This window comes from Aeromonas sp. 61P, assembly GCF_051919545.1.
In the GTDB taxonomy this organism is placed as follows: Bacteria; Pseudomonadota; Gammaproteobacteria; order Enterobacterales; family Aeromonadaceae; genus Aeromonas; species Aeromonas veronii.
Genome location: NZ_JBQBEL010000001.1, coordinates 2,810,933 through 3,039,262, shown reverse-complemented (window position 1 = coordinate 3,039,262; position 228,330 = coordinate 2,810,933). Strand labels below are relative to the sequence as shown.

General features: G+C 58.6%; 202 protein-coding genes, 13 tRNA genes, 1 other RNA gene and 15 pseudogenes (2 of these 231 only partly in view). 95 read left to right on the top strand and 136 right to left on the bottom strand.

What is annotated here, in order from left to right; translation table 11 throughout:
• From ACTG2O_RS14470 to ygeW, 6 genes are all read right to left on the bottom strand, one after another.
• Positions 1-278: the beginning of a DMT family transporter gene (locus ACTG2O_RS14470; RefSeq protein ID WP_439976158.1), read on the bottom strand. 646 nt of this gene lie to the left of the window's left edge; 278 of the gene's 924 nt are visible here — the first part of the coding sequence; it begins with the start codon at positions 276-278; its stop codon lies off the left edge, out of view.
• 171 nt (positions 279-449) lie between these two features.
• Positions 450-1,382, bottom strand: coding sequence for a carbamate kinase (arcC, locus tag ACTG2O_RS14465; RefSeq protein WP_019445871.1), 933 nt, complete (start codon positions 1,380-1,382; stop codon positions 450-452).
• Positions 1,383-1,477: 95 nt separating this feature from the next.
• Positions 1,478-2,902, bottom strand: coding sequence for a dihydropyrimidinase (gene hydA, locus ACTG2O_RS14460; RefSeq protein ID WP_439976665.1), 1,425 nt, complete (start codon positions 2,900-2,902; stop codon positions 1,478-1,480).
• Positions 2,903-3,016: 114 nt separating this feature from the next.
• Positions 3,017-4,234, bottom strand: a complete 1,218-nt coding sequence (locus ACTG2O_RS14455; protein ID WP_005336806.1) for a YgeY family selenium metabolism-linked hydrolase — start codon at positions 4,232-4,234, stop codon at positions 3,017-3,019.
• Between the two features lie 139 nt (positions 4,235-4,373).
• The gene (gene dpaL, locus ACTG2O_RS14450; RefSeq protein WP_019445869.1) at positions 4,374-5,573 is read right to left on the bottom strand and encodes a diaminopropionate ammonia-lyase; all 1,200 of its coding nucleotides are present in this window, start codon (positions 5,571-5,573) and stop codon (positions 4,374-4,376) included.
• A 138-nt stretch (positions 5,574-5,711) separates the two neighbouring features.
• The gene (gene ygeW / locus ACTG2O_RS14445) at positions 5,712-6,899 is read right to left on the bottom strand and encodes a knotted carbamoyltransferase YgeW (protein ID WP_005336811.1); all 1,188 of its coding nucleotides are present in this window, start codon (positions 6,897-6,899) and stop codon (positions 5,712-5,714) included.
• Between the two features lie 611 nt (positions 6,900-7,510).
• Between ygeW and ACTG2O_RS14440 the strand changes: the two genes are divergently transcribed.
• Entirely contained in the window at positions 7,511-8,104 is a 594-nt protein-coding gene (locus ACTG2O_RS14440; protein WP_019445867.1) for a hypothetical protein, read from the top strand.
• Positions 8,105-8,145: 41 nt separating this feature from the next.
• Here the strand turns inward: ACTG2O_RS14440 and ACTG2O_RS14435 are convergent, their stop codons facing one another.
• Positions 8,146-9,150, bottom strand: a complete 1,005-nt coding sequence (locus ACTG2O_RS14435) for a Wadjet anti-phage system protein JetD domain-containing protein (protein WP_439976155.1) — start codon at positions 9,148-9,150, stop codon at positions 8,146-8,148.
• A gap of 212 nt (positions 9,151-9,362) precedes the next feature.
• Between ACTG2O_RS14435 and ACTG2O_RS14430 the strand changes: the two genes are divergently transcribed.
• Positions 9,363-10,604: an esterase/lipase family protein gene (locus ACTG2O_RS14430; protein WP_019445865.1), complete on the top strand. Its 1,242-nt coding sequence runs from the start codon at positions 9,363-9,365 to the stop codon at positions 10,602-10,604.
• A 480-nt stretch (positions 10,605-11,084) separates the two neighbouring features.
• On the top strand, positions 11,085-11,288 hold the full coding sequence (locus ACTG2O_RS14425) for a hypothetical protein (protein WP_005352285.1): 204 nt from the start codon (positions 11,085-11,087) through the stop codon (positions 11,286-11,288).
• 79 nt (positions 11,289-11,367) lie between these two features.
• Here the strand turns inward: ACTG2O_RS14425 and ACTG2O_RS14420 are convergent, their stop codons facing one another.
• The 9 genes from ACTG2O_RS14420 to cmoM all read right to left on the bottom strand — a co-directional run bounded on the left by ACTG2O_RS14420 (position 11,368) and on the right by cmoM (position 21,978).
• Positions 11,368-12,198: a hypothetical protein gene (locus ACTG2O_RS14420; RefSeq protein WP_019445864.1), complete on the bottom strand. Its 831-nt coding sequence runs from the start codon at positions 12,196-12,198 to the stop codon at positions 11,368-11,370.
• A 49-nt stretch (positions 12,199-12,247) separates the two neighbouring features.
• Entirely contained in the window at positions 12,248-12,751 is a 504-nt protein-coding gene (def, locus tag ACTG2O_RS14415) for a peptide deformylase (protein WP_439976152.1), read from the bottom strand.
• A 44-nt stretch (positions 12,752-12,795) separates the two neighbouring features.
• Positions 12,796-13,233, bottom strand: coding sequence for a GNAT family N-acetyltransferase (locus tag ACTG2O_RS14410; protein WP_439976150.1), 438 nt, complete (start codon positions 13,231-13,233; stop codon positions 12,796-12,798).
• 306 nt (positions 13,234-13,539) lie between these two features.
• Positions 13,540-13,851 carry a putative quinol monooxygenase gene (locus ACTG2O_RS14405; RefSeq protein WP_129503961.1) on the bottom strand — a complete coding sequence of 104 codons (312 nt, stop codon included), beginning with the start codon at positions 13,849-13,851 and terminating at the stop codon, positions 13,540-13,542.
• Positions 13,852-13,990: 139 nt separating this feature from the next.
• A complete protein-coding gene (locus ACTG2O_RS14400; RefSeq protein ID WP_162515110.1) occupies positions 13,991-14,377 on the bottom strand; it encodes a septal ring lytic transglycosylase RlpA family protein in 387 nt (128 codons plus the stop codon).
• Positions 14,378-14,635: 258 nt separating this feature from the next.
• Positions 14,636-19,063: a chromosome partition protein MukB gene (mukB, locus tag ACTG2O_RS14395; RefSeq protein WP_439976148.1), complete on the bottom strand. Its 4,428-nt coding sequence runs from the start codon at positions 19,061-19,063 to the stop codon at positions 14,636-14,638.
• A 3-nt stretch (positions 19,064-19,066) separates the two neighbouring features.
• Positions 19,067-19,786 carry a chromosome partition protein MukE gene (gene mukE / locus ACTG2O_RS14390; protein WP_005345759.1) on the bottom strand — a complete coding sequence of 240 codons (720 nt, stop codon included), beginning with the start codon at positions 19,784-19,786 and terminating at the stop codon, positions 19,067-19,069.
• Positions 19,767-21,101: a chromosome partition protein MukF gene (gene mukF, locus ACTG2O_RS14385; protein WP_005345760.1), complete on the bottom strand. Its 1,335-nt coding sequence runs from the start codon at positions 21,099-21,101 to the stop codon at positions 19,767-19,769. The genes mukE and mukF overlap by 20 nt, the downstream gene beginning before the upstream one ends.
• Before the next feature lie 100 nt (positions 21,102-21,201).
• Entirely contained in the window at positions 21,202-21,978 is a 777-nt protein-coding gene (cmoM, locus tag ACTG2O_RS14380; RefSeq protein ID WP_139408296.1) for a tRNA uridine 5-oxyacetic acid(34) methyltransferase CmoM, read from the bottom strand.
• 101 nt (positions 21,979-22,079) lie between these two features.
• Between cmoM and elyC the strand changes: the two genes are divergently transcribed.
• The 3 genes from elyC (at position 22,080) to pfkA (ending at position 24,862) form a co-directional block, all read left to right on the top strand.
• On the top strand, positions 22,080-22,850 hold the full coding sequence (gene elyC / locus ACTG2O_RS14375; protein WP_058058823.1) for an envelope biogenesis factor ElyC: 771 nt from the start codon (positions 22,080-22,082) through the stop codon (positions 22,848-22,850).
• A gap of 135 nt (positions 22,851-22,985) precedes the next feature.
• Positions 22,986-23,741 (top strand): triose-phosphate isomerase, encoded by a 756-nt coding sequence (gene tpiA, locus ACTG2O_RS14370; RefSeq protein WP_005336839.1) that lies wholly within the window; start codon positions 22,986-22,988, stop codon positions 23,739-23,741.
• 149 nt (positions 23,742-23,890) lie between these two features.
• A complete protein-coding gene (gene pfkA, locus ACTG2O_RS14365) occupies positions 23,891-24,862 on the top strand; it encodes a 6-phosphofructokinase (RefSeq protein ID WP_005336840.1) in 972 nt (323 codons plus the stop codon).
• Positions 24,863-26,468: 1,606 nt separating this feature from the next.
• Here the strand turns inward: pfkA and ACTG2O_RS14360 are convergent.
• Positions 26,469-27,710, bottom strand: a complete 1,242-nt coding sequence (locus ACTG2O_RS14360) for a dicarboxylate/amino acid:cation symporter (protein ID WP_005360943.1) — start codon at positions 27,708-27,710, stop codon at positions 26,469-26,471.
• A gap of 270 nt (positions 27,711-27,980) precedes the next feature.
• Here ACTG2O_RS14360 and ACTG2O_RS14355 point away from each other — a divergent pair, with 270 nt between their 5' ends.
• From ACTG2O_RS14355 to ACTG2O_RS14340, 4 genes are all read left to right on the top strand, one after another.
• Positions 27,981-28,265, top strand: a complete 285-nt coding sequence (locus ACTG2O_RS14355; protein ID WP_042055930.1) for a pyrimidine/purine nucleoside phosphorylase — start codon at positions 27,981-27,983, stop codon at positions 28,263-28,265.
• Between the two features lie 151 nt (positions 28,266-28,416).
• Positions 28,417-29,802, top strand: coding sequence for an L-serine ammonia-lyase (locus tag ACTG2O_RS14350; protein ID WP_274161523.1), 1,386 nt, complete (start codon positions 28,417-28,419; stop codon positions 29,800-29,802).
• The gene (locus ACTG2O_RS14345) at positions 29,768-29,992 is read left to right on the top strand and encodes a hypothetical protein (protein ID WP_082187696.1); all 225 of its coding nucleotides are present in this window, start codon (positions 29,768-29,770) and stop codon (positions 29,990-29,992) included. The genes ACTG2O_RS14350 and ACTG2O_RS14345 overlap by 35 nt, the downstream gene beginning before the upstream one ends.
• 85 nt (positions 29,993-30,077) lie before the next feature.
• Complete coding sequence (locus ACTG2O_RS14340; RefSeq protein ID WP_005336844.1) at positions 30,078-31,448, top strand: L-serine ammonia-lyase; 1,371 nt, start codon at positions 30,078-30,080, stop codon at positions 31,446-31,448.
• Between the two features lie 857 nt (positions 31,449-32,305).
• On the opposite strand, the gene ACTG2O_RS14335 is transcribed toward ACTG2O_RS14340, so the two are convergent.
• Positions 32,306-32,584, bottom strand: coding sequence for a YcgL domain-containing protein (locus tag ACTG2O_RS14335; RefSeq protein WP_005360946.1), 279 nt, complete (start codon positions 32,582-32,584; stop codon positions 32,306-32,308).
• Positions 32,585-32,691: 107 nt separating this feature from the next.
• On the opposite strand from ACTG2O_RS14335, the gene minC reads away from it, so the two are divergent.
• The 5 genes from minC to mtgA all read left to right on the top strand — a co-directional run bounded on the left by minC (position 32,692) and on the right by mtgA (position 35,810).
• Positions 32,692-33,411 carry a septum site-determining protein MinC gene (gene minC / locus ACTG2O_RS14330; RefSeq protein WP_042055924.1) on the top strand — a complete coding sequence of 240 codons (720 nt, stop codon included), beginning with the start codon at positions 32,692-32,694 and terminating at the stop codon, positions 33,409-33,411.
• An 18-nt stretch (positions 33,412-33,429) separates the two neighbouring features.
• The gene (gene minD, locus ACTG2O_RS14325) at positions 33,430-34,242 is read left to right on the top strand and encodes a septum site-determining protein MinD (RefSeq protein WP_005336847.1); all 813 of its coding nucleotides are present in this window, start codon (positions 33,430-33,432) and stop codon (positions 34,240-34,242) included.
• Between the two features lie 2 nt (positions 34,243-34,244).
• Entirely contained in the window at positions 34,245-34,511 is a 267-nt protein-coding gene (minE, locus tag ACTG2O_RS14320; RefSeq protein WP_005336848.1) for a cell division topological specificity factor MinE, read from the top strand.
• A gap of 196 nt (positions 34,512-34,707) precedes the next feature.
• On the top strand, positions 34,708-35,034 hold the full coding sequence (locus ACTG2O_RS14315; protein ID WP_005352317.1) for an HI1450 family dsDNA-mimic protein: 327 nt from the start codon (positions 34,708-34,710) through the stop codon (positions 35,032-35,034).
• Positions 35,019-35,810: a monofunctional biosynthetic peptidoglycan transglycosylase gene (mtgA, locus tag ACTG2O_RS14310; protein WP_421341655.1), complete on the top strand. Its 792-nt coding sequence runs from the start codon at positions 35,019-35,021 to the stop codon at positions 35,808-35,810. Before ACTG2O_RS14315 ends, mtgA begins: the two co-directional genes overlap by 16 nt.
• 3 nt (positions 35,811-35,813) lie before the next feature.
• On the opposite strand, the gene ACTG2O_RS14305 is transcribed toward mtgA, so the two are convergent.
• Positions 35,814-35,942 (bottom strand): hypothetical protein, encoded by a 129-nt coding sequence (locus ACTG2O_RS14305; protein WP_019445852.1) that lies wholly within the window; start codon positions 35,940-35,942, stop codon positions 35,814-35,816.
• A gap of 147 nt (positions 35,943-36,089) precedes the next feature.
• On the opposite strand from ACTG2O_RS14305, the gene ACTG2O_RS14300 reads away from it, so the two are divergent.
• On the top strand, positions 36,090-36,413 hold the full coding sequence (locus tag ACTG2O_RS14300) for an HI1450 family dsDNA-mimic protein (RefSeq protein WP_005336851.1): 324 nt from the start codon (positions 36,090-36,092) through the stop codon (positions 36,411-36,413).
• A gap of 55 nt (positions 36,414-36,468) precedes the next feature.
• Here the strand turns inward: ACTG2O_RS14300 and ACTG2O_RS14295 are convergent, their stop codons facing one another.
• Both ACTG2O_RS14295 and ACTG2O_RS14290 read right to left on the bottom strand, forming a co-directional pair.
• Positions 36,469-36,780, bottom strand: coding sequence for a DUF1289 domain-containing protein (locus ACTG2O_RS14295; RefSeq protein ID WP_429108890.1), 312 nt, complete (start codon positions 36,778-36,780; stop codon positions 36,469-36,471).
• 1 nt (position 36,781) lies between these two features.
• Positions 36,782-37,642, bottom strand: coding sequence for a CvfB family protein (locus ACTG2O_RS14290; protein WP_005336853.1), 861 nt, complete (start codon positions 37,640-37,642; stop codon positions 36,782-36,784).
• 230 nt (positions 37,643-37,872) lie between these two features.
• On the opposite strand from ACTG2O_RS14290, the pseudogene ACTG2O_RS14285 reads away from it, so the two are divergent.
• From ACTG2O_RS14285 to ACTG2O_RS14270, 4 genes and pseudogenes are all read left to right on the top strand, one after another.
• Positions 37,873-39,086, top strand: a pseudogene (locus ACTG2O_RS14285) (UPF0149 family protein).
• Between the two features lie 170 nt (positions 39,087-39,256).
• Positions 39,257-39,721: a MarR family winged helix-turn-helix transcriptional regulator gene (locus tag ACTG2O_RS14280; protein ID WP_005336856.1), complete on the top strand. Its 465-nt coding sequence runs from the start codon at positions 39,257-39,259 to the stop codon at positions 39,719-39,721.
• Positions 39,722-39,723: 2 nt separating this feature from the next.
• Positions 39,724-39,912 (top strand): DUF4250 domain-containing protein, encoded by a 189-nt coding sequence (locus ACTG2O_RS14275; RefSeq protein ID WP_019445848.1) that lies wholly within the window; start codon positions 39,724-39,726, stop codon positions 39,910-39,912.
• Positions 39,913-40,075: 163 nt separating this feature from the next.
• A complete protein-coding gene (locus tag ACTG2O_RS14270; protein WP_075115065.1) occupies positions 40,076-40,255 on the top strand; it encodes a hypothetical protein in 180 nt (59 codons plus the stop codon).
• A 198-nt stretch (positions 40,256-40,453) separates the two neighbouring features.
• Here the strand turns inward: ACTG2O_RS14270 and ACTG2O_RS14265 are convergent.
• The 3 pseudogenes from ACTG2O_RS14265 to ACTG2O_RS14255 all read right to left on the bottom strand — a co-directional run.
• Positions 40,454-40,624, bottom strand: a pseudogene (locus tag ACTG2O_RS14265) (NAD(P)H-dependent oxidoreductase); the annotation flags it as partial.
• A 1-nt stretch (position 40,625) separates the two neighbouring features.
• A pseudogene (locus ACTG2O_RS14260) lies at positions 40,626-40,868 on the bottom strand (UPF0149 family protein); the annotation flags it as partial.
• A pseudogene (locus tag ACTG2O_RS14255) lies at positions 40,868-41,284 on the bottom strand (NAD(P)H-dependent oxidoreductase); the annotation flags it as partial. The pseudogenes ACTG2O_RS14255 and ACTG2O_RS14260, both read right to left, overlap by 1 nt.
• A gap of 226 nt (positions 41,285-41,510) precedes the next feature.
• Between ACTG2O_RS14255 and ACTG2O_RS14250 the strand changes: the two are divergent.
• The 4 genes from ACTG2O_RS14250 (at position 41,511) to ACTG2O_RS14235 (ending at position 44,931) form a co-directional block, all read left to right on the top strand.
• A complete protein-coding gene (locus tag ACTG2O_RS14250; RefSeq protein WP_439976142.1) occupies positions 41,511-42,401 on the top strand; it encodes a DMT family transporter in 891 nt (296 codons plus the stop codon).
• A gap of 84 nt (positions 42,402-42,485) precedes the next feature.
• The gene (gene purT / locus ACTG2O_RS14245) at positions 42,486-43,664 is read left to right on the top strand and encodes a formate-dependent phosphoribosylglycinamide formyltransferase (protein WP_439976140.1); all 1,179 of its coding nucleotides are present in this window, start codon (positions 42,486-42,488) and stop codon (positions 43,662-43,664) included.
• A gap of 129 nt (positions 43,665-43,793) precedes the next feature.
• Positions 43,794-44,453, top strand: a complete 660-nt coding sequence (hxpB, locus tag ACTG2O_RS14240; protein ID WP_167567600.1) for a hexitol phosphatase HxpB — start codon at positions 43,794-43,796, stop codon at positions 44,451-44,453.
• Between the two features lie 274 nt (positions 44,454-44,727).
• On the top strand, positions 44,728-44,931 hold the full coding sequence (locus tag ACTG2O_RS14235; RefSeq protein ID WP_005336871.1) for a CPXCG motif-containing cysteine-rich protein: 204 nt from the start codon (positions 44,728-44,730) through the stop codon (positions 44,929-44,931).
• Between the two features lie 186 nt (positions 44,932-45,117).
• Here the strand turns inward: ACTG2O_RS14235 and ACTG2O_RS14230 are convergent, their stop codons facing one another.
• Positions 45,118-45,735, bottom strand: a complete 618-nt coding sequence (locus ACTG2O_RS14230; protein WP_019445843.1) for a riboflavin synthase — start codon at positions 45,733-45,735, stop codon at positions 45,118-45,120.
• 103 nt (positions 45,736-45,838) lie between these two features.
• A complete protein-coding gene (locus ACTG2O_RS14225; protein WP_019445842.1) occupies positions 45,839-46,741 on the bottom strand; it encodes a DMT family transporter in 903 nt (300 codons plus the stop codon).
• A 130-nt stretch (positions 46,742-46,871) separates the two neighbouring features.
• Between ACTG2O_RS14225 and ACTG2O_RS14220 the strand changes: the two genes are divergently transcribed.
• From ACTG2O_RS14220 to ACTG2O_RS14190, 7 genes are all read left to right on the top strand, one after another.
• Positions 46,872-47,078, top strand: coding sequence for a YaeP family protein (locus ACTG2O_RS14220; RefSeq protein ID WP_019445841.1), 207 nt, complete (start codon positions 46,872-46,874; stop codon positions 47,076-47,078).
• Positions 47,079-47,227: 149 nt separating this feature from the next.
• Positions 47,228-48,607, top strand: a complete 1,380-nt coding sequence (locus ACTG2O_RS14215) for an MATE family efflux transporter (protein ID WP_019445840.1) — start codon at positions 47,228-47,230, stop codon at positions 48,605-48,607.
• Between the two features lie 159 nt (positions 48,608-48,766).
• A tRNA-Val gene (locus ACTG2O_RS14210) sits at positions 48,767-48,843 on the top strand.
• A gap of 12 nt (positions 48,844-48,855) precedes the next feature.
• Positions 48,856-48,932, top strand: a tRNA-Val gene (locus ACTG2O_RS14205).
• Positions 48,933-48,950: 18 nt separating this feature from the next.
• Positions 48,951-49,027: transfer RNA gene (locus ACTG2O_RS14200), tRNA-Val, on the top strand.
• A 34-nt stretch (positions 49,028-49,061) separates the two neighbouring features.
• Positions 49,062-49,138, top strand: a tRNA-Val gene (locus ACTG2O_RS14195).
• A 38-nt stretch (positions 49,139-49,176) separates the two neighbouring features.
• Positions 49,177-49,253, top strand: a tRNA-Val gene (locus tag ACTG2O_RS14190).
• 169 nt (positions 49,254-49,422) lie between these two features.
• On the opposite strand, the gene ACTG2O_RS14185 is transcribed toward ACTG2O_RS14190, so the two are convergent.
• The 11 genes and pseudogenes from ACTG2O_RS14185 to ACTG2O_RS14135 form a co-directional block, all read right to left on the bottom strand.
• On the bottom strand, positions 49,423-51,258 hold the full coding sequence (locus ACTG2O_RS14185; protein ID WP_118853885.1) for a sigma 54-interacting transcriptional regulator: 1,836 nt from the start codon (positions 51,256-51,258) through the stop codon (positions 49,423-49,425).
• Positions 51,259-51,541: 283 nt separating this feature from the next.
• Positions 51,542-52,006 carry a hypothetical protein gene (locus tag ACTG2O_RS14180; RefSeq protein ID WP_019445838.1) on the bottom strand — a complete coding sequence of 155 codons (465 nt, stop codon included), beginning with the start codon at positions 52,004-52,006 and terminating at the stop codon, positions 51,542-51,544.
• Between the two features lie 222 nt (positions 52,007-52,228).
• Positions 52,229-52,525 (bottom strand): annotated as a pseudogene (locus ACTG2O_RS14175) (AEC family transporter); the annotation flags it as partial.
• Positions 52,526-52,642: 117 nt separating this feature from the next.
• Entirely contained in the window at positions 52,643-52,867 is a 225-nt protein-coding gene (locus tag ACTG2O_RS14170; protein ID WP_013723722.1) for a hypothetical protein, read from the bottom strand.
• Positions 52,864-54,813, bottom strand: a complete 1,950-nt coding sequence (locus ACTG2O_RS14165) for a hypothetical protein (RefSeq protein ID WP_439976135.1) — start codon at positions 54,811-54,813, stop codon at positions 52,864-52,866. The genes ACTG2O_RS14170 and ACTG2O_RS14165 overlap by 4 nt, the downstream gene beginning before the upstream one ends.
• 12 nt (positions 54,814-54,825) lie before the next feature.
• Positions 54,826-55,230, bottom strand: coding sequence for a hypothetical protein (locus tag ACTG2O_RS14160; RefSeq protein ID WP_421191641.1), 405 nt, complete (start codon positions 55,228-55,230; stop codon positions 54,826-54,828).
• A 2-nt stretch (positions 55,231-55,232) separates the two neighbouring features.
• Entirely contained in the window at positions 55,233-56,813 is a 1,581-nt protein-coding gene (locus tag ACTG2O_RS14155; RefSeq protein WP_439976132.1) for a hypothetical protein, read from the bottom strand.
• 3 nt (positions 56,814-56,816) lie between these two features.
• On the bottom strand, positions 56,817-58,022 hold the full coding sequence (locus ACTG2O_RS14150) for a hypothetical protein (RefSeq protein ID WP_439976130.1): 1,206 nt from the start codon (positions 58,020-58,022) through the stop codon (positions 56,817-56,819).
• Positions 58,023-58,060: 38 nt separating this feature from the next.
• Positions 58,061-61,654 carry a curculin (mannose-binding) lectin protein gene (locus ACTG2O_RS14145; protein ID WP_439976129.1) on the bottom strand — a complete coding sequence of 1,198 codons (3,594 nt, stop codon included), beginning with the start codon at positions 61,652-61,654 and terminating at the stop codon, positions 58,061-58,063.
• Positions 61,651-62,019: a hypothetical protein gene (locus ACTG2O_RS14140; RefSeq protein WP_439976127.1), complete on the bottom strand. Its 369-nt coding sequence runs from the start codon at positions 62,017-62,019 to the stop codon at positions 61,651-61,653. Before ACTG2O_RS14140 ends, ACTG2O_RS14145 begins: the two co-directional genes overlap by 4 nt.
• Positions 62,016-63,311 (bottom strand): hypothetical protein, encoded by a 1,296-nt coding sequence (locus ACTG2O_RS14135; RefSeq protein WP_439976125.1) that lies wholly within the window; start codon positions 63,309-63,311, stop codon positions 62,016-62,018. The genes ACTG2O_RS14140 and ACTG2O_RS14135 overlap by 4 nt, the downstream gene beginning before the upstream one ends.
• Positions 63,312-63,620: 309 nt before the next feature.
• On the opposite strand from ACTG2O_RS14135, the gene ACTG2O_RS14130 reads away from it, so the two are divergent.
• Positions 63,621-63,959, top strand: a complete 339-nt coding sequence (locus tag ACTG2O_RS14130; protein ID WP_098968960.1) for a hypothetical protein — start codon at positions 63,621-63,623, stop codon at positions 63,957-63,959.
• A gap of 68 nt (positions 63,960-64,027) precedes the next feature.
• On the top strand, positions 64,028-64,744 hold the full coding sequence (locus tag ACTG2O_RS14125; protein WP_148610715.1) for a hypothetical protein: 717 nt from the start codon (positions 64,028-64,030) through the stop codon (positions 64,742-64,744).
• Between the two features lie 120 nt (positions 64,745-64,864).
• Here ACTG2O_RS14125 and ACTG2O_RS14120 read toward each other — a convergent pair whose 3' ends face one another.
• Entirely contained in the window at positions 64,865-65,008 is a 144-nt protein-coding gene (locus ACTG2O_RS14120) for a hypothetical protein (protein WP_439976122.1), read from the bottom strand.
• Between the two features lie 442 nt (positions 65,009-65,450).
• Here ACTG2O_RS14120 and ACTG2O_RS14115 point away from each other — a divergent pair, with 442 nt between their 5' ends.
• From ACTG2O_RS14115 to ACTG2O_RS14105, 3 genes are all read left to right on the top strand, one after another.
• The gene (locus ACTG2O_RS14115; RefSeq protein ID WP_439976120.1) at positions 65,451-65,723 is read left to right on the top strand and encodes a hypothetical protein; all 273 of its coding nucleotides are present in this window, start codon (positions 65,451-65,453) and stop codon (positions 65,721-65,723) included.
• Positions 65,723-66,109, top strand: a complete 387-nt coding sequence (locus tag ACTG2O_RS14110; RefSeq protein WP_439976118.1) for a hypothetical protein — start codon at positions 65,723-65,725, stop codon at positions 66,107-66,109. Before ACTG2O_RS14115 ends, ACTG2O_RS14110 begins: the two co-directional genes overlap by 1 nt.
• A 167-nt stretch (positions 66,110-66,276) precedes the next feature.
• The gene (locus ACTG2O_RS14105) at positions 66,277-67,296 is read left to right on the top strand and encodes a hypothetical protein (RefSeq protein ID WP_439976116.1); all 1,020 of its coding nucleotides are present in this window, start codon (positions 66,277-66,279) and stop codon (positions 67,294-67,296) included.
• A 56-nt stretch (positions 67,297-67,352) separates the two neighbouring features.
• Here ACTG2O_RS14105 and ACTG2O_RS14100 read toward each other — a convergent pair whose 3' ends face one another.
• From ACTG2O_RS14100 to ACTG2O_RS14075, 6 genes are all read right to left on the bottom strand, one after another.
• Complete coding sequence (locus ACTG2O_RS14100) at positions 67,353-68,102, bottom strand: hypothetical protein (RefSeq protein WP_307772896.1); 750 nt, start codon at positions 68,100-68,102, stop codon at positions 67,353-67,355.
• A complete protein-coding gene (locus ACTG2O_RS14095) occupies positions 68,102-68,548 on the bottom strand; it encodes a phage tail terminator protein (protein ID WP_257691485.1) in 447 nt (148 codons plus the stop codon). The genes ACTG2O_RS14100 and ACTG2O_RS14095 overlap by 1 nt, the downstream gene beginning before the upstream one ends.
• Positions 68,545-68,970: a gp436 family protein gene (locus tag ACTG2O_RS14090; protein WP_439976113.1), complete on the bottom strand. Its 426-nt coding sequence runs from the start codon at positions 68,968-68,970 to the stop codon at positions 68,545-68,547. The genes ACTG2O_RS14095 and ACTG2O_RS14090 overlap by 4 nt, the downstream gene beginning before the upstream one ends.
• A gap of 1 nt (position 68,971) precedes the next feature.
• The gene (locus ACTG2O_RS14085; RefSeq protein WP_439976111.1) at positions 68,972-69,349 is read right to left on the bottom strand and encodes a Rho termination factor N-terminal domain-containing protein; all 378 of its coding nucleotides are present in this window, start codon (positions 69,347-69,349) and stop codon (positions 68,972-68,974) included.
• Between the two features lie 184 nt (positions 69,350-69,533).
• The gene (locus tag ACTG2O_RS14080) at positions 69,534-70,442 is read right to left on the bottom strand and encodes a Mu-like prophage major head subunit gpT family protein (RefSeq protein ID WP_439976109.1); all 909 of its coding nucleotides are present in this window, start codon (positions 70,440-70,442) and stop codon (positions 69,534-69,536) included.
• A gap of 80 nt (positions 70,443-70,522) precedes the next feature.
• Positions 70,523-71,743 carry a phage protease gene (locus ACTG2O_RS14075; protein ID WP_439976107.1) on the bottom strand — a complete coding sequence of 407 codons (1,221 nt, stop codon included), beginning with the start codon at positions 71,741-71,743 and terminating at the stop codon, positions 70,523-70,525.
• Between the two features lie 155 nt (positions 71,744-71,898).
• On the opposite strand from ACTG2O_RS14075, the gene ACTG2O_RS14070 reads away from it, so the two are divergent.
• Positions 71,899-73,200, top strand: coding sequence for a hypothetical protein (locus ACTG2O_RS14070; protein ID WP_439976105.1), 1,302 nt, complete (start codon positions 71,899-71,901; stop codon positions 73,198-73,200).
• Positions 73,201-73,255: 55 nt separating this feature from the next.
• Here the strand turns inward: ACTG2O_RS14070 and ACTG2O_RS14065 are convergent, their stop codons facing one another.
• Positions 73,256-73,513: a hypothetical protein gene (locus ACTG2O_RS14065; RefSeq protein WP_439976103.1), complete on the bottom strand. Its 258-nt coding sequence runs from the start codon at positions 73,511-73,513 to the stop codon at positions 73,256-73,258.
• Positions 73,514-73,534: 21 nt separating this feature from the next.
• Here ACTG2O_RS14065 and ACTG2O_RS14060 point away from each other — a divergent pair, with 21 nt between their 5' ends.
• Positions 73,535-73,828 carry an HNH endonuclease gene (locus tag ACTG2O_RS14060; RefSeq protein ID WP_439976101.1) on the top strand — a complete coding sequence of 98 codons (294 nt, stop codon included), beginning with the start codon at positions 73,535-73,537 and terminating at the stop codon, positions 73,826-73,828.
• A gap of 85 nt (positions 73,829-73,913) precedes the next feature.
• Here the strand turns inward: ACTG2O_RS14060 and ACTG2O_RS14055 are convergent, their stop codons facing one another.
• The gene (locus ACTG2O_RS14055; protein WP_439976099.1) at positions 73,914-74,231 is read right to left on the bottom strand and encodes a phage virion morphogenesis protein; all 318 of its coding nucleotides are present in this window, start codon (positions 74,229-74,231) and stop codon (positions 73,914-73,916) included.
• A 172-nt stretch (positions 74,232-74,403) separates the two neighbouring features.
• On the opposite strand from ACTG2O_RS14055, the gene ACTG2O_RS14050 reads away from it, so the two are divergent.
• Positions 74,404-74,547: a hypothetical protein gene (locus ACTG2O_RS14050; RefSeq protein WP_181281628.1), complete on the top strand. Its 144-nt coding sequence runs from the start codon at positions 74,404-74,406 to the stop codon at positions 74,545-74,547.
• Positions 74,548-74,590: 43 nt separating this feature from the next.
• Positions 74,591-75,253 carry a helix-turn-helix domain-containing protein gene (locus ACTG2O_RS14045; RefSeq protein WP_257691478.1) on the top strand — a complete coding sequence of 221 codons (663 nt, stop codon included), beginning with the start codon at positions 74,591-74,593 and terminating at the stop codon, positions 75,251-75,253.
• Between the two features lie 359 nt (positions 75,254-75,612).
• Here ACTG2O_RS14045 and ACTG2O_RS14040 read toward each other — a convergent pair whose 3' ends face one another.
• The 9 genes and pseudogenes from ACTG2O_RS14040 to ACTG2O_RS14000 all read right to left on the bottom strand — a co-directional run bounded on the left by ACTG2O_RS14040 (position 75,613) and on the right by ACTG2O_RS14000 (position 81,133).
• The gene (locus ACTG2O_RS14040) at positions 75,613-76,911 is read right to left on the bottom strand and encodes a DUF935 domain-containing protein (protein ID WP_439976097.1); all 1,299 of its coding nucleotides are present in this window, start codon (positions 76,909-76,911) and stop codon (positions 75,613-75,615) included.
• A pseudogene (locus ACTG2O_RS14035) lies at positions 76,911-78,469 on the bottom strand (terminase large subunit domain-containing protein). The gene ACTG2O_RS14040 and the pseudogene ACTG2O_RS14035 overlap by 1 nt, the downstream one beginning before the upstream one ends.
• Entirely contained in the window at positions 78,469-79,044 is a 576-nt protein-coding gene (locus ACTG2O_RS14030; RefSeq protein WP_408808616.1) for a DUF3486 family protein, read from the bottom strand. The pseudogene ACTG2O_RS14035 and the gene ACTG2O_RS14030 overlap by 1 nt, the downstream one beginning before the upstream one ends.
• A gap of 2 nt (positions 79,045-79,046) precedes the next feature.
• Positions 79,047-79,343: a VpaChn25_0724 family phage protein gene (locus ACTG2O_RS14025; protein WP_270817898.1), complete on the bottom strand. Its 297-nt coding sequence runs from the start codon at positions 79,341-79,343 to the stop codon at positions 79,047-79,049.
• Complete coding sequence (locus tag ACTG2O_RS14020) at positions 79,340-79,654, bottom strand: DUF2730 family protein (protein WP_439976094.1); 315 nt, start codon at positions 79,652-79,654, stop codon at positions 79,340-79,342. Before ACTG2O_RS14020 ends, ACTG2O_RS14025 begins: the two co-directional genes overlap by 4 nt.
• Complete coding sequence (locus ACTG2O_RS14015) at positions 79,635-79,862, bottom strand: TraR/DksA C4-type zinc finger protein (RefSeq protein WP_069555362.1); 228 nt, start codon at positions 79,860-79,862, stop codon at positions 79,635-79,637. The genes ACTG2O_RS14020 and ACTG2O_RS14015 overlap by 20 nt, the downstream gene beginning before the upstream one ends.
• Before the next feature lie 167 nt (positions 79,863-80,029).
• Positions 80,030-80,251 carry a hypothetical protein gene (locus ACTG2O_RS14010; RefSeq protein WP_005353373.1) on the bottom strand — a complete coding sequence of 74 codons (222 nt, stop codon included), beginning with the start codon at positions 80,249-80,251 and terminating at the stop codon, positions 80,030-80,032.
• The gene (locus ACTG2O_RS14005) at positions 80,244-80,561 is read right to left on the bottom strand and encodes a hypothetical protein (protein WP_040069946.1); all 318 of its coding nucleotides are present in this window, start codon (positions 80,559-80,561) and stop codon (positions 80,244-80,246) included. Before ACTG2O_RS14005 ends, ACTG2O_RS14010 begins: the two co-directional genes overlap by 8 nt.
• Positions 80,558-81,133 carry a glycoside hydrolase family 108 protein gene (locus ACTG2O_RS14000; RefSeq protein ID WP_267511938.1) on the bottom strand — a complete coding sequence of 192 codons (576 nt, stop codon included), beginning with the start codon at positions 81,131-81,133 and terminating at the stop codon, positions 80,558-80,560. The genes ACTG2O_RS14005 and ACTG2O_RS14000 overlap by 4 nt, the downstream gene beginning before the upstream one ends.
• Before the next feature lie 145 nt (positions 81,134-81,278).
• Here ACTG2O_RS14000 and ACTG2O_RS13995 point away from each other — a divergent pair, with 145 nt between their 5' ends.
• Complete coding sequence (locus ACTG2O_RS13995) at positions 81,279-81,938, top strand: DUF4145 domain-containing protein (RefSeq protein WP_378013462.1); 660 nt, start codon at positions 81,279-81,281, stop codon at positions 81,936-81,938.
• 68 nt (positions 81,939-82,006) lie between these two features.
• Here ACTG2O_RS13995 and ACTG2O_RS13990 read toward each other — a convergent pair whose 3' ends face one another.
• From ACTG2O_RS13990 to ACTG2O_RS13980, 3 genes are all read right to left on the bottom strand, one after another.
• Positions 82,007-82,132 carry a hypothetical protein gene (locus ACTG2O_RS13990; RefSeq protein ID WP_429011699.1) on the bottom strand — a complete coding sequence of 42 codons (126 nt, stop codon included), beginning with the start codon at positions 82,130-82,132 and terminating at the stop codon, positions 82,007-82,009.
• Positions 82,133-82,235: 103 nt separating this feature from the next.
• The gene (locus ACTG2O_RS13985) at positions 82,236-82,592 is read right to left on the bottom strand and encodes a Rap1a/Tai family immunity protein (protein WP_378013463.1); all 357 of its coding nucleotides are present in this window, start codon (positions 82,590-82,592) and stop codon (positions 82,236-82,238) included.
• A gap of 281 nt (positions 82,593-82,873) precedes the next feature.
• Positions 82,874-83,296, bottom strand: a complete 423-nt coding sequence (locus ACTG2O_RS13980; RefSeq protein ID WP_378013464.1) for a Mor transcription activator family protein — start codon at positions 83,294-83,296, stop codon at positions 82,874-82,876.
• A 113-nt stretch (positions 83,297-83,409) separates the two neighbouring features.
• Here ACTG2O_RS13980 and ACTG2O_RS13975 point away from each other — a divergent pair, with 113 nt between their 5' ends.
• Together ACTG2O_RS13975 and ACTG2O_RS13970 are read left to right on the top strand one after the other, a co-directional pair.
• Positions 83,410-83,715, top strand: a complete 306-nt coding sequence (locus ACTG2O_RS13975) for a hypothetical protein (protein ID WP_378013465.1) — start codon at positions 83,410-83,412, stop codon at positions 83,713-83,715.
• Positions 83,716-83,826: 111 nt separating this feature from the next.
• Complete coding sequence (locus ACTG2O_RS13970) at positions 83,827-84,621, top strand: toll/interleukin-1 receptor domain-containing protein (protein WP_378013466.1); 795 nt, start codon at positions 83,827-83,829, stop codon at positions 84,619-84,621.
• Here the strand turns inward: ACTG2O_RS13970 and ACTG2O_RS13965 are convergent.
• From ACTG2O_RS13965 to ACTG2O_RS13910, 12 genes are all read right to left on the bottom strand, one after another.
• Complete coding sequence (locus tag ACTG2O_RS13965; RefSeq protein ID WP_439976089.1) at positions 84,596-85,078, bottom strand: gp16 family protein; 483 nt, start codon at positions 85,076-85,078, stop codon at positions 84,596-84,598. The two genes, ACTG2O_RS13970 and ACTG2O_RS13965, sit on opposite strands and share 26 nt — an antisense overlap.
• Positions 85,078-85,344, bottom strand: coding sequence for a hypothetical protein (locus ACTG2O_RS13960; RefSeq protein ID WP_324648681.1), 267 nt, complete (start codon positions 85,342-85,344; stop codon positions 85,078-85,080). The genes ACTG2O_RS13965 and ACTG2O_RS13960 overlap by 1 nt, the downstream gene beginning before the upstream one ends.
• On the bottom strand, positions 85,331-85,588 hold the full coding sequence (locus ACTG2O_RS13955; RefSeq protein WP_106843594.1) for a hypothetical protein: 258 nt from the start codon (positions 85,586-85,588) through the stop codon (positions 85,331-85,333). The genes ACTG2O_RS13960 and ACTG2O_RS13955 overlap by 14 nt, the downstream gene beginning before the upstream one ends.
• Before the next feature lie 45 nt (positions 85,589-85,633).
• Positions 85,634-85,703, bottom strand: an RNA gene (locus ACTG2O_RS13950) — hammerhead ribozyme type II.
• Between the two features lie 7 nt (positions 85,704-85,710).
• Positions 85,711-85,905, bottom strand: coding sequence for a hypothetical protein (locus ACTG2O_RS13945; protein ID WP_378012815.1), 195 nt, complete (start codon positions 85,903-85,905; stop codon positions 85,711-85,713).
• A 12-nt stretch (positions 85,906-85,917) separates the two neighbouring features.
• Positions 85,918-86,538: a DUF3164 family protein gene (locus ACTG2O_RS13940; protein WP_005345949.1), complete on the bottom strand. Its 621-nt coding sequence runs from the start codon at positions 86,536-86,538 to the stop codon at positions 85,918-85,920.
• Positions 86,539-86,548: 10 nt separating this feature from the next.
• Positions 86,549-86,728 carry a hypothetical protein gene (locus ACTG2O_RS13935; protein ID WP_042084134.1) on the bottom strand — a complete coding sequence of 60 codons (180 nt, stop codon included), beginning with the start codon at positions 86,726-86,728 and terminating at the stop codon, positions 86,549-86,551.
• 19 nt (positions 86,729-86,747) lie between these two features.
• Positions 86,748-86,996 (bottom strand): hypothetical protein, encoded by a 249-nt coding sequence (locus tag ACTG2O_RS13930; protein ID WP_005353401.1) that lies wholly within the window; start codon positions 86,994-86,996, stop codon positions 86,748-86,750.
• A 56-nt stretch (positions 86,997-87,052) separates the two neighbouring features.
• Positions 87,053-87,604: a transcriptional regulator gene (locus tag ACTG2O_RS13925; protein ID WP_439976086.1), complete on the bottom strand. Its 552-nt coding sequence runs from the start codon at positions 87,602-87,604 to the stop codon at positions 87,053-87,055.
• Positions 87,588-88,205, bottom strand: a complete 618-nt coding sequence (locus tag ACTG2O_RS13920) for a hypothetical protein (RefSeq protein ID WP_139493912.1) — start codon at positions 88,203-88,205, stop codon at positions 87,588-87,590. The genes ACTG2O_RS13925 and ACTG2O_RS13920 overlap by 17 nt, the downstream gene beginning before the upstream one ends.
• A gap of 45 nt (positions 88,206-88,250) precedes the next feature.
• Positions 88,251-88,973, bottom strand: a complete 723-nt coding sequence (locus ACTG2O_RS13915) for an AAA family ATPase (RefSeq protein WP_029300291.1) — start codon at positions 88,971-88,973, stop codon at positions 88,251-88,253.
• 42 nt (positions 88,974-89,015) lie between these two features.
• Entirely contained in the window at positions 89,016-91,229 is a 2,214-nt protein-coding gene (locus ACTG2O_RS13910; protein ID WP_439976084.1) for a DNA-binding protein, read from the bottom strand.
• A gap of 408 nt (positions 91,230-91,637) precedes the next feature.
• Here ACTG2O_RS13910 and ACTG2O_RS13905 point away from each other — a divergent pair, with 408 nt between their 5' ends.
• Complete coding sequence (locus ACTG2O_RS13905) at positions 91,638-92,384, top strand: LexA family transcriptional regulator (protein ID WP_080768693.1); 747 nt, start codon at positions 91,638-91,640, stop codon at positions 92,382-92,384.
• A gap of 255 nt (positions 92,385-92,639) precedes the next feature.
• Here ACTG2O_RS13905 and ACTG2O_RS13900 read toward each other — a convergent pair.
• The 4 genes and pseudogenes from ACTG2O_RS13900 to fadR form a co-directional block, all read right to left on the bottom strand.
• Positions 92,640-92,963: pseudogene (locus ACTG2O_RS13900) on the bottom strand (AEC family transporter); the annotation flags it as partial.
• Positions 92,964-92,975: 12 nt separating this feature from the next.
• Positions 92,976-93,533, bottom strand: coding sequence for a YaeQ family protein (locus tag ACTG2O_RS13895; protein WP_005336887.1), 558 nt, complete (start codon positions 93,531-93,533; stop codon positions 92,976-92,978).
• A gap of 188 nt (positions 93,534-93,721) precedes the next feature.
• Entirely contained in the window at positions 93,722-93,862 is a 141-nt protein-coding gene (locus tag ACTG2O_RS13890; protein WP_005345965.1) for a TIGR02808 family protein, read from the bottom strand.
• A 264-nt stretch (positions 93,863-94,126) separates the two neighbouring features.
• Positions 94,127-94,840, bottom strand: a complete 714-nt coding sequence (fadR, locus tag ACTG2O_RS13885; RefSeq protein WP_026034983.1) for a fatty acid metabolism transcriptional regulator FadR — start codon at positions 94,838-94,840, stop codon at positions 94,127-94,129.
• Between the two features lie 333 nt (positions 94,841-95,173).
• Between fadR and nhaB the strand changes: the two genes are divergently transcribed.
• Positions 95,174-96,754, top strand: a complete 1,581-nt coding sequence (nhaB, locus tag ACTG2O_RS13880) for a Na(+)/H(+) antiporter NhaB (RefSeq protein WP_439976082.1) — start codon at positions 95,174-95,176, stop codon at positions 96,752-96,754.
• Positions 96,755-96,852: 98 nt separating this feature from the next.
• Positions 96,853-97,374, top strand: a complete 522-nt coding sequence (dsbB, locus tag ACTG2O_RS13875) for a disulfide bond formation protein DsbB (protein WP_139429851.1) — start codon at positions 96,853-96,855, stop codon at positions 97,372-97,374.
• Positions 97,375-97,451: 77 nt separating this feature from the next.
• Here the strand turns inward: dsbB and ACTG2O_RS13870 are convergent, their stop codons facing one another.
• The 3 genes and pseudogenes from ACTG2O_RS13870 to uvrB form a co-directional block, all read right to left on the bottom strand.
• Entirely contained in the window at positions 97,452-98,099 is a 648-nt protein-coding gene (locus ACTG2O_RS13870) for a DedA family protein (RefSeq protein ID WP_041202713.1), read from the bottom strand.
• 139 nt (positions 98,100-98,238) lie between these two features.
• On the bottom strand, positions 98,239-98,535 hold the full coding sequence (locus ACTG2O_RS13865; protein ID WP_439976080.1) for a YkvA family protein: 297 nt from the start codon (positions 98,533-98,535) through the stop codon (positions 98,239-98,241).
• Positions 98,532-100,542, bottom strand: a pseudogene (gene uvrB / locus ACTG2O_RS13860) (excinuclease ABC subunit UvrB). The gene ACTG2O_RS13865 and the pseudogene uvrB overlap by 4 nt, the downstream one beginning before the upstream one ends.
• A 133-nt stretch (positions 100,543-100,675) precedes the next feature.
• On the opposite strand from uvrB, the gene ACTG2O_RS13855 reads away from it, so the two are divergent.
• Positions 100,676-100,751, top strand: a tRNA-Asn gene (locus ACTG2O_RS13855).
• A gap of 470 nt (positions 100,752-101,221) precedes the next feature.
• Here ACTG2O_RS13855 and ACTG2O_RS13850 read toward each other — a convergent pair.
• Positions 101,222-101,386 (bottom strand): hypothetical protein, encoded by a 165-nt coding sequence (locus ACTG2O_RS13850; RefSeq protein WP_162506372.1) that lies wholly within the window; start codon positions 101,384-101,386, stop codon positions 101,222-101,224.
• A 137-nt stretch (positions 101,387-101,523) separates the two neighbouring features.
• On the opposite strand from ACTG2O_RS13850, the gene ACTG2O_RS13845 reads away from it, so the two are divergent.
• Complete coding sequence (locus ACTG2O_RS13845; RefSeq protein WP_019445829.1) at positions 101,524-103,209, top strand: aspartate:alanine antiporter; 1,686 nt, start codon at positions 101,524-101,526, stop codon at positions 103,207-103,209.
• A 288-nt stretch (positions 103,210-103,497) separates the two neighbouring features.
• On the opposite strand, the gene fabB is transcribed toward ACTG2O_RS13845, so the two are convergent.
• Entirely contained in the window at positions 103,498-104,709 is a 1,212-nt protein-coding gene (gene fabB / locus ACTG2O_RS13840; protein ID WP_005336905.1) for a beta-ketoacyl-ACP synthase I, read from the bottom strand.
• 90 nt (positions 104,710-104,799) lie between these two features.
• Here fabB and mnmC point away from each other — a divergent pair, with 90 nt between their 5' ends.
• The gene (gene mnmC / locus ACTG2O_RS13835) at positions 104,800-106,818 is read left to right on the top strand and encodes a bifunctional tRNA (5-methylaminomethyl-2-thiouridine)(34)-methyltransferase MnmD/FAD-dependent 5-carboxymethylaminomethyl-2-thiouridine(34) oxidoreductase MnmC (RefSeq protein ID WP_330124635.1); all 2,019 of its coding nucleotides are present in this window, start codon (positions 104,800-104,802) and stop codon (positions 106,816-106,818) included.
• 95 nt (positions 106,819-106,913) lie between these two features.
• Here mnmC and ACTG2O_RS13830 read toward each other — a convergent pair whose 3' ends face one another.
• Positions 106,914-107,510, bottom strand: a complete 597-nt coding sequence (locus ACTG2O_RS13830) for a DUF922 domain-containing protein (RefSeq protein WP_439976078.1) — start codon at positions 107,508-107,510, stop codon at positions 106,914-106,916.
• A 183-nt stretch (positions 107,511-107,693) separates the two neighbouring features.
• Positions 107,694-108,158, bottom strand: a complete 465-nt coding sequence (locus ACTG2O_RS13825; protein ID WP_026034981.1) for a hypothetical protein — start codon at positions 108,156-108,158, stop codon at positions 107,694-107,696.
• Positions 108,159-108,353: 195 nt separating this feature from the next.
• Between ACTG2O_RS13825 and dcuC the strand changes: the two genes are divergently transcribed.
• From dcuC to ACTG2O_RS13800, 5 genes are all read left to right on the top strand, one after another.
• Positions 108,354-109,706 carry an anaerobic C4-dicarboxylate transporter DcuC gene (gene dcuC, locus ACTG2O_RS13820; protein WP_019445823.1) on the top strand — a complete coding sequence of 451 codons (1,353 nt, stop codon included), beginning with the start codon at positions 108,354-108,356 and terminating at the stop codon, positions 109,704-109,706.
• 91 nt (positions 109,707-109,797) lie between these two features.
• Complete coding sequence (locus ACTG2O_RS13815) at positions 109,798-111,444, top strand: bifunctional metallophosphatase/5'-nucleotidase (protein ID WP_439976075.1); 1,647 nt, start codon at positions 109,798-109,800, stop codon at positions 111,442-111,444.
• A 186-nt stretch (positions 111,445-111,630) separates the two neighbouring features.
• Positions 111,631-113,274 carry a hypothetical protein gene (locus tag ACTG2O_RS13810; protein WP_019445821.1) on the top strand — a complete coding sequence of 548 codons (1,644 nt, stop codon included), beginning with the start codon at positions 111,631-111,633 and terminating at the stop codon, positions 113,272-113,274.
• A gap of 144 nt (positions 113,275-113,418) precedes the next feature.
• Positions 113,419-113,922: a M48 family metallopeptidase gene (locus tag ACTG2O_RS13805; RefSeq protein WP_005333421.1), complete on the top strand. Its 504-nt coding sequence runs from the start codon at positions 113,419-113,421 to the stop codon at positions 113,920-113,922.
• A 26-nt stretch (positions 113,923-113,948) separates the two neighbouring features.
• Positions 113,949-114,812 (top strand): DUF2927 domain-containing protein, encoded by an 864-nt coding sequence (locus tag ACTG2O_RS13800; RefSeq protein ID WP_019445820.1) that lies wholly within the window; start codon positions 113,949-113,951, stop codon positions 114,810-114,812.
• A 177-nt stretch (positions 114,813-114,989) separates the two neighbouring features.
• Here ACTG2O_RS13800 and ACTG2O_RS13795 read toward each other — a convergent pair whose 3' ends face one another.
• Positions 114,990-115,241 (bottom strand): DinI family protein, encoded by a 252-nt coding sequence (locus ACTG2O_RS13795; protein ID WP_005333426.1) that lies wholly within the window; start codon positions 115,239-115,241, stop codon positions 114,990-114,992.
• Between the two features lie 74 nt (positions 115,242-115,315).
• Positions 115,316-117,742 (bottom strand): DNA polymerase II, encoded by a 2,427-nt coding sequence (locus tag ACTG2O_RS13790; RefSeq protein WP_019445819.1) that lies wholly within the window; start codon positions 117,740-117,742, stop codon positions 115,316-115,318.
• A gap of 166 nt (positions 117,743-117,908) precedes the next feature.
• Between ACTG2O_RS13790 and ACTG2O_RS13785 the strand changes: the two are divergent.
• From ACTG2O_RS13785 to ACTG2O_RS13775, 3 genes and pseudogenes are all read left to right on the top strand, one after another.
• A pseudogene (locus tag ACTG2O_RS13785) lies at positions 117,909-118,028 on the top strand (prolyl-tRNA synthetase associated domain-containing protein); the annotation flags it as partial.
• Positions 118,029-118,251: 223 nt separating this feature from the next.
• Complete coding sequence (locus ACTG2O_RS13780; RefSeq protein WP_439976072.1) at positions 118,252-119,490, top strand: GGDEF domain-containing protein; 1,239 nt, start codon at positions 118,252-118,254, stop codon at positions 119,488-119,490.
• Positions 119,487-120,017, top strand: coding sequence for a GNAT family N-acetyltransferase (locus ACTG2O_RS13775; protein WP_439976070.1), 531 nt, complete (start codon positions 119,487-119,489; stop codon positions 120,015-120,017). The genes ACTG2O_RS13780 and ACTG2O_RS13775 overlap by 4 nt, the downstream gene beginning before the upstream one ends.
• A gap of 60 nt (positions 120,018-120,077) precedes the next feature.
• Here the strand turns inward: ACTG2O_RS13775 and ACTG2O_RS13770 are convergent, their stop codons facing one another.
• The 4 genes from ACTG2O_RS13770 to ACTG2O_RS13755 all read right to left on the bottom strand — a co-directional run bounded on the left by ACTG2O_RS13770 (position 120,078) and on the right by ACTG2O_RS13755 (position 124,520).
• Positions 120,078-120,938, bottom strand: coding sequence for a PA4780 family RIO1-like protein kinase (locus ACTG2O_RS13770; protein ID WP_439976068.1), 861 nt, complete (start codon positions 120,936-120,938; stop codon positions 120,078-120,080).
• A 195-nt stretch (positions 120,939-121,133) separates the two neighbouring features.
• Positions 121,134-122,129, bottom strand: coding sequence for an LpxL/LpxP family acyltransferase (locus tag ACTG2O_RS13765; RefSeq protein WP_439976066.1), 996 nt, complete (start codon positions 122,127-122,129; stop codon positions 121,134-121,136).
• Positions 122,130-122,279: 150 nt separating this feature from the next.
• Positions 122,280-123,269 carry a lauroyl-Kdo(2)-lipid IV(A) myristoyltransferase gene (lpxM, locus tag ACTG2O_RS13760; protein ID WP_439976064.1) on the bottom strand — a complete coding sequence of 330 codons (990 nt, stop codon included), beginning with the start codon at positions 123,267-123,269 and terminating at the stop codon, positions 122,280-122,282.
• A 258-nt stretch (positions 123,270-123,527) separates the two neighbouring features.
• Positions 123,528-124,520, bottom strand: coding sequence for a TDT family transporter (locus ACTG2O_RS13755; protein ID WP_144713413.1), 993 nt, complete (start codon positions 124,518-124,520; stop codon positions 123,528-123,530).
• A gap of 102 nt (positions 124,521-124,622) precedes the next feature.
• Here ACTG2O_RS13755 and ACTG2O_RS13750 point away from each other — a divergent pair, with 102 nt between their 5' ends.
• On the top strand, positions 124,623-125,528 hold the full coding sequence (locus ACTG2O_RS13750) for a LysR substrate-binding domain-containing protein (RefSeq protein ID WP_439976062.1): 906 nt from the start codon (positions 124,623-124,625) through the stop codon (positions 125,526-125,528).
• A 95-nt stretch (positions 125,529-125,623) separates the two neighbouring features.
• Here the strand turns inward: ACTG2O_RS13750 and nfo are convergent, their stop codons facing one another.
• The 5 genes from nfo to ACTG2O_RS13725 form a co-directional block, all read right to left on the bottom strand.
• Entirely contained in the window at positions 125,624-126,466 is an 843-nt protein-coding gene (nfo, locus tag ACTG2O_RS13745) for a deoxyribonuclease IV (RefSeq protein WP_005333444.1), read from the bottom strand.
• 317 nt (positions 126,467-126,783) lie between these two features.
• A complete protein-coding gene (locus ACTG2O_RS13740; protein WP_005333445.1) occupies positions 126,784-127,113 on the bottom strand; it encodes a YbaB/EbfC family nucleoid-associated protein in 330 nt (109 codons plus the stop codon).
• 114 nt (positions 127,114-127,227) lie between these two features.
• Complete coding sequence (dnaX, locus tag ACTG2O_RS13735; protein WP_439976059.1) at positions 127,228-129,834, bottom strand: DNA polymerase III subunit gamma/tau; 2,607 nt, start codon at positions 129,832-129,834, stop codon at positions 127,228-127,230.
• A gap of 170 nt (positions 129,835-130,004) precedes the next feature.
• Positions 130,005-130,550 carry an adenine phosphoribosyltransferase gene (apt, locus tag ACTG2O_RS13730; RefSeq protein WP_058056893.1) on the bottom strand — a complete coding sequence of 182 codons (546 nt, stop codon included), beginning with the start codon at positions 130,548-130,550 and terminating at the stop codon, positions 130,005-130,007.
• A gap of 134 nt (positions 130,551-130,684) precedes the next feature.
• Positions 130,685-131,062, bottom strand: coding sequence for a YbaN family protein (locus ACTG2O_RS13725; protein ID WP_019445809.1), 378 nt, complete (start codon positions 131,060-131,062; stop codon positions 130,685-130,687).
• Between the two features lie 123 nt (positions 131,063-131,185).
• Here ACTG2O_RS13725 and dusC point away from each other — a divergent pair, with 123 nt between their 5' ends.
• From dusC to ACTG2O_RS13710, 3 genes are all read left to right on the top strand, one after another.
• The gene (gene dusC, locus ACTG2O_RS13720) at positions 131,186-132,130 is read left to right on the top strand and encodes a tRNA dihydrouridine(16) synthase DusC (RefSeq protein WP_019445808.1); all 945 of its coding nucleotides are present in this window, start codon (positions 131,186-131,188) and stop codon (positions 132,128-132,130) included.
• A gap of 97 nt (positions 132,131-132,227) precedes the next feature.
• Complete coding sequence (locus ACTG2O_RS13715; RefSeq protein WP_019445807.1) at positions 132,228-132,596, top strand: TraR/DksA family transcriptional regulator; 369 nt, start codon at positions 132,228-132,230, stop codon at positions 132,594-132,596.
• Positions 132,597-132,756: 160 nt separating this feature from the next.
• The gene (locus tag ACTG2O_RS13710) at positions 132,757-133,476 is read left to right on the top strand and encodes a substrate-binding periplasmic protein (RefSeq protein ID WP_439976057.1); all 720 of its coding nucleotides are present in this window, start codon (positions 132,757-132,759) and stop codon (positions 133,474-133,476) included.
• 116 nt (positions 133,477-133,592) lie between these two features.
• Here the strand turns inward: ACTG2O_RS13710 and yjjG are convergent, their stop codons facing one another.
• Complete coding sequence (yjjG, locus tag ACTG2O_RS13705) at positions 133,593-134,273, bottom strand: pyrimidine 5'-nucleotidase (protein WP_005333455.1); 681 nt, start codon at positions 134,271-134,273, stop codon at positions 133,593-133,595.
• A gap of 14 nt (positions 134,274-134,287) precedes the next feature.
• Entirely contained in the window at positions 134,288-135,787 is a 1,500-nt protein-coding gene (locus ACTG2O_RS13700; protein ID WP_421298977.1) for a M17 family metallopeptidase, read from the bottom strand.
• On the opposite strand from ACTG2O_RS13700, the gene ACTG2O_RS13695 reads away from it, so the two are divergent.
• Positions 135,771-135,899 (top strand): hypothetical protein, encoded by a 129-nt coding sequence (locus tag ACTG2O_RS13695; protein ID WP_265176600.1) that lies wholly within the window; start codon positions 135,771-135,773, stop codon positions 135,897-135,899. The genes ACTG2O_RS13700 and ACTG2O_RS13695 overlap by 17 nt on opposite strands.
• A gap of 59 nt (positions 135,900-135,958) precedes the next feature.
• Here ACTG2O_RS13695 and ACTG2O_RS13690 read toward each other — a convergent pair.
• The 7 genes from ACTG2O_RS13690 to ACTG2O_RS13660 form a co-directional block, all read right to left on the bottom strand.
• Positions 135,959-136,035, bottom strand: a tRNA-Met gene (locus ACTG2O_RS13690).
• 88 nt (positions 136,036-136,123) lie between these two features.
• Positions 136,124-136,200, bottom strand: a tRNA-Met gene (locus ACTG2O_RS13685).
• An 88-nt stretch (positions 136,201-136,288) separates the two neighbouring features.
• Positions 136,289-136,365: transfer RNA gene (locus ACTG2O_RS13680), tRNA-Met, on the bottom strand.
• An 88-nt stretch (positions 136,366-136,453) separates the two neighbouring features.
• Positions 136,454-136,530 (bottom strand) — tRNA-Met (locus ACTG2O_RS13675).
• A gap of 88 nt (positions 136,531-136,618) precedes the next feature.
• A tRNA-Met gene (locus ACTG2O_RS13670) sits at positions 136,619-136,695 on the bottom strand.
• A gap of 88 nt (positions 136,696-136,783) precedes the next feature.
• Positions 136,784-136,860 (bottom strand) — tRNA-Met (locus ACTG2O_RS13665).
• Between the two features lie 94 nt (positions 136,861-136,954).
• A tRNA-Met gene (locus ACTG2O_RS13660) sits at positions 136,955-137,031 on the bottom strand.
• Between the two features lie 196 nt (positions 137,032-137,227).
• Here ACTG2O_RS13660 and glgX point away from each other — a divergent pair.
• The gene (gene glgX, locus ACTG2O_RS13655; RefSeq protein WP_439976055.1) at positions 137,228-139,291 is read left to right on the top strand and encodes a glycogen debranching protein GlgX; all 2,064 of its coding nucleotides are present in this window, start codon (positions 137,228-137,230) and stop codon (positions 139,289-139,291) included.
• A 94-nt stretch (positions 139,292-139,385) separates the two neighbouring features.
• Here the strand turns inward: glgX and ACTG2O_RS13650 are convergent, their stop codons facing one another.
• From ACTG2O_RS13650 to ACTG2O_RS13640, 3 genes are all read right to left on the bottom strand, one after another.
• Complete coding sequence (locus ACTG2O_RS13650; protein WP_439976054.1) at positions 139,386-140,105, bottom strand: hypothetical protein; 720 nt, start codon at positions 140,103-140,105, stop codon at positions 139,386-139,388.
• A gap of 198 nt (positions 140,106-140,303) precedes the next feature.
• The gene (locus ACTG2O_RS13645; RefSeq protein WP_439976052.1) at positions 140,304-141,941 is read right to left on the bottom strand and encodes an ATP-dependent endonuclease; all 1,638 of its coding nucleotides are present in this window, start codon (positions 141,939-141,941) and stop codon (positions 140,304-140,306) included.
• A 262-nt stretch (positions 141,942-142,203) separates the two neighbouring features.
• The gene (locus ACTG2O_RS13640) at positions 142,204-143,082 is read right to left on the bottom strand and encodes a helix-turn-helix domain-containing protein (RefSeq protein ID WP_439976050.1); all 879 of its coding nucleotides are present in this window, start codon (positions 143,080-143,082) and stop codon (positions 142,204-142,206) included.
• A 168-nt stretch (positions 143,083-143,250) separates the two neighbouring features.
• On the opposite strand from ACTG2O_RS13640, the gene ACTG2O_RS13635 reads away from it, so the two are divergent.
• Complete coding sequence (locus tag ACTG2O_RS13635; protein WP_439976048.1) at positions 143,251-144,168, top strand: DMT family transporter; 918 nt, start codon at positions 143,251-143,253, stop codon at positions 144,166-144,168.
• A gap of 70 nt (positions 144,169-144,238) precedes the next feature.
• The gene (locus tag ACTG2O_RS13630) at positions 144,239-145,105 is read left to right on the top strand and encodes a LysR family transcriptional regulator (protein WP_439976664.1); all 867 of its coding nucleotides are present in this window, start codon (positions 144,239-144,241) and stop codon (positions 145,103-145,105) included.
• 76 nt (positions 145,106-145,181) lie between these two features.
• Here ACTG2O_RS13630 and ACTG2O_RS13625 read toward each other — a convergent pair.
• From ACTG2O_RS13625 to ACTG2O_RS13610, 4 genes and pseudogenes are all read right to left on the bottom strand, one after another.
• Positions 145,182-145,957: pseudogene (locus ACTG2O_RS13625) on the bottom strand (TSUP family transporter).
• A gap of 199 nt (positions 145,958-146,156) precedes the next feature.
• Entirely contained in the window at positions 146,157-146,912 is a 756-nt protein-coding gene (locus ACTG2O_RS13620; RefSeq protein ID WP_374809332.1) for a tRNA-uridine aminocarboxypropyltransferase, read from the bottom strand.
• 174 nt (positions 146,913-147,086) lie between these two features.
• Positions 147,087-148,297, bottom strand: a pseudogene (locus ACTG2O_RS13615) (ROK family protein).
• Between the two features lie 132 nt (positions 148,298-148,429).
• Positions 148,430-150,097, bottom strand: coding sequence for a methyl-accepting chemotaxis protein (locus ACTG2O_RS13610; RefSeq protein WP_139406894.1), 1,668 nt, complete (start codon positions 150,095-150,097; stop codon positions 148,430-148,432).
• A 123-nt stretch (positions 150,098-150,220) separates the two neighbouring features.
• Here ACTG2O_RS13610 and ACTG2O_RS13605 point away from each other — a divergent pair, with 123 nt between their 5' ends.
• The 4 genes from ACTG2O_RS13605 (at position 150,221) to glpC (ending at position 155,101) form a co-directional block, all read left to right on the top strand.
• Positions 150,221-150,676, top strand: a complete 456-nt coding sequence (locus ACTG2O_RS13605) for a YchJ family protein (RefSeq protein ID WP_158111132.1) — start codon at positions 150,221-150,223, stop codon at positions 150,674-150,676.
• 242 nt (positions 150,677-150,918) lie between these two features.
• The gene (glpA, locus tag ACTG2O_RS13600; RefSeq protein ID WP_439976045.1) at positions 150,919-152,592 is read left to right on the top strand and encodes an anaerobic glycerol-3-phosphate dehydrogenase subunit A; all 1,674 of its coding nucleotides are present in this window, start codon (positions 150,919-150,921) and stop codon (positions 152,590-152,592) included.
• A complete protein-coding gene (gene glpB / locus ACTG2O_RS13595; RefSeq protein WP_439976043.1) occupies positions 152,582-153,847 on the top strand; it encodes a glycerol-3-phosphate dehydrogenase subunit GlpB in 1,266 nt (421 codons plus the stop codon). The genes glpA and glpB overlap by 11 nt, the downstream gene beginning before the upstream one ends.
• A 51-nt stretch (positions 153,848-153,898) precedes the next feature.
• On the top strand, positions 153,899-155,101 hold the full coding sequence (glpC, locus tag ACTG2O_RS13590; protein WP_439976041.1) for an anaerobic glycerol-3-phosphate dehydrogenase subunit GlpC: 1,203 nt from the start codon (positions 153,899-153,901) through the stop codon (positions 155,099-155,101).
• A gap of 97 nt (positions 155,102-155,198) precedes the next feature.
• On the opposite strand, the gene ACTG2O_RS13585 is transcribed toward glpC, so the two are convergent.
• Together ACTG2O_RS13585 and ACTG2O_RS13580 are read right to left on the bottom strand one after the other, a co-directional pair.
• The gene (locus ACTG2O_RS13585; RefSeq protein ID WP_439976040.1) at positions 155,199-161,990 is read right to left on the bottom strand and encodes a T1SS-143 repeat domain-containing protein; all 6,792 of its coding nucleotides are present in this window, start codon (positions 161,988-161,990) and stop codon (positions 155,199-155,201) included.
• Positions 161,902-168,048: a retention module-containing protein gene (locus ACTG2O_RS13580; RefSeq protein WP_439976038.1), complete on the bottom strand. Its 6,147-nt coding sequence runs from the start codon at positions 168,046-168,048 to the stop codon at positions 161,902-161,904. Before ACTG2O_RS13580 ends, ACTG2O_RS13585 begins: the two co-directional genes overlap by 89 nt.
• Positions 168,049-168,774: 726 nt before the next feature.
• Here ACTG2O_RS13580 and nrfA point away from each other — a divergent pair.
• The 9 genes and pseudogenes from nrfA (at position 168,775) to ACTG2O_RS13535 (ending at position 177,870) form a co-directional block, all read left to right on the top strand.
• Positions 168,775-170,211, top strand: a complete 1,437-nt coding sequence (gene nrfA, locus ACTG2O_RS13575; RefSeq protein WP_439976036.1) for an ammonia-forming nitrite reductase cytochrome c552 subunit — start codon at positions 168,775-168,777, stop codon at positions 170,209-170,211.
• 51 nt (positions 170,212-170,262) lie between these two features.
• A complete protein-coding gene (gene nrfB / locus ACTG2O_RS13570) occupies positions 170,263-170,862 on the top strand; it encodes a cytochrome c nitrite reductase pentaheme subunit (RefSeq protein ID WP_439976035.1) in 600 nt (199 codons plus the stop codon).
• Positions 170,859-171,539, top strand: a complete 681-nt coding sequence (gene nrfC, locus ACTG2O_RS13565) for a cytochrome c nitrite reductase Fe-S protein (RefSeq protein WP_439976033.1) — start codon at positions 170,859-170,861, stop codon at positions 171,537-171,539. Before nrfB ends, nrfC begins: the two co-directional genes overlap by 4 nt.
• Positions 171,540-171,626: 87 nt before the next feature.
• Positions 171,627-172,580, top strand: a complete 954-nt coding sequence (gene nrfD / locus ACTG2O_RS13560; RefSeq protein WP_439976031.1) for a cytochrome c nitrite reductase subunit NrfD — start codon at positions 171,627-171,629, stop codon at positions 172,578-172,580.
• Between the two features lie 294 nt (positions 172,581-172,874).
• Positions 172,875-174,841 (top strand): annotated as a pseudogene (gene nrfE / locus ACTG2O_RS13555) (heme lyase NrfEFG subunit NrfE).
• The gene (locus ACTG2O_RS13550; protein WP_439976029.1) at positions 174,838-175,440 is read left to right on the top strand and encodes a DsbE family thiol:disulfide interchange protein; all 603 of its coding nucleotides are present in this window, start codon (positions 174,838-174,840) and stop codon (positions 175,438-175,440) included. The pseudogene nrfE and the gene ACTG2O_RS13550 overlap by 4 nt, the downstream one beginning before the upstream one ends.
• Positions 175,437-176,642 carry a heme lyase NrfEFG subunit NrfF gene (gene nrfF / locus ACTG2O_RS13545; RefSeq protein ID WP_439976027.1) on the top strand — a complete coding sequence of 402 codons (1,206 nt, stop codon included), beginning with the start codon at positions 175,437-175,439 and terminating at the stop codon, positions 176,640-176,642. Before ACTG2O_RS13550 ends, nrfF begins: the two co-directional genes overlap by 4 nt.
• Before the next feature lie 91 nt (positions 176,643-176,733).
• Positions 176,734-177,363 carry a DUF2268 domain-containing putative Zn-dependent protease gene (locus tag ACTG2O_RS13540; protein WP_043824168.1) on the top strand — a complete coding sequence of 210 codons (630 nt, stop codon included), beginning with the start codon at positions 176,734-176,736 and terminating at the stop codon, positions 177,361-177,363.
• Positions 177,364-177,417: 54 nt separating this feature from the next.
• Positions 177,418-177,870 (top strand): NUDIX hydrolase, encoded by a 453-nt coding sequence (locus ACTG2O_RS13535; RefSeq protein ID WP_439976025.1) that lies wholly within the window; start codon positions 177,418-177,420, stop codon positions 177,868-177,870.
• A 98-nt stretch (positions 177,871-177,968) separates the two neighbouring features.
• Here the strand turns inward: ACTG2O_RS13535 and phnX are convergent, their stop codons facing one another.
• The 3 genes from phnX to phnW are packed head-to-tail and all read right to left on the bottom strand — an operon-like array spanning position 177,969 to position 181,379.
• Positions 177,969-178,808 (bottom strand): phosphonoacetaldehyde hydrolase, encoded by an 840-nt coding sequence (phnX, locus tag ACTG2O_RS13530; protein ID WP_439976023.1) that lies wholly within the window; start codon positions 178,806-178,808, stop codon positions 177,969-177,971.
• Complete coding sequence (locus ACTG2O_RS13525) at positions 178,801-180,240, bottom strand: aspartate aminotransferase family protein (protein WP_439976021.1); 1,440 nt, start codon at positions 180,238-180,240, stop codon at positions 178,801-178,803. The genes phnX and ACTG2O_RS13525 overlap by 8 nt, the downstream gene beginning before the upstream one ends.
• A complete protein-coding gene (gene phnW, locus ACTG2O_RS13520) occupies positions 180,237-181,379 on the bottom strand; it encodes a 2-aminoethylphosphonate--pyruvate transaminase (protein WP_439976019.1) in 1,143 nt (380 codons plus the stop codon). The genes ACTG2O_RS13525 and phnW overlap by 4 nt, the downstream gene beginning before the upstream one ends.
• A 253-nt stretch (positions 181,380-181,632) precedes the next feature.
• On the opposite strand from phnW, the gene phnR reads away from it, so the two are divergent.
• The 5 genes from phnR to ACTG2O_RS13495 all read left to right on the top strand — a co-directional run bounded on the left by phnR (position 181,633) and on the right by ACTG2O_RS13495 (position 188,005).
• Positions 181,633-182,340, top strand: coding sequence for a phosphonate utilization transcriptional regulator PhnR (phnR, locus tag ACTG2O_RS13515; protein ID WP_005352498.1), 708 nt, complete (start codon positions 181,633-181,635; stop codon positions 182,338-182,340).
• Positions 182,341-182,460: 120 nt separating this feature from the next.
• Entirely contained in the window at positions 182,461-183,480 is a 1,020-nt protein-coding gene (locus ACTG2O_RS13510) for a putative 2-aminoethylphosphonate ABC transporter substrate-binding protein (RefSeq protein WP_439976017.1), read from the top strand.
• A gap of 272 nt (positions 183,481-183,752) precedes the next feature.
• Complete coding sequence (locus ACTG2O_RS13505; protein ID WP_439976015.1) at positions 183,753-184,847, top strand: putative 2-aminoethylphosphonate ABC transporter ATP-binding protein; 1,095 nt, start codon at positions 183,753-183,755, stop codon at positions 184,845-184,847.
• A complete protein-coding gene (locus ACTG2O_RS13500) occupies positions 184,844-186,580 on the top strand; it encodes a putative 2-aminoethylphosphonate ABC transporter permease subunit (protein WP_439976013.1) in 1,737 nt (578 codons plus the stop codon). Before ACTG2O_RS13505 ends, ACTG2O_RS13500 begins: the two co-directional genes overlap by 4 nt.
• An 18-nt stretch (positions 186,581-186,598) precedes the next feature.
• Positions 186,599-188,005 carry an FAD-dependent oxidoreductase gene (locus tag ACTG2O_RS13495; RefSeq protein ID WP_236285014.1) on the top strand — a complete coding sequence of 469 codons (1,407 nt, stop codon included), beginning with the start codon at positions 186,599-186,601 and terminating at the stop codon, positions 188,003-188,005.
• Between the two features lie 151 nt (positions 188,006-188,156).
• Here the strand turns inward: ACTG2O_RS13495 and ACTG2O_RS13490 are convergent, their stop codons facing one another.
• From ACTG2O_RS13490 to sdhC, 9 genes and pseudogenes are all read right to left on the bottom strand, one after another.
• Positions 188,157-189,689, bottom strand: coding sequence for an autotransporter outer membrane beta-barrel domain-containing protein (locus ACTG2O_RS13490; protein ID WP_439976011.1), 1,533 nt, complete (start codon positions 189,687-189,689; stop codon positions 188,157-188,159).
• Positions 189,690-189,966: 277 nt separating this feature from the next.
• Entirely contained in the window at positions 189,967-190,839 is an 873-nt protein-coding gene (gene sucD / locus ACTG2O_RS13485; protein ID WP_005333542.1) for a succinate--CoA ligase subunit alpha, read from the bottom strand.
• Positions 190,839-192,005 (bottom strand): ADP-forming succinate--CoA ligase subunit beta, encoded by a 1,167-nt coding sequence (gene sucC, locus ACTG2O_RS13480; RefSeq protein ID WP_005361097.1) that lies wholly within the window; start codon positions 192,003-192,005, stop codon positions 190,839-190,841. The genes sucD and sucC overlap by 1 nt, the downstream gene beginning before the upstream one ends.
• A 171-nt stretch (positions 192,006-192,176) precedes the next feature.
• Complete coding sequence (gene odhB, locus ACTG2O_RS13475; RefSeq protein ID WP_439976010.1) at positions 192,177-193,367, bottom strand: 2-oxoglutarate dehydrogenase complex dihydrolipoyllysine-residue succinyltransferase; 1,191 nt, start codon at positions 193,365-193,367, stop codon at positions 192,177-192,179.
• Between the two features lie 35 nt (positions 193,368-193,402).
• A complete protein-coding gene (sucA, locus tag ACTG2O_RS13470) occupies positions 193,403-196,210 on the bottom strand; it encodes a 2-oxoglutarate dehydrogenase E1 component (protein ID WP_019446101.1) in 2,808 nt (935 codons plus the stop codon).
• Between the two features lie 115 nt (positions 196,211-196,325).
• Positions 196,326-197,042, bottom strand: coding sequence for a succinate dehydrogenase iron-sulfur subunit (locus tag ACTG2O_RS13465; protein WP_005333549.1), 717 nt, complete (start codon positions 197,040-197,042; stop codon positions 196,326-196,328).
• A gap of 16 nt (positions 197,043-197,058) precedes the next feature.
• Positions 197,059-198,824, bottom strand: a pseudogene (gene sdhA / locus ACTG2O_RS13460) (succinate dehydrogenase flavoprotein subunit).
• 1 nt (position 198,825) lies between these two features.
• Entirely contained in the window at positions 198,826-199,170 is a 345-nt protein-coding gene (sdhD, locus tag ACTG2O_RS13455) for a succinate dehydrogenase, hydrophobic membrane anchor protein (RefSeq protein ID WP_005333558.1), read from the bottom strand.
• On the bottom strand, positions 199,164-199,541 hold the full coding sequence (sdhC, locus tag ACTG2O_RS13450) for a succinate dehydrogenase cytochrome b556 subunit (protein ID WP_439976007.1): 378 nt from the start codon (positions 199,539-199,541) through the stop codon (positions 199,164-199,166). Before sdhC ends, sdhD begins: the two co-directional genes overlap by 7 nt.
• Positions 199,542-199,605: 64 nt before the next feature.
• Between sdhC and ACTG2O_RS13445 the strand changes: the two genes are divergently transcribed.
• The 3 genes from ACTG2O_RS13445 (at position 199,606) to ACTG2O_RS13435 (ending at position 201,683) form a co-directional block, all read left to right on the top strand.
• Positions 199,606-199,806, top strand: a complete 201-nt coding sequence (locus ACTG2O_RS13445; RefSeq protein ID WP_124929313.1) for a hypothetical protein — start codon at positions 199,606-199,608, stop codon at positions 199,804-199,806.
• A gap of 177 nt (positions 199,807-199,983) precedes the next feature.
• The gene (locus ACTG2O_RS13440) at positions 199,984-201,270 is read left to right on the top strand and encodes a citrate synthase (RefSeq protein ID WP_005333572.1); all 1,287 of its coding nucleotides are present in this window, start codon (positions 199,984-199,986) and stop codon (positions 201,268-201,270) included.
• A gap of 92 nt (positions 201,271-201,362) precedes the next feature.
• On the top strand, positions 201,363-201,683 hold the full coding sequence (locus tag ACTG2O_RS13435; protein ID WP_019446103.1) for a DUF4377 domain-containing protein: 321 nt from the start codon (positions 201,363-201,365) through the stop codon (positions 201,681-201,683).
• Between the two features lie 67 nt (positions 201,684-201,750).
• On the opposite strand, the gene ACTG2O_RS13430 is transcribed toward ACTG2O_RS13435, so the two are convergent.
• Together ACTG2O_RS13430 and ACTG2O_RS13425 are read right to left on the bottom strand one after the other, a co-directional pair.
• Entirely contained in the window at positions 201,751-202,191 is a 441-nt protein-coding gene (locus ACTG2O_RS13430; protein WP_019446104.1) for an acetyltransferase, read from the bottom strand.
• Between the two features lie 57 nt (positions 202,192-202,248).
• Positions 202,249-203,094 carry a DUF5718 family protein gene (locus tag ACTG2O_RS13425; RefSeq protein ID WP_439976005.1) on the bottom strand — a complete coding sequence of 282 codons (846 nt, stop codon included), beginning with the start codon at positions 203,092-203,094 and terminating at the stop codon, positions 202,249-202,251.
• Positions 203,095-203,393: 299 nt separating this feature from the next.
• Between ACTG2O_RS13425 and ACTG2O_RS13420 the strand changes: the two genes are divergently transcribed.
• From ACTG2O_RS13420 to ACTG2O_RS13405, 4 genes are all read left to right on the top strand, one after another.
• A complete protein-coding gene (locus tag ACTG2O_RS13420; protein WP_019446106.1) occupies positions 203,394-203,972 on the top strand; it encodes a class IV adenylate cyclase in 579 nt (192 codons plus the stop codon).
• Positions 203,969-204,361: an NUDIX hydrolase gene (locus ACTG2O_RS13415; protein ID WP_019446107.1), complete on the top strand. Its 393-nt coding sequence runs from the start codon at positions 203,969-203,971 to the stop codon at positions 204,359-204,361. The genes ACTG2O_RS13420 and ACTG2O_RS13415 overlap by 4 nt, the downstream gene beginning before the upstream one ends.
• Positions 204,362-204,452: 91 nt before the next feature.
• Entirely contained in the window at positions 204,453-204,959 is a 507-nt protein-coding gene (locus ACTG2O_RS13410) for an N-acetyltransferase family protein (protein WP_439976003.1), read from the top strand.
• A 297-nt stretch (positions 204,960-205,256) separates the two neighbouring features.
• Positions 205,257-206,375, top strand: coding sequence for a glycerol dehydrogenase (locus ACTG2O_RS13405; RefSeq protein WP_019446109.1), 1,119 nt, complete (start codon positions 205,257-205,259; stop codon positions 206,373-206,375).
• Positions 206,376-206,481: 106 nt separating this feature from the next.
• On the opposite strand, the gene pdxY is transcribed toward ACTG2O_RS13405, so the two are convergent.
• From pdxY to ACTG2O_RS13390, 3 genes are all read right to left on the bottom strand, one after another.
• Positions 206,482-207,345 carry a pyridoxal kinase PdxY gene (gene pdxY, locus ACTG2O_RS13400; protein WP_019446110.1) on the bottom strand — a complete coding sequence of 288 codons (864 nt, stop codon included), beginning with the start codon at positions 207,343-207,345 and terminating at the stop codon, positions 206,482-206,484.
• 173 nt (positions 207,346-207,518) lie between these two features.
• Complete coding sequence (locus ACTG2O_RS13395; protein ID WP_439976000.1) at positions 207,519-208,295, bottom strand: DUF429 domain-containing protein; 777 nt, start codon at positions 208,293-208,295, stop codon at positions 207,519-207,521.
• Between the two features lie 84 nt (positions 208,296-208,379).
• The gene (locus ACTG2O_RS13390) at positions 208,380-208,943 is read right to left on the bottom strand and encodes a VC2662 family protein (RefSeq protein WP_019446112.1); all 564 of its coding nucleotides are present in this window, start codon (positions 208,941-208,943) and stop codon (positions 208,380-208,382) included.
• Between the two features lie 260 nt (positions 208,944-209,203).
• Here ACTG2O_RS13390 and ybcJ point away from each other — a divergent pair, with 260 nt between their 5' ends.
• Positions 209,204-209,437, top strand: a complete 234-nt coding sequence (gene ybcJ, locus ACTG2O_RS13385) for a ribosome-associated protein YbcJ (RefSeq protein ID WP_005361116.1) — start codon at positions 209,204-209,206, stop codon at positions 209,435-209,437.
• Positions 209,438-209,470: 33 nt separating this feature from the next.
• On the opposite strand, the gene ACTG2O_RS13380 is transcribed toward ybcJ, so the two are convergent.
• The 4 genes from ACTG2O_RS13380 to ACTG2O_RS13365 form a co-directional block, all read right to left on the bottom strand.
• The gene (locus ACTG2O_RS13380) at positions 209,471-209,944 is read right to left on the bottom strand and encodes a DUF4442 domain-containing protein (RefSeq protein WP_019446113.1); all 474 of its coding nucleotides are present in this window, start codon (positions 209,942-209,944) and stop codon (positions 209,471-209,473) included.
• Positions 209,945-210,111: 167 nt separating this feature from the next.
• Positions 210,112-211,863, bottom strand: coding sequence for an ABC transporter transmembrane domain-containing protein (locus ACTG2O_RS13375; RefSeq protein ID WP_019446114.1), 1,752 nt, complete (start codon positions 211,861-211,863; stop codon positions 210,112-210,114).
• Positions 211,860-213,596 (bottom strand): ABC transporter transmembrane domain-containing protein, encoded by a 1,737-nt coding sequence (locus tag ACTG2O_RS13370; protein ID WP_439975997.1) that lies wholly within the window; start codon positions 213,594-213,596, stop codon positions 211,860-211,862. The genes ACTG2O_RS13375 and ACTG2O_RS13370 overlap by 4 nt, the downstream gene beginning before the upstream one ends.
• 163 nt (positions 213,597-213,759) lie before the next feature.
• Complete coding sequence (locus ACTG2O_RS13365; protein WP_026035031.1) at positions 213,760-216,564, bottom strand: hybrid sensor histidine kinase/response regulator; 2,805 nt, start codon at positions 216,562-216,564, stop codon at positions 213,760-213,762.
• A gap of 187 nt (positions 216,565-216,751) precedes the next feature.
• Here ACTG2O_RS13365 and trxC point away from each other — a divergent pair, with 187 nt between their 5' ends.
• Positions 216,752-217,186, top strand: a complete 435-nt coding sequence (gene trxC / locus ACTG2O_RS13360; protein ID WP_019446117.1) for a thioredoxin TrxC — start codon at positions 216,752-216,754, stop codon at positions 217,184-217,186.
• 161 nt (positions 217,187-217,347) lie between these two features.
• Positions 217,348-218,729 (top strand): annotated as a pseudogene (locus ACTG2O_RS13355) (SLC13 family permease).
• A 63-nt stretch (positions 218,730-218,792) separates the two neighbouring features.
• Here the strand turns inward: ACTG2O_RS13355 and ACTG2O_RS13350 are convergent.
• A pseudogene (locus ACTG2O_RS13350) lies at positions 218,793-221,265 on the bottom strand (glycogen/starch/alpha-glucan phosphorylase).
• Between the two features lie 375 nt (positions 221,266-221,640).
• A complete protein-coding gene (locus ACTG2O_RS13345) occupies positions 221,641-221,838 on the bottom strand; it encodes a DUF4250 domain-containing protein (RefSeq protein ID WP_005333612.1) in 198 nt (65 codons plus the stop codon).
• 230 nt (positions 221,839-222,068) lie between these two features.
• Here ACTG2O_RS13345 and ACTG2O_RS13340 point away from each other — a divergent pair, with 230 nt between their 5' ends.
• Positions 222,069-222,554: a cell division inhibitor gene (locus ACTG2O_RS13340; protein ID WP_019446120.1), complete on the top strand. Its 486-nt coding sequence runs from the start codon at positions 222,069-222,071 to the stop codon at positions 222,552-222,554.
• A gap of 412 nt (positions 222,555-222,966) precedes the next feature.
• Positions 222,967-223,401: a YcgN family cysteine cluster protein gene (locus tag ACTG2O_RS13335; RefSeq protein ID WP_005352569.1), complete on the top strand. Its 435-nt coding sequence runs from the start codon at positions 222,967-222,969 to the stop codon at positions 223,399-223,401.
• Between the two features lie 559 nt (positions 223,402-223,960).
• Here the strand turns inward: ACTG2O_RS13335 and pflB are convergent.
• The 3 genes from pflB to ycaO all read right to left on the bottom strand — a co-directional run.
• On the bottom strand, positions 223,961-226,243 hold the full coding sequence (gene pflB / locus ACTG2O_RS13330; protein WP_005352571.1) for a formate C-acetyltransferase: 2,283 nt from the start codon (positions 226,241-226,243) through the stop codon (positions 223,961-223,963).
• Positions 226,244-226,289: 46 nt separating this feature from the next.
• Positions 226,290-227,138 carry a formate transporter FocA gene (gene focA / locus ACTG2O_RS13325; RefSeq protein ID WP_005333620.1) on the bottom strand — a complete coding sequence of 283 codons (849 nt, stop codon included), beginning with the start codon at positions 227,136-227,138 and terminating at the stop codon, positions 226,290-226,292.
• Positions 227,139-227,519: 381 nt separating this feature from the next.
• On the bottom strand, positions 227,520-228,330 hold the final stretch of the coding sequence (gene ycaO, locus ACTG2O_RS13320; protein ID WP_064335887.1) for a 30S ribosomal protein S12 methylthiotransferase accessory factor YcaO. Its footprint extends 950 nt past the window's final position; only the last 811 of its 1,761 coding nucleotides appear in the window; its start codon lies beyond the right edge, outside the window — the gene reads right to left on this strand; it ends in the stop codon at positions 227,520-227,522.

Genomic DNA, 228,330 nt, shown 5'->3' with positions numbered 1-228,330 from the left:
CCGCTGATCAGCGCCCACTGGGCCAACCCCACCATGCCGCAGGTCTGGAACAGGGCGATGGCGAGGGTATAGCGAAACGGGGTGGGCTTGAGATAACGGCGACCGCGCATGGCCAATACCAACAACAAGACCAGAGATCCGCACATGCAGCGCAGGGCGGTGAACTCGAAGGCTCCCGCGTAGAGCATCACCTGCTTCATCACGATCCAGCTGTAACTCCAGATGGCGGTGAGCAGGATCAATCCCACCAACGCCGCCATATTGATCTTTCCGCTCATTTGCTTGTTACTCACCTCTTGTCACTCATTGCGCCGGGTCTGCTCTCGGCGTCTTGCCCGCGCTTGAAGGCGGCCATCTTACGCCGCTCATCCTCCGCTGACCATGACTGCCCCAAAATGAACAAGGGGGCCGACGGCCCCCGCAATCACACTCAACCCGAGCTGGGACGCCTAGCGGCTGATAAGGGTTCCCGTCTTGCCAGCAATGCCGTCGGCGGCCTTCTCCAGCAAGGTGATCAGGGATTTTCGCCCCGGCATGGATGTGGCGAACGAGAGCGCCGCCTCCACCTTGGGCAGCATGGATCCCTTGGCAAACTGCCCCTGTGCAATAAAGCTGTTGGCATCGGCCACGCTTAGCTGATCGAGCCACTGCACATCGGGCTTGCCGAAGTTGATGGCGACCTTCTCTACCGCGGTAAGGATGATCAGCATGTCGGCGTCAATCAGTTCCGCCAGTTTGGCACTGGCCCAATCCTTGTCGATCACCGCACTGGCACCGCGCAGGTGATTGCCCTCGCGCAGCACCGGAATGCCACCGCCACCGACGGTGATCACCACCTGACCGGCGGCCAGCATGGCTGAGACGGTCTCTTTCTCGATGATATCGACGGGTTTGGGGGATGCGACCACCCGGCGATAGCCACGGCCGGCATCCTCTTTGAGCCGCTCGCCCTTGGCCATCAATGCTTCGGCCTCCTCCTTGCTGAAGAAACCGCCAATGGGTTTGCTCGGGTCGAGGAAGGCGGGATCGTTTTTATCCACCTCCACCTGGGTCACCAAAGTGGCAACCGGCTTGTGAATACCACGCGCCAGCAAGGCCTCGCGCAGGGCGTTTTGCAGGTCATAACCGATATAACCCTGACTCAGGGCCACGCAGACCGACATGGGCAGATGGGGCGCCTTGGGGTCGTGGCGGGCCGCCACCTCGAACGCCTGCTGGATCATCCCCACCTGCGGGCCGTTGCCGTGGGTCACCACCACTTCATGCCCCTGAGCGATCAGGTCGGCAATGGTGCCCGCCGTGCTCTGCACCGCCTTCATCTGCTCGGGCAGGTTGTTGCCCAGCGCATTGCCACCAAGGGCCAGTACGATTCTCTGTTTCATCTTGTTATCTCCAGTGATGGGACAAGCCGGCGCAATACCGGCCCACCTTTCGTTGTTCACATAACCTTGCTGCTCTGCGTGTTTCGAACTGATTGTCAGCCGGCCACTGTGGGGCAAGGCGAGTGCAGCTCCGGCGCCAAGGCCGGATCAAAGGGCGCTCTGGCCAGAAAACGGCCGTGACCACGCCGCCCCAGAAACTCGCCGTCGCGAGCGACTATCTCGCCGCGGCTCAGGGTCATTCTGATCCGGCCGGGGCAATGCATCCCCTCGTAGGGGCTGTAGTCGCCGTTGTCGTGCAACTGTTGATGGGAAATCAGGGTGTCACCACGGGGATCCATCAACACCAGATCGGCATCAGACCCCGCTTGCAAGTTGCCCTTGCGCGGCCAGAGGCCAAACAGGCGCGCCGGGTTGGCGCTGGTGAGGGCCACGAAGCGGGACGGCGAGATGCGCCCGCCCAATACCCCGTGGGCAAACAGCAGCAGCATCCGGTTCTCGACACCCGGCAAGCCGTTGGGGCAGCGGCTGAAATCGCCGCCCGAGAGGGTCATGCGCTGGGCGTGGGAGAAGTTGCAGTGATCGGTCGCCACAGTGTCGATGTCACCAGCAGCAATGCCAACCCACAGCTTGTCCTGCTCGCGGCGTGAGCGCAGCGGCGGGCTGAGCAGATAGTCGACTCCGTTCTCCCGGTAGTAGCAGGAATCATCCAAAAGCAGATATTGCGGGCAGGTCTCCACCCAGACCGGCTGACCCTGACGGCGCGCCAGCTTCAGATACTCCAGCCCCAGTCCATTTGAAAGGTGGACGATATAGAGCGGCGCATTGCCCGCCAGCCCCGCCAGATTGATCATCCGGGCGATCGCCTCCGCCTCGCACTCCAGCGGACGGCTCTGCGGGTGATACCAGGGTTCATGGTGACCGGCGGCCAGCAGGGCCGCCCGCCGCGCCGCGATGGCGGCATCGTTCTCTGGATGGACGGTGGCGAGCGCCCCCACCTCTTTGAGGCGGGCCAGGGCGCGCAGCACGTCGTGATCCCCCAGCTTGTACTGGTAGGTGAGATAGAGCTTGAAGCTGCTGATCCCCTCCTCCTGCACCATGGCGGCCATCTCATTAAGGATGGCGTCATCCACATGCTGGATCACGCCATGAAAGCTGTAGTCGATCACCGCCTGATCGGCGGCGTAGTCGTGATAACGGGCCAGCTGGTGATGCAGGTTGCATCCCGCCGGGCCAAATCCCATGTGATCGACGATGGTGGTGGTGCCACCACAGGCGGCGGCACGGGTACCGCTGAAAAAGTCATCGCAACTGCGGGCAATCCCGACATCGATGTTGAAGTGGGTGTGGACATCGATGCCACCGGGCATTACATAGCAGCCGCTGGCATCGATCACCCCGGTTTCGCTATCGGGCTGGATATCGGCGGCACGGGCACGGATCACCCCGTTTTCGATCAGCAGATCCTGACGATATTCACCCTGCGCATCGACCAACACACCGTTTTTGATCAGCCGTTTCATCCCCACCACCTCGAACATCACTTCAAACAGCAAAACCCCGCCTCAACACAGACGGGGCACTTGCCACACTTGCGACAGCTGGGCGGCGATGGCAGTCACCACCCGGCAGTCCCCTTACTTGTCCAGCTCGGCCAGATAGAGCATGGGGATCACGGCGTACATGGCGGCGCACTTGACCAGATGCTCTTTCCAGGTCTTCTCGTTCGGTGCGTGGGCCTCCGGCTCTTTACCCGGGCCAAAACCGATGACCGGAATACCGTGGCGACCCATGATGGAGACCCCGTTGGTCGAGAAGGTCCACTTGTCCACCACCGGCTCCTTGTTGAACAACTCGCGATAAGCCTTGGAGAGGGTTTTGACGGTGATGTGATCCTCTTCCACCTTCCAGGTCGGGAAGTAGCACTCGGTCGGGTAGACCAGACCGGTGTAGGCCGGACGGTCGTACTGATACATGGAGACCTCGGCACCGGCGGCTTGCACCGCAGGCAGGGCACGGATCTCATCCAGCGCACCTTGCCAGGTCTCGCCCCAGGTGAGACGACGGTCGATGGAGACGGCGCAGCTGTCCGCCACGGCGCAGCGGCTCGGAGAGGTGAAGAAGATCTCGGAGACGGTCAGGGTGCCCTTACCGAGGAAGTCGTCATGACCGAGGTTGTGGCTGAGCTCCTGCAATTCGCCGAGGATCGGGCCCATCTTGAAGATGGCGTTGTCACCGCGCTCCGGCGCGGAGCCGTGGCAGCTCACCCCCTGCACTTCCACACGGATCTCCATGCGGCCGCGTTGGCCACGGTAGATCTGGCAGTCGGTCGGCTCGGTACTGACCACGAACTCGGGGCGGATCTTGCTCTGCTCGATGATGTACTGCCAGCAGAGACCGTCGCAGTCCTCCTCCTGCACGGTACCGGTCACCAGCAGGGTGTACTGATCTTCCAGCCCCAGATCCTTGATGATCTTGCCCGCATAGACCATGGAGGCCATGCCCCCTTCCTGATCGGATGCACCGCGGCCACCGATGATCTCGTGATCTTCCATCCCCTCATAGGGGTCGAAGGTCCAGTTGGCGCGGTTGCCGACCCCCACGGTATCGATGTGGGCATCCATGGCGATCAGGTGCGGGCCGTGGCCGATATAGCCCAGCACGTTACCCATGGGGTCGATCTCGACCTTGTCAAAACCAACCTTCTCCATCTCCTGTTTGATGCGCAGCACGACGCGCTCTTCATCGCAGCTCTCGCTCGGGATGGCGATCATGTCGCGCAGGAACTGACTCATCTCGGCCTTGTACTGGTAGGCCTTCTCCAACACCATTTCAAACGGAATTTGCTTGCTCATTGTGATTCTCCATAACAACTGAGAGTGCGCGGCCTGTTCGTCGGCAGCGCCCTGTGCCCATTACCGCCCCCCGTTGGCGAGGCGCGATCAGTTCTTCAATTCGTCTCTCTGCTCTCGCAGGGATTACTCACAGCCGGGGTTAATCGCAGGCAGGATGTTTGCCTTCCCACACCACTTCCCGGTAGTGGGTCACATCGGTGTCCCCTTCGGTGTTGATGATGAGTACCACCGAGTTGCTATCTAGCCCCAGACGTTCCATCAGCGCCGCGCGATCCGGGTGGTGACGCACTGCCGCCAGCACGCCGGTACCGACCGAGCCGGACTCACCGGAGATGATTCGGGGGTCATTGCCAAGGGGGTTGCCCAGCACCCGCATACCCAGTGCCGACACCTTGTCGTGACAGGAGATGAACTGGGTGGTACAACTCTTGAGCAGCGGCCAGCCAAGCGGATTGGGCTCGCCGCAGGCAAGACCGGCCATGATGGTGCGCATATCTCCCCCCACGTTGACCATCTCCCCCGCCACGCCGGAGCGGTAGATACAATCGGCCTGATCCGGCTCGACCACGATGCTGTGCAGGTTTTTCGCCCCGAAGCAGTCCACCAGATAACCGAGCACGCCGCCCGCCAGCGCCCCTACCCCGGCCTGCAGCAGCACGTGGGTCGGCTGCTTGATGCCCATATCCTGCATCTGCTCGACCGCTTCGTCGGCCAGGGTGGAGTAACCCTGCATGATCCAGGTCGGGATCTTGGTGTAACCCTCCCAAGCGGTGTCTTGCACTATGTGCCAGCCGCGCTCTTCGGCCATCTTCATGGTCAGGCGCACGGTGTCGTCATAGTTCATATCGGTGACGATGCACTCGGCACCGAGATTGAGAATGTGGTCAACCCGCTCCTGGGCGGAGCCCTTGGGCATGTAGACCACCGCATGCTGACCCACCTGCTTGGCGGCCCAGGCGACGCCGCGACCGTGGTTGCCATCTGTGGTGGTGGCGAAGGTCATCGGCTCCTTGATGGTGCGTTTGATGAGATCGAAGGAGAAATCCTCGATGGCCACCCCGTACTTTTCACAGAGCAGGTTGGCGATGGCATAAACGCCACCCAGCATCTTGAAGGCGTTGAGGCCAAAACGCTTTGACTCATCCTTGACCAATATATTTTTCACCCCGATATAGGCGGCCAGATCTTTGAGGTCGCACAGGGGTGTCGGTTCATAACCGGCCAGTTTTTTATGAAAAGCGCGAGCCTTTTGTGCTTCGGCGCGAGAAAACAGCGGAGATGGCTCGGCGGTAAAAAAGCGGTTATCGGCAATATCCATCTTCAGCGAAAATTGGGACATGCTTACCTCACTAGGCGTTACCTGACAAAGAGCTGCCTCGCCGGGAGATCCGTTATTCAGATACCACGGGGAGAAAACTCGAAATAATGGATTCGACAGCGTGGGCAGGATGAATATTCATCCCGCCCCTGCTGCTATTTATTTCACCCGCTTTTGCGCCTCTTTAATCAGATTTTCCAGGGTTTCTGCCGGGGCGGAGAATTTACGGGCCATGATCATGGCGGCGATAATATAGGGCTTCCAGCTCGCCTCTTTGTAAGTGGCGATACGGTATTTCTCGAATACCCCTTCGGTTACTTCGCCCTCTTTGCAGGAGACGCCGGAAATATCGGCCGGCAGGCAGTGCATATAGAGCGCCTCGCCCCCCTTGGTGAGCTTCATCATCTCCTCGGTGCAGTGCCAATCCTTGTGCTTGGCGTTCTGCTCAAGGCAATGTTTCTCCAGCTCCTTGAGGCCGGCGTGGTCATTGGCACGCAGCAACTCGGTGCGCTGCTCCATCACCTTGTAGGGGGCCCAGGACTTGGGATAGACGATATCGGCATCCTTGAACGCCTCTTCCATGGAGGTGACCTGACGGAAGCTGCCGCCGGAGGCCTTGGCATTCTCTTTGGCCACTTCGATCACGTCCGGGATCAGGTCATACCCTTCCGGATGGGCCAGGGTCACGTCCATCCCAAAGCGTGTCATCAGACCGATGATGCCCTGGGGCACAGAGAGCGGCTTGCCGTAGCTCGGGGAGTAAGCCCAGGTCATCGCAATCTTCTTGCCCTTGAGGCTCTCCAGGCTGCCGAAGTGCTCCTGCAACCAGGCGAGATCAGCCATGGACTGGGTCGGATGATCAATGTCGCACTGCAGGTTGACCAGCGCCGGACGCTGGGGCAGCACCCCCTTCTCGAACCCTTCATCCAGTGCGGCGCCCACTTCGCGCATATAGGCGTTGCCGGCACCGAGGAACATGTCGTCACGGATCCCGATGGCATCGGCGCAGAAGGAGATCATGTTGGCGGTTTCACGGACGGTTTCGCCATGGGCGATCTGGGATTTGCCCTCATCCAGATCCTGCTGGGCCAGACCGAGCAGGTTCAGCGCAGAGGCGTAAGAGAAGCGGGTTCGGGTGGAGTTATCGCGGAAAACCGAGATACCGAGCCCGCTGTTAAACAGTTTGGTGCAGATATTTTCGGCGCGCAGGGTCTTGAGGGATTCGGCCAGTTTCAATACCAGCTCCAGCTCCTGAGGCGTTTGCTCCCAGGTCAGCAGAAAATCTTTTTCATGCAGGTTGGATTTGAGTGCTCTGATCTCTTTGATTAATTCGTTAACTGCTTTCATCGTTCGCCCCAATCATTGGATGAGATATGGATAGCTCCCCTTTCACTCACGATGTCACCAGCATCCCGGTTGTGGGTGAGCGCGTCGGTTAGCGTCGATATGAGGCAATCAATAACCGTGCCAAACCAATAAAATGCAGGCAGATATTAATAAATAGCGAAAGTGTGTGATGCCACCCACAAAATCAGTGGCTATTTCAGCGGTTTATTCAAAAAAAGGTGAGCGGATCAGCCAAGCCATAAAATAGCCGAGTGATAATAATCAGAAGCAATATCCCGGCATCGGTGAGAATTATCATCAAAGGTCAGTTTCAGGGGCTGAAATGATATCGGCGGGGATGTCGTTATCATTATGATAATGCCGTGCAGCGATTTGCTCTTTTGTTACGACCTCTTCTGCAGCAATGTCACTGCTATTTAACCTCCCCTGCACTCCCCGCCCGTATCGCCTCTCACCTTTTCTTCCAGCCACATCGCTGGGCGCGGTTGGCCCAAGGTGCTAACGTGAATACGCCAGCTGCGCATCTGTATCGGATACTCAGGATAGGCCGACGTTCACTGCCGCAACTGCGCGGATGAACCTGCATGACTTACATCTTTGAGGGATTATCTATGTCCAGGAATGCTGCTCTGCTCATCACCCTGACCCTGCTCGGGATCGCCCCTGCCCACGCCATCAGCGCCAAATATGCCGAGCAGCTGGAGCGATCCGGTTGTACCCAGGTTACCGAGGCGCAGGGCTGTGACATTCACAAAACCAAAGCGGAAAATGCCAAGGCGGGATTTGGCACGGCCGCCCCTGCAGCGGAGGGCGGTCTGAATCTGAGCTATGAGCAGAAGCTGGAGCGCTCGGGCTGCACTCAGGTGAGCGAGCTCAATGGCTGCGATATCAACAAAACCAAGGCTGAGAACGCAGCTGCCGGTTTTGGCAATGCTCCTGCCGCGGCAACCAGCGCCAGCCCCTATACGGGCAACTGGATCGCCACCTTCCCCCAAACCGGCGCCACCGTGGCCAATATCCGTATCGATGGCAAGGATCAGGTGTGGGTCAACGACAAGAAGGTCAATGCCAAGAAATCCGATGGCGCGCTGGTGTTCAAGGATGGCATGGTCATCTACACCATTCAGGGGGATCGCCGCATCAAGGGTGAAGATGGCTGGGTCGATAATGATGCCGGCACCAAGGGGCCTATCAACGCCAAGTAAACAGCGGACCACAAAATGACGGGGAGCGCGGGCTCCCCGTTTCACACCTGATTGCCCATCTCTTCCAATGACCAGCTCCGCCACTGAGGGGCCAGAATCAATACCTCCTGCTCCAGCCCAGTCCCGTCTGTGATCAGTTTCTCAAGCCAGGGAACGCCTACCGGCGTGCCATGACCATCAACCTGATCAGCCTGCGTCGTCACACGCCAGGGCACCTTGCCACTGTCCGTCGCAAAGGTGCGTACCGGACGGGCGTAGTGATCCAGATAAGGTTGCAGCTCACAGGGAAACCAGAGCATGGCCGGTCGATTTAGCTCGCGCGCCAGCTCGATGGCAATATCGATACCCCGTTGATCGAGATCACCGAAATGGGCCCACTGCACGCCCGCAGGCAGCAGCGGGATCAGCTGCTTGGCCAGGGTGGTATTGCGACCGGGGGCAAAGAGCAGCAGTTGCCCGGGTTGCAGCGGGTAGTCGACGAAGGCCCCCTTGTTCTCCACCGTAATGACCCGCTCCCCTTGCCAGCCGATGGCCGCCAGCGTGCCCAGAGTCCGCTCCGGCAACGCCAACTCCCCCAGCAGCGCCATCATTGCCGTCATATCGTGCTGCTGACCCTGCCGATCGACCAGTGAGAGCGGTTCGAGGGTACGGATGCGGATCACCTCATCCTGCGTGAGCGACAATTCCGCAAGCAGTGGCGCGGCAAGGGATGCTGACCGCGGATGCTTGCTGTCCCCATGCCAGAGGGCATAAAAGCAGGCCTGATTGAGCCGTGCAGGCAAACTCACTCCCATTCGTTGCAGCTGCTCCCCCTTGTCCGATTCGGGGGGAGCAGCCCGAGCCAGTTGTCCGGTCAGATAAGTCCACCCCGCCTCGGTCAACACATAATGAGCACCTCGGCCAACCGGCTTGATCCCGGCCACTGCCTGCAACAGATCCTTCAACTCGCGGCCATGCCGACTCTCAAGAGAGCAGCCCTTTCCGTTCTGGCTATCGAGCAACCGTGCACACAAATCCTGTACCCGCATCTCATCAAACAGCGACATCCTCACCTCTCCATGTGGCTTCATATGACGAAGTAGAGGTGATTTTCCCTGTCATTACCGTGACCGGCTTCGCAAGCGGTTCTTATCAGCCCCGCCATGCATGGCCCGTTACTGGTAAACCCGCCACAAAGGGAGCAAGCTGGTTTGATATAGAGATACACTGCGCTCTTCGCGGCACGACAACGCGATACCCGCTTTCACAAGGGCTTGCCATGACCGACGCCACAGACCCCTCGCCATCCTCTTCCTGGCATCTTTCGGATATCCGCGAGCTGGCGCACCTGCTGACTCTGGCGCTGCCCGCCGCGGTAGAGATCACCGAAGCGGTACATCAGGCGGTACTGAGCGGTATGGGGCTCAAGGGGCGGGATGAGGGAAAAACAGCCGGGATCACCGGGCTGGTGTACAAGGGGGTACATGGCACCGCCAACACCCTGGGCAGCGGCATCAACCAACTGCTCAGCCGCCTGCCAGCCACTCCGCCGCCCCACCAGCTCCCCGAAACCCCGAAACGTGCAGCCCTGATCGCCACGCTCAACGGCGTATTGGGGGACAAGTTGGTCGAGCACCACAATGCCCTCGCCACCCCCATGACACTGCGCTATCAGGGCAAGCCCCTCGATTGGCAAGCGATGCCGGAGGATCTACCCCACGAGGGACGGGTGCTGCTGATGATCCATGGCCTGTGCATGAACGATCTGCAGTGGCAGACCGAACATCAAGGCAAACCGGTCAATCACGGAGAGCAACTTGCCGCCGCGCTTGGCTATCAGCCTCTTTACTTGCGCTACAACTCGGGACTGCCCATTACACAAAACGGGCAGCTACTTGCCCTGTTGTTGGAGCAGCTGTTCACCCACTGGCCGGGAGAGCTCAAAGAGATAACGATAATGGGCTACAGCATGGGCGGACTGGTTGCCCGCAGCGCCTGCCACCATGCCGACGTGGCCGGGCTCACCTGGCCTGCGCACCTTGCCAACCTGATCTTTCTCGGCACACCACACCACGGCGCGCCGCTCGAACATGCCGGTCACTGGCTGGAACAGTTGTTGCCCGCTACCGCCTACAGCGAACCCTTCGTCAGACTGGCGCGGCTGCGCAGTGCAGGCATCAAGGATCTGCGCCACGGCAAGGTGATCGAGACGCTCGCCGCACCCGACCCCGCAGTGCCCTTGCGCGATCCTCGCGTTCCACTCCCCTTGCCCTGCAGCGTCAACTGCTATGCCATCGCCGCGACCACTGCCGCCAAGCGCAGCCTGCTGGCCGACCGGCTGATTGGCGATGGACTGGTGCCCCTTCGTAGCGCCCTAGGCCAGCACAGCGAGGCGCGCCATCAGCTTGCCTTTATTCCTGCCCATACCCTGATTGTCTATCGCACCAGCCATATGGCCCTGCTCGCCAGCCCGCATGTTGGCCAGCAACTGCTGCGCTGGCTCAGCCCCTTGCAGTTATAGCGAGCTGGCTATTAAAGCAACAGAGTGCTGGTTCACAAAGGAGCCCTGTGGCACTCTGGGACGTCAAAGGGAAGACCCACACTGACACCTGATGTGTCCCCACTTCAAAGGAGCGCCACCGATGGCCAAAGCAAGCAAGAAAGAGATCAAGAAGAAGATCGCCGCTCGTCTTGAGAAAATTGCCAAGCATGAAGGCAAGATCAAGAAGCTGAAGAAGGCCCTGAAGTAGGGCCCACCGCATAAGAAAAACCGCCAGCTGGCGGTTTTTTCATCCTCCTTTTCGCCCCTTTACCATCGTTTTGATACCGATGGCCTTAATGTAAACGCCTCAAGCGCACCTCAGCAAAACAACCCAGCTGAAACCACGCACGTTCCCATCACCGCTATTTGGTCTAACAGCGCCAATCGGGCGCCGCGCGCCCCCTTGCCAGCAACTACCTTCAACGGAGTGTTTGATATGAGCCAGCAGTGGAGCGCCATATGTACTCTTACACCCTCACCTTCAAGGAAGATGTCGATCGCCTGACCGCCCCCGAGCAGGAGATCACCTTGCAGAGCCCCGCTCAGGCGGGGGATTTTATTATCCTCTCCGACGGCAGCCGCCATCAGGTGATGTTTGTCACCCACCGCGCCCACTACAGCAGCCTCTATCTCGATAAAGGGGTCAGGGTGCCGCAAAGCTAGCGCAGCTCATCTCTCTATTTTCGAAAGCAAAAGAGCGGCTCCCGGCCGCTCTTTGATCTCTCTTTATGTGGATTTGCTGTCACAGCACCTTGATCACCGGTTGGTGCACTATCTCGACGTCATTTTTATAGACCACCAGCTCACCTGGTGGCACGCCTCGCTCACCCAGCACGGTGACGACGCACTCGTAGCGATAGGGGCCGCTCGTGAAGAGGTAGGTATGATTGCCCCCCGACCCCTCCACCCTGACGGTGCCATTTTTCAGCACCAGATCCGGCTTGTCGGCGAGCGTCTTGCCCTTGGCCCAGGAGGCGTAGCGATAGTGGCCATCGTCCAACTCATCGATGCGGATGGTAAATTTCTCGGTCTGCCACATCAGCGCGGGGTTCTTGTACTCCCGCAAACTGGGATGCAGATCGCTCTTCTGCCTGGCGATAAGCTCGGCTTTCAATTTGGCGGCCTGCGCCGTCTGATTATTGATACCGATCACCTTGCCATCGAAATCCATCCAGACCTCACCACTGCCCAACATGATGCCGCGCCAGCCCATGGCCTGCCAATCCTGCCCGACCCGGGAGGTAGCGATGCTTTTTAATATGGCGTCATCAAATACCTCGTCGAAACGGGTCAGCATCTCCGACGCGTTTTTAATGGCAGGAATGGGATACTCCTGCTTGAAGGGGTATTTCATTTGATTGGCAAGGGCCTGATGATCCCGGGCTTCCGCCGCATCGACCAACTGCTGCACAAAGGGGCGATATTCGGCCGGCAACTGCTCTTCGTCGGCTGATACGGGGAGTGCTACCCACAATGTTCCCAGCAACAGCAGAGCCTTCAGCCCATAACGTCCCCGCACCTCATTGCTATTGCGGCCAAACAGCGCCCTGACATTCCATCTTGCCACTTTCATTCTGCCTGCTCTCCACATAACTAAAACGGCCAGCCACTATCCGCAGATGTTAACTGGTGGACTTGAGAGATTTTTTAACTCGTTTGAGTGCCATCTGCCGTTTGAGCGGTGACAGGTAATCAATGAACAAGTTGCCATCCAGATGATCAATTTCATGCTGCATGACAATGGCCAAAAATTCGCTGCTCTCGATGGTGATCGGATTACCTTTTCGATCCAGTGCAGATACCACCACCGAGCAGTAACGCTCGACATCCGCGTAGTAATCCGGCACGGAGAGACATCCCTCTTGTCCAAGCACCTTGTCAGTACCGCTTATCAGTTGTGGATTAATCAAAACCAGCGGCTGATCCCTGCTCTCGGACAAGTCGATAATAACGATCGCCTCTTTGCGCCCGACTTGAGTCGCGGCCAAGCCAATCCCGTTCTCCGTCGCATACAGGGTCTCCAGCATGTCATCAATCAGCCCCTGTACGACAGCGATATCCTCAACTCGCTCGGCCTTGAGCCTCAACCTTGGGTCGGGAGCCGTCAAAATATTCAAAATCGCCATCACAACTCTCCATTAACCACTTTTTTCAATCCGAGGTCACAGCCCTACGGCCGGGACATGGAGACAAACTCTTGATCCTCTTCGACCACGTTGTAACCAAGGCGCTCATAAAACCGTATCGCCCCATGGTTGTCTGTGAAGCTGGACAAGGTGACCCGGCATTTCCCCTCACGCTCAGCCTCCTGATGCAGCCGTTCCATCACGGCAGCGCCAAGCTGCCGCCCCTGATACTGAGGGAAAATGATCAGCAGATGGACATGCTGGGCATCCTCATATGGCTTGCTACATAACAAACCAATGCGTTCTCCCCCATGCAAGATCCACGAAAACCATTGCGGCAGATAGGAGCTGGTTATCCGTTCGCGTTGAAATTGGTCATCCCAGCCAAAGAGCGCCTCAACATAGGGAAAAATCCCCTGTTTCACGGCAGTAAAGACCTGCTCAAATTCACTTTGCGGTACATCTACAAGCTCAATACCCATTCTCGTTCTCCCTGCCCACCTCATATCGACGCGCTGATGGTCAGCACCATCGTTTGGTATGCCTTCCTGCGATAGCAGGTTATACCACTACCACTGAACTTGAGCCCAAACTAAATCCTCATTTGGATATCTTATCCGTTAACAGGAAGATGAAAACATCTTGGATATAACCAGGAGAGAGTAACTAAAAATCAGCGGATTAGTAGATGCAGGCTGGCAAAAGACTGGCATGATAACTTGCTTGAAACGCATCTTATCTCGCACTTGAGATATGAATAAAAAATCGGGCCCCCTGGCCCGAATGGATTAAGAGTAGCTGACCTCATCTAGGAAAATAAGCTGCAGTGGCTCTGCAAGCAGAGACTCAGCCTGAGCGGCAAAGGCCTGAAAATAGTCAGTCTGACAATGGCTATCCAACGCGGCTTGACTGACGAATGCCTCACGCATGTAAAAGGTGCCTGGCTCATCCCGCAATTCAAACAGCACATAGTCCAAGTTACCCGGTTCGTGCCGAGTAGGCTCAATAAGCTTGATCAACTCCCGGCGCAGCTGCTCCCTCATACCGGCTCTAGCTTTAAGCACTGCGATGGACACCAGTTTCTCTTCATTCATCTTCATCTGCTCCGTTATCAGATCAATCATTCAAGTATTTCGATTGGGTGTACCTCTTGGATACGGAGCAGTGTAAGAGGGCAGGCTTGCAGGATATAGCCATACAAAACGGACACTCTGTTCACGCCACTGAACAAGTGGACTGCTAGATCACCTCTATTTTTACTTTGATAATCCCGTCGCGAATATTGCCGATGGCACTAAACGCAGATTTGGAGAGATCGATAATACGCCCCCTTTTAAAGGCGCCACGGTCATTGACCTTGACCACTACACTCTTGCCATTGGCGAGGTTGGTGACCCGCACCATGGCGCCAAAGGGCAACTCCATATGGGCGGCGCTATTGAGGTTGTTGCGATAGATCTCGCCGCTAGCAGTCTTTTTGCCGTGATAGCGGTCAGCATAATAGCTGGCATAGCCGGTTTCGCTATAGCCGCGCCAGCTGCCGCCGTGGCTCTCGTCATAACGGCTGCTACAGGCGGCCAACAGCAGACAAAGAGATAACAGCAGCCCTTTCTGGATACATTGCACCTTCCCCTCTCCTCTCTTCTTCTTTTCGCTATGCGCAATTTTGCTTCCTCGATGCGGCCGGTGACGCTGGCGACACGCTTGCAGGCGGGAGCTCTCACCTTGCCATAGATCCAAGGCACTCACCATGTTACTCGCCTTGTTGTCAGGCAGCAGCGACGGTGCGGCTAATTTGCCATATCTTCCATGTAAAAAGGGAGGCAAATGCCTCCCTTTCAACTAGTTACCGGTCATCCCGTGTCGGGATGGGCCAGAAACTTCTCAGGCAATCAGCTTGTCATCGCTAAAGCCGAAACCGCGCAGACCCACCACATGCACATGCTCGTGCTTGCCTTGCACCTTGCGGATGAGCTTGTAGGTGGTGCCCTTCTCGGGGCTGATGTTCTCGGGCGCCGCGATAAGCAGCTGCATATCCTGCCGCTCGCACAGCTCGAACAGGGTGGCAATGGATTTGCCATCCAGACGGGCCGCTTCGTCGAGGAACAACAGGCGGCAGGGGGCGATATCCTTGCCGCGCAGACGGCGTGACTCCTCCTCCCAGCTGATCAGTACCATCAGCAGAATGGCCTGACCGGTACCGATCGCCTCACCGGTGGAGAGCGCGCCGCTCTCGGCACGCAGCCAGCCATCGGCCCCGCGCTGCACCTCGATCTCCAGCTCCAGATAGTTGCGATAGTCGAGCAGCACGTCGCCCATCACCTGATAGCTGCGATCCCCCTGCTCGATCTGCGGATTGAGGCGCTGGAACAGCTTGGCCATCGCCTCGGAGAAGCTGAGCTCCTTGTCGGCGAACAGATCGTTGTGCATGGCGGTTTGATCGGCCAGCGCCGTCAGCAGACGGGTGTGAGCCTCACGGATATTGACGTTGAGGCGCACCCCGCGCACCAGACCGAAGGCGATGTTCTGCAAGCCCTGGTTGAGCACCCGGATGCGGTTCTGCTCGCGGCGGATGATATTGGTGATCTTGGCCGCCACTTCGTGAGAGGAGAGCGACAGATGGGTTTCCCGCTGCTTGAGCTCGTCAGCCAGACGGGCCAGCTCGATCTCCATCTCTTCGATCGCCTCGACCGGATCATCGGAGCGGATGATGTCGTTGCGAATGCGATCTTTAAGGTAACGGTAGACCTGCACGTAGAAGGCGACCTTCTGCTCGGTGCTGCGGTTGCCCTCCGACAGTCGCAGCGCATCGCGCAGGGCTTCGTCATGCGCCACCGCAACCCGCAGAGCGCCGAGGGCCTTGTCCGACATGGAGCGCAGCTCGTCGCTGTCCAGATACGCCAGTTCACGCTTGTTGAGGCGCTTCTCGACGTCGGTCTCCCGCGCCAGTCGCACCACCCGTGACCAGCTCGCCTTGTGACCCACCAGTGATTTACGGGCGCTGTAGTAATCCTTGCCTTCCAGCTTGAGACGGCCGCCAAGGGATTCGATCTCGCGCTTGGTGACCTGCAACTGTGCCTCGGCGCTGGTGCGACGGGAACGGGTGCGGATCAGCAGCTCTTCAATCTCTTTCTTGTGGGCGCGCGCCTTCTCTTCCATATCGTCAGAGAGGGTCAGCCCCATGGCCGCCAGCTCCTGCTCGAACTCGGTCAGGGTCTGGCGCTTGGCCTCGACGCTGGAGTTAAGCGCAGTGCGCAGCTGCAACGCCTCGGTGTGACGCAGGGCAATCTGCTTGTGCTGCTCGCCAGCGGTGCGGGCTGCCAGCTCGGCCGCCTTGAGCTTCTCTTTGAGCCGCTCGCTCATCTCGGAGGCTTTGCCCAGCAGATCTTGTGCATCCTGATAGGCAAAGTGCGGTAGACGCGCCACCAGCTGATCGAGGGCGTAGCAACGGCGTTTCTGCTCGGCCAGCAGGTCGCTCACCTCATCATAGGCAGCCTGCAGCGCCGCAAGATCCTGCGGATCCTGACGCAGCACCTGCACCATGGTTTCCAGCTTCTCCAGCGACTTGCCGTGCTTGGCGATAAAGGCTTCGGCCTGTTTCAGGGCTTCCACATCGGCGTGAGCCGCCTCGAGGCGAGCCGCCAGCTCTGTCTCGGCAAACAGGTGGGCAAAGGGCAGCATTCCCTGCACCAGCTGGATATGACGGGTCAGCTGAGCGGCGGCCGCTTTGGCATCACTCAGCTGCTTTTCGCACTCACCGATGGCCCCTTGCAGCGCGCGCAGTTCGGCCTGTTTGGCCTGCACTTCGGCTTCGGGGTCGGGGCGGAAGGCGATATCCAGATGCTGGCCGATAAAGTCGCGGAAGTGACCGTAGAGACGGTGGTACTTCTGCTGCTCGAAGGCGGCCTTGGCGTAACCCTCGATGAGACCTTCGCGCTCAAGGTCGAGCTGCTCGATCCGTTTTTCCCGGGCGGCGCGACCAAACAGCGGCAGCTCGGGATAGCGGGAGAAGCGCACCTGACGCTTGCTGGTGCGCACCAGCACGGCATCCCCCAGCTCGTCCGCTTCCACCAGATCCTCGTCAAAGGAGTCGGGGTTGCCCTGAATGAGGTAGATATCTTCCGGGCAATCTTCCAGCTTTTTCAACCGCTCGATGGCGCCTTCAAGGTCGAGCACCACCAGGGCGCTGCGAGCCGGGCCATAGAGAGCGGAGTAGTAAGGGGCATCGTCGATGGAGATGTCGTCGTAGACATCGGAGAGCAGCACGCCCCCCACCTGCTCGGCGATGCGGGCAAGACGGGGATCCGCCTCGCCAGCCCCCAACTGCAGGTTGCGAATTTGCAGCTCCAGCGCCTGTTTCTGCGCCGCGATGCGGTTGCTCTCCTGCTCGAACTCGCGCTCCTTGTCGAGCACTGTCTGCATGCCGGCCGAAAGCTCTTCAGCGGTGGCAAGCGGCAGACCGCTCTGCTCGCGCAGCTGCTCGAGTTTTTCAAAAGATTTCAGCCAGCGCGGCGCCAGCTTGGTGAGATCGCTGATATCGCGGCCGAGCTGAGAGCCCTGATGCTCGAGGCTGGCGCGGCGCTGGTTCACCTCCGCCTGCTGCTCGGAGAGCTCCTCCTGACGGGTGCGTTGGGCTTCGAGGAAGATCTCCAGCTCATCGCTGCTGGCAATCAGCTGGCCAGAGGCCTGCTGCAGCTCGTCACGCAGCTTGAAGAGATTTTTCTGGCTTTCACTCTCTTTCTCGAGGCGAGCCAGCGCGGCGCGCAGCCCCTGCCCCTGGGCAATACGGGCCTTGTCTTCGATGTGACGCTTGAGCAGCGCCTGCGCGGTGGGCCAGGCGGCCTCGCGCACTGTCTCGGGGGCGATGCTCAAAAGCAGCGCCAGCGCCGCTTCGTGCTCGGCCACTGCTGCCTTGGCCAGCGCCAATTGCTGCTCGGCCCCCAGCACCCGGCTGGTGAGGCTCTGCTCGGCTGCGCGGAACTGGTGCAGGGTGTCGCTCGCCTGTTCGGCAGTCAGCCCCGGCAGCTCGCACTGCTCGCGGGCAGCTTCCAGCGCCTGCACCGCCTGACGGTACTGGATGGCGCGGGTCTGCTGGATATCGAGCGCCTGCTGGTAGTCGGCAAGCTGGGTCTTGAGGCTATCGACTTCTGCCTGCGCCAGCTCCTTGCGCTCTTCCACTTCCAGCAGTTGGCCGTGGATCTCCTCCACCACCGCCTGCTGCTGTTCGAGTTTGTCAGAGAGATCCGCCAGATCGGCGCGGTACATCTCGATCTTCTTCTGCAAGGAAACCGCTGCCATCACCTTGGCCAGATGCTCGGAGGCAGACTCCAGCTCGTCGGTCAGCAGTTTCTCGCGGTTGGTGAGCTGCTCCACCTCGTCGGCCAGATAGATGGCGCGCTGCTTCTCTTCGGCCAGAATGCGGCGCTTGTCGGCCAGCTCCTGGCGCGCCTTGAGGGCCAGCTCGGAGAGGCGACTCTTCTCGGCGGCATTGCGCACATAGTCCGCTGCCACATAGTGGGTGGTCTCGGTGATCAGGTTCTTGAACAGATCCCGCTGACCTTGCGTCTCCTTGATGGCCTCCAGCGTGCGGCGGTTTTCATAGATGGCCGCCTCCATGTCTGCAAACGCCTTGCGCACCCCGGAGTTCTCCGGCAGCAGGTATTCGCGCAGGGAACGGCTGATGGACGAGGAGATGCCGCCGTAGAGGGAGGCTTCGATCAGGCGATAGAACTTGCCGCGATCTTTTTGATCACGCAGCTTCTTTGGGGTGATGCCGAACTCGAACATGAAGTTGTGATAGTCGGTCACCGTATTGAATTTGGCGACTTTCAGCGCCCCCAGCTCGGCGGCCGCTCCTTTCAGGTCGGTAAAGGCACGTACCCGCCCCTTGCCGCCATCAAGCTTCTCCAGCAGCAGATCGGTCGGCGCCAGATTCTCCGGCACATCCACCAGCGCAAACGGGGTGATGTTGACCTTGTTGTCACGGTTGGCCACCTGCTCGAGGTGAACGCCGACCCAGATCCGCTGTTCGCGGCTGTTCATCACTTCCAGCAGGGAGTAGCAGTGCCCGCGCTGCAGCTTGCCGTAGAGCCCTTTGTCACGGGAGGCGCTGCTCGATCCCGCTTCCGTGGTATTGCGGAAGTGAAGCAGTGACTGGTCAGGGATGAGCGCTGCGATAAAGGCCGCCATGGTGGTGGACTTGCCCGCGCCGTTGCCGCCGGAAAGGGTAGTGACCAGCTGGTCGAGATCGAAGGTCCGGGCAAAGAAGCCGTTCCAGTTGACCATGGTCAGGGATTTGAACTTGCCTCGCACCGGTTATACCTCCAGATCCAGTTGTTCTTCATCGAGATCCGCCTCGATGTCATCAAAGAGCGAGTCGCTGCTCGGCATTTCGTCGTCGTGGAAGATGGCTTCACCCTCCTGGATCATCCGCAGCTGAACGGCGCGCGGATCTTCATCGGAGCGCACGTCGGCGGCGAAACGGAACACCGATTCGTTGACCCGGAATTTATCCCCGTTGCCAAGGGCGGTGATCATGCCAAGGCGGCGCAGACGGCGCATGGAGGTACGGATCTTTTCGAGCAACTTCTTCTTGTCGAGATCGGTACCGCCGGAGCGGCTGTTGACCATCCGCAGCAGCTGCTTCTCGTCGGCGAGGCTCAGCACCTCTTCTTGCAGCTCGGCCATGGCGAATACCCCTTCAGAAGCCAGACGATCCGGGCTCAGATAGAGGTAGCAGAGCACCTTGCCCACCAGCATATCGAGCTCGGAGAGCACAGTGGTGCCGATGTCGGAGCTCGGGCGCGGACGCAGGTAGAAGAAGCCTTCCGGCGCCTTGATCAGCTCCACCTGATAGCGGCCGTAGAAGATCTCCAGCTCGCTGTGATATTCGACCAGCGCCGAGTGCTGCTCGAACTCGTCGGCACTGATGTGGCGACCGGAGCGCAAGGCGGTGTCGATGCGCGGAAACAAGGGGTTGGCAATCGCCTCTGCGAGCCGCAGCGGCAAGGGAAACTCAGTATTGATCAATGACATAGGCCTGAACCTTGGATCCAGCTTGGTTAATGGGTTTCCATGCGGGTTGGCGATGCAGTTCGCGCTCGCCGCTGGCATGGCCCAGGCGCACGGCCTGGTCGATCAGAAGACGCGCCACATCGAAGTGGGCATGGGCCGGGTAGTCCAGCAGGTATTCCCGCAGCACATCGGCCAGATCCAGCTGCTGGCCCTGCTCGGGGTAGCGGGCCAGATAGCGCTCGATCCGCTCTGCCAGCTCCTGGTTGATATCCACCATCTCGACGTACTCCATCTCGAGGGGCACCTCACCGGTCACCTCCTCGTCGTGGATGGCGATGGTTTCGTCGCGCAGCTCCAGCAGACGGGGCTCTTCGGCCACCCGCAGCTGCCAGTTGTGCTGCTCGAAATTGCGGATGGACTCGCGCAGCCGCTGGCTGAAGGCACGGTTCTTGTCCATGTCGATGGCGTTGCGGATAAATTTGTGGACGTGGCGATCGTAGCGGGACCAGAGCTCGATGCACTGCTGACCCCAGCTGGTGATGACGTCGAGCCGCCCTTGCAAGGCGTGAGTCAGCTCCTCGACGTGGAACAGATCGTCGCGCCCCTGCGCCGCCTCCTGAATGTTGAGCAGCCCCGCCTGCAAGCGGTGGCCAGCAGCGTCCAGGGTATCCTGCAGCTCGCGCAGGGTCTGGCCGGTCTCGTGCAGCAGCTTTTCGCAGCTGTGAATGGCATCGACCCAGTTCTGGGTCAGCAGGGCCGCGATTTCGCTTTTGACCTGATTCTGCTGCTCATCCATGGCGCGCTGGGTGAGATCGATCCGCCCCAAGGTCTCTTCCAGCGAGAAGGTGAGGCGCGGCAGCACCTCGGCATCCCACTGCTCGCGGGTGTTGGTCTCGAGCGCCGCCTTGCGGGCGGTGTCGAGCTCGGCAGCCAGGTGTTCGAGCAGAATGGAGAGCTTGATGGAGTCAACCTGACGCTGATCCATAAAGAAGTCGACGATGCTCACGCCAAGGCGCGACAGGCGGTAGAGGCTCTCCCCCGCCACCATGTCGGTGTTGAAGCGCGACAGCAGCTGCTGGCGAATGAGATCGTTGATGGCGTTGTTGGCGCGACCGGTGAGGGTCTCGTCCATCTGGCCGAAAGCGCTGCTGACATAGCCAAAGGCGTCGTGCAGCGCCGCTTCCGACAGGTCCGACTCATCTTCGGATAGCGTCTTGATTGCAATCAGAAAGGCCAACCGGTCGGTCGGCAGGCTCAACGCCAACCCCTCCTGCCTGACCCACCCTACTAGCTCCGGCAAAGAACGCTCTGGCAGGGTACGGGATGTACTCATCATGATGTTGTCATCTCGTTGTTGTATTGGGCGCAAAATCGTGCGCGCGGCTACATCCGGTAGCATCGAAAACATGGTTCACATTTAAGTGAACCGCGAGCAATCAGCTGGCCGGCTTCTGGGCCATCACATGGATATAGCGACCGAGGGCGACAAAAGGCTCCTGACGGCAATATTGCTGCTCCATGGCCAGCAGATCGTCGAACTTCTCCATCTGATCCTGCTTGTGACGCATATAGTCGTGGATGACCCGCACCCCGGTCTTGCCGATGATGCGCAGCCCCCCACGACCAATCCAGTCATAGACCTGTTCCGGCAACTGGGGATTGGTGGGCGTAAGCGCAGTCTGGCGCTTCTTGCGAAGGCCAAGGCGTACATAGTCAAAATTGCCCACCACCAGGCTCTGGAACAGCAAGCCATGACGGTTATAGAAAAGCAGCGACAGTATGCCCCCGGCATTGACGAAAGGGAACAGACCCAGCAAGGTCTGGCGCGGCTCGGCAAGCCACTCCAGCACCGCATGGCAGAGCACCAGATCAAAGGTCCCGGTCACGTGTTGCTTCAGATCCTGAATGGGGCAATGGATGAGACGGATTTTGTCTTCCAGCCCCTTCTCGGCGATCTGGCTGCGGGCCAGTTCCAGCATTTCTGCTGACAGATCGCACAGCTCCACCTGATGGCCCATGGCCGCCAGCTTCTGGGCAAAATAGCCAAAACCGCCCCCCGCATCGAGGATGCGCAGCGGTCGGTTGCCAAGGCGGGCCAGGCAGGCTTCGATGTCGCTCCAGACAATGGTGGTGCGGATGCGCCCCTTGGTGGAGTCGTAAATGTTGCGAGCGAACTTGTCGGCGCGCCCGTCAAAACTCTGATCGTGCTTCAAGGAGAAACTCAACATTAGCGCCACAGGGTTGTGGCCATCCCAAAAAAGAGAGGTATTCTGTCACATCCCGAATTTGCTGAAAACTCAAGGAAGTGTCTGCCGTGTTTGTGCTCAAAAAGTGGCTTGGTCAGCTGTTGATGCCGCTCCCCTTCTCCCTCTCCCTGCTGCTGCTCGCCCTGCTGCTGCTCTGGTTCACCCGTTTTCAGAAAACCGGCAAGCTGCTGGCCACCCTCTCGCTGCTCATTGTGGCGCTGATGGGGATGCGGCCGGTGAGCTATGAACTGGCCCGCGGGCTGGAGCAGACCTACCCGCCGTTCGAGGTGAGCCAGCATCCCAACATCGAGGCCATCGTGGTGCTCGGCAATGGTCATGTCAGCGACCCGGCGGTGCCGATGCGCAGTTGGCAGAACAATATCGCCCTGGCCCGCACCCTCGAAGGGGTTCGCCTCGCCCAGGCCTATCCGGACGCCGAGCTGGTGTTCTCCGGCTATGTGTCGGGGGATACGCTCTCCAATGCCGAGGTCAATGCCCGGATGGCCGAGAGCCTTGGCATATCCCGTTCGCGAATGACGTTGTTTGAAAACAACAAAGACACTCATGATGAAGCGGTCAGTATCAGCCGCCATCTGAAAGGAAAAGAGGTGGCACTGGTTAGTTCGGCCACTCATTTGCCACGCGCCATGGCCCTCTATCAGGGTCAGGGACTCAAGGCCGTGCCGGCCCCCACAGATTACACCGCCAAGCAGAGCCAGGTACCCCAGCCGCTCTACAGTTATTTGCCCAAAGGGCGTTATTTGATGTATTCCGAAGCTGCCATCCACGAATGGATTGGGGTATGGTGGGCTCGCTTGCGGGGGCAGGTTAACGAATGAGCGATCAAGCGCTTCATTCCTGATTTGGATCAGGAAAGCGAAAAAAAATTACGTCATTTGCCGCCGGGTCAGCTATCTTGGGCTCGGTTCAATTCATATAATGTCGCGCAATCAAATGCCTAGGAGATATACAAGATGAGACAGCACCTGGTAATGGGTAACTGGAAACTGAACGGCACCAAGGCTTCTGTAGAAGCTCTGATCAAAGGACTGACCCCGGCTGCTGCCGCTCATCCTTCTGTGCAAGTCGCCGTCTGCCCGCCGGTTATCTTTTTGGGTCTGGTTGAGCAACTGACCGCTGGCAGCAAGATTGCCTACGGTGCCCAGAACGCTGACGTTCACGAGTCTGGTGCCTTCACCGGCGAAAACGCCCCCTCCATGCTGAAAGCCTTTGGTTGCACCTACTCTCTGGTCGGCCACAGCGAGCGTCGTACCCTGCACGCAGAGACTGACGACGTGGTTGCTGCCAAGTACGAAGCGATCCAGAAAGGCGGCCTGGTGCCGGTTCTGTGCATCGGTGAAACTCTGGAGCAGTTCGAAGCCGGCGTGACCAAGAACGTGGTTGAGACCCAGCTGAAAGCCGTTATCGACCGTTGCGGCATCGCTTCCTTCAACAACGCCGTTATCGCTTACGAGCCGGTATGGGCCATCGGTACTGGCAAGACTGCCACTCCGGAGATCGCTCAGTCCGTTCACGCTCACATCCGTCAGTACCTGGCCGGTTTTGATGCCGCCGTTGCTGCCAAAGTACAGATCCTGTACGGCGGTTCCGTCACTGGCGCCACTGCAGCCGATCTGTTCGGTCAGCCGGACATCGACGGTGGCCTGGTCGGTGGTGCGTCCCTGAAAGTGGACGACTTCTCCCAGATCATCGCTGGCGCTGCCAAGTAATCGCTGATTACGGCAAAGAGAGGGGCTCGTCCCCTCTCTTGTATCGCTTTTCCTATGGTGGCCCCCGCATCCCATATGAAAGCCGATATAGTAAAAGTGGCTTGTCTATTTAAACATTCGTATTTGACAACTCAGATCCAGAGGCACTCATGACCAAACAAATCAAACGTATTGGTGTTTTGACCAGTGGTGGCGACGCACCGGGTATGAACGCAGCCATTCGCGCCGTGGTTCGCGCCGGTTTGCATCATGGCCTGGAAGTTTACGGTATTTATGATGGCTACCTCGGTCTGCACCAGGATCGCATCGTCAAGCTGGAGCGTCACAGCGTCTCCGACGTGGTGAACCGTGGTGGTACTTTCCTTGGCTCCGCCCGTTTCCCTGCTTTCAAAGACCCCGCTGTGCGCGCCGAAGCGATCGAAAACCTGAAAAAACACGGTATCGATGCGCTGGTCGTCATCGGTGGTGACGGCTCCTACATGGGGGCCAAGAAGCTGACTGAAGAGGGTTTCCCCTGCATCGGCCTGCCGGGCACCATCGACAACGATATCGCCGGTACCGACTTCACCATCGGCTTTGATACTGCCCTGAACGTGGTAGTTGACGCCATCGACCGTCTGCGCGACACCTGCAGCTCCCACCACCGTATCTCCGTGGTCGAGATCATGGGTCGCCACTGTGGCGATCTGGCCATGTCTGCTGCCGTTGCCGGTGGTGCCGAGTATGTGATCGTGCCGGAAGTAGCCTTCGACAAAGAGAAGCTGCTCAAGCAGATCAAGGAAGGCGAAGCCAAGGGCAAGAAGCACGCCATCATCACCATCTGCGAGCACGTTACCGACGTGAACGCGCTGGCCAAGGACATCGAAGCCCTGACCGGTCGTGAAACCCGCGCCACCATCCTGGGTCATATCCAGCGTGGCGGTGCCCCGACTGCCCGTGACCGCATCATGTCCAGCCGTATGGGTGCTTACGCCGTTGAGCAGCTGCTGGCTGGTCACGGTGGTCGCTGCGTCGGTATCCAGCGCAACGAGCTGGTACACCACGACATCATCGACTGCATCGAGAACATGAAGCGTCCGTTCGATCAGGAGCTTTACAACCTCTCCACCACCCTGTTCTAAGCCTCGCAGCTTTTTACCGGCTGTTGATGACAAAAACCCTCCATCGGAGGGTTTTTTAATATCTTGCAAAAACGGGTGCATCGGCACGCTGTGTGCCCCTCACCATACGGGTTGCCTGATCCCCAACCCTTGCTCCGTCTGACGGATCGTTAACGTCCACCTCCTCGCACCAACCGATATCAGCCAAAGATACCGTTCCGGTATTGTCGTGGATGTTTTATCACTGCGAACCGGATTGCGTTGACCTGTGCTCTGTCGACCCTGAAACGAGCTTGTTCAGCCTCCTCGTCATACGCCGCTTTTTATATCTCAATCTTGTAGAAGGGATTCAGATATCTTCCCCAACCATGCTCCGGCGCTGCTCTCGTATTGCACTCACATGACTCACGCAGGTGCACCGCCCACGCAAATCGCTGCTCGCACCCAGCCCAGCTCAGCCAGAGAGTGCGCCTCTGGCCGATTACGCACCTCACTCTTGCTGCGGCCATGTCTATTCCGAGGCCGGCGGGAAAATTGGCGGTGATAAAACAGCCAGCTGCCACTCTGTATCCCCCGGATGCACCGATCTCCTCCCTATGAAGCCAGTATATTGCTGTAAAAATGCGGAGACTCCGGACTGATAAAGTGATGGTACGACAAGGGCTGGCAACCAGATTGTCTCCATAGACTTCTTTTGGATGAGCTATCTACGTCAGGAATCGTCAAACCATGGCCTTACACACTTTTTATGACCTCAATGGCACTGTTGCAAGGGTGAAAACTTATAAAACGCCACTAAAGCTCCATACAAAGCCCATCACCAAGCCAACCAGCATCTCACCAACCAATTGAATTTAAATGAGATAATTATAAAAACAGAATCTTGAATGCCTACCATGCCAGATCAGGTGATAAAATCAGCTCAATGTGACAAAAACAGCCACTTCAACCAACCAAAAACATAAAGTGGCTATTTTATCAATTTACACCTTGTTTCACCCCCTTGTTATGGTATCTTGACTACATCAACCAACAACTTAGGGAGAGAAAAATGAAAGAGTTTGTCGTTACTGCCGTTTTCACGGTGTTTTTCACCCTGGTTGCTGTCTCTCTGCCCTCACTGTCACAGTTCTGAGCCGGATAGAGAGGCATCAATCCGGACCGACCCTCTTTGCCATGTCTGTTTAATCGCCACCAACTGGCGCTTTTCAGTAATAATGCCGAGATGGTCAACATAGATATGATTTCATCACGTTGACGCTGTTTCTTTCGCCACAAGGGTGTAACCAGGATGGTTTAACCACACTCTGTTTGGATGGAATAGAACCAGCAGCAGATCATATCCGAGGGGAGCGAGGCTCCCCTTTTTGTTACCCGCCGTTTGACGGTCCCATTGTCCTGGCAGCAACAAAAGGCAGCCATCCATCACAAGGCCAATGCCTACGACTGTTGCTTTGCCCTCCTGAGCTCTCCATTCAACACCGCTACATCCGTCAGCAATCTCTTGTGCACGCCTTTGCTCTGATACTTGTCCAGTAGATATAAAAAAGCCCCCACCATCATGGCAGGGGCTCGCGTTACGCAGTGTCAGCTCAAGGCTGTTATATCTCAGTCCAGCTCAAAGCAATTATGCCTTGTTCCAGCGCTCTGGGTCATATTCCGGGCTGAAGCGGTCAACAATGACAGCACAGGCCGCATCGCCGGTGATATTGAGGGAGGTGCGGATCATGTCGAACAGACGATCCAGCGCGAACAGCAGCGGCAACCCTTCGATGGGTATCCCGGCCGCCAGCAGCACGGCAACCACCAGGAAGCTTGGGCCCGGCACACCGGCCTGGCCGATCGCCCCCAGAGTGGAGGTCACAATGATGGCCGCCCAGGCACCGACGCTCAGATCGATGTTGTAAACCTGCGCGAAGAAGATGGCGACCAGACCGTAATAGATGGCATTGCCGCTCATGTTGATGGTGGCACCCAGCGGCAACACGAAGGAGGCTGTCGCGTTGGTCACTTTCAGATCATGCTCGCAGGTCTCCATATTGACCGGCAGGGTTGCCATGGAAGAGGCGGTGGAGAAGGCCACGATCTGCGGCTTCTTCATGGCAGAGAGGTACTTCATCACCGGCGTGTTGGAGAACATCATCACCAGCAGCGGATAGACCACGAAGCCGAAGATGAGGATGGCAGCCACATAGACCACGAACAGCTTGAGTACCAGGGTCAGCACATCGAAGCCATAGGTACCGATGGCTTCCGCCATCAGACCGAACACCCCGAGCGGCGCGATGATCATCACCTTGTTGATCATCCAGACGAAGGCATCCACCAGAGTATTGAGCCCATCGACCAGTGGCTTGGCCCGCTCGCGTGGTTGTTTGGCCAGCGCAATGCCGAGGAACATGCAGAACACCAGGATCTGCAGGATGTTCGCTTCGTTGAGGGAGTTGAAGACGTTGGTGGGGATCATGCCAAGCAAGGTGGCGACTGCATCCGGCAACGCCCCTTTATCGGCATAGTCACCGCCAAACATGGAGGCAACGGAAGCGAAATCGACCCCGACACCCGGTTTGAAGATCTGCCCCATCACCAGCGCCAGCAACACGGCCAACGCGGAGGTCACGAGGAAGAAGGCCAGCGTAGCCGCACCGATCTTGCCCGCAGCCGGGCTGGCGCCCAGATTGGCGGCGCCGGAGAGGATGGCAACCGCCACCAGCGGGATCACCAGCATCTTGATCAGCTGGATAAACAGGGTTCCGAGCGGTGCAAACACGGTGGCTTGTTCACCCATGAACGCGCCGACCACTGCGCCCAGTACCATGGCGACCACAACCTGGAAGCCGATGTTTTTAATGAGTCCTTTAGTTAACACAATATGTTCCTTTATGTAGCAAAATTCACACTTTTCCCAGTGCAATTAACCAAACAGGGGAATGAGCGGCTGCCCATTCCCCTGTTTGCGCGTGTTATCTCACATTTAATTGCTGTTTTAAATCAGCAAATCATTAACCTTGGCTATTAATAAGTTTGCGAAAAAGTGAAGATTCAAAGCGGTCTCGGCGATTTTTACCTCATCCCCCATGACAACTGGCAAAAGATTGTGCTAGTTTGGCTGCACAAACGTACACACAGGGATGTAAAGATGCTGAAAGTTAACGAGTATTTCGACGGAAATGTAAAATCCATCGGTTTCGAACAAAAAGGCGAGAAATCAACCGTCGGGGTGATGAACGCCGGTGACTACCTGTTCAACACTGCCGCCCCCGAACGAATGACAGTGATCAAGGGCGCCCTCACCATCCAGCTGGCTGATGAAGATGAGTGGCACACCTACAACCAGGGTGAATCCTTCCTGGTGGCTGGCCACTCCTCCTTCAAACTGGAAGTGAAAACCCCCACCGCCTACCTGTGCGAATTTCTCGACTGATCAAGCCGGTTGAAGGGGAGCAGCCCCTTCAACCTTATTGGCCCCCCAGCCCCATTATCTGTGTTCATGTCACAGCACCGCACATCCCCGCTTCCTATCCATGGCAAAAATCCTAGAATAAACAGACATAAACCATCACCGGATTGATGTCATGATCAGCGTGTTTGACCTGTTTTCCATCGGAATTGGCCCCTCCTCTTCCCATACCGTCGGCCCCATGCGTGCCTCTTATGCCTTCGTCCAGCAGCTCAAGCTGCAAGGGCATCTGCCACAGGTCACGCGGGTCGAAGTGGAGTGTTACGGCTCGCTGGGCCAGACCGGCAAAGGACACGGCACCGGCAAAGCGATCATTCTGGGGTTATCGGGCTTTGAACCGGAATCGGTCGATATCGATGCGATTCCCGCCATTCTGGCCCGAGTGGAAAAGGAACAGAACCTGCAGCTGGCAGGCGAACAACCAAGCCATTTTCCCCGCACCGATGCCATCATCTTCAACCGCCGCAAAACCCTGCCGGCCCACACCAATGGCATGACTCTGCGGGCCTTTGATAAAGAGGAAAACCTGCGCTTCAGCCAGACCTACTACTCCATCGGGGGCGGCTTCATCATTGAAGAGAGCCACTTTGCCACCGCCAAGGAGGAGGCCGCCAAGTCTGATGCCGAACACCCTGTCCCCTACCCGTTCGACAGCGGCGCCCAACTGCTGGCCCACTGTCAGGAGAGCGGCCTCTCCATCTCGGGGCTGATCCTGGCCAATGAGCGGGTATTTCGCAGCGATGAGCAGATAAAAGCGGGGCTGCGCAAGATCTGGCAGGCGATGCAGGGCTGCGTCGAGCGAGGCTGCAAAAGCGAAGGGGTGCTGCCGGGCGGCCTCAAGGTTCGGCGCCGCGCCCCGGGGCTGTTCCGCCAGCTCAGTTGCGAGACCAACTTCAACAAGGATCCGCTGATGGTGATGGAGTGGGTCGATCTCTTTGCGCTGGCCGTCAATGAAGAGAACGCCGCCGGTGGCCGGGTGGTCACCGCCCCCACCAATGGCGCTGCGGGCATCATCCCCGCCGTGCTGCACTACTACGATCGCTTCGTCCACAAGGTGGATGACGAGACGCTGATCCGCTACTTCCTCACCGCGGCTGCCATCGGCATCTTATATAAGAAGAACGCCTCCCTCTCCGGGGCCGAAGTGGGTTGTCAGGGTGAAGTGGGTGTCGCCTGCTCCATGGCGGCTGGCGCACTGACCGAACTGCTGGGGGGCAGTCCGGCCATGGTGGAGAACGCTGCCGAAATAGGCATGGAGCACAATCTCGGCCTCACCTGCGATCCCATCGGCGGACTGGTGCAGGTGCCCTGCATCGAGCGCAACGCCATGGGGGCGGTCAAGGCGATCAATGCCGCCCGCCTCGCCCTGCGCGGCACCGGCGAGCACAAGGTGTCGCTCGACAAGGTGATCAAGACCATGTGGGAGACCGGCAACGACATGAAGACCAAATACAAGGAGACGGCCCGTGGCGGCCTCGCCGTTAACATTACCGAATGTTAAAAAACGGCAAATGACTCCATTTGGTTCCGAAATGCCCGGCATCGCCGGGTATTTTTATGGGCAAACGCTTAACAAAATGGATAAGCACAAAAATAAATTTTATACTCGCGCCTCAGATTCAACAAAAATAGATCTATTTCAACTTTTTTTAGGTATGGAGCCGTTACACTACGGTTATCTGGTTCTGTGACCTGCGCTGACAAGCGCGTTCCATGGATCTCCCAAATTTCTGTGAGTGGGCATGCCGCCCCCTTCTACCCTGAGGTAATAGTGACATGATCAGCGTTTTTGATATCTTCAAAATCGGTGTAGGCCCCTCTTCTTCCCACACTGTTGGCCCGATGAAAGCGGCCAAACAGTTTGTTGACGAGCTGCGCGCGGGCGGCAAGATCCGCGATGTAACCCGGATCAATGTCGACGTCTACGGCTCCCTCTCCTGGACTGGCAAAGGCCACCATACCGACACCGCCATCATCATGGGCCTGGCTGGCAACCTGCCGGAAAATGTCGATATCGATGCCATCCCCGAGTTTATCTCCCGTGTTGAACAGACCGAGCGCCTGCCGATCGGCCTGCACTGCCACACCGTCAGCTTCCCGCGTGACGCCATGGTATTCCACGACGAAGCCCTGCCGCTGCACGAAAACGGCATGAAGCTGACTGCTCTGATCGAAGATGAAGTGGTTTACAGCAAGACCTACTACTCCATCGGTGGTGGCTTTATCGTTGACGAAGAGAACTTCGGCAAGGCTGACAGCGGCGACATGTCCGTACGCTATCCGTTCAAGAGCGCCGCCGAGCTGGTTGCCCACTGCAGCCAGACCGGTCTCTCCATCTCTGCCCTGATGATGGAAAACGAGAAGTGCTTCAACACTCCGGAAGAGATCTACAAGAAGTTCGGCAAGATCTGGAACACCATGCGCGAAGGTATCGAGCGCGGCTGCCGTACCGAAGGCGTTCTCTCCGGCCCGCTGCGCGTACCCCGTCGTGCCGCACCGCTCTACCGTCAGCTCAACACCAACGAGAACCTCTCGAGCGACCCGATGAACATCGTTGACTGGGTCAACATGTTCGCTCTGGCCGTGAGTGAAGAGAACGCTGCCGGTGGCCGCGTTGTCACCGCCCCGACCAACGGCGCTGCCGGTATCATCCCGGCCGTACTGGCCTACTACGACAAGTTCATCCAGCCGGTTGGCCGCGACGAGTACACCCGTTTCTATCTGGCTGCCGGTGCCGTCGGCATCCTCTACAAGATGAACGCCTCCATCTCCGGCGCCGAAGTAGGCTGCCAGGGGGAAGTGGGTGTCTCCTGCTCCATGGCCGCTGCAGGTCTGACCGAGCTGATGGGCGGTAGCCCGGAGCACGTCTGCGAAGCTGCCGAGATCGGCATGGAACACAACCTGGGTCTGACCTGTGATCCGGTTGCCGGTCAGGTACAGGTGCCTTGCATCGAGCGTAACGCCATCGCAGCCATGAAAGCGGTCAACGCCTCCCGTATGGCCCTGCGTCGTACCTCCAAGCCGCGCGTCTCTCTGGACAAGGTGATCGAGACCATGTACATCACCGGCAAGGACATGGACTCCAAGTACCGTGAAACCTCCCGTGGTGGTCTGGCCATCAAGGTGATGCAGGTTGCTTGCGAATAAATAAGGGTTGCGACCCTCATCTGAACAAAGGCGGGATATCCCGCCTTTTTTATTGCCCGAATGGGATGCCAGGCACTTAAACCGGCATACCGACCATTTCACTGTTGGGCGTCGCTGATATACCCCTGCTACGCCACCGCAATGCGGATTGCCTTGTCTGCATGCCTCTCTGATGACATGCCTTGATTAACTTTTATCAATGCATTGAGAGGGACATTACGCCCCGATATGAAACCTGTACCTGCTATCTTGCCCCAGCCACGCTTTCACAACTAATCGATATCGAGATGGCCCCTCAGCTCAATATCCCCCCCCTTTGGTCATCCCCTTGTTTGGCAAGACGCGGTTACCGCTCACCCTGCGGATTATCACGCCGCCACATTGATTGCCTCCTATGTGGCACTTTCGTGATCAGGGCAAACAATCAAGTACACAAACAGGGGGTTAGCTCATCATTTTGGCCACAGCGCATCGCGCAAACTGGTTTTAGCACCGTTATCACCGCCCTCTTTACGCGCCCTTTGATGGACAACTCATCACGCAGTGGAGGCCAAAAAAGCGCCCAAGGAAGGGGCTGAAAATAATCGATGAATGAGCCAATAGCCGTTGAAATGGCGGATATGAGTAAGCACCACTCGCTATTTTTGTGAGCGCCAGCAAAGGTTGAGGATATGGAGTTGGGAGCAGATTGACTTTCTATTTAAACAGCGAAAAGTGAATATCACCAAAGGGAGGGTTTAATTTGGCCAGATCCTGTCACGGGATTATCGCAGGCCACCTCTCCGGGGCCGGAATGCGTCATGCAGAGTCACAAAGAATTAGCCCCGCTGGGCAGAACACACCACGGGGCTGGATATTCAGGATGGTTTTTTCAGGCTGGCCTTGTGCTGCTCCAGCAAATTCTCGGGGGGCGGTGGCACCTGTAGGTAGAACCCCTGGTTGGTCAGCGCGGCCATCACCTTGCCGACATCAGCCAGCCCCAAGGGCTTGGCCGGATCCAGCTTAGTCATCAGCACCAGCTCGGGACGCCCGAATGCGCTCAGCAGTGGCTCGGGAACACGGGAGAAATCCTCTCTTTTTTCAACAAAAAGGTAGGTCTCGGCTTTTTTGCGACTTTTATAGACTGCACACAACATGGAAATTGATATAATCCGACGAGTTTATTGCCTCTGATGGGGGCAAACTATAACATCAGGACTTGAATAACAATAACGGATTAGCATCTCTGCCTCGGGGAAGATTCATGGTTGAGCGCGATAACGAATTGAAAGGGACCACCTTCACTATTTCTGTGTTGCATATCAGCGATGGCGAGCCTGAGCGGATACGTCAGTTGTTGGCCGAAAAAGTGGCCCAGGCCCCCTACTTTTTTAATTGTGCGCCGCTGGTGATCAATGTTTCCCGACTGGAACATATTCCCGATTTCGAACAGCTCAAGGAGCTGGTGGAGTCCGAAGAGTTTGTGCTGGTTGGCATCACGGGGGCGCGCAGTGAAGAAATGAAGACGGCCGCCAAGGCGGTGGGACTGGCCGTGATGGCCTCGGGCAAGAGTCGCAAGAGCGAACCGGAACCCGAGCCTGCCCCCGCGCCAGCCGCCCCTGAGGTGGTTCCCGAGCCCGAACCCGCCCCCTTGATCCCGAGCAAGGTACATGTGGGACCGGTTCGTTCCGGCCAGCAGATTTATGCCGCCGGCACCTCGTTGGTGGTGCTGGGGTCCGTCAGTCCGGGAGCCGAAGTACTCGCCGACGACAGCATTCATATTTATGGCACCCTGCGTGGCAGAGCCATTGCCGGTGCCCGGGGAAACACCCAGGCCCGGATCTATTGCCAGCAATTACAGGCCGAACTGCTCTCCATCGCGGGCACCTTCCAGCTGAGCGATGCGTTGCCGGCAGGCCTGATCCAGCAACCGGTTCATATCCGGCTGGATAATGAACAACTCCGTATAGACCGTATCAAATAGAGTTACAAGGAAGCGAGAATGGCGCGAATCATAGTCGTTACATCGGGTAAAGGTGGCGTTGGCAAGACCACAACCAGTGCGGCCCTGAGCACCGGCTTAGCCCAGCGTGGTCACAAGACAGTGGTCATTGACTTTGACATCGGTCTGAGAAACCTGGATCTCATCATGGGCTGCGAGCGGCGCGTGGTGTATGACTTCGTCAACGTCATCAACGGGGAAGCAAACCTCAATCAGGCGCTGATCAAAGACAAACGCTCGGAAAATCTGTTTATCCTGCCCGCCTCCCAGACCCGGGACAAAGATGCCCTCACCCGTGAGGGGGTCGAGAAGATCCTGGATCAGCTGGCGGAGATGAAGTTCGATTACATCGTCTGCGACTCCCCGGCAGGGATCGAGGCGGGCGCACTGATGGCGCTCTATTTTGCCGACGAAGCGATCGTCACCACCAACCCGGAAGTCTCTTCCGTGCGTGACTCCGACCGCATCCTTGGCATCCTGGCCTCCAAGTCCCGTCGCGCCGAGCGTGGCGAAGACCCCATCAAGGAGCACCTGCTGCTGACCCGCTACTGCCCGACCCGCGTCAACCGCGGCGACATGCTGAGCGTGCAGGATGTGCAGGAGATCCTGGCCATCCCGTTGCTCGGGGTGATTCCGGAGTCCCAGGCGGTGCTGCGCGCCTCCAATTCCGGCGAACCGGTCATTCTGGACAAGGAGTCCGATGCCGGTCAGGCCTACGAAGATGCGGTGTCCCGCCTGCTGGGCGATGCCAAGGAATTTCGTTTTCTGGAAGAAGAGAAGAAGGGCTTCTTTAGCCGACTGTTCGGGAGTTAAACATGTCATTATTGGATTATTTTCGTTCCAACAAGAAACAGAACACCGCACAACTGGCCAAAGAGCGGTTGCAGATCATTGTTGCTCACGAGCGTTCATCCAGAGGGGGGCCGGATTACCTGCCCCAGCTCAAGCAGGATATCCTCGATGTGATCCGCAAATACGTCAACATTGATCCGGAGAAGATAACCGTCCAACTGGATCAGAAGAGTGATGAGCTGTCGGTACTGGAGCTCAACATCACCTTCGCCGATGACAAGAAGGGATGAGCTGACGCCCTATGCGTGACCCCTTCCCCCAATGAAGACCGGATCCTGTCACTGGATCCGGTTTTTTATTGGCACAAAAACAGGCCACAGCGGCTCGCCTCATCTCGCCAAGGGGTCTGCCGACCGCTAGAATAGCGCCGCCCCGCAAGCAGTGATCTGCGCGGCACCTTTTTCTCTTTTCTGGAACAGACCGCTTATGTCTATGAATGACGAAATGCACAGCGTCGAGGAACTGCTCGATACCGCCCTCGAACTCTTTATGGAGCTGGCCTCTGACAACCTGCCGGAGCAGGAGATCGCCCGCTTCAATCAGGAGTTCAACGACCGCGGCCTGCTGGCCGAAACCGACCCAGCCGATGACTGGGAAGCGGACGTGGGTTTTGCGGTGAGCGATACCGACTATGCCGAGATCTGGGTAGGCCTTGGCAATGAAGAACAAGAGTATGAGCACCTGTTTGCCCGCATGCTGCTCTCCCGCCGTGTTGACGAGAAGTTCTGCCACATCGAATGGCTGCCCCAATAATTCCGGATCCCGATGATCCCAGCCACTATCAGTGGGAGTCTGACCATGACTCTGTGGCCCCTGAACGTCCATCTGCATCGCTTGGGCGCCGGGTGTTGAGGTGGGCAGGCAAGATCGCGCTGGCCGGGCTGCTCTGCTCGGTCGGCTCGGTCGCCTTGCTGCGTTTTATCGATCCGCCGATGTGGAGCTGGCGTATTGAGCGGGCCCTCTTTCCGCCCGCCAAGATCACCCAGGTGCGTCATGAATGGGTGGCTCTGGAGTCCATCTCCAAAGAACTGCAACTGGCGGTGATCGCCGCCGAGGATCAGCGCTTTGCCGATCACAACGGCTTTGACATGGATGCCATCAACGCCGCACTCAAGCACAACCAGCACAGCGAACGGGTGCGCGGTGCCAGCACCCTCAGCCAGCAGACCGCCAAGAACCTCTTTATGTGGAGTGATCGCAGCTTCCTGCGCAAGGGGCTGGAGGCCTGGTTTACCCTGCTGATGGAGCTGGGCTGGGACAAGGCCCGTATTCTCGAGGTCTATCTCAATATCGTGGAGTTCGGCCCCGGCATCTATGGCGCCGAAGCCGCTGCCCGCACCTACTTTGGCAAACCGGCCAGCCGCTTGACCCGCTACGAGTCATCCCTGCTGGCCGCCGCCCTGCCCAATCCGTGGCGTTATCGGGTCAAGCCCCCTTCACCCTATGTGCAGAAGCGCTCGGTCTGGATCCGCCGCCAGATGGGGCAACTGGGTCAGATCACCCTCAATCGGGTGCATCAGGCCGACTGATCTTCAGGGCTCATCGGGTTTCTCCGGTGGGCCCAGATGACCGCCCACCGTCTCGCGGTGAAGCGGCAGATAGTGCCACCACCAGGCCTCGCGCCGTCGCTTGATCTGTTGCCGCCGTCCCCGCTGCTTCATCCCCTTACTCCCTGCCAGATGATCCGCGCCTTAACCATACTCCCCCAACGGCAACTTGGACAGGCCAGCCACGCCCGGCGCACTGGTCTGGCCGCCACAGCCAATAATTGTTACAGTAGCGAACCTCGATGTATCTGGAGTGATTTCATGGAACAGCGTACCCCGGATCAGCTGGTCGAATGGGCCTATGATCAGTTTCTTGAGCAGGCCGCCGATATGCTGGCCCCCGAACAAATAGTCGACATCACCCTGGAGTTTGAGCAGCGTGGCGCCGTGGAGGCGACTCTGCCCAATGCCGACTGGTCGACCGAGCTGGGTGAGCCGGTCGATATGGAGCGCTGGGTCGAAGTGTGGGTCGGTTTGCTGGATCATCAGGATGAGTTTGAGGTGATCTTCGCTACCTTCCTGCTGCCCCGTCTGCTGACCGAAGATCAAGTGCATGTGCGCTGGCATCGCCAGCAGCAGGCATAAGAAAGGCGCCATCGGCGCCTTTCTTGTTTCTATGATCTTTTATTTCTGTTCTCTGCTAATCCTGCGCCGCGATGGCCTTGGCCAGACAGCGGCGGCACCAGCAAGCGCTGGCCTCCTGCATCGGCAATACCGGCAACTGGCTGCACCAGCACTGCGCAATGGCCTGACCGGCAGAGACGGCGCAATAGGCCGGTTCGCCACAACCCGGACAGCGGTGGGTGCTTTTCGAGCCATCCAGCTCAGCCATCACCGCCAGCTGGGCCTTGCTATCCATCGCCGACCAGTGGCCGATCTCGGTCAAGGTACGGCCACAACCAAGGCAAAGCCCATCTTTCGCCTTGCAGAGGCCAACACAGGGGCTCGGCATCTTATTCGCTATCCACGGCCGAGTCGGTCTCTGTGGCCACCAGAGTGATGGCGTTATCTTCGATGACGATCTTGCCCTGCTTGTAGAGGCCGCCGATCGCCTTCTTAAAGGTACCCTTGCTCATGCTGAACAGCTTGTAGATGAGCTCGGGTTCGCTCTTGTCACCCACCGCCAGACTGCCGCCCTGCTTTTTCATCCGGCTCAGAATGCGCTCACCAGCGTCATCAACCCGCGCAAGACCCGGCTTTTGCAGGGTCAGATCGAGCTTGCCATCTTCGCGCACCTGCTTGACCCAGGCGGTTTGCGGCCGACCGGTCATCACCCGGCCAAACACTTCGTTCTTGAACAGCATGCCGGGATACTGACCGTTGACGATCACCTTGATGCCAAGGGGCGAGTGCTCCCCCGGCAGCGCGGTCACTTCGTCGCCGACCTTGAAGTTGCTGCCGGCCGGGGTCAGGAAACGCTCGATGCGGCTGGTGCCGACCATGCGCCCTTCATTATCCAGTTGCAGACGCACCAGATAAACGTGGCCCACCTGCATCGGCTTGTTCTGCTCGCGGCTGGGCACAAACAGATCCTTTTTCATGCCCCAGTCGAGGAAAGCACCAATCTTGTTGGCATTGACCACTTTCAGACCGGCAAATTCGTCCACCATGGCAAATGGCTTGTCGGTGGTGATCACCGGCTCGCAATCGGCATCCAGATAGAGGAAGACCTGCACGCTATCCCCCTCTTTCACCCCTTCCGGCAGTTGACGCTTGGGCAGCAGCAGTTCACCGTATTCATCGGCCGCAAGCCAGGCGCCACGGTCTTCGAGTTCAACAACGGTGAGGGTGTTCATCTTGCCAATCTGTATCATGGTGCTCTCTTTTTCATTACCCGGATGGGCCAACTGAACATGGCCCCTATGGGCGCGCATGTTACCTCAAGAGCAGTGATCCGGCCTAGTCCCCAAGCCACCACGAGCCGCCCTTTCGCCCCTATCTTATCCGCCAATGGTGATTAAATCGCCAAACAGGCGGCCATTTGCTGCAAATAACCCCACTTTTAGGTAGACTTCGCGGCTGTTCAAATCCAGAGGAACTGTCGATGAACCCATCCACTCGTACCCGCCATCTTAATCAATGGATCCAGAGCCACAGCGATCAGGATATGACCTACCCGGCCCTGCACGGTTTTCTCTGTGCTCGTCTGGTGGGGCCGGAAAGCCCTGACTGGCAACGCCCGCTGGCTGGTCTGCTGGAACAGGATGCCGAGTTGGATGAAAAAAGCGCAGAAGCCCTCAACCACCTGATCGCCGAGCTGGAATCCCAAGCCGACGACGCCCAGCTGACCCTGCCGAGCCAATGCCGCCTGCCCAGTGATAACCCCGAGCAGGTGTTCGAACAGAGCCACCCCCTCGGTCAATGGTGTTATGGCTTCAGCATGGGTTTTGCCACCTGGCCCAAGCCGAAGGATTTGAACGACCCGACCACCCAGTACCGCTTCAGTCTGGCCGCCGAGCTGAGCCTGTTTCGCGACAAGCAGATGGCCCAGATGCTCTATAGCGCTGCCGCCAGTGAACTCCCCTTTGTCGAGTTCTGCAAACGCCAGCGCCAGAACATGAAAACCGCCCTCAACCAGCTACTCAACCTCGACCAGTATCAGGCCGCCCCCAGCGCTGATGTCACCCTCAATGGCGAGCAGGCCCAACAGTGGCAGACCTGGTTCGAGCTGGCCGACAGCTGCCGCGATCATCAGGCCCGCCTCGGCTGGTTCGAGAAGATCATCGCCGATGCCACCCCGCTCTTTGATGAAGCCTTCTGGCAGCAAATCGCCGGCCACGGCTGGAGTGCCCCCGAACTGCGCCCCCTGCTGGCCGCCAGAGCCGGCCGCGCCGACTGCCTGCTGCGCCTTGGCAAGCTGGGCGAGGCCAAAGCGGAGTATCTGGCGCTGCTGACAATCTGCATGGCCGATGAGCTGGGTTGTCGCTACAACCTATCCACTCTCTATGCACTGCAAGGGGATTGGCAGGCGTTGGCCGCCCTGCTGGTGCGCTTCGATGAAGCCTCCAGCTGGTTGCTCTATAACAAGGCGCTGATGGTCTTTGCTACCGAGGGTGCCGAGGTAGCCAAGCCCCATCTGCTGGTCGCCATCGAGGCCAACCCGCACATTCCGGCCTGCCTGCTGGGTCAGCGCAAGCTGCCCAACAGGAGCCACAAAGCTGGCAAGCGGGCAGCCGCGACGAGGCCGCGCTCTACGCCATCCACACACGCGAGGCCTGGCTCAAGCAAAACGCCCTCATCTGGTTGCGTAAAGGCTGAACAGCGTTGGCTTAAAATCCCGTCGGTCAGACCCGGTTTTTCCTTGAGGGCGTGCGCCACCGCACATTTCATCGCAACCGGGTCAGACAAATCAGCTTGAGTTTCGTATCATCAATGTCAAAGTATCAAAAGAAACTGCATCTGATGCAGCCGTCACAGCAGGGTGTAATATGTCAAAAATCATAGCGTTACTCGCTCACTACCCGCCCTATCAGTTGGTACATGCCGCCGAGATGCTACGGGATACCTTCGAACAGTTTTATGAACAGCGTTACCAGCTGACCGTGCCGCAATGGCGCCTGATGATGGTGCTCGGCCCCAACTACCCCATCAGCCAGAAAGAGCTGGTCGAGGCGAGCGGCATGGACAAGGTGCGCATCTCCCGCGAGATCCGCCGTCTGGTCGAAAAAGGGATCATCTTTACCGAGAGCAGCGAGCAGGATAAACGCATCAGCCTGGTCTCCCTCACCAATGCCGGGCTCGCCCTCTTCCTGCAGCTCAAGAGTGAAGCTGGCAGCTGGCAACATACCCTGACCGACTATCTGCCTAGCGAATCCCGCGAGGCGATCCGCCAGCATCTGCACAGCGTCAGCGCCGCCATTGAGCAGCTGCAATCACTGGATCGGGAGAAATAATCATGGATTTGAAAAAGTTCGCCACCATGGACATCAACATGCTGCTGAGCGTCGTCAATATGCAGCTGCGTGATCGCTATGACGATCTGGATGATCTCTGCAAGGCTCAGGAGATCGATCAGGCGGCACTGGAAGCGCGGCTCGCCAGCGGCGATTTTCACTATCAGCCAGCGCAAAAGCAGTTCAGATAAAGAGAGCTAGCGGGATCGGGATCACAGCGCCAGTGATGGCGCTGGCTCTGCGGTAAAAACCTGATATGGTCTGAAGAGCCCCAACAGAGTGATGCACGGATACATCACCCTGTCACAAGAGGGCATTAAAATCGTTTCAGGTGAGCAAACCAAGGATGACCCCATGATATTGATGACCCGACAGAGCCTGTTGATCACGCTCTGTACCCTGTTGATGATCAGCCTCTTCACGCCCCACATGCCGCAAAGTACCGAACAGTGGCTGACCACCCTCTTGCTTGGCCTGCTGGTCGCGGTGGCATTGCTGCTGGTGCGTGGTTGTCGCCGCTTTATGATGGAGTAGTGACTCCGCCGGAACGTCTGTACCGACCGCTTGCCGCGATACTCTCTGTAGCATTACGGTCTTGTCGCAATAACGTCTGTCGCAATCACACCAAGCCAAAAAACAAACGCAGCCTGATGGCTGCGTTGTGGTATCTGGCGGGCAACCCCTTGAAGAGATAACCCCTGACGGGATAAAGAGCCCTTATAGAGAGAGCCCTTAGATAGCCAAGGCCTCAAGCTGCGCTTTGGCCGCTTCCATCCCCTTGCTCTGGGCATCCGGGCCCATACCCATCCCCTCGGCGTAGATGAAATCCACCTCTTTGATACCGATGAAACCGAGCACGGTACGCATGTAGGGAGTGACCAGATCGGTGGCACTGCCAACGTGTCTGGGCCATCTGCTTGTCGCGAAACAGGCTCAGCTCGGCGGCCAGACTGAAGCGGTACTGGGTGGTCGGGTCGTTCAAATCCTTCGGCTTGGGCCAGGTGGCAAAACCCATGCTGAAGCCATAACACCATTGACCGAGGGGGTGGCTCTGTTCGAACACCTGCTCGGGGTTATCACTGGGCAGGCGGCATTGGCTCGGCAGGGTCAGCTGGGCGTCGTCGGCTTGGGATTCCAGCTCGGCGACATGCCGCCACGGGGGCTGATCACCAGCGCACGGGTATTTTCAACCATACCGACCGGACCGGTCTCGGTATAGCGGAAGGTGACGCCAGCGCGAGCCACCAGATCGATCCAGTTTTTCAGCTGGGTCGGGATGTTAAAGTTGTACATGGGGGCCGCAATCACCACCAGATCGCTTGCTTTGAGTTCGGCGATCAGCTCGTCGGACTGGGCGATCACCGCCAGTTGACGTTCATTGAGGTTGTCACCACCGCGCAGGCCGGAGGCCAACTCGCCATCCAGCACCGGCAGGTTGAGTGCTGCCAGATCACGCACGGTGACGACATCATCCTGATGGTCAGCCAGGAAGCCGTCGATCAGGGCGTTGGATTGGGAATATTGACCCAGGATGCTGGATTTGAGTACGAGGATATTGGCCATGGTGAAACTCCATTTGGTTGTCGGTTGAACAGCGTTGCTGTCGATGGAGGTCACTCTAAACATTGTGCTTATTTGCTGATAGCGAAAATAGATGCTCAACTTGTTCAAATTTTTTGATGCAAGGCCACTTCCTCGCCAGCCAACCCTGCGGCCGCGCTTCAACCCTTGGCAGAACAAACGATTGCCGTTATGATCCGCCGCACTTTTTTCCAGCGATCCGGATCCCATGATACCCTCGCGCAGGCACTCTCCTTTGGCCGGTGCAGTCTGGATGATGGTGGCAGGACTCTGCTTCGCCGCCGTCAACAGCCTGAGCCAGTATGTCAGCTTCAAGCTTGGCCTCCCATCGACCCAGGTCGCTTTCCATCAATACCTGATCGCCCTGATCTGCCTGCTGCCCTGGCTGGTTCGTCACGGCCTGCGCCAATCACTGATGACCAATCAGTTCCGGTTGCACCTGTTGCGGGTATTGCTGGCGGTGATCGGCATCCAGCTCTGGCTCTGGGCACTGGCGTACCCCGTCCCCATCTGGCAGGGGATCGCCCTGCTGATGACCTCACCGCTGTTTGCCACCTTGGGCTCCGTCCTGCTGCTCAAGGAGCAGGTGAGCCGCGCCCGCATTCTGGCCACCCTGGCGGGCTTTGCCGGCGCCATGCTGATCCTCGCCCCCTGGACTGACGAATTCAACTGGGCCTCCCTGCTGCCGGTGGCGGCGGCGCTGTTCTGGGCAGGTTACTCCCTGATGGTGCGCTATCAGGCAGCCAACGAATCATCCCACACCATTGTGGTCTACCTGCTTATTTTCAGTACCCCGTTCAACGTCATGCTGGCCCTACCGGAGTGGCAGTGGCCAAGCGAGAGCCAATGGCTGCTGGTAGCCGCCTCCGGTGTGTTGACGGCGCTGGCCCAAATGTCCATCGCTCGCGCTTACAGCGTGGCGGAGGCCTCCTTCGTGCAGCCTTTCGATTTTGCCAAGCTGCCGATGAACGTGCTGGCGGGCTGGCTGGTATTTGGCTGGGCGCCCCCCGGCCGTCTGTGGCTTGGCGCCGCCATCATTATTGGCGCCATTACCTTGCTGACCCATCTGGAGCAGCGCGCTCACAAACCCGTTTCCTGAGGTACGCCATGCGTGCCTCTTTTTTGTCCGCTATTTGTGTAATAGCGATCATCAACAATGACCATCGACATCAGGAGAGATCGTATGTTTGGAACCGCAACCCGCCCCGGCGCCACCCGTGCCCTGCTGCTGGGCTCCGGCGAACTTGGCAAGGAGGTCGCCATCGAGTTGCAACGCTTCGGGATCGAAGTGATCGCCGCCGACCGCTATGCCAACGCCCCCGCAATGCAGGTGGCCCACGCAGCCCACGTGCTGGACATGCTCGATGGCAACGCCCTGCGTGCCCTGGTTGCCGAGGTTAAACCCGACCTCATCATCCCCGAGATTGAAGCGATTGCCACCGATACCCTGGCTGCCCTTGAGCAAGAAGGGGTCAAGGTAGTGCCCAACGCCCGCACTACCCAGCTCACCATGAACCGGGAAGGGATCCGCCGCCTCGCCGCCGAGACCCTGAGTCTGCCCACCTCCCCCTACCGATTTGCCCAGAGCAAGGAGGAGTTTGTTGCCGCCGTCGAGGCTATCGGCCTGCCCTGCGTGGTAAAACCTGTGATGAGCTCGTCCGGCAAGGGGCAGAGCGTACTGCGCGATCTCGCCAAGCTGGATGAGAGCTGGACCTACGCCCAGGAGGGTGGCCGCGCCGGTCGTGGCAAGGTGATCGTCGAGGGCTTCGTTCCCTTCGAGTACGAGATCACCCTGCTCACGGTGCGCGCCGTCGATGGCATTCACTTCTGCGAGCCGATTGGCCACCGTCAGGAAGATGGCGACTACCGCGAATCCTGGCAGCCGCAGGTGATGAGCGAACTTGCGCTGGCCCGTTCCAAAGAGGTAGCGGCCAAGGTGGTTGAGGCCCTCGGTGGTTATGGCCTGTTCGGGGTCGAGCTCTTCATCAAGGGCGACGAGGTGTGGTTCAGCGAAGTCTCGCCGCGCCCCCACGATACCGGCATGGTGACCCTGATCTCGCAAGATCTCTCCGAGTTCGCCCTGCATGTGCGCGCCATTCTGGGGCTGCCGGTCGGCACCATCACCCAGTACGGGCCGAGCGCCTCTGCCGTGGTGCTGCGCGACGGGCACAGCCAGGATATCCGCTATCAGGGGATCGGCGAGGCGCTTGCCAAAGTGCCGGGTGCCCAGCTGCGACTGTTTGGCAAACCGGAGATCGCCGGTCGCCGCCGTCTCGGCGTGGCGCTGGCCCGGGGTGAAGATTGCCGCGAGGCGGTCGAACAGGCCAAGGCGGTTGCCGCCAGCGTCGAGGTCATTTTCTAGACGCTGCTTTTTCGCCACACCGAAACAAACGTTTGCCGGTGTGATCGGGCGCAAGGGGCATGGCAATGCCCCTTTTGCATTTGCCCGTCAGGCTTATAATCCACTCTTCAAATTTGTCAGGAGTACAAGATGTTAGCTGCCGTGATCTTCGATATGGATGGTGTTCTGATCGACTCGGAACCCTTTTGGCAACGGGCCCAGATCGCCGTGTTCTCCGAACTGGGTCACCCCCACACCGTCGAGGATTGTGAGTCGACCATCGGCGTGCGCATCGATCAGCTGGTCGCCCACTGGTATCGTCTGCGCCCGTGGAGCGGCCCGAGTCAGGACGAGGTGGTGCAGCGCATTCTGGATCGGGTCAACGCCCTGATCCTCTCCGAAGGTCAGGCCAAGGCCGGCGTGCTGGAGGCGCTCGACCTTATTGAAGCCCGCGGCCTGAAAGTGGGTCTGGCCACCTCCTCCCCCTTTGCGATGGTAGAAGCGGTGCTCGGCAAACTTGGCATTCGCGATCGCTTTATGGCGGTTCACTCCGCTGAAGTAGAGCGTTTCGGCAAACCGCACCCGGATGTCTATATCCACGCGGCCGAAAAGCTGGGGGTCGAGCCCGTCCATTGTCTGGCCATCGAAGACAGCTTTACCGGCCTGCTGGCGGCCAAGGCGGCCTCCATGACTGCGCTGATCGTGCCGGATCCCGCTTTAGTAGGTGACCCACGCTTGGCCATCGCCAACTACCAGCTCAGCTCGCTGGCCGAGCTGAATGCCGACATGTTGGCCAGCTGGGTCAAGTAGCGCCTATCGGCGTCTTGCTGCGCTCGCGTTCTCATATCCGCAGGGGGCTCCAGCCCCCTGTTATTACCAGACAAAACCGTTGGCAATCCCCCCTCTTTTCACCTGTCATTCACAACCAGATTGTTCCTCTCACACACGACCACTCCAACCAGTTGCACCTTGCCATCGCTCAGGCTTGATCTCTGTCATAAACGTGCGTTTGCTCGCGGTTAACCCCCTTCAGCCCGACTAGAATCAGGGTAGATAGGCGGCCTCAGGGCCCGAGGAGGTTATCATGATCGAGTACACCAGCAAGCGCATCGTCTGCCCTCACTGTGGCCACCATACCCGGGTCGAGCTGGATGCCAGTCAGGGTGATCAGGAGTTTTACGAAGATTGCATGGCCTGTTGCAATCCGATCCATCTGCGGCTTCACCGCGACGAAGCACGCGACTGTTTGCAGTTGTTTGTGGATGCAGACGACGAGCAACTGTTTTGATTACGAGTCACAAAAGGCCGAGCAGCTGTTTTGCATGCAAGTCGCAAAGAGCTGAGCAGATGTTGTGACTGCGAGTCAGAATGCGAGTCATAAAAAGTTGAATAGATATTTTCACCATGTAAATAACAAGGGCCTGCACACTGCAGGCCCTTGCTTATGAGGGGATTGAAACCGAGCCGTTTCCTTTCAGTGACCCCCGCGTGCCGCCAGCACCCGCTCCACGGTATCGACGATGGCCTGGGTCTGGGGATCGATCTCGATATTGGTCTGCCAGCCAGCCTTGACCCAACCCAGGTTGGTGCGAGCCAGGGTCTCGGGGATCAAGTGAACGCAAAACTCCCGCTCGCGCACCTCACCGATGGTCAGGCTGATGCCGTCGATGCCGATGTATCCCTTGGTCAGCACATATTTCATCAGCTCGGGAGCAAGGCGATACCACACCTGACGGTTATTGGGTGTGTCGATCACCGAGGTAACCTCTGCCATGCCGATGATATGGCCAGACATGGCATGACCGCCGATCTCGTCGCCAAAGCGGGCAGCCCGCTCCACATTGACCTTGTCCCCCACCTTTAACAGGCCGAGGTTGGTGAGACGCAGGGTCTCCTGCATCAGATCGAAGCTGACCAGATCCCCCTCGACCCGGGTGACGGTCAAGCAGCAGCCGTTGTGAGCGACCGAGGCGCCGAGGGCCAGCCCTTCCCCCCACGCCGAGCTTGGCATGCGGATCACGTGGGTACGAAATGAAGCTCTCTCTTCGATGGCGACCAGCTCGGCCACACCTTGCACAATTCCGGTAAACATCATCACCTCTTTGTTTCTGGTAACACGCTCTGTTTTTTATCGCGGCCTGTGGCCGCTTCTTTTACATAATCCGTTTTTTACACAATTCGTTCCGTACAAACTGTCACACCTGCTCCGCCGCCTCAGACCGCGCCAGCACACGAGCCCGGTGCTGGGAATGGATGACCACTATGCCAGCCAGCACGATGAGTAGACACCCCGCCATACTACTGAGGGTCGGCATTTCACCAAACATCAGATAGCCGCAGAGGGTAGAAAAAAAGATCTGGAAATAGAAGAAGGGCGCCAGAGTAGAGGCCTGCGCATACTGCATCGCCTTGATAAGGCAATATTGGGAGAGCAGGGTCACCACCGGTAGCGCCAGCAGATAGGGCCAGTCGGCAAGCGTCGGAAAGCGCCACAGTGCAGGCTGCCAGCAGAGTGCGACCATTGCCACCATCCCCAGCATGAAGCAGGTGACGATTAGGATATCGAGGGTGGTCAGACGTGGATCCACCAGCTTGGTGATGAGGTTGTAGCCGGTGTTGGCCAGTACAATGACCAGTGGCAGCAGATAGTAGAGGTTCGCGTCGCCCCCGTCAGGATGGATCACCACCAGCACGCCAAACAACCCCAACAGCACGGCCGCCACCTTGGCCCGGGTCAGACGCTCCCTGAAAAAGATCACGCCCGCCACCACGAAAGCCAGCGAACCAAGCTGGCAAATGATGGTGTAGACGTTGAGCGGTACATGGGCCAGCGCAATCACCGAGACCAGCGCACAGACCAGAAACAGCAGCGAGCGCAGCAATAACCAGCGATCCACCGCCAGCAGCGCCGACACGGTGCGCCTTGGCAACAACAGCAGCAGACCGAGAAAAGGAACAAAGAAGCGAAACCAGACCATCTCCATCACGGAGTAGCCATGGTGTACCAGATATTTGTCCGCGCCATCCTTAAGCGTCAGGGCGAGAAGAGCAAACAACGTCAGAAAGATCGCCAGTGAATTGCGCGAAGAGAGCAGCATCAAAGAGGCCGAAACAGGAAAAGGGGGTAACCAAACTAACGGGCTTGCCGCAAATTACAACCGCGAGACTGACAAAATGGGAGCAAAACCGCTATATTTGCTCGCCTTTTTACTTTCAAGGAAGCAAATCATGATGGTTTATGAGTGCTGTGAAGCGATCCGTATCGCCTATAACCAGATTGGCTCCGGCGAGCAGGGCTATGTGCCGAAGGCCATCGCCGCCGCTATCCGCGCCCTCAACGCGGTCGCCGCCGATGAGCGGGTACCCGCCGAGCTGCGCGAGCAGGCTGCCTATGCCGCTGCCAACCTGCTGATCAGCGATCACGAAGACGCTTGATCCTGCCCCCCCAGGGCGGCAACTATTTCGTCCTGGCTGAATTTCAGGCTAGAATGCCTCCCCCACCCTTTGCACTTTCGTCCGAAAGTGCAAAGGCTCTCCCGATTTCCGCTCTTTTTTACTCTTATCTGATCCACTCGGAGGTGTCAGTGCAACGTTATTGGTCCGAGGCGAAGCAGCTCGTCCGTCTAGCCAGCCCCATTCTGGTCGCCCAAGTGGCCCAGGTCGCCATGAACTTCGTCGATACCGTGATGGCGGGTCAGGTGAGTGCAGTCGATCTGGCCGCCGTGTCGGTGGCGTCCAGCTTCTGGCTACCGGTGATCCTGCTGGTGCAGGGGATCATCATGGCGCTCACCCCCATCGTCTCCCAGCTCAATGGTGCCCGTAAACGGGAGACAATCCGTCCGGCCGTTCATCAGGGTTTCTGGCTGGCCCTGATCGTCACCCCGCTGGCGATGATTGCGCTTTATTACAGCCCGCTGGCGTTGCAGTTCATGGATGTGGAGCCGGTGATGGCGGCCAAGACCACTGGTTACCTGCACGCCATCCTGTGGGGCCTGCCCGCGTTCGTGCTGTTCCAGGTGCTGCGCAACTTCAGTGAGGGGCTCTCCCACACCATGCCCACCATGGTGATCGGCTTTGTCGGGCTGGCGGTCAATATTCCCGCCAACTACATCTTCATCCACGGTCACTTCGGCATGCCCAAGCTTGGCGGGGTCGGCTGTGGCGTGGCCACGGCCATCGTGCTGTGGGCCATGCTGCTGGCGATGATCCTCTATGTGAAGCTCTCCCGTCACTTCACCGAGATCCGCCTCTTCTCCCAACTGGCTCGCCCCAACGGCAGCCGGATCTGGCGCTTGTTCCGCTTAGGGTTCCCCATCGCCATGGCGATCTTCTGCGAGGTGACCCTGTTTACCGTGGTGGCCCTGATGCTGGCCCCCTTCGGTGCCGAGACGGTGGCGAGTCACCAGATTGCCCTCAACTTCTCCAGCCTGGTCTTTATGCTGCCCCTCTCCATCGGGGTGGGTGTCACCATCCGGGTCGGCCACAGCATCGGTGAAGGGCAGCCCCATCATGCTCGGGTAGCGGCTCGCACCGGTTTGATGCTGGGGATGGCCATCGCCGCTGCCACTGCCGCCATGACGGTGCTACTGCGCGAGCAGATCGCCTCCATCTATACCGATGATCAGCAGGTGATCGTCCTGGCGGCCATCTTGCTGTTCTTCGCCGCCATCTATCAAATCTCCGACTCGGTGCAGGTGGTCGCGGCCGCCGCACTGCGCGGTTACAAGGATACCCAGGCGATCTTCTACGTCACCATCGTCGCCTACTGGGGACTGGGTCTGCCCACCGGCATGATCCTGGGTCTGACCGACTGGGTGGTGCCACGGATGGGGCCGCAGGGTTTCTGGATCGGTTTTATCGTCGGCCTCACCAGCGCGGCCCTGATGCTGGGGGCGAGATTGCGCTACATCTACGGCCGTTTTGCCACTCCGGAAGCCTGCACTACCCTGTCGCGGGCCCAGTAACAGAGCTTGGCAAGCGACAACTCGCCTGCAAAATCAACAGGCTGCGCAAGAACTGGGCAAACAGTCTCCTTTATGCATATGGCCTGTTGACAGCCTTGGGGGGCATGGGTAGTATGCCGACCACGTCAGCAGCGCTGGCGTAGTGAAGTAAGAGAAAGTGGGTTTATAGCTCAGTTGGTTAGAGCACTACCTTGACATGGTAGGGGTCGTTGGTTCGAATCCAATTAAACCCACCACTTTTCTGTGATGCGTCCTTAGCTCAGCTGGTTAGAGCACCACCTTGACATGGTGGGGGTCGGTGGTTCGAATCCACTAGGACGCACCATTACAGAACACTGATTATGCGTCCTTAGCTCAGCTGGTTAGAGCATCACCTTGACATGGTGGGGGTCGGTGGTTCGAATCCACTAGGACGCACCATTCAGTTTCAAAACTTTGCAGTTATTCCAGATGTGGGTTTATAGCTCAGTTGGTTAGAGCACTACCTTGACATGGTAGGGGTCGTTGGTTCGAATCCAATTAAACCCACCACTTCTGCATAAAGAAATAAAAGTCGCATCGCGCACCCTGCGTCCTTAGCTCAGCTGGTTAGAGCATCACCTTGACATGGTGGGGGTCGGTGGTTCGAATCCACTAGGACGCACCAGATTAAAAAAGCCCGCTCATCGAGCGGGCTTTTTGCATTCTGCCATGCAGCCACTCCCCTGCCCCGCCAATCCGTTCAGCACAATTCGGCAATGGCGCAGAACCTTGTTCCCATAAAAAACCCGTGCCATCCGATAAACGACACGGGCCGGATAGATGCCGCCAGCGCCTCAGCTCTGCACGGCAATCTCGTACTTCTTTATCTTGCGATAGAGGGTGGCAATCCCAATCCCCAGCGCCTGTGCGGCCAGTTTTTTGTTGCCGAGCCGCTGCAGGGTCTCTTCTATCATCTGTTTTTCCATGCTCTCAAGGCCGCTCTCACCCGGAACGGGTTCAGGCAGCTTCTCCGGCGTGGCGGCGAGCGGAGCTGTGGCAGGCACATTGAACGCCGCATCCAGATTGGTCACCGGGATCGACTGGGCCGCCACGCGATGGGGCTCCTGATTGCGGATGATGTTGGGGGGCAGCAGACTGGCGTCAATCACTTCGCCCGCCTGGCTGACGTTGACCAGATATTCGATGAGGTTGCTGAGCTCGCGGACGTTGCCCGGCCAGCGATACCCCTTGAGCAGCGCCATCACCTCGGGAGCCAGACCGGGATAGACAATGCCAATGCGGCTGGTGTGCAGGTTGAGGAAGTAGTGGGTCAGCAGCTCCACGTCCCCTTCCCGCTCCCGCAGTGGCGGCAGGTTGAGGGGGATGACGTTGATGCGGTAGTAGAGATCCTCGCGAAACTTCCCTTCGACGATGTATTGATCGAGATGCTGGTGAGTAGCGGCGATGATGCGAATATCCACCGGCACCGGTCGGCTGGCCCCGATGGGGGTCACCTCCCGCAGCTCCAGCACCCGCAGCAGCTTGGCCTGCATGGTGAGCGGCATGTCGCCAATCTCGTCGAGGAACAGGGTGCCCTGATGGGCCGCCTGAATAAGGCCCTGCTTGCCACCGCTGGAAGCGCCGGTAAACGATCCCTTCACATAGCCAAACAGCTCGCTCTCCAGCAGTTGTTCGGGAATGGCGGCACAGTTGATGGCAATAAAAGGCTTGTCCTGACGGGGACTCAGGCGATGGACAGCGCGGGCCACCACCTCTTTACCGGTGCCGCTCTCGCCACAAATCAGCACGCTGGAGGGGCTCTGGGCGATGCGGTGCAGCAGTCGCTTGAGGGTGCGCATCGGCTTGCTCTCGCCGATCAGCTGATCGATCCGCACATCCGGATCCGGCTCCTGCACCTGACCGGAGTGGGACTGGTGAAACGCCATCAGAAAGAGCTGCTGGCCCTGCACATGATGTAGCTGGCCGATGATCAGCTCCTGACGACCTTCAAAGGTGATGATGTGCTGAAGATGACCACTCAGCCCCTGCTGGGAGAAGGTGAGCGGGCGGATCCCCACTTCGCGCCCCTGCAGCTGTTCCTGCTGGCAACCCAGATGATGGAGCGCCGCCTCGTTGGCGTAGAGAAGTTGACTCTTGTCATCGAGCAGCAGGCAACCCTGATCCATGTTGGTCATCAGATTGAGGAACACCTTGTTGACCCCGTCCGACAGCCCGCGTGAATCGAGCAACTTGGCCACAAAGATGGTGGAGATGTGGCGCACATAGTCGCACACATCCTGAAGATTGTTGTTGAGGCGCGCCTGCTGCTCGTCGCTGAAGGCCACCAGACTGATCACCCCGATGCAGCGCTCGTCCACCATGATGGGCACCCCGAGGAAGGCGCGCTCACGGCAGCTCTCCTTGCAGGTACAACCGTCACACACGGGATCATCGCTGGTGTGGGTAACGATCTTCTCCCGCTGGTTATCAATCACATAGCGCAGCAGGCGGGAATCCCCCTCCAGCTGACGTCCGAAGAACTTGCCATAGGGCCCGGTACCAGCCACCCGGACCATATCGGCATCCACAATTTCGACCTCAAGCTGCAGCACACTCGCCAGCATCTTGGCAAAGCGCAAGATGGTCGGCTGGATCTGCATCAACAGACACTGGTTGCTCACGGATCTCATCCATCATTCCTTTTTGTTCTTGTTATCCTCCCCCTAAAGGGAGTCATGCTGGCCAGATACTAAGGGATATCAGGGGGAACTACTTCGGGGGGGATCACGAAAAGGGAAAATGATCCGCATCCTCTGCGACTTCAGAGGTACAGATAAAATTCAATAAAAACATAAAGATGAAAACACATGCAGTGAGATAAACCACTCAGACCAGCCAAGCCTGCTGATCCGCGAAGTCCATCGACATATCATGCTAAAGGTGGGGAAAACAGCCACTGAAATGGCATCTGGCTCACGCGCCGCGTACCTGTTTCAAGACTTGGCACTCATGGTCGAAATCCGCTTTATCTTGCGGCTGAATGTAACTTTGCCAGCGGGCAAACAGCTCGGCCGTTGGATAACGATGCAGACGAATACCGGTGCGATAGAGTTTGGGAAAGAGTGGGTCTGGCTGGGATCTCACGACCAGACCGCGCAGTTTCTCGCCAGAGGGAATGGCAATCACCAGCTCATCCCCCTCTTTCAACCGTATGGCCCCCAGAATACCGATGCCGCCGATGGCTATGTCGCGCACCACCACATAGGGCACCGGGTTGAGCAACTCCAGAAACCAGTTGCGACGGCGACATTCTGCCTTGTAACCACCACCACTGAGGATAAAGCGGCGGTGTCTGCGCCAGTCATAACCGGTAGGCAATGCCGGGTCATAGCGCGATTTTTCCTGCCCCACAGGCTCAGATTGCTCACTTGTGCTCATCCGGTTTCCCTCACTGGCATTGGTTAAACAGTGTCAGTCAGCTCTTTTTCATACTATAGCTGTCGCCGTTAGGCCCGGGGCTCAGGGTTGGATAGGGGGACGACAGATGTATCACGAGGCAATAATGGACAGAGATGGCATGGATTAGATGCGAACTACTGCGACTCGGTTCGATCAAGCAATAGACCAGTGAGTCGCACCGCCGCACCGATGCAATCTGACTTAGCCGGGCAGATGAAGTGCCAGCCAGACCGCCAGCGGGATCACCAGCACAGAGAGGGCATTGCCGCCTAGCACGATACTGGCCACCTTGTCCGGCTGGCAGTGATACTGCTCGCAGAGCATGTAATTCAACACAGCAGGGGGCAAGGAAACCGACAACATCAACAGCGGGATCCACTCCGTCTTGAGCGGCAACAGCCAGATCGCCAGCAGCAGCGACAATCCCCCCGCCAGCAGATAGAGCAGGTTGCACTTGAGCGCGAGGCCCAGGTGATCGAGTTCTCCCTCCATCAGTGTAGCCCGCCGCCGAAAATGAAAAAGAGTTACGGGGAAAATGAAAAGCTACCGGCCCATTAGTTTATCAAACTTGGTGGCACCGGAATCACTGAGTTTGATAACCCCGTTAAACCGGCATTAAACCTCTATCTCATAGGTCGGTAAATCCGGCGCCTCTCCTGCCAGCTCCCCTCCCCTGTAAAACGCCTTCTTGCCGATGGCTACTCCGGTGCCCCGAACTGTGACCACCCCGCCCGCCAACGTATTGAGAGTGGTGGTCGTGGTACCTACTGCGGTCACGGTACCAACCAGCAAGGGATCAGCGCCCGGTACCAGCTCAAGGAATCGCTTAAACAGGTTCATACAAATCGCTCCACACTCAGTTGCTGGCGCACCGTCATGGCCCTGTTCTGCAGCGCAGCAGAGACCCTGACGCCCCGGTTGTAACCCTTCCAACCGTCCACTGCGAGCAATGCGCCCGGCAAGATCAGCCCGGTATCAGCAGACAACGGCAGCTCGATGGTCTGAGTACGCTTGGGCATGGTCTTGGCCAGCCCCACCACCCCCTGGGCACGGGCGGCCGTCACATCACACACCAACGGGTGGGTGATGGTCGGCGCTTGTTGCTCGCCAGCCGTCCCCTGGCGCACCACCCGCGCACTGATGCCCTGATGGCCACCGCTGACCCAAATCCCGTTGGCGGCATGACCCGGCTGGAAGTCACTGCCCAGGGTAGTAATGATGGCGCGGGGGATCGCTACATCAACCTCTGCAGTATCAAGCTGCCATGGCACTGTGGGATATAGCGGCTTGATGACCAGATGACGGTTGCGCTGGTGTGGCAGCACAAAACCACCGGCCGCCTCGGCCAAGTACCTGACCACCTCGATCGGGGTCTGGTTGTCCAGACTAAAGAACCCGGCAGGCACCAACCAGTCAGCCGCTTGCCAATCCAGCGTCCAACCCACCGGCAATACGGCAGCAGCCAGCTGGGCCATGGTCGCGGCTACAGGCTCACTCACCGCCTGCGCCAATACATGGGTCGGTGAGAGATAAGCGGTACGCGAGCGGCCGGTCAGCGTTGCCGACTCGCGGCCAAAGCTCTGGCTCGATTGCCAGCCATCGCACACGCAGTCCCATTGCTGACCGTTGATATGGATGCTGACCTCTTCCTCATCGGTCAACGCAGCTGCCGCAATACGGGGGATCTGGGCGCTGAACTGCCACGCCCAAGAGTCGGTATCGAGCTCGATGCTCACCGCAGTGGCCGGGATATCGAGCCCATCCCGTACCCGCACGATCTTCGCTGTATTGCTCACCAGATAAACCCTCCGGGTTGGAATGACGATTGCCGCATCACTGCCCTGCCAGACGAACTCCAGCTCTGCCGTGTCGCGCTTGCGCCCAAACGCCAGCCGCAGCACCCGCTTATCGGGGCGGATGGGTGGCTTGGGTGGTTCTGGTGGCGGCGTCTTGCCCTTGAGTGGCCACATGGCCTCGTCCCAGCCATCACGCCAACCCTCAATCAGCGGCTGGCCGTGGTGCCAGGCTTGGGCGGCCACCCCTTTACCGATGGGGATGCCTTCTTGCCACTGGTCAGCCAGCCAAGCCTTGTCAAAGCGCGGCGGGTTGGTGAACCCGACAAGTCGCCAGCAGCTGACCGGCGCCGCCTCAACCCACAGGGACTGATTCGCCACATAGCCAGCGGCCAGGTTGTCATAGCCCTGGCGACTCTGCTGGCTGACCGGCAGCCCCTCGGCAAAGCGTTGTTGATTGGCCATGAACGTCTGGGGCATCTGCTCGCCCAGCTCGGCCACCTGCTGCTGATGCGCGGCGGCCTGCTGCCACAGGGAGCGACTGGTTGCTCGCTCGGTGCCTGCCTTCTGCCATTCGCTACTGAGGGCCTTTGAATGGCTATCTGCTCGCTCCCACGCCCCCCCCATTGCACTGGCAGGGCCTCGGAATACGTTCTGGTCATACTGCCCGGCGAGCACAGGCTGCGGGGCGCGTGATGTGCTGGCCATGGTGCATTCAATGACGAATGCGCCGACCAGCTCCCCATGGCTATGGGTATGGCTGGCAAGCACAGCATCAAGCACCACTGATCCACCCAGCATGGCGCTGGAGCGATTCGGAGCGCCAGCCAATACCGATGCCAGCACCAGACCCGGTGACGCGCTCAGGCGCGGCGGCATATTGGTACCGTTAAGGATACCGACCAGCCGCACCACCTCAGACTGGTTCAGCTCCAGCTGGCCATTGATGCTGCGAGCCTTACGCAGCGCTAGGCTGGCATCCTTTCTGGCCATATGGCCCCCCGGTTACGGTTCGGTGATGGTGGCGGTATTGATGCGGATCAGCGCACCGGCAAAAAACTCCGCTGCGGGCAGCTCCAGATCGGCGCCGCTGCCCGGTACCCCGACATCAAGATCCGCCACAAAGGCCCCATCCCGGTCAACAATGCGCCCCCAGGTGGGGGCTCCACTGGCGGTGGCCATCTGCTCCGCTAGTGGTTTCAAGGTCAGCACTCCGCCGCTGATCGTCTTGGCGCAAGGGTGGCTAAACGTCAGCACCACCAGAGCCAGCTGGTCAGTCGTAGCCGCCCCTGGTGCCGGTTTGGTGCCGGTATAGATGGTCAGCTTGGCACTGGCCCCGCTACCGTTATCAATGGCCGTGGCCAATAGCTGGGCGCGACTGGTGCGCAGCCCTTCGGCATAGGAGATCATGGTTATTTCCTCTTGAGCGGGGTAATCATGGGGAACGGCTCGGGCGCCACACCACCGCCAGGCGGATAGGGTTTTGGCGCCTGATAGTCGGCGGCCACGGCGTTGTAATCGGCAGGGCCATATGCCGGATCATCCTGGGCGACCACCATATAACGGCGATTCAGCCACAACAGATCGAACCGATAGACCCCATCCGCTGCGCGGCTGTAGGTCTCGCCAACCAATTCGCCATCTTGGGTGAAGCAAAGTACCCGGCGCCGCACTCCCATCCCGCTGATAGTCACCGTACTTTCAATAAACCCCTGCCCCACGTTACGGACCCCATCGCGAATCCAGAAGTAATCCCGCCCCTTGCAGAGCGGGTACTGGGTCTGTTGCTGGAGATTAAGCGGCCCGGCACACATCGGCGGGGTGCCGCGCCAAGCTACATCTTGCGGCTGGAACTGGCTTCGGGGCTCCTGGTTGGCAGCAACAGCGGTGATGGTATGGCGAAAAACCAGATAGGTGTATTCAGCCAGCAATGGGGTGTACTCGGTGCCGATGGTGGCCAACGTCTGCCCAGGCTGTAGCTCTATCCAGACCCGGCTCTTTGGTGGGGCAATAAACTGCGATGAACGCACCACCACCTTGGTCTGGTAATAGCAGAACACCTGGCCATTGATGGTCGCCAGGCCCAGATAGAGAGCATCAGTTGCCCCCTCTGTCGTGACGCCGCCCACTGTCAACTTGGCTACGCCATTGAGGTAAGCCAGCTTGGCAACCACAGCGCCAGCAGCATCCATCAGCACACCCGTCTGACCTGGCAAGATGCTCCGGGCCAAGACGTAGGATGGCGCAGTGCCGGAAGCCACCAACCCAACCCCAGATTGATGGGCAATGGCGGCACCAGCAGGCACGCTCAAATCCGGCTGCAAGGAGGCAAACTGCTCTGCCGTCAGCGCCGCAAAGTCCCCATTAAACCCAGGTGGCCCGCCTGCAATGCGCAAATAGGTTTCGGCGCGGCACCCGTTTGCGCTGGCATAGGTCTCGTAGGAGCGCATATTGCTAAAACGCAGGGTCGTCACCACCGCCATATTGCAGGTCAGGGTAAATGACTGGTTGCGATGCTGACCGCCATCATCGGTATAAATCAGGCTAGTTGGGGTAAAGGTCAGCTCGCCATAGGTTCGCGGGTATGCGTCTCGCTGGGTGGCTTTGGTCAGGCTGGCAAGGCTTGGGCCGTACCATAGCCCGCTGCGATGGGTGCCATCTGTGCGGGTGCGAAGGGCTGCGACCACATTGCCCGCCGCATCCAGAAACTCAATATCCATATCGCACAGGTCGTTAGTCCAACAGGCGTTGGATGCCCCAATCTTCAACCGATACCCAATGGGCTTGAACGGGATAGACCCACCCCATACGCCGGTATCAGCGGCACCGCTCTTGTTATAGGCATAACGGAACAACCCGATATCGGCGGTATCGCCAAACCAGTCTGCCCATTCCGCCCCACCGGTCGCGGTTACATCAAGCGCGGCATCGTAGGTAATGGTCTGGGCAGCCGATAACATCAGCCACCCTTTGGACGGCAGGAAAGTCGCCATGACTTACCTCCAGGGGCCGGTGATATCGAACCCAATCAGTGAGCGCGGATCAGCGTTGTAGACGTTGGTCTGATAGAGACCACGAATGAAGCGCACCTTCTTACCCGGCAATGCAGGCAAATCGCCAAAGTTTTTACGGTGCCAAGCTGTGATATCACCGTATGGCACGATAAGACCTGGCATATAGCCCCGCAGATGGTTTCCATTCTCCAGCACCATGCAGGGGTCGGTAGAAAAGTAGAATCCATTATCAGGGCCATTAGGTACGGCTAAACCAGACCCTAATCGCCCAAACACTCCCTTTAACCACCAGGAAGTGGTACCAAACAATTGATGATAAGGGCGTGCTATCGCTCGCTGGCCTGACTGGTCAAAGGTGGTTAACGGTGTCCCCCAGTGATTTGGGCTGCAATAGTCTCTGTTTGACCAACTAATTTGACCATCAGCGGCGTTAGTGGATGGATAGTGGCAGAGTACGGCATGGTAGCGATCCCCTGGCCTTATTGAGCGGATATATCCCGCACAATAGACGGTTTGAAAGCTGTAGTTACCAATAGCGGGCAGCCAATAAAATAGCTGTTGATCACCTATCAGATCCCAGACTTTTGATGCGTATCGTTGGGTTGCTGGCCAACGGTGCTCGTAGATGGTGGTGTAGGTATTGATATCCACCACATCCTCCACCATCGCTATTTTGGCAAGGTAATGGGTAGAGCCATAAGTGCCCGTCCAGCCAGTGAATGCGCTGTTATCAATCCGCCACGATACATTCCCCGATTCACTGGCATTGGTGGGCCGCACGATAAAGATCTTTCCGTCACCGCTCTCATGGGTGATCGTCCAGCCCAGCGGCGCCACCTTCATGGTCATGGCCGCGCCCGTTCCTGGGGCACCGGGGTTGCCGCCGTCAATCTCAAACCAGACCTGAGTGGCGGTGACCTGCATCACCCGATGCTCGCCGTTGTAGGCAGCAGGCGATACCCCCTCGACCTGGACAACTGAGTCTTGCAGATAGGCATGACCACCGGTAAAGGTCGCCACTGCCCACCCCTTGGCAGTATCGAAAGCCAGCGCGTTGATGGTCAGAGTGCCAAAGCCGGTGACCAGCACCGCCTTGAGCAGCGCCGCCAGAGCGCCCTCTGCGGTATCGCCCAGGCTCGGAGCGCCCTGCATCTCGCTTGCAAACCATTTGACCTTGTATTCAGCCATCGCTTTCTCTCCACGGGCAAGGCGCAACGCCTCACCGGTTAACGGTTGACGTTGCCCCTGAGCTGGGCCTCGAAACGGTCGGTATCCACCGCAGCCACCGACTGCAAGATGGTGCGGATAAACCAGATCGGGTAATTGGCGGCGTAGGTGTTAAACCGCAGCACGTTGCCCGCAGCCCACCCGGCCCCCCAGCCACGGCGGTCAAGCCTGAAATAGGGCTGGCCGTTGTTGGGGTTGATGGGGGCAAAGTCGGTATTCACGTCCCCCACCGCAATTTGGCCCACATGCTCGCCGACCAAAATAAACGTGGTGGAGGTCTGGAAGATGATGGCCCATCGCTCTTGCAGGGTCGCCCGGTTGGTCACCACGATCGGGAAATCCGTGTCGTTGTATTCCGCCGTGCAGGGGTCGCCAATCAGAAAATCAGACCAGTTATTTGTCCAGGTGCGTTGGTCGAACAGCGCCCCATAGCGGGCCCACAGGTCACCGATGATCAGGGCGCTGGAGACCAGGGTATCCGCCGCCTCATAGTTGTGACTGAGGGGGCGTGCCAGGGTGATGCGGCCCGAGATCTCCACATCAGTGGCCAGGCTCATATCCTCGACCCGGTGAACCACGCTCAGCGGCTCCACATAGCCGGTCAGACTAAGTGGGCTGGCCAAGGTCACTATCCCACTGTTCATGTTGACGCTGTAGAGCTGAGGCGCCAGCTCCTTGCCGTTCTTGTCCTCCACCCGGCAATAGGCCAGCCGTTCCCGCCCGGTGTTGAGCTGCTGCCCGGCCTGCACCCCCATGGGGAAGGCGCTGCGCTTGGTGGAATGCACCACCACGATGTACCCCTTGCGAATGAAGGGCACCCGGCCATCGGATGGCAGGCGCACCGGATCCAGCTTGATCAGATCCGCATCGAGCGGCAGATAGCTATAGACCACCGCATTAAACCGGATGGTGTCAGCCACCACCGACAAGGGGCGCCAGATCTTGCCATCGACCACCCTATCCGGGTCGTACCAGGGTTTACTCTCGTTGCCCGCCGCCGTCACCAGGCGGCCAAAGCGTACCGATACCACTCCGGTCTGATAGTCCACCTTGCCGGTTACATCCTGGCTGGTGATGGTGCCATCGCCGTTGGCGGTCACCTCAAACCGGCGCCCGTCTGCGGTGTTGCCGCTCAGGTAGAGGCTGGATGGCGCAATGGGTGCCCCCGGCGTTCTGAATGTCACCTCGTCCACCGTCTGGGCCACCAGGCTGGTGACCAGCGAACTCAGGGCAGGCACGGGCGCCGCGCCGGGGTTCCAGACCGTCACGGTCGCCTTGCCGGTGGCGTAATCCAGTGTCCCGGCCTGCTCACCGGCCCCGGTGGCGGGGTCGATGTTGCGATAGAGGATCCCCTGCCTGTCCACGTAGACCGACCCGCCCAGCGCAAAGCGCACTGAGTTGGCCAGGATCGCCTCGCCGTTGCGCGGGGTGATATCCAGCACCAGCGGGGTGGCTGTCACGGTGTCTTGGCCCGCTTGGCTTGCATTGTTGCTGCGGTACTCCACCTCGACCCAACCACTGTCGTCCACCGGGAACAGGTAAGCGGCCTGCACGTAGTAGATTTCAACCAACGTCCAGCGCTGGCGGGCAATGGTGTTGCCGTGACCATCGCCATAGGTGCCGATAGTTCGCCACTCATAGCGAGTTTTCGGAATGCCACCCTGGCCATCGGGTTGGATCACGATCTGGCCGCTGCTGTAGTTGACGGTACCCCGCTCCACCCCTGCCGCATCCAGCAGCTTGCCCGCGCCGTTGTCGCGCACACTGATGATAGGGTCACGGGTAGCGATCACCAGTTCGGTGTCGTCCTTCACATCCTCATAAAGAGCATTCCAGCGCAGCGAGACCATTCTTGGGGTCAGGTTCTGCTTGGTCAGCTGCAGGGTGATCGTCCCGTCCGGGTTGCGGGCCGGGTAGTCAAAGCGTTGGGTGTCCGGGTCGCCGTACTGGTAAACAACCTGGTACTCCTGACCGCCATCCGGCAGGGTCGCCACCCGCAGGGCCAGATCGCCGGTTACATAATTGATGGTGCCGGTGGCATCGCCGGTCAGCTGGCCCGCCCCGTTGTCGATGGCGGTTTTGGTCGCGCCACCGGCTTGCCAGGTCAGGGTCAGGCTGTTTGGGGTAATCCCCTCATGGGCCAACTTATGGGCCAGCTGCACCGGATCCAGCACCATGCTGGCGCGGTTGAGGTAAGAGACCTTGGTGCCCCAGCTGAACATGATCGCGCTGTTCACATCCGGCAGCGCCCCCAGGGTCAGCACCACAGAGCCGGTGGTGAAGTTGAGCAAGCCAGAGCCATAGGATTTGTCCTGGCCAAACAGCTCCCCGCGCCCGTTGTCTTTCAGGTCATACCATTTGCCCTGGGCCAGATAGCTGACGGTCAGCGAACCGGGGCAAGGGGTGGGCAGCAGGGTCGCGGTATAGGCATAGCCCCGGTTGTTGGCGGCGATCTGGATCTGGGCCGTGTCAGCGATGCGCGATGGCATCACTGCCGGGCGAAAGCTCACGGTTTTGCTGGCCGCGCCATAGTTCGGGCACTGGCTGTTGAAGGTCAGCAGGCCGCGCCCGTAGTCGATAGCCCCCACCACGGTACCGACCAGGAACAGCTCGCCCCCCTTGTCGGTGATCACTGCCGCACCGATGGTGACCGATACGCTGCCCGGCATGGCACCAATCCCCAGGAACAGCCCCTGACTGGGGCTGACCGGTGAGGTGGTGGTGAAGGTGTGGGGACTGCCCACCCCGGATTCCAGCAAGGCGCCCAGCTCACCGGCAGCGGTCAGATCGACCACAGGGGTTTCACTGCGAGCACTGGGTACCAGCTGAGTGAAAATGGTCTTGGCCTGCACCCGCATTGCCCCCAGCGCCGCATCCGCGACCAGCTTGGTGGTCGAAAAGTAGTTGGCGGCATCGGCCACCACGGTTTCCCGCAGGGTGGTCTTGGTGGTTGCCTGGTCATAGGGGCTGGGTTGCTCCCCTTCAAAGGTGTGGCGCAGCGGGTCAGTGATCACGCAGGTGACCACGTTGCGGGTGAACTCGCCCTGGTAGCCAGCCACCCCGAACTTGCGCAGCTCGGCAGTTACCCGGTCAACCCGTACATACTGCTCAACCTCGTTCCCCTTCCCTTCGTTGCCGACCAGCACCAGCACCTCCCCGACTTCCGGCAACCGCACCTCTACCCGTTGCAGGATGCGGATCGCCCGCTGCCCTTCCAGCTGGGTATCGTAGAGCACCCCCTGCCACTTTGGGCCTCGGGCCTGATAGCGCTCCAGGGTGTTGCGGGCGTTGCCTCTGGTGTCGTTGTGGTCTTTGGTGGTCATCAGCGTCAGGTTGACGCTGGGGTCACTGGGCGGCAGCAGCACCATGGCATTGGCGCCATAGTAGGTGTCGGTGTCGTCCGTCTGCACCGCCAGAAACGCCTTGCGCATATTCACGGTGCCATAGGCCCGATCCATATCGCTGACGTCAGGGAACAGGCTGTTATGGTTGCCGCTGATGATCTCGCGGCCAGTGATGCGACCACCGCCGTCATCGGTATCAACCAGGCGCTGGCTGGCCAACAGCACGATATCGCCAGAGAGAATGGTCATGGGGTTACCTCAGTGAGATTCAGGGTCAAGGCATAGGGGTCGCCCCCTTCCGGGTCGGCCATCTCGATCAGTGGCATGGCCACCACACCAGGGCGGCGCCACACCACGGTGCGGGCCACGCCATCCAGCAGGGTCAACGTCATCAGCTGGGCCACCTGCGCCTCCAGCACCTTGAGCTCCTGCACCTTGGCGCGGGAGCAATGCCCGGTCAGGGTCAGCGGCCGCCCCTCGGGCTTGGCGGTCTCCTCCACCAACAGGGCGCCACTCAAGGTCGGGGTCACCACCTGCTCGACCGGCGCCCACTCGAACTCGTCGCGCCAGACCAGATCATCTGGCAGCAGCACGCTGTTTAAGGTCACGTTCATTGGCGAAGTCCTTGCTGTTTAAGAATGTTGATAAAGGCATTCGCATTGGCCTCATCGGCCTGCAGTTCGGCCGAGCCCCCTGCCCCTTTGAGCTCGATGGTGATCCGCTCGGACAAGGGCCTGCGTGTCCCTGGGGTGTTGGTGCTGGGGGTAGATAGCTCTGCAGTTGGGACTGGTAGCTGGGCGGCGGCCTGATTGGTTTTGGCACTCTCCTTGGCCAACGCTTTGTTGAGCTCCTCTTTGAGGCGGGCCTGCATCACCTCCATCTCTTTTTGGAACTTCTCGCCGTAATACTTGCTCCACTCGCTATAGGCCGGAATGTCCTTGACCTTCTGGCTGTAGCGGGCCAGCTCCACCTCCACTCCGGCCAGGGTATTGGCCAGCCCCTCGGCATTGCCACGCAGGTTGTTGATATCCACGCTCTTGTAGTAGAAGGAACCGGCGTTCACGGTGCGGGTGATATCGCCTCGACCACCGCCCCCACCGCTACTGGTGAGGCTGACATTCGTCTGTTTGGCTTCATCCTGAACCCCTTTAAGCCCCGCACGCATCGCATCAGTAGCGCCTTTGGCCCGTGCGGCGGCCTCGTCAAAGCCATCACCAATGGCCGCGACGGCCTGCTTGGTATCGCCACTCCCCCCTTTCACCTTGGCCATGGCATCAGCGGCGATGGCCATGGAACGAGCCAGCGCATCCCCGGTGATTTTGCCCTGGGCGGCCAGTTGCTTCTGACGCGCGATCACCGCATCGATCTCGGCGGTGGTCTTGGCGCTGTTGTAGGCGGCAGCCAGCGCCTCCTCGATGGCGGCACTACTGGCCCCCGTGTGCGCCACCAATACATCCAGGGCGCCAATGGTCTTCTGAAAGCCCGCACCGATACGACCATTGGCCCGTTCGAAATCCAGCCCCAACGCCTCAAACGCCTTGGCCAGTTCTGCCGCCCCATCGACACTTTGGCGGATGGCTTGCCCCATCAACTGCTGCTCGCTCACCATGCGCTGCGCGGCCTGGGTGGAGCGACTGTCCAGTAGCAACAGGGTCTCGACCACCGCAGCCAACTGCTGGCCCCAGTCCTGCCACTGGGGGGTGGATTGGGCCAGCAGTTCGCCACTCTCGGGCAGGCTCTGCTGCAATGCCTCCTGCGCGTCGGTCAAGGTGGCCGTTGCCGTGGCCGCCTGTGCACTGCCGGGGCCAAGGGCCTCCAGCTCGGTCAGTAGCCCTTGCAGCTCTTCGCGGCCAACAACACGGGCAACCAGCTCCAGCGCGAGTTTGAGGGTTCGGGGGTCTGACATGGGCAGCCTTACCAATCAGTGAACAGACATGCTCATTCTGCCCATGCAAGGCGATGCCAAGGGGTTATGGTGGATTAAAAAAAGAGCGCCACAAGGAGGTGAAACGCTAGAATGAAAGGAAGGATGTGTGATATTTTGCCACTCCATCCCTGCATAAAGGGATGGTTAACAGCCAATATTTGTATGGTTTACAAGCGAATTCGTGTGTACTCAGCCTCTTCTTGGCGCTAAGCTTGCTGGCAAGCTTAGCGCCAAGAAGAGGCTGAGTGACCAACCAACTGTCAGGCACGGCAACAAAGGAGGTGCAACATGACAATCTCGATGCACTCTTTACTGCAAAAAACTGAAGTGGTGAAAGAGGTCAGCGATAACAGCTTTCCGCGCCCCATCCAGATCCGCCGTGATATCACCAGATACAATCAGCCAAGATACATAGTGCTGTGGCGTGATGAGTTTGAAACCAAGCGCAACGACAGCAGTGCCGAAAGCTACTACATCGAACCGATCGCAGAGCTGTTGGTCAAGAATGACAAGCTCCGTTATGCCGTCAAACCGTCGAGTCACCACAGAGTTAACTCACGTTTTGACGAAGCGGTAAAATGCGCAGTCAACGAAGCGCTGACCCAAGAGCTGCAACTGCTGGCATAAACAAAGAGTGGTAAAAGCCTGATCTCTGAATCAGGCTTTTTTATTTTTGAGACAAGTCCGGGAAGACTATGGCCCCCAATCTGGTTCAGACCTACCGCAAACAACTCGATACCGACCCCGAAGGCATGACAAATGAGGTGACCTTTCAGCACTTCATGATCGCCCGACGCAGATTGGCAATACTGGCGCTGACTGAATATCGCATGAGCGACGACAGCGACTTTTCATGCTGTCTGGTGGTAACCGAGCTGGGGGTGGATGAGTGGCTGACCGATGCTATCGAAGATGACAGCCAGTGGAGCGAGGAAGAGCTGCTAGCCTCTGTCGCAGATGCCCGCACCGGCAACGATACTGTTGTGGGCCGCTTTGTTTATAACCCGGTACAGTTGCCCATCAATGCAGAAGCACAAGATCAACAGGGTATTCAAATCCGTGGCGCCTTTATCGACCCGGATTACCGCAGCGGCCTTGCCCGACAAGTGTATCAATATCTGCGGGGAAAATATGGCTGCGTGGTCAGTGATGATATGCAAACCCTGAGTGGGGCACTGCTCTGGTTGATTGGTATCAATCAACTCACCTCACAATGTATTGAAGTTTACGACGCACAGCGTCAGTCCATTCGCGGCTATCTCGGCTACCCCATCAAACCGGGCAGCTTCAAACCCTGGTGCCTGACCGGGTTAACCCACCAGCAAATCACCCAAGAGAGCAGCAGCAAGTTTGATGTCGTCGATTATGCAGAACACGACGACAAACGCCATATCCTGTTTCTTTTACGCTGACCCCTATTGTTGCCGCGACCATCGATAGCGGCAAACCCCTCTGCTTGTTTATTCCCCTCTTGTAAGCCGCTGGCTACCGTTAACGGTGGCCAGCAGCTGCGCCGTTTCGGCGGCAGTTTGTCAGGGAGTGGGCGTAGGTGCGATTAGCCGGCAGGCGTAATCGGACATTCGCCAAACCTCACCCGCCAGCGCAGCAAGCTCTTCCCGGCCAGTGACCTTGGCTGCCAGCTCCAGGGCAAGTTTGAGGGTGGTAGAGGTGGACATGGAGCATTCCGATCAGATTCAGATATGCCCTATTGTGAGAAAATCGTTGAATGGATGGATTTATTACAGGTTACTAATACATATCACAGAACAAACGCATGAATTTAACCATTCGATAGCTGATAAGTTATGCTTTAAATTTTATCACTCAGGATTAAACCCCAATCAAAAGCACAACTTTAACTTAATTAAAATACACATTGAAGAAATGTAAAAAATTAATCCACCGCGTATTTAAGATTACAAATTAAACACCGATTAACTCATTAAGCTCCAGTACAGGAAACGTTGATATCATGCTCAAATGATTCCAGTTGAACAATATTTGATTACAACAAGAGTTCTTATTTAACAATTAACTATTAATGCATATGGATTTTTATTTTTCCGAAGCCATCAATACTAAAACTAGTTCTACCAAAATTATAACCAGGAGATAAGAATGTCAAAATTTGATTCAAAAAAAATCATTTCTTTCCTTTCAAATAAATGGAAAGGTCGAGGATGCCCAATGTGTAATTCTGGCCCGTGGAATGTACCTGACAATACGTTCCAACTTATGGAGTTTCACGGAGGAAATCTTGTAATGGGTGGGCCGTTGATTCCAGTTATTCCTGTCTCGTGTGAAAACTGTGGTCATACTATTTTGGTGAATGCAATCATCGCAGGGGTAGTGGAACCGGAATCACCTTCTCCAACTCGAGAGAAGGCATAATGACGGCCAATACTGGATTTAAAATGTCACAAGGGTTGGAAGTTCTCACTCCCAAGAATGATAAAGCGCTTCCAATCCCATGTAACGAGTGGGATGAACTAAAAAGACAGATAGAAACACTAACAACTGAACCTTGGCTGATCCAGATGATCGGTTCATTACTACTTGGTGCAGCACTAGCAATACTTACATCCATTTTAACTGGCACTATCTCGGATGCAGAAAAAATGAATAGTGTTATTTCTTGGGCTGTCTGTTGTGTATGTGCAATCACAGGATTTTTATCTCTCTACTTCGCCCATAAGGAAAAGTTAACTCATCGTTCAAGAGCAACATCGATAGCGACACAGATGAATCTCATCGAGCAACGCTTTGAAAGAAACTAATTATAAATGAGGACGGCGGGTCTCCCCGCCGTTTTAACGATCTAGTTAGTGATACTCTTATATAGGCTAACCTGATTAAACTTCGTTTATTTCACACTAATTTAATTTAGCAATCATAATACTACCTGGCAATTATAAATTGCCATATCACTGAGAGCTATTGAACAATGCCTTATATTAAAAAATACAAACTAACAAATGAGAGTAAAAATAAAACTCGATGGATAGGCAAAGACGAAATCCAATTCAAGCTATATAGAATTAAGGCATTAATAGATTTTAATGATATAAAAAAAGGGGATCTTGGTGGCTGGATTGAAAGTGAATTGAATTTATCACAAGATGGCTTGTGCTGGATATATGATGACGATTCCACAGTATCTGAAAAGGCTATAGTCAGTGGAAATGCCAAAATAACTGGCTATTCTACCATCAATGGAGTGTGCAAAATTTATGACAACGCAACCATCAACAGCTCAGATATAGGTGGTACATCTGAGATTTTTGGTAATGCCGAGATCATTAAAAGTTCGATCAATGGTGAGTCAACTATTTGTGACAATGCAAAAATATCTAACTCTCGTATAACTGGAGATGGCAGATATTCTGAGCATTATACTCAGCAAAAGCTACGTATTTATGGTAACTCTCGGCTTCAGGGGGTTATGATAGATGGTGCCCCACATATATATGAAAATGCAATAATAGATAAAGGTGTATCTATTGAGCATTCCCCAAGGATATATGGTCGAAGTATATTGCGAGGACAGGTAAAACCAGATAACATTTTTTTAGACGAAGCCACATTATTTATCCTTGATGATACTGAGATTTTTGGCAATGCAGTAATAGAGGCTAAAAAGAAAGATAAAAAAGAGAGTTCACTCTTCATTAAAAATTCAGCCAGGATATACGGGAACTCTCACATAGTTGGTTCAGGGTCAATAAACGGCCGTGTTCGTATCTATGATTACGCCAAAATTGATGGTCTTTTTCATATTGATGAACATTGTGAAATTTTTGGCGAAACAAATATTTCTGGAAAATTTAAGATATGGTTATTTGGTCATATTAAAGTATCTGGCGTAACATTTATTCGTGCCGATAAAAAAACCATAAGCCTTGAAGGGAGAAAAAACATTAAAAACAAGACGATAACACGAAACTTATTTCTTGGTCTTTTTTGACCAACAAAAAACGGCGGGTCTCCCCGCCGTTTATCATTCCCTGATCCCCCCTATCATCACACTGTCACCGGTCTATCTACATAGAAGGGGGCGGTCTCGCCATCCACGGCCAGCAACTCCCCCTCCAGCTCGATCTCGATGGGCTTGTCGCTCATAAAGTCCACCGCCTTTTTGGGGGACAAGCTGGCACGGGGCACCGTCAGTTTGATGGCCTCGCCGCTGACGATACTGCGGCCATCTAGCAGCAGCCGCGCCTTGATCTCCGGCTGGATGTTGCCCGCGATGCGGGTACCGGTCACCGCATTATAGGTACCGCTGACAGTCAGGCTGCCGCCATCGGCTACCGAGCTACCTTTCACCGCCCTCACCAGCCCGAGCGCATAGTTGACCTCGATATCGGTACCCACCACCAGCGCGGTGGCCCCTTCCTTAATGGCCAGACCCGTTGCGGCAATATTGCTCTTGCCCAGCTGTGCCCACTTCGGCCAGGCGGGCAGAATAACCGGCAGATCAGTCAGCGTCCCGGCCCCCTGATTGATGGGGCTCTCCAGACCCATAAAGGCGGCGGCCAGCAGCACGGGCGGGATCTCGGTGGTCTTTATGGTGACCATGGCAGGCTTGGGAATGTGGTAGTTCTCCCGCGCCTGACCGTATTGCCCCTTGCGCTTGCTGGGAATGGAGATCTTCTGGCTGTCGGGTTTCACCTCCAGGCTATCCACATCGATGGGGCCAATCACCCCGGCCGAGAGCCCGTTCACAAAGGTCTCGATAAAGAGATCCCCTTCCAAGTGCAGTGTTTCGCTCATCATCGCTCTCCTTTGAATTTCACTCGGGTAGTAAAGGCAAGCGGCAGATAGGCAGCACCGCCGCTGTAACTGGGTTTGACCGGTGGGGTGACCCGGCGAAAGGTACTGTCACCACATGCTCGCCCGCTGACGGCCTGCAGGATGCGGCCAAGCCACACTCCGGCACCGACCTCCTTGGGGCTGGCGCGATGCACCAGCACCAGCAACCAGAGCTGATCAAAGCTGCTAGCCCGGCCTGACTGGGTGCCTTCGCTCTCACGTTCGCCCTGATAGACCACATGCACCGACGGACTGTGCTGGCCCAGATTGGCGATGGCCGCCACATCGGTGGCCACAAACACCTCCTTGAGCCCTTTCGTTTTCAGTGGGGCCAGCAGCTCTCGCAGCCGCTCGCCCGCCTGCAGGTAGTCGAGTTCGGTACCAGACTGGTTGGCGGGTTGACTCATAGAAAGCCCCCCTTGTCGCGCCCCTGACTCCGGCCAAAGACGCGCCCATCCGACTGCAGTTGAGCCAGATTCTGGCTCTCAAGGGTGGCCCCATCGGATGCCAACCCCAGCGCCAGCTCCCCCTTGCCAACCGATTTCAGAAAAGCCAGGGCCGCCTCGTTGCGCTTGGCTATCTGCTCCGGTGCCTGTTCACCATAAAGACGGTGACGGGCGATATCGGCGCAGATAGGTACCAAGGCACTCGGGATATGGGCCAGCGGCAAGGGATAGCGACCCGCCAGATAGCCATCGATCAAGGCGCTTGCATCCTGCAGGGCGATGGTGATGGCCGCCTGATCCAGCTCACCGGTCGGCGTCATGGCCAGGCGCAGCAATTCGGCCTCGCCAAAGCGGATCACCATGTCATTGACGCTGGCATACATATCACTGCTCTCCGTTCTGGCCAGATGACTGCTCATCCTTGACCGGGTATTGCACGTCGGTCGCTGCGATCGCCGTCACCAGTTCGGCCTTCTTGAGCTTGGCCGCCTCCGGGATACCCATCTGCACAGCCAGCTCGCGCAGTTCATCGACCTTCATCTCGGCCAGCGGCGTGACCTTGCCCGCCTGGGTGGCTTCACTATTCTGGGTGGCAACACCGGCCAGATAGTCCGAACCGGTCAGGACGCCCAGTGTTGCGTCCAGATCCCCAGGCGCCGATGGTGCATCACCTGCCTGAAGACTGGCGTCTTCAGCCAACCGGACGACCACCAGACGCGGGTCGTTCTCCAGGGTCGCGCACTGCTCAGGCGACACAACCATCTCAGACTTGCCCGGTACAATCGGTAGGCCCGCACGGAAATAGTTCTGACGAACCATTGACCCTGTTTTGCAAAGAATGCCGACCCGAATAGCCAGTTCCATCTCTTGTTCCATCTCATGTTGTCCTCGTCGAATCTGATAGAGAGGCTGTTTAAACCGGGGGTTAAACAGCCACAACGCAGGGTTAGAGGTAGTCAGCCACCACCAGCTCCAACTTGCCTTTAAGCTCGTTGCTGCTGCTGTTTGCCAGCTCTCGCTCCAGCATCTGGGTCGCCAGCTTCTCAAGGGAGGGCGGTACCACCAGCAGAGTGGCCTTCACCCCGAGCTTGCGGCCACCATCGGCTTGAAACTCCCGCATTCTGGAGAAGGAATCCCACAGGTTGTCGGGGGTCAGCGCCCGCTTGTTGGCAAAGGCCAGTTGCCAGAAGCCAAAGCCTGCGGCATCACGGCAATCGACCCCGTAGCGGAACTCCTTGCGGGTGAATACCGCTTCGTCATCGATCTTGGTCATGGCAATCAGCTGCGGTGACTTGCGCTCCTGGAAGATGACCGGCTTGATGGCGCGGCTGGTATCGAGCAGGAACCAGGGCTCCCCCTGATAACCGGCATCCACCACCACGTTGGCGCTCAGAACAGGGGTACCCGTGCCATCGGCCTTGGGATAGACAGGGTGATCGGTGTCGAAGAAATACTGACCGTCATAGCAAGGTGTGGTGAAGCCTGCACCGAGCAGACCAAAGCAGAGCTCGTCGGGGTGGATCCCCGCCGCCAGGCCCATCTCTTGAAACAGGGGGGCATAGATACCCAGCTCGTCATCTTCGATATCGTTGCGATCGACCGCCACGGTGGCCTCGAAGTCTTCGTTGACGATCTGGTAACCGTGCGCCTTCATCGATTCGATCACCCGATCACCAACCCACTTGCGCAGACTGGGGAACTTGCCCAACCAGCCATAGGTGTTGGACTTGGTGGTCGATTTGATCACGGTAGCGATCTTGGTGTACTGGGCTGGGGCTTCACCCTTAGCGTCTTCAAAGTTCTTCTTGAAGCCGGTGAAGAGGGCCTGCAACAGCGCGGGAGTAACAATGGCCATACGGGTGTTCCTTCTCTGGTTAAACAGGTTGGTCTGGCGGTCGCATTCGTCCGATTACGCCGCTGCGCGGCTAAACGAACCTATCGGCCTTTTGCCTTGGCAAACTCTTCATAGGAAATGCCGAGCTGATCGGCGGCATACTTGTCATCCGCCGAGAGCACTGCCTCTCCCTTCTTCTCGGGCAGGGTCACCTGGGTGGTCTGGCTGGCAGCCAGTGCCGCAATCGCCGGACGGGGCTCCAGCAACGCCTTGAGAGCAGCCACCCCCTTCTGAGCGGCATAGGCGGTCAGATACTCCTCTTCTGCGGCCACCACCTTGCCCTGGGTACGGGCTTCCTTGATCAAGGTCGCTGCATCCGTGGTCTCAACCTTGGCGCTCAAGGTGGCCACTTCCGTCACCAGGGCGTTATAGGTCTCCACCGGTACGTACTTGGCCAGGTCAATCTGGCCCCCCTGCCCTGTGGAGACGGTCGCCTTGAGCGCGGCCAGCGATGCCTTCTCGGCAGTGAGTGCCGCCTCCAGCTCTGGTGCTTTCTTGGCGCTGGCCTGCAGGGTATCCAGAGCAGCCAGAGCGGCAGTCCCCTGCTCGGCGGTAAACTGGCCATCGGCACCCGGCTGGATGCCGAGTTTGCCGAGCAGCGCGATCAGGTGTTCGTTCATGGATTTCTCCTGTTGTGCAACATGGGATGAGGTGGCCAGCTGGCCGGGTTGGGTAGACATATGGCTTGAAGCGGGTAATGCACTCAAAGCGGCAAGCGCCTGCATGCCCACCACACCGGGGTCATTGGTAATGGCGGTCATCCGCAGTTCCAGCGGGCGGCCCTGGGCGTCATAGGGAAAGACGGCAGAAAGGAATCGGTACTCTTTGGCAGCCACCAGGGCCGCTGCCCGCTCCGTCCAGCGCGGCTTGATAAAGAGCCCCTGCCCTTCGCGCCATGCAATCTCGTCACTGTTGTACCAACCGGCCGCAGGGGCTGGCTGGCCATTCTGGTCAGTCTTGAGGGTCTGGTGGTCGTAATCGATCAGGATGTCTTGCCCAAGGGCTTTGGCTCGGGCAATCAGGGCAGCAGCGATCTGTCCGTCCAGTTGCCAGTGACCACTCGCCACATCGAACGGACGACCATCACGGGCCTTGAACGGGCCGACCGGCAGCAGTTGGTACCAGCCATCGCCTTGAGGAGTAAGTTGCGCATCGAGCACTGCCAGCCGCTCCCCGCTGACGGGGTTGGCTTGGAGGATGGCCACGAAAGGCGCGGAGTATGGGGTCTTGGATATGTTCATGCCGCCATAGTGCGGCGGCATGAAAGGGGGTAGGGTTTATGGTGGGTTAGAATTCCCATTTTATGGCTTCAGTCATAGCCCTCATTTCGTGACTTACATCACTCTTTGATATTGATAGCCATTTTATAATTTTTAGCCCCCCTTATTTTAAATCAAAGGTTATAAGAGACTTAAATATGTACAGCCCAGAAAGACTTGTAGATTTAGATGAAATGGTCTTGCGATGCAGAACTACACAAGCAAAAGAGTATATATCTGAGGCCGTCTCATGCTATAGAGGTGGGGCTTATAGAGCTGTGATTGTGAATACGTGGGTAGCTATTGTTTATGACCTAATCGATAAAATAAGAGAGCTATCAATATCGGGAGATGCTGCAGCAAAAAGAATAATCGATGGTTTTGAAAGTTATCAAAAGCAAATTGATGAAGGTAATGAACAAGCTATAAAAAGCTCATTGGAATTTGAACGCAACATTCTCGACATATCTAAGAATGAATTACAATTTTTTGACAAACAGCAGTACCTAGATCTTCAAAGACTAAGAGAAGATCGGCACCGTTGTGCACATCCATCATTTCATCGAGAAGATGGCCCTTATAAGCCATCAGCAGAGCAAGCTCGAATGCATCTTCGAAATGCTATTGTACATGTCCTCTCACAGCCACCCGTACAAGGCAAGTCTGCTATTAATAAAATAATTTCATTAATATCATCACAATATTTCCCACGCGATACAGAGAAAGCAAAAGCACAACTTTCAGAAAGTGAATTAGCTAAGCCAACAGCTTCGCTATTAAAGGGCGTCATTGATAAATTAATGTTTGGCTTTTTATCAAATGACAGTCCTCTTTATGCTAAACTGAACGTTATACCTGCGCTCAACGCTATATTAGAACTCCATCGCGAACCGACTGAAATTAGAATGTCAGAGCAAATAAATAAGATCTTTCGCGATGTATCTGATGAAAACTTAAAGGGTGCCATCATTATGGCAACAAAAATACCGCCATTGTGGAATAGCCTATCCACTGCCTCCAAAGACAAAATAATAACATATGTAAAACACGCACAAGTAAAAGAAACGCTACCTTTATTTAGATTTTTAATACAACATCCTGAATGTGAAGATGATATAAAACTGAAAATAAAAATGCTTGACGAAAAAGGGTTGGCTGATGGAATTAACATCCACGAACTGGCCCCATTACTAATTGATAGAGCAATAGATATTTATGGCGAATGTCGAAACTGGGTACACGCCAACTCAATATATGAAAATATAATCAACCCTATACAGGGCATTTTGACAAAGGAAAATATTGAAAAGATATTATCACTTCCTCAACAAAAGGAAGCAGATTTAATAGGGAGTAATGGTTTCTCTCAGTTTATAAATTTCGTAAAACAATCTAACTTATTCGAACCTGATGAATTGGGGACTATATTGGAACGGTACGAGCTAGAACGATACAAATAAATTAATACATTCTGTGCACGAAGGGCCTTGATCTATAAGGCCCTTAATAAATTGTTTACTTTATACTTAAAGCTGCTAATAATCCAACTGCCGCTGTATCGTAAGGTGAGCGGTGTAAGGCTGATCCGGTTGTGCCGGTCAGTACCCGCTCTGAGCCTATACAGGCCGACGGGACTTCAACTTGAACCGAAGTCCGTCCGGCCACCATCCAATCCATACCGTCACGGACTTCAATATCAAACTGATTGAGGTCACGACCATGGGTAACATCGCCAAACAACGCCACCAAGCTGCCGTTCGTCAATCCTTTCACTGCTTCTATTGTGGATTGCCGATGTGGGAAGCCTCCCCTGACGCACTGATGCAGCAATACCGCCTCACTCCTGCCGAAGCCCGGTTATTGCAGTGCACGGGGGAACATCTGCAGCCACGCGGCGAAGGTGGCTCGAACCAGCCCGCCAATATCGTGGCCGCCTGTCGGCACTGCAACGGCACCCGTCACAAAACGCCCAAGGTGCTATCCCCTGAGCTGTATCAGAAAAAGGTGCGGGCTCGGGTGGGTAAAGGGGGCTGGTTTCCGAAAGGGATCACCAGCAAGGTCAAGGGGAACAAAACCAATGGTGTTTAAGGCTGTTTAACCACATCAATGGCTCACACCTTGCTATCAGGCTGACCATCCGCACCGGCTGGGGACACAAACAGAGTATGGAGCATTACAATGGCTCGGGGCTGAGATACCCCTCCAGCGTCTCCAACACGCTCTGTTTATCCCCTTCTGACAGCCCCAGAGCGCGGCGCTCTGGCAGGTTGATCTCTGGGCGCCCGAACTGGTGGGCCGCGCCATATTCAAGCGGGGTACCGAAGTAGAGAGAGCGGGGATCGGGCTGGGCAGCCAGCAATTCTGGCAACGCGCTGACCGCAGCCACACCGTTCCCCTGCTCCAGTGCAGCGAGCCGTGCCAGCAAGCTGGCCAGATAGTCGCTAGCCTCCACCAACCCCACCATATTGAGCACACTCTCGTTATTTGCCATCTGATTCCCCCTGCTGCTTGTTGTGCCAGTGCTCGTATCCTGCGCCCAGTGAAAATTGGGCAGCCAGGTCAAATATCACGGTTTATCAACTTTTATCATTAAATCATCAATGGTATAAGATTATGAATTAGTTAACATTTCTCTCGTCATCACACACACAAGGGAGAATGTTATGACCAAGCAATCAAACCACAATGCCGATATCAGCAACCCCAACAAAGGCTCGAACGGTACCAACTCTACCTATGACCGTAATCAGGGGAACCGTGGCTCGCAATTGAATCCGCAGAACCCGAAAAGCGGCGGCAAGAAGTAAACAAGAGACACCGGGGGGCTCGTCCCCCCTTATCTGGATCCCTATGACACAGAACGAGCAATCCACCGGCGCCAAACGCCCCTTTAAACAGACTCGGGCCCTTATCCGGCTCGCCCTCAACGATGGTCTTACGCAAAAAGAGATCGCCGCACTTTGCCGAACCCAGCAATCTATTGTCAGCGCGTGGGCAAAAGGGACGAAACTGGCCAATGAGGGGCAACTGACCGAATTGCTGACCCGCTATGGCCATACGCTGCGCCGCCAATCCTTTCGCCTCTATTGGTCTATCGATGATGAAACCAAGACGAAGAAATTTTATCGGGTTGAGGGCAAGGTTATTTTTCAACATCTCTTTGATAACCTCCGATTCGACCCCAATACCGATAAACGTTGCAAGACCTATCCTCGGGAACGGTGGATTGTGCATCACCAAGGGCAGGATACCTTTCGAATAGTTTCTCAAGCGCGCATTCAATTTAACGATGGGCTGTTACTCGATAGCCATCAGGATGATTCGATTTGGTTCTCATCCATTTCTCCCCCACTAACTTGCAAACAACTGGTGGACCACCTTGATAAGGCCGGCACTGAAATAGCGTCCACATGGCCTAGCGATGGCCACACCCTCCCCTTTCTGATCCGCCAAGCCCTGCTGCAACAAGGCTTTCCGGTGGAAGGGATTGAGGAGTACCCGGCACAGTGGTAGCCTCAGCGGACACCCAAACAGGTGTCAGAGCACCTTAACGCTCTGAAAGGCGGCAATACCGCCACAGATTTGAGCACTCTTGCGAGTTAAGCCCTGTGAACAGCCCTTTGCTCTCACGGCGCGATTCAAATCGACAAGGGGTATGCAGGCGGCTCATACAGAGCTAGGCGAACAGGTCACCCAGTAGCCGAAATGGCTGTATACCAACAGGGATAGGGGTGGGCGCGATACCCAAGCCGTCAGTATCTGGCCGCTTGGGTATTTTTATTTTCCCCCTGCAACCTCCCCCTCACCCCAACCCTCTCCCGCAAGGGGAGAGGGGGCTAAAGAAGATCGGTCGCTAAAAACAGCCACCGCCATCACCCCTCCCCTTTATCAGCTGGCGGTTTGCTGACCGACGTAGCGGCAACCAGTTGCGGCTCATCGGGTTCAGCCTGCGGGATCTGCATCTTCTTGTGAGCCCAGTCGAGCGGGATGCGCATGCCGCAGGCGGCCAGCTTGGGCAGGCTGTCGGCATAACGGCAGATATCCTCCGGCTCGGTCACATCAAACTCCAGCCGGGGGCTACGGCGCGGCCCCTGATAGCTCTTGCCGTTCAGTGCATAGAGCGGATAGACCAGATCGCGGGTCAGGGTAGCGGCCAGCTGGCGGAGATCTGCATCCCGTACCTCCTGACGCACCTCGTTATGAACATTACCCAGAGCATTGGTCGAGCTCTTGCCATCGGCCTGTGAGGTCAAGGTGCCCCCCAGAATGGCCTTGCTCATGGAGCGCTCGCACCACTCCATCATCACCACGAAGGGATCAGCCTGACCACTGGCGGCGTTCTGGAACTCAATCTCCATCCCGCGCGGGATAATGCCCCCGGCGTTATGACCGATGGAGAGCACCGCCTGCAGCAGGGTGGCCTTCTCTTTCTCGGTCGCCCCTTCCGGGTATTTGCCGAGCCGCACCGGCAGGCCGTAGATCTCCAGAAACTCGGCAAGATCGCGCACGCTGTAGTTCTTGAACAGAAACGGCCAGATCAGGGTACGGACAAGGCCGGTGCGGGCCAAATACCCCGATTTGGACTTGGCCTTGTGCAGCAGCCAGCCAAACGGGTTGAGGGCAACCCCTTCATGGCTGTTATCACGCAGCCGCAGCTGGTTGCGATCGTCCGGGTGGGTCTGAAACCAGGCGGGATCGCGCCAGATGATGCCCTTGGGAAGCTGCAACCCCTCCACCAGCTCCCAGCCGCAAAACTCCTGGGCACAAAACCCCTTGAGCACCGCATCGGTGGCGTCAAAGATGGCATCATCAAACCAGGTAAAGTCCTCAATCAGCTCGCGGATCATCTCGCTGTCACGCTTCTCCGCCGGGGTGGCGTTGCGGGGCGGCTCGATTGTCCAGCTCACTCCCAGCAGAGCGCGGCGACGTTTGCCGAGTTCACTCTGCAGGTGGGCGTCTTTCTCCTCCATATCTTCGGCCAGCTCGCACTGGGCGATCAGGTTGCCCTGTTCTGCCTCCTTCAATGCGGCTGCCGCCCTGCTCGGGGTGAGCCCCACCGTGGGGTGTTCACTATAGTGACGGCGCAACTGGGCAAGCGCCGCCGAGTTCTCGGTCTGCGGCTCTTTTTCCATCCGCAGGGGATTGCCGTTGATATCGATGATCCTGCCCATTACCAGGCACCTCTCTCGAACGAATGATGGTGATCGCCCCTTGCTTCATCGCGCTTGTTGGGCAGCGGGGTGAACTCGATGGCGCCCCCCTCCATCCAGCTGGCCCGCACCGCCATGGCCAAGGCCACCGCAAAGTCACCGTGGCGCTGTTGGCCCCCTTGGCCTGTGTTCTTGCCCTTGTCGATCTTGGGGATGCCGTTGATGACCTGGATTTTCCCCAAGTCATCCTGCACGTCTGCATGGCGCGGGATGGTCAGGTTGCCATCCTCAAACTCCGCCTTGAGCTTGGGCATCCACTCCCGATACCAAGGGTCATTGAGCATTACGCACTCGATCATCCCGGCCCCCCAGCGCAGGCGGGCGGCTTCTGCCAGATAGCCGCCGTTACCGGTGGCATCGAAGGCCGCCGCCGTGAAACGGTGCAACCCCTGCAGCAGGTAGAACAGGATCTGGCGCTGGCTCTCATAGGGGGCATTGACCAGCTCCACCACAAAGGGCACCCGTTTGCTCAAGTTGGTGGCGATGGAGAGCGGTACGAAAACCGACAAGTCCCCTTTGCAGCGAAGTCCTCTCCCAATACATGGCGGCAACTGCGATCGAGTGCTTCCAGACAGGGCTTGAGGTTCTCCTCGCACCAGATATCCACCACCGCCTTGCGGGTCTCCTCGCTCGAGAGCTCAAAGTCTTTGGGGGCGGTAAAGCGCAGAATGGGGATATCCGGTTGCATCGCCCGCTCGATCAGGGTGCGCTTGATATAGACGCCGCTGCTCTGCTTGGGTACGCAGAAATACTCCTCCAGGGCATCCTCTTCGGTGGCCGTGGCCTTGAGCAGCCCCGCCTTCCAGGCGTCCTCTGCGTCCTGTGTCCAAAGGCCGCCCTTGACCTGGCAGATCCGGTGATAGAGCCCCTGGCGGCAAGCATCGTCCAGGCTGATGGTATGGATGGAATACTCTTTACGGCCCGCGCGGCTGTCGTTTATCAGCTGGTTAAACAGGTTATCGACGCCGTTATGGGTACTGATCAACCGTACCTTGGCGCCCCACATGGTCAGCGCCATGGCGGCCTTCAACACCTCGGCCAGTCGGTCGTGGAATGCGGCCTCGTCGATGGTTACATTGCCCTGCATCCCCCGCAGGTTGGAGGGGTTGCTGGAGAGCGCCTGCACCTTGAAGCCAGAGGCGAAATAAACCACGAAGGTGAGGATCGCCTTATCCTCGTCGTCGGTGAACACCTCCTCCTGGATCTCACCGGCAGCTTTGTTGTACGCCTTGGCCCACATCGCCACTGCATCGATAAACTCGCGGGCCATCTCCTTGTTACTGCCCACATAGAAGTGGTGGCAACCGCCAGCCGTCTTGGTCTTGGAGGCCGTCAGGGCTGCATCAGCAGCCTCCGCCCAGGTGATACCGGTGCGGCGGCTCTTCTCGGCAATCTTGAGCGGGCTCTCGTCGGCAATCCAGATGCGCTGGTATGGCAGCAACACCTCGTCGGGGTTGTATTCGGTACCCAGGGTCTGGGCTAACTGTTGGGCGATAGGGGTCTGAGCAATGGCGGTCATCAGGCAATCCCCAGGATTTCGCGGCGTATCTCGGCGGCGGCTTCACCGCTCAAGCCCGCCTGAGTCACGATGGCTTCAGTCTTGGCGGCGATCTCTTCGGCAAATGCCTGGCGGATCTCTTTCTCCCGCTTGTGACTCTGCATCGCGGTCGATTCGAGCCGCTGGGCCGCCAGCATGGCGTTTTTCAGCATGTCGATATCCACCGCCTCCTCCGGGTTCTGCACCTGAGCCAGCATCGCCTTGAACAACTGGGAACGGCCCAGCTCCAGAATGAGCTTGGTGGTCTCCCCCATCGGCTTGTCGCCAAGCTGGGAGGTCAAGGCGGCCGTGGTTTCGCGCAAATCCCGCAGGTGCTGGCCGACCTGTTCAACCTGGCTGGCATGACGGCTTAACCCGGAGCGGGAGAGCTTTAGATCATCGGGCAACCCCGCCTCCTCGATCAGGCCGTTGATTTCATCCAGGATGGCGGCCTGACTGTTGCCCTTATCCCGCAGCATCTCGTTGAGGGCATCACGGATGGACTCAGGCAGCAGCCATACCTTGCTGGCACGGCCTCGGGTCGGTTTATCGGCCATGGTCAATCCTCCGCCCTGGGCTTCTTGACGCCTGGCACAGTTGCCCGGCCCTCTGCCGCGTCCTGCCCCCGACCGGTCAAGTGAGCCACCTGCACCGTGGCCAGTCGCTCGATACGCACCAGCCCCTGCTCTTCCAGCCAGGCCAGCAGGGTCTTCACCCGATCCCGCGTCACCCGGCCGGTACCCAGCTGGTCGAGGCAGTCATTGAGGATTGACTCGTTGGCGGCACCACCGATATCCAGCAGGGAGCGCAGGATCACCAGCCGCTGCTGGGCGTCCAATATTTGTTGAATGTTCATGGCTTCTCCTTCTGTACGGCGGCAAGCTCATTTTCCAGCAGCAGATCAGCAAGGCGGCGGGCTTGGCGCAGCTCCGGCTTCACCTCCCGCAACACCCCCCGCAGCTCGCTGATCTCCAACTGCAGCTTGTGCAGCTCACGCTCACTCGGCAGATCAGCCAGTACCTGCTCCACCCGCTGCACCCTCTGCACCAGAGCAGTGAGGTCTTCGCGCTTGGCGTAGGTTTTGGAGAGCAAGATGATGACCACCAGACCCACCAAGCTGGCCAATGCATAAAGAGGCCCCCAGTTCTTAACGATGAATTCCCACACGGGTCGCCTCCTTGCGCTCATACAGGGTCTGGCACTCGATACAGCGCTCGGCACCAGGCTCGGCGGCAAGGCGGGAGGGCGGGATGGCTTCGTCACAATCGCAGCAGATACCATCACCGTGTGGCCTTGCCCTGTTCTGGTGGGCTTCGATAATGCGCCCAGTCCGATCGGCATCGGCCAGCTGGGCGCGGTCTATATGGTCTGTCACATGACCTCTCTCGGAGCCCATCCCATTAGGCTATTTCACTTGCCATTTTGGCCCTGGGCAGTGCTCGAAAGCCTCACGTACTGCGTGTACGCTGCGGTTTCTGCGCGCTGTCCGAGACCAAACTGGCTGCGCCAATAACGCCCTCTGGAACAGGCTCAAACAGTGTTTTAACGGACGGTATGAGTCGCCTTGATGCGGCCCCAGATGGCGAGCAGGCCACCTACCGCACTGGCCAGATCCACCAGGGTGGATGCCAAGCTGGCTTGGGTACCCGCATCGACCGGCACACCGAACAGACCCGCAATACCGGCCCCCACGGCAATCACACCACCGATCACGGTGCGGCTTTTAAAGGCAGACTTCGCTTGAGGTAACAGGGAATCAGGCATGATGGGCTTCCTTCTTTTTGGGTTGAAATAACGGAGGTTGGCAATGACGGGCACGGGCCCGCAGGCGATCCAGTTCGGTCACCGAACGCCACCCCTTCTCAAAGAGGGATTGACGGGTCTGATGGTGGCTATAGAGCGGGATCGCCTTCGGGTCAGCGATCTGATTGGCCAGAGCGGCCTTGAGATGGGCTTTGCGCCCATCCTTGAAGCACGCGAGATAACGGGGGTTCTTGAGCTCAGGGATGCCAAAGCAGCCCGCAGCCTGGATCGCGGCCGCCGACTTCTGTTGCTTGATGGTCAGCACGCTCATGCCACCACCTCGCCAACCACGTCGGAAAGGAGGTAGCTCTGCAGACGCAACAGCCGATTGATCCAGCCATCGGCATTGGCCCACTGGCTCGGGTCTTTGCGCACAATGCCGTGCATAAAGCTGGCCCGCTGCATCATCAGCGCCAGCAACAACTGGCCCTCACCCTTGGCGCCCAGTTGCTGCTCGAGCCTGCCAATCGACACCGGGCCAAGGCGGCCATCTGCCATCACCCCCAAAACCTGCTGCAGCTGTTGGATGGCACGTTTCGGCCCGTGATGCACCGCTGCATCAAACACGGCGATAGAGAGGGCAGGGCTTAAGCTGGCGATCAGGTCACAGCGGGCGGGCGCCCAGTAGTTCTGGCGGTAAAAGGGCTCGGTATGGGCCGGTGTCAGATCACCGATAGCAATATCGGGTACCCCATCCCGATCGAGGTCGGCCATGCCGTCCTTCTTGCCATCGGCGGCGTCGGCGACGCCGTACTTGGTATGACCACCCCGGTCTGCCGGGTGGTTGACTTCGCCCCCTTCCACATCGGGACGAAGCAGCCATTTAAGTGCGAGTGATAACATAAAGGCCCCTCGGTGAACTGCGTTATCAGCAGCGTACCGAGGGGCCTCTATGGCATGGGTTTATGGTGGGTTACATTAAGAATCTATTTCACCAAATCACTTAATGATAATATAGATTACATCGTATTCTCTGGAGCGATTCTCGATGATTTGTCCACACTGCAAAATTGCCATTCATAACAATTTCAATGAGATTAAATTAGGTGCCTGTGGCAAAGACACTACGGGACGGCCGTATTATTGGTATGCTTGTTGTCTAGAGTGCCCATCATGCTCCCAACCGATTATCAATTTGAAGTCCGCTTTAAATGTAAATGGTGGGTTGCTTCAAAAACAAAATTTTATTGCATTTCCTCAAACTCGAGGCTCTCGGCCAGCCGCTCCTGTGGAGGTTCCTCTAGCCATTGCGAATGACTACAATGAGTCAGCTCTGGTACTTAGTTTCAGTGCCCAAGCTTCCGCAGCTCTCAGTCGTCGCTGCCTGCAACATCTCCTTGCTGATGCGAAACTATCAACAAATAGTAACCTTGACCGAGCAATAACAGAGGCTAAGACAAAAGGCTTGCCTAGTCATATTTCTGATCATTTAGATGCAGTGCGAGCTATAGGCAATTTTGCTGCTCATACACAGAAAAGTGTAAATACTGGTGAGATTCTTCCTGTCGAGCCCGAAGAAGCAGAATGGAACCTTGATGTGCTCGATATGCTGTTTGATTTTTGTTATGTGCAACCAGCTAAAAATGCCGCGAGACGCGCAGCTCTGGATGCCAAGTTGGCCGAAGCTGGTAAACCACCGCTCAAATAACCGTCGATTTATCATCATGAATGAAAACCCCGCTGCAGCGGGGTTTTCCTTTAATGGAAGTCGTATCGCTACTGATAGCCAAACATGTCAGGCTGATGGCGGCGGCGGGTCAGTTCGCGCTGTTCAGCCACCACCGCATAGGTCTGTGGCACCGAAAGCCCATGCTTGTTGGCAAGTGTATTCGGTCTTTGCATTACTGGTTAACGTTGCTACTGATCCGCGATCCCCAAGAAAGCACCTCGCTGCGATACTTTTTTTGAGAGATGATTTGGGACTAATCCTTTACTTGATACAGATTTAACTCTTCTTGCAGGGAAAAGCCCCTCGTAATGCCTCGATGACGATCGAATCTGCCGATTTGTTCCACTGTTCGGGGTTGGCTTTCAGGTACTTTGAAATTACTGCTTTGACTTGGCCCTTAGTAACGTTCTCGGGAGTGCAGAACAGTACATCGTCGAATGCATCGTGCACCCCGATAACGTATCCGCTGTAGACACCTCCAAGGAAACTCCCCCCATTATCGTCCTCGTCCATGTACGACTTGAGATCGTTACCTGATGTGAACACGGCCGAGGCTGAGAAAGTCATCATCAAAGTTAGCAGAGCAAAGATTCTGTGCACAATTTTCCTCCCAAAAGCTTGATAGCGGTTCATCGCTGAAAACAAGATTGTCGCTCGATGAAATCTAGCTATGTAACAGACGGAAGGCTACTGCATATTTACGAAAAATTTAATGCGCAGGGTCAATACTTGGGATTTTTACATTATCAACAAATTACCGGGTTCTCGGCGTTACATGTAGTCATGCACTGATGATATACACCACCTCACGTCAATCAAGCAGTGGGGGCAATCTACCGACATGCTGTATGTGCGGTAAATTACCCCCTTGTGACTAACAACGGGAGGCCCTTCCGCAGAGGAGTTTTACGCTATTACCCAAACAAATCAGGCTGATTGCGTCGCCGTGTTAACTCCCGCTGCTCTGCTACCACAGCATAGGTCTGGGGCACCGAGAGGCTATGCTTCCTCGCCAGCTGGTCGATATTGCGGCCATTGAACTCATCCCAGATAGCCCTATCCCGCAGTGCAGCCTTGAGATGATCCCCAGTGGGGATGTAGTAGGCACGGCCCCCCATATAGTGGGCCTGTACCAGCGCCAACTTGCGGGCCTGAGCCTTGGCCTGTTCTGGCACCATCCCCCCCCTTGCCAGTTCGCAGGCCAGTACATCGACCAGCTCGCTCAGAGCTTTGGGCCATTTGGCCGTCAGTTCGGAGGCCGGGATCTGGTCGAGGCGATCGATCAGCTGCCCCAGTGAGGCGTGATCATCGGCAAAGAGATCCTGACTTTGTTCCATGACTCCCCCGGCAAAACAGAAAATGCGTTGCGCCGATTAGAACACAGGCCATTTTATGCGCACATTTTTTAGCGCATACTGAGTCCCTCGTTATCAAAGGGAGATTGAGACGAATGAAATGGAGCGAACGATTGGTTGAATGGCTGCTGGATCTAACGGCGAAAAGCCAGCGAGATCCTTATGCTCTATGGCCTGCATTCTTAGGCTTTGTCCTTGCGCTGTTTTTGGTGATTTTCCCTGGAGTGATGAAACTGAAGTTAACTCATCCAGGCAAAGGAACTCTCTGGTCTTATCCTGATTTTGGCGACGTATTCAACATTATCTGGTTAGGCTCTGCTGCTGTCGGTTTTATCTTGTTCTGCAAAGGAGTCATCGCTACCTGTGCTCGCTTGGAAAAAGCAGGGAAAGACCTCTACTAGAAAAGGAGCAAATTACATTCAGAGCATGCATATACCCCCAATATGCCACTGGTGCCATTTCGCACCATCGGATAAAATCCCCCTTCAATCAGTGGGTTAATGGGGTAAGCGATGAAGGTATTTCTGAGTTGGTCGGGGGAACGCAGCAGATTGGTGGCCACCTTGCTGGATGAGTGGCTACGTTGCGTATTGCAGGCGATCCGCCCCTGGATCTCCACCAAGGATATTGACCGGGGTTCACTCTGGTTTAGCGAAATCCAAGACCAGTTGCAGGATGTGACAACCGGCATCATCTGTCTGACCCAAGAGAACAAAGAGAAACCCTGGATACTCTTTGAGGCTGGCGCACTGGCCAAGGGGCTGTCCAACTCTCGTGTCTGCACCCTGTTGATAGACCTAGAACCTCACGATATCCGAGATCCTCTGGCTCAATTCAACCATACCAAGCCAGACCAAGGTGGCATTTATGCCCTTGTACATACGCTCAACAACCGCTTGGGTGATAACCGCCTAGACTCAGCTATTCTGACCAAGGTGCTGGACACCTATTGGGCGCAATTTGAAGAGCGGTTTCAAAAAATTATTGCGGACACCCCCGTAACAGAAAAACCAAAAGCACGACCGGATAAGGATATTCTTTCCGAAATCCTCGAACATACAAGAACACTTAACTCGCGCTTGAATCGGCTGGAAGATAATCAACGGCCCTATACTGATGTCCAAAAAGTAAAAAGCATACATATCCCGTTAGAGATCAGGGATACTCCAATGATGTGTTTAGAAATGTACCACGATGGAAAAACTATTGGAGAAATTGCACAGTCTTTAAAAATACCTATCGCCACCGTTGCTAGCATACTGATGTCGCATGGTGTGCAGGTTATTCCCCCGCCCGCTCCGATTTAATTTGACTGTTTCTTATTCTCCACCTTTTCAGCGCCTCCAGCACTTTGACGGCCAGAGGCGCATCCAACCATCCTACCTCGGCCACCCCTACCCCGCCGTTTAAACGGGCCGTCATCCGTTGAACCCAGTGGTTTAATGCGGTTTCCGAACCATCCCTGACGATGCCAAGGCGGGCCATCTCACACCAGATGGCCCTGATCTTGGCAATTTCATTGACCCTGACGTGGCTACCGGTCGCCGGACTCAGCAGTCTGTTGGCTGCATGGCGAGCAAGCTTGGGCGTAAAGCCCGCCGCCTTGAAGGCAGTCAGCACCTGTTCCAGCTCCTGCTCGCTCAACAGGGCGGCGCTGCGCTTGCCGGTGTGGCTGGCCAACAGGTCGCGGTAAGACTCGTCATCAAGTGCCAACGCACGGCGCCCTACCTGTACCAACCGGATCAATCTGCTGCGTTTATCCATCAGCTATCCCCTCCCCGTTCTGCCTTGCTGTCATGATGCTGCTCGGCCACCCTCAGCTGTTGGTAGTGCTCATTGAGGCACCCCCGACACCAGCTGGAGAGCCGTGTGGCATCACTCGCCAAACCGAAAAACTCGGTATCCCATGGCCAGAACTCGCCACAACGGGGGCAACGCTGCTCCAGCCCCAGTTCGGTGATGCAGGCCCGACCGCTTTGCAGGCGGCGAGCCAGAATATGGGGAGCTAGCAGGGGGCTATAGATGGCCATGGCGATCCCCGGTTTCGTGTACCCCGCCACAATCTCTGGCCGATTTGGCCTGCTGCAGTTCGGCCACCAGTTGCCAGCGCATCTGGCAGGCTTCTCCGGCCAGTGCGTGAAAACCACGGGCGCGCGCCTCTTTATCAAACTGTTTGAGCTGTTTGCACACAGCCCGTTTTTCAGCGGCCGCCAGTGCAATGGCTGCGCTGCTGAATATCTTGGTAAGCCGAATATCCATCTCTGTTTTGGTCATCGCCGTGCTCCTTGTATCAAGACGGTGAAGACCTGGGCCCAGATCATTTGGTTGCTCATCAGTACCCGGTCACCACACCGGATAGACAGGGCGGCAGTGCCGCCCTGTTTCGCATCGGGCTATTACTCGAACTGCAGTGGCATCACCCCTTGATACTCCTCGGCATTGAGGGGCGCAGGCCCTAGCCCCAGCGCCCAGAGCAAGGCGGCCTTGATGCCATCCTCATAGGTGTCGTCGGGGTAGCAGGTGCCCTCGGTTTCGGTGATCTGCTCACAGAGCAGCAGCTGCTCTTCGGCTTTTTCTACGTTGATTTCCATCACGCCTCCTCCCTATACCTTGGCCAGATCCAGGCTCATCTGGATGTAACGCCCGTGAGCGTCACGCTCGTAGAGCCGCAGATATTGGCTGGTGCCGGTCACCTGGATGGCATCGACAGCAGCTTGCATGGCCAGCAGCCAATCCGGGTCATCGATATTGAGCTGACGAAGGGAGAGCACCTGGTTCACATCGATATGACCGCTCTTGGATACCCGAAAGGCATGGTCTACCAGAGCGCGGATCTCGCTGCTGGCGCCATCGCTCCAGCGTTCGATGCACTGGTCTATCAGCGCTTTGGCGGCCTGGATCCGTTCATCAAATTTGCGGTGCTCCCCCACTGCCCGAATCAGCTTGTAACGACCATCAAAACTGAGCAGGGTCACGTTGCCCTTGGTACCGCCCCACGCCACGCCATACTGCTCGGCGGAGAGATCCACAAAATCGGCGATCTGCTGCATGGCGCCAATCTTGAAGGCGGCCAGCTGTGCGCGTTGCTCGCGAGCTGCCGCGATAATGGCCAGCACCACTTCGTCGCGCAGCTTGTCTGCCGGGGCGATCAGGTTTTCCGGTACCCAGTGCCCCTGAGCGTTCTGGCGCATCGGGGTGGTACTGGCGGTTTGTGCTTCTTGCATGGGCTTCTCCTTAATGGATCTTGTTGCTGCCGGGCACCGGAGGGCACATCACGGCGCTGTACTGCTCTGCTGTCGCGCTCGCCAGCTCCTCCTGATGGGTCGCGCTGCAGAATTCGAGAAACTTGGGTAACTGGCGCAGCACCACCCGCGCCAGCGCCTCGTCTTCTATATCAAGCTGGATCTTGCTCATCTCATCCCCCTGGCTGGTTTCAGGATTCTTGGCGCCAGTGGAGCAGGCAGCCGCCAAAGCGCACCAGGGCAACTTCGCGCACCACGCCCGCCAGACATTCACGGCTCAACACGGCGCGCGCCTGCATCTCTTTGGGCAGTGGCCCGGTGACCGCCAGCAGCGGGGTATGACAAACCCGACTGGTGCGAACGTCATATCCCTTGGCCGTCAACCAGTGGCTGAGCTGCTCGGCGGTCTTTTGCAAATTGCTGTGCAGATGCTTTTTCATCCCGTTCTCCTTGTGATCTCGTCACCGGGCCCACCGCGAAAGAGCCCCGCCAACCCTTATTTGCCTGCTTGCTTGTCGAGCAGCCGGTTGTATTTGATGGCCATGATTTTCAGCTCTTCCGCCAGCAGCTCACTTAGAATGCGCAGGCTGCTGCTGGCATTGTCGCCATCGCTTTTAGCCTGACGGCGCAATCTGGAGAGGGTGGCCTCGGCGTCATAACGAGCCGTTTTCTGTGACCCTTTGCCCTGATCTACTGATAACCGCATCGGGCGGCGAAGCTGCTGCGCCTCGGTCAGCTGGCTATGAGGGCAACCGCTGCGGCATGCCTTCCAGAGCTTGATATCCATCGGACTGCTGCCCACTTCGCTGGGGCCTCGGCGTTGGTGAGCGAGACACTGATGCGCCGGGATATCCCCCAGGATGGGGCACCTCACCTTGTTGCCCATCAGGGCCCCTTCCACCAGGGTCTGTACCCTTGCCATATCGCCGGGATACTTTTCGTTGCAGACCTGGCTGATGGTGGTGCGAGATAGCCCGAGCTTCTCGGCCACCTGGGCCAGCGAACTGGCAGCCACTTCGGCCTGCAACACCTCAAGCCACGTTTCCATGAGGTGCCTCCTTCACATCAAACTGATAAAAGTGCTGCTCGTTCTGATCCCAACATCCCCCCTGTTTTGCTCGCACCATGGGGGCAAAACGTCCGGTATCACGGATCAACTGGTAACGGTTCTGATCCCCTTTCACCTTGAAGCGCTCTATCTTGTCCACCAGCCGGACATATCCAGCCCTGATCAAAAAGGTGGTGTAAGTGCTGGCGCCACTGTCATCGACCCCAGAGGTAATCGCGAGGTCACTCAGAGTGAAAAAACGGCTGATCTTCATGGTGTTCCACATCTTTTGCTGCACCGTTTTTCGATGAATACGACGCTTTTTCCGATGCTTTGTCTGGCGATTCCCTGAGCCAAACTGCGGCACGTTAGATGGGTCAATTACCTGATAGCGACTCCCGCGAAACGATATCCGCCGACCAAACGGCTTTTGATACACGCAGCGCAAATGGCTACTTGCCAACCAACGGCGCACAATCAGATAGACATTTCCCAACTTGAGCTGGCTCCCCTCTACCAGTTCAAGCAAGTCGAAAGAGTCCTGCTGACACATCCAGTGCCATGCTTCTTCTGCGTTGCTATTTCTGATTTTTCCAACCACTGGAATCCCTCCCGTGCTTTGTTTTTATTAGCTGTAGCCTGACGGCTAGCGGCTGCGACGCACGTCATGGAGCAGCTCGCTGGCGTCAACGTCCTCCAGCCGGATAATCCGGGCATCAGAGGCCATCGCCATTTTTTCAATCTTGTCGAGGGCCGAGACGATGGTGCGTACCACGCCGTTGGAGCGCTTGCGGATCAGATCCAGCAGTGCATCGTCGATCTCCACATCCACCTCCAGCATTTCGCTGGCAATCAGGGACACGTCATCGAGATCGGCCGGTTTGAATTCGATCCACTGGGAGATGCGGTTAAACAGCTGCTTGCGCTGGCTGATGCGGCGAGCAATCTCTTCCATCCCGACCAGGATCAGGGGTTGTTCGGTGGCATCGTAGATATCGCGCAGGGTCTCCATGATGCGGGCATTGCCGACCACGTAATCGGCCTCGTCCACGAAGATGGCCAGCTCTTCGGCGCGCACGGATTCGATGATGCTATCGACCTGAGCACGCAGGTTGTGGCGCTGGGGAATGCCGATCTCTTTGGCAATCTGTTCCAGCAGGCTGGTCACCGTGTCGGCCTTGTAGCAGCGGACATAGATGCCGTTCACTTCGTCCTGGTTGAACAGCCATTCCACGGCGGTGGTCTTGCCAAAGCCGGAGGGGCCATGGATCAGACCAATGCCCGGCACGATGCTGGAGCGGTTGAGCAAGTTGTCGAGCAGTTGCTCGGTCTTGATCATGTTTTTGACTTCAACGATCTTGTGTTTCATAGTGGGTTTGTCCTTTGTTTTTGGGCCTTTTCGGGCTACTCGCTAACCTTTTGCCTGGGTGCAGCGGGTAGCCCGAACTTCATCCAGATGGCGGTTAATGCGTTTTGCCATCAGCTTGTGGCTGTAGAGGTATCGGGTCAGCCACTCCTTCTCCCGCTCTGTCAGCGGGGTATCCAGCTCCCGCTCTGCCAGATAGATGGCTTGCTCGTACTCGGTCTTGAGTGCTCTCGATTCCTGCCCTGCGGTGGCTTGCGCCCGCAGCGCTTTCGCTTCTCGTCTGGCTTCTATGGCGGCCAGTTCTGCCGCATTGAAACGGGCGGGTTCAGCGGGCGTTGAGACCCCGGTTAGCGCTGCCAATGCCGGGTTATCGAGAGTGAGATCGCGACGGCTGAACGCTTCAATACCCTTGGCCTGGTCGACGAAGTGGCGCACCACATCCTGATGGAGCTGGTCGATGCCAAAGGTTTTGGCAAGGTTGCGCATCTCGCGGCGAAAACTGGCCAGCGCCTTGGCATCGGCTTTTTTGGCCGCCCGGAAGGCATCTGGGCTGATACCATTGCCCAGCAGGTCGATGTTGATGGCCTCGATCCGCTCGTTCCAGTCGCCGGTGCGGTACAAGATGGCGCGGCCCACATCGCACGGATCGAGAAAGACGCTGACCCGCTGGCTCTTCCAGTTGTGCTCCAACAGTTCGGGGGCGCTGTATTTGAGGCCACCGGCCTTGATAAAACCTTTGGAGACGGTCGCCTCGCCGATATGGTTGAGCAGCAGATCCAGCGCAGCTTCATCGGGAATGGCACGGCGCTGATAACGGGCCAGCTGATACTTTTCATTGGGGCTGACCCCGAGGGCACTGTGCTTGCGGTTGTGGTAACGGGCATCGAGCCAGTTATCGAGCAGGGTTTGCAGTTCGGCGGCCGTCATGGCCAGCTCGTAAATCTCTTTTTGTGCATCCGGTTTGCGCTTCTCCTCCAGCCGCTGGGCAAAGCTCTTGCGCGCCTCGATCACCTGACGGTCTGCCACGCAGTGGCCGATATAGGAGGGCAACAGCTCGATCAGGCCGTGGCTCAAGGTGCGGAAAAACCGCTCGATATGGGGTTTCTCCCACCCTGAGTAGGCGTTGGAGCGGCTGACGTTCATGCCAAGCAGGGTGCAGATGGACATGACCCGCTGGCTCACATAGTCAGAGCCGTTATCGGTGCGCATCACGCCGTTATCGTTGAGGGTGCCCCAGGCCAGCAGGGTCTTGCGCAGCAGCAAGCAGATCCCTTCGCTCGATGAGCTCTTGGCCACCAGCAGACGAACGCGACGGGTATACACGTCGATCACCGCGATGATGCTGTGACGGCCATCCACCAGCATCGCATCGACCGGGGTGCTATCGAACTCCCAGACGTCGTTGGGCTGGGCCATCCAGGGGTACATCTCCTCGATCGCGCTGCGGTATTTGTTGTTGTAGGCATCCGGGTTGGTGGTGTAGGTAAAGGCCACCTTGTTCTCTGCCAACCATTTCACCATCCAGCGACGCAAGGAGGATTGGCTGGGGATCTGCCATCCCAGCTGATTCATGTCGCTGTATTGGCTGGCCAGTTCGTGCAGCGCCCCCCACTTGTTGGCCAGATGGGGCTTTGTGGTGACCAGTGCGGTGAGAAACTGGGCCAGATCCGGGCTCTGCTCGACGGTTGATGGCCGTTCCCGCTGATAGTTGCCAGCCAGGGCTGCGGGGCCTTCATCCGCAAGCGCACTTTGCCAGCGGCGCAAGGTGATCAGACTGAATGGCTTTTGCCTTTCATAAACGCTGACAGGCAGGGCGAGAGTGCGGGCACGGTATGCCTCGATAAAGGCGCGGCGACCTACCTCCCCTTGCTGGCAGGCGTGATAGGGGGCCAGGAAGATATCGGCGGCCTGCAGGATGAGCAGTCTGGCATCGACCTTCTGGCGAGCCCCCTCCCCCAATGTCAGCAATTTGCGGCCTGCCTCCGGTTTGACCGGCACCTCGCGTGCCAGCAACTTGGCCATGGCCTTGCCACCCGCCGCATGGTCGGTCACTGCATGGCCTTGTGCGGCCACAGCTTGTTCTGCCAGATAACGGCGGGTTTCAATCGGCAGTGAGCCAATGTGGTATTCAGCCCCTTTGCCTTTCTCGCGCTTGCGGCTTTGCCACTCTTCACGCTCGGCCTTTTTGCGCACACCATCGGGGTAAGCGGGCATGCCAACCAATCCGGCCAGTGCCTGGGCGGTGTACCAGGTGCTCATTGGTCACCTCCAAGCAGATCGATCCCCAGCGACTCGGACAGCAGGGCCATGATGGCGCGGCTTTCCCGACGCTTGGGGCTAATCCCTCTGGCCGGAGCATAGTGTTTGATGCAACGCTGTACGGCTCGGGGGTGCAACCCTTTAGCGCGTGCCCAAGCAGCTTGGGAATATCCGCATTTTATGAGCTCAGCCCTGATCCACTCTGGTGTTTTCCCTGACATACTCACCCCGTTTCGGTATCATCAAGTGTCGCAGTGCGTATCTTTATCATTCATAAAAGAATGATTTTATGTCGCAATGCGTCACATATGAATGATTGATCACCCCAAAAAGATTGACAAGTCTTTTTGTGCGGAATTTTTTGTCTATCGACTCACCAGCATTAGCCACTAGCCGAGAATTCCTTGTATGTCAGAGCGTTATGAAGAAAAACCACAAGCAGCACAAAAAGACGGTGAGGTATCTTTTCTGACGGCGGGAATGGATACTTTGAGTGACCGTCTGGATGAGCTGCGCGGGAGCCTGAGCTACAAGGCATTTGCCGAACTGGTGGGGATGAGTGAGTCGGGGATGCGCAAATACTTCCCCCCGTTTAATTCACTGCCCACCATCGACAAGGCGCTGCGCATCGCGCGGACGTTCAATGTGAATCTGGAGTGGCTGGCCACCGGTCAGGGCCCGAAACACCCGGATGGAACGGCCGAGCAGATGGTGCAACGTGAGGAGTTTGATGAGGAGTACGCGCTGATCGATGGCTACCATGTCACCGTCAGTACCGGCCATGGTGCGTTTAATGATGATCATGAGGTTAAACGCAAGCTGGCCTTTCGCCGCAAGTGGCTCACGTTTCGCAAGTTAAACCCGGATAACCTGGTGGTGGTCTTCGCCAAAGGCGACAGCATGGAACCCACCATCCACTCTGGGGACTCTATCCTGGTCGATATCAGCAAGAATCAGATCGAAGACGGATCCATCTTCGTGTTGCGCCTGGGGGAAGAGCTCTACGCCAAGCGCCTGCAGAAAAACTTCGATGGCGGGATCACCATCATCAGCGACAACCGCGATGATTACCCCCTGCAGGTCGTTCCAGCCAACCAGCTGGAGAACCTGGCCGTGATCGGCAAGGTAGTCTGGGCAGGGCACGACTTTTTTTAACTGGTGGTGCTACAGACAGTCGCTTAAACCCGGATTTAAACCACTCGCTGTCACACAAAAGAAAAAACAGGCGGCCAGCCTGTTTTTCATTTTCAGTGCATCCCAATCGGCTGAGCGTACCAACTTTTCATTTTGCGCTTAAACGGCTTGGTTTAACCGCATCACGCCACAAGCCCCGCCATTCCTGAGTTTGTCCCGCCGTCTCCCACTTGTTTTCACCAGCTCCCGGTTTTTCATTCTTGGTGATGGGTTACACAAGGGGATACCAAGATTGCCAGTATTTCGGAACATGGCGGGCAAGATCAGGGCTGCCCGCTCAATCCCTTTGAGTTTGAGCAGTGCGAGCAGCAGACCGGGTAACAGAATAACCAGCGCCCCCGCCGCAATCAGCGGCAGATGCTCCGCCAGCACCAACGGATTCTTGACCAGCGCGGAGAAGACCAGCGCCGGGGTAAACAGCTCGATATTGGCCCGATTGACGTAACCGAGCGCGGCCCCCGGTCGCAATCGCCCATAGAGGGCACCGAGCCCGACCACACCGAACACCGGAATGACGATATTGAGCAAGGCGCTGAACATGGGCTGCGTCCGTTACAGTTCGCGGGCCGGTTTGCCCATCAGCACCACCGGATCCAGCGTCACTTCCAGTGCGCCGTTACTGACCCAGAGCTGACCATCGGAGATCGTGCAGGTGAGCTGCATGGTGCGCTCGACCATGGCGGTGAGCGGCAGAGTCTGGCTGTCGGAGAGTTCGATGATGCTGAGGTTGTCATGCTGGCTCAGCTTGCCCTGGTTCTGCTTCCACCAGACGCTGGTGCCACGACCGCCGTAGAGGTAGAGCACCACCTGACGAGCACGGTTACAGGCCTTTTTCAGCCGTTTTTCATCGGGTTGGCCCAGCTCGATCCAGAGCTCTATTTCGTCCGAGTAGTTCTTGCACCATAGCTCGGGTTCGTCATCGGCGCTCAATCCCTTGGTGAACTCCAGTCGCTCGGCAGCGTGCCAGGCAAAGGCCGCCAGCCGGATCATCATCCGCTCATCGGTTTCGGAGGGGTGGCGCGCCAGGGTGAGGGAGAAGTCCTGATACAGATTGCGATCCATATCAGACAAACTGATCTGGGCCTTGAATACGGTTGCCTTGAGAGCCATAGAAAACCTTGAACACCTGGATTAGAGAAGGGTGAGTGGGAAATACGGGCGCCAGTGTAATCAAAATCGGCGGCAGGTTCGACCATCCGGACCAAAGATTTCCCCTTCCCTGCCGGGATAAGTGCTTTAAAAGACACAAAAAACAAATGCCAGTCCGAAGACTGGCATTTGGCGGCATGAGAAGCGACTCACTTCTCGGCGGACTGTACCCCGAACGCGTTCAGCAGCATGCAACAGGTCACTGCCACCGCCACGAATCCGCTCAGAAAGATAAAGGGCATGGCCCCGTATCCCAGTACTGTCCAGATGGTGTGTTCAAGAAGACTCATTGTTGTGTCCTTCATCCGGTGAAAGGTGTGTTCCTTCTGGCGGATATTGGCTCCGCTCTTGATGCCTCCATTTGACCTCAATCAGCGGTTGGGTCCTATGCCACCAAGTGATAAATGCAGGGTTCATTTGCGCTGGATCAAGCTTTTTGGCCAAATATCCATGCAGTTCAAGCAATTACCACTGCCAATCAAGGATAGACACAAACACGGCAGAATAAAAAAACGCGCCGGATGGCGCGTTTCTTGGACAGCACAGGCAAGGGATCAGTTGTCGCACAGATCGCTTGGCATGTCCTGACGCAGGCGGGTCCACAGCTTGCCGGACTCGATACCGTACTGACGCACCGTCATGAACACGGCTTCGTGGTTCTTGGTCTCCGCCAGATTGAGCAGGGTCTTGTAGTAGGCATCTGCGGTCTCGCGGGCCTGCTTGTCGGAGAAGTAATAGCTGCCAACCCGACTGTACAACCCTTTGAAACCGTTCAGGATCAGGGCGTAGATCGGATTACCGGAAGCAAACGCCAGCTGGTGGTGCAGGCGATAATCGAACTCGGCATAAGCCTGTGCGTTGTTCTCGACCCCATCGGCGCCACGCAGGATCTCGGCGGCCTGTTCCGGATTGTGACGGATCGCCCCGCGGATAAAGATGGTGCAGATATGGGTACGGGCTGAGAGCAACTGAGCTATCAGATCAGGAACCTTGTCCTGATCCAGACGGGCCAACGTCTCCAGAATATTGAGGCCGGAGGTTTCCCAGAAATTGTTCACCTTGGTCGGCTTGCCATGCTGGATGGTCAACCAGCCATCACGGGCCAGCCGCTGCAGCACTTCGCGCAAGGTAGTCCGCGTCACCCCGATCAACTCGGATAATTCACGCTCGGCGGGCAGAATAGATCCGGGAGGAAAGCGATTGTTCCAGATGGACTCGATGATGTATTCCTCGGCAAACCCAGCTGGGCTCTGCGCTTTTATAACCATGAATTGACTCTGTTGTAATGCGTAAAAAGGCTGACGAATGATATCAAAGCGATGATGGCTGGCAAGCATAAGGTCAGTCCTCTGCTCACATATGGCAAATATAGTGTCGGGAATATGTATCTAATCGCCACGAGGAAGCCGGCCAACCCCGACAAGGTGGTTATAAAACAGACAGATGGGCAGAGATCCATCGGCTATCATTTATAATCGTCACGCTTTTTGATTAAAATCACGAGGAATCAGACAGATAAAGGCCAACATCCGGAGGCACAGGTCGAATCATCCTTGACTGCATAGAAGCAGATCCTAACAACAAAGTTGAGACCCATTATCATGCCAATAAGCCTAGGGCAGGCATTCGCCAAGAACTTCTTGGGCAATGCGCCACAGTGGTACAAAAACGCCATTTTGCTATTTCTGGTGATCAATCCGATCGCCTTCCACCTTGATCCTTTCATTGCAGGCTGGTTACTGGTCGTTGAATTTATCTTCACCCTGGCCATGGCCCTCAAGTGCTACCCCCTGCAACCGGGCGGTCTGCTCGCGATCGAAGCCGTGTTGATCGGCATGACCTCCGCCGATCAGGTCAAGCACGAGCTGGTCGCCAATATCGAAGTGCTGCTGCTGCTGGTGTTCATGGTGGCAGGCATCTATTTCATGAAGCAGTTGCTACTCTATGTCTTCACCAAGCTGCTGATCGGCGTTCGCTCCAAGATCCTGCTCTCCCTCTCCTTCTGTCTGGTCTCCGCCTTCCTGTCGGCTTTTCTCGATGCACTGACGGTCATTGCCGTGGTAATCAGCGTTGCCACCGGTTTCTATGCCATCTATCACAAGGTCTCGTCCGGCAAGGAGTTTGGTCACAGCCATGACCATACCGATGATAAGGAAGTCGCCGAGCTCAATCGCCAGGATCTCGACGATTTTCGGGCCTTCCTGCGCAGCCTGATGATGCATGCCGCCATCGGTACCGCGCTGGGTGGTGTCTGCACCCTGGTGGGCGAGCCGCAAAACCTCATCATCGGCGAGCAAGCCAGCTGGAACTTCGCCGAATTTGCCATTCGCATGTCACCCGTCACCGTCCCCGTCTTTATCTGCGGTCTGCTGACCTGCGTGCTGGTAGAGCAGTTCCGCTGGTTTGGCTATGGTGCCCGCCTGCCGGACACGGTGCGCGCCATCATGGAGGAGTACAACCGCTACGAAGAGGCAAAACGCAGCCCGCAAGACAAGGCCAAGCTGATCGTTCAGGCATTGATTGCGGTCTGGCTGATCGTCGGTCTGGCCATGCACCTGGCTGCCGTTGGTCTGATTGGCCTCTCGGTCATCGTGCTGGCCACCTCCCTGACCGGGATCACCGAGGAGCACTCGCTGGGTAAAGCCTTCCAGGAGGCACTCCCCTTCACCGCCCTGCTGGCGGTCTTCTTCAGCGTAGTCGCCGTCATCATCGATCAGCAGCTGTTCAAGCCGGTGATCCAGCTGGTACTGGCAGCCAAACCGGAGAACCAGCTGGCCCTCTTCTATCTGGCCAACGGGGTGCTCTCCATGGTCAGTGACAACGTCTTTGTCGGCACCGTCTACATCAATGAGGTGAAGACGGCCATGCTCAATGGTGCCATCGACCGCGCCCAGTTCGATCTGCTGGCGGTAGCCATCAATACAGGTACCAATCTGCCGTCAGTCGCCACCCCCAATGGTCAGGCCGCCTTCCTGTTTATGCTCACCTCGGCATTGGCGCCGCTGCTGCGTCTCTCCTATGGCCGCATGGTCTGGATGGCGCTGCCCTACACCCTGGTGCTGGGGCTGATCGGCTTTTTCTCTGTCGAATTGCTGCTTGGTCCTGCCACCGAGTGGTTCTATCAGCACGGATGGCTGGTGATGGAGAGTACGCTGCCAGCGGTACAGCCAGCGCTGCATTAATCCATTGATATGGTTTCCGAGGGCCCTTTCAGGGCCCTTTTCTTTTCGGTTCCGCTCTGCTCTAATTCAGCCACTGTTTTTTCTGAGAGATCAATGAGATGATCGAGTTTCTCCGCCGTATTGCCGCCCATCGGCTGGCTTGGGGCCTGTTGGCAGCATCAGCCCTGTTCCTCGAGTTGTGCGCCCTCTTCTTCCAGCATGTGCTGGGCCTCTCCCCGTGCGTGATGTGTGTTTACGAACGGTTGGCGACCCTGGGTGTGCTGGCCGCCGGCCTGCTCGGCATGGTGGCGCCGGATAAGTGGTATGTTCGCTGGAGTGCCATGTTGCTGTGGGGCTACAGTGCCTTCCGCGGCTTCCAGCTGGCCCTCAAGCATGTGGACTATCAGGTTAACCCCTCCCCGTTCAACGTCTGCAGCCCGTTTGCCGACTTCCCGAGCTGGGCTCCGCTCGATCAGTGGCTCCCCTGGCTCTTTATGCCGGAAGGGGATTGTGCCCAGATCACCTGGCAGTTCCTCGGTTACTCCATGCCCCAGTGGCTGGTCGTCATCTTCGCCGCTTACCTGCTGGTCTTCACCGTGGTGGCCATCGGCAATCTGGTGAAAGGGCGCTGCTGCAACTGAGTGTCATGCCCGCGTGAAGATAAAAAGGGGGAGCCATTATGGCTCCCCCTTCTCGTTCTGGTTGACCGTATTTCTGATTATGCCTTGGCTGTACTCATCTTGGCCTTGACCGCGCCAATTACCATGGGCAACAGGGAGATACCGATGATGCCGAAGATCAGCAGGGTAAAGTTGTGACGCACCACCGGCAGATTGCCAAAGAAGTGACCGGCATAAACGAAGGAGAGTACCCACAGCAGGCCGCCAACCAGGTTGAACGCCAGGAAGCGCGGATAGGTCATGGCCCCCATCCCTGCCACGAACGGCGCAAAGGTACGCACGATGGGCAGGAAGCGGGTGATGATGATGGTCTTGCCGCCATGCTTGGCGTAGAAAGCATGGGTCTTCTCCAGATAGTCGCGGCGGAAGATTTTGGAGTCCGGGTTGCGGAACAGCTGCTCGCCGAAGAAGTGACCAATGGTGTAGTTGACCACGTTGCCCAGCACGGCAGCGATGATCAGCACGGCCGCCAGGGTATGGACGTCCAGCACGCTGCCCACGGTAAGCGCACCGGCGGCAAACAGCAGGGAGTCACCCGGCAGGAACGGCGTCACTACCAAGCCGGTTTCACAGAAGATGATCAGAAACAGGATGGCGTAAACCCAGACGCCATAGTTCTCGAACAGCTCTTTCAAATGCACGTCTACGTGCAGAATAAAGTCGATTGCAAAGAGGATCAGATCCATTTTTTCCATACCCATAAAGTGAACGGCGTGGAGTCTACGCCAATGCCATCCGGGCGACAATCACCGGGCCTGCCTCTTTTTCATCCTGCAGTGCCCACCTTCAAATGAAACCGTTTTTCCGCTTCCTTCGAGGGTGGGATCACAAAGAGAGATGCCGAGCACCGTGTTGAAAAGGTGAACTAGGAGGCCTGTTCCAGCTCGCTGCGCACTGCAGGGGCAGACAACGCTCCCAACCCCATAGCAACACCAGCAGCAGGGTCACATCATCGAACCAACCCAGCAAGGGCACCACGTCAGGGATAAGATCCACCGGACTGATGCCATAGAGCAGGATAAGGATCACCAGCCCCCTCGCCCACCAGGGGGTACCGGGATGGCGAAAGCCCTGATAGAGACGACGCAGTCGTTGCCAAATTAGCCAGCGTTTGCGGCTCATGATTCGATCAACTCGCTGCGCAACCGCTGGATCTGATCCCGCAGTGCCGCCGCCTGTTCGAACTCCAGATCCCGGGCATGCTGGAACATCTGCTCCTCCATCCGCTTGATCTCTTTGGCAATCTCGCTGGCAGAGCGGACATGGTACTCCCCTTGCAGCTCGGCCGCCTTGCGCATCCCCTTGCCAGGTTTGCCTGCCGTGCGGCTGCCTCCCATGTCCATCACATCGCCAATGGACTTGTTGAGCCCTTTGGGGGTGATCCCATGCTTGAGGTTATGGGCATGCTGCACGGCGCGGCGCCGCTCGGTCTCCTCAATGGCTACCTTCATCGAGTTGGTGATGGTATCGCCGTAGAGAATGACCTTGCCGTTGAGGTTACGCGCCGCCCGGCCGATGGTCTGGATCAGCGAGCGGGTCGAACGCAGGAAGCCCTCTTTATCTGCATCCAGAATCGCCACCAGCGACACCTCCGGCATGTCGAGACCTTCCCGCAACAGGTTGATGCCCACCAGCACATCGAACTTGCCAAGGCGCAGATCGCGGATGATCTCCACCCGTTCGACCGTGTCGATATCGGAGTGGAGATAGCGCACCTTGACGTCGTGCTCCGCCAGATACTCGGTCAAGTCTTCCGCCATCCGCTTGGTCAGGGTAGTAACCAGCACCCGTTCCTCGACGGCGACCCGCTTGCGGATCTCGGAGAGCAGATCGTCCACCTGCGTGGTCACAGGACGCACCTCGATCTCCGGATCGAGCAAGCCGGTTGGGCGCACCACCTGCTGCACCACATCGCCGCCGGACTTCTCCAGCTCGTAGGGGCCGGGAGTCGCCGAGACAAATACCGTCTGCGGCATCAGCGCTTCAAATTCGTCGAACTTGAGCGGCCGGTTGTCTAGCGCAGAGGGGAGCCGGAAGCCGTACTCCACCAGAGTCTTTGCGGGAGCGGTCCCCTTTGAACATGGCGCCGATCTGCGGCACCGTGACGTGGGACTCGTCGATGATGAGCAGACCGTCCCCCGGCAGGTAGTCAAACAGGGTCGGCGGCGGCTCCCCCGGCGCACGGCCGGAGAGGTAGCGGCTGTAGTTCTCGATACCGGAGCAGTAACCCAGCTCCTGCATCATCTCCATGTCGAACTGGGTACGCTGGCTGATGCGCTGCTCTTCAACCAGCTTGTTGAGGGACAACAGCTGCTCGCGGCGACTGCGCAGCTCCTCCTTGATATGCTCGATAGCCCCCAGAATGGTCTCCCGCGGGGTTGCGTAGTGGGTCTTGGGGTAGATGGTATAGCGCACCACCGTCTGCTCGATGGCGCCGGTCAGCGGGTCGAACTGGGAGAGGCGCTCCACCTCTTCATCAAACAGCTCTACCCGCAGGGCCAGCTTGTCCGATTCGGCGGGGTAGATGTCGATCACTTCACCGCGCACCCGGAAGGTGCCGCGTTGAAACGCCATGTCGTTGCGGGTGTACTGCAGCTCGGCGAGGCGACGCAGGATATCCCGCTGGTTGATCACATCCCCCACTTTCAAGTGCAACATCATGCTCAGATAAGCCTGGGGATCCCCCAAACCATAGATGGCCGACACCGAAGCAACGATCACCACGTCGCGCCGCTCCAGCAGCGCCTTGGTGGCCGACAATCGCATCTGCTCGATGTGATCGTTGATCGAGGCATCCTTCTCTATAAAGGTGTCGGTGGTCGGCACATAGGCTTCGGGCTGGTAATAGTCGTAGTAGGAGACGAAATACTCCACCGCGTTGTCGGGGAAGAACTCCTTCATCTCACCATAGAGCTGGGCGGCCAGGGTCTTGTTGGGAGCCAGGATCATGGTCGGGCGGTTCAGGGTGGCGATGACGTTGGCCATGGTGAAGGTCTTGCCCGAACCGGTCACCCCGAGCAGGGTCTGGTGGGCCAGCCCCGACTCGATGCCATCCAGCAGTTGGGCAATCGCCGTGGGCTGATCCCCGGCGGGTTGAAACTGGCTGGCTAACTTGAACAATTTGCTCATGAACACTCCCGACACAAAACAGCAGAGGAGCAGTGTAACCGAGGGTTTGGCAGCGGTACACCCGTGCCATCATCCCGCGAATGGCTTGACCACCTCGGACACCTTCTGTATGATGCTCCTCCTTGCCTGATGTTCCCCCGTAGTTCAGTCGGTAGAACGGCGGACTGTTAATCCGTATGTCACTGGTTCAAGTCCAGTCGGGGGAGCCAATTCCTCACCATCTCGGTGCAAGTTATCCACTTTAGTGCCCTCTCCTGCCAATTTTAATGCACAAGATCCTTCTTGCTGCTGACGCTCCCTTTTGTTACCCGTTCCGGCTCGACAGAGTTTTCTCCTGTTGCACCTAACTATTTGATTTTTATACAAACATTTTTCTTCCGGTATTTTTTGAACAGCCCTTGCATCCCAGTACTGGCGCGGCTTTCAGGGCGATAAACAAGTTTCATAAACAGGGTTATCCACAGATTCTGTGGGTAAGTGCAGCAAGCCCTGTCAGGACGCGGGATTGCCCTTGATGGCCCCCGGCGAAGAGTCATTTTGCTGGCCAACCTGATTTTATGCTGTTTTTTGCCCCCTCAGGAACAGCGGGGTGACAGGCTCTATTGGCACTTTTCAGAGGTATCTTTTTGCCAACCCTTTCCCTGTGGGCGAACGGGCAAATATCAAGCTGACTTGCCCCTCAGCCAACCATGGCGGCCATCGGTTGAATCTGCTGAAACTGATCCCCGCCAAGCGGCCGGACAGCAGAATCTAAAATATCGGCCTGCGCCAGAGCACTTCGGTCGCTGGCAGCAGATTTCACTAATTGACAACGGCGGTTACAGCAAAAATTTCCAGATTTCATCCGCTTGTCTCCCTATCACGCCGCCGGTTCCACAAATAGCGTCCGATAACGTCCGATTAATCGCTCCCTTGCGCTTCTTTATTGGGGATAGATCCGGCACAATATCGGCCCCACTTTTTTCCTCGGTTTTTCCGGGCATGACCATAGACTTTGTGACACTGCTACATCAAAGCGACTCCCTGCTGCTCTTCGTGGTGCTGGCTTTTGGCCTGCTGCTTGGCAAGGTACGGATTGGCAACTTTCAGATTGGCAACACCATAGGTGTGCTGTTTACCGCCCTGCTGTTTGGCCAGATGGGCTTCGAGTTTACTGCCACCACAGAAAACGTCGGCTTTATGCTGTTCATCTTCTGTGTGGGGATCGAGGCGGGCCCCCACTTCTTCAGCGTCTTCCTGCGCGACGGCATCCACTACATCACCCTGACCCTGGTGATCTTGCTGACCGCCCTGCTGCTGACGGTGGGGCTGGCCAAGTTCTTCAATCTGGGGCCGGGCATGGCCGCGGGGATCTTGGCGGGTTCCCTCACCTCCACGCCTGCGTTGGTGGGTGCTCAGGATGCCTTGCGCAGCGGCCTGCTCAACCTGCCCCATCAGACCGACATGCAGGCGGTGCTCGACAACATGGGCATCGGCTACGCCCTGACCTATCTGGTCGGTCTGGTCGGTCTGATGCTGGTGGTGCGCTACCTCCCCTCGCTGGCCCGCCTCGACCTCAATACCGAGGCACAAAAAATCGCCCGCGAGCGGGGTCTCTCCGACAGCGAGAGTCGCAAGACCTATCTGCCCATCATCCGCGCCTATCGGGTCGGCCCCGAGCTGGCAGCCTGGATCGGTGGTCGTACCCTGCGGGAGACCGGCATCTATCCCCATACCGGCTGCTATGTAGAGCGGATCCGCCGCAACGGCATTCTGGCCAGTCCAGATGGCGATGCCGTCATTCAGGAAGGGGACGAGATCGCTCTGGTGGGCTATCCCGAGAGCCACGAGAAGCTGGACGTCAACTATCGCAACGGTAAAGAGGTGTTTGATCGCAACCTGCTCGACCTGCAGATCGTCACCGAAGAGATCGTGGTAAAGAACGACTCCGTGGTGGGTCGCCATCTGGTGGAGCTCAACCTCACCGAGAAAGGGTGCTTCCTCAACCGGGTAGTGCGCTCCCAGATCGAGATGCCGTTCGATCGCAACATCATGCTGCAAAAAGGCGACGTGTTGCAGATCAGTGGCGAGAAGCAGCGGGTCAAACTGCTGGCCAACAAGATCGGCTTTATCAGCATCCACAGCCAGACCACGGATCTGGTGGCCTTCACCACCTTCTTCGTACTCGGCCTGCTGATCGGCTCCGTTTCGCTGGTGTTCGGTCAGATCGAATTCGGTCTCGGCAACGCCGTCGGCCTGCTGCTGGCAGGCATTCTGATGGGTTACCTGCGGGCCAACCACCCGACGGTCGGCTATGTGCCGCCCGGCGCGCTCAGATTGGCCAAGGATCTCGGTCTGGCGGTCTTTATGGTGAGCACGGGCCTGAAAGCCGGTGGCGGCATCCTCGACCACCTCAGCGAGGTGGGTACGGTAGTGCTCTTCTCCGGCATGCTGGTGACCACCTTGCCGGTGCTGGTAGGCTATCTGTTCGGGGTCTGGGTGCTCAAGATGAACCCGGCGCTGCTGCTCGGGGCCATCACCGGTGCCCGTACCTGCGCACCGGCGATGGATGTGGTCAACGAGGCCGCCAACAGCTCCATTCCGGCGCTCGGCTATGCCGGTACCTATGCGGTGGCCAACGTGATGCTGACCCTGGCGGGCTCCTTTATCATCGGCTTCTGGTTCTAGCCAGTACCATCACATTACCGCTAACAAAGAAGGGAGCCTCAGGCTCCCTTCTTGCTATCTACTCCGCTATAGAGATGTAGAGCAGCCTTATGGGGGTGATAACATGCCCCCACCATCTGCGCTGAAATCTGCCACCAACCCACTCCCCCTATTCCACAATGGTCGATGCTCTGCTCTGCTCTGCTCTGCTCTGCTCTGCTCTGCTCTGCTCTGCTCTGCAATGAGTTATGGCAGGTCCCGAAGACAAAAAAAGCGCCCTGAGGCGCTTTTTTCATATCAACCGGATGATCAAGCTTTGAACTTGCTGAACACCAGGGAGGCGTTGGTACCGCCAAAGCCGAAGCTGTTGGACATGACGGTGTTGAGTTCGGCCGCTTCGTACTCACGCACGATGGGCAGACCTTCAGCCTTCTCGTCCAGGGTCTCGATGTTGATGCTGGGGGCGATAAAGCCGTGTTCCATCATCAGCAGGGAGTAGACAGCCTCGTGCACGCCCGCAGCGCCCAGCGCATGGCCGGTCATCGCCTTGGTGGCAGAGATCTTGGGACCGTTGGCGCCAAACAGAGTCTGGATAGCTTCCAGCTCTTTGGTATCACCCACCGGAGTGGAGGTGCCGTGAGTGTTGATGTAATCGACCTTGCCCACACCCTGCATCGCCATCTTCATGCAACGCACCGCACCTTCACCGCTCGGCGCGACCATGTCGTAGCCATCGGAGGTAGCACCGTAACCGGTCAGCTCGGCATAGATGTGAGCGCCACGGGCCAGCGCATGTTCCAGTTCTTCGATCACCAGAATGCCGCCGCCACCGGAGATAACGAAACCGTCGCGGTTCGCATCATAGGTACGGGACGCTTTTTCTGGCGTGTCGTTGTACTTGGTGGAGAGGGCGCCCATGGCGTCAAACTGGATGGTAGAGGACCAGTCCAGCTCTTCACCGCCACCTGCGAAGACCACATCCTGTTTGCCAAGCTGGATCAGCTCAAGCGCGTGACCGATGCAGTGCGCAGAGGTGGCGCAAGCTGAGCTGATGGAGTAGTTGACACCCTTGATCTGGAACGGGGTCGCGAGACAAGCAGAGGTGGTGGAAGACATGGTGCGCGGCACCATGTAAGGGCCCACACGCTTGACCCCTTTCTCACGGGCGATGTCCACAGATTCCGAGGTGTTCTTGCCGGAGGCACCACCTGAACCGACCACCAAGCCGGTACGCTCGTTGGAGACCTGATCTTCCGCCAGACCAGCATCTTCAATGGCCTGCTGCATGGAGAGGTAGGCGTAGGCCGCAGCGTCGCCCATGAAACGCATGACTTTACGGTCGATCAGTTCAGACGGATCGAGTTTGATGTTACCCCAGACACGGCTGCGCAGGTTGTGCTGCTCGAACTGCTCGGAATAGGTGATGCCGGATTTACCTGCTTTCAGGGAGGCCAGCACTTCTTCCTTGTTGTTGCCGATACTGGAGATGACGCCGATACCGGTGATCACTGCTCTTCTCATTAATTCATCTCGTCTGGAAAAACTGGCGCCAAGTCTACCCGCTTTCAGCTGCCAAACTGGTCTGCTTTCACGTAGAATGCCCGCGATTTTGTGACGCGAGCCGAGGAAAACGTGAGTCAAACATCCTTACATCATGCCCGATTGGACTGGAATGAAGCGGGAACTCCTGTCTCCAGTGACTTCGGGGATGTGTACTTTTCCAATGATAACGGTCTAAGTGAAACCCGCTACGTCTTTTTGCAGCAAAACCGGCTACCTGCGCGATTTTCGCACCACGATAGTGACAGTTTCGTGATAGGTGAAACAGGTTTCGGCACAGGTCTTAACTTTCTGGCGACAATGCAAGCCTTCCTGGAACAGGCGCCCCAATCCGGCAACGGCTCCCGTCTGCACTTCATCAGTTTCGAGAAATACCCCCTGACCCAAGACGATCTGCGCAAAGCGCTGGCCGCCTGGCCTGAACTTGGCCACTTGAGTCAGGATCTTGTCGCCCAGTGGCCGCTGCCGGTCTCCGGCTGCCACCGTCTGCATTTTGCGGGTGGCCGCATTCGCCTCGATCTCTGGTTTGGCGACATCAAGGATATGCTGCCGCAGGTGCCTCACCGGGCAGAAGGTCTGGTGGATGCCTGGTATCTGGATGGTTTCTCCCCGGCCAAGAACCCGGAGATGTGGACACAGGATCTGTTTGATGGTCTCGCTCGCCTCGCCCGTCCCGATTGCTCCATCGCCACCTTTACCTGTGCCGGTTTTGTCCGTCGCGGCCTGATTGCCGCCGGTTTTGCCATGAAGAAGGTGAAGGGCCACGGTAGCAAGCGGGAGATGCTGGTGGGGGATCGCACCGACAAGCAGCCGCAGCAGACCATCGCCCCCTGGTATGCCCGTCCTGCCGGACGCGCTGGCGAGGTGGTGATCATCGGCGGCGGCATCGCCTCGGCCATGACGGCGCTCTCTCTGGTGGAGCGGGGTCGCAAGGTGACGTTGCTGTGTGCAGATGGCGAACCGGCCACCGGCGCCTCGGGCAACCGCCAAGGAGCCCTCTATCCACTGCTTAACGGCGAGCACGATGCCCTGTCACGCTTCTATTCCCTCGCCTTTGGCTATGCCCGCCAACGGCTGCTGGCGTTGGCCGAACACCACCCCATCGCTTTTGCACTGTGCGGGGTAACCCAGCTCGGTTATGACGACAAATCGGCAGCCAAGCTGGCCAAGATGAGTCAGGGCCCCTTCCCGTCCGAACTGATGCAACCCCTATCGACAGCGGAAGTAGAACAAGTAGTCGGCCTGCCCTGCGGCCACAGCGGCGTCGGTTATCCGCTGGGAGGCTGGCTCTGTCCGGCCGATCTCACCCGAGCCGCCCTGAAAGAGGCGCAAGCCAGCGGCCTGCTGCAGGTGGAATACCACACCCAAGTGGTCACCATAGCCGAGCAGACCGATGCTTGGCACATAGAGAGCCAGGACGGCCGCCACTGGCAGGCCCCCAATCTGGTGGTCGCTGCCGGTCACCAGTTGCCAGCACTGCTCCCTTTTGCCGAGCTGCCGCTCTATCCGGTGCGCGGTCAGGTGAGTCATGTGCCAACCTCAGCCAGCTTGAGTCAGCTCAACACGGTGCTCTGCTACGATGGCTACCTCACACCTATGCACAACGCTCAACACTGTATTGGTGCCAGCTATGGCCGTAACCAGAGCAGCCTTGAGTTTCGTGCCGAGGAGCAAATCCAGAATCAGGTGCGGTTACAAGCCTGCCTGCCGGAGCAAACCTGGCCCGCCGAAGTGGATGTGAGCGGCAACGAGGCGCGCGTAGGGGTGCGTTGTGCCAGTCGGGATCACCTGCCGGTGGTGGGGCCAGTGGCCAGATTGCAAGGTCTGGCGGATCACTATGCGCAGCTGCAGCATGATCAGCACAACGCCCAGCCGCTCCCCCTTCACCCCGGCCTCTATGTGCTGGGGGCGCTCGGCTCGCGGGGCCTCTGCTCGGCGCCGCTCTGTGGTGAGCTGCTCGCCAGCGAGATCTGCGGCGATCCCCTGCCGCTGGCCGCCGATCTGCTGGAAGCGCTCCACCCAGCCCGTTACTGGGTGCGCAAACTGCTCAAAGGCAAGGCGCTGGTCTGAACCGGACTCTGTAAGCAAATAGAATGGCCGCCCATCGGGCGGCCATTCTATTTATCAAATCGTGCGATGCTGGATATTGCGTCTTGAGATAGCGCTCACTTGGGCCAGTGCACCCCGAGCTGTTCGCCGTAACCTGTCTGACGCTGGAATCCGTCGAGCCGTCCCTTGATCTTGTTCAGCTCGCCACTGCCTGCTGCCCACGCGGCATAGCGCAGCGCCTGGCAATCTGCATGGCTCGGTAACGCCGCAATCGCACCGCCCACCTGATTGGCCCCTTGCAGCACCATCTCCTTGAAGCGGGATTCGTAGTCAAACATGCTGGAGAGCAGCCGCCCCCAGCGCTGGCGGGCAGGATCGCTACTGTTCGCGCTCTGACGCCAGCGGGGCAGCAACACAGTGGCGTTGGTGGTCACCGTCACCCGGTTGAGCTGGCAGCGACCCGGCAACTGCTCGGTATCCAGCTGCCAGTCCACTTGATAACTCGCCTTGCCGAGTACGGGCTTGCCATTCACCTTGGGAGCACTCTGGGCAATCGCCCGGGCAAGCTGCTCCGGACTGGTTGCATTGACCTCATAAAAACGGACATTGATGCGGGACTCTGGCACCACTTGCGGCCGGCTCGGCTGAGCCTGACTCATCAGGGGCAACAGCAACAACCCGACCCCCACTACTCCATAAACCTTGCTGACCATGCCAGACTACCTTCCTTGATTGCACGGGCGGAGTACCAACCTTGGTGAACCCCACCGCCACACAGATGACGGGTATAGCCTATGTGTGACGACGAGGCGGCGCAATACAATGATGCGCCCAGAAATCAGAGCACGCTCACAGGTTGCGTGAGCAGAGTATGGCACAAGGGCAAAACTGTATTTTTATTGAGCATGACGGCTGATGCGCTGCCAGTCGAGGTGATAGTTTTTCACATTGATGTCATGACCATCTATCTGAATAAAATGATCATTTTTAAGGCGGTTGGCAAAAAAGTCCTGATCTGCCCCCTCATTGAGCCACAGCTCGCAAAGTCCCCGTTTTCCCTCTTTGGCATAGAATCTCGGGGTGACTAGCAGCGCAACCCCATCTACCCGGATGGCATGACGGACCAGACAGTTTGCTTCGGTGGTTTTGGATGCCAGCGCGGCAAAACGGGGTCTGTTCCCCTCGGCAACCACCAGTACGCCGTAAGAGTGAGGAGCCATGAGACGCCGCATGGCGACCGCCTGATGAGGACCGGTTTGATGAAAACCGTCATTGGTTACTGCAAACACGCAAGTAGGTGAAAATAGCATCGCAAGCAGGAAAAGAGAGCGTTTAATGCCTGAAAAATCACCAACAACCATATAAAAGCCTCAAAAGACAACCAAGGCTGGCAAGGGTAGGTAGCCAAACCCGCTGGGTAAAGTACCTTTACCTTTCTTTAATTCTGTTCATGGGGTTAAACGTTGATTTAGCTCACACAACATCCTGTTTCCAGTCGCCACTCTACCCCTATCGGAATAGACTCCCTCCACTCTCATCCAATCAGAAGGCAACATATGCTGGAACTCATCTTTGGCACCCTGGTCACCCTGGTGGTGGGCCGTGCCATTTTCAAAGGATACTCCGCGACCGGGGTGCTGCTGAGCGGCGGCTTGCTGCTACTGGTCATCACCGCCATGATGGGCAAGCCGGTACTGCCGAGCAAAGTGGTCAGCACCGGCTATATCGCAACCGATATCTTCGAATACGTCCGCTTCCTGCTCAATGACCGTGGCGGTGGACTGGGGATGCTGATCATGGTGCTGTGCGGCTTTGCCGGCTACATGAGCCATATCGGTGCCAACACCATTCTGGTAAAGCTGGCCAGCAAACCGCTCGGCATCATCAAGTCCCCCTATATCCTTCTGGTGGCTGCCTATCTGGTGGCCTGCGCCATGTCGCTGGCGGTGAGCTCCGCTACCGGCCTCGGCGTGCTGCTGATGGCCACCCTGTTCCCGCTGATGGTCAACATGGGGATCTCCCGTGGCGCGGCTGCGGCCGTGTGCGCCTCGCCAGCCGCGATCATTCTGGCACCCACCTCCGGTGACGTGGTGATGGCTGCTCAGGCCGCCAACATGCCGCTGCTGGACTTTGCCTTCAAGCTGACCCTGCCCATCTCGCTGGTGGCGATCGCCTGCATGGCGGTGACCCACTTCTTCTGGCAGCGCTACCTTGACCAAAAATCCGGTGAGCACAACGAGCCGGTCGCCCCGGGTGATCTGGTGACGACTGCGCCAGCCTTCTACGCCATCCTGCCCTTTACCCCCATCATCGGGGTGCTGGTATTTGACGGCAAATGGGGCCCGCAGCTGGATATCGTCACCATCATCGTCATGTGCATGGTGCTGGCCAGCCTGCTGGAACTCGTGCGGATCCGCAATGGCAAGGAGCTGCTGGACGGTCTGCAGGTCTGCTGGCGCAACATGGCTGACGCCTTTGCCGGTGTGGTCATGCTGCTGGTTGGTGCCGGTGTCTTCGCCCAGGGTCTGATGACCATCGGCTTTATCGACACCCTGCTGGCTCACGCGCAGGATCTCGGTTCGGGTGGCCTGATCATGATGCTGTCACTGGTGGTGATCACCACCCTGGCCGCCTTCACCACCGGCTCGGGCAATGCCCCCTTCTACGCCTTTGTGGAGCTGATTCCCAACCTGGCCAGCAGCCTTGGCATCAACCCGGCCTATCTGGTGATCCCGATGCTGCAAGCCTCCAACCTGGGTCGCACCATTTCTCCGGTATCCGGGGTGGTGGTCGCCTGTGCCGGGATGGGCAAGCTCTCGCCTTTCGAGGTGGTCAAGCGCACCAGTATGCCGGTCGCCGTCGGCCTGCTGGTGGTGATTGTCGCCACCCAGATCATGGTACCCGCCTAATCGTTGACCAGCCCGGCACCCTGCCGGGCTGGTATCTTCCCCCCCCTTTGCAGTAGACTCGGTGCTCATTTTCCCCCTAAGGAGGACCGAGATGAGTATTACGGTTCAACTTGCCCATTTCAGTGATTGCCACTCCCACTTCGATGGCGCGCCCATGAGCTTCTCCCCTGTCGGTGAAGGCCAGTGGCGCACCCAGTGCGGCGGTTATGCCCGGATCCTGACCCGACTGACCCAACTGCGTGCCAAAGCCGCAGCAGCTGGCCAGCGTTTTCTGTTTCTGCATGGTGGCGACTCCTTTCAGGGCTCTCTCTATTTCAACCGCTTCAAAGGGCGCGCCAACGCCGACCTGCTCGCCATGCTGGCCCCCGATGCCATGGTACTTGGCAACCACGAGTTCGATCTGGGCAATGGCCCGCTGGTGGAGTTCTTGCGCCAGCTCGATTTTCCGGTGCTGGCCGCCAATCTGGACAACAGTCAGGAGCCAGCCGACACGCCGCTTGGGCTGTGGGATATTCCCCACCTCTACGACGCCCATCAGCCCTGGCATCGTCAGGTGATCGACGGGGTTCCCTTTGCGCTGCTCGGCATCACCCTCGCCCAGATGGCTGCCATCGCCAACCCGGATCCCCACACCCGTTTCCACGCGGTCGCCGACACCCTCACCAGGGTGTTGCAGGAGATCAGGCGCGAAGGGATCCACCATATCGTGCTGCTGAGCCACCTCGGGCTGGATCAGGACAAGCTGCTGGCCGAGCGCTTCCCCGAGCTCAGTCTCATCATTGGTGGCCACACCCACAGCCTGCTCGGCGATCTCGCGCCGCTGGGTCTGCCAAGCGAAGGCAGCTATCCGCTGATGAACAACGGGGTGGCTATCCTGCACGCTGGCCACAGCGCCCTCTGTCTCGGTGTCTGCGAGCTCACCTTCGATGAGGCGGGCCGCGTCGTGCAAGGTCAGGGTCAGCTGGAGTGGCTCCCCTGGCAGCCCTGGCAATTTGCCTCCACCCCACCCGCTGGGCTCACCTTCTGCGAGCCGGATCCACAGCTTGAACAACATCTGGCCAAACGCTACCGGCCGGAGATTGAAACCATGAGCCAGCGCATCGTCACCCGGCTGGCGGCGCCGTTGCCCCATCAGCGGCTGCCGGATGCCACCCTGCCCCACGGCAGCCAGCTCGCCCCGCTGGTGGCCCGTGCCATGCTGACCGCCGCCCGTGAACAGGTAGGCGAGGTGGACTTTGCCCTGCACAATGCTGGCGGCGTGCGCTGCTCGCTGGAGCCGGGCCCCCTGAGCGAAGCGGATATCGCCGGTCGCCTGCTGCCGTTTGCCATTCCCCTCACCCTTTATCGGGTACACGGTCACGAGTTGGCGGAGGCGCTGGAGAATGCCATCGACAACGCCACCAACAACGGCGTGGTCGGCAATGGCAATGGCAGCTTCCCCTACACCGCAGGGGTGCGATTCACCTATCAGGCCGATCGGCCCAAGGGCCAGCGCATCACCCGACTGGAGTGGGAAGCCGCCCCCGGCCAGTGGCAAGCGGTCAATGCCGAACAGGTCTATCGCGGGGTGTCGAGCGCCTATACCGCCTCCGGCAAGGAAGGTTACACCGCACTGGCGCGGACCCTGACCCAGCACAATCAGGAGCTCGGTATCACCCTGGCCGACGCCTTTATCCGCTGGGCCCGTCACCTGCCGACACTGGAAGCGCAACCCCCCCTGCTTGAGTACTTCAGTTGATATCGGGGGAATGGCTTTGCCACATCCCCTGACGGCCAAAATTGCCGCAGCCAGCGCCCGGTTCCCAGCAAGAACCGGGCTTTTTCGAGAATATTTGCCCCACACGGGCCCGCCCCATTGCATCGCACTCACTAGCTCGGCAAGATAGGCCCGCTTTCAAGACCAGCTGCAGGAACAGGCGACTTCATGAATCACTCCATCCGTTTCACTCCCCCTCGCGTCAACCCGGGTATCAAGCCAGCCATCGTGCTGCTGACCGCCCTGCTGGCGCTGCTCTTCTGTCTGCGCAATCCGCTCTTCCACGCCATGGCGCCGGGGTTTGATGCCTCGCTGTTCGCGGTGATGGGCAAGATGTGGAGCGAAGGTGGCGTGCTCTATCGCGACATGATCGACATCAAGGGGCCGATGATCTTCGCTCTCGACGCGCTGGGCTATCGAATGGGGGGATTTGTCGGGATCTGGGCGCTGGAGTGGGTGCTCTGCTGGCTCGGACTGCTGGCCAGCTGGCAGGCCTTTGCCCAACTTGGCCTCTCGTTCAAGGCGCGCCTTGGCGCCATGCTGGCGGTGCTGGCTCTCTACGGCACCCGTTACTACTACGGCAACATGACTGAGGACTGGACCTTCCACCTCGCCCTCATCGCCCAGTGGGCCTTCATTACCCTGCTGCTTGACAAGGGATTTCGCTGGTGGCCGGCGCTGGTTGCGGCCCTCACCTTCGCCATCGTCGCCTGGATGCGCACCAACAACGGCGCCTTCTGGGGGGCCTGGTATCTGGTGCTGTTCTGCCACTGGTGTCTGCACGAGAAGTGGCGTGATGCCATCTTGCTGCTCATCTCCAGCCTGCTGGGTCTGGCGCTGATTGGCGGCCCGCTTTACGCCTACTTCCAGCAGCATGAACTGCTGGCGGCCTTCAAATACTACGCATTCGACATCTTCTTCGAGGGGAGCTACGGCAATGGCTTCTCCCCCATGGTGGGCGCCGTCGGCCTGCTGCGTACAGGCCTTGTGATGTTGCTGCCCGCCTTCATCATTCTGATGCAGAGCCGCCGTCAGGAGTGGTATCTGCCAGCCCTGCTGGCGACCCTGTTTGGGGTGCTGTTTACCCTGATCGCCAACTCGGTCTCCGGCCATGTGTTCGATCACTACGACGTACTCTATCTGCAACTGGCAGTGCTGCCGCTGGCGGTATTGCTGGATCGCAGCGAACAGCAGGCTGATGCGATCGGCCTGCTCTGCATCTCGCTGGTGGTGCTCACCGCCAGCTGGCTGCTGGCCCAGCAACTCGCCTTTGGCTGGAGCACCAAGGAGTGGTCCCTCGAGCGGGTCAACGAGGTGCTCGGCACCAGCCTGCTGTGGGCGCTGCCGGTGCTGATCCTCATCCCCCTCTGGCGCGCCTGGGATGTACGCAGTGCCACCCCCTGGCTGGCGACGCTGGCCATGCTGCTGCTGATGATCAACAACGCCTGGGAAGGGACCCTCAAGGGTCGCCCCTTCAATCCGGCGGCGCAGGTACGGGTCGATCGCATCAAGGCCGAGACCAGCCCGAGCGACAAGATCTGGGTCGATGGCATCCAGCCGCAATATTATCTCTGGACCGATCGCCAGCCAGCGTCCGCCTACCTCTTCTTTGCCAACGTCAATCCGCCCTATGACGTGCGCGAGCGGGTGCTGGCCGATATCCAGCGCCAGACTCCGAAGTTCATCATCGCCAAGCCGGATCGGGTGAGCGAGGAGCTGAAAAAACCGAGCTCCCCTTCCCATCTCGCCTTCTATCAATACCTGACCAGCCACTACGAAGAGGTGGATCCGGGTCTCTATCGCCGACGCTGATCGTCAATACGCCCCGCAGGGCGGCCATTGTTGCAATGGCCGCCCTTTTTCTTGCGCCAAAGCCCCTTGCAGCGACGGCCCGCAGTAGGCAAGCCCGCCCGAGATAACTACAATGACGCTCTTTTTGATGTAACGAGTGACACCATGGCGGAACTGACTTATCTGGGCGGCTATCCAGACCCCCTCAAGGCACAGGTACAGCAGCTGATTGCAGCAGGCAAGCTGGGGGAAATGCTGGCCAAACGCTATCCGGAGAGCCACCAGATCCAGAGCGACAAGGCGCTGCTCGCCTACACCATGGAGCTGAAGAACCGCTACCTCAAGAGCTCGGCGCCCCTGTCAAAGGTGGTGTTCGATGGCAAGATCAACGTGATCAAGGATGCCCTCGGTCTGCACACCTACGTCAGCCGGGTGCAGGGCAGCAAGCTCAAGGCCAAGAACGAGATCCGCATCGCCGCCCTGTTCAAGGAGGCGCCGCCCCCGTTCCTGAAAATGATCGTGGTGCACGAGCTGGCCCATATCAAAGAGAAGGATCACAACAAGAGTTTCTACCAGCTCTGCCAGCATATGGAGCCGGACTATCATCAACTGGAGTTTGATCTCAGGCTCTGGCTCACCTGGCGCGATATCGACAAGGCCAACCGCTAGGCTGACAACCGTTTCAGGGAGGAAACATGTCATTTGCCGCCATCCCCTTTGGTGCCACCCGCTTTATTGCCACTTTGGTAATGGCCAACTTGGGCCGCGCTGACTATCCCCGCGTCACGTCACGCGGGCTGCTGGCCCTGCTGATTCTGCTCGCGGGCCACAGCGCGCGTGCCGATGAGCGCTGGCAGAGCGACAGCTATCTCACCGAGAGCTTTATGGCCATCGCCATGGAGCGGGAGTATGGCGAAGCCAGGCAGACCCGTTTTGCCCGCTGGCAGCAGCCGATCCGGCTGCAACTTATCAACGAGTCGGGTGACAAGCCGCTGCAGGCCGACGTGGTGAAGGTACAGGCGGTCCATCTGGCCCGCATCACCGGCCACCCCATCAGCATGGTGGCCGCAAAGCCCAACCTCACCCTGATCATGACCGACTACAGCAAGATGAAGAGCTGGGCCAACCGCACCATGGGGGGGGATCCATCGGTCAAGATGGCACTCAAGGAGGGGCTCTGCCTTGCCAACTTCGCAACCAATGCGAAACACGAGATCAGCCGTGCCACCATCATCATTCCGGTAGATTACAGCCGGGCCAAGGGGCGCTTTCTCGACTGCGTGGTGGAGGAGTTCACCCAGGTGATGGGGCTGCCCAACGACTCGGACAAGGTTTTTCCCTCCATCTTCAATGACAACAGCATCGACAGCTTTTTGACTGGGCTGGACTATGTGCTGCTCAAGATGGCCTATCACCCGGCCCTCAAAACCGGAATGAGCAGTGACGAGATCCGCGCCGCACTGCCTATAGCACTGGCCGATCTGCGCGCTAAAGGGGAGATCCGCGAAGCCAATCGCCGGGTGCAGCAGCAGAGCCTGAAAAGCTGGGCGGGGTTGTAACGGGCCTGGCTTAACCCAGAGCCAGACAAACCACCGCGAACCTCTCACCACCCACAAAAAACGCAGCCACTTGGCTGCGTTTTTTGTTGTCCGGGGCTCTGCGAATCGTTAGCGGGCATGCCCGTTTTTCAGCTACCCATTTATCCACCGCCCAGAATTATCCACTGACCATGGGGATCAGGAGGCGACGTTCTCTTCCGGCATCCAGCTCTCGGCGTTCTCCCACACCTCCTGCACCATGGCTTCGGCCAGCTCTTTGTCTTCCTTGCTGGCACGGCTGACGGTCAGGGCCATGGCGCTGCCCGGCGCGACCCGCACATGGATGTCGGGGAATTTTTCGCCAAGCTGCTTGAGCAGCTCCTGACGCAGCGCCTCCATGGTCGAGGTCGGGATCTGATGTTTTCTGTCGATGATGATTTCAAGACGCATAGGAAACTTCTCCATGATTTATAACTGTATTTTTATCCAGTATTCATGGGAAGTAAAGTGCCAACTTGCACCAATCAGAAAAGATCCAGCTGCTGACCACAGATCCGGTCGAACGACTCGCCGATAAAGGGCAGGATGGCGTCGGCAATGGGCCGCAACTGCTTGTCGATATAGTGTTCGTAATCGATGGCGCTGCGCCGGTACTCCAGCGGTTCTGGGCCATTGAGGGTCATCAGATAGGCAATAGAGCCCCGATGCTGATAGCGCTGGGGCAGACCGCGGCGCAGGTTCTCCTCATCGGCCAGCCGCGCTGCCCGCACATGGGGCGGCACATTCTTCTGATACTCCTCGAGCTTCTGGCGCAGCCGTTTGCGATAGATAAGCAGATCGTCGTGACGACCGGCACGAGTCTCATCCACCATGGTGCGCACATAGCCGCTGGGATCTTCATCGTGAAACACCAGCTCATAGAGGCGGGTCTGGAACTGCTTGGCCAGCATGGTCCAGTCGGTGCGCACCGATTCGAGCCCCTTGAACACCAGCTGTTCACACCCCTCGCTGGCCTTGCCAACCAGCCCCGCATAGCGCTTCTTGCTGCCCTTCTCCAGCCCGCGGATGGTGGGCATCAGAAAGCGGCGATAGTGGGTCTCGTACTGGATCTCGAGATAACTCGGCAGGTCGAACTCGCGCCTGATCAGTGCAGCCCAGTTATCGTTGATCATTTGAGCCAGTCGCTGGCCGATCTCGTCCGCCTCATCGGGGCTGGTCTCGCGCCCCAGATGAACAAAGGTGGAGTCGGTGTCGCCATAGATCACCTCGAACCCCTTCGTCTCAATCCACTCGCGGGTCTGCTGCATGATGCTGTGGCCACGCAGGGTGATGGATGAGGCTAGGCGCGGATCATAGAAACGGCAGCCCCCCGACCCCAGCACGCCGTAGAAGGAGTTCATGATGATCTTGATGGCCTGGGAGAGCGCCTTGTTGCTGGCGGCCTTGGCCCGATCCCGCGCCGCCCACAAGGTAGCGATGAGATCCGGCAAGAAGTGCCGCTCGCGGGAGAACATGGCGCCGCGAAAGCCCGGAATGGCGTGCTCGGGATGCTGCAGCCCTTCGATGAGCCCCATGGGGTCGATGCAGAAGGTGCGGATGATGCTGGGGTAGAGGCTCTTGAAATCGAGCACCAGCACGTGGCGATAGAGACCGGGTTTGGAGTCCATCACATAACCGCCGGGGCTTGCGAGCCCCCCGTCGGCCGGCAGATTGGGGGCCACGTAGCCGCCACGATGGAGCCGCGGCAGATAGAGATTGGTAAAGGCCGCCACCGAGCCCCCCACCCTGTCCAGCTCAAGGCCGGTGAGGGAGGCGCGTTCAATGGCAAAAGAGATGAGGTGGCAGTAGTCGAAGATCTCCCACACCAGCTTGCAATCTTCCAGGTTGTAGCGGGCCAGCGCCTCCTTGTCGGAGTGGAACAGCTCGGTGATCTTCTCCCCCCGATTGGCCACATCCTCGATATCCTTGCCACGGCCAAGCAGTTCGCTCGCCACCGCATCCAGGCTGTAGCTGGCAAACTGCCAGGTGGCGCTTTTCAGGGTATCGATGCCATCGAGCACCATGCGCCCGGGGATAATGACGTTGCCGGTTTGGGGATCGCCCCGTGACGAGCGCCAGAAGCAGAGCTCGCGCCCCCGCCCAAGCCGCAGTCGCCGCTTGTTAAGTTCGGCGCGGCGCAGCAGCAGACGAAAGTCAAAATTAACCACGTTCCAGCCAATCACCAAGTCGGGGTCATGCAGACTGAACCAGCTCTCCAGCGCACTCAGCAGGGTGCTCTCGTCCTCTACCCACTGGACCTGGGTGCCCCAGCTCTCGGCATCCGCCTCCGGGGTGCCGATCATGATGACCCGCGCATCCTGCTCGCTGTAAAGACCGACCGAGAAGAGGGCCCCGTCCATGGCGCACTCCACATCCAGCGACACCCAGGAGAGGGTTGGCGTCACCGCCTGCGGCGCGCAGCGCGCCTCGTTCACCTCCCAGTAGCCCTGCTTGCCCCCCTTTTTTACCGCCCGGCCATCGAAGCGCACGCCAGCGGTGATGAAACGCTCCATCAGAAACCGCTCCGGCAGCCGGATATCCGCCTCGAAGTGCTCCAGTCCGCGAATGAGCAACAGCTCGATGGCGCGGTGAAAGGCGCTCAGGGTGGCGAAATAGCAGCCCACCACAGGGCGACCGTCGAAGGTGTGCATCGGCAGGCGGCGAAACCGCCCGCTCACCCCGGCCCCTTTAAACAGCTCGGCGGCTTCTGCCATATGGCTCTGCGGCAGGAAGAACACCGGCTCCTGCCCCGGCACCACCACCCGTACCGGCCCCTGCGCGCTCCAGAGCCACATCACGATTTCGGTGGTTGCAGGCAGCCCGTTGCGACCGCGCACGTCCCGACCATGGCGGGTCAGGATAAAACCGTCGAGGGGCGGAGTGGCGGATACGGTGGGCTGGGTTGCAGTCATGAAGCGTAAAGGGGCTGTCCGAGAATGGGACTATTGTACGTTCATACAGTGCCTGCTCGCAATCGTCACGCTGGCTGCGAGGCGGGAGTCAAACTGGTAAGCTCGATCCGGACGTTATTCCCGCCCATCCCGTTCTGACCACTCTTCGCCGACGAAAGGAGTCTTTGTGGCAATCTATTCCCTGCTGGATCAGCTGGCTATCCCCTACCAGTGCTTTGACCATCCTCCGGTGTTTACCTGTGAGGAGGCGAGCAGGCTGCTACCCGACCAGCCCGCTGCCAGCACAACCACCGTTCACGCAACACAATTGACTGACAAGACAATAAAATGCCCCCTTGCGCTCTGATAAATCGAGTCAGCAGTCACCATCGTGCAAGAAGTCGGAGGTGAGCACATTCGGCCATTTAACCAATTGATAATAGGCTGGATTCATGTTGTGATCGGCGACTGCCAGCGGGCGATACCCCATCGCCTGTTCGTTCACAGGTGACTTCCCAGAGAGCCCCTTGATGCCAAGTCTGTTTTCCTCGGCCCAGTTGTTGAGTCTGGTGCTGTTCGTCACGCTGTCACATGTGGGGGTCGCCACCATTTTCGCCGCCATGTGGCACACCCATCGCCAGATCAGGGCATTGATCTACTGGTCAGCGGGGGAACTGGTTATCGCGGGGGCTTTTTGCTGCCTGCTGCTGCGCCCCCTTGAGGGAAATGCATCCCTTGCCAATATTCTCTGCACCAACCTGCTGTTGATGTCGACCACCCTGCTCTATGAACGGGGGATGCGCCACTTCTTTCGCCGTGAAGCCGACCAACTGGGCTGGCTGCTGCCCGCCGTTACCCTCGGCGGTTTCGTCCTGTTTGCCCTGACCGCCCTGCAGCAACCCCTCTTTGATGTGCATAGCCGGATCATCGTGCTCTCCGGCGTGCTCTCGCTGCAGATTGCGCTGCTTATCTGGCAGCTCTGGCGCTACCAGCGGCTGGCCCCTATCTATCGGGTGCTGCGCTTTGCCATTCTGCTGCTCGGCCTGCAACTGCTGTTGCAACTGCTGCGGATCGCCAAACACCTCTGGCAGCCGGAGCTGGCGGCCAACTCCTTCACCGACCCGCTGCTCGGGCCTGTGATCCTGCTCAGCCTGCTCTTTACCATCGCCCGCAGTTATCTGCTGCTGAGCCTGGTCCACACCCGCCAGCAGCAAGCCCTGCTGGCCACCCAGCGCAAGCTGGAGCGGCGCGCCAATCAGGATGAGCTGACCGGCCTGTTCAGCCGCCACTATTTCGAGCGCCAGGTGGCCCTGCGTGCCCGCGAGATGGCTAGCCCTAGCCAGCTGCTGCTGATCGATCTGGACAACTTCAAACAGATCAACGACCGCCACGGCCACCCCGCCGGTGATGCCATGCTGCGGGCCGTGGGTCGGGTGATCGCCAATACCCTGCCTGCCGAGGGCATGGCCGGTCGGCTTGGCGGCGATGAGCTGGCCCTGCTGCTGATGGCGGACCCGCAGACCCTGCCCGACTACTGTCACAGCCTGCAACAGCAGATCGCCGAGGCGACCCAAGCGCTGGCCGGTGGCCCCATCAGCCTCAGCATCGGCCTCACCTCGCTGCACCCTGACGAGGGGTTTGAAGCGGCCTACCTGCGCGCGGATCAGGCCCTTTACGCCGCCAAACAGGCTGGGAGGCAACGGGCCTGCGTGCAGGAGCTCCACCACAACGAGCCGCAGCCGCTACCGCCCTGCGCGCTCCTGTCATGAGCGCAGTGCTCGCTCTGCAGTGCCGACCGGCCAGACTGGCAGATGCCCCGGCTTACCATCGCTATGTCACCGAATGCGCCGAAGACGGACAACCGCTCTATCAGGTGGCGCAATTTGACCCGGACGGCTGGCTACAGAGCCTGCTGGATCACGCAGAAGCGCGCAACTTGCCCAGTGGATACCTGCCGACCACCACCTATTTTGCCCTCGATGGCGAGGAGATCATCGCCACCCTGCGTCTTCGTCACGGTGACAATGAGGCAACCCGCCAGTGGCTGGGTCATATCGGTTACGAAACCCGCCCCTCTCGCCGTGGCGAAGGGGCCGCGACCATAATGCTGCGCTGGGTACAACAACAGGTGCTGGCAGCGCCGGTGCTGATCAGCTGCGGCGAAGATAATCTGGCCTCCCGCAAGGTCATTACGGCCGCCGGGGGCGTGTTGCTGGGGCGGCGCTTCCATCCGGGGAATTGCAACTGGCTGGAGATGTATCAGCTAGCCCCCAGCCCCAGCCCCAGCCGACCATAGCCACAGCAGAAATAAAAAGAGCGCCCCGAAGGCGCTCTTTTTGCGGACGTGGCAAGACCGTTAGTAGCTGTCTTCCTGCTCCGCCTTCATCCGGGCCTGACGGGCATAGGCCTCCTCCTCGGCGCTCTCGATCTCCTGCAGCACCGAATCGAGATCGATGGCGGCGCGACTCTCTTCAAAGTGACCGGTCAGCTCGCTATCGGGGGTGAGTTTGCCATCTTCAAACAGCGCCCACATCTCCTGGGCATAACGGGTCTTGAGCAGTTCGGGGGCATACATGCCGTAGTAGTTGCGCATGTTGTTGACGTCCCGCTCCAGCATCGCCTTGGCCTGGTTGTTGGCGGCGGCATCCACCACCTGGGGCAGGTCGATGATGACGGGGCCCTGTTCATCCACCAGCACATTGAACTCGGAGAGATCGCCGTGGATAAGACCGGCGCAGAGCATCCGCACCACGTAACGGATCACCTTGGCATGGTCGATGACCGCCTGCTCGGGGGTAAGCGCCACATCGTTGAGGCGCGGCGCGACATTGCCATCCTCATCGATGATAAGTTCCATCAAGAGGACACCATCGAGGCAGACATAGGGCTGTGGCACCCGCACACCGGCCGCCGCCAGCTTGAACAGGGCGTCGACCTCGGTGTTCTGCCACACCTCTTCATGCTGTTTGCGGCCGTACTTGGAGCCCTTCTCCATGGCGCGAGCGCTGCGGCTGTTACGCACCTTGCGCCCCTCCTGATAGACCACGGCCTGCTTGAAGCTGCGCTTGGACGCCTCTTTATAGACCTTGGCGCAGCGGATCTCGTCGCCGCAGCGCACCACATAGACGTCGGCCTCTTTGCCGCTCATCAACCGGCTGACGACCTCATCGACCAGGCCGTCATCAACCAGAGGTTGGATTCGATTTGGAATTTTCATGGCCGCCCTTTTACCCTATTTCCGCTCTCGAAGATAGCTCCGCGCACGCTCACCTGCCTCTCCCTTTCATAAGACACCCTGTTATCCCCTGTTTGCGCTGTTTTTGTCCACCCGTTCGCCTTAAAAACCACCAGCAGCAGACCAAATACGAAAGGCGCCTGTGCCAACAAAAATGGCCCGCAAGCGGGCCAATTTTCAAGGTTCGGGCGGCAAGCCCTGACGAATACGCTGGATCCCCGCTTCATAGAGGCCGTCATCCCCCTCCTGATGCTCCAGGGTTTCGAAGATCTTGAGAAACCACATGTACTGCTCGGGATGGCGCGCCACCTGCATCTCTACCACCCGGTTCATGGCATTGACGTCTGCCAGCAGATCGGCGGTGGGATAAGGGTCAAACGGCGGCTCTATCTCCAGCAGATAGCGCCCCTCATCCTCGTCATAGCTGGCGAAGATGGGCACCGCTCTGGCACCGGTCAGCTTCACCAGCTTGGGCAGCGCGGGCAGGGTTGCCTTGGGGCGACCAAAAAAGGGAACAAACACGCTCGCCTCGCGGCCGTGATCCTGATCTGGCAGGTAAAAAAAACTGGCACCGGCGCGGATCGACTTGATCGCCGGTTTGATGCCGGCGCTGCGCTCATAGACCTTGCCCCCTTTGGCCCGCTCGCGGTTGATGTACCAGTCGAACACCTGATCTTTCGGGCTCTTCATCATGGTGCACATCTCGATGCCCATCATGGAGAAGTAGCGGCCAATCATGTCGACCGCCCAGGTGTGAGGCACCACCAGGATCACCGGGCGGCCTGCAGCCTGCTCCGCTTGCACATGCTCCCAGCCGGTGACCTTGATGCGGCGGGTCAGTCGCGCCTTGCTGCGCCAGCTGAGCTCGCCAAAGCCCATAAAGGTCTTGAGCCCGACCCGGATCGATTTGAGCAGCAGCGCCTGCCGTGCGGCGGCATCCAGCTCGGGAAAGCAGATCTTGATGTTGGTATCTGCGATATAGGCCTGCTTTTTCGAAAAACGCAGCAGGGTTGGAGAGACCAGATCGGCAAAGCGATCCCTCAGTCTCGCGGGGGTAAATGCCAGCAGGGAGAGCAGGCCCAGCGCGCACCAGCTGCCCCACCATTTGGGATGCAGCAGGCGGCTATGAAATGAGGTATCAAATACCGGATCTAACGCAGACATGGCGACCATCAAGTCATCAAAAACAAACGGTTATTGTAGTTATCCTGACATTTTTTTCTACCCTGGGGAGGCTGGCCATCGACCTGCAAGGCACTGATCAGACTAGTTATCATAAAAAATGGCCCACCTGGGGCCATATCAATCAATCTAAATTCGGGGTCAGCCGTGGGGCGACAATCCCTTGCGGATCCGGCGTATCCCCTCTTCGTAGAGGCCATCCAGCCCCTCCTGATCTTCACGGGTATCGAAGATCTTGAGGAACCACATGTACTGGCCCGGATGGCGCATCAGCTGCTGTTGCACCATGTCGTTCATGCGACAGGTATCGGCCATCACATCCTCGGTGGGATAGTTGTCGAACGGTGCCTCAATCTCCAGCCGGTAGCAGTGGTTCGCTTCGTCATAGCAGGCGAGCAGCGGCACCGCCTTGGCGCCACTGACCTGCACCAGACGGGGCAAGGCAGGCAGGGTCGCTTTGGGATAGCCAAAGAAGGGGGCGAAGATGCTCTTCTCGCGGCCATGATCCTGATCCGGCAGATAGAAGAAGCTGCGACCGCTCTTGATGGTCCTGATCACCGCCTTGATCCCGGCGCTGCGCTCATAGACGCGGCAACCGTTCTTGGCTCGTGCACGGTTGAGGTGCCAGTCAAACACCGGATTGCGCGCCCGTTTCATCATGGTGCACATGGGCACCCCGCGCTGGGTGAAGCAGTAACCGGCGGCATCCACCGGCCAGGTATGGGGCACCACCAGGATCACCGGACGGCCGGCCGCCCGCTCCGCCTCGATATGCTCCCAACCGATCACCTGCATCCGGCTCATCAGATAACGCTGGCTGCGCATGGTGAACTCGCCAAATCCCAACAGACTCTTGAGGCCGACCCGGATCGAGGTCAGTACAATGGCATCCCGCTCTTCCGGGCTCTTGTCCGGGAAGCAGATCTCCAGATTGGTTCTGGCGATATAAATCTGTTTTTTCGAGATACGAAACACCAGCGGTGCCAAGGCTTCGGCCAAACGGTCGCGCAATCGCACCGGCACAAAGGCGAGCAACATCAGCACGCCGAGCGCCAGCCAGCTGAACCAGTAGCGGGGATGCAGAAAACGGGCTTCAAAAGAGGAGTCAAATACGGGATCTTGGGACGACATGTATTGGGGTCGAGCGAAAAAGTGGTGCTGCATTGTAGTCGTCCTGACAGGTAATACCAGTTAAATCCATGGCAAATAGCCCGCCACGGGCGCCACATCAAAAAACCATAAAAAAATGCCCCGCACTGCGGGGCATTTTGCTCGTTACACAACCAGGGTGGAGGCTCTTTGTCCATCCATCGTATGACTGGTCGTTTATCCCGTCGCTCTCGGAGCGCACTGCTTATCCATTTCCCGATGTCACATCTTCTTCAAGATTTAACGGTGAGCACCCTGGCGGGCCATGCCGTTATTCATTTCGGTATTACGCAGCGGCAGAAAAAACATCAGGTAACGCAGTGCCACATACCCGACGATGACGGTAGCCACCCCCAGCTCGAAGTGGGCCAGCAGTCTGATCTGCTCGACGTAGTGACTGCCTTGCGCAAACCCTTCAACCAGATGAGCCACTTTGAACAGGGCGGTGGCACCGATCACCAGCGGGAAGGTGAAGGCGGCATAACCCGGCGAGAAGGGCAGACGCAGTAGTTTGATGAAGGCCAGATAGATGATGCCGGTCATCAGGATGGCGATCCCCAACAGCACGGCCACCAGCAGCAGTGACGGCTCCTGGCTGACGGTCAGGTAACCGGCCAGAGAGAGGCTGGCAGGAGCCGCCAGAATGGCGATGGTCGGTTTGGCGGCATCCGGCACTTCATGGCTGAAGATCAGGCGATAGAGCATCAGCGGCAGCATCAGGCCATAGCAGATGATCCCGAACCAGAGCAGACCGTTGGCCAGCGGGGCAAACTGACCACCCGGGAAGGCGACGTCCGCCACGATGATGCCTACCGGCGGCACGAACCAGCTCGGCACCATGTGGTGGATTTCAAACTCTTTGGCACGATGCCAGATAAAGGTGGCCAGGAACAGCAGATGAACCGCCACGGCAAACAGCCAGAGGGCCTCGCCCGCTTGCGGCGCAATCATACCCAACGCTTTGGAGACCACCATGGTGCCCATGGCATAGGTCGGTACCACACTGCCCACCACGGGGTGAGCGAGATCCTGCAACAGCAGGCGGGGGTGAAGCAGAAACTTGAAGGTCAGGATCACCAGCAGCACGGCCGCAATGGCAGCGCCCAGCAGTTGCATCCGGCCATCGAAGTGACCGGCATTTTCCCAACACCAACCAAGGCTGGCGATGCCCAGCGCCAGACCCGCCATGGGGGTTGGGGCGGCAGCCAGTGATTTACGGGTTCTTGCGATCATGATGACACCTTTCTATTGATGACTATGGCGATAGGATAATGCCCCCTTATCGTTTACGATATCTAAATGAATTAAATCAATCATTCAGGAAAACCAAACACGATGAAACTGACCCTGCAGCAGCTGAAAGTGTTCGCCACCATTGCCCGTTATGGAAACCTTGGCCTTGCCGCCAACGAGCTCTGCCTGAGCAAGGGGGCCGTCTCCCAGTCGCTGCAGGAGCTGGAGCGCCAGCTCTCTACCCCGCTGTTTGACCGCATTCACCCCAGATTGCAGCTCAACAACGAGGGGCGCCTGCTGCAACCGGCCGCCGAAGAGCTGCTGACCCGGATGCAGGATATCGAGAACCTGTTCAGCCCCGATGCCGAGCCGAGCGGCCAGCTTCGCCTTGGTGCCAGCCAGACCATCGGCAACTACCTGCTCCCCACCCTGCTCGCCAGCAGCAAACAGGAGCTGGGACTCCCCCCCAAGGTGACCATCAACAACACTCACCTGCTCTGCCATGCGCTGGCCAATTTCGAGCTGGATATGGCACTGATCGAGGGGGAGAACCACCACCCCGACCTGCTCGCCGAACCCTGGCTGCAGGACGAGATGCTGGTGGTGGCCCCACCCGGTCACCCGCTTGCCAACAAGAAGGAGCTCTCCCTCTCCCGACTTGGGGGCGAGACCTGGGTATTGCGTGAAGCGCAATCGGGCAGCCGCGAGCAGTTTATCCAGCAGATCCAGCCCGAGCTGCCCCGCTGGCAACCAGGGCTTGAACTCAACACCCTGGAGGCGGTGATGCTGGCGGTGGAGAAGGGGCTTGGCATCTCCTTTATCTCCCGGCTGGCAGCCTCGGATCGCCTGGCAGATGGGCGGCTGATCGCCCTGCCGCTCTCCCGTCGCTTCCCGCGCCAGCTCTCCCTTATCTGGCACAAGCAGAAGTACCACTCCACCTCCCTGCGCCACTTTATCCACTTCTGCCGGGCTCAGGTGAAGGATGCCGAGGTGAGCGGCGCAGGGTAACGCCCGCTCGGAGCACCGCTGGCAGGCCCGCCCACCAATGACGGAAAAAGCAGAGAGGGAGCCACGGCTCCCTCTCTTTGATTCGCTTCTGAGTATCACTTCGCCAGACTGCGCAACCAGCTGATCTCCTCGCCCCAAATAGACTCGTCTATGGTCTCGAGGATCAGCGGAATGCGATCGAAGCGATCATCATTCATGATGTGGTGGAAAACAGCCTCCCCCAGATTACCCTCCCGCAAGCTGTGATGGCGATCGACCCGGCTACCGAAGGTACACTTGGCGCCGTTGATATGCATCCCCTTGAGATAGTGAAAACCCACCGTGCGGTCGAACTCGGCAAAGACGGCAGCACAGCTCTCGGCGGTGCGCAGATCGTAGCCGGCGGCAAAGGCGTGGCAGGTATCGAAACAGATCCCGACCCGGCTCTTGTCCTCCACCCCCTCGATGATGGTGGCGAGGTGCTCGAACGACCAGCCGAGGTTGGTCCCCTGCCCGGCGGTATTCTCGATCACCGCCGTCACCCCTTCACTGCGCTCCAACGCCCAGTTGATGGACTCGCTCACCAACTTGAGGCTGGCCGCCTCTGGGATCTGCTTGAGGTGGCTACCGGGATGGAAGTTCAGATAGCAAAGCCCCAGCTGCTCACAGCGCTTCATCTCGTCGAGAAACGCATCGCGGGATTTGGCCAGACCATCGGGATCCGGGTGGCCCAGATTGATGAGGTAACTGTCGTGGGGCAGGATCTGCTCCGGCAGAAAACCGGCCTTGTCACAGGCCGCCTTGAAGGCACGGATGGTGGCATCCGACAAGGGGGCAGCCTGCCACTGACGTTGATTCTTGGTAAAGAGGGCAAACGCGTTGGCCCCGATGGCCTGGGCGCGGGCGATGGTATTCTCCACCCCGCCGGCCGCACTGACGTGGGCTCCGATATATTTCATACAATCTCCTCGATACGGCAAGCCGCCATTATGCCGATCCCGCCCGGCCACGCCAAACCGGGATATCCGATAGCGGGTATCGACAAATAGTGCCGCCTATACAAGGCGCTGCGTTTCATGGCGTAATCAGCCTGCGCTGTGGCAACCGCTCCGCAGAAGGGATAGTTAGAGCCCATCCACGCCAGCATGGCGCCCATAAAAAAACGCAGCGTATCGTCTGAGCAATAACGCTGCGTCTTTGGGTCTCTCGGCCGTCCCCCTTGCCGTGACCCGAATGGCCAGCGACAAGGGAGCAAGAATGCGCGGGGAGAGTCGCTTTAGAAGGGCATCTTGAAGCCTGGCGGCAGTTGCATGCCACCGGTCAGCTCGCCCATCTTGGCCTTGTTCTGCTCTTCCACACGACGCACGGCATCGTTGCAAGCGGCGGCAACCAGATCTTCCAGCAGCTCCTTGTCATCTTCCATCAGGGAGGGGTCGATCTCGATGCGACGGACGCTGTGGCTACCGGTCATGGTGACCTTGACCATGCCAGCACCGGCTTCACCGGTCACTTCCATCTGAGCCAGCTGCTCCTGCGCCTTCTGCATACGCTCTTGCATCTGTTGGGCCTGTTTCATCAGGTTCCCCATTCCACCTTTACCAAACATATGTCGTCTCTCGTCTTGAAATCCGGCATCCAGCGCCGGGCTGTGGGCTTGTCTGTCCTAGATGGGGACAGCCAAACTGCTTTTCAACCGGAAGCAAGCTCCCGGCCACGGAATTTAGCGGTTGAGGGGCTCGATGCTCTCGTGATGAAGCACGGCACCAAACCGCTGAACTAAAAACTGCACGTTGGGATCCTGCTCCAGATCCCGGGTCACCTGCTCGCGCACCCCGAGATAGAGGCGGTGCTCGATCTCGAGGGGGGTCTCCTGGTCAGGCACCACACCGAGCGTCACCTCGACCTGCACCGGTTGACCCAGCGCTGGCCCGATGATCTCGGCCAGATCGGCGCGCGCCTTGTCGCTCACCAGATGGCGCTGCTCGGGCTTGAGGGTTAGCAGTACCTTGTCCCCTTCCCGCGTCATCACCGAGTTGATGGCCAGCTGGCGCAGCCGACCACCCACCTGAGTGTGGGCGATCAACTCGGCCCAAGCATCGCCGCAACCATTGAGTAGCGAGGAGGGGATAAGGCGAGTCGCCTCCCCCTCTTGCGGCTCGCTGTCGCTTTCGAGCTCATCCCAGTCGATGGTCTCCATCACTGGCTGAGGGGGTTCATCCTGCGTCACAAGGGCAGCAGCCACTGCCGTGCTTGCAACGGGCGGCTGGGTCGCAGGGGCTGACGTCACCGCAGGCGCCGCAGCACTGCGTTCACCGGGTCGATAGCTCGGCTGCCCGTCGAGATCCCAAGGTGGCAGATCGGTTGGCTGGGCCGGTGCCGTGACAGGGGCGTGGCTCATCACCTGAGTCTGCTCGGCAAATCCCTGATTGAGGTACTCTTCGTAATCGCCGTTGTCACCCTGCGGCTCGTAACCGTCGCCATAGAGATCCACTGGCGGCAGATCATCATAGTGACCCATCGCCGGCATCCCCTGCCCGGCCGATTGGCTGACCGGAGCAGGTTGTTGGGTGACGGCCGGTGCAGCAGCGGCCGCGACAGGACGAGCTGGCGCAACCGGCACCGCGCGCGGCGCGGGCGCCGCCGGGGCATCCTGACCACGCTGGCGGCTGCGCAGCATGTTTCGCTTGCCAAGCAGGCTCTGCATGCTCGATACCGCTGAAACAGCTTCAGGTGCGCTAACCGGCGTGGTTGTCGGTTCGAGCGCGGGCTCGATGCTGGCAGTCAGCGACTCGCCACGGGAATAGTCCATATCGGCTGCGGAAGGCGCTCGATCATCAGCATCAACGGGCTGTGCGGCTGAGTGCGCTGGCACATCGGGCTGCGCAGCAGAGAGGGCGGGGTCGGGTTGATACCCCATGCCTGCGGCTTCGCGCAGCAGCTCATCCTGCTGGCTGAACAGCTCGGCGGCTTGCGCCTCCTCCTCGCTATCGGCGGGGTTGCCGATGTCATCCGTCATCGCAGGCAGGGAGACATCAACCGCGGGCACTGCACTGGTAGCAACAGGCGTGCTGGCAACAGGGCTGGCTAGCGGTGCGGGCACGGCGCCGCTGATCGGTGCCACTACGGCCGATTCAGCGGCCGGGCGCTTTCCCGGCAAGGAGGCTACCGGAGTGGCGCTGCTCGCCGCACTGCTCGTCATTGACGGGGGCAACGCAGTGAGGCTGGCCGGATGCAGGGCATCGCGCCTTGGGGAGAATGCGAGCATCCGCAGGCAGGTCATCTCCAGCGCAGTGCGGCCATCGGGGGCCCAGGGCAGATCTTTACGGCCACCCAGCACGATCTGGTAGCAGAGCTGCACCTCTTCCGGGCTCATCGCCTTGGCCAGTTGCAGCAGGGAATCGGCATCCGCCCCCTGCTCCTGCACACTGGCAGGCAGCAGCTGCGCCATGGCAATGCGATGGAGCAAGCCTTCCAGCTCGGCGTGGAGCTGATCAAAATCGGGGCCCAGGGTGGCGATCTCGGTGATCTTGGCCATGGCCGCGGGGGCATCTTGCCGCAAAATGGCTTCCAGCAGCTGGTGCAGATGGCGGTGATCGAGCGTGCCCAGCATCGCCAGCACGCTGTCGAGGCGCACGCTGCCATTACCGTGGGCCAACGCCTGATCGGTCAGGCTCAGGGCATCGCGCATACTGCCGTCAGCGGCTTTGGCCAGGGCCAGCAGCGCACGCGGTTCAAAGGGCTGCCCCTCCTGATCCAGCACCCATTCGAGCTGCTTGGCAATCTGGGTCTGATCCAGACTCTTCAGATGAAACTGCAGACAGCGCGAGAGGATGGTAATGGGCAGCTTCTGCGGATCCGTGGTGGCCAGCAGAAACTTCACATAGGGGGGCGGCTCTTCCAGGGTTTTCAGCAGCGCGTTGAAGCTGTGGCGCGACAACATGTGCACTTCATCGATGAGATAGACCTTGAAGCGGCCACGGGCCGGGCGGTACTGCACGTTGTCGAGCAGCTCGCGGGTATCTTCCACCTTGGTTCGCGACGCCGCGTCAATCTCCAGCAGGTCGACAAAGTTGCCCTGATCGATCTCGCGGCAGGTATCGCAGACACCGCACGGGTGGCTGCTGATCCCCTGCTCGCAGTTAAGGCTCTTGGCCAGAATACGGGCGATGGTGGTTTTGCCGACCCCGCGGGTACCGCTCAGCAGATAGGCGTGATGCAGCCGTCCCTGATCCAGGGCGTTGGTCAAGGCGGTCAGCACATGTTGCTGGCCTACCACTTGTTCAAACGTATGGGGGCGCCATTTACGCGCCAGAACCTGATAGCTCATAAATCCATCATGCAGGGAAGACAGGGCATTGAGGCCGGATGCTAACACAAATGGCGGGCTGGCTGTATCGGCTATCGGTCAGAGCGGGAGGGATCGCTTGATTTTCAAACCGATGCCCGCAAGGGCACCGGTTCTGCAGGCCCGATGCAGAGGATCGGGCCGAAGAGGCATTACTCGCCGGCCAGCTCGACCAGTGAGACCACCTTGATGCCAGCGGCAGTCAGGCGGGCATCGCCACCCAGAGACGGCAGGGAGATGATGAAGGCCGCATCGGCAACAGTACCACCAGCACGGCGGATCAGCTTGACGGTCGCATCGACGGTACCACCGGTCGCCAGCAGATCGTCCACGACCAGCACCTTGTCACCGGGCACGATGGCATCGGTGTGCAGTTGCAGGGTGTCGGTGCCGTACTCGAGAGCATAGGACTCCTCGATCACTTCGCGCGGCAGCTTGCCCGGCTTGCGGACCGGCACGAAGCCCAGCCCCATGGCATAGGCAACCGGCGCGCCAAAGATGAAGCCGCGGGCTTCGGTGCCAACAATCTTGGTGATCCCTTGATCACGATAATGATTGGCCAGCAGATCGATGGTGGCCTTGAAGGCCTCGGCGTTTTCGATCAGGCTGGTAATGTCACGAAACAGAATACCCGGCTTCGGATAGTCGGGAATGGTCTTGATGCTTGCTTCGATAAATTTCAGGGTTTCCGGATTCATGTGTTGACCGCTTATTTTTTTGACCCAGGGGTGGCCATTTTTTCTCAATTCCCTTCTGCGGGAAATAAAAAAGCCTGTCACGCAAAAATGACAGGCCGACTCCATAGCATTATTGCTGCAATAGCTTAGGGACTTCACTTCGCCATTGCAACTGGCTCCAGCACTGGCAGACGCATTAACCAAGTGAGCAGGATCACCATTATGACAACCAGCAGCCCCTTGACCCACAGCAGTGGCACCACCGCCAGCGACACCGAAAAGGTGAGCAAAATGAAGATAATGGCGCGCCGTCTGGCCTGACGACGAATGCCGCGATACTGCTGCCAATCGACGATGGGCGGACCGAACCAGGGATGGGTCAACAGCCAGCGATGAAAACGGGGCGACGAGCGGGCAAACAGGGCGGCAGCCAGCAACATGAAGGGGGTAGTCGGCAACAGGGGCAGCACAATGCCCACAATACCGGTGGCAAATGCCAGCCACCCGAGCGCCATCAGACACCAACGCTTCATTCCTTCTCCTTGCGTGATTTATCTCCCTCTAGCCTAACAGAGTTTGAGCGGGTGCTGACAGCGGGCCGCAACCCCACTACAATCTGCGCTCTTTTTTCTTGCCACTCTCGTCGGAAAGCCGTTATGCGCGTTATTTTGGCCCCCATGCAGGGGGTACTGGATCACCTGATGCGGGAGGTACTCACCTCCGTCAACGATTACGATCTCTGCGTGAGCGAGTTTATCCGGGTCGTCGATCAGCTGCTACCCGCCAAGGTGTTCTACCGCCTCTGCCCTGAACTGCTGCAAGATGGCAAAACCCGCGCAGGCACCCCGGTGCGGGTACAACTGCTGGGGCAACACCCCGAGTGGCTGGCCGAGAACGCCCTGCGCGCCATCGAGCTGGGCTCCCCCGGAGTCGATCTCAACTTCGGCTGTCCTGCCCCTACGGTCAACAAGAGCAAGGGCGGTGCGGTGCTGCTCAAAGAGCCCGAGACCATCTATCGCATCGTCAAGGCGGTGCGCGAGGCGGTGCCCGCCCATCTGCCGGTGAGCGCCAAAATTCGCCTCGGTTACGATGACAAGGATCTCTATCTGGAGAACGCCCAGGCGGTCTTCCAGGGGGGCGCCAACGAGCTGGCCGTTCATGCCCGCACCAAACGCGAAGGGTACAAGGCCCCCGCTCACTGGGAGTATGTGGACGCCATTCGCCGCGCCCTGCCCATCCCCGTCACCGCCAACGGCGAGATTTGGGATCACAAAGATGCCCTCGCCTGCGCCAGGCTCTCGGGTTGCGATGCCCTGATGGTCGGGCGCGGCGCCATCTCCCTGCCCAATCTGGCCAACGTGATGAAAACCGGCTGCCCGCACATGAGCTGGGCCGAGGTGCTGCAGTTGATGGTGAGCTATACCGAGCAGGATCTGGCCAGCGAAAAAGCCGACTACTACCCCAGCCGCATCAAACAGTGGTTCAGCTATCTCAAGCGGGAATATCCCGAAGCGGACCAGCTGTTTCAGGAGATCCGGGTGCTCAAAGAGACGGCTCCCATCCGCGATGCCCTGCTGCAAGCAGCCAAAAGCCACGGCTAACCACGTTTAACTTGACGCATATCATCTTGATAGAGTTATCGGATCCCTATACTGCCCCGAATCTGTCGTCTGTCCTGTGGGGGATAATGTGTGTGAAATGACGCAAGCACAGTTGACTGTCTGGCGTAATCGCCTGCTGTCAGACTGGGCCCAAGTACGAGAAACGCTGATCGGTCAGCTCAAAGCCTGCCGCCGTGACGAGTGGGCCGAACAGGTCGGTCACTGCGAGCAGGATCAACTGGTGGAACTGACCAGCCGGCTGGATCTGCCGAAGGTTGAGCAGAGCGTGGCCCGCCTCAAGCGGATCGATGCGGCACTCTGCCAGATGGATCTCGGCCTCTATGGCCTCTGCTCCGATTGTGAAGAGCCGCTTTCCATCGAACAGCTGGAACAGGATCCGACCCTGCAACGCTGCCCGCGCTGCGAAGCCCGCTATCGCAAGGGATTCCACGCCCACGAACTGTGAGGGATGCACATCTGTGCATCCGCTCAACCCTCAGCACTGGTTACTCCGTCGTTCCTGTCCAATACTCACCGTATCAGCCTGTTCGAGGGTATGCGTTGTGTACAGACTCTTGTTGTTATGGTGTTTGTGTTGCCAGGCTACGGCACAAGAGTCATTGGTCGTGGGCTGGGTCGACTGGCAGCCCTTCAGTTATCGCAATGAACAGCAACAGCTCCGCGGACTGGATGTGGAGCTGCTCAACGCCATCTTCCTGCGGGCCGGTTATCAGGCCAAATTCAGTGAAATGCCCTGGGCTCGCGTGTTGCACGAGCTGAAATTCGGCACGGTTCAACTGGCCATGTCAGCCAATATCACCGCCGAGCGGCAGCAATATGCCCGCTTCAGCCACCCCTATCGGGAAGAGGAGACGGCCATCGTCATCCGTCGGCAAGATGCCGAACGCTGGCGCGGGATCACCACCCTGGAGCAGTTGATCAACACCCCTGACTTCCATATCGGGGTGCTCAAGGGCTTTGATTACGGCAATACCTTCCGCCAGTTGATGGCAAGGCCCGAGCGGCAGCCCCGTTTGCAGATGCGCCTGCGGCTGGATCAGTTGCTGAAGATGTTGCAAGGGGGTCGGATCCAGGGGTTTATTCTGGACCCCCACGGACTGCAGGAGTGGCAGGGTAAGGATGGCGTGCAGGACAAGCTGTATATTCTGCTGCATATCGAACAGACACCGGTTCACCTGATGCTGAGCAAAGAGAGCACCACAGAAGCGCAACTGCAGCGGATCAATCAGGCTATCGATCAATTGAAACAGAGTCCCGACTATCAGCAGATCCTCGATCGCTACCAGTTCAGATCCCTGCATTCACAGGAAAACACTCATAAGTAAGGGGAGCATCAGCTCCCCTTACTGTCTCAAGCAAACCCAATCCTGTCTCAAACAGCCCTGGTTGCAACTTGCCAGGACGTTTTGGTCACCGATAACGTGATGGTTAAACCTGGCTATCAGCGTCCCAGCACAATGTCGGCAAGGTGGGCGAAGTGGTGGATTTCGTGTGTGGCATCGCACTCGCCCGCTTGCCGCGCCGGGTTGTACCAGCAGGTTGCCAGCCCTTGCGCCGCCGCCCCGGCAATATCGGTTTTCGGATTATCCCCCACCATCAGCACCCGGGCCGGATCCGGCTGCCCCATCAGGGAGAGGGTGTGCTGGAAAATGGCTGGCGCCGGCTTGGTCACCCGGATCTCATCGGAGATCACCAGCGGCTCGAACCACTCGCTCCAGCCCAGTTTGCCAAGCCGCCCCCGCTGAGGCACGCTGAAACCATTGGTGATGATCCCCATCCGCACCTTGCTGCGCAGCTGCTGCAGGGTCTCGACCACCCCTTCGAGAGGCATGCTAAGGGCTATGATTTGCTCCAGAAAGGTGTTGTTCATCGCCATGGGATCGGCGGCAACCTGCTGGGCAAAGAGGGAGAAGCGGGTCTGCTGCAACGCCGTTGCATCGATCTCGCCGTCGTTGTACTGCTGCCAGAGCCCGTGGTTGAGGGCGTGGTACTGCGCCATGCTGGCGTCATCAGCCTGTACGCCATAGATCTGCAGAGTGTGCGTCAGCGCAGAGGCGACCGGAAAATCGAGCAGGGTTTCATCCAAATCGAACAGCACCCAGTCATAGCTTGGTTGTTTCACAGAAATCCTTGTTATCATTCAGATTGTTCAGAGGCTTGGCGACCAACTCTGCCAAGCGGGCTGGCCAGCAGATCCAGCGTGAGGCGCACGCCAAAGCCGGTCACTTCGCTGGAGACTACCCCATTGCCCCCCTTATTGCGAAAACCGCTCAGGTCGAAGTGCAGCCAGGGGGTCTGCTCGGGCACGAAGTGGGCGAGGAAACGGGCCGCATCAATGTGATCCGGCGAACTGCCCGGTGCACACTGCAACAGATCGGCCCACTCGCTTTCGATGTTGTCGTCGTAATCGTCATCAAGAGGGAAGGGCCAGATCCGCTCACCGCTGCGCTGACCCAGATTGACCAATGATGCCATCCATTCACTGCGATTGGTAAAGACGCCGCTGTAGCGGCTACCCAGCGCCCGTTTGCAGGCCCCGGTCAGGGTTGCGTAATCAAGCAGCAGATCCGGGGTATCCTGCACCGCCATCGCCAGGGTGTCGGCCAGTACCATTCGCCCTTCGGCATCGGTATCGACCACCTCGATGGAGGTGCCATTGATGGCAGTCACCACCTCACCGGGGCGATAGGCGTGAGGGCCGATATGGTTCTCGGCAATGGCCAACCAGCAGTGTACCTCGTAGGGTAGCTGAGCTCGGCTGATAGCGTAGAGGGCCCCCAGCGCCACCGCGCTGCCCCCCATGTCCAGATGCATGCCATACATGCTGCCGGAGACCTTGAGGTTGTAACCGCCAGAGTCGTGGCAGATCCCCTTGCCCACCAACGCAATGCGGCGCACCGGCTTGGGTGGATAGTAGCTGAGCTTGACCATGGCCCCCTGATTGTCTTCCGAACCACGAGCAACGGCCAGAAACGCCCCCGCCCCCAGCTCGGCCAGCTGCGCCTGATCATAGTGATGGCACTGCCACCCCTCATCTTGCGCCAGCTTGCTGACAAACTCGCGATAGCTGGCGGCCGTCAACTCGGAGGCAGGCAACACCGCCAGATGGCGAGCCAGCCCGTTGCCCCCCGCTTCGCTGTAGAGGCGCGCCAAGTCCAGCACCACTGCGGGTGAAACCTTGATCTGCTGATAGCTCCAGCTGCTTTCACTGCGGCGCTTGCTGGTGGGCAACGAAATATTGGCGGCAAGCAGGGCCGACAACATCACTTCGGCCAGCATCACTCGCTCGGAGGGAGAAAAACCTTCCAGATGCAGCCCGAGCCGCTCCACATTGAGCCCAGAAAGAGGAGCAATCCAGCTTCTGATCTGTTTATAGAGGCGGTGATCCCGCGTCACACTGCCGGCCACAAACATCACCTGCAACAGGGTATTGCCATGCATCAGGGTAAAGGGCGCTTTTTTCCCCAGCGCAAGCTGGGTCTGGAGACCCGCAAGGGCGGGCAGCGAAAGCAAGGACTCCTTCTGCTCTTCGGCGATCAGCAGCAGTTGCAACGGCAGCCCTTGGGCAAGGGCTTCGGCCACCGTGGCATCCCGGCTTTCAATAGCAGGAGGAAGATAGGTGAAGGGAGTGATCACAGGCGCGTGCCTCATCCATGAAGAGATACCTGATGATACCCAACAAATGGTTGATACGACCAGTTTTGGTCTTGAAAAAGCGTCAGAAATAGCAGCAATCACCAGATGGTGACGAGCATCAAGAAGGATTGTTCAATGGTTGGCAATACAGGAAGGGAACTTTCAGAAAGTTGGTTGCGGGGGCCGGATTTGAACCGACGACCTTCGGGTTATGAGCCCGACGAGCTACCGAGCTGCTCCACCCCGCGTCCGAATTGTCACCCCCAAGCCGAGCAGTAGCTTGTTGGCGTTTGTCTGCCTTCGACTGTTTATACAATCGCAAGCTGACGAAAGAGTTGGTTGCGGGGGCCGGATTTGAACCGACGACCTTCGGGTTATGAGCCCGACGAGCTACCGAGCTGCTCCACCCCGCGTCCGAATTGTCACCTCCAAGCCGAGCAGTAGCTTGGTGGCGTTTGTCTGCTTTCGACTGTTTACACAATCGCAGGCTGACGAAAAAGTTGGTTGCGGGGGCCGGATTTGAACCGACGACCTTCGGGTTATGAGCCCGACGAGCTACCGAGCTGCTCCACCCCGCGTCCGAATTGTCACCCCCAAGCCGAGCAGTAGCTTGTTGGCGTTTGTCTGCTTTCGACTGTTTACACAATCGCAGGCTGACGAAAAAGTTGGTTGCGGGGGCCGGATTTGAACCGACGACCTTCGGGTTATGAGCCCGACGAGCTACCGAGCTGCTCCACCCCGCGTCCGAATTGTCACCTCCAAGCCGAGCAGTAGCTTGGTGGCGTTTGTCTGCTTTCGACTGTTTACACAATCGCAGGCTGACGAAAAAGTTGGTTGCGGGGGCCGGATTTGAACCGACGACCTTCGGGTTATGAGCCCGACGAGCTACCGAGCTGCTCCACCCCGCGTCCGAATTGTCACCCCCAAGCCGAGCAGTAGCTTGTTGGCGTTTGTCTGCTTTCGACTGTTTACACAATCGCAGGCTGACGAAAAAGTTGGTTGCGGGGGCCGGATTTGAACCGACGACCTTCGGGTTATGAGCCCGACGAGCTACCGAGCTGCTCCACCCCGCGTCCGAATTTTTCTCGAAATGGCCGAGCAGTAGCCAGTTCGATTTCTCCTTTTCCACCAACCGGTTACACCGGTTTGACTAGTCAGGATCTCAGATGGTTGCGGGGGCCAGATTTGAACTGACGACCTTCGGGTTATGAGCCCGACGAGCTACCGGGCTGCTCCACCCCGCGTTTGAGGTCGCCAATAATAGGCGCCAGCGCACAGATTGCAAGTAAATATCTCAAAAAAAGTTTATTCGTAGATTAATCGGACAAATAGTGCGGTCATTAGCAGCATCATGCTGTTTTTTCAGGCAATCGAGTCCTTGCCAGGCATCCGGCACTACACTCAATAAGGTGAACACTCCTCATTTTGGGTAGGTAGAATATGCGCATCTCCGCCGGTCACTGCCGTCAGCTGGGGGCCACACCCGACAGTAACGGCGTCAACTTCGCGATCTGGGCACGCCTCGCCAGCCGGGTCGAACTGCTGCTCTTCGCAAGCGCAGACGATGCGACCCCCGAGGTGATCCCCCTCTCCCCGCGCCTAAACCGCACCGCCTACTACTGGCATATCCATGTGGAGGGGATCTCGGTCGGGCAGCGTTACGCCTATCGCATTCAGGGCCCATGGCGCCCATATGGCGGCACCCGTTTCGATGCCGAGAAAGTGTTGCTCGACCCTTACGGCCGCAGCATCGAGCTTGGCGCCAATTACGATCGATGGGCGGCGGCCCGTCCAGGCAGCAATCTGGCTTGTTGCGCCAAGAACAAGGTGGTCGATACTCGCCACTACGACTGGGAAGGAGACAAACTGCCCGCTCACTCCCTCTCCCGCTCGGTGATCTACGAACTGCATCTGGGGGGCTTTACCAAGTCCCCGAGCTCCGGGGTCGATCCGGCGCTGCGTGGCACCTATCTCGGGCTGATTGAGAAGATCCCCTATCTGCAGTCTCTCGGTGTCACCGCCGTCGAGCTGCTGCCGGTGTTCCAGTTCGATCCTCAGGATGCGCCCAAAGGACTCTCCAACTACTGGGGTTACAGCCCCATGTCCTTTTTCGCCCCCCACGCCCAATACGCCTGCGGCGATGATCCGCTGACCGAATTTCGCGACATGGTCAAGGCGCTGAACAAGGCCAATATCGAGGTGATCCTGGACGTGGTTTACAACCACACTGCCGAAGGGGGTGATGATGGCCCCACCTTCTCGTTTCGCGGCATCGACAACGAGGCCTACTACATCCTCGACAACAACCAGAAGGACACCAACTATTCGGGCTGCGGCAACACCTTCAACGGCGCCCATCCGGTGGTGCTGCGGATGATCATGGACAGCCTCCACTTCTGGCGTCAGGAGATGCACGTCGATGGCTTTCGGTTTGATCTGGCCGCCATTCTGTCGCGGGATGAATCGGGTCAGCCGCAGGCCAATGCCCCCACTCTACGCACCATAGATACCGACCCCAACATCGCCGACATCAAGCTGATTGCCGAAGCCTGGGACGCGGGGGGACTCTATCAGGTGGGGTCACTGGCCGGCGCCCGCTGGCGTGAGTGGAACGGCCAGTTCCGGGATGATGTGCGCCGCTTCCTGCGCGGGGATGACAACAGCGTCACCGCCTTTGTCGAGCGGCTCTGCGGCAGTCCCGACATCTACCACTATCACCACGCCGATCCCGAGAAAAGCATCAACTTCGTTACCTGCCACGACGGTTTTACCCTGTGGGACTGGGCCAGTTACAACAGCAAGCACAACGAGGCCAACGGGGAGGAGAACCGTGACGGCTGCGATCATAACTTCAGCTGGAACCACGGCCACGAAGGGGTGACGGAAGATCCCCAGATCAACGCCCTGCGGATGCGCCAGGCCAAAAACATGATGGTGGCGACCCTGCTCTCGGTGGGCTCCCCCATGCTGCTGATGGGAGATGAGCTGCTGCGCACCCAGCGGGGCAACAACAACGGCTACTGTCAGGACAATGCCACCTGCTGGATGAACTGGCTGCCTAATGCCCGTAGTCAGGAGATGTTCCGCTTTATGAAAGAGCTGATCCAGTACCGCAAACACCTGTTTCAGCGTCCGGAGCAGGAGAGCATGCCGCTATCGCTCACCGAGATCCTGCGCCACAGCGAGATCTGCTGGCACGGGGTCAACGCCGGACAACCGGATTTCAGCCCCCACTCCCACGCCATCGCCATGTCGGCGCTGTCGAGCGAAACCAAGCTGGCGCTCTATGTGCTGTTCAACGCCTACTGGGAGCCCCTCACCTTCAACCTGCCGAGCCCGCCAAAGGGGGTCGGCGGCTACTGGCGACGGATCCTCGATACCGCCCTCCCCTCGCCGCAGGATATCTGCACCTTCGGCATGCCGCTGGAGGGACTGACTCGGGAGTATCTCGCCCAGCCGCGCAGCAGTTGCCTCTTTATCTGCGGGGCAGACGATTTCTATTGATCGATTGCTGTGAATTGATAGCAGCGATACCTGCAAGTCAGATATGCAAAAGCCCCGAGTGTTGGCTCGGGGCTTTCTCTTTTCAGCACCAGTGTCAGATCAGCTGGTGCAACACGCTGGTAGCGGCGATCTGGGCGATCAGCAGGCCACACAGGGAGGTAGAGACCACCACTGGCGCGGTATCACGCTGCAAGTAAAGCGGGCTGAACCAGAGCAGCAGAGAGGCCACCAGCAGCGCTGCCTGGGTCACCACCGCCGGGATCAGGGCATCGAGATTGGCCTCACCCCCTTGCCAGCCCACCAGCACTGCCAGCCAGACAAGGCTGGCCATCGCACCCACCAGACCGGCCAGCGGCAACAGGGTGTTGAATGCCTTGAGGCGATGACGGGCCCGCAGCAGCATCAGGTGGGCAAAGGCCGCCCCCAGCATCGCCATCTGCAGCAGACCGCTCACCCAGCCCTGCAGTTGCAGCAGCCCGATGCCATAGAGAGCGAGCGGCAACGCCGGTAGCCAGAGCAGGGTCGAGGGGACTGAACGCTTGCCCTCCAGCCGTGACTGGGCCAGTGACAAGCCAACCCCGAGCACCAGTGCGGCCCCACCACTCCAGATGAGCCAGCTGGCCGCCTTGGCCTCGACCGCCAGCATCAGAGATAGCGCGGTAATAACCCAGATGGAGAAGAGCTGCTGACTGATGCGCGAGCGCTGGCCAGGGCAGATATCACCGCGCCACAGCACGATGCCGAGGGAGATCAGGGCGCCAAGCGCCATCAATCCGGTGAGAGGAAAGAGCCAAAAAGGGAGTTGGACGAACACGACGCCTCCAGCAGTAAAGATTCGAGGTGCGCCACCGGGGCGCCAGAGAGGGGCGAGTATACCCAAACCGGCGGCTATCCCCAATCGCGACAAACAATCGTGGGCAAACAATCCGGGGCAATTTGCCGCCAACAGAGCCCACCTTGAGGGGCGCCCTGCTGGCAGCCATATCCATAGTGACGGGATGCAGCGCTGGCTTTAGCCCTGACCACGGGCCAGCGCCACCACCCGGGCAAACATCTGGCGGATCACCGGCGGAATATGCTCGGCGCCGAGCCGCTCCGCCTCTTCCACCACCGCCAGCGCCATTCCCGGCTTGCTGCGGTGATGGATCGCCTTGTTGATGATGTGACTGGCGCTCCACATGGCGCGCCCGCCCACCCCGGCCTCGCGGCGAAACACAGCTTCAAAACCGTTGTGATAGAGATAGTGCTCGATGTCTGCGGCAGGGAGCTGGGTCAGTCGGTCCCGCTCCCGCTCGCCCTTGAGCTGGCCCCGGGCCGAGGTGGCATACTTGAGCCCCGCCTCGTCGCCATCGGTCAGCAGGTGCCACTCGATGCCAAAATCCCGCGCCACCTTGATGAGCGGCGACTGGCCGCACTGGGCAAACTCGATGATCCGCACCCCTTCGGCCCGCAGACTGTAACCGCAGATCTGCGCCAGCTCGGAGAGCAGCCAGATCTCGGTCTCCCCCTCCACCAGCAGCCAGCAACGGGCAAACAGCGACATGGGGCGGTTGATCCGCACGTGGAAGGCGATCTTGCGCAGATCGTCGCTACTGTAGCGCTCGCCCCCCAGCTGGTGACAGAGGATATCCTGCTGACGGCGCACCAGCCGCCGTACCTGATTGAGCGGCAGGGAGGAGAGCAAGTCCCCCGAGTTGGTGGTGAGCAGCTTCTGGCCCGGCAGTTGTTCCAGCAGCCCCCACGCCAGCGCCAGCATGGTCGGATGCAGCCGGCTCTCCGGGTCCTCCAGGATCATGATGGGGCGGGCCCCCTCCTCCAGCTCGCGGTTGCCACGCGCTTGCAGCAGGGTGGCCGCCATCCCCGCCATCGCCAGCTGCAGGGCGCGGTTATCGGCGCGGCGCAGCAGGGTATGCAGGTTGCCCGGATTGCGCAATGTCATGGGGCGATTGATGATGTCGCGCTGACTGCGCGGCTTGTTCTTGATGGGGGCCAGGGCGTTGAAATAGTGATCCATCAGCTGGCGCACCGCCTGCAACGCCTCTTTGAGCTCCGGCTCGCCGATCCGCTGGGGTTCGTCGATCAGCTTGTCCGCCAGCTCGCTCAGGCGATGCTCGGAGAGATCACCCCACTGCAATGTCTCCACCCCGTTGCGAGCGGTACGAGCGTCCCGCAGCCGGAACACCGGGTTCATGGTGATCAGCAGGCTAACCAGTTCGTTAGTATTGGCAATAGGCAGGCTCTTGCCCACCCCGTCGAGAAAGTCGTGAATGGTGAGCACAGAGCCATCAGCTTGCAGCTCGGCACTGGCACGATAGTGGATGCGATGAAACTTGTCCTTGTGCAGCACCCAGGAGGCGCCAAGACGAGCCAGACGGCGAGAATGCTGGCACATTTGTGGCCTGTGCTCACTGAAGGTGAGCACCAGTTGCAGATGACGCGAAGGGGCCAGCTCGGGATCTTCCGGTTGGTGAAAATCATCGGCGGTGAACTGATAGGGCTCGGCATTTTGCCCCAGCAGACACCAGAGCGCGCGCAACAGGCTCGACTTGCCCCAGGTATTCTCGCCAATCAGCACTGTGGTGTGATCCAACCCGAGCGAAAGACGATTTATACCGCGAAAACCTTTTACTTCAATACGTTCCAGAAACATCCTGCAATGTCCACGTCACTCAGATTGAGCAATAGTGGCAAAGTTAACTGGAAAATCCTATCGGCAGCCGGGCTTTTTCAACGTGAACTGTGAGGCACTGCAGGTTCGGGAGGGGTGACGACAGCGGTGCGATCTTGCGGGGCATTCCAGTGGCTGAACCAAAGGTGACGGGTACGGATTTGACGTTTGCGATAATTCAATGGGCATTCCTTTCAATGGATAAGTGGTAGAGAGTACACCTCTTTTGCCCAAAGTCTCAGGCTTATCTGTGACGGGAAGATGACAATTGCGCCCGCCACTGCCCCGGCGTCAAACCAAACGCCTCGCGAAAACGATTACCGAAATGGGCCTGCGAAGAGAAGCCACACTGACTGGCGATGCTGGCCAGCGGCTCGGGGCCAGTCAACAGCTGCTTGGCCCGTTTGAGCCGCAGCCCAAGCAGATAACGATGGGGCGGGCAGCCGAGACTCTGGCCGAACATGCGGGCGAAGTGGTACTCGCTCAGCCCCGCCTGCTGCGCCAGCTCTGCCAGCGTGACCGAATCAGCCAGATGGGCCTGCAGATACTCCTGCACCCGCTTGATCACCACGGGCGCCAGCCCGCCGCGCAGAGGCGGCAGACCGGGAGCCTCCTCGGTGTGGTGGCGATAGGCGTGGAGGATCAACATCCAGGCGCCGTGGGAAAGCGCCAGCCGATCGACCCCGTGCTGCCACTGCAGTTGCATCAACTGGCGCTGCACCAGCGAAGCCGCCTGCGGATCGTCGATAAAGGTCTTGTCCACCAGTTGCAGGTGGCGCCCCTCCTTGTCACACACCTCCTCGGCGATACGGGTGAGGTGAGCCGGGGTGAAGTAGAGATGAAAGAAGCGAAACTCTTCGCGCACAAGCCACTCGGATCTGTGGTGATCCGGCATGATGCACACCTTGCCGGTGCCGCCGTGGCCACCCGGCCCATCGAGCCGCTCGGTCTGCTCTCCTCCTTGCAGATAGACGCTCAGGGTATGGTGGCCCGGCTTGTGATAGCGGGTCTGGTCATAGCAGTTGCGCCAACTGGCGACGCCAAGCCCGGGTTCGAGCCAGCAGGCGTCCTCCAGCCGGGCGCCGGTGCTGACCAGTGCATCAAATACCCCTGCTGTTTTCATTCGCCCCTGCCGCCTGTTCCGGTGTACATGTTATGCCGCTGCCATCCATCTTACCGACCGCGCCCGCAGATGACAGCGCAGGGCGATGAAAAACCGCAAGATGGTGCAATCCAGCCATCAGGGCTCGCCCCATAGTGGGTCATCTCTCCCTGACTCACCGGAACAGTGATGAACCTGATGCTCTATCTTGCCACCGTGCTTATCTGGGGCAGCACCTGGATTGCCATCGCCTGGCAACTTGGCCCCATCCCCATCGAGGTCTCGGTGCTCTATCGCTTCCTGCTGGCAGCGGTTGCGCTGTTTGCTCTGCTCACCGCCAGCGGCCGCTTTCCACGCCTCCCCTGGCACGGCCAGCGTTACGCCTCACTGCTCGGTGCCCTGCTCTTTTCCACCAACTTTCTCTGCTTCTACCACGCCACCCGCTATATCCCGAGCGGCATGTCGGCGGTGATCTTTGCCAGTGCCAGCATCTTCAACGGCCTCAACCTCTGGCTGTTCGAGCGCAAGCGCCCCACCCTGCGCTGGTTGCAAGGCTCCTTGCTGGGACTCTTTGGCTCCCTGTTACTGTTCTGGCCGGTGCTGGCAGATGCGCAATTGGGTGCAAACGGCTGGAAGGGACTGCTGCTCGCCTGCGGCGGCACCCTCTGCTTTTCGCTGGGCAATCTGGTCTCGGCACGGGGCCAGCGCCACGGCTACCACGTACTGCAACTGGTGCCCTGGGGCATGGTTTACGGCGTGGTGCTGTTGCTGGGCTGGGTCACATTGCTCGGCCAGCAACTGGTGGTGCCCACCGATGGCCACTATCTGGCGGCCATGGTCTACCTCGCCCTTTTTGGCTCGGTGATCGCTTTTACCGCCTACCTGACCCTGGTGGGGCGCATCGGTGCCAGTAAGGCCTCCTACGCCACAGTGCTCTTTCCGTTGGTGGCGCTTACCCTCTCCACCTTCTATGAAGGTTTTGTCTGGCAGCCGGTCTCGGTGGCCGGAGTGGTGATCAGCCTCATCGGCAATCTGGTGATCTTCGCGCCGCCCTTGAGCGAGTGGCGCATTCGACCGGCCAAGGCAGCAAACGACCCTTGCTCCTAAGCCAGTCAGCCCCTAAGGTAGCGCTGATCAATCTGTGACGATCCTGATGGCGATAAACAAGGGGGACGAGATGTTACTGGAAGGGCTGGAGACGCTGAGCCTGCTGGCAAGTGAAGGAACCATGGCCAAGGTGGCCAGTCGCCTCTATATCAGCCAGTCGGCGGTGAGCAAGCGGATTGCCCAGCTGGAGCAACGCCTTGGCAAGAAGTTGATCGAGCCGGAGGGGCGCCAGATCCGCCTCACCCCGCAGGCCAAGGAGCTGCTGGAACGAGTTGCCCCGAGTCTGGCCGAAATGAAGGGGGTGCTGGCCGATAGTCAGGATCTGGCGGATCAGAGCCCCCTCCCCATCGCCTGCTCTGAAACCCTGCTGGCGGGTTATCTCGCCCACTTTATGCGCGACTATCTGGAGCGCGATCCCCATCTTGCCCTCTCCACCCACCACACGCCGGTCATTCTGGCACGGGTGCGAAGCGGCGATGCCCTGCTCGGCATCTGCGCCGGTCGGCTCCCTCCCGGCCATGGCCTCGGCACAGATCTGCTGCTTGAGGAGCCCTTCTATCTGGTTGGCGAGGCGCAGCAGAGCCTGCCACCAGCCAACACAGAAAGTAGGCGCAAGATCCTCACCATGGATCTGGAGAACCCCTCCAATCGCTACCTGCGCGAACCGCTGGCTAATTTGGGGCTGGAACCCGCCATGGAGCTCGACTCCTATCTGGCGCTCATCGAACTCGCCAAGGCGGGCATTGGCCCTGTCCTACTCCCCGCTGGCCTACTGGGGCTGGTGGGAGAACAGGGGGAGATGGCACGCCCTCTGCCCGAGCTGGGCCGCCCCCTCCATCTGGTCTACCGGCCAAACAGCCTCAAGCGCGAGCGCATTGCCAGGCTGGTGAGCGCCTTGCACCAACACTTTCGCCACCGCAGCGACACGCCGCGCTAGCCGTGTAAACCCGCCAGATGTGACAACGGGGCCCAAGGGCCCCGTAAACATCAAATTGTCACACACTCGCCGCGGCTCAGATCCAGGCAAACAGCTCGGGATACTGGCTCCAGACTAGCTTGGCAGACATCAGCAGGGAGACGGTCACCAGCAGCGGCTTGATCAGCTTAACTCCTTTTTTCAGCACCATCTTGGAGCCGAAGCGGGCGCCGATAAACTGCCCAAGCGCCATGCAAAAACCGACACTCCACACCACCTTGCCACCGAGCGCAAAGAACAGCAGGGAGGCGATATTCGAGGTGAAGTTGAGCAGCTTGGTATGGGCGGTGGCGCGCGCCATGCCAAAGCCCGCCAGCGCCACGAACCGATGGCAAAAAACGAACCTGTGCCCGGCCCGAAAAACCCGTCATAAAAGCCGACACCGCCCCCCACCAGCAGCGCAAACAGCATGGGAGTCAGACGGCGGGAGCTCTCGGCATCGCTTACCCGCGGCGAGAAGTAGAAGTAGCAGGCAAACGCCATCAGCAGGAAAGGGAGCAGGCGCTCGAGAATGGCGGCGTCTATGGTCTGTACCGCCAGCGTGCCGATGGCCGCACCGATAAAGGTGCAGAACACCGCAGGCCAGATCATGGCCCACTCCAGCAGCCCCTTGCGAGCATAGCACCAGGTGGCGGAGAAGGAGCCAAAACTGCTCTGCAGTTTGTTGGTGCCGAGCACCAGCGCGGGCGGCATGCCGGTGGCCAGCAGAGCCGGCACCGTCAGCAGACCGCCGCCACCGGCGATGGCATCGATAAAGCCGGCGACAAGCGCCACACCGAACAGGGCAAACAGGGTAACCAGTTCCAATTCCATCCATAGACCTCACGAGAGTGGGTTGCCCGAAGGAGCAACCGGAGAACACCAAAACGACGTTGTGCGGGGGGCTGCACAGGCTGCCCGCTATCCTAGCGGGCCCCTGACCATGAATCTAACGAAACAGTGGCAGCCAATTGATTCCTGATTTTCATTAATTTGAGCGGCCACGTCCCTGGCCCAACCCTCAGAGTGCCCGTTAGCAAGCCGGTGAAGCGACGTTCGCTTCCTTGATGGCTGCCAACGCCTCACAGAGATGCTCTTCATCGGCACCGGGGAAACGGCTGACCCGCCCAGCCATGTAGCGGCTGCTGAACAAGTTGAACCAGTGCTGCAGTGCCTGCCCCGCCTTGAGCTCCCCCGCTACTTCCAGCACACAGGCCGCCACTTCGGCGGTGCAGAGGTGCTCGTCGCAGTTGGCGACCCGCATGCCGTAGGTGGAGAGCGTATCGGGTTTGATGGCGAGCACCGGAAAACCGTCCAGATAGGGGCTCTTGTTGAACATCTTGCGCGCCTCCGGCCAGGTGCCGTCGAGCAGGATAAAGAGCGGCTTCTTGCCGGGCGCCAGCGTCACCTCGCCGGTCAGGCGGGCAGGCTCCTTCTCGCAAGCGGGAAAGACCACATAGGGCTGCCAGGCGGGATCGGCCAGCAGGGCCAGCAACTCGGGATGGGGCTCGGTGCGTGACCAGAGAAACGCCCAGGTGGTATCCGGCAACACATCGGCGATCAGGCGACCGGTGTTGGAGGGCTTCATCGGCTCGCTGTCATACATCAGCAGGCAGAAACCGGCCTCCGCTTTGAGCTCGGGGCGCCACTCGCAGGCACACCAATCCTCGCGCAGCTGACAGGCCGGACAGCGGGCCAGGGTGCCGCCACGGGCAAGAAACGGTCGGGTAGAGATACTCTTGCGCCAGGCCCGCAGGCGATTGACGGCGTGATCAGGAACAGGCTTCATCTAGGTTCACAACTGGAGTCAAAACAGGAACGGCAGCGGTGCCAACATGTCATGGCGCTACGGGGCGCGATAACAGGGGGGCTGCCGGAAAAGCGCAAGATTGTACCGAGTTACGCGCTGGCGGAACAGCAATCCCTGCCCCTTTCGCCAAACGCAGTGCCAACCCCTCTTGCCTTACGACTCCTGACAGCTGCGCAGCAGCTCCAGCAACAGGCTGCCATCGCGCAGCGCCTTGTGCACCTGCACCGAGGTGGGCTTGGTGGGGTCTTCGTAGAAGTGGGTGGATTCAATCTGCAGCCGCACCAGATATTCGGCGGGCAACTGGCTGGCCAGCGACTGGTGCAACATGGGGAACAGCAGCCGATCGGCACGGGTGATTTCCCCCCCAGCAGCAGCTTGCCCGGATTGAGCAGGCAGATGAGGTTGGAAAGTACCTTGGAGAGGCGGCCCGCCGCCTGATGGAGAATATCCTGACAAAGGCCGTTGCCCGCCAGCGCCAGCTCACACAGCTCGCGGATGGTGACGCTCTCGGGCAAGTCGTGCTCCTGCATCCGTTCGCGCAGATCCCGGTATTGCGCCTCCAGCGCCTGATTGGTCACCAGGGTGCAGGCACAACCAAAGCCGCCGCAGTAGCAGCGCTGGCCATAGGGCTCGAGCTGCAGGTGGCTGAGATCCCCGAGCAGCGCATTCTCGCTCTCGATGAGCTGACCATTGACCACCATGCCGACCCCGATGTCGTTGTGGACAAACACCAGCACCGCATCGGCACAATTTTTGGCGGCCCCCCACTCCCGCTCAGCCTGGATCCAGGTGCGCACGTCACCGCTCACCAGCACAGGTACCGAAAACGCCTGTTGCAGAGTCGGGCCAAGGGGCCAGTTGCGCAGATCGTAGAAGGGGAAGTGTTTGACCATGCCGGAGTGGCGCTCTACCTGACCCGGCAGACAGAGGGCGATGCAGGCCAGACTGAGGGACTTTCTCGGCAAAAACACCTTGATGGCATGCACCAGACTGCCCAGCAGATCGGCGCGCTCCTCCTCGGTAAAGAGGTGGCGCTGGCGGGCCAGCGAACGGCCGGAGAAGTCAAACAGCGCCATATCCACGTAGCCACGGCCAAGACGCATGGAGAGAAACTGGAAGCGGCGTTCATTGATGCGCAGCAAAGTCTGACGACGACCGCGCCCCACCGAACTTTCACCACAGGTGACCACCAGACCCCCATCGAGCAGTTCCCTGGTGATCTTGGTGATACTGGCAGGCGAGAGGCCGGTCAGGCGGGAGAGATCGGTGCGCGACAGCTCCTTGTGCTCTTCCAGGCTGGCATAGACCAGGCCGTAGTTGAGCTGCCGGATCAAATCGATACTACCTTTCACGATCTCATTCATAGGGTATGGGGCAAAGGCTGAAAAAAAGAGGCTGGCAATTTTCACACATTATTGGTCAATCCCCAAATAAAGTGCGGCCTGAACCGGGGGTCAGGCCGCATCTTGTGGTTGCCGTCACGGACCATTGCAAGATCAATAACGGAATTGCGATACCAGTTTGCGCAATTTGTCACCGGTACTGGCCAGATCACGGGTGGTGCTGTTGGATTCCACCGCCGCGCTGGTCAGCTCGCTGACAATCTGCTGAATGGCCACCAGGTTCTTGTTGATCTCCTCGGAGACCGCGTGCTGCTCCTCGGCGGCGGTGGCGATCTGGATGTTCATGTCGTTGATAGTACTGACCGCCATCACCATGCTGTCGAGGGAGCTGGCGATATGGCTCGCCTCCTGCACCGTCTCCTGGCTGCGATCCTCGCTCGCCTGCATCACCTCCACCGCCTGCTTCACCCCGCCCTGCAGACGTTGCAGCATCTCGTTGATCTCCTTGGTGCTCTGCTGAGTACGACCGGCCAGCGAACGCACTTCGTCCGCCACCACCGCAAAGCCCCGCCCCTGCTCACCGGCGCGGGCCGCCTCGATGGCAGCGTTCAGCGCCAGCAGGTTGGTCTGCTCGGCAATGCCGCGAATGACCTCCACCACCGAGCCAATCTTGGCGGTCTCTTGCGCCAATTGTTCGATAACGCCGGAGGCAGTATGCACCTCCCCCACCAGCCGGTTGATACTGTTGATAGCCCCGCTCACCACCCCCCGGGCGGCGTCCGATTCACGAGCCGCATCGCTGGTTGCTGTCGCGGCATTGGAGGCACTGGCCGCCACCTCCTGCGCAGTGGAGCTCATCTCGGTCACCGCGGTGACCACCTGATCGGTCTCGCGGCTGTGGCCCTGCATCTGATGGTCATAGTGCTCGCTCAGATGGTGCAACTTGTCGACCGCGCTGAAGAGGTGATTGCTGGTCTCGCCCACCTGACTCACCACCGACTGGATCCGCTCGACAAAGCGGTTGAAGGCGCTGGCCAGCTGGCCAATCTCGTCCTGACTCTGCACCTTGAGGCGCTGAGTCAGATCCCCGTCACCGTTGGCAATATCGTTCAATGCCAGCACCGCATCCGCCAACGGCTTGGTGACCCGGTTGCCCACAATAACGGTCGCCGCCAGGGTGATTCCGAGGATCAACAGGATCACCAGCACACTGCTCTGCAACGAGGCATGCATGTTGCTCTCGCGCTCTGCCCGCAGGGCTGCCAGCTCGTTGTCGATATCATCGATATAAAAACCGGTGCCAATGGCCCACTGGTATTTGTCCAGCACCAGAGTAAAGGCCAGTTTGGGAGCATCGCGACCGATGGAGGGCTTGGCCGTCCAGTATTCGGTAAAACCATCCCCCTGACGGGCTGATTTAAGGATCTCCTGGATCAGCAATTTGCCCTTAGCATCCTTGTCGTTCCAGCGGTTTTTCCCCTCCAGCTCGGTACGCACCGGCAGCAGTATGGTGTTGCCCTCGAAGTCATAGACAAAGAAGTAGCCGTCACTGCTGTAACGCAGCGGCCTGAGCAACTCTTTGACCTTTTGACGATTTTCCGGTGAATCCGGCAGGGAATACACGGCATCGACGGCGGTTTTGGCCATCATGATGTAACTGCTGAGCAGCGCTTTACGCTCCTTGATGGCATTTTCCCTCGCCACCACCAGATCAGACTCCAGATCGCTCTTGGAGACCATGTAGTTACTGAGATTAACCACCAGGGCCATCAACAGTACGGGGACTGCACCCAGTAACAGGATTTTCTGCTTTAGCGTCATCTTTCACATCCTTGCAGCTGTTTTTATTGGAATTCCTTGCTTACTCATCAGTATAGGTGCTGGCAGGGCGAGCCCAGCTTTCGTTACAATTCCCTTAAACAAATCGGCCAGAACGTGAAAATCATGAATCTTTGTCCTTGCGGCTCAACCCTTTCTCTCGAATTGTGCTGTGGCTCACGTCACAGTGGCGCAGTGGCTGACACCCCGGAGCAGCTGATGCGCTCTCGCTACAGCGCTTTTGTGCTCGGTCTGGGAGAGTATCTGGTCCATAGCTGGCACCCGGCTCACCTTGGCGGTCTCACCGCCGAAGAGCTTTCACGCATCGACACCCGCTGGGATGGTCTCGAGATCATCGCCAGCCAGGGCGGCCCGAAGGATGAAACCGGGATGGTGGAGTTCAAAGCCTGGTTTCTGGAAGGAGATGAGCGCCACTGCCTCCATGAGCGCTCCCGCTTCGTGCGTTATCAGGGCCGCTGGGTCTACACCGAGGGAGAGCAGGATCCGGCGCCCCTCAAGGCGGGACGCAACGATCCCTGCCCCTGTGGCAGCGGCAAAAAGCACAAGAAGTGCTGCGGCTGACCCATAACACACCCACCAGACTCGTCAAACAGTGACAAGGGGCATCCGATGCCCCTTTTTTGTGCCTGCCATTCGCCACCCGCCCATCAACCGATGCGATAACAAGCGTGACAAATGTCACAGAATGCTCATTAACGCGCGAGCAAATGAGCGTTTGCGAACGCAAATTTGGCCCATATCAAACATTTCCACTCAGAAGTAGGCCACACTGGCCTCATCTGGAAGAGATGAGACGGGCAACAATGAAAAGAATAACTACACAAGTCGTCATCATAGGCGGCGGTGCCACAGGGGCCGGCATCATGCGCGATTGCGCACTGCGCGGCATCGACTGCATCCTGCTCGAGCGCGATGATATCGCCGCCGGCACCACCGGCCGCAACCACGGCCTGCTTCACTCCGGTGCCCGCTACGCGGTGACGGATCAGGAGTCCGCCCGCGAATGCATCCAGGAAAACCGCATCCTCAAGCGGATCGCCAGCCACTGTGTCGAAGACACGGGCGGCCTCTTCCTCACCCTGCCGGAAGATGACATCAATTTCCAAACCACCCTTATGGATGCCTGCGCCCTGGCCGGTATCGAAACCCGCCAGCTCGATCCCGGTGAAGCCCTGCGCATGGAGCCCAACGCCAACCCGGCGATGATCGGCGCCATCCATGTACCGGACGGTACGGTCGACCCGTTCCGCCTCGCCGCCGCCAACGTGCTGGACGCCAAAGAGCACGGCGCGCGCATCTTTACCCACTGCAAGGTGCTGGGGCTGCTCCGCACGCAGGATCGGGTGCACGGGGTCAAGGCGATCAATACCCGCACCGGCGAAACGTTCGAGGTGGAGTGTCAGGAGGTGATCAACGCCGCCGGCATCTGGGGCCAGCAAATTTGCGAATACGCCGATCTCGGCATCCGCATGTTCCCGGCCAAGGGCTCCCTGCTCATCATGGATTACCGCATCAACCAGCTGGTGCTCAACCGCGCCCGCAAACCGGCGGATGCGGACATTCTGGTGCCGGGCGATACCATCTCCCTCATCGGCACCACCTCCAGTCGCATCGATTACAACAAGATTGACCAGCTCACCGTCGAACCCGAAGAGGTCGAAGTGTTGCTGCGCGAAGGTATCAAGCTTGCTCCCATCATGGCGCGCACCCGCCTGCTGCGCGCCTATGCCGGGGTACGTCCGCTGGTAGCGGTGGACGGTGACGACACCGGCCGCAACATCAGCCGCGGTATCGTGCTGCTCGATCACGCCGAGCGGGATGGTCTCAAGGGCTTCAACACCATCACCGGCGGCAAGCTGATGACCTACCGCCTGATGGCTGAGTGGGCCACCGATCTGCTGGCCAAGAAACTCGGCAACAGCAAACCCTGCCAGACCGCCGAACTGAGCCTGCCCGGCTCGCGGGATCCGGAAAAGGTCTCCGCTCCCGGTCTCTCGGTGCCGGTCGAAGGCTCCGCCCAATACCGCCACGGCGAGCGGGTCATCGCCTTCTTCCGTGACAATCCCAAGGCCAACGCCCTGATCTGCGAGTGCGAAATGGTCACCGCAGGTGAAATCGAATACGCCCTGCGCGAGCTGGATGTGGACAACCTCATCGATCTGCGCCGCCGCACCCGTCTGGGGATGGGGCCCTGTCAGGGCGAGCTGTGCGCCTACCGCGCCGCCGGTCTGATGCAGGAGTATGGCAAGGCGGACGGCCGTCAGGCCTGCATCATGCTGCGCCAGTTCCTGGAGGAGCGTTACAAGGGAACCCGCCCCGTCCTCTGGGGCGATGCCCTGCGCGAGGCCGAGTTCACCTACTGGATCTACGAAGGGCTGTTTGGCCTGGGGGAATGGACGGCGCCACAGCTGGTCGCCGATACCCCACGCGACCCAACCGGCGAGACCACTCACAAGGAGAGCCGTCATGAAGTTTGACAATATCGTTATCGGCGGTGGCATGGCTGGACTCTCGGCTGCCCTGCGGCTGGTGGAGGCAGGACACAAGACCCTGCTGATGGCCTCCGGCCAGAGTGCCCTGCACTTCTCCTCCGGCTCGGTCGATCTGCTCGAAAGCGAGGGAGATCCCCGCGCCGCCCTGCCCGCCTTTATGGCTGCCCATCCGGATCACCCCTACAGCAAGGTGGGAATGCAAAATATCGAAGCGAGCCTGGCCGATCTGCAGCGCCACTGCGCCGAGCAGGGGTTGCCGCTGGTTCGCCACGACACCAATCACCAACGCCTGACTCCCATCGGTACCCTCAAGCGCACCTGGCTCTCCCCCGATACCTGTGCCTGCGTCACCGATGCGCCGATCCCGGACGTGCTGCTGCTGGCCACCCTCGAGGGCTTTCGTGACTTTCATCCGGCACTGGCGGCCGCCAATCTGGCGACCCATTCGCGCTTTTCCCACTGCCGTATTCTGACCGGCGAAATCCGTCTGCCCCAACTGGCGGAATTCAGCCGCAACCCCCACGAGTTTCGCTCAGCCGATATCGCGCGCCTGTGTGACAAGCATCATCTGGTGGCCGATCTGGCCCGCGAGATCAGCCGCATGGTGCAGGAGAGCGGTGTACCCGGTTGCCGCCATATCGTGCTGCCCGCCTGCCTGTCTCTGGGGCTGGTTGGCCCGCGTCTGGCGGAGCTGGAGCAGCGCACCGGCTGCACCATCAAGGAGGTGGCCACCATGCCGCCGTCTCTGATCGGAATGAGAATGCAGGAGGCGCTCAAGCGCCGCTTTATGGCCCTTGGTGGCACCTTCCTCACCAGCGAGCGGGTGCTGGGCGCCCGTTACGAAGGTGACCGAGTGGTCGGCGTACATACCCAGAATGGCGATGATCAGCTGTTCGAGGCGGACAACTTCGTGCTCGCCTCCGGCAGCTTCTTCAGCCGTGGGCTGGAATCCCGTCTGCGCGGCATTCGCGAGCCCATCTTCGATGCCGATGTGTTGAGTCTGGAGGAGCGCGATGCCTGGGCCGGTCGTCGCCTGTTTGACCATCACCCTTTCATGGGCTTCGGGGTCAAGACCGACAACAAACTCAGAGTGCTGCGTGGCGGCAAGCCGCTCACCAACCTCTATGGCGCGGGCAGTGTCTTGGCCCATTACGACCCAATTCGTGAAGGTTCCGGCTCCGGTGTTGCCGTTGCCACCGGCTGGCAGGCCGCCGGTCACATTTTGAGTTCAGCTCAATGATGATTTTGTCCCATATCCCGTGCCTTCACACCCTACGGGAGGAGAACTGACATGCTACTGGATCACGCCAACCAAACTTTCGATCAGTGCATCAAATGCACCGTCTGTACCGCCTACTGTCCGGTGGCCAAGGCCAACCCTGCTTACCCCGGCCCGAAACAGGCGGGTCCGGATGGGGAGCGGCTTCGCATCAAGAGCCCCGAGCTGTTCGATAGCGCCCTCAAGCACTGCACCAACTGCAAACGCTGCGAAGTAGCCTGCCCGAGCGGGGTGCGCATCGGCGACATCATTGCCAAGGCCAAGCATCAGTACAGCGGTTTCAAACCGGGGATCCGCGAGTTCGTGCTCTCCCACACCGATCTGATGGGCAGCATGTCTACCCTGATGGCGCCGGTGGTCAACTTCACCACCGGCCTCAAGCCGATGAAACTGGTGCTGGACAAGGCGCTGGGGGTCTCATCCCACCGCGATCTGCCCAAATACTCCCAGGGCACATTCCGCGGCTGGTACAAGAAGCAAAAAGAAGCGCAGGCCCGTTATGAGCGCCAAATAGCCTATTTCCACGGCTGCTATGTCAACTACAACCACCCGCAGCTTGGCAAGGAGCTGGTACAGGTGTTCAACGCCATGAACATCGGTGTGCAGTTGCTGGAGCGGGAGAAGTGCTGCGGCGTGCCGCTGATTGCCAACGGCTTCATGGACAAGGCCAAGCAACAGGCGGCCTTCAACATCAAGCAGATGGAGAACTCCCTGCTGGGCAACGAGATGCCGCTCTTGGCCACCTCCTCCACCTGCGGCTTTACCCTGCGCGATGAATATCCCCACCTGCTGGAGCAGGACAACCACAAGGTGCGGGATCGCATCTCGCTGGTGACCCGCTTCCTGTGGAACGAGTTCTACAAGGGCAACAAACCGGCGATGAAGCCGCTCAATCTGCACATCGCCTACCACACCCCCTGCCACATGGAAAAAATGGGGGGCGTCATCTACACCCTCGAATTGCTGCGCGCCATTCCCGGGGTCAAGGTGACGGTGCTGGAGTCCCAGTGCTGCGGCATCGCCGGCACCTACGGCTTCAAGTCCGAAAACTACCAGACCAGCCAGACCATCGGCGAGGGGCTGTTTGATCAAATCAACCGCCTCTCCCCCGATCTGGTGATCACCGACTGCGAAACCTGCAAATGGCAGATCGAGATGAGCACCAGCTTCCGCTGTGAACATCCGATCAACCTGTTGGCACAGGCGTTGGCCTGACTACTCCGGCCCTTGCGGCCACATAACAACAATCCACGCAGAGATAAACAAAGAGCCGGCAATTGCCGGCTCTTCTTTTTACGCTTCACGCTCGCTATCAGGGGTGCTGGATGATCAGGCTATGTTGATCTTCCAGCATGCTCTGCAGGATATCGTGGGACGAGGTGCTGGTGAGATTCCAGCTGGTCAGATCCACATCCTTCAGGGTGATCTGCTGAGTTATCTGGCCATCACCCGCGGGGGAAACCGAGAGATTCACATCGCTCAGGCCATTGCTCCCTGTGGTCACCGAGGCGGAGAGATGCTTGAGCAGATCATCGACACCATTGCCAGTTACCCCTTGCAGCATATCAGCCAGATCGATCTTGTCCCCCTGTTCCGGATGGAAGTCGGTGATGGTATCGATGGCGGGCTGCCCCTGACTCCCCTCGTCCCCGTGCTGCCAGACGAAGAGATCACTGCCAGCACCGCCAGTGAGGATGTCATTGCCATGACCCCCCAGCAGACGGTCATCACCAGCGGAGCCAAACAGCCAATCCCCCTGATCGGAACCGACCAACTCATGACCACTCTGGCCGTGCACCGTGATGGTCTCAAGGGGCGTGCTGACGGTTGAACCGCCGACACTCGACTCGGCACTGATCCCCAGCACATGGTCACCGTCGCCAAAACCGCTGAAGTAGAGCGGAACCGAGTGATCGGCCGGGATCAGCCAGTCGCCATTGCCATCGGCATGACCAACGCTCTGGCCATGCTCGTCATGCACTTGCGCCCCATTCAGGCCGCTGATGCGGATGGAGAGCTCGCCGGCGGCCGGATTGACCACGCTGGCATTGATGCCAAGGGGGATAACGGCCCCTTGCAAGGCATGGAACGCATGCTGATCCACCGTCAGACCCGGCATATCCGGCTCGGGAGTGACCGTGATGGTCACCTGATCGGTGTCGCTCAGAGAACCGCCCGCACCGCTGTTGCCCTGATCGGAGGTAGTGACGGTAAGGGTATCCTCTCCCCAGAAATCTTTGGCCGGTTCATAGTGCAGGTTGCTTGCCAGCAACTGATTGAGATCAGCCAGCGACCCCACCAGGGTGATCTCGCTGGTACCCGCCCCCTGCACCATCACGGCACCGGTTGCACCCAGCAAGGTCAGTACACCATGTTCGACCCGCAGCACCATGGAGACAGGCGCACTGCCTGCATCCACATCCTTCACGCTGACACCGGAGAGCGACAGGGAGCCATCTTCCTTCACCGTCATGCTGCCAGGCAGCTGATTGACCGGTGCATCGTTGACCGGCTGCACCTCGATGGGCAGCACATCGGTATCGCTAAGTGCCCCGCCACTACCAGTGTTCCCCTGATCGTTGGTGACCATGGTCAGGGCGTCATTGCCGTAGAAATCACTGTTGCCCTGATAGGTCACCCCACCAGAGAGCAAGGCATTAAGATCGGCCAGCGTGCCGGTCAGTACCTGCGAACCGGTGCCGTTGCCGACCACCGTCACACCGCTGCCAGCAGGCAGCGTCAGGGTACCATGCTCCACCGAGAGGGTGATCTTGATGGGGCTGTTGCCTGCATCCACATCTTTCACCTGCAAACCGTGGATGACAAAAGGCTGATCTTCCTGCGCGACCTGAGGGGTCGTTGGCATTACGTTGATTGGCGCATCGTTGACCGGACTAACCTCCACATGGATGGTGCCATTGACCTCGGGGCCAAGGGCGCTGTTGTCGAGGCTCTGGGCGGTGATCTTGAGATCCAGTGCACCGTTGGCATCATTGGTCACCAGCTCGACAGCGCCCAGCTTGCCGCCCTCGGTAGTGACCTGCCAGCGACCGCCACCCAGATCAACAACCGTCCCCGCCACGCCATTTGGCAAGCGGATCTCGGCACCATCAGGCACCCCTTCTATGGTGACCCGCACCTGCTCGGGCTTGTTCTCATGCACATTACCCGCACTGCCGCCGGTTGGCTGGGTATCCCGGGTCTCCAGCCCCAGATCCAGAGTAATCACATCCCCTTCGGTACCGCTCGCCTGACCCTGAATGTCGGCGATAAGGGCATCCCCCACCGGATTGACGGTGACGGTAAAGCTGCCACTGGTTTCGAGCGGGATGGTGAGCCCCTTGTCCAGGGTAAAGGCGCTGAGTGACAGCTCCACGGTGCCGCTGAAATCAGCTGGCGGGATCAGGGTCAGCTTGGAGAAATCGGTCCCCACGGGTACCTGCCAGACGCCGCCACCATTGTTGACCGCCGGAGCCGACAGGGTGAAGCCATCCGGTACCCCCTTGATCTGCAGCGCGACGATCTGCTCCGAGCCATCATTGTCGATAAGGGTTGCGCCAAATCCGGCAAGGTTGACCGTGCCATCCTCGCTCCCCGTGACGCTGTGCACCGAGAGCTGGGCCGGATCGTTGACCGGTCTCACCTCAAAGCCGACCTGCCCGATCCAACTGCCGCTGTCGGTCACCTGCTGGCCACCGACCAGCGCGGTATCGACGATATCGACCTTGATGTCGAGCGGTACCTGACCGCTGAAGTGCTCTTTGGGCACAAACACCAAATCCTTGAGCGCTGCCACGTCGTTGACCACCAGAGTGTTAACCGGCTGGCCGCTGCCATCGAGGAAGTAACCATATTTGGCATCCACAGTGATGGTGACCCGCTCCACGGTTTCGAGGCCGCCACCCGCGATGGAGGGGCTGATATCGGCCAGTTTCACCGAGAGATCGAGGTGGATCTCGCTATCTTCCAGATTGTCCGGCTGTCCGTCATGGTTGGTGTCCTGCACGGTCAGAGTCAGTTCCGGATGCTCGCCACGGCCACTATTCACATCGACCACGGGGGCCACATCGACCCGTACCGTGCTGCTGTCGACCTTGATGTCGCCACTGGCGGTATCGGTATTCACCACCTTCACCTCGATATTCAGCGAGCCGGCAAAGTCTTGCGGCAAGCCGAGGGTCAATCCTTCCAGGCCCGCCAGTGACGGTGGCACCTTGATGACGTATTCACCGGTCGAGATGTTGTACTCGGCCCCGCTGATGGTGACGCCCGCTGGCAATCCCTTGAGGACAATGGTCACCTCGTCGCTCGCCTGGTCGGCGGCGCCGATATGGATCACGCCTTTGAGCTGCTGACCAAAATCAACCCGGATATCCTCCTTGCCCACCAGCACGGCGTTGTCGTCGATATCGACAGTCGCCGCCGGCGTCTTGGGCGTCACTGGCTTGTTTTCAAATTCGGCACTGGTTTGCAGGCTCACTTTGACATGGGCACTGGCATCGCCATCATCGCCCCGGTCGATCACCATGGCATCGATGCGGATCGGTTCGACCTTGCCGACAAACCCGTCCGGCGCATGCAGCTTGAAGCTGCCGAGGTTGCCCGCCGGCACGATCCAGCTGCCGTTACCGTTGTTGATACCGCCAACCACCACGAACTGATCGCCTGCACCACCATTCAACACCGGCAGGTTGATCACCAGATAGTCGATCTCCTCCACGCTCGAGGGATCGAGGTCGGTAAAGACGAAGCGTCCACTCAGGTCTATATCAGCCCCACTCTGCCCCAGGAGAGCTCCACCGCTCTGGGTCAGCACGCCATCGGGCTCCACCACGGCCTGGATATCGACATGCAGATTGCCATCGATCACCTTCTCGGCCACCGCGCCCGAATCCACATCATGCTGGGTCACGGTAACATGGCTCTGGATAGTGGTATCCCGATCGCTATCCTCCGACGCCTTCACCAGCAGTTGTCCCCCGTTGAGCAGGCTGTCGAGCTGGGCAGCAGTCAGGGTGACCTTGCCACTGACCACGGTCAGCTGGCTCTCGACACCGCCGACTCGCAGCCAGATCTGGTAGCCATCCTCCACCCCGGAGAGACTCAGCGCCGTGACTTTCTCGGCGCCGTCAGTAAGGGTCGGATACCAGTCCAGCACGGTGAACTGATCTTCCAGGCCATGGCTGGTCTTGCTGTAGTCGGTGGCGTCAATCTCCGGTTCCACCTTGATATGCAGCGGCACCTCGAAGCTCTTGTGATCGCCATCGTTCTCGGTCACCACCACTTTGGCGATCAGGTTCAAATCCGCCGTGCTGTTATGGGGCGGCTGAATAAGCAGGTTGCCAAAATCGGATACATCGACCTGATAGGTCGGCTTGCCATGGGCGTCGAGTCCGGCAAAGGTAAGGGTCAGCTCCTTGCCATTGGCATCAAAGACCCGAGCCCCTTCCGGCAGCCCTTGCAGCACCACGTTGAGGCTCTCGGAAGTGTCATGCGGGGTATCGACCCACTCGCCCGAGGTGAGGGTAAAGTTGAGCGGTGCCCGCCCATCCTCGCCCACAGTGATGGCATAGCCTGTCCCCTCGGCCTCCCAGCCGGTATTGCCAAGCTCGAAGTGAGGCTGATCCACCACCCCCACCAGATCCACATGAAGGTTCTGGGAGCCGGTCTCCTTCTCGTTCACCACGGTATGGGTCTGGCCGTTCGCATCGGTCAAGGTCGCCGTGTCTTTCACCACCCCCTTGATGGTCAGATCGAAATCGACGTTGCTGTTTTTCGGCGGTTGCAGCTTGAGTTCGCCAATCCGATCAAAAGGAACCTCATAGTAACCGGCTATGTTCTGTGCAACGGCGGAACCACCCAGCAACAAGGTTGCACCGTCAGGCAGGCCACTGATGCGGACAAACATCTGCTCGGAGCCATCGAGTTTGTCACCCAGATGAGCAAGGGCAATCTTACTGCCCAGATCGAGCAGGGTGTCTTCCTTGCCCTGAATGTCACGCACGGTGAGCTTGGCGTCATCCGCCACCGGATTGACGTTGATCACCAGATCAATTTTGTCTCCCTGCGCCGTACCCTGACCCTGAGCGATCGGGTTCTTCTCCGTGCTGATCGGCGTCACCGACAGCTTGATGTCACCACTGAAATCCTTGCCCGGAACCACAGTCACCTTGTTGATGTTGCCGGCCGAAACGGTGTAGATGCCACTGCTATTTGGCTTGAGCTCGACTCCGTTGAGCATCAGGGTTCCCTTGCCCGCTTCCAGCTTGATCTGATAGGTCAACGTCTCGGATCTGTCTGTATCAGTCAGGCTCGCCTTGACGTCCAGCTTGATACCTGTGCTGTCTTCATTGGTGTCATAGTGGCGAGTGGTGTTGGCTGTGTCCCACATCGGCTTGTCGGCCACGCCGCGCACTGTCACAGCCAGATCGCCCGTTACAGCCGCAGGTGCCGCCCCTTCGGTGACACCGACCTGCAGTTGCACCTGGAAGTGCAGCGGCTGACCGCCATTGCTCCAGCTCGACCAGTTGCTTGAAGGCACAAAGGTCACCCCCTGAGTGGTGTAGTGAACATTATCACTGGTCACCATGGCCGCTGGCGGCACGATAAACCACTTGCCATCAGCCGTGGTGGTGAGGGCAACGCCGTTGTAATAGAAGGTGCCATGGGCATTGGCAGGCGCCTGGATAAGCAACTGATCCACATGCTCACCGCGATCGAAATCGCCAATATCGAGCTGCATGTTGATAGGGATACCCAGCCTCGGGTCTTGCGCACCCTGATCTTCGTTACCAATGGCTGCGCTAACGGTAAAGCACACCGCTTCATCCTGCAGATTGAGAGTCAGGGTGCTGTCTGCACGATCGCCATCGCCATCGACCAGATGAGCAGTCACCACCTGACTGAGCTGACTTGCGTCGTGATTGAAACCGGCCGCAGGCTTGAAGGAGTAGGAGCCATCGGCAGAGATGGTCAGGGTTCCCATCACCTGCTTGCCATCGGGGCTCATCACATCTTGTATCAAAGAGCCATTGATGGCGTACGTCTGGCCATTGATGCTGATCGACTCGACGCGGGCACCATCCGCACCTTCATTGGCAGTAGGCAGCAGATCGCCGGTCACTGTACTGCTCCCCTCGCTCAGGGTATGTGCCAGCACAGTGCCGATAGGCATGTCATCCTGCACCGTCACGGTCACGCTGACGTTCGGACTGCGATCGCCATCATGATCGGTGACAAACAGCGGCACTTCGATGGTCAACTCATCCTTGCCCTGTGCACCGTGATCAAGCTGGCCTACCAGATGGACGCTGTAACTGCCGTTAACATCGAGGTGGACCCAGAAAACGGGCTTGCCCCCCTCGGCAGTAGCCAGATACCAGCCGGTGCTGTGTGCAGCCAGCGTAACCGCTTTGCCACCCGACGTGAGGTGATTGGCCTGATTGAATGCAGCCACATCCAGCTCAAGGGAGGCAACCCGATCCGAACCGGCGGTGATGGTCACCTTGCCACTATCGGTTTCTCCATTCTCTGCCGGTGTGGTCCCCGGATGCTGACCGTTCACTGCATCGAGATCCGACTCCTCGACCCGAACCGGTTCAATGGCGGATATGATCGGGTTGATGCCATCAGTCACCGTGACAGTGGCGGTTCCCTGATTTTTGCTGCCATCGCTGTCGGTGACTTCGACCGGAAGGGTCAGCTCCAGCTTGTTGTCTGCACCGTGATCCAGGTTGGTATGCACCGTCACCTGATAACCTATCTCTGCGCTGGTATGAGCGGCGATGGTGGCAGGGACAGTGGGGATAGATACCGTCATCACTACCAGACCGCCACTGGTCACCGCCAGGAAGGTGTGACCATCGGTGCCAACCGCTTTCCAGGTCAGGGTTTCGCCGTTATGGGTGATGGGCTTGCCGCTGGCATCCATGACCTGACCGGAGAGGGTCAGTCGCACATCAGTCACCGGATCCGAGTCAGCCTTGATGGTGATCTTGCCGCTCGTCTGCTGGTCATCAGTGGCAGAATTGGCGCCATCGAAACGCCCTTCGCTTAAGGTGACGCCAGTCAGGGTGAGGGTTGGTCCGTTTCTCCCCTTCCCCAATCTGGATATTGAGGGTGCCGCTGGTGCTGTCGTTGTTACCGCCCGCCTTGTCGTAGTCGTTGACGATCACCTTGATGGGCAACTCGGTCACGGCGTTGCCGCCCTGATGAAGCCCCTGATAGAGGGTGACCTGATAGTCAAACCCGTTTTTGCCCGCCTGATCGAGGCTGCCAATCAGCTTGACCTCAAACACCTCGACCCGCTGGCCATCCACCATCACATAACCCTTGAGCAGCTGGCTACCGGGGATGGCGGGGTCCCCATCAACCAGCTCGTATTTGACGGGCTGGCCAAGTGCTGTGAGCGCCGGTTGCTGGCTGCCATCGGCAAAGGCCACCTCGACCACCCGATCCGACCCGGCTTGCACATCGAAGTGACCGGTTTGACTCAAGCTGTTGCCGCCGGTGAGGTTTCCCTCATCCAGGGTTACACCAGTGCCCGGGATAAAACTCGGCGCCTTGCCGTCCGCAATGGTGAGCGGCAGCGTGGTACCGATGCGATCGCCATCCTTATCGGCCAGGGTGACGGCAAGCGGCAGGTTGAGGGATTCACTCCCCTTGTGATCCAGCTCGCCGCTCAGGGTAACCTTGGCGGTGACGCTCCAGTTACCGTTGTTATCGACCAGGCTCAGCTCGGCGCGCAGCACCACCTGCCCACCGGCGGTCCCGACCAGCTGGCCGGTTGCGGGATCGACGGTGAAAGTAACCGGGTTGCCGTGGCTGGTGAGTCCGGTCAGGGTGCTCTGGATAGCGGCGATATCAAAACCAAGAGAGTTAGGGTCGAGGGCATCGCTGCCGTGCGCGACCGAGAAACTCATGGTGCTGACGGCAGCCGTCTCCCCTTGCGCCATCTCGGTGATGGTGGTGCCGGTCACGGCGGAGATGGTCGGGTTGGCGCCATCCCCCACCGCCACGGTAATGGTGGAGGAGACCTTGTCACCATCGCTGTCGAGCAGGGTAAAGCCCGCCTTGAGCAGACTGTCGGCACTGCCCTGATCCAGCGGTTGATGGAGGGTGAAACTGTATTTGCCATCGTTGCCGAGGGTCAGCTCAAACACCAGCTTGCCATCGGCGGTGCGCCCCTCGATACGATGATCGGCCACCGCGATGGTCACGGCCTGCTTGCCCGAGGTGAACCCTTGCAGCCCCGGCTGATTGGCATCGAAAGTGATGCTGGCCAGCGGATCGCTGCCCGCCGTGATAGTCAGATCACCGTCAAGGGTCTGGCCTTGCTGCCAGTTGCTATCTTCGGTGAGCGTGAGGGAGACTGGATTAACCTGCGGCAAGGCTCCATCGGTAATGGTGATATTGAGGGTACCGAGATTGCTCTTGTCGCCGTCAAAATCTGAACCCTGTACCTTCAGGCCAAGATTGAGGCTGTTGGTCGCTTCCGGTTCGTCAAACACCCCGGTCAGGGAGACGTTGTATTTGCCATCCAGTCCGATGGTAACGGTGAGGATTGCCTTGCCCTGCCAATCCTTGACGATCAGCCGGTTATCTTGAACCTCGTAACTCGTCGCCTTGCCCTGGCTGGTGAGCCCCGCCAGCGCCGGTTGGCTCGCCTCAAAGTTGAGGGAGACCAGACGATCGCTGCCCACCGTCACCGGCAGCTGACCATCGATGGTCTGGTTGCCACCTTCTTGCAGGGCGACGCCTCTATCGAGACCGAGCACAGGGTCTGCGCTATCACTTACCGTGATGGTAGCGGTTCCCTGATTTTTGCTGCCGTCGCTGTCGGTGACTTCGGCCGGCAGATTCAGCTCCAGCTTGTTGTCTGCACCGTGATCCAGGTTGGTATGCACCGTCACCTGATAACCGATCTCTGCGCTGGTGTGAGCGGCGATGGTGGCGGGCACAGTGGGGATGGAGACCGTCATCACTACCAGACCACCACTGGTCACCGCCTGGAAGGTGTGACCATCGGTGCCAACCGCTTTCCAGGTCAGGGTTTCGCCGTTATGGGTGATGGGCTTGCCGCTGGCATCCATGACCTGACCGGAGAGGGTCAGTCGTACATCGGTCACCGGATCCGAGTCAGCCTTGATGGTGATCTTGCCGCTCGCCTGCTGGTCATCAGTGGCAGAATTGGCGCCATCGAAGCGCCCTTCATTGAGGGTTACATCGGTCAGGGTCAGGGTTGGTTTCTCCCCTTCCCCAATCTGGATATTGAGGGTGCCGCTGGTGCTGTCGTTGTTGCCGCCCGCCTTGTCGTAGTCGTTGACGATCACCTTGATGGGCAGCTCGGTCACGGCGTTGCCGCCCTGATGAAGCCCCTGATAAAGGGTGACCTGATAGTCAAACCCGTTCTTGCCCGCCTGATCGAGGCTGCCAACCAGCTTGACCTCGAACACCTCGACCCGTTGGCCATCCACCATCACATAACCCTTGATCAGCTGGCTACCGGGGATGGCGGGGTCCCCATCAACCAGCTCGTATTTGACGGGCTGGCCGAGGGCTGTGAGCGCCGGTTGCTGGCGGCCATCGGCAAAGGCCACCTCGACCACCCGATCCGACCCGGCTTGCACATCGAAGTGGCCGGTTTGGCTCAGGCTGTTGCTGCCAGTGAGGTTCCCCTCATCCAGGGTCACACCAGCACCCGGAATAAAGCTCGGTGCCTTGCCATCCACGATGGTGAGCGGCAGCATGGTACCAATGCGATCGCCATCCTTGTCGGCCAGGGTGACGGCAAGGGGCAGGTTGAGGGATTCACTCCCCTTGTGATCCAGCTCGCCGCTCAGAGTGACCTTGGCGGTGACGCTCCAGTTACCGTTGTTATCGACCAGGCTCAGCTCGGCGCGCAGCACCACCTGGCCACCGGCGGCTCCGAACAGCTGGCCGGTTGCGGGATCGACGGTGAAAGTAACCGGGTTGCCGTGGCTGGTGAGCCCGGTCAGGGTGCTCTGGATAGCGGCGATATCAAAACCAAGAGAGTTGGGGTCAAGGGCATCGCTGCCGTGCGCGACCGAGAAACTCATGGTGCTGACGGCAGCCGTCTCCCCTTGCGCCATCTCGGTGATGGTGGTGCCGGTCACGGCGGAGATGGTCGGATTGGCACCATCATCCACCGCCACAGTAATGGTGGAGAAGACCTTGTCACCATCGCTGTCGAGCAGGGTAAAGCCCGCCTTGAGCAGGCTGTCGGCACTGCCCTGATCCAGCGGTTGATGGAGGGTGAAACTGTATTTGCCATCGTTACCGAGGGTCAGCTCAAACACCAGCTTGCCATCTGGGGTACGTCCCTCGATACGATGATCGGCCACCGCGATCGTCACGGCCTGCTTGCCCGAGGTGAACCCTTGCAGCCCCAACTGATTGGCATCGAAAGTGATGCTGGCCAGCGGATCACTGCCCGCCGTGATAGTCAGATCGCCGTCAAGGGTCTGGCCCTGCTGCCAGTTGCTATCTTCGGTGAGCGTGAGGGAGACAGGATTAACCTGCGGCAAGGCGCCATCGGTAATGGTGATATTGAGGGTGCCGAGGTTGCTCTTGTCGCCGTCAAAATCTGAGCCCTGTACCTTCAGGCCAAGGTTGAGGCTATTGGTCGCTTCCGGCTCGTCAAACACCCCGGTCAGGGAGACATTGTATTTGCCATCCAGACCAATGGTAACGGTGAGGATTGCCTTGCCCTGCCAATCCTTGACGAGCAGCTGGTTGTCCTTAACCTCGTAACTCGTCGCCTTGCCCTGGCTGGTGAGCCCAGCCAGCGCCGGTTGGCTCGCCTCAAAGTTGAGGGAGACCAGACGATCGCTCCCCACCGTCACCGGCAGCTGACCATCGATGCTCTGGTTGCCCCCCTCTTGCAGGGCGACCCCCTTGTCAATGCCCAATGCGGGATCACTGCCATCATTGACAGTCAACGTCAGGTTGGCACTGGTGCTGTCGCCATCGATCTCGTTGGCACTCACCTGCAAACCGAGGGAAAGCGTGTCGCTCCCCTGATGATCGAGCGGGCCGGTGAGGGTGACCACCACCCGCCCAGCCAGATCGCTGCCCTGCTGCTCCGCCTTCAGCTCGGCACGCAGTACCTCCACTTGTTTGCCACTGCCATCTAGGTAGTAACCCAGCAGGGTGCGATCATCGGCAAATTCAAACGTCAGCGGATGACCATCGCTGGCAAGACCCGAGCCGTTGAGGGTAGCCAAGGTGCCACTCTGATTGCTGAACACCAGCGAATCCACCAGCAGGGGATCGGCGGTGTGCTTGACCACAAAGCTGCTCTCCCCGACTACGGCGGCGCCATTGGTAAAGGCATCCTCGGTCAGGGTGATGGCCGGGATCTCGAAGCTCGGTGGAGTGCTGTCCACCAGATTGATCACCAGCGGCGCTTTCACCAGATCACCGTCGCTGTCGCGGTATTCGAGGTTGAACGGCAGGCGCAACGCGTCCTGACCGTGATCCAGGCTCTGACTCCAGACGATGCGGTAACTTCCGTCATTGTTGAGGGTCAGGGTGAAGACAGTCGCCCCACCAGCACTGGCGGTCAGGGTCTGACCGTTGATGATGTAGCCAAGAGGCGCGCCATGGCTGACGAGCCCCAGCCCTTCCAAGGCACTCTGATCAGCGGCGAACTGGGCTTGCAGATTGCCATCCTGACCGGCACCGGTATTGAGGCTACCGGTCGCGGAGATCGGGCCACCGGCCAATCCGACTTCGGAGAGCGTCAGGGTTTCGCTCTGACCGATCAGCGGCGCCCCATCGCTGGCGCTGTTGCTCGCCAGATCGGTGACACTGGCACGCACTTCAAAGGATTGATTGATACCGGAGAGATCAAGACCTGATACCTGCCAGCGGCCATCGGCCCCCACCTGTGCCGAGGTGGTCAACAGCGGCTGGCCATTGCTGTCAACAAGTGTGATGGTGACACTCTGACCCGCCTCCACATTGCTGGTGGAACCGCTCAAGGTGGCGCTGCTGTTGCCAAACAGGGCTGCGGAATCGAGATCATCGATATCGATAAAGGCCTGGGTATCGACATTGATAACGAGTGTATCGCTGGCACGGTTGCCGGCAATATCCACGGAATTGACCTGAAACTGGTACTGGCCATCGGCCAGGGTTTGCGGCAGCTGATATTGCCAGTTACCGGCGGCATCCACCGTCAGGACGGTGAGCACGCTACCGCCAAGGCTCAGGGTCACGGTGGCGCCGGGCTCCCCCTTCCCTTGCAGCAGCGGGGTATTGTCGCGGGTCAGATCATCGGTCTGGCTGACGCCAGTGTCGCTCTCATCGGCGAGATCGAGGGTAATGGTGGTGATGGTATCTAGCAGGGTCTGTCCGGTATCGCTAGCGTTGTTGCCCGCCTGATCCTGGGTGTTGGCCACAATCTGCAACGGGCCATCCACCAGCTTGCCGGTCACATCGCCAAAATTGGCTTCCCACACCAGGCCGGGCAGCACCACGGTCGTCACCGTCAGTGAATTTCCCGCCTGATCGATAAGGGTGACGGTGACTGGCTGGCCTACCTCCACATCATCCACCACACCACGAATGATAACGCCTGCCGCTTCATCGGCGTTGATAATGTTGTCGCTGGTTTGGGGCTCGGTGATGGTGATGGCGGCAAAGAAATCACGCTCTTCGGAAAACAGCTGCTCATCGCCAACAGGTTGCACCGCATGGTCGGTATCAAAACCGGCCTCGGCCAGGGTGGCGTCATTGGTACGATCGACCACCACAAATCCACCCGAGCTGGAACCTGCTACACCACCGATATTGCCCGCAGCGGCTGCGTTACCGGCGGCCGCCGCTTGAAACTGCTCTGTCGGGTCAATACCCTGACGGATCGCCTCCTGCAACGAGGCCAGTTCCGGATCGGCCGGTTGCCCATCAGCAGCAGGTGTGGCGGGCTCAGGTTGGGCGGCCATATCTTGCTCACCAGCAGGCTCACTGCCCGGCTCGGCTAGTTGAAAGTGGCCATCTTGGGCAGCTTGCAGGCGATCCCCCGGCTGCAATGCCATCCCCACCTTTGCTCGTATGACAGATCCATCTGCACTGATGACAAACACGGAGCCCTCGAGTTGGGTGATCACCGTGGACTTTTCAATTTGCAACTCTGCCATACAACCTCCAGCAAAACCTTAACCACCAACATCAGTACCTACAGGGTACTTGTCTGTTCAATAATCATACCGCACCAGACTAAGTGGGTCTTTTCGCTATTTTCGACAATTATTGCCATAAAATGGCCATAACTTACAAGATTGTGCATCGAACAGGCCTTTTTAAATGAAATGAGATTTGGATGACCCCAATCGCATCACCTTTATTAACAGGTCTATCAGACTCCATGTGACCATTTCTGTCGTTTGACGATAAATCCACTGCAGTTTCAACAAATGGATCATAATCCGAAGGTCAAAAGCTCACACCGCAACACCGAAAATTTGCATATTCAGTCAATTATTAGCATAAGATATTGCCAGAATATGTGAACAATACGGCAGCAATCAGGATCAGCAGCAAAAAGTGCCTGTACGTAGCTGTATCGATCAAACGCCTGCCATCGAATGCTCGGCAGTTAACAAGAAGTTGAGTTTCCATAAAATTTAATCCAGATCTCATTTCAGCGATCAATCCTGTGCACCAATTGATCTGGCACAACTCTCCCTCCGATAAATCATCATTAAATTTACCTATTTGTTAGGGTAACCCTCGAGCAATCATATATTGCGCGGTTTTATTCACCCGCAAGCGAATGTCTGCCCACCCCGCCCGACGGGGAGAAGATCCACACCAAGATGGAACGGGTCAGACGAGACCAAAACATTTATCTGGGAGTGATAAACGTGGGTTCACAACACAGGCATATCAAACTGGGCCTCGCCGCCCTGCTGCTGACCAGCTGGCTTGGCACCTGCGGCTGGGCACTGGCTGATGACGCAACCACCAAGGGCAAGATAGAGGCGCGCAGCGAGCTGTTCGCCAAGGATCACGCCGATCAGTTCACCAGCTGGCAAGCCACCAGCGAAAGCAAGGAACGCACCGACGCGCTGGCGGAAGATCCCAACATGGTGGTGCTGTGGGGCGGTTACCCCTTCGCCAAGGATTACAACAAGCCGCGCGGTCACTTCTATGCCCTGACCGATGTGCGCGAAACCCTGCGTACCGGCGCCCCCAAGACAGCCGAAGATGGCCCCCTGCCAATGGCCTGCTGGAGCTGCAAAGGCCCGGATGTGGCCCGCGTCATCGACGAGAAGGGTGAGGATGGCTACTTCAAGGGGATGTGGGCAAAAGGTGGGCCGGAAGTAGTCAACACCATTGGCTGCGCCGACTGCCACGACACCGCCTCGAAGGAGTTCAAGGAGGGTAAACCGGCCCTGCACCTCTCCCGTCCCTATGCCGATCGGGCCATGACCGCCATCGGCAAGCCGTTCAAGGAGCAGGGGCGCTTTGATCAGCAGTCCCAGGTGTGCGGCCAGTGCCACGTGGAATACTACTTCAGCGGCCCCACCAAGGCGGTCAAATTCCCCTGGGACAAGGGCACCACGGTTGAGCAGATGGAGGCCTATTACGATGAAATCGGCTTTGCCGACTGGACTCATGCCCTCTCCAAAACCCCCATGCTGAAAGCCCAGCACCCCGAGTACGAAACCTGGCGCGCCGGCATTCACGGCCAGAACAACGTCGCCTGTGTCGATTGTCACATGCCCAAGGTGCAGAACGAGCAGGGCAAGGTCTACACCGATCACAAGGTGGGTAACCCCTTCGATCGTTTCGAGCAGACCTGCCGCAACTGCCACACCCAGAGCAAGGAGATGCTGCAAGGGGTCGTCAAGCAGCGCAAAGAGGCGGTGATCGAAACCAAGCTGAAGGTCGAGAAGCAGCTGGTACACGCCCACTTTGAAGCCAAGGCGGCCTGGGATGCCGGCGCCACCGAGGCAGAGATGAAGGATATTCTGCAGGACATCCGTCACGCCCAGTGGCGCTGGGACTACGCCATCGCCTCCCACGGGGTGCAGATGCACGCCCCCGAAGTGGCCCTCAAGGTACTTGGCAGCGCGCTGGATAAAGCCGCTGACGCCCGCACCAAGCTGGCACGCCTGTTGGCCAGCAAGGGGATCAGCCACGAAATCGCCATCCCCGACATCTCCACCAAGGAGAAAGCGCAAGCGGCCCTTGGCATGGATATGAAGCAGTTCAACAGCGACAAGGCCCAGTTCCTCAAGACCACGGTCCCCGCCTGGGATGCCGAGGCCAAAGCGGCCGGACGGCTGGCACAGTAACGGCGCCTGCGGGCCCGGCCAGACCAGGCCCGCAGCAGATGGAAGCTTTCTATGGGTGATTTAACGATGGATTTTTTACGACTGATGCTGATGGCAGCCATGCTGCTCACCAGCCTGCAGGGTCAGGCGGCCGAGCCGGCAGCAGCCCCTGTACCAGCTACACATGAGGTGGAATTTTTACGCAATCCCGACAAGGCCTGCACCGACTGTCACAAGGAGCAGAGCGAGGGAATACACGGCAAGCATGGTCAGGCGACCAATCCCAACAACCTCAAGCCGGTGACCTGCACCAACTGCCACGGCCAGCCCTCCCCCCAGCACAGGGAAGGGGTCAAGGATGTGATGCGCTTCAGCCACAGCCTGAAGGATAAAGAGAGCATCAAGCTTTATCCCATCAGCGAGCAGAATGGAGTCTGCATGAGCTGCCACGAGCCTAAAGAGCTGCGCGAGGCGCTCTGGGCCCACGACGTGCACGCCACCAAGCTCACCTGCACCAGCTGCCACCAGTTGCATCCGGCCAAGGAGCCCATGGTGGCGATCCCGGAAAAATCCCGCATCAAGCTCTGCGTCGACTGCCACAGCAAGCAGCATGAGGCCAGCAAGGCCCGGCAGGAGCAGTCCAAACCGGCTAGCGGCAAGGAGGCATCATGAGCTGCTCTCGCCGTGACTTTATGGCGGGCATGGGCGCAGGGGCCCTTATCATGATGACGGGGTCGACTCGCTCCCTTGCCACCCCCCTCGCCCACAGCCAGACCATCGACGGGGTGCGCTATGGCATGATCCACGATGAGACGGCCTGCATCGGCTGCACCGCCTGCATGGACGCCTGCCGGGAGGTCAACAAGGTGCCGGAAGGGGTCTCGCGCCTCGAGATCATCCGCTCAGGCCCGGTCGGGGAATTTCCCGACGCCGAGTACCGCTTCTTTCGCAAGTCCTGCCAGCACTGCGACAACGCCCCCTGCGTGCACGTCTGCCCGACCGGCGCCTCCCATATTCGCAAGGAGGATGGCATCGTCGATGTCGACGCGGATCTCTGCGTCGGCTGCATGTATTGCCTCGCCGCCTGCCCCTATCAGGTGCGCTTTATCAACCCTGTGACCCAAGTGGCAGACAAGTGCGACTTTTGCCGCAAGACCAACCTCGCGGCGGGCAAGGAGCCGGCGTGCGTGGAATCCTGCCCCACCAAGGCGCTGGTGTTCGGTAATCTGGATGATCCGGACAGCCCCATCGCCAAACGGCTGGTGAAGGAGACCACCTATCGCTACAAGCAGGCACTTGGCACCTCGCCCAAGATGTACCGCGTGCCCAAAGGGGAGATAACGTCATGACCATGCAAGCGGCATTTTATTTTCCCTCCCTTGTCTGGGGATTTGTCCGATCGCCATCTACCGCAGTAACAGAGGGAGGAATGGATCATGTTGCATGACGCATTTCACTTCCCTTCCCTTGTCTGGGACTGGCCGATCGCTATCTATCTCTTTCTGCTAGGCATCTCCGCCGGAGCCACCACCCTCTCTGTGCTGTTGCGCCGCAAGGGGGCAAGCAGCGAGAGCGGCATCATCAAAGCAACCGTCATTCTGGCGCCAGCGAGCGTGATATTGGGGCTGCTGATCCTTATCTTCCATCTGGCCCGCCCCTGGACCTTCTGGAAGCTGATGTTCCACTACCAGTTCGACTCAGTAATGTCGATGGGGGTCATGCTGTTTCAGCTCTATATGGCGGTGCTGTTCGCCTGGCTGGCGGTGGTGTTTCGGGCCGAGATCGAGACAATGCGCAGCCGGTTGCTGAAAAAGAAGTTCGCTTTTGTGGATGGGCTGATTGGCTGGCTCGCCCGCATCGAGCGGCTGCTGGCGCCGCTGTTGCTGCTGCTCGCCGTACTGCTGGGGGCCTATACCGGCTTTCTGCTCTCGGCGCTCAAGACCTATCCGCTCTTGAACAACCCGGTGCTGCCGGTGCTGTTTTTGGTCTCGGGCATCAGCTCAGGTATCGCCTCCACCATCTTGCTGGCGGTGACGCTCTTCAAGGAGAACCATCACAGCCAGGGGGTGAGCTTCGTGCATCGCTTCGAGCGACCGGTGCTGGCGGTGGAGGTGCTGCTGCTGGTCTGCTTCTTTACCGGCCTCTACTTTGGTGGCGGCCAGAAAGAGGTGGCCATGTGGGCCGCCATCGGCAGCGGCTTCTGGGCTCAGGTGTTCTGGCTCGGGGTGGTGGGGATCGGCATGCTGCTGCCCCAGCTGCTGGCCCTGCTGACCCCGGCGCCCCTGCGGGAGCGCAACGGCCATCTGGTGCTGGTCTGCAGCCTGACCCTGGTGGGGATCCTGCTGCTGCGCTACTTCGTGCTTTATGCCGGTCAAATGACGGTAGTTTAAAAACCGGTTCACGCTCCTGTTGCTAGGCCGTGATCAAGGCTCATGTGCTGCTCGGAATCCTCATGTATTCACATACACTCCGGTTTCTGCGCTGCTATTTACCTTGCTGACGACCCCTCACGACGGATCGTGAACCGGTTATTGAAAGCTGGAGATAAGCGCCAGCCGCCCTTCGGGTGACTGGCGCTTGTTTGTGGCGATTGGTTGTTGCCAGGAATGTGGATGTTATCCCCCAGCGTCGGTACGGTGCAGACGCTGCGGCATAACATAGACGAATGATTGACTGGAGGTTGTGTGCTGGCGGAGCTCGGCTATCTCTCACTATTGCTGGCGACCGGGCTCGCCCTGCTGCAAGGGCTGCTGCCCTGGCTGGGGCTGCGGCTCGCCTCCCCACTCTGCTGCGCTGCGCCACGCCGCTGGCGCTGATCAATGCCATCCTGCTGTTGACCGCCCTACTGCTGCTCGCCAGCTGTTTTAGCCTCGATGACTTCACCCTGGTCTATGTGGCCCAACATGCCAACAGCGCCCTGCCGCTGGGCTTCAAGCTGGCGGCGGTATGGGGCGGCCACGAGGGCTCCATGCTCTTTTTCGTCTTTGCGTTGGGGCTGTGGGGCGCCCTAGTGGCCCTTTGCTCCAAGCGGGTCGATCCACTGATCACAGCCCGGGTACTGGCCATCATGGGGCTGATCGTCGGGCTGTTCGGTCTCTATACCCTGATCTTCTCCAGCCCGTTTGACCGCCAGTTCCCGGGACCGCTGGAGGGGCGCGATCTCAATCCCATGCTGCAGGACATCGGCCTCATCATCCACCCGCCCCTGCTCTATCTCGGTTACGTCGGCTTTGCGGTCAACTTCGCCTTCGCCATGGCGGCGCTGCACTCGGGTCGGCTCGATGGCGCTGTGGCCCACTGGAGCCGCCCCTGGGCGCTCGGCTCCTGGGTGTTTCTCACCGCCGGCATCGTGCTGGGCTCCTGGTGGGCCTATAACGAACTGGGCTGGGGCGGCTGGTGGTTCTGGGATCCGGTAGAAAATGCCTCCCTCTTGCCCTGGCTGCTGGGCACTGCCCTGCTGCACGCTCTGATTGTCTGCGAGAAGCGCGGTGCCTATGGTCACGCAGTGCTGTTGCTCTCCATCTTCACCTTCGCCTTGAGCCTGCTCGGCACCTTCGTGGTGCGCTCCGGAGTGCTCACCTCGGTGCACGCCTTTGCAGTCGACCCCAGCCGCGGCCTCACCCTCTTGTTACTGCTCGGCTTGCTATTGACCTGCGCCCTCACCCTGTTTGCCCTGCGCGCAGACATTCGCGCCCCCTATGCCCGCTTTGGCTTGCTGTCAAAAGAGGGGCTGCTCGGCGCCGCCATCCTGCTGCTCTGCGTGGCCTGCGCCAGCGTGCTGCTCGGCACCTTCTACCCCATGGTGTTCCAGTCGCTCCATCTGGGCTCGCTCTCGGTGGGCGCCCCCTATTTCAATACCATCTTCGTGCCGCTGGCCCTCTGCCTGATGGCACTGATGACCCAGCTGCCGCGCCTGCGCTGGCAGCAGCTTGCGCCACATTCCCGACTCAACGCTCTGTTGCCACCGCTGTTTGGCCTGCTTGGCGGCGGGCTCATTAGCCTTGCCTATCTGGAACAGGGATCGTTTTCCGGTAGCTGGAGCGGCATCCTCGCCAATATGGTGAGCCTCTGGCTGATGGCCAGCCTGTTGCTCCCGCTCTTGGAACCGACGTCGCTGCGCGAGTTCACCCTCAATCGGTTCGGCAGTTTGCTGGCCCACCTCGGGGTGGCGGTGTGCGCCCTCGGGATCAATCAGGTGAGCCACCACATTCAGGAAGGAGGCACTGTGCTAAGTGCCAACCAACCCTACCAACTCGGCGCGTTCGAATTTCGCTATGAGGGGCGCGAGCCGGTGATCGGCCCCAACTATACCGCCGAGCGGATCACGCTTAGCGTGCGCAAAAATGGTAAAGAGGTGGCGCGGCTGACGCCTGAGCGGCGCCACTACAGCGTGCGCACTATGAACATGAACGAACCCGGCATCGCGTGGGGAATGCTCGGCGATCTCTACGTGGTGCTGGGTGAGAAGATGGGGCCAGATGCCTATGCCATGCGGCTGCACTACAAGCCGCTGGTGCGCTGGATCTGGCTCGGCGGCCTGTTGATGATGGCGGGCGGCGCCCTGCGTCTGCTCGCCCGTCGCCCTTTGCTAGCCTCCCGTTCCGTTGCGGTTGGCACCACCCATCCCCGGCTCGAACAGGAGGCGTTATGAGATCCCGCCTGCGCCTCTTTCTTCCACTGCTGCTGACCCTGAGCCTCGGCATCCTGCTCTGGCTCGGCCTTGGCAACAATCCCTACAGCCAGGATGAGGCAACGCTCGGACGTACCCTGCCTGCGTGGCAGAGCGACAATCTGCTGGATGGGAGCCAGATCCAGACCACAAGCCTCAAGGGCGAGCCCTTTGTCCTTAACGTCTGGGCCAGCTGGTGCGTCAACTGCCGCGCCGAGCATCCGTTGCTCAGCGAGCTCGCGGGCACAGTGCCCCTCTATGGTCTCAACTACCGGGACAAGGGGAATGCGGCCCGCGCCTGGCTTATCCAGGCGGGCAACCCCTATCGCGCCGTACTGGCCGACCCCGACGGCAAACTGGCGCTGGAGCTCGGCGTCTACGGCACGCCAGAGACCTATCTGTTTGATGCCGATGGTGCCCTGCTCGCCCGCCATACCGGCGAGCTTACCAAAGGGATCTGGCAACGTCAGTTTGCCCCCCTGCTCGACCAGGCGCGAGCTGACGCGCAAATGAAGACCGCGACAACGGCACACGCAATTGCGCCATCTATTGCAACATCAGCTCGGGAGACACAGCCATGATGCGCCGTTCTCTTGCCTGCGCCCTGCTGGCCCTCGGCATGCTGCTGAGTGCAACTGCATATTCCAGCGGGGTCGATACCTATCAGTTTCGCCACCCCGAGCTGCAAAATCGGGCGCAAGAGCTGGCCCGCGCCCTGCGCTGCCCCCAGTGCCAGAACCAGAATCTGGTAGAATCCAACTCCCCCATCGCCCGAGATCTGCGGCTAGAGGTCTACCGCTGGGTGGACGAGGGACAGAGCGATGAGCAGGTGATCGCCCGCATGACGGAGCGCTTCGGCGATTTCGTCCGCTACGATCCCCCCTTAAAGGCCAGCACGGCGCTGCTGTGGGGCGGTCCCCTGCTGCTGTTGGGGCTGGCGCTGTTGACCCTGTTTCGCGGCCTGACACGCACTAAGGCGCAACCCATCCCTGTCGTTAAGGCAATCGATGAGTCAATCTATCAACCCGCCGCCGATCCGCGCAGCGAATTGAATTTGCTGATCATGCACGGGGAGCAGGCAGGCCTCTCCCCCGACCAACCACTCTACAGGGAGCTGAGCGCCGCCCGCCTGGCCAGCGCTATCCCGGCGGCTGAGCTGACCCTGCGTGCGCAACTGGCCAGCCAGCATGACAATCGCGGCCGCAATAACCGGCACGGGCGGGCCTTGTTGCTGCTTGGCCTCTTGGCCATCGCGGCTGTTGCCGCTGTGTATCTCGGCACCGGCCGCTATCAGGCATGGCAGGATTATGCATCCCGTCCTGATCCGCTGGCGGGGTTGAGCCCGCGGGATCTGCAGGACAAGGAGCTGGGGAGTCTGCATCAGAAGCTTCAGCGCAGCCCCGCCGATCTCGACAGCTGGGCGGCGCTCGGCCAGCTCTATCTCTATCGGGGTGAATATGACAACGCCCTGCTCGCCTACCAGCGTCTCGCTCTGTTGGAGGGGGGCGCTAGCGCGGCGACTCAAGCCGCGCAAGCCACCGTGCTCTACTATCAGGCGGGCCAACAGCTGACTCCCGAGGCAACCCGCCTGCTGGAGAGTGCCCTCAAGCAAGATGCGGGGGAAGTGAGCGCCCTGATGCTGCTTGCCTCCGATCACTTCCTGCATGGCCGCTACAGTCAGGCCATTGCCCTGTGGCAGCAACTGCTCGATGGCGAGCGCCCTCGCATCAACCGGGCCGCGCTGATCGAGGCGATCCAGACGGCAAGCATAATGGGCGGGTAACCCCTTGATTGAAGGAGGGTAATCGTGGTGATATGGCGCCGCGACCACGCAAGTGGTTCAGCACTCTCTTTCAATAGACAAGGATGTCTGGATGCAACTCACCCTGTTAAACGACTCGGGCAAATTCGATGGGCTCGATGACACCATTAGGCATGTCTTTGCCGAGACGGCGCACAAATTGAATGCCTTGTTCGATCTCTCCCAACTGGATGTCACCTTCAGCCCTTTTGCCGAGGGGGATGCTCCCGACTCGGGTATCGGTGGCTGGGCCATCAACATGTATCGGATAGAACTCCAGCTTGATCTGGAACGGCCTGATATCAAAGAGGTGATCATCACCGAATTGCCTGCCGTGCTGGCCCACGAAGTCCACCATATAGTGCAAAAGAAGAACAAGGTGGAAGCAGAAACACTGGCCGAAAACCTGATTTTTGAAGGGCTGGCCTGCTACTTTGAGCAGAGGTTCAATGGCGGCACCCTCCCCTCGCTGTTCAAGGAGTCTCATCACCATGACTGGCAATCGCTCCTGGCAGAGATGACGCCCCATCTATCCAGCAAGCAGTTCAACTTTTTAGACTTTTTCTACTGCCGTGATAACCGGCCATTTCCCAAATATGCCGGTTACTGGGTGGGGTTCAATCTGGTGGCCAACTATCTGGCCAAAAATGGACTGAATGAAATAGAGGTCATGGGCCTGCCCGCCGAGGCGTATTTCAATTAACACGCCTTCACACTGTTCATGGCTATCACAGAGCCCAAACCCGGAGAGAAGATCATGATCCCCATTCGCTGCAAGGCCGTCTCCGGCGTTGCCCTTACTACTGTCGATGGCGAAAACAAATTGCTGGTGATGAAACGGGTCAAGGGGGGCTTCTGGTGCCATGTGGCGGGCACGGTGGAGGTGGGTGAAACCGGCTGGCAGACCATTATTCGGGAGTTTGGCGAAGAGACGGGGATCCGGGTCACCGAACTCTACAACGGCCAGTATCTGGAACAGTTTTACGAGGCGAGCTTGAATACGGTGGAGGTGGTGCCGGTCTTTGTGATCTATTGCCCGCCCAATCAGGCTGTGGCCCTCAACGATGAGCACACAGACTATCGCTGGTGTTCCCTGGCCGAAGCCAAGGCGCTGGTGAGTTTCCCCGGCCAGAAGGCGCTCTACGACCATATCTGGCACCATTTTGTCGACAATGCTCCCTCTCCCCTGATGCGGGTCGATATCTGCTGACCGCGCACGGCTTCCCCCTGTAAATGCAACACGCCCCCAGATGGGGGCGTGTTATATCTAAAGCCAGCCAAGCGCTTTTGTTAGACCACGCCGATGGCCTACGGCTGATCGCCAGCCGCCAGACGGCGGTTGATATCGGCGATAACCGGGGCGATGTCGGCCAGGGTATCAATCACATAGTGTGCCCCCGCCGCCCGCAGTTTGGCCTCGGCCGGTGCGCGCCGGGCGGCGATTTCCGCCTCGCTCATGGCGGCAAACTCTTCCCAAGTGGCACCAAATTCGTTGCCGGAGACCGACAATCCCACCGTCCACATGCCCGCGTTAAGCCCTTCGCAGATACCCGGCACGGCGTCATCCACCTTGATGCAGCGATGCACCGCGCTCACTCCCAGCTCAATTACGTTGGCCAGCGCCATCCAGGGACCGGGGCGACCACCAGCCTTGAGATCGTCGGTGGCGACCCAGTGATCCGGGCGGTAGCCGTGATCGGCCGCAGCAGGTACCAGCGCCTCCATCACAGGACGGGGATAACCGGAGCAGGAGCCGATTTTCATCCCCTGCACCCGCAAAGCGTCCAGCACCGGCAGCACACCGGGGATGGGGGCGGCAAAGCGGGTCACGGCGGCAATCTGCAGCGGCATAAAGGTGTGATAAATGTGGTCCACCTCGGCGTGGCTCATGGGGTGGCCAAAGCGAGCCTGCCAGCGCGCATCCACCGAAGGCAGACGGCCCAGCGCGGCGATATGATCCCACTTGCCAAGGCCCATAGGCTGGCGCGCCTCATCCAGGGTCACGGGAAAGTCATAGGCGCGGGCGAAGGCCTCGACGAAGATGGAGGTGGGGGCGAAGGAGCCAAAATCGACGACGGTACCGGCCCAGTCGAGGATCAGCGCCTCTACGTCGGTGATCGGGTCTACAACAATCTGCAAGTCAGTCATGGTGGTGTTCCTGTTTCGGTGAAAGTGCGATCTCGCCGAGGGCGCGATCGAGAATGGTGATAGCGCGCACCAGATCAGCGCGGGCGATATTGAGTGGGGGCGAGAGCTGGATGACGTTCCCTTGGGAGACCTTGAAGCTGAGCCCCAGCTCCAGACAACGGTAGAGCAGCCGCTCGGCGGCCTGGCTGTTGCGGGTGCGACTCTGGTGATCGACCACCAGATCGAGCGCCCAAAGCATACCGATACCGCGCACCTGCCCGATCAGCGGGTGACGCTTAGCCAACTTGCCGAGCTCGGCCGCCATAAAACGGCCATCCTCCTGCGCTTTTGCCAGCAATCCAGCTTCGCGGATTGTCTCTATAGTGGCGAGGGCCGCCGCGCAGCCGATAGGGCTCTTCTCGTGGGTGTAGTGACCGAGCGAAATAGCTGCGGCCTGATTGAAACGGTCGCGGGTAATGAGCGCGGCAAACGGCACCACCCCGCCCCCCAACCCCTTGCCCAGACAGATGATGTCGGGTTCGATGCCGAACTCTTCAAAGCTGAACCAGTGGCCGGTGCGGCCCAGGGCATTGGGGATCTCGTCGACGATCAGCAGCACCTTGTGGCGATCGCAGATCTCCCGCACCCGCTGCCAGTAGGCCTTCGAGGGCACCTGCACATCGGTGTTGCGGATAGGTTCGGCAATAAAGGCGCCGATCCCTCCCTCCTTCTCGATGACGAACTCCAGATAATCGGCGTAGTGCACATCATCCCTCTCCCCGCGATACCAGACACCGCGATAGCGGGTGGGAGGCGGAATGCGCTCCACTCCGGCCATCAAGGGGCCCATGCCGGCGCGAAAACAGGCTTCACCGCCGACCGAGATGGCATCGAGGGAGGCGCCGTGAAAGGCATCCCAGAGCGACACCACCTTGCTGTTGCCGGTGATGAAACGGGCGAGCTTCAGGGCAATCCCCACCACCTCGCTACCGCCGGGGGCGAACAGCACCCGGTTGAGATCGCCGGGAGCCAGCTCGGCCAGGGTACGGGCGCAGTCGATGGCAACCTGATGGGTGTAGCGGCGGGGTGCAAACGGCAGATCGGCGAGTTGCTGCTGCACCGCGGCCACCACCCTGGGGTGACCGTGACCCAGCTGATGAACGCTGTTGCCGTGAAAATCGAGGTAACGCTTGCCCGATACACTGGTCAACCAGCTCCCCTGCGCCCCCTCGATCAAATCCAGACAGGGGGTGGAGAGTGCCTGATGGAGGAAGTAGCGGCTATCCTCCGCCAATCCCGCCTGCACCGCCTCGCTCTGGTCAGCCCACCAACGCGCCCGCCCCTCGCCAAGGTTGATATCCCCTTCGCTATCGGCGCGGCCGCTGCCGTGCAGCTTATGGTCATGCAAATCGCGGCCACGCAGATCACGACCCTGAGCCAGCATGCTGGTCATCGCGCGTCCCCTTGCCAATAGCAGGCGCTGGCCATGGCGGCGAGCAGATCGCGCACCCGCTCAGGGGTCACGTCGCCGATATTGCCGATACGGAAGCAATCGGCTTGGGAGACCTTGCCCGGGTAGATGACAAAGCCCTGCGCCTTGAGCCGCTGGTAGAAATCGGCGAAGCGGTAGTCAGGGTGGGCCGGAGAGTAGAAGGCGGTGATGATGGGGGATTGCCATTTTTCTGGCAGCAGCGGCGCAAAGCCGAGGGCAGCCATGCCATCCACCAGGGTGCGCTGGTTCTCGCTGTAGCGCTGATGGCGGGCGGCAATGCCCCCCTCTTCATCCAGCTCGCGCAGCGCCTGGGCAAAGGCGAGTACGGTATGGGTGGGCGAGGTAAAGCGCCACTTGCCCCCCTGCTGCTCCATGGTCTGCCACTGGGCGTGCAGGTCGAGGGAGACAGAGCGGGCGCGACCGGCGCAGGCCGTGAGCGCAGCGCGGCGGGCGATGACGAAGCCAAAACCCGGCACCCCCTGAATGCACTTGTTGGCCGAGCTGATGAGAAACTCGATGCCAAGGCGCCCCATGTCGATGGGGATGCCACCAAAGCTGCTCATGGCATCGACGATAAGGCGAATGCCGCGGCGCTGGCAGAGCTCGGCCACCTCCTCCAGCGGATTGAGCATGCCGGTAGTGGTCTCGCAGTGCACCATGGCCAGATGGGTGATCTCGGGGTGGCGTGCCAACATCGCCTCGATGGCGGCGGGTTCGGGGCGGGTTGTCTCGCCGCAGTCGAGCTCGTGGTGACGCAGGCCAAGGCAGCGGGCCATCTCCCCCATGCGGGCACCGTAGGCGCCGTTGTTGATGATCAGCAGACACTCATCGACACCTATCGCCGAGCCCAGCACGCTCTCCACCACATAGCTGCCGCTGCCCTGCAGCAGCACGGTGCTGTAGTCGCTTTGATATTCCGGGCCAGTGGCCAGCCGCACCAGCTCGCGGCGGATGGGCTCCACCACACCCTGGTTGTAGTCCGCATCCCAGGTACAGCTGTCTTGCAGCATGGCGGCGCGCACCGTCGCGGTAGTCGAGAGGGGGCCCGGGGTCAGCAGCAGGTAATCGACGGCGGCGGGGGCCACAGGAATATGGGTCATGACTTCGCTCCTTTTTGGTATATACCAGAATGAGCGCATTGTGGGTAACTGCCCCGCCAAGGTCAAAGGGGTGGCGCTACGTGCAACAAAAAATTCATTTTCAGCGCCGGGATCGCGATAATCTAGGAAGCCTGAACAGCAGGGGCGATGCTGGTATCTACCAATATTTTTGACGCCGCCGTTTAACGACCGCGCAAATGACCTGCCCTGTGCCCAGCCCATTGCCCAACTTATTGCATAACCAGGGATTTTCATGAGCAAACCGCAATATCTGCAGATCAAGGATGCCCTCGCCAACCAGATCCTGGCAGGGGGGCTGGCCCCCAACGACAAGCTCCCCTCCGAGCGGCTGCTGGGGGAACTCTATGGCACCACAAGGGTCACCATTCGCGAGGCACTGGTGCAGCTGGAGGCGAACGGCCTTATCTATCGGGAGGATCGCCGCGGCTGGTTCGTCACCCCGCCACGCTTTCGCTTGAACCCCAGACGCACCTCCAACTTTCACCAGATAGTGCGGGAGCAAGGGGGTGAGCCGCACACCGAGCTGCTGGAGAAAAGCCGCCAGGCGGTACCGCCCGCGTTGATGGCGCAACTGCAGCTCAAGCCGTTTGACAGCCTCTTTTTGCTCAAGCGGCTGCGCTACGCCAACGGACGCGCCATCTGCTACTGCGAGAACCACTGCCTGCCAGAGCGGGTACCCGGCCTGCTGGCGCTGGATCTCAACGGCAGTCTGACCGAGATCTACCAGGCCCATTACGATCTCCACTACGCCCGCATGCAGGTGCGCTTCTTCCCCACCGCCCTGCCGGACGAGGTTGCCAAGGCGCTGGGAGCCACCGCCGGTCTACCCGCCCTGCGCCTCGAGCGACTCAACTTCGATCAGCACGGACGGGTGCTCGACTTCGATCTGGAGTACTGGCGCCACGACAGCCTGGAGATCGAAGTGGATACCCAGGATTAGTCACGGATAAATCAGGAACGGCAAAACGTCACGGGGCTGTCACGGTCACGTCATAAAGATCCCCTAGCCTCTCTCTCGACCAATCTGGTTTATACCAAACCAATTTAACTGGAGAAGAGGATGAAACAGGGAACCCATCTGCTTGCCGCCGCCGTGCTGGCTGCCATGACCGCCCCGGCACTGGCCGCGACCGATCTCACCGTCTACACCGCCTTCGAACCGGAGCAGCTCAACGAGCTGAAAACCGCGTTCGAACGCCAGCATCCGGATATCAACATCAAGTGGGTGCGTGACTCCACCGGCGTGGTCACCGCCCGCTTGCTGGCAGAAAAAGCCCAGCCCAAGGCGGATGTGGTATGGGGACTGGCCGCCACCAGCCTGATGCAGCTCGACCAGCAGCAGATGCTCAATGCCTATGCACCGAAAGGGCTGGAGAAGCTCGACAGCCGCTTTCGCGACAGCAAGGCCGAGCCGCACTGGATCGGTCTGGACGCCTTCTTCAGCGCCATCTGCTTCAACAAGGTAGAGGCGGAAAAACAGGGGATCCCGGCGCCCACCAGCTGGGCCGACCTCACCAAGCCCATCTACAAGGGCAAGGTGATCATGCCCAACCCCAGCTCCTCCGGCACCGGTTACCTGAGCGTTGCGGGCTGGCTGCAGACAATGGGTGAGCAGCAGGGCTGGCAATTCATGAACGGCCTGCACCAGAACATCGACCGTTACACCCACTCGGGCTCCGCCCCCTGCAAGCTGGCCGCCAGCGGTGAAACGGTGATCGGTATCTCCTTCGACTTCCCGGCTACCAGCCTCAAGGCCAAGGGTGCCCCCATCGAGGTGGTGTTCCCGAAAGAGGGGTCGGGCTGGGATATGGAAGCCGCCGCCATCATCAAGAGCACTCCCAAGCTGGAAGCCGCCAAACAGCTGCTCGACTTTGCCGCCACCGAACAGGCCAACGCCCTCTACAACAAGTCGTTCGCAGTGGTCGCCATCCCCGATGTAGCCCAACCGAGAGCGGGCTATCCGGCGGATATCAAAGGCCAGATGATCGACAACGACTTTAGCTGGGCAGCCCGCGAGCGTAACGCCATCCTGGCCCAGTGGAGCGCCAGCTTCGACGGCAAGACCGAAGCCAAACAGTAAGCGTGAAGGACGGCGGTTTGTTCACGCCAGACACACCGCTGCCAATAAACTGCCAGTCGAAGGCCAACAGCTGTTGGCCTTCACTTTTTGGTTTTAACTTCCCGAGTTTGCATTGCCTTCAATTAGCGATGCTTAGTCCATTCGCACAGTGCCCAGCCACTTGCTGGCGACCCGATGTCATTTGACTGTCATCAAGCTGTCATCCCCCGATCACCTGACCGTCACACTTCACCCCCAAACTGGTATATACCAAATCAGTAGCGAGTCGAACCATGACCCAGCCCTATCTGGACATTCAACATCTCAACAAGCAGTTCGGTGCTTTTCAGGCCCTTAAAGAAATCTCTCTGACCATTGAGCCGGGGGAGTTTATCTGCTTTCTCGGCCCCTCCGGCTGCGGCAAAACCACCCTGCTCAGAGCCATCGCCGGCTTGGATCTGCCGGACAACGGCGAGATCTGGCAAGGAGGGCGCAATATCTCCCGCCTGCCGCCCCAGGAGCGCGATTTTGGCATCGTGTTTCAGTCCTATGCTCTCTTCCCCAACCTGACGGTGGCCCAGAACATCGCCTTCGGCCTTGAAAATCAGGGGTTGGCGCGGGATCTCATCAAGGAGCGGGTGGACCACTGGCTGGGGCTGGTGGATCTCACCGCCCAGTCCCACAAATACCCGAGCCAGATCTCCGGCGGCCAGCAGCAGCGGGTGGCGCTGGCCCGGGCGCTCGCCCTTTCCCCCGGTCTGTTGTTGCTCGACGAACCGCTCAGCGCGCTGGATGCGCTGGTGCGCACCCATCTTCGCAGCGAGATCCGCGCCCTGCAGCAGCGCCTTGGCATCACCACCATCATGGTGACCCACGATCAGGAAGAGGCGCTGACCATGGCCGATCGCATCGTGGTGATGGAAGGCGGCCGCATCGTACAGGTGGGCACCCCGCAGGAGATCTACCACCAGCCTGCCAGCCGTTTCGTGGCAAGCTTTGTCGGCACCATGAACTTCCTCGACACCCTGGTGCTAAGCCCCACTCAGGTGCGCCTCAACGAGCAGCCGCTGACACTCGCCAACCGGGCCGTGGCCGGCAGCAAATTGCAGGTGGCAATCCGCCCCGAGGCGATCACCCTGAGTGCGCCGAACGAGCCGTATCTTGGCCAACATGGCATTGAAGCAACCATCGATCAGGTAGAGTTTCTCGGCGCCGCTCAGCGCCTTATCTGCACCGCCGACACCTATCTGGGCCCGCAGCAGATCCTGGTGGAGCGCCCGACCCACGAGCTGCCACGCCATGAACAGGGTGGCTGGCGCAGCGGCATGCGCTGCTCGCTGCACTGGCCCGCTGGGGCGATGCAACTGTTTGAAGGAGATCGCCCATGACAACACCCCTTGCGACCTCCTCCCTGTTGCCGCCAGCGGCAGCCCGGCAAGACGCCCGCCGGCAGCGCCTTTGTCGCGGCTGGAGCCGGGATCAGCTGCTGCAACTGATCCTGCTGGTGCTCGGCATCGCCCTGCTCACCGGCGGTCTGCTGCTGCCGCTGCTCACCATGCTGCAAAAGAGCCTGCAGGATGAGAACGGCCTCTGGGTGGGCCTTGCCAACTTCAGTGCCTACTTCGACTCCCCTCATCTGGGGCGCACCATCGGCAACACCCTCTGGCTCGGGGTACTGATCACCGCGCTGGTGGTGACCATCGCCTTTGGCTACGCCTATGCCCTCACCCGCACCTGCATGCCGGGCAAGCCCCTGTTTCGCCTCATCGGTTTGATCCCGCTCCTGATGCCCTCCCTGTTGCCCGCCATCAGTCTGGTCTACTGGTTTGGCAATCAGGGGATCGCCAAGGGGCTGCTCGGCGGCGAGAGCATCTACGGCCCCATCGGCATCGTCATTGGTCTGGGCTTCTGGTGCTTCCCCCACGCCCTGATGATCCTTATCACTGCGCTGGGCCAGAGCGACGCACGCCTCTATGAAGCCTCCCGGGTGCTGGGCAGCAGCGGCTGGCGCACCTTTGTCACCGTCACCCTGCCTACTGCCCGTTATGGCCTGCTCAGCACCGCTATCGCGGTCTTCACCCTCACCATCTGCGACTTCGGAGTTGCCAAGGTGATTGGCGGCCAGTACAGCGTGCTGGCTACCGATATCTACCGGCAGGTGATCGGGATGCAGAACTTCTCCCTCGGCGCCGTTGCCAGCGTCACCCTGCTGCTGCCGGCACTGTTGAGCTTTGCGCTGGAGCACAGAGTGCGCAGCAAGATGCAGGAGCAGAGCAGCACCAAGGCGGTGCCCTATCAACCCAAACCCCATCGGCTGCGAGATCTGCTGGCGCTCGGTTGGTGCACGCTCTGGGCCCTGCTGTTTCTGGCGCTGGTGGGGATGGCGGTTTACGGCTCCCTGGTGCAGTTCTGGCCCTACAACCTCGGGCTGACGCTGGATCACTACGCCTTTGACAGCAACAGCGTCTACGGCTGGCAGCCATTTACCAACACCTTGCAGCTGGGCCTCTATACCGCGCTGATCGGCACCGCGCTGGTGATGGTGCTGGCCTGGGCGCAGGAGAAGGGACGCCACTTCGCGCCGCTGCGCCAATTGCTGCATCTGCTCGCCATGCTGTCGCTGGCGGTACCCGGCATGGTGCTGGGGCTGGGTTATATCTTCTTTTTCAACGGCAATCCGCTCTTTGGCGGCCTCTACGGCACTCTGCCACTGATGGTGCTCTCCTGCGTCATCCACTACTACACGGTGGGTCATATGACGGCGCTGACCAGCCTCAAGCAGTTGCCCAAGGAGTTGGAGCTGGTGGCCATCTCATTGCGCATTCCGCTCTGGAAGGCGTTCTGGCGAGTCACCCTGCCCGCCTCCCTGCCCGCACTGCTGGAGATCTTTATCTATCTGTTCGTCAACGCCATGACCACCACCTCGGCGGTGATCTTCCTCTATTCGAGCGACAGCGTGCTCGCCTCCATCGCCGTGCTGAACATGGAGGATTCCGGCGATACCGCTGCGGCCGCCGCCATGGCCACCCTGATCCTGCTGGCCGCCGCCACCGTCAAGCTGCTCCAGCTCTTTTTGAGCCGCGCCCTGCTGGATCGCACCCAGCGCTGGCGCCACCAATAACCTTATCGAGGAGTCATCATGTCCACTCTCCCCTTCTGGCTGGCCGAAGCGCTCGCCGCCGAACAGCCCGCGCCGCCCACGCCCCTAGTCGGCAACCACGAGGCCGATGTCTGCATCGTCGGCGGCGGCTTTACCGGGCTGTGGAGCGCCATCGCCCTTAAACAGGCCGAACCGCACCTGCACGTCATAGTGCTGGAAAAAGATCGCTGCGGCAGCGGCGCCTCCGGGCGCAACGGCGGCTGCCTGCTCACCTGGTCGGCCAAGTACCTGACCTTAAAGCGTCTCTTTGGGGAAGATCAGGCTGCCTGGCTGGTGCAAAGATCCGAGCAGGCGGTGCACGAGATCGCCCGCTTCTGCGAACAGCACAATATTGAGGCACAGCTGAGGGTCGAGGGCACCTGCTACACCGCCACCAGCGAGGCCCAGCGCGGCCTGATGGAGCCGGTATTGCAGGAACTCAAGCGAGCCGACCTTAACCAGTGGCAGGCGATTGCGGAGGGTGAACTGGCGAGCCAGAGCGGCTCCCACGTTCATCTGGAGGGGCTCTACAGCCCCCACGCCGGTTCGGTGCAACCGGCACTGTTGGTGCGCGGCCTGCTGCGGGTGGCGCGGGAGCTGGGGGTCGAGGTCTATGAGCACTCCCCCATGCAGCGCCTTGAGGCGGGCCAGCCGGCACGGGTGCAAACGCCGCAGGGTGAGGTGCGTGCCCGCAAGGTGGTACTGGCCCTCAACAGCGCCATGGTGCAGCACTTTCGCGAGTTTCGCCGCAGCATAGTGCTGGTCTCCTCCGATATGGTGATCACCGACCCCGCGCCGGATGCACTGGCCGCCCAGCAGCTTGCGCACGGCCGCTCCGTGGTGGATGGCCGCACCTTTGTCCACTACTACCGCTCCACCCCGCAAGGGCGGCTGATGCTGGGCAAGGGGGGCAACACCTTCGCCTTTGCCAACCGCCATCTGGCCGAGTTTGATGCCCCCAGCCGTTATCTTGCCCACCTCACCCGCACCCTGCGCCGCTTCTTTCCGGCGCTCAAAGAGGTGCCCATCGCCGCCAGCTGGTGCGGCGCCTCCGACCGCTCGGTAGATGGCCTCCCCTTCTTCGGCCACTGGCGAGGGCAGCCCAATATCGTCTATGGCCTCGGCTACTCCGGCAACGGAGTGGCGCAAAGCTGGATGGGTGGCCAGATCCTGGCGGCTTTGGTGCGCGATGAAGTGCGGGAAGAGGACAAGCCGTGGCGCGACTGCGCGCTGGTCAGCGGCCCGCGCGGCTATTTTCCGCCCGAGCCATTTCGCTGGCTGGGCGCCATGGCGGTGCGCAATGCCATCCGGCGCAAAGAGCAGGCGGAAGATGAGAACCGTCCGGTGGCCTGGTATGACAAACAGCTGGCCAAACTTGCCGATGCGGCGGGCAAGGCGGATAAATAAATTATTTCTCTTAACCTTGATATTGCGCCAGGCTCTAACGCTTGGCCTCTCAGGCGACCTCATCGTGGATGAGCTATCCACATCTTCATCGGCAATCATCCATAACAATGTGCTGACCCGAAGGTCAGCACATATATAGTTACAACACTAATTAAAAATTCACTGCGGCGTTAAATCTAATATCCCAGAGGTCAAGGTCCTGACGCCCGAGACTGTAATAACCGGTGATAACTTCAAAACGCTGATGACGCTGAGGGGCTACCGCCAGTGCAATCCGTGCAGATCCACTCCACGGGGTCGTACTTTCCATTGTCAGATTTTCATTCAGGATCTGACCATCATTGGGACGCTCAATATCATAACGAACCCCAAGACGCAGGGCCGGTATAATTTGAACACCATCGGTTGTGGTGAAAATACGACTGATATCCCCTGATGCTTCACTGGTGGCATATTCAAAAGAGTTTTCATTAACCCGCAATGTCACGTTATAAATCTGGTTTGCATAAGGCAATGAGCCTGTGTAATCAAACGCATCGGATTTATTGTGACTGTAAAAGAGGGCAAGCTTGGGCCGCAGCAGATATTCACCAACATCGTAGCCACCGGTCAGGTTGGCTGAGATCAACCCGGTCGTTGTCTTGAAACTCCCTTTAAGTACATCGAGTTCGGTATCGTTATCAGTTCGTCCCCATGCAGCCCAGCCATCCAGCAGCCAGTGCGTATCTAGCCTATAGCCGCCATATGGCCCAACAAAGAAGCTGTCCCCCTCATTTCGTACCGAACTGCCAAACGTGCCAAGAGAGGTTTTGCTATTGGCAAATGCAATACCGCCCAGCCCGTCTTTACCAAGGGATCTGTGTATACCGATCAAAAAGCTGTTGGCATGTCCGGATGTGTCTATCTCGTTACGATCATCGGAGACTCCGGTATGGCGTACATCAGTCCATACCTGCCACAACCCCTTTTGACTGGCAATATCTTCAAATTGGTCAAACCCGACAACGACACGATCTGAAATACTGAGAGAGCCGCTCAAATAGCCCATCAAGGCATCTGCACTGATACTGGTCACAATATTGCGGATCGGGTCACTCCCACCACCGGTGCCACCACCACTTCCACCATTGCCGCCATCCCCACCGCCGGTTCCGCCACCACTTCCTCCATTGCTGCCGCCACCACCTCCGGTTCCGCCACCAGTGCCACCATTGCCGCCATCCCCACCTCCGGTTCCGCCACCACTTCCTCCATTGCTGCCACCACCACCTCCGGTTCCGCCACCAGTGCCACCGTTACTGCCTCCCCCATCGATCGGGGGAATATTTGGAAATACCGGATTGGTCTGGTTTCTCGAATCGAGGAAGCAGTTGAAAGAACCATCCGCATTGAGGAGATCCAGTTTGTGAGTCCCGTTAAGGTCATCAAGTACTACAGGTGAGACACTCAAGTGCAACGACGCGCGGTTTGCATTCCAACTATCGATTTCAGATACCCCGGGAGCAGAGAGGCGAAAATTCCCCCCGGAACCTGGACTTGAAAGCCATAGTGATACCGAATTGTCAGCCGAACGCCCAAGAAACTCTAGATGCTGCCCCAGTTGCCTGTTCGGGCAATCCGCCGCCCATGCTGTTGGCAAGCAGATACTGGTAAGGCAGCCAATTCCCAAAATACGTGAAATCATTATGTCCTCCTGACACTACGTTATCTCACTGACATCCTTGCATGACTTTTAGCATTACCCACAAACAGGTCACTCGATGCAATGGGTAAAGGAACAAATCAATCCGACAAGTTCAAATCACAGACTATTTTAGTATCCACACTGTTTCTGGTCTCCTGTAATAAAATTCGTTTAGCACCTGAATCGCGGTGATTGATTAAATCAAACCACTTTAAAACCCATAAAAAAAGCCGCCCATCGGGCGGCACTTTTATTAGAGATAACGGGCTAACAGAAATTACCAGCCGGTCACTTCGCGCAGGGCCTTGCCGATATCGGCCAGGGAGCGGACGGTTTTCACGCCAGCATCTTCCAGCGCGGCAAACTTCTCGGCGGCAGTACCCTTGCCACCGGAGATGATGGCGCCAGCGTGGCCCATCCGCTTGCCGGGAGGGGCAGTAACACCGGCGATATAGGAGACCACCGGCTTGGTGACGTGGGCCTTGATATAGGCGGCCGCGTCTTCCTCGGCGTTGCCGCCGATCTCGCCGATCATCACGATCGCTTCGGTCTGCGGGTCGTTCTGGAACATCTCCAGAATGTCGATAAAGTTGGAGCCCGGGATGGGGTCGCCACCGATACCGACGCAGGTGGACTGGCCAAAGCCCTCGTCAGTGGTCTGCTTGACCGCTTCGTAGGTCAGGGTGCCGGAGCGGGAGACGATGCCCACCTTGCCCGGCTTGTGAATGTGGCCCGGCATGATGCCGATCTTGCACTCACCCGGGGTGATCACACCCGGGCAGTTGGGGCCGATCATCCGCACGCCGGTCTCTTGCAGCTTCACTTTCACATCCAGCATATCCAGCGTCGGGATGCCTTCGGTGATGGTGACGATGAGCTTGATGCCCGCGTCAATCGCTTCCAGGATCGCGTCCTTGCAGAACGGTGCCGGAACATAGATGACGGAGGCGGTGGCGCCGGTCGCTTCGACCGCGTCACGGACGGTGTTGAACACCGGCAGGCCCAGATGGGTGGTGCCACCCTTGCCCGGGGAGACGCCGCCCACCAGCTGGGTACCGTAGGAGAGCGCCTGCTCGGAGTGGAAAGTACCCTGACCGCCGGTAAAGCCCTGGCAGATGACTCGGGTGTCCTTGTTGATCAGTACGCTCATCAGTTGGCCTCCGCTGCTTTGACGACTTGCTGCGCGGCATCGGTCAGACTCTTGGCCGCAATGATGTTGAGGCCGCTCTCGGCCAGCTTGATGCCACCCAGCTCGGCGTTGTTGCCTTCCAGACGGACCACGACGGGCACCTTGACCCCCACTTCCTTGACCGCACCGATAATGCCTTCCGCGATCATGTCGCAACGCACGATACCGCCAAAGATGTTGACCAGCACCGCTTTGACGTTGCTGTCGGAGAGGATGATCTTGAACGCCTCGGTCACGCGCTCCTTGGTGGCGCCGCCACCGACGTCAAGGAAGTTGGCCGGCTTGCCGCCGTGCAGGTTGACGATGTCCATGGTGCCCATGGCCAGACCCGCGCCGTTGACCATGCAGCCGATGTTGCCATCGAGGGCCACATAGTTGAGCTCCCACTGGGCGGCGTGCGCTTCGCGGGGGTCATCTTGTGACGGGTCGTGCATCTCGCGCAGCTTGGGCTGACGATACAGTGCGTTGGCATCGATGTTGATCTTGCCATCCAGGCAGTGCAGGTTGCCCTGCGCGGTGATCACCAGCGGGTTGATCTCCAGCAGCGCGAAATCGCAATCCAGGAACATCTGGCCCAGACCCATGAAGATCTTGGTGAACTGTTTGATCTGATCGCCGACCAGACCCAGTTTGAAGGCCAGTTCGCGGGCCTGATAAGCCTGCGGACCCACCAACGGATCGATGGCCGCCTTGTGGATCAGATGGGGGGTTTCGTGGGCGATCTTCTCGATATCCACGCCACCTTCGGTTGAGGCCATGAAGACCACACGGCGCGAACCACGGTCAACCACGGCGCCCAGGTAGAGCTCTTTGGCGATGTCGGTGCAAGATTCCACCAGGATCTTGGTGACCGGCTGGCCGTTGGCGTCGGTCTGGTAGGTCACCAGATTTTTGCCAAGCCAGTTCTGGGCAAAGGCACGGATCTCATCCTTGCTCTTGGCCACTTTCACGCCGCCCGCTTTACCACGGCCACCGGCGTGTACCTGGCATTTGACGACCCAGGTATTGCCGCCAATCTTGTCGGCCGCTTCGGCCGCTTCTTGTGGGGTAGCACAGGCATAACCTTCGGAGACCGGCAGGCCATACTCGGCAAACAGCTGTTTTGCCTGATATTCATGCAGATTCATAGATGCTCTATCCGTGTTGTAGGTATTTCCGTCCGGGGCTGGTGTTTCTCAATCCCCTGTGAATGGGGGCCTGGGCGGCCCCTCGTTATCTTTCAATCGCTCGGGTATTACTCAAACGTCCAGCAGCACACTCAGCTCGGGGCGCAAACCCCTTGCCCGGGTGCCACAGGCTTAGACGTCCAGCAACAGACGGGTCGGGTCTTCCAGCAGCTCCTTGACGGAGACCAGGAAGCCTACCGATTCGCGTCCGTCGATGAGACGGTGATCGTAGGAGAGCGCCAGATACATCATCGGCAGGATCTCGACCTTGCCGTCAACGGCCATCGGGCGATCCTGGATCTTGTGCATGCCCAGAATGGCGCTCTGGGGCGGGTTGATGATCGGGGTGGACATCAGGGAGCCGAACACGCCACCGTTGGTGATGGTGAAGTTGCCGCCAGTCAGTTCATCCACCGTCAGCTTGCCGTCACGGCCCTTGCCCGCCAGATCCTTGATGGCCTTCTCGATGTCCGCCAGGCTCATGTTGTCGCAGTCGCGCAGCACCGGCGTCACCAGACCACGAGGGGTAGAGACGGCGATGCTGACGTCGAAGTAGTTGTGGTAAACCACGTCATCGCCATCGAGCGCCGCGTTCACTTCCGGATAGCGCTTGAGGGACTCCACTACCGCCTTCACGTAGAAGGACATGAAGCCGAGCTTGATGCCGTGCTTCTTCTCGAAGATCTCGCCGTACTGCTTGCGCAGATCCATGATGGGCTTCATGTTGACCTCGTTGAAGGTGGTCAGCATGGCGGTGGTGTTTTTCGCTTCCAGCAGACGCTCGGCAATGCGCTTGCGCAGACGGGTCATCGGTACCCGCTTGTCGGTGCGACCACCCAGCGGGGCAACCTTGGCTGCCGGGGCTGCAGTTGCGACCGGTGCGGCTGCCGCAGGCTGGCTCTTGGCCTTGATGAAGGCTTCCACATCATCCTTGGTGATACGACCGCCCTTGCCGGTACCGGTCAACTTGGTCACGTCGATGTCGTGCTCGCCAATCAGGCGGCGCACCGAGGGGCTCAAGCCATCGGCGCCATCATCGGCCACCGCTTCAGCGGGTTTCTCTTTGGTCTCTTCACCGGCCACCGGGGCGGCGGTGAGGATGGCAATCAGCTGACGGGACAACACGGTCGCCCCTTCCCCTTGCAGAATATCCCCCAGCACACCGGCTTGCGGTGCCGGCACTTCCAGCACCACCTTGTCGGTCTCGATGTCGACCAGCACTTCGTCACGGGCGACCAGATCGCCCGATTTTTTGTGCCAGGTGGCGATAGTGGCATCGGCCACTGATTCCGGCAGATCCGGTACCTTGATTTCGATAGTCATCCAATCAGTTCCTTTTTACTTCTATGCCAGAGGCTTTACAGGGTAAGGGCATCTTCCACCAAGGCTTTTTGCTGCTTGGCGTGGACAGACATGTAACCGACGGCCGGTGAGGCTGACGCGGGGCGACCGGCATAACGCAGGGTGGCTCCGGCTGGCAACACGCCATCGTAGTGGTGACGGGTGCAGTACCAGGCGCCCTGGTTCTGCGGCTCTTCCTGACACCAGACAAAGTCGGTGACATGGCTGTAATCGGCCAGAATGGCGCGCACTTCCTCTTCCGGGAAGGGGTAGAGCTGCTCAATTCGCACCAGAGCCACATCTTGCTGCTCGGCCTTGCGACGGGCATCGAGCAGGTCGTAGTAGACCTTACCGGAGCAGAAGACCACCCGCTTGACCGCTTTCGGATCCAGCGCATCGATCTCGCCGATGGCGTTCTGGAAGGTTCCTTCCGCCAGCTCTTCAAGCTTGCTCACCGCCAGCGGGTGGCGCAGCAGGGATTTGGGCGTCATGACGATGAGCGGACGGCGCATCGGACGTACCACCTGACGACGCAGCATATGGAACACCTGCGCCGGGGTAGAGGGCACGCACACCTGCATGTTGTGTTGGGCACACATCTGCAGATAACGCTCCAGACGGGCGGAGGAGTGCTCCGGGCCCTGCCCCTCGTAACCGTGCGGCAGCAACATGGTCAGGCCGCACATCCGGCCCCACTTCTGCTCACCGGAGGAGAGGAACTGATCCACCACTACCTGGGCACAGTTGGCGAAGTCGCCGAACTGGGCTTCCCAGATGGTGAGGCCAGCCGGCTCGGCGCTGGCGTAACCATATTCAAAGGCTAGTACCGCGTTCTCGGTCAGCACAGAGTCATACACCTCGAACGGGCCCTGCTCGTCGTGCAGGTTGCACAGCGGGGTGTAGGTGCTGGCATCGGTCTGGCTGTGCAGCACGGCGTGGCGGTGGAAGAAGGTGCCACGGCCGGAGTCTTCACCGGTAAAGCGGATGCGGGAACCCTTATCCACCAGAGTGGCGTAGGCCAGGGTTTCAGCAAAGCCCCAATCCACCAGCTTCTCGCCGGCGGCCATCAGACGGCGGTCTTCGTAAATCTTCTCGACCTGACGCTGCAGCACGTGAGTCGCCGGATACTGGCTCACCCGCTCGCCGAGGCTCTTGAGGTGATCCATCGGCACGGCACTCTCATAGGCCATGTTCCAGTCGTGGCCCAGATAAGGGGTCCAGTCGACGGAGTGCAGCTCCATCGGCCGCCACTCCTTGCTCACCCGCTCGCCGCGATCCAGCGCTTCGCGATACTCGTTGACCAGTTCGGTCGCCCGCTCCTGGGCGAAGCTCCCCTCGGCCACCAGCTGATCGGCGTAGATCTTGCGCGGGGTCGGGTGCTGCTTGATCTTCTGGTACATCAAAGGCTGGGTGGCGCTCGGCTCATCCGCTTCGTTGTGACCGTGACGACGGTAGCAGACTAGCTCGATCACCACGTCGCGTTTGAAGGTATTGCGGTAATCCAGTGCAATCTGGGTCACCAGCACCACGGCTTCCGGGTCATCCCCGTTGACGTGCAGCACCGGCGCCTGCACCGCCTTGGCGATGTCGGTGCAATATTCGGTGGAGCGCAGGTCACGGATATAGGAGGTGGTGAAACCGACCTGGTTGTTGATGACGATGCGCACCGTCCCGCCGACACCATAGGCGCGGGTCTGGGACATGTTGAAGGTCTCGGCCACCACGCCCTGACCGGCCATGGCCGAGTCACCGTGAATGGTGATGGGCAGCACACTGGAACCATCCTTGTCACCACGACGATCCATACGGGCACGGACCGAGCCGATGACCACAGGGTTGACAATCTCGAGGTGAGAGGGGTTGAACGCCAGCGCCAAGTGGACGTTGCCACCCGGGGTGGCGAAGTCGGAGGAGAAGCCCATGTGGTACTTCACATCACCGGTACCCCAGGATTCGCCATGCTTGCCGGCAAACTCGTCGAACAGATCCTGAGCGCGCTTGCCCAGCACGTTGATCAGCACGTTGAGGCGACCGCGGTGGGCCATACCGATAACGGCCTCTTTGCAGCCCTGCTCACCGGCGCGACGGATCAGCTCCTTGAGCATGGGGATCATGGCGTCGCCACCTTCCAGCGAGAAGCGCTTGGCTCCCGGGAACTTGGCGCCCAGATATTTCTCCAACCCTTCGGCGGCGGTCAGGCTCTCGAGGAAACGGGTCTTCTCTTCGAGGGTGTAACTCCCCTTCCCTTCAATGGATTCGAGACGCTGTTGCAGCCAGCGCTTCTCTTCCGTGGAGGTGAGGTGCATGTAGTCGGCGCCGATGGAGCCGCAATAGGTCTTCTTCAGCGAGGCGTAGAGGTCGGAGAGCACCATGGTCTCGCGACCGATGGCGTAGGAGCCCACATTAAAGGTGGCCTCCATGTCTGCGCCCTGCAGGTTGTGGAACGCAGGATCCAGTTCGGCAACGGTTTCACGCTGCCACAGGCCCAGCGGGTCCAGATTGGCATTCTGGTGACCACGGAAACGGAAGGCGTTGATCAGCTGCAATACCCGCACCTGCTTGGCATCCACTTGCGGATCGGAGACGGGGGCACTGTAGCGAGAGGGATCCTTGGCCAGACGACGGAAATAATCGCGGACCTGGGAGTGGGGTTGTTCAACCGCATGGCCATTGACCTGGGGCAGCTCGCTAAACAGGCTGCGCCACTCGTCGGACACGGAGTCAGGATTTTCCAGGAAGGATTCGTACAAATCCTCGATATAGCTTGCATTCGCACCAGCCAGGTGAGATGACTCCAACCAGGCCTTCATCACGCCGTTATGCATTTCTATCCCTTGTACTTCTTGTTACTGCTGCGCAGCTTGTAGGGGTCAAATAGCCATCCTGCCACGGGTCGGATGGCTATCCAGAGGTCGGGCCAGCACCTGGCTGGCCCTGATACTAAACAGCCCGATTGAGCAACATCGACTTGATCTGGCCAATCGCCTTGGTCGGGTTCAAGCCTTTCGGACAGACGTTCACGCAGTTCATGATGCCATGGCAGCGGAACACGCTGAATGCGTCGTCCAGATTCCCCAATCGTTCGGTGGTCGCGGTGTCGCGGCTGTCAGCCAGCCAGCGGTAGGCGGCGAGCAGCCCGGCCGGACCGATGAACTTGTCGGGATTCCACCAGAAGGAGGGGCACGAAGTGGAGCAGCAGGCACAGAGAATGCACTCGTACAGGCCGTCAAGCTTGGCGCGCTCTTCGGGGGATTGCAGGTGCTCACGCACCGGCGGCAACTTGTCATCATTGATGAGGAAGGGTTTGACCTTCTCCCACTGGGTGTAGAACTGGGTCATGTCGATCACCAGATCACGGATCACCGGCAGGCCGGGCAAGGGGCGGATAACGACGTTATTGCCCTTCTTCAGCAGGTCGGAGAGCGGGGTGATACAGGCAAGACCGTTCTTGCCATTCATGTTGAGACCGTCTGATCCACAGACCCCTTCGCGGCAAGAGCGGCGGAAGGCGAGCGTGGGATCCAGCTCTTTCAACTGGATCAGTGCGTCGAGCACCATCATGTCGGAACCTTCAGGAATATCAAGACGATATTCCTTCATATGGGGGACGTTATCAACATCCGGATTGTATCTGTAGACAGAGAATGTGACGTTCATAGGGCTGGCTCCGCAATCAGTAAGTCCGGACCTTGGGCGGGAACGCCTCACGGGTCTTGGGTGACATGTTGACAGCGCGACGGGTCATGGACTCGGTGTCCGGATGATAGAGGCTGTGGCACAGCCAGTTCTCATCGTCGCGATCCGGGAAGTCAAAGCGGCAGTGAGCACCGCGACTCTCGGTACGGAAGTTGGCGGCAACCGCCGTGGCAAACGCCGTCTCCATCAGGTTGTCCAGCTCCAGGCACTCGATGCGCTGGGTGTTGAACTCTTTGGAGGTGTCATCCAGACGGGCTGACTTGAGGCGCTCGCGGATAACTTTGAGCTCGGCCAACCCTTCTGCCATCGCCGCACCTTCGCGGAATACGGAGAAGTTGTTCTGCATGCAGCGCTGCAGGTCTTTGCGGATCTGCACCGGGTCTTCACCGTCACGGCAATTTTCCCAGCGGTTGAAGCGGGCCAGTGCGGCATCCAGATCCGACTCGGAAGCATCACGACCGTGCTCCATCTCGCCCAGAGTGTTGACCAGATGCATGCCGGCAGCGCGGCCGAACACCACCAGATCCAGCAGGGAGTTGCCGCCCAGACGGTTGGCGCCGTGCACCGAGACGCAGGCAATCTCGCCCACCGCAAACAGACCGACCACCGGCACGTCGTTGCCGTTCTTGTCCTGGGTCAGGCACTGGCCATTCACGTTGGTCGGCACGCCGCCCATCATGTAGTGGCAGGTCGGAATGATCGGGATCGGCTCTTTGACCGGATCCACGTGGGCGAAGGTGCGAGAGAGCTCGCAGATCCCCGGCAGACGGGATTCCAGCACCTCTTTGCCGAGGTGATCCAGCTTCAGCTTGATGTGCGGGCCCCAGGGACCATCGCAGCCACGGCCTTCACGGATCTCGATCATGATGGAGCGGGCCACCACGTCGCGACCGGCCAAGTCCTTGGCGTTCGGCGCGTAACGCTCCATGAAGCGCTCGCCATCTTTATTGAGCAGATAGCCACCTTCACCACGGCAGCCTTCAGTTACCAGCACCCCTGCCCCGGCGATGCCGGTCGGGTGGAACTGCCACATCTCCATGTCCTGCACGCCGACACCGGCACGCAGCGCCATACCGACACCGTCACCTGTATTGATGTGGGCGTTGGTGGTGGACTGGTAGATACGACCGGCACCGCCAGTCGCCAGCACGGTGGCCTTGGCCTTGAAGTAGACCACTTCACCGCTCTCCATATCGATGGCGGTACAACCCACCACATGGCCATCCTGGTTTTTCACCAGATCCAGCGCATACCACTCGGAGAAAACGGTGGTCTTGTTCTTGACGTTCTGTTGGTAAAGGGTGTGCAGCAGGGCGTGACCGGTACGGTCGGCGGCCGCTGCGGTACGAGCAGCCTGCTCGCCACCGAAATTCTTGGACTGACCACCAAACGACGCTGGTAGACAGATCCGTTGTCGAAACGGGAGAAGGGCAGCCCCATGTTCTCCAGCTCATAGATAGCCTCGGGACCGGTTTTGCACATGTACTCGATGGCTTCCTGATCACCGATGTAATCGGAACCTTTTACCGTGTCATACATATGCCACTGCCAGTTGTCATCGTGGGCATTGCCCAGCGCAACCGTGATCCCGCCCTGGGCGGAGACAGTGTGAGAACGGGTTGGAAAAACCTTGGACAACAGAGCGCAGCTCTTGCCGGACTGGGCAATCTGCAGCGCGGCGCGCATACCGGCACCACCGGCACCAATCACCACCGCATCAAATTCACGAGTTGGAATAGTCACCTTACACACCCCACAGCACGACGAAACCCGTCATCAGATAGACAAACAGCACCACGACCAGGGCAAATTGCAGCGCCCCGCGCAGCCCTACCGGCTTGATATAGTCAGTCAGCACCTGCCACAGACCAATCCAGGCGTGGATCAGTACGCAGAGCAGGGTCAACAGGGTGAATACTTTGGTGAATGTTTTGGCGAAGAAGCCTGCCCACACCTCGTAGGTGATGTCGTTGAACGCGACAAAGCCCACCAGATAGAGGACATAACAGGTCATAATGAGGGCGGTGGCGCGGATCAGGATGTAATCATGAACGCCGCTGCGCCCGAAGGTTGCAGAATTGGTTACCATACAAGCACTCCCGCCAATACAGCCAGGATCGCGGTGATCACGAAGGCCACGCGGGCGCTCTGATTGCCGGATTCCAGCTCTTCCCAATAGCCCATATCCATGACCAGATGACGCAAGCCGCCCACAATGTGGTATGCCAGCGCAGTCAGGATCCCCCACAGCACGAGTTTGACCAGGAAGTTGTCCATGATGGCAACCACGGTTTCAAACCCTTCGGGAGAGGCGAGTGAAGTACCAAGCATCCACAGCAAGATGCCCAGTGCAACAAAGGTAACGACCCCTGAAACACGGTGCAGGATGGATGCAATGGCAGTGACAGGAAAGCTGATCGTCTGTAGGTCGAGGTTGACCGGTCTCTGTTTGTTTTTCACGCTTGCCCACTCAGCTCCATTGAGCACGTTAGTTATTGTTTTAACTCACACTTGAGGGCACGGAATGGTGATTGTTGGTTTTTTGTTACCAAAACACTCTGAAAAAGCCAAAACGCGAGTTTTCGGTTTCACATCAGGCTTTGCCAAAGCGTTTCAAACACCCGCAGCCATGACCCACGTGGCGCAGTATATCGGCGGCCTTAACCGAAGACAATCAATTAGCTACAAAGAAAACACAAAACCGCAAACTCGATCGCATATTTAATTTAACATTTCATTAATGCCATTAATGGGGTTCCAGCAAAATTGACATTGATAAGGAACTCTGTTTCAAATAAGGCGCTCCAGCCACTTCGGTATGGGTAACAACCTTTGCCAGCGTCATAAAAGTCGTAATAGAGTAGGACTGGAACCAAATTATAAAGAGCAAAGGAGACGTGCTATGGCTGATAAGATAGCCACCCTACACCTGCCCGGAAAAGATCCGGTCGAACTGCCGATCCTCTCCGGCACCATCGGCCCGGATGTCATCGATGTCAGAAAATTGGGATCACAGGGGTATTTCACCTTTGACCCCGGTTTTATGGCGACCGGTTCTTGCAAATCTGCCATTACCTACATTGACGGGGATCAGGGTGTCTTGCTGCACCGTGGTTACCCCATCGCCCAGTTGGCCACCCAGGCCACCTATCTGGAAGTCTGCTATATCCTGCTGTACGGCGAAGCGCCCACCAAGGCGCAATATGCCGAATTCGAACGCCTGGTCACCCGCCACACCATGGTGCACGAGCAGATCGCCTTCTTCTTCCGCGGCTTCCGTCGCGACTCCCACCCCATGGCCATCATGTGCGGTGTAGTCAGCGCCCTCTCCGCCTTCTATCACGATGCCCTCGACATCAACAACGAGCAGCATCGCGAGATCTGTGCCTTCCGTCTGCTCTCCAAGATGCCGACTCTGGCCGCCATGTGTTACAAGTACTCCATCGGCCAGCCGTTCATGCAGCCGCGTAACGCCCTCTCCTATGCCGGTAACTTCCTGCACATGATGTTTGGCGTGCCGACCGAAGAGTACAAGGTCAACCCCATCGTTGAACGTGCCATGGATCGTATCTTTACCCTCCATGCGGATCACGAGCAGAACGCCTCCACCTCCACCGTTCGTCTGGCTGGCTCCTCCGGTGCCAACCCGTTCGCCTGTATCGCCGCGGGGATCGCCTCCCTGTGGGGACCGGCCCACGGTGGTGCCAACGAAGCCTGCCTGCGCATGCTGGAAGAGATCGGCTCGGTGGATCGCATCCCCGAGTACATCGCCAAGGCCAAGGACAAGAATGATCCGTTCCGTCTGATGGGCTTTGGTCACCGCGTCTACAAGAACCACGACCCCCGTGCCACTGTGATGCGCGAAACCTGCCACGAAGTACTGACCGAGCTGCAGATCAAGGATCCGCTGCTGGATGTGGCCATGGAGCTGGAGCGTATTGCGCTCTCCGACCCCTACTTCGTCGAGAAGAAACTCTACCCGAACGTGGACTTCTACTCCGGCATCATCATGAAGGCGATCGGCATCCCGATGAGCATGTTCACCGTGATCTTCGCCATCTCCCGCACTATCGGCTGGATTGCGCACTGGAACGAGTTCCACTCAGACCCGGACAGCAAGATTGGTCGCCCACGCCAGCTCTACGTGGGTCACCCGTTGCGCGAGTTCACTCCGCTCGAGCAGCGCTAACCACTGCGCTGATATGGTTTGTTACAAAGGCGGTCATTGACCGCCTTTTTGTTTGCCGCTCTAATGCCCCCTTTCGCGTTAAGGAGTCCATTATGAAACCACTGTTTATCAGCGCAGCCTTGCTGCTGACCGCCTGCCAGAGCGCCCCCGCATCGTCACAGGGGGAGACCCTCTATATCAACAGCCAGCTGGTCGATTGCGTCGGAGTTGGCCCGATGCAGTGCATGCAGGTTCGCAGTGATGAGCAGCAGCCCTGGACGCTGTTCTACCAGAATATTGAAGGTTTCCAGTTCGAGCCTGGCTATCGCTACCAGCTCACTGTCAGCAAGGAGCAGCTCACCGATGTGCCGGCCGATGCCCCCTCCGTGCGCTATCAGCTGATCAAGGTGGTGAACAAGGTCGCCAGCAAGTAACAAACACGATCAAAAAACGGGGGATGGCTGATGCCATCCCCCGTTGGTTTATGGGTACTGCGCCTCATCAGGCTGGCGCCAGCGCCATATGCAGCAACGGATAGGGCTTGCCCTGACCATCCAGCGGCGAGCGACCCGTCACGGTGAATCCCATCTTCAGATAGAAGCCCACCGCCTGTTCGTTCTGCTCGTTGACGTCAACCTGCGTCGCGCCGCCCTGGCTGATGGCATGGGCCACCAGCAAACGCCCCACGCCACTACCGCGCGCCCCGGGAGCCACAAACAGCATCTCCAGCTTGCCCTCGTACACTCCGCTAAAACCCGTAATCTGCCCCTCTTTTGTGCGGGTACTGTGCAGTGTCACCGCATCGAAGTAGTGTTCCAGAATAAGCGGTTTAAGCGCGAGGATCTCGGCCTCGGGCAGGAAGTGGTGGGTCGCCCGCACAGAGGCCTCCCACAGATCGATCAGGGCCGGATAATCGGCCCGGGATACAGGAACAATCGTCATGAAATGACTCGATATGATAACCAGCGGGAAGAGACACCTTCCCGCTGGCAACGGTGATTAGCGCGCCTGCACCGCCTGCAGCAGCACCGACATATCAGCACCAAAGTGGCGGCTGCGGATCGCTTCGCGAATATCCGCTTCGCTATAACGGCTGCCCGGATAGACCACCACGCAGGAAGTGTCGCCCGGTTTGAGGAAGTGGGTCTCACCAAACGGGGTATAGCGAGTGGCACCGATACTGATGAGCGCATGAGGAGGATGTCCCGCCTGTGCCAGCAGTCCCTGAATGTGCTCCGCCGGCCCCTCATCCTGCTGATGATTGAACTTGTCGATAGCCCAGTCGAGCAGCTTGCCATGGAAGTAGCTGTAGTCGATGGCGGCGCTGTCTACCCCGTAAGCGTGCAGCTCACCATCCCGCTCCAGATAGCAGGCGATGCGATAGTCATCTAGCTCGCAACCGGCGGCAAAACCGGAAAGCGGCAGCAGCTTGTCCGCCAGCCCCTTGCTCTCTTCGCCCCAGTTCTTTTTCTCGCTGATCTTCTTGGCGTTGGGACGACGGATGGAGCAGTCGTTATAGGCGCCAAAGGCACGGGGATGGATCGCCACCACCTGCTTGCCGGCATACTCCAGCTCGCACCAGAGGGCCACTTCCGGCTCAATCTGCACCTTCTCGTCACCGCTGACCGCCGCTTCCGGCAGAAAGATGGCGTTATTGCTCAGCGGAAAGACCCCTAGCTGACCCGGATGACCCGGCACGAAAAAGGGAAACAGCGCCTTGGGCGCCGTGGTATCGCGCACGACTACCGCTACGAAGTCCGATGCTTCACCCGCCTGCTCCAGATGACCGGCGAAATTGCCCGCTACCCCGAGTCCGATAAACTTGCTCTCTGCTGTCACTTGCATCTTGCTCACCTGCATCTTGCCAACGCAAGGTAGCAGGCTCGTCGCCCACTACCGCTAAAGTGGCAAGATTAAACCACAAGGACCCCGCCTTCGCCCAGTCCGGCCCTGTCGTGATGTGCGCCAGTCCGCTTTTTTAGGGACGAGAAGGCTGTGGCGAACCAGCCATTGCGCACTCATTCAGCTACGCGGTCACCGCGCTGGAAACAGTGCGTTTCCGGCATCTCCCCTCTTTCTCCTTGGGACTCAACTTCATCTTTGTTAGGCTGCCTGCCACACAGGCTCACAGAGGGATCTTCTTGATGTCACAGGCGCACTTTCAGGGCCGCTTCGAAGTCGAGTTCAAATATCAGCTGACGGATCGCCCCGCCTTCCTCAAGGCACTGCTCGCCCTCAATCCGGAGATCATGCTGGAGGATAATCTGGAGCAGGATCGCTACTTCGACACCCCGGACGATGCCCTTGCCCAGGCTGGCAAAAGTCTGGCTATCCGCACCATGCAGCCCTCCGGCATCCAGCTCTGGATCGTCAAGGGGCCCGAGACGGATCGCTGCGAGGCGGTCGCTATCAATGATGCGGACAAGGCCGTCAGCATGCTCTTGACCATGAACTACCGGCAGATTCTCGTGATCACCAAAAGGCGCAGCATCTACTTCATTGGCCCGTTTCACGTCACCCTGGATCATCTGGCCGGGATTGGCGACTTCGCCGAGCTCGCCATCATGACCGATGACGAGGAACGCCTCCCTGCGTTTCGCCAGCAACTGCTCGCGCTGGCAGATCAGTTGGGACTTTCTCCCGATGCGCAGGAGCCTCGCTCCTACCGCACCCTGCACATGCAGGCAATACACACCACACAACCAGAGGATGCAACTCAATGATCGACAAACTCGCTTGGCTCACCTTTAAAGATCAGCAGCTGCTCTGCGCCCGCTCCCACGGCAAGGACATCTATTACATCCCAGGCGGCAAGCGGGAACCGGGCGAGAGCGACGAGGCGGCGCTGATCCGCGAGATTGAGGAGGAGCTGGCTGTCACCCTGCAGCCCGATACCCTGCGCTTTGTCTGCGAGTTCAGCGCTCAGGCCGATGGCAAGCCGGCAGGAGTCGAGGTTCGACTGCGCTGCTACACCGGCGAAGCGAGCGGCACCCCGATCGCCTCGGCAGAAATTGCCGAGCTGCGCTGGCTCGACAGCTCTCACCTCGATGAGCTCTCCCCCGTCTCCCGCCTGCTGTTTACCTGGCTCGTTGAGCAGGGGCTGATCCGCTGACAAGCCGTACTCGCGGCGAGCATAAGTACCTCCCTCATATGAACCAACGGTGGCAATCAGCCACATAACAGCGCAACGACAAGGATGTCAGATGAACATTGTGGAAGTTAAGAGCGCAGCAACCTACCAAAGTGCGCTCATCACCCTGCTGCAAGATTGTGTCGATAGCGGCGCCTCGGTCGGTTTTTTACCGCCGCTGACCACGGAGGAATCTACCCGCTACTGGCAAGGAGTTGAAGCGGATCTAGCGGCAGGTCACCGAAATCTGTGGCTTGCCATTGAGCAACAACAGCTCGTGGGAGCGATTCAGCTCGCGCTCTGTGGCAAGGCCAACGGTCGCCACCGGGCCGAAGTGGAAAAACTGATGGTACTGCAAACGGCGAGAGGTAAAGGTGTCGGTCGTGCGCTGATGCAGGCCTTGGAACAAGGCGCCCATGCCGCGGGCCGTTCGCTGCTGGTACTGGATACTCGCGCCGGTGATGTGGCCTCCCACCTCTATCGTCAACTCGGCTATCTGGAAGCGGGCCAGATCCCGAGCTTTGCACGCAACGCCGATGCCTCCCTTGCTGCGACCGTCATCTTCTACAAACCGCTCTGACCATCCCCTATCCCTTATCCACATACAGCAGGGCCGCACCAAGCCGCCCTGCTTGTTTCCAGCGTGACTGTTTGTTGCAGCAGTATTGCTTGCGACGGATTGCCACGATACGGCCAGTGCTCCTGTATGCCTCAACACCGCCAATCGCCGCCCCAAAATACAGCCAAACAAATAGAAAGATTAATTAATGATTAAAACGCCCCCCTTTTCTTCTTCATCTATTGCCTCATCAGGCGTATCGTAAGAGACCCATTTGATAATCAATTTTATGTTATTCACTGCCTTGAGGAATAATGGATGCCCACTTTGCCCCGTACAGTTACCTCCCCCAAAAAGTTCATCATCGGTCAACACCTTCTCCCGCAACTCCATGAGCACGTTAAAGATTTTGGTGACTATGCGTTGCTCATCAGCGATGAGTTCATTCTGGAGCGGGTACGGGAAGAAGCTTTGGCGGGGCTCCTGCAGGCAGGTCTCAGGGGAGTGGTCGACAAGTTTCGCTACGAATGCACCGAACAGGAGATCCACCGCCTGACCCACCTTGCAGAGCAATATGGTGCGAACGTGATTGTCGGGATCGGCGGCGGCAAGACTCTGGATGTCGCCAAGGCCGTGGCCTTCTATCTGCGCCGTCCGGTTGTGCTGTTCCCGACGATTGCCTCTACGGATGCCCCCTGTACGGCGCTGGCAGTGATCTACAACCAGGCGGGTGAATTTGAACGCTATCTGTTCCTGCCGCAAAATCCGGACGTGGTGCTGGCTGACACGGCCATCATTGCCGCCGCCCCTCCCCGCTTCTTTTCCGCAGGCGTCGGCGATGCCCTGGCCACCTATTTCGAGGCGCGCGCCTGCTATCGGGCGGACGGGCTCAATCTGGTCGGCAAGCGTCCTTCACGCACTGGCCTTGGTCTGGCAAAGCTCTGTTACGAGCTGCTTGGTGAGAACATCGAGCTGGCCATGGATGCGATACGCCACCATGTCTCGACTCCGGCGCTGGAGCAGGTTATCGAGGCCACCATCTACCTCAGCGGGGTCGGCGCAGAAGCCGGTGGACTGGCCGCCGCTCATGCAATCAACAATGGCATGTCACTGATCCCGGAGCTCCATCGTGCCCAGCATGGCGAGAAAGTAGTCTTCGGCCTGCTGACCCAACTCGTGCTTGAGCGCGCCCCGCAACACGAACTTGATGAGGTGTTTCGCATCATCGACTGTGCAGGTCTGCCCATGACGCTGCAAGAGTTGGGGCTCACCCATTTCCATGAAAGCGAGTGGCGCAAGGTGGCGCAGTTGGCCTGCGATCCCCTCGATACCATGGGCAACATGCCGATGACAGTGAGTGAACAGGATGTCTACGCCGCCATGGTAGCGGCCAATGCCATGGCTGAGCGTTATCGCCTCCGCCATCCCCGCGCCTGATTGCTTGCCGCACTAAACAGGCAAACAGTAAAAAGGCTTGCCCATTGGCAAGCCTTTTTCATTTGCATCCCATCCCTTGTCGGGATAGACGAACGTCCGCGCTGACTCAGGGCAGTTTCACCGCTCGCACCGCAACCTCTGGCAGGGCGAAGGCATCTTGCGCGGCGATGAGTTGCAGCTCGTAAGCCTGCTGGCGCCAGGTCTCCTGCAGCACCGCATCCACCGAGGCGTTGGTGCGCTCGAACGCGCTGACCGCATCGTGACCGGCCAGCAAATTCGCCAGCATCAGGGCGCTGATAAGATCGCCAACCCCCACCGGCTGGCGGGCAAAGTCATAGAGCGGACGGGCAATCAAGTAATCCCCTTGCGGGGTGGCCAGCAGCATCTCGAAGCGGCTGGAGTCCTGCGCCGCACGACCGAGATGCTTGACCAGCACCAGCTTGACGCCGCGGGCCAGCAGCTGATGGGCAGCCGCGCGGGTCTGATCCAGATCTGCCAGATGGGTATCGCAGAGGGTCTCCAGCTCCAGCAGGTTGGGGGCCATCATGTCGGCCACCGGCAGCGCCTGCTCGGTCAGGAAACGGGTGACGCCAGGAGCGACGATACACCCCTTCTCCGGGTGACCCATCACAGGGTCGCAGAAGTAGATGGCATCCGGGTTGGCCGCCTTGACAGCGTTGACCACGGTCAGGATCTCGTCCCCCTGCTCGGCGGAGCCAAGGTAGCCACTCAGCACGGCGTCACACTGGCTCAACACCTCGATATTGCCCAATCCTTTCACCAGCGCACTGATATGACCCGCCGGCATCGCCATCCCCTGCCACCCCTGGGCATATTGGGTGTGGTTGGAAAACTGCACCGTGTTGATGGGCCATACATCCATACCAAGGCGGCGCATGGGGAAGACGGCCGCGCTGTTGCCGGCACAACCAAAGACCACGTGGGACTGAATAGAGAGAACGGATTTCATCGGGAATACCACAGCAAAGGATCAGCAAGGTGGGCAATATATCGGATGAAGATAACGATGCGCCACCTTGGCGCGGGATGAACAGGCAATTTCCTGACTAAAGACAGGTTTTTTGCGCCATTTGGCCCGCCTCCACAGGGTGAGCGGCGCCATGATGTGCCGCGTCCCCGTCGTCACATGCCGTTGTGCTCTACAGCATGACGGGCAAAGTGATAGACCCATCCCTCATCACAAGGCATGTCACTGGGTGGCGAAATCAGCTCAGGCAATACCGTCACCTTGCCACCAGCGGCATATTGCAGCGCCATCAGGGCGCAGAGCGCCGCATCATAGCGATCGGTGCCGACCAGCACGTCCGCAGGCAGTAAGGCCGCCAGCTCGGGCCGTGCCGGGGAGGCCTTGCCGCCCACTTTGGCCAATGCCGGATAGACCTCCAGCACGGCACGACTGGCCTTCGGGGCAACGGTCGGCACCAGTTGCAGATCAGAGAGCCGCGGCAGCATGGAGAGCGCCAGAGTGGCGTTGTTGCCGAGCCGGTCGAAGGTGGCCGACAGCGGCTTCTTGCTGTACTGCTGATACAACCAGCGCTCGCAGTCACGATAGGCGTAGGGGTTGTCTATCTCCCGTTCGGGCACGGCGCAGCTGTGTGGCTGGCCGTTGAGCAGATCCCGCAAGGCACGGGGAAAGGCGAGCGGCGCATCGATACCGAGCGCCAGTTGCGGGCAGGCTTCTATCTGCATCAGGGTCAGCTCGTTTTGCAGGGCCGGACGCAACAGGGCGGCCAGATCCGGCGCCACCCGCGAGCTCAAGCGAAACAGCGGCGACACCCCGAGCCAGTGCAGGCTGTTGGAGTCGGCCTGCCAGCCCACCACGGCCACCGCCTGGGCACTGCCCTGCCAGCCACGCACATCCCAGCCGATCCCGATTGCACTCATCTGCCCTGCCGTCATCAATTACCTCTGTTCGCCTGTCACAAGTTGCAAGAGGCACAGGGTAATCAGCAGAGGCCCTTAACGCAAAGCGAACCGCCTTTGTCAGAACGATTTCTGGAAGTTCACCAGCGGCAGAATGGGGAACACGCCGTTGGCGGCGTAGTTGGCCAGCCCGATCTGCAAGCCGTCGAGGTGTTTGGTGGCATTGATAAAGCCAATCTGGAAGGTGGTACGCTCGGCATAGTTGACCAGGCCGACGTTGGCCAGCGCATTGCCCTTGGCGATATTGACCGCCCCCCAGTTGAGCCCCTGTACATTGTTGGTCAGGTTGACCAGCCCCAGGTTGACGCCGGTATCTTGCCCTTCGTGCCAGTTGATGGCGTTGATGGCGACCCCGCCAAACTGGTGGCGAACCCGACCAGCACCGAGGAAAATCCCGAGCTGCAGGCCGCTGAACTGATCCACATCGGAGAGGGCGAAGATCGGCAGATCAATACCCTTCACCTGACCGGTCCGACCGTAGAGCAGCGAGGCGCGCGCTCCTTCCACCTGATGGGACGCGGGCAAATTGACCCCGGGCAGCGAGACCTGCACCGGAGTGCTGGCCTGAGCGACACCGCACAGAGTCAGGGCGCTGCATGCCAGCAGCAGGCGGGAGAGTGTCATGGAAAGTTCCTTGGGCCATTGAGAGTGGCCCGATCCTAACAGTCAGGGGAGAGTGTGTGCACACCAGCCGGGACGAGGTGCGTCACGATACGTCACGGTTGGCCCTCTCACCTCTCCATCAGGTCTTGCGAAAGCGTCACCTTAAGGACAATCGGCCACTTTTTCGCAGCGAGTGGCCCCTCTTCCTTTCTTTGCCTGAGCGAACTGCCTAAAATAGTCGCCCTGCTGTATCCGGCATTCATCCATCTAGAGGATTTCCCATGGAGACGTTTCTGCTCGAAGGTCACCCCTTCGTTGCCTTGTGTGACCTTATCAAACATCAGGGGTGGGCCGATTGTGGCGGCGCCGCCAAAGCCCTCGTTGCCGAAGGGCTGGTCGAGGTGGACGGTCAGGTGGAGACCCGCAAGCGCTGCAAGATCGTGGCTGAACAGGTGGTCAACTTCAACGGCATGAAGGTCGTGGTGAAAGAGGGCGTCAGCCCGGAGATTGGCTAAACCCGTTTCAGGGAGCCACTCTCCGGCAACCCGCTAGCTGGCCTTGATCGACAGGGTCAGCACAAAACGCGCCATCGCCTCATCCCCGTTCAATGACGGACAGGTGGCCACCACCTGGATGGGGCGATTGATGCGCTGACCGCTTGCCAACGATTCGTCGATCATGGCGTCAATCTCCTCCCCCGCTGCGCAGTCGAACTGCACATCCCCCTCCGGTCGTTTCAAAAACTCTCCCTGCACATCCTTGAAGGCAAAGTGCACCTTCTTGCGACGCTGCCGCCCCTTCTCCATCACCAGCAGACCACCTACCAGATCGGCGCCGGTCGCCAGCGCACCAAAATACATGCTGCCCAGGTGGTTGCGGGTACGCCAGCCAAGGGGAATGCGAATGCGCAGCGCCTTGGCGTTCATCTCTTCGATGATCGGGGCACAAAACCCGATGACGGGAATATAGCGCCAGGCAAACAGCCGGAGCGCCAGATTGGCTTTGAAGCGTTGCAAATCCATATGCGAACTGATCCGATGAGTTAATGTAAACAACATGTTGCCTGCATCTGCGCCATTCGACAAGCACAGGGATCACGGTTACGACCTTTTGCCCAACGCAAAAAAACAGAGGGAACCGCACCGGTTCCCTCTTTTCGTTCATGTCGCTGTGACAGCAAATGTGCCGATCAGGCGCGCTTCTCTTCGAGCCAGGCCCCCTGACTCTGCATCTCGAACAGCTGGGCATAGTGACCGCCGAGGGCCATCAGCTCGCTGTGGCTACCCCGCTCGCTCACCTGACCGCGGGAGAGCAGCAGGATCTCGTCCGCATCGACGATGGTCGAGAGGCGGTGGGCGATGGCGATGGTGGTGCGGCCACGACGGGCGGCAGAGATCGCCTGCGACAGCGCCAACTCGGTCTGGGAGTCCACGCTGGCCGTCGCTTCATCCAGAATGAGGATACGCGGATCCCCCACCAGCGCCCGGGCAAAGGAGAGCAGTTGCCGCTGACCGGCGGAGAGGTTCTTGCCCCCCTCCTCCATCAGGGTGTTGATCCCCTGTGGCAGGCTGCGCACAAAGTCGGCCAGCTGCACCTCGCTCAGCGCCTGCCAGAGCCGCGCGTCATCTATGCCGGCGCGGCCGAGACGCAGGTTCTCCGCCAGGGTGCCGACGAAGATAAAAGGATCCTGCTGCACCAACCCGATGCTGCGGCGCACCGCCGCCAGCGACAGGGTATCCAGTGCGTGATCATCGAAGCGAATCTGTCCCTGATCCAGCGGATAGAAGCCCATCAGCAGGCTGATAATGGTGGACTTGCCGCTGCCGGTATGGCCCACCAGCGCCAGCATCTGGCCCGGTTTTGCGGCAAAGCTGACCTCCCGCAACACCTGCTGCTCGCCATCGTAGGAGAAGCTCACCCGCTCGAAACTGACCCGCCCTTCTAGCGGGATCATCTCGCCATCGGTGCTCTCACGGGTTTCATCGAGCAGGGCAAAGACACGCTCCCCCGCCACCATCGCCTGCTGCAGCTGGTTAAGCTGGTTGGTCATCTCGATGAGCGGCTCGATCATCCGCCCCAGATAGCTGATAAAGGCGTAGAGCACCCCCACCTGAATGGCACCGGCGTGGCTCACCCCCTCGTGGGCGAACAGCGCCAACAGACCGATCAGCACCATCATGTAGAAGAGATCGATGAGTGGACGCAGCAAAATGCCGTTGATCTTGAGGCTCTTGATCCGTGCCGACCAGTGCTGCTGGTTCACCTCGGCAAAGGCGTTGGCAAAGTGGCGCTCCTGCACCATCGCCTGAATGACCGGCATCCCCTGCAGCGACTCGTTGAGGCGGCTGTTGATGTCGGAGAGCAGACTGCGGGTCGCTCGCACCACCGGCACACTCAGTTTCTGGTAGAGCCACATCACCCCGCCCACGGCGGGCAGCAACAGGGAGCAGACCAGCATCAGCCGCAGATCCAGCAGCGCCATGGAGATGAGGATGCCGCACAACAGCACCACCTTTTGCACCAGCAAGCCGATCACCTGCACATAGAGGTTCATGATCGCCTCGGTGTCGTTGGTGATGCGGGAAATCAGCGAGCCGGAGCGATGCTTGTCAAAGTAGCGGGCCGGCAAGCGGATGGCGGTGGCAAACACCTGCTCGCGCAAGGTTTGCACCACCGCCTGGGCGATGCGGTTAAAGCGCAGGGATTGCAAATAGAAACCCGCCGCCGAGAGCACCTGCAAGCCCAGATAGCCCGCCGCAATCAAAGCAATAGTGGGCAGCACGATATTGCGTGGCGCCAGATAGTCATCGATAAAGAGCTTGATCAGCAGCGGCCCGGCCACTTCGGCGCCGGTGGCAAGCAGCAAACAGATCCCCGCCTGGATCAGCCAGCGAGGATACTGGGCGCAGTAGGCGAGCAGTCGTTTAATGGTCGGATTCACAGGCTCTCCTCCACCGCTTCTTCGAGACGCTGGTAACGCACCATATCTGCATACCAGCCATTGTGCGCCATCAGGGTACCGTGATGACCCCGCTCGCTAACGGCCCCCTGCTCCAGCACCAGGATCTCGTCGGCCTGCTCCACCGCCGTCATGCGATGGCTGACCAGGATCAGGGTGCGACGATGGGCTTTGAGGGCATGCAGAATTTGCTGCTCGGTGTGGGCATCTACCGCCGAGAGCGCATCATCGAGCACCAGAATGGGCGCATCCAGCAGCAGGGCGCGGGCAATGGCCAGCCGCTGTTTCTGGCCGCCGGAGAGGGTCACCCCTTTCTCCCCCACCTCGGTCTCATAGCCCTTGGGGAAACGCACAATATCATCGTGGACACAGGCAATGCGCGCCACCAGTTCGACCTCCTCGCGGCTCGCATCGGGTTTGCCCAGGGCGATATTGGCGGCGATAGTGGTGGAAAACAGGAATGGCTCCTGCGGCACATAGGCAAACTGGCTGCGCAGTGTGGCGAGCGGCAGCTGGTCAATCGGAACGCCACCCATGACAATCGAACCGTGAGTCGGATTGGCAAGGCGCATCAACAGCTTGAGCAGGGAGCTCTTGCCTGCCCCGGTGCGCCCCACAACCCCGAGCATCCCCCCTTGCTTGAGGGTAACGTCGATATCCGCAAGCAGGGTGCGTTGCTCGAGTTGATAGCTCACCCCTTTGATCTGCAAAGGAAAGGCAGAGGTAAACGCGGCCGGCTGGGCGGGCTCTTCGATATCGCTGCGCTCCCCCAGCAGGCTTTCGATACGGGAGTAGGCGGCGCTGCCCCGCTCGATGATGTTGAACAGCCAGGCGATGGCAAACATCGGCCAGATCAGCTGGCCGAGGTACATGGTGAAGCTGGTGAGCTCACCCAGAGTCAGCTCACCCTGCAACACCAGCACACTGCCCCCCGCCACTGCGAGGAAGTAGGAGCAACCGATACAGAGATAGATGACCGGATCGAACTTGGCATCGATGCGGGCCACCGCCATATTGCGCTCCCCCGCCTGTTTGGTCAGCTCGGCAAAGCCTTCATCTTCCAGCGATTCAACCGCATAGGATTTCAATACTCGCACGCCGGAAAGGGTCTCCTGGGTCTTGTTGTTGAGCCTGGAGAAGGCCCCTTGCGCCGCCTTGAACTGGGTGTAGATCTGGGTGCCGAAGCGGTTCATGAAATAGGCCATCACCGGCAGTGGCAGCAAGGAGACCAGCGTCAACTGCCAGGAGTACTGACTGCACATAATGGAGAGCACCAATACCCCGACCATGATGGAGTCCACCAGGGTCAGCACCCCTTCGCCAGCGGTCATCTCCACAGCCTGAATGTCATTGGTGGCATGGGCCATCAAATCGCCAGTACGGTGGCGCTGATAAAAATCGGGGCTCATCCGGGTGAAATGGCTGAAAAGGCGATTGCGCAATACATAGGCCAGACGGTAAGAGGCACCAAACAGCATCACCCGCCAGACGTAGCGCAGCAGATAAATCAGCACACCCAGACCAAACAGCCCCGCCAGATAGCGCATCAGGGTACCATTGTCGAGACCACCCTTGGTGATGCCATCCACCACCCAGTCCACCACTTTGGGCGGAATAACGGTCAACAGGGCCACCATCAGCAGCAGGGAGATGGCGGCCAGATAACGGGGCCACTGCTCCTTAAAAAACCAGCTCAATCGTAGAAATACGCTCACACCACCAACCTTTAGCGCTCTCTGATGACCGCTCCAAGGAGCGGCCATCAGAGAAGCCACGCAGAAATAGAAGAATGAAAACAATCGCCTCCGGCTGGAGGCGATTCGAACGAAAGCTCATCATATCCCGAACCGGGATGGTTGAGAATAATTACTATTTAATTCACTGTGACATGCGATCATCCCCTGATGAATAGGGATTATACGAATTTTCATGCTGCTCACCGGTCAACAGGAAGTGTGACACCTCTTCCCGGGTCTGGCTAAAGACCTGTTGCAACTGCTCCAGATCCGTCTCGCTTAGCACCTCGTTTTGCCGCAAGCGCCACTCCAGCTCGCCAGCCACCAATTGCAGACGGGCCGCCGAGATATTGGCAGACACCCCCTTGAGGGTGTGCAGCAGCTTGCTGGCCACCTCGGGCTGCTGACGGCGCAGGGCGGAGCGGATCTCCCACAGATCGTCTTTGTGTTCCGACATGAACAGCTTGAACAGGATCTGCAACGCCTCCTTGTCCTGCTCCAGCCGCTTGAGGGCATCCTGCAGATCGAGGATCCCGATCATATCGGGTGGTTTCACCTCCATAATCCCCGCCTGCTCCACCCCTTGCGGCTTCACCCATTGCAGCAGGTTGTTGTAGAGATCCAGCTTGCTCACCGGCTTGGTGACATAGCCATTCATACCCACCCCCAGGCAACGCTCCTTGTCACCGGGCATGGCACTGGCGGTGAGGGCAATGATGGGCACATCGTGTTTGTCGACCATCTTGCGGATCTGGCGGGTGGCATCGAGTCCGTCCAGTACTGGCATCTGTAAATCCATCAGGATCACGTCAAAAGGCTGCTCTGCGACCCGCTCCACCGCCTCCCGACCATTGCTGACCACACACACTACCGCATCGACGCGCCGCAGATATTCGATGATGAGCTGCTGATTGACCCGGTTGTCTTCCGCCAACAGCACTCGGGTACCCTGCAACAGGGATTTGAAGTGTTGCTGATCCCCCTGTGCCTCGGCCTTGCGCAGGTTGAGTTCGTAGGAGCTGCCGTTAAGCAGCTCGTCCACCTTGGCCAGCAGGGCATTTTCGGTCATCGGTTTGGGCAGAAAATGGGTCAACCCCATGCTGTCCATCCGGGCGTGCAGCCCCTCTCTGGCCCAGGCACTGATCATCAGGATGGGGATCCGCCGCCACTGGCTGTGCTGATACATCTCCAGCGCCAGATCGAGCCCATCCTCCTGACCCATGCGCCAGTCGAGGATCGCCAACCGCAGATTCGGTCCCTCTTCACGGAGCAGCTGACGGGCGCGGGAAAGGGAGTTAACCGGCAGCACTCGCACTCCCGCCCGAGTCAGAATATCCCGGGCCAGATCCAGCACCAGTTCGTTGTCATCCATCACCATCACCAGCGGCTGGTTCTCGAAGAAGACTTTCCGTCCAGCCACGCCGTAGACCGCCTGCGCCATCGGGATATCGAACTTGAACAGAGAGCCGACGCCAGGCTTGCTCTCTACGGTGATCCGCCCCCCCATCAGCTCCACCAGCCGCTGGGAGATATTGAGCCCGAGTCCCGAGCCGCCATATTTTCGGGTATTACCCGCCTCCAGCTGGGTAAACGCCTGAAACAGTTGGGTCTGCTTCTCTTCGGCAATACCGATGCCGGTATCGCGCACACTGAAGCGGATCCGCATTGGGTGAGGATTGGCCAGCTCGATGCAGACTTCGACTTCACCGCGTTCGGTAAACTTGATGGCGTTGTTCACCAGATTGACCAGCACTTGTCCCAATCGCAAGGGATCCCCACGCAAGAAGACCGGCACCTCCGGTGACTTGCGAATAACCACTTCCACGTGTTTGCGCTCCGCCAGATCGGCAAACATGCCCGCCAGCGAATCGAGCTGCTCGCTGAGATCGAAGTCGATCTCCTCCAACGTCAGCTTGCCTGACTCCACCTTGGTCAAATCAAGGATGTCGTTGATCAGCAGCAGCAGGGTATCGGATGAGGATTTGATCTTGCCCAGATAGTCCCGCTGTTGCTGATCCAGTTCGGTCTGCAGTGCCAGCGAGCTAAAACCTATGATGGCATTCATGGGGGTGCGGATCTCGTGGCTCATGTTGGCCAGAAAATCGCTTTTGGCCTGGGCCAGCAAGCCGGTCTGGCGCGACAACTCGCTCAGCTTCTGGTTGCGACGCCACAGGGTGAAGGCCACCAGCGCAAAGCAGATCAAGGCCCCGCACAACACCATCAGATAGAAGCGGTTCATCAAAGAGGAGGCGCGCTCCAGCTTGTCGAGTTTCCAGCGCACCAGACTCTCGATCACATGCATGTCGATGAGCTGGTAACGCAAGGTGTGATAGGCCATCACCTGCTGGCTCACCTCCCTACTCAGGCGGATCAGGGTAGCGATCTCCGGCAAATCGCCATAACGGGATTGCAACTGCTGCTGCAACTGGTTCAGCGCAGTCTGTTCACGTTTGTCCCAACTGCGCTGTAAATAGCTACTCAGTTGCGCAAGCTCCTCCAGATCGCGATGAAGCGCACTGTCTGACGGGCTTATCCCCCGCACCTTTTTAATCTGGGCCTGCAGGGGCGCATTGAGATACTCGATAGCCATCTCAATGGCATGAAGCTTGGCCAGCGCCATCAGATAGGTGTCCATGTCTTCAAGCAGAACCTGGGAGAGCTCCTCTTGCACCAGCTCGGGATCGCTTCTGACTTCCCGTACAAAACCGTCAAGGGTGATGGATAACTGGTTCAGGCGCTGCTGGACATTGCTGTCATTGGCCTGCTCCCGCCCAAGCAGATAGACGGTATCGGCGTTGATCCGGTTCAGCACCACCTCGGCCGCGTCATTCAGGTCGTGGGCCTGTTGCTGCTGACTGAGCGACTGCCAGCAGTAGCCCGAAAAGGCGAGCAGCAGGGCAACGATCAGCCCTGGCACAGCACGGTTTTTCCGTGATCCTTTATTCATCCCGTCTCGACTCTCATCTGGTGGTCGCTGAATTATCCGGTCAGGCAATGAACCCAGGGGGAATTATCCACTCCCGCTGGGCACTGTGTTACCGTTATTGCTCTGATATTTCGCTATTGTTTCGCGATTGCTTCATTCTGGCTTCTCATCATATCCCCAGCCAGAGCTGATTTAGAAGGAACCAATTATGTCATTTATCACTACTTATTGTAGCCACTGCTTTACCAGGAACCGACTGCCCGTTCCCCATATCGATACATCTGCCAAATGCGGGCGCTGCAAAGCCCTCCTGTTCAGCCAGACCCCTTGCCTCGGGAAGGCGGATAACTTCGATACCCTGATCAACTCAGATATCCCGGTCGTGGTCGATTTCTGGGCCAGCTGGTGCGGCCCCTGCCAGCAGTTTGCTCCGGTATTTCATGAGGTTGCCCATGAACTCGAACCACGGATGCGCTTTGTCAAAGTCGATACCGAGCAACAGAGTACCATTGCAGCCCGTTACGCCATTCGCAGCATCCCCACCCTGATGGTCTTCCAACAGGGCAAACTGGTGAACCAGATAAATGGCTCCTTGCCCAAGAGCATGTTCAAGCAATGGCTGGAACAGTTCATGGATGTTTGATTTATATTTCGCACATGTTTTATTTATGTGTTCATTTCCTCATTTTTATCAATGAGTATGTGAGTAGAGGCTGATTTTCAACATGTGAGTCTGTTTCAAACAAGTGAATGGATGTAATCTCGGCAACACAAAAACAACCATAAATTAACCGAGAGAACATTATGCACACATCAGCTGTACCCTCTGCTCCATCTCGCTGGCTGGACATCAAATCAGGGATCGTCATCCTGGATGTCTTGCTACTTTGCGCCATGCTCGCCTGGCTCCCGTTTGACCCCATGGTCAACAAGGGGCTGGGCATTCTGGTCTTTATCGCCATCCTCTGGCTGACCGAAGCACTGCACGTCACCATCACCGCGCTGCTGGTGCCCTTGCTGGCTACCGTGCTCGGGGTGTTTGACATGAGCAAATCCCTCACCGATTTTGCCAACCCGATCCTGTTCCTCTTTTTTGGCGGTTTCGCCCTCGCGGCAGCCCTCTAAAACAGGGACTGGATACCCTGATGGCAGGCAAGGTGATGCACCTGGCCAATGGTCATCTGGGTTGGGGCGTCATCCTGCTCTTTACCATCACAGCCGCCATGTCGATGTGGATCAGCAACACCGCTACCACCGCCATGATGCTGCCACTGGCGATCGGTATGCTGGCACGCCTCGATAGCAAAAAAGAACGCGCCACCTTCGTCTTCGTATTGCTGGGGATCGCCTACAGCGCCAGTATCGGCGGCATCGGTACCCTGGTGGGTAGCCCGCCCAACGCCATCGCAGCCGCCCAGATGGGGATTGGCTTCACTGACTGGATGAAATTCGGTGTTCCAGTCGTGCTGATCCTGATGCCCTGCGGCATTGCCCTGCTCTATCTGGTAACCCGCCCGCGTCTCAGCCACCGCGTCGAGATCCAGGATGTCACCATCAACTGGACCCGCGAGCGTAAAGTGACGCTGGCAATCTTCCTGACCACCGTTGTGCTCTGGATCGGCTCACAACCCATCTCCAACGCCTTTGGCGGTATTCCGCAACTCGACACCCTGATTGCCATGGGCGCCATCGTGGCCATCGTGGTCAGCCGTGTCGCCAGTTGGGATGACGTCAACCAGAACACCGACTGGGGCGTGCTGATGCTGTTTGGCGGCGGTCTGACCCTGAGCGCCATTCTCAAGGCCACCGGTACCAGCGCCTTCCTGGCCAGCCATCTGTCGGCCGTGCTCTCCAACGCCAACATTTTTGTCGTGTTGCTTATGCTGGCCGCCTTCGTGGTGTTCCTGACCGAGCTGGTCTCCAACACCGCCACCGCCGCACTGTTGGTTCCCCTGTTTGCCGGTGTCGCCGAGGCGCTGGGTGTATCACCTGTGGTGATGTCGGTGTTGATCGCTATCGGTGCCTCCTGTGCCTTTATGCTGCCAGTCGCCACGCCGCCCAATGCCATCGTCTTCGCCAGTGGCCACATCCGCCAGAGGGAGATGATGAAAGCCGGTATGGCTCTGAACGTGGTCTTTACCGTGCTGCTCGCCCTGCTGGCCTACTTCGTTGGCGATATCCTCTGATCTAGCTCCCCCCAATAAACAAAAACCCCCGCATTGCGGGGGTTTTCTCATTTATGAATCCGATTAGCCGATGTTGCAGGCCTTCAGATCCCAGATCCGATCCACATAGTCCTGAATAGAGCGGTCGGAGTTGAACTTGCCCATGGTGGCCGAGTTGATGATGGCCTTCTTCGCCCACAGTGCCGGATCCCGATACCAGGTATCGATCAGCTTGTGTGCATCCGAGTAGGACTGGAAGTCCGCCAGGGTCAGGTAAGGGTCTCCCCCTTCCAGCAAGGAACGCTTGATGGAGGCCAGCTCACCCGGACGACCAGGCGTGAAGTAGTCGGTATCAAACCAGTCCAGCACGGCTTTGAGCTCGGAGTTGGCATAGTAGAAGTCGTACGGGTTGTAACCACGCGCCTTCAGCGACTTCACTTCGTCCACGTTCAGACCGAAGATGGCACAGTTTTCGGCACCCGCCTCTTCAGCGATCTCGATGTTGGCTCCATCCAGCGTCCCGATGGTGATTGCACCGTTGAGTGCCATCTTCATGTTGCCGGTACCGGATGCTTCATAACCTGCAGTGGAGATCTGCTCGGAGACATCTGCTGCCGGGATCAGCTTCTCGGCCAGACTCACGCGATAGTTCGGCATGAACACCACTTTCAGCTTGCCCTGGATACGAGCATCGTTATTGACCCGATCCGCCAGCTTGTTGATGGCATAGATGATGTCTTTGGCCAGCTTGTAACCGGGCGCCGCTTTGGAGCCGAAGATAAACACGCGCGGATGCATGTCATAGTCCGGGTTGGCCAGCAGACGACGATAGAGTGCCATGATGTGAATGAGGTTCAGTTGCTGGCGCTTGTACTCGTGCAGACGCTTGATCTGAACGTCAAAGATCGCCTCGGCACTGACATCGATACCGGTTTCGTCTTTGATGACCTTGACCAGCTTCTCTTTGTTGTGACGCTTGATGGTCATGAACTGCTGCTGGAACGCCTTGTCGTCGGCAAACTTCACCACGCCACGCAGTTTGTCCAGTTGCAGCGGCCACTCCTTGCCCACTACTTCGTTGTAGAGGCCAGCCAGTTCCGGGTTGCACGCCAGCAGCCAGCGACGCGGGGTCACCCCGTTGGTCACGTTGCACATTTTTTCCGGCCACAGCTCGGCATACTCGGGGAAGAGATCTTCCTTCACCAGCTTGGAGTGGATCTCGGCCACACCGTTCACTTTGGACGAACCGATCACGCACAGGTTGCCCATGCGAACCTTGCGCACATCTCCCTCTTCGATGATGGAGAGCTTGGCTTTGATAGCATCGTTGCCCGGCCACTTGGGCTCCACCCACTCGTTCAGGAAGCGGGCGTTGATCTCGTAAATCACCTCCAGATGGCGAGGCAGTACTTTCTCGAACAGGCTGACTGACCACTTCTCCAGCGCTTCCGGCAGCAGAGTGTGGTTGGTATAAGAGAAGACCTGATAGCAGATAGCCCAAGCGGCATCCCAGTTCAGATCTTCCTCGTCAACCAGCACCCGCATCAGTTCCGGGATGGCGACAGTCGGGTGAGTATCGTTAAGCTGAATGGCAATTTGCGCGGCAAAGTTGCTGAAGTCACTGCCATGGACCCGCTTGTAGCGGCGCATGATGTCCTTGATGGAGCAAGCACAGAAGAAGTACTGCTGGATCAGACGCAGCTCTTTACCTGCATCGGTCTCATCGTTCGGATACAGCACCTTGGAGATGGTCTCGGCCTGGGCTTTCAGCCTGGGAGTCGATGTAACCACCAGCGTTGAACACGTCCCAGTCGAAAAACTCGGAGGCGCGGGATTCCCACAAACGCAGGATGTTGACGGTGTGACCGCCAAAACCGACCACCGGAATATCCCAAGGCACCCCTTTAATCTTGCGACCGGCGTGCCATACCTTCTTCAGGCCGCCATTGTCACCAAACACGGTCTCGACGTAGCCATAGAGCGGCACTTCTTGCACCGACTCGGGGCGGCAGATCTCCCATGGGTTGCCATATTCACGCCAGGAGTCCGGACGCTCGATCTGGCGGCCATCCTGGATTTCCTGACGGAACAGACCGTGTTCGTAGTGGATACCGTAACCAACCGCCGGATAGTTCAGAGTGGCCAGCGAGTCGATAAAGCAGGCAGCCAGACGACCCAGGCCGCCGTTGCCAAGTGCCATGTCCGGCTCTTGTTCGCACAGGTCGGTCAGTTCCAGACCGAGTTCGCCCAGCGCCTCTTCGCAAGTCTTGTAGAGGGAGAGGTTGTGCAGGTTGTTGGAAGTCAATCGTCCCATCAGGAATTCAGCAGAGAGATAGTGAATCGCACGAGTATCTTTCTTGAAATGAGTCTGCTGAGTGCGGGTCAGGCGCTCGTACACCTGTTCATTGACAGCCGCAGCAGTGGCTTTCCACCACGCTTCGGGAGAGGCTTTCTGTTCGCTTGTTCCCAAGGTAGAACGCAGGTGACGCACGATACTCGCCTTGAGCTGATCTTTATCCAGTTGGAGATCCTGGTCTGTCTTCTTCTTGGTAGCCATAAACCATATTCCTTCGTTACAAATAAAATTGTTATCCCGCTTGCGGGACCGGCGCTGTTGTTATCTCAAAATATGTACCGGCGTGAGAATACTAACTAAAGCGGCAGAATTAAAAGTTAACGCAAGTCACACTTTAACCGATAAAAACAGCCTGAAAAGCTTGAAAACCCTTTCCTTTAATTGATCGCATAAAAACAAACATTCCCTTTATTATCATAAACTTAATGAAACAATAAAAATATTCTGGCATGAATAGGTTTTCAGAGATTGCCAAGCCTTGAAAATCCCTGAAAATAGGCAGCAAGACGGCACATTGAAACCGGTTTCAATGTGCCTGAAAAATTACCGTATAAATATGAAGCAATCATTGCCCCCTTAAAGATGTGCTTTGAACTGATTGCTCAATGGATCGTAATGGTACCCAATCTGATCCAGACGTCCTGCCAACTGCTCTTCACTCATATCGTAATAGGCCAGCAACTCCTCCAACCCGTCACACTCAAGCCTTAGCTTCTCATTGATGATGCCCAGCAAGATGTTGGCATCAAGACGTTGCAAGGTACTGATATCCATGGCGGCACCTCCTGTAAATGACCTGTATAACCATGGGCGGTTACGCAAGGTTTGTCCATAGTACGAAAAACACCCAACCAACTTTATATTAAATAGTGTTTAAAAACATAACCTTACTAACGACACATGCCAACACCATCACATTTTTCAGCAAAAACACCTTGTCACTGCCACAGGATAGAACTACTGTACACACATACAGCTTGGATATTCATACAGGAACCCCATATATGAACCAGCCCCTGCACTCACTGCCCTTTGCGATGAATCGTGTCATGAGCAAGCCCTGGCCAACCAGAACCGCCTGCAAAGCGGAGTTGGCTCATTATGGTGTGACTATCCAGTCTGATGATCAGTTTCTGAGCGAGCTGACCAAGCTTGGGGAGGCTCATACCGGCTGGATCTTGTTGATCGCCCCGCCGGGACGCCCCACAGTCAGCCGTCTGGAAGAGCGAGGTATCGATCCCAAGAGAGTGCTGGTGGTACATAGCCCCAAAATCAAGAACTGGCAGCAAACCCTGGAGCGCAGTCTGGGCAATGGTCACTGCGCCGCCGTATTTACCTGGCTACCCGAGCAGATCGAGCTGGATCACGTCAAGCTGCAGCGACTGGGACAGCAATCTGGCGTACTCACCCGCTTCTTTGGCGCGAAACGGGCTAACCTCGGCACACCTCTGCTGGCCTATTCAGAGCAAGATATCTATCTCAACCATTAAGACAAAAAACGAACGCCTACGCAGGCTCTCCCGCGGGTCGCAGTGACAGAAGGGCGCAAACAATATGTGACCAGCGGCTTTATTTGATAGACAAGCGTGCAACAGCCTGACGGTAGGCATCGGAGATCATTTGACCCTGCTTGCTGCAAGCAGACAAACATCAAAAGATGTAACGGATAAAGAAGCAGAAAATAAAACCTGAACTGGACAATCATGCAGCCCAAGTATTCAAACCTGCGGGACTTCCTGCCCACCAGCGAACCCGTTTGAGCAATATGATGAGGCTGAAAGTCATTGCATTCATTTGAGCTGATCACGACAATTTGCCCACCGGAGTGACCCTCTCCTTGAAATACCGGGTAACAAGGGGTATAACCACGCGTTTTATCAGGTGTAATAAGTGAGCGGTATGATGCAAGCCCCCTTTTGGCAGACCAAGAGTCTGCAGCAGATGACTGAATCCGAATGGGAATCCCTCTGCGATGGTTGCGGAAAATGCTGCCTCAACAAGCTGATCGATGAAGATACCGACGAACTGGTTTTCACCAATGTCGCCTGCAATTTGCTTAACACCAAGACCTGTCAGTGCTCTGATTACGCCAATCGTTTCAAAAAAGAGCCTGACTGTCTGCAGATCACCCATGACAAGATCGCCGAATATGACTGGCTCCCCTCAACCTGCGCATATCGCCTGCTGTCTGAAGGTGACGCTCTTCCAGAGTGGCATCCTCTGCTGACTGGCAGTCGTTCCGCGATGCATCAGGCTGGTCAATCCGTCCGTGGCAAAGTCATTCACGAGGATCAGGCGGGTGAATGGATCGATCACATCATCACCTGGGCCAGCTGACACGCTCAACCCGCTATTCTCCAGAGGCAAGGGCTGCACAATGTGCAGCCCTTGTTGTTTCTGCAAGCAGGGTTTGTAGCTTCACACATATCTGGCTGGCTAAACCAGACCCCCACCCAACTGCACATTGAGAGAGATAGAGGCAGAGGCAGAGGCAGAGGCAGAGGCAGAGGCAGAGGCAGAGGCAGAGGCAGAGGCAGAGGCAGAGGCAGAGAATGATTCCATAGTCACAGGCTTATGGGTATTGCTTGATACCTGCGATGGCGCCTCTGTTCACCCCTTAAACCTGATCAGCTGTTCCACGAGCCATAGCAACACTGATGCAATGGCAGGCAAAGCAACCGCCTATCCCCTTAGAGCGCGAATAAAGCATAATCGCATTACAGACGGGGCTTAGGTCAATCCTGGTGAGCCCCTCCAATCCTCTTCGAATACCCAGTAACACCTGTTGTGGTTGCAATGGAACTGGAGGCGATTCACAGGGGATGATTACTCCCCCTGAATCGCACGCATAAAAAAACCGGCGCCTTGGCGCCGGTTTTTGCTCACTATGTCTCGATTACAGAGAAGCAGTGAAGGTACGGGTGATGACGTCTTGCTGTTGCTCTTTGGTCAAAGAGTTGAAGCGAACGGCATAACCGGATACGCGGATGGTCAACTGCGGATATTTCTCCGGGTTTTCCATGGCGTCCAGCAGCATTTCACGGTTCATCACGTTAACGTTCAGGTGCTGACCACCCTCTACGTTGGATTCGTGGTGGAAGTAACCGTCCATCAGGCCAGCCAGGTTGGCTTTCTGGGCTTCCATATCTTTACCCAGTGCGTTCGGAACGATGGAGAAGGTATAGGAGATACCATCTTTAGCGTAAGCGAACGGCAGCTTGGCTACGGAAGTCAGGGAAGCAACAGCACCTTTCTGGTCACGACCGTGCATCGGGTTTGCACCCGGGCCGAACGGAGCACCAGCACGACGGCCATCCGGGGTGTTACCGGTCTTCTTGCCATATACCACGTTGGAGGTGATGGTCAGAACAGACTGGGTAGCAACAGCACCACGGTAGGTATTCAGCTTCTGAATCTTCTTCATGAAGCGCTCAACCAGGTCACAGGCGATATCATCGACGCGAGCGTCGTTGTTACCGAACTGCGGGTATTCGCCTTCGATTTCGAAGTCGATGGCAACGCCATCTTCGTCACGAATCGGCTTGACCTTGGCGTACTTGATGGCAGACAGGGAGTCAGCAGCTACGGACAGACCAGCGATACCACACGCCATGGTGCGATATACGTCACGGTCGTGCAGCGCCATCAGAGAGGCTTCGTAGCTGTACTTGTCGTGCATGTAGTGGATGATGTTCAGCGCAGCAACGTATTGCTTGGCCAGCCAATCCATGAAGTGGTCCAGACGATCCATTACGTCGTTGTAGTCGAGGTACTCGGACTTGACCATCTCGGTTTTCGGACCGACCTGGATCTTGAGCTTCTCGTCCATACCACCGTTGATTGCATACAGCATGGTCTTGGCCAGGTTGGCACGAGCACCGAAGAACTGCATCTGCTTACCAACGATCATCGGGGATACACAGCAAGCGATGGCGTAGTCATCGTTGTTGAAATCCGGACGCATCAGATCGTCGTTCTCGTACTGAACGGAAGAGGTCTCGATGGATACCTTGGCACAGTACTTCTTGAAACCGACCGGCAGCTTCTCGGACCACAGGATGGTCAGGTTCGGCTCAGGGGACGGGCCCATGGTGTACAGGGTGTTCAGCATACGGAAGCTGTTCTTGGTGACCAGAGTACGGCCATCAACGCCCATACCAGCCAGGGTCTCAGTCGCCCACATCGGGTCGCCGGAGAACAGTGAATCGTATTCCGGAGTACGCAGGAAGCGAACCATACGCAGCTTCATGACCATGTGGTCCATCAGCTCCTGGGCTTCTTGCTCGGTGATCAGGCCTTTTTGCAGGTCACGCTCGATGTAGATATCCAGGAAGCTGGAGGTACGACCGAAGGACATGGCTGCACCGTTCTGGGACTTGACTGCCGCCAGGTAGGCGAAGTAGGTCCACTGTACGGCTTCTTTGGCGTTCTTGGCCGGTACGGAGATATCGCAACCGTACTTGGCAGCCATCACCTTCATCTGTGCCAGGGCACGGTGCTGCTCGGAGATCTCTTCGCGCAGACGGATGGTGGCTTCCAGGTTGACGCCGTTTTCCAGGTCAGCTTGCAGGGACTTGAACTGGGCCAGTTTGTCGGCCATCAGGAAGTCAACACCGTACAGGGCAACACGACGGTAGTCACCGATGATACGGCCACGGCCGTAGGCATCCGGCAGACCGGTGATAACACCAGACTTGCGGCAGTTCAGGATGTCTTTGGTGTAAACGTCAAACACGCCCTGGTTGTGAGTCTTGCGGTACTCGGTGAAGATCTTCTCGACCATCGGGTCCAGTTGACGACCGTACACTTCGCAAGAAGTTTTAACCATCTTGATACCGCCGTTGGCGATGATGGCGCGCTTCAGCGGCTTGTCAGTCTGCAGACCAACGATCTGCTCCAGGCTCTGATCGATATAACCGGCATCGTGTGCGGTAATGGTGGAGGGCAGGTCAGTATCAAAATCGACCGGCGCATGAGTGCGGTTCTCGATTTTGATCCCTTCCATGACCTTGTCCCACAGCTTGGTGGTCGCTTCGGTCGCGCCAGCCAGGAAGGACTCGTCACCTTCATACGGGGTGTAGTTCTTCTGGATGAAGTCGCGGGTGTTGACAGAGGTCTGCCATTCACCGGCCGCGAAGCCTTCCCATGCTTTTTGGAACTGTTCGTTAAGTTCTGCCATTTTTCATTACCTCACACGGTATTGATGTAGTATCCCGCAATCATCCTTAATGATGACGACGGAAGATAAACCAGTAAGTCAGACCAACCATCACGCCACCACCGATGATATTGCCGATGGTCACGGGGATGAGGTTGTGTAGGACGAAGTTGGATACGGTCAGGTCAGCAAAGGTTGCTGGATCCTGGCCGATGGCCTGCCAAAATTCCGGACTAGCCACGCTGTGGATAGCGATACCAACCGGAATCATAAACATGTTTGCGATGCTGTGCTCGAAACCTGAGGCAACGAACATGGCAACCGGCAGCAGCATAACCACTACCTTGTCAGTCGCGCTGCGGGCACCAAAGGCCATCCAGGCAGCAAGACATACCATCAGGTTACAGAGGATACCCAGCGCCACCGCTTCGAAGAAGGTGTGGTGAATTTTGTGTTGGGCCACTTTCAGGGCGTTAAGGCCCCACTGACCGTCTGCTGCCGTGTACTCTGCAGAAACGATGATCAGCGCCACCATCAGCAGACCGCCAATCAGGTTACCGAAGTAGACCAGACCCCAATTCTTGAGCAGCTGAGCCCAGCTGATGCGATTGGCAGCCTTGGCCACCAGTGTCAGGGTGGTGGAGGTGAACAGCTCGGCACCGAGCAGCACACAAAGAATAAGTCCGAGAGAGAAGCAGAGACCGCCCACCAACTTGGCCATACCCCAAGGCATGGAGCCGGTTCCGGTCGTCACTGTGATGTAGAAGATAAATGCGATGGCGATGAAAGCGCCTGCGGTAATGGCCAGTGGAATGACCTTGTATGCCGGCTTGGTAGCCTTGGCATAGGTGATGTCTTCAGCCAGTGCAGCGATGGCTTCGGGCTTGAGACAATCGAATGGAGATTCAGCTTTCAATTATTTTCTACCTGAATGTTTTGCCTGTTGAAATCATAACAAAGGGCCAAATAGCCAAAATTGACATTGATCAAGTTTATCAGAGTGCGAATGTAATTTTACTACAAATATTTTAGTGCGATGGCTACGCCACTTTACACCAGGTATCAGCTGAAACAGAAATATCACATTTTTAATGCAATGATTTTAAAGAATTTATTTCCAATCATGGAAATATGGTATTGGCAAGATATCTTTGCAGATCGCCAGCACATCCCCTGCCCTGTCATCAACCCCCTTAGGGGTATTTTTTGTTTTTTATTTCATCTTTGAATAACAATCCCGTGCCTTGCCGCACGATAAACAGAAGGGGCCACTCGGCCCCTTCCTTTACAGCAACAATCACGCCCAGTGATGGGCTCGCTTGGCCTTTTGCAGCTTCTCGTAAGCCGCCAGCAGCTTCTGGTGCAGCGGGAACTGGGAGAGCGACAGGTCGGCCGCCTCCAGCCCGTGGAAGCGTGCTTCGCCACTGGCGTTAGCCCATGCCTGTGCCAGCGTCTCTTCGCCATACATGCGAGTGAAGACGGCGCGATACTGCTCCGGATCCCGCTCCTCGTCGAGGAACAACTCGACGCAGGCACGCAGGGCGCGGTAGTAACTGGCACGCTCGGCAGTGAACACTGACTGGTTGAACTCCATGGTCCAATCGATGAGATCGAGAGCAGTCTCCAGCTCACCGGCGGCCAGCGCCAGCATGGCTTTCAGCTCGCCAACGCGCAGGGTGTGCAGCGCGGTACCCTTGGCAGCGGCGATGCCCAGCAGCTCGCGTACACGGGTACGCTCGTCGTGCCCCTCTTCATCCAGTTGATCAAACAACGCCATGTACTGCTCGGCATCCCAATCCAGTGATGGCAGTGCCAGGATCACTTCGCGCAGGTTGGCGCCCATGTTGTTGTTGGCCAGCAACAGATCTTCGGCCGGATAGATGTCGGACATGCCCGGCACCAGAATGCGGCAGGCGTAGACACCCAGATGCTCGTAGTCGGCGATATAGACCGGCTGCTCCAGCTCGTGGAAGATGCCGATCAGGTGATCGAACTCCTCCTGCGAGGTGCCACGGAAGTCCCAGTCGGCAAACTCGAAGTCCGCATCCTGCTTGAACAGATCCCAGCTGATAAGGCCCGAGGAGTCGATGAAGTGGGTCTCGAGGTTG

Bases quoted from the DNA above. Each gene is read 5' to 3' on its own strand.
- ygeW (WP_005336811.1), bottom strand. From the start codon at position 6,899: ATGAAAGCAGTTAACGAATTAATCAAAGAGATCAGAGCACTCAAATCC.
- ACTG2O_RS14455 (WP_005336806.1), bottom strand. From the start codon at position 4,234: ATGAGCAAGCAAATTCCGTTTGAAATGGTGTTGGAGAAGGCCTACCAG.
- phnW (WP_439976019.1), bottom strand. From the start codon at position 181,379: ATGACCCATATTCCTGTGGCCCCCGCCGCCGTCGATTACCTGCTGCTG.
- ACTG2O_RS13425 (WP_439976005.1), bottom strand. From the start codon at position 203,094: ATGCAAGTGACAGCAGAGAGCAAGTTTATCGGACTCGGGGTAGCGGGC.
- dnaX (WP_439976059.1), bottom strand. From the start codon at position 129,834: ATGAGCTATCAGGTTCTGGCGCGTAAATGGCGCCCCCATACGTTTGAA.
- ACTG2O_RS14185 (WP_118853885.1), bottom strand. From the start codon at position 51,258: ATGAGATCCGTGAGCAACCAGTGTCTGTTGATGCAGATCCAGCCGACC.
- ACTG2O_RS14125 (WP_148610715.1), top strand. From the start codon at position 64,028: ATGGCCCCCAATCTGGTTCAGACCTACCGCAAACAACTCGATACCGAC.
- ACTG2O_RS13970 (WP_378013466.1), top strand. From the start codon at position 83,827: ATGAAGGTATTTCTGAGTTGGTCGGGGGAACGCAGCAGATTGGTGGCC.
- ACTG2O_RS13510 (WP_439976017.1), top strand. From the start codon at position 182,461: ATGAAACAGGGAACCCATCTGCTTGCCGCCGCCGTGCTGGCTGCCATG.
- ACTG2O_RS13435 (WP_019446103.1), top strand. From the start codon at position 201,363: ATGAAACCACTGTTTATCAGCGCAGCCTTGCTGCTGACCGCCTGCCAG.
- ACTG2O_RS13505 (WP_439976015.1), top strand. From the start codon at position 183,753: ATGACCCAGCCCTATCTGGACATTCAACATCTCAACAAGCAGTTCGGT.
- ACTG2O_RS14165 (WP_439976135.1), bottom strand. From the start codon at position 54,813: ATGGCCAGAAAGGATGCCAGCCTAGCGCTGCGTAAGGCTCGCAGCATC.
- ACTG2O_RS14220 (WP_019445841.1), top strand. From the start codon at position 46,872: ATGATGGTTTATGAGTGCTGTGAAGCGATCCGTATCGCCTATAACCAG.
- def (WP_439976152.1), bottom strand. From the start codon at position 12,751: ATGGCGATTTTGAATATTTTGACGGCTCCCGACCCAAGGTTGAGGCTC.
- nfo (WP_005333444.1), bottom strand. From the start codon at position 126,466: ATGAAATATATCGGAGCCCACGTCAGTGCGGCCGGCGGGGTGGAGAAT.
- ACTG2O_RS13790 (WP_019445819.1), bottom strand. From the start codon at position 117,742: ATGACTGCAACCCAGCCCACCGTATCCGCCACTCCGCCCCTCGACGGT.
- ACTG2O_RS13440 (WP_005333572.1), top strand. From the start codon at position 199,984: ATGGCTGATAAGATAGCCACCCTACACCTGCCCGGAAAAGATCCGGTC.
- ACTG2O_RS14105 (WP_439976116.1), top strand. From the start codon at position 66,277: ATGCCTTATATTAAAAAATACAAACTAACAAATGAGAGTAAAAATAAA.
- hydA (WP_439976665.1), bottom strand. From the start codon at position 2,902: ATGAAACGGCTGATCAAAAACGGTGTGTTGGTCGATGCGCAGGGTGAA.
- ACTG2O_RS13610 (WP_139406894.1), bottom strand. From the start codon at position 150,097: ATGACGCTAAAGCAGAAAATCCTGTTACTGGGTGCAGTCCCCGTACTG.
- ACTG2O_RS13495 (WP_236285014.1), top strand. From the start codon at position 186,599: ATGTCCACTCTCCCCTTCTGGCTGGCCGAAGCGCTCGCCGCCGAACAG.
- sucC (WP_005361097.1), bottom strand. From the start codon at position 192,005: ATGAATCTGCATGAATATCAGGCAAAACAGCTGTTTGCCGAGTATGGC.
- ACTG2O_RS14300 (WP_005336851.1), top strand. From the start codon at position 36,090: ATGGAACAGCGTACCCCGGATCAGCTGGTCGAATGGGCCTATGATCAG.
- phnX (WP_439976023.1), bottom strand. From the start codon at position 178,808: ATGACTGACTTGCAGATTGTTGTAGACCCGATCACCGACGTAGAGGCG.
- ACTG2O_RS13390 (WP_019446112.1), bottom strand. From the start codon at position 208,943: ATGACACTCTCCCGCCTGCTGCTGGCATGCAGCGCCCTGACTCTGTGC.
- mtgA (WP_421341655.1), top strand. From the start codon at position 35,019: ATGGCTGCCCCAATAATTCCGGATCCCGATGATCCCAGCCACTATCAG.
- ACTG2O_RS13935 (WP_042084134.1), bottom strand. From the start codon at position 86,728: ATGAGCAAGATCCAGCTTGATATAGAAGACGAGGCGCTGGCGCGGGTG.
- trxC (WP_019446117.1), top strand. From the start codon at position 216,752: ATGTCATTTATCACTACTTATTGTAGCCACTGCTTTACCAGGAACCGA.
- apt (WP_058056893.1), bottom strand. From the start codon at position 130,550: ATGAATCCGGAAACCCTGAAATTTATCGAAGCAAGCATCAAGACCATT.
- hxpB (WP_167567600.1), top strand. From the start codon at position 43,794: ATGTTAGCTGCCGTGATCTTCGATATGGATGGTGTTCTGATCGACTCG.
- ACTG2O_RS14135 (WP_439976125.1), bottom strand. From the start codon at position 63,311: ATGTCAGACCCCCGAACCCTCAAACTCGCGCTGGAGCTGGTTGCCCGT.
- ACTG2O_RS14305 (WP_019445852.1), bottom strand. From the start codon at position 35,942: ATGAAGCAGCGGGGACGGCGGCAACAGATCAAGCGACGGCGCGAGGCC.
- ACTG2O_RS13750 (WP_439976062.1), top strand. From the start codon at position 124,623: ATGAAACTGACCCTGCAGCAGCTGAAAGTGTTCGCCACCATTGCCCGT.
- ACTG2O_RS14435 (WP_439976155.1), bottom strand. From the start codon at position 9,150: ATGTCGCTGTTTGATGAGATGCGGGTACAGGATTTGTGTGCACGGTTG.
- ACTG2O_RS13845 (WP_019445829.1), top strand. From the start codon at position 101,524: ATGACCATAGACTTTGTGACACTGCTACATCAAAGCGACTCCCTGCTG.
- ACTG2O_RS14145 (WP_439976129.1), bottom strand. From the start codon at position 61,654: ATGACCATTCTCTCTGGCGATATCGTGCTGTTGGCCAGCCAGCGCCTG.
- ACTG2O_RS13825 (WP_026034981.1), bottom strand. From the start codon at position 108,158: ATGGTTGTTGGTGATTTTTCAGGCATTAAACGCTCTCTTTTCCTGCTT.
- ACTG2O_RS14045 (WP_257691478.1), top strand. From the start codon at position 74,591: ATGACACAGAACGAGCAATCCACCGGCGCCAAACGCCCCTTTAAACAG.
- ACTG2O_RS14030 (WP_408808616.1), bottom strand. From the start codon at position 79,044: ATGGCCGATAAACCGACCCGAGGCCGTGCCAGCAAGGTATGGCTGCTG.
- ACTG2O_RS14005 (WP_040069946.1), bottom strand. From the start codon at position 80,561: ATGAGCGTGCTGACCATCAAGCAACAGAAGTCGGCGGCCGCGATCCAG.
- ACTG2O_RS14235 (WP_005336871.1), top strand. From the start codon at position 44,728: ATGATCGAGTACACCAGCAAGCGCATCGTCTGCCCTCACTGTGGCCAC.
- ACTG2O_RS13850 (WP_162506372.1), bottom strand. From the start codon at position 101,386: ATGAAATCTGGAAATTTTTGCTGTAACCGCCGTTGTCAATTAGTGAAA.
- ACTG2O_RS14270 (WP_075115065.1), top strand. From the start codon at position 40,076: ATGATATTGATGACCCGACAGAGCCTGTTGATCACGCTCTGTACCCTG.
- tpiA (WP_005336839.1), top strand. From the start codon at position 22,986: ATGAGACAGCACCTGGTAATGGGTAACTGGAAACTGAACGGCACCAAG.
- ACTG2O_RS13755 (WP_144713413.1), bottom strand. From the start codon at position 124,520: ATGATCGCAAGAACCCGTAAATCACTGGCTGCCGCCCCAACCCCCATG.
- ACTG2O_RS13905 (WP_080768693.1), top strand. From the start codon at position 91,638: ATGTCAGAGCGTTATGAAGAAAAACCACAAGCAGCACAAAAAGACGGT.
- ACTG2O_RS13415 (WP_019446107.1), top strand. From the start codon at position 203,969: ATGATCGACAAACTCGCTTGGCTCACCTTTAAAGATCAGCAGCTGCTC.
- ACTG2O_RS13865 (WP_439976080.1), bottom strand. From the start codon at position 98,535: ATGAGCCGCAAACGCTGGCTAATTTGGCAACGACTGCGTCGTCTCTAT.
- fabB (WP_005336905.1), bottom strand. From the start codon at position 104,709: ATGAGAAGAGCAGTGATCACCGGTATCGGCGTCATCTCCAGTATCGGC.
- ACTG2O_RS13405 (WP_019446109.1), top strand. From the start codon at position 205,257: ATGCCCACTTTGCCCCGTACAGTTACCTCCCCCAAAAAGTTCATCATC.
- ACTG2O_RS13890 (WP_005345965.1), bottom strand. From the start codon at position 93,862: ATGAGTCTTCTTGAACACACCATCTGGACAGTACTGGGATACGGGGCC.
- ACTG2O_RS14410 (WP_439976150.1), bottom strand. From the start codon at position 13,233: ATGGGTATTGAGCTTGTAGATGTACCGCAAAGTGAATTTGAGCAGGTC.
- ACTG2O_RS14180 (WP_019445838.1), bottom strand. From the start codon at position 52,006: ATGAGCACAAGTGAGCAATCTGAGCCTGTGGGGCAGGAAAAATCGCGC.
- odhB (WP_439976010.1), bottom strand. From the start codon at position 193,367: ATGACTATCGAAATCAAGGTACCGGATCTGCCGGAATCAGTGGCCGAT.
- ACTG2O_RS13395 (WP_439976000.1), bottom strand. From the start codon at position 208,295: ATGACGGCAGGGCAGATGAGTGCAATCGGGATCGGCTGGGATGTGCGT.
- purT (WP_439976140.1), top strand. From the start codon at position 42,486: ATGTTTGGAACCGCAACCCGCCCCGGCGCCACCCGTGCCCTGCTGCTG.
- dsbB (WP_139429851.1), top strand. From the start codon at position 96,853: ATGATCGAGTTTCTCCGCCGTATTGCCGCCCATCGGCTGGCTTGGGGC.
- ACTG2O_RS14130 (WP_098968960.1), top strand. From the start codon at position 63,621: ATGACAATCTCGATGCACTCTTTACTGCAAAAAACTGAAGTGGTGAAA.
- nrfC (WP_439976033.1), top strand. From the start codon at position 170,859: ATGAGCTGCTCTCGCCGTGACTTTATGGCGGGCATGGGCGCAGGGGCC.
- ACTG2O_RS13490 (WP_439976011.1), bottom strand. From the start codon at position 189,689: ATGATTTCACGTATTTTGGGAATTGGCTGCCTTACCAGTATCTGCTTG.
- ACTG2O_RS13335 (WP_005352569.1), top strand. From the start codon at position 222,967: ATGCAAGCCCCCTTTTGGCAGACCAAGAGTCTGCAGCAGATGACTGAA.
- ACTG2O_RS14315 (WP_005352317.1), top strand. From the start codon at position 34,708: ATGTCTATGAATGACGAAATGCACAGCGTCGAGGAACTGCTCGATACC.
- ACTG2O_RS14120 (WP_439976122.1), bottom strand. From the start codon at position 65,008: ATGTCCACCTCTACCACCCTCAAACTTGCCCTGGAGCTGGCAGCCAAG.
- ACTG2O_RS14010 (WP_005353373.1), bottom strand. From the start codon at position 80,251: ATGCCTGATTCCCTGTTACCTCAAGCGAAGTCTGCCTTTAAAAGCCGC.
- ACTG2O_RS14075 (WP_439976107.1), bottom strand. From the start codon at position 71,743: ATGCCGCCGCACTATGGCGGCATGAACATATCCAAGACCCCATACTCC.
- ACTG2O_RS14335 (WP_005360946.1), bottom strand. From the start codon at position 32,584: ATGTTGTGTGCAGTCTATAAAAGTCGCAAAAAAGCCGAGACCTACCTT.
- ACTG2O_RS13995 (WP_378013462.1), top strand. From the start codon at position 81,279: ATGATTTGTCCACACTGCAAAATTGCCATTCATAACAATTTCAATGAG.
- ACTG2O_RS13805 (WP_005333421.1), top strand. From the start codon at position 113,419: ATGGCGGAACTGACTTATCTGGGCGGCTATCCAGACCCCCTCAAGGCA.
- ACTG2O_RS13525 (WP_439976021.1), bottom strand. From the start codon at position 180,240: ATGACCAGCATGCTGGCTCAGGGTCGTGATCTGCGTGGCCGCGATTTG.
- ACTG2O_RS13765 (WP_439976066.1), bottom strand. From the start codon at position 122,129: ATGGTCGCCATGTCTGCGTTAGATCCGGTATTTGATACCTCATTTCAT.
- pfkA (WP_005336840.1), top strand. From the start codon at position 23,891: ATGACCAAACAAATCAAACGTATTGGTGTTTTGACCAGTGGTGGCGAC.
- ACTG2O_RS14115 (WP_439976120.1), top strand. From the start codon at position 65,451: ATGTCAAAATTTGATTCAAAAAAAATCATTTCTTTCCTTTCAAATAAA.
- ACTG2O_RS14070 (WP_439976105.1), top strand. From the start codon at position 71,899: ATGTACAGCCCAGAAAGACTTGTAGATTTAGATGAAATGGTCTTGCGA.
- ACTG2O_RS14040 (WP_439976097.1), bottom strand. From the start codon at position 76,911: ATGGGCAGGATCATCGATATCAACGGCAATCCCCTGCGGATGGAAAAA.
- minD (WP_005336847.1), top strand. From the start codon at position 33,430: ATGGCGCGAATCATAGTCGTTACATCGGGTAAAGGTGGCGTTGGCAAG.
- ACTG2O_RS13645 (WP_439976052.1), bottom strand. From the start codon at position 141,941: ATGTTTCTGGAACGTATTGAAGTAAAAGGTTTTCGCGGTATAAATCGT.
- ACTG2O_RS14055 (WP_439976099.1), bottom strand. From the start codon at position 74,231: ATGGCAAATAACGAGAGTGTGCTCAATATGGTGGGGTTGGTGGAGGCT.
- fadR (WP_026034983.1), bottom strand. From the start codon at position 94,840: ATGGTTATAAAAGCGCAGAGCCCAGCTGGGTTTGCCGAGGAATACATC.
- dpaL (WP_019445869.1), bottom strand. From the start codon at position 5,573: ATGTCCCAATTTTCGCTGAAGATGGATATTGCCGATAACCGCTTTTTT.
- ACTG2O_RS13535 (WP_439976025.1), top strand. From the start codon at position 177,418: ATGATCCCCATTCGCTGCAAGGCCGTCTCCGGCGTTGCCCTTACTACT.
- ACTG2O_RS14170 (WP_013723722.1), bottom strand. From the start codon at position 52,867: ATGAACCTGTTTAAGCGATTCCTTGAGCTGGTACCGGGCGCTGATCCC.
- ACTG2O_RS14100 (WP_307772896.1), bottom strand. From the start codon at position 68,102: ATGAGCGAAACACTGCACTTGGAAGGGGATCTCTTTATCGAGACCTTT.
- nrfB (WP_439976035.1), top strand. From the start codon at position 170,263: ATGGGTGATTTAACGATGGATTTTTTACGACTGATGCTGATGGCAGCC.
- glgX (WP_439976055.1), top strand. From the start codon at position 137,228: ATGCGCATCTCCGCCGGTCACTGCCGTCAGCTGGGGGCCACACCCGAC.
- ACTG2O_RS13365 (WP_026035031.1), bottom strand. From the start codon at position 216,564: ATGAATAAAGGATCACGGAAAAACCGTGCTGTGCCAGGGCTGATCGTT.
- nrfD (WP_439976031.1), top strand. From the start codon at position 171,627: ATGTTGCATGACGCATTTCACTTCCCTTCCCTTGTCTGGGACTGGCCG.
- ACTG2O_RS13915 (WP_029300291.1), bottom strand. From the start codon at position 88,973: ATGAAACACAAGATCGTTGAAGTCAAAAACATGATCAAGACCGAGCAA.
- ACTG2O_RS13640 (WP_439976050.1), bottom strand. From the start codon at position 143,082: ATGAAAACAGCAGGGGTATTTGATGCACTGGTCAGCACCGGCGCCCGG.
- ACTG2O_RS13430 (WP_019446104.1), bottom strand. From the start codon at position 202,191: ATGACGATTGTTCCTGTATCCCGGGCCGATTATCCGGCCCTGATCGAT.
- ACTG2O_RS14420 (WP_019445864.1), bottom strand. From the start codon at position 12,198: ATGAAAGTGGCAAGATGGAATGTCAGGGCGCTGTTTGGCCGCAATAGC.
- ACTG2O_RS14155 (WP_439976132.1), bottom strand. From the start codon at position 56,813: ATGGCGACTTTCCTGCCGTCCAAAGGGTGGCTGATGTTATCGGCTGCC.
- ACTG2O_RS13550 (WP_439976029.1), top strand. From the start codon at position 174,838: ATGAGATCCCGCCTGCGCCTCTTTCTTCCACTGCTGCTGACCCTGAGC.
- ACTG2O_RS14080 (WP_439976109.1), bottom strand. From the start codon at position 70,442: ATGGCCATTGTTACTCCCGCGCTGTTGCAGGCCCTCTTCACCGGCTTC.
- pflB (WP_005352571.1), bottom strand. From the start codon at position 226,243: ATGGCAGAACTTAACGAACAGTTCCAAAAAGCATGGGAAGGCTTCGCG.
- ACTG2O_RS13795 (WP_005333426.1), bottom strand. From the start codon at position 115,241: ATGCGTCTTGAAATCATCATCGACAGAAAACATCAGATCCCGACCTCG.
- nhaB (WP_439976082.1), top strand. From the start codon at position 95,174: ATGCCAATAAGCCTAGGGCAGGCATTCGCCAAGAACTTCTTGGGCAAT.
- ACTG2O_RS13960 (WP_324648681.1), bottom strand. From the start codon at position 85,344: ATGGCCATCTATAGCCCCCTGCTAGCTCCCCATATTCTGGCTCGCCGC.
- ACTG2O_RS13945 (WP_378012815.1), bottom strand. From the start codon at position 85,905: ATGGAAATCAACGTAGAAAAAGCCGAAGAGCAGCTGCTGCTCTGTGAG.
- ACTG2O_RS13380 (WP_019446113.1), bottom strand. From the start codon at position 209,944: ATGGATTTGCAACGCTTCAAAGCCAATCTGGCGCTCCGGCTGTTTGCC.
- mukF (WP_005345760.1), bottom strand. From the start codon at position 21,101: ATGATGAGTACATCCCGTACCCTGCCAGAGCGTTCTTTGCCGGAGCTA.
- ACTG2O_RS14085 (WP_439976111.1), bottom strand. From the start codon at position 69,349: ATGGTTGTGTCGCCTGAGCAGTGCGCGACCCTGGAGAACGACCCGCGT.
- pdxY (WP_019446110.1), bottom strand. From the start codon at position 207,345: ATGAAATCCGTTCTCTCTATTCAGTCCCACGTGGTCTTTGGTTGTGCC.
- ACTG2O_RS13780 (WP_439976072.1), top strand. From the start codon at position 118,252: ATGCCAAGTCTGTTTTCCTCGGCCCAGTTGTTGAGTCTGGTGCTGTTC.
- ACTG2O_RS13810 (WP_019445821.1), top strand. From the start codon at position 111,631: ATGAATCACTCCATCCGTTTCACTCCCCCTCGCGTCAACCCGGGTATC.
- ACTG2O_RS14095 (WP_257691485.1), bottom strand. From the start codon at position 68,548: ATGAGTCAACCCGCCAACCAGTCTGGTACCGAACTCGACTACCTGCAG.
- ACTG2O_RS14405 (WP_129503961.1), bottom strand. From the start codon at position 13,851: ATGAAGATGAATGAAGAGAAACTGGTGTCCATCGCAGTGCTTAAAGCT.
- ACTG2O_RS13925 (WP_439976086.1), bottom strand. From the start codon at position 87,604: ATGGAAACGTGGCTTGAGGTGTTGCAGGCCGAAGTGGCTGCCAGTTCG.
- ACTG2O_RS13930 (WP_005353401.1), bottom strand. From the start codon at position 86,996: ATGAAAAAGCATCTGCACAGCAATTTGCAAAAGACCGCCGAGCAGCTC.
- ACTG2O_RS14225 (WP_019445842.1), bottom strand. From the start codon at position 46,741: ATGCTGCTCTCTTCGCGCAATTCACTGGCGATCTTTCTGACGTTGTTT.
- ACTG2O_RS14150 (WP_439976130.1), bottom strand. From the start codon at position 58,022: ATGGCTGAATACAAGGTCAAATGGTTTGCAAGCGAGATGCAGGGCGCT.
- sucA (WP_019446101.1), bottom strand. From the start codon at position 196,210: ATGCATAACGGCGTGATGAAGGCCTGGTTGGAGTCATCTCACCTGGCT.
- ACTG2O_RS13580 (WP_439976038.1), bottom strand. From the start codon at position 168,048: ATGGCAGAGTTGCAAATTGAAAAGTCCACGGTGATCACCCAACTCGAG.
- arcC (WP_019445871.1), bottom strand. From the start codon at position 1,382: ATGAAACAGAGAATCGTACTGGCCCTTGGTGGCAATGCGCTGGGCAAC.
- ybcJ (WP_005361116.1), top strand. From the start codon at position 209,204: ATGGAGACGTTTCTGCTCGAAGGTCACCCCTTCGTTGCCTTGTGTGAC.
- ACTG2O_RS13445 (WP_124929313.1), top strand. From the start codon at position 199,606: ATGGTGATTGTTGGTTTTTTGTTACCAAAACACTCTGAAAAAGCCAAA.
- ACTG2O_RS14425 (WP_005352285.1), top strand. From the start codon at position 11,085: ATGTACTCTTACACCCTCACCTTCAAGGAAGATGTCGATCGCCTGACC.
- ACTG2O_RS13725 (WP_019445809.1), bottom strand. From the start codon at position 131,062: ATGAAGCGTTGGTGTCTGATGGCGCTCGGGTGGCTGGCATTTGCCACC.
- ACTG2O_RS14340 (WP_005336844.1), top strand. From the start codon at position 30,078: ATGATCAGCGTTTTTGATATCTTCAAAATCGGTGTAGGCCCCTCTTCT.
- minC (WP_042055924.1), top strand. From the start codon at position 32,692: ATGGTTGAGCGCGATAACGAATTGAAAGGGACCACCTTCACTATTTCT.
- ACTG2O_RS14110 (WP_439976118.1), top strand. From the start codon at position 65,723: ATGACGGCCAATACTGGATTTAAAATGTCACAAGGGTTGGAAGTTCTC.
- nrfF (WP_439976027.1), top strand. From the start codon at position 175,437: ATGATGCGCCGTTCTCTTGCCTGCGCCCTGCTGGCCCTCGGCATGCTG.
- ACTG2O_RS14050 (WP_181281628.1), top strand. From the start codon at position 74,404: ATGACCAAGCAATCAAACCACAATGCCGATATCAGCAACCCCAACAAA.
- ACTG2O_RS14440 (WP_019445867.1), top strand. From the start codon at position 7,511: ATGTCCAGGAATGCTGCTCTGCTCATCACCCTGACCCTGCTCGGGATC.
- ACTG2O_RS13465 (WP_005333549.1), bottom strand. From the start codon at position 197,042: ATGAACGTCACATTCTCTGTCTACAGATACAATCCGGATGTTGATAAC.
- glpA (WP_439976045.1), top strand. From the start codon at position 150,919: ATGAAAAGAATAACTACACAAGTCGTCATCATAGGCGGCGGTGCCACA.
- ACTG2O_RS13830 (WP_439976078.1), bottom strand. From the start codon at position 107,510: ATGGTCAGCAAGGTTTATGGAGTAGTGGGGGTCGGGTTGTTGCTGTTG.
- ACTG2O_RS13340 (WP_019446120.1), top strand. From the start codon at position 222,069: ATGAACCAGCCCCTGCACTCACTGCCCTTTGCGATGAATCGTGTCATG.
- ACTG2O_RS14290 (WP_005336853.1), bottom strand. From the start codon at position 37,642: ATGATACAGATTGGCAAGATGAACACCCTCACCGTTGTTGAACTCGAA.
- phnR (WP_005352498.1), top strand. From the start codon at position 181,633: ATGAGCAAACCGCAATATCTGCAGATCAAGGATGCCCTCGCCAACCAG.
- ACTG2O_RS13770 (WP_439976068.1), bottom strand. From the start codon at position 120,938: ATGAAAATTCCAAATCGAATCCAACCTCTGGTTGATGACGGCCTGGTC.
- ACTG2O_RS13975 (WP_378013465.1), top strand. From the start codon at position 83,410: ATGAAATGGAGCGAACGATTGGTTGAATGGCTGCTGGATCTAACGGCG.
- ACTG2O_RS13500 (WP_439976013.1), top strand. From the start codon at position 184,844: ATGACAACACCCCTTGCGACCTCCTCCCTGTTGCCGCCAGCGGCAGCC.
- dusC (WP_019445808.1), top strand. From the start codon at position 131,186: ATGCGCGTTATTTTGGCCCCCATGCAGGGGGTACTGGATCACCTGATG.
- sucD (WP_005333542.1), bottom strand. From the start codon at position 190,839: ATGAGCGTACTGATCAACAAGGACACCCGAGTCATCTGCCAGGGCTTT.
- ACTG2O_RS14355 (WP_042055930.1), top strand. From the start codon at position 27,981: ATGCTGAAAGTTAACGAGTATTTCGACGGAAATGTAAAATCCATCGGT.
- ACTG2O_RS14090 (WP_439976113.1), bottom strand. From the start codon at position 68,970: ATGTATGCCAGCGTCAATGACATGGTGATCCGCTTTGGCGAGGCCGAA.
- minE (WP_005336848.1), top strand. From the start codon at position 34,245: ATGTCATTATTGGATTATTTTCGTTCCAACAAGAAACAGAACACCGCA.
- ACTG2O_RS13620 (WP_374809332.1), bottom strand. From the start codon at position 146,912: ATGAAGCCTGTTCCTGATCACGCCGTCAATCGCCTGCGGGCCTGGCGC.
- ACTG2O_RS13410 (WP_439976003.1), top strand. From the start codon at position 204,453: ATGAACATTGTGGAAGTTAAGAGCGCAGCAACCTACCAAAGTGCGCTC.
- ACTG2O_RS13740 (WP_005333445.1), bottom strand. From the start codon at position 127,113: ATGTTTGGTAAAGGTGGAATGGGGAACCTGATGAAACAGGCCCAACAG.
- ACTG2O_RS13630 (WP_439976664.1), top strand. From the start codon at position 144,239: ATGTTACTGGAAGGGCTGGAGACGCTGAGCCTGCTGGCAAGTGAAGGA.
- ACTG2O_RS14060 (WP_439976101.1), top strand. From the start codon at position 73,535: ATGTGGGAAGCCTCCCCTGACGCACTGATGCAGCAATACCGCCTCACT.
- ACTG2O_RS13345 (WP_005333612.1), bottom strand. From the start codon at position 221,838: ATGGATATCAGTACCTTGCAACGTCTTGATGCCAACATCTTGCTGGGC.
- ACTG2O_RS13955 (WP_106843594.1), bottom strand. From the start codon at position 85,588: ATGACCAAAACAGAGATGGATATTCGGCTTACCAAGATATTCAGCAGC.
- ACTG2O_RS13775 (WP_439976070.1), top strand. From the start codon at position 119,487: ATGAGCGCAGTGCTCGCTCTGCAGTGCCGACCGGCCAGACTGGCAGAT.
- ACTG2O_RS13990 (WP_429011699.1), bottom strand. From the start codon at position 82,132: ATGCAAAGACCGAATACACTTGCCAACAAGCATGGGCTTTCGGTGCCA.
- lpxM (WP_439976064.1), bottom strand. From the start codon at position 123,269: ATGTCGTCCCAAGATCCCGTATTTGACTCCTCTTTTGAAGCCCGTTTT.
- ACTG2O_RS13910 (WP_439976084.1), bottom strand. From the start codon at position 91,229: ATGAGCACCTGGTACACCGCCCAGGCACTGGCCGGATTGGTTGGCATG.
- ACTG2O_RS14230 (WP_019445843.1), bottom strand. From the start codon at position 45,735: ATGTTTACCGGAATTGTGCAAGGTGTGGCCGAGCTGGTCGCCATCGAA.
- ACTG2O_RS14160 (WP_421191641.1), bottom strand. From the start codon at position 55,230: ATGATCTCCTATGCCGAAGGGCTGCGCACCAGTCGCGCCCAGCTATTG.
- glpC (WP_439976041.1), top strand. From the start codon at position 153,899: ATGCTACTGGATCACGCCAACCAAACTTTCGATCAGTGCATCAAATGC.
- ACTG2O_RS13815 (WP_439976075.1), top strand. From the start codon at position 109,798: ATGAGTATTACGGTTCAACTTGCCCATTTCAGTGATTGCCACTCCCAC.
- ACTG2O_RS13420 (WP_019446106.1), top strand. From the start codon at position 203,394: ATGTCACAGGCGCACTTTCAGGGCCGCTTCGAAGTCGAGTTCAAATAT.
- ACTG2O_RS13540 (WP_043824168.1), top strand. From the start codon at position 176,734: ATGCAACTCACCCTGTTAAACGACTCGGGCAAATTCGATGGGCTCGAT.
- ACTG2O_RS13895 (WP_005336887.1), bottom strand. From the start codon at position 93,533: ATGGCTCTCAAGGCAACCGTATTCAAGGCCCAGATCAGTTTGTCTGAT.
- ACTG2O_RS13605 (WP_158111132.1), top strand. From the start codon at position 150,221: ATGAATCTTTGTCCTTGCGGCTCAACCCTTTCTCTCGAATTGTGCTGT.
- ACTG2O_RS14025 (WP_270817898.1), bottom strand. From the start codon at position 79,343: ATGAACATTCAACAAATATTGGACGCCCAGCAGCGGCTGGTGATCCTG.
- ACTG2O_RS14350 (WP_274161523.1), top strand. From the start codon at position 28,417: ATGATCAGCGTGTTTGACCTGTTTTCCATCGGAATTGGCCCCTCCTCT.
- ACTG2O_RS14250 (WP_439976142.1), top strand. From the start codon at position 41,511: ATGATACCCTCGCGCAGGCACTCTCCTTTGGCCGGTGCAGTCTGGATG.
- ACTG2O_RS14295 (WP_429108890.1), bottom strand. From the start codon at position 36,780: ATGCCGAGCCCCTGTGTTGGCCTCTGCAAGGCGAAAGATGGGCTTTGC.
- dcuC (WP_019445823.1), top strand. From the start codon at position 108,354: ATGCTGGAACTCATCTTTGGCACCCTGGTCACCCTGGTGGTGGGCCGT.
- sdhD (WP_005333558.1), bottom strand. From the start codon at position 199,170: ATGGTAACCAATTCTGCAACCTTCGGGCGCAGCGGCGTTCATGATTAC.
- ACTG2O_RS14280 (WP_005336856.1), top strand. From the start codon at position 39,257: ATGTCAAAAATCATAGCGTTACTCGCTCACTACCCGCCCTATCAGTTG.
- ACTG2O_RS13985 (WP_378013463.1), bottom strand. From the start codon at position 82,592: ATGAACCGCTATCAAGCTTTTGGGAGGAAAATTGTGCACAGAATCTTT.
- ACTG2O_RS14430 (WP_019445865.1), top strand. From the start codon at position 9,363: ATGACCGACGCCACAGACCCCTCGCCATCCTCTTCCTGGCATCTTTCG.
- mukE (WP_005345759.1), bottom strand. From the start codon at position 19,786: ATGTCATTGATCAATACTGAGTTTCCCTTGCCGCTGCGGCTCGCAGAG.
- glpB (WP_439976043.1), top strand. From the start codon at position 152,582: ATGAAGTTTGACAATATCGTTATCGGCGGTGGCATGGCTGGACTCTCG.
- ACTG2O_RS13635 (WP_439976048.1), top strand. From the start codon at position 143,251: ATGAACCTGATGCTCTATCTTGCCACCGTGCTTATCTGGGGCAGCACC.
- ACTG2O_RS13715 (WP_019445807.1), top strand. From the start codon at position 132,228: ATGACGCAAGCACAGTTGACTGTCTGGCGTAATCGCCTGCTGTCAGAC.
- ACTG2O_RS14000 (WP_267511938.1), bottom strand. From the start codon at position 81,133: ATGTTATCACTCGCACTTAAATGGCTGCTTCGTCCCGATGTGGAAGGG.
- ACTG2O_RS13800 (WP_019445820.1), top strand. From the start codon at position 113,949: ATGTCATTTGCCGCCATCCCCTTTGGTGCCACCCGCTTTATTGCCACT.
- ACTG2O_RS13980 (WP_378013464.1), bottom strand. From the start codon at position 83,296: ATGGAACAAAGTCAGGATCTCTTTGCCGATGATCACGCCTCACTGGGG.
- ACTG2O_RS13940 (WP_005345949.1), bottom strand. From the start codon at position 86,538: ATGCAAGAAGCACAAACCGCCAGTACCACCCCGATGCGCCAGAACGCT.
- ACTG2O_RS13870 (WP_041202713.1), bottom strand. From the start codon at position 98,099: ATGGATCTGATCCTCTTTGCAATCGACTTTATTCTGCACGTAGACGTG.
- ACTG2O_RS13965 (WP_439976089.1), bottom strand. From the start codon at position 85,078: ATGGATAAACGCAGCAGATTGATCCGGTTGGTACAGGTAGGGCGCCGT.
- ACTG2O_RS14140 (WP_439976127.1), bottom strand. From the start codon at position 62,019: ATGAACGTGACCTTAAACAGCGTGCTGCTGCCAGATGATCTGGTCTGG.
- ACTG2O_RS14275 (WP_019445848.1), top strand. From the start codon at position 39,724: ATGGATTTGAAAAAGTTCGCCACCATGGACATCAACATGCTGCTGAGC.